Annotated in this window: 205 protein-coding genes, 8 tRNA genes and 1 pseudogene (2 of these 214 running past the window's edge); 138 read left to right on the top strand and 76 right to left on the bottom strand. The window is 68.4% G+C overall.

Annotation, left to right across the window (positions count from 1 at the left end):
* Window positions 1-330, top strand: the final stretch of a protein-coding gene (gene ppk2 / locus NYO99_RS17110; RefSeq protein WP_268168454.1) for a polyphosphate kinase 2. The gene continues 576 nt to the left of window position 1, outside the view; only the last 330 of its 906 coding nucleotides appear in the window; the start codon falls outside the window, past its left edge; the stop codon is at window positions 328-330.
* A gap of 21 nt (window positions 331-351) precedes the next feature.
* Window positions 352-720, top strand: coding sequence for a glutaredoxin family protein (locus NYO99_RS17105; RefSeq protein WP_268168453.1), 369 nt, complete (start codon window positions 352-354; stop codon window positions 718-720).
* 71 nt (window positions 721-791) lie between these two features.
* Here the strand turns inward: NYO99_RS17105 and NYO99_RS17100 are convergent, their stop codons facing one another.
* On the bottom strand, window positions 792-1,103 hold the full coding sequence (locus NYO99_RS17100) for a hypothetical protein (protein ID WP_268168452.1): 312 nt from the start codon (window positions 1,101-1,103) through the stop codon (window positions 792-794).
* A gap of 170 nt (window positions 1,104-1,273) precedes the next feature.
* Window positions 1,274-1,909: an L-threonylcarbamoyladenylate synthase gene (locus tag NYO99_RS17095; RefSeq protein WP_268168451.1), complete on the bottom strand. Its 636-nt coding sequence runs from the start codon at window positions 1,907-1,909 to the stop codon at window positions 1,274-1,276.
* Between the two features lie 151 nt (window positions 1,910-2,060).
* On the opposite strand from NYO99_RS17095, the gene NYO99_RS17090 reads away from it, so the two are divergent.
* Window positions 2,061-3,101, top strand: a complete 1,041-nt coding sequence (locus NYO99_RS17090) for a PEP-CTERM sorting domain-containing protein (RefSeq protein ID WP_268168450.1) — start codon at window positions 2,061-2,063, stop codon at window positions 3,099-3,101.
* 12 nt (window positions 3,102-3,113) lie between these two features.
* On the opposite strand, the gene NYO99_RS17085 is transcribed toward NYO99_RS17090, so the two are convergent.
* The 5 genes from NYO99_RS17085 to NYO99_RS17065 all read right to left on the bottom strand — a co-directional run bounded on the left by NYO99_RS17085 (window position 3,114) and on the right by NYO99_RS17065 (window position 10,557).
* Window positions 3,114-3,995 (bottom strand): 3',5'-nucleoside bisphosphate phosphatase, encoded by an 882-nt coding sequence (locus NYO99_RS17085; protein WP_268168449.1) that lies wholly within the window; start codon window positions 3,993-3,995, stop codon window positions 3,114-3,116.
* A 52-nt stretch (window positions 3,996-4,047) separates the two neighbouring features.
* Complete coding sequence (locus tag NYO99_RS17080) at window positions 4,048-5,967, bottom strand: methyl-accepting chemotaxis protein (RefSeq protein ID WP_268168448.1); 1,920 nt, start codon at window positions 5,965-5,967, stop codon at window positions 4,048-4,050.
* 12 nt (window positions 5,968-5,979) lie between these two features.
* Window positions 5,980-7,797 (bottom strand): bifunctional diguanylate cyclase/phosphodiesterase, encoded by a 1,818-nt coding sequence (locus NYO99_RS17075; RefSeq protein WP_268168447.1) that lies wholly within the window; start codon window positions 7,795-7,797, stop codon window positions 5,980-5,982.
* A gap of 163 nt (window positions 7,798-7,960) precedes the next feature.
* Window positions 7,961-9,685 (bottom strand): single-stranded-DNA-specific exonuclease RecJ, encoded by a 1,725-nt coding sequence (recJ, locus tag NYO99_RS17070; protein ID WP_268168446.1) that lies wholly within the window; start codon window positions 9,683-9,685, stop codon window positions 7,961-7,963.
* Entirely contained in the window at window positions 9,682-10,557 is an 876-nt protein-coding gene (locus NYO99_RS17065; RefSeq protein ID WP_268168445.1) for a hypothetical protein, read from the bottom strand. The genes recJ and NYO99_RS17065 overlap by 4 nt, the downstream gene beginning before the upstream one ends.
* Window positions 10,558-10,638: 81 nt before the next feature.
* Here NYO99_RS17065 and ppk1 point away from each other — a divergent pair, with 81 nt between their 5' ends.
* Together ppk1 and NYO99_RS17055 are read left to right on the top strand one after the other, a co-directional pair.
* The gene (gene ppk1, locus NYO99_RS17060; protein WP_268168444.1) at window positions 10,639-12,705 is read left to right on the top strand and encodes a polyphosphate kinase 1; all 2,067 of its coding nucleotides are present in this window, start codon (window positions 10,639-10,641) and stop codon (window positions 12,703-12,705) included.
* Window positions 12,706-12,741: 36 nt separating this feature from the next.
* Window positions 12,742-13,203: a SixA phosphatase family protein gene (locus NYO99_RS17055; RefSeq protein WP_268168443.1), complete on the top strand. Its 462-nt coding sequence runs from the start codon at window positions 12,742-12,744 to the stop codon at window positions 13,201-13,203.
* Between the two features lie 33 nt (window positions 13,204-13,236).
* Here the strand turns inward: NYO99_RS17055 and NYO99_RS17050 are convergent, their stop codons facing one another.
* A complete protein-coding gene (locus NYO99_RS17050) occupies window positions 13,237-14,727 on the bottom strand; it encodes a Ppx/GppA phosphatase family protein (protein WP_268168442.1) in 1,491 nt (496 codons plus the stop codon).
* A 62-nt stretch (window positions 14,728-14,789) separates the two neighbouring features.
* On the opposite strand from NYO99_RS17050, the gene NYO99_RS17045 reads away from it, so the two are divergent.
* Both NYO99_RS17045 and NYO99_RS17040 read left to right on the top strand, forming a co-directional pair.
* On the top strand, window positions 14,790-15,656 hold the full coding sequence (locus NYO99_RS17045; RefSeq protein ID WP_268168441.1) for a dienelactone hydrolase family protein: 867 nt from the start codon (window positions 14,790-14,792) through the stop codon (window positions 15,654-15,656).
* Window positions 15,657-15,717: 61 nt separating this feature from the next.
* On the top strand, window positions 15,718-16,506 hold the full coding sequence (locus tag NYO99_RS17040) for a ZIP family metal transporter (RefSeq protein ID WP_268168440.1): 789 nt from the start codon (window positions 15,718-15,720) through the stop codon (window positions 16,504-16,506).
* A 19-nt stretch (window positions 16,507-16,525) separates the two neighbouring features.
* Here the strand turns inward: NYO99_RS17040 and NYO99_RS17035 are convergent, their stop codons facing one another.
* The 7 genes from NYO99_RS17035 to NYO99_RS17005 all read right to left on the bottom strand — a co-directional run bounded on the left by NYO99_RS17035 (window position 16,526) and on the right by NYO99_RS17005 (window position 23,148).
* Complete coding sequence (locus tag NYO99_RS17035) at window positions 16,526-17,677, bottom strand: serine hydrolase domain-containing protein (protein WP_268168439.1); 1,152 nt, start codon at window positions 17,675-17,677, stop codon at window positions 16,526-16,528.
* Between the two features lie 64 nt (window positions 17,678-17,741).
* Complete coding sequence (locus NYO99_RS17030; RefSeq protein WP_268168438.1) at window positions 17,742-19,097, bottom strand: sensor histidine kinase; 1,356 nt, start codon at window positions 19,095-19,097, stop codon at window positions 17,742-17,744.
* Complete coding sequence (locus NYO99_RS17025; protein WP_268168437.1) at window positions 19,090-19,761, bottom strand: response regulator transcription factor; 672 nt, start codon at window positions 19,759-19,761, stop codon at window positions 19,090-19,092. Before NYO99_RS17025 ends, NYO99_RS17030 begins: the two co-directional genes overlap by 8 nt.
* Before the next feature lie 40 nt (window positions 19,762-19,801).
* Window positions 19,802-20,236 carry a universal stress protein gene (locus NYO99_RS17020; RefSeq protein ID WP_268168436.1) on the bottom strand — a complete coding sequence of 145 codons (435 nt, stop codon included), beginning with the start codon at window positions 20,234-20,236 and terminating at the stop codon, window positions 19,802-19,804.
* A gap of 69 nt (window positions 20,237-20,305) precedes the next feature.
* Window positions 20,306-21,118, bottom strand: a complete 813-nt coding sequence (locus NYO99_RS17015) for a sulfurtransferase (RefSeq protein ID WP_268168435.1) — start codon at window positions 21,116-21,118, stop codon at window positions 20,306-20,308.
* A 3-nt stretch (window positions 21,119-21,121) separates the two neighbouring features.
* The gene (locus NYO99_RS17010) at window positions 21,122-22,006 is read right to left on the bottom strand and encodes a DMT family transporter (RefSeq protein ID WP_268168632.1); all 885 of its coding nucleotides are present in this window, start codon (window positions 22,004-22,006) and stop codon (window positions 21,122-21,124) included.
* A 17-nt stretch (window positions 22,007-22,023) separates the two neighbouring features.
* A complete protein-coding gene (locus NYO99_RS17005; protein ID WP_268168434.1) occupies window positions 22,024-23,148 on the bottom strand; it encodes an aromatic ring-hydroxylating oxygenase subunit alpha in 1,125 nt (374 codons plus the stop codon).
* Window positions 23,149-23,380: 232 nt separating this feature from the next.
* Between NYO99_RS17005 and xseB the strand changes: the two genes are divergently transcribed.
* From xseB to dxs, 3 genes are read left to right on the top strand one after another with little or no spacing between them, the layout of a single operon-like run.
* Window positions 23,381-23,632 carry an exodeoxyribonuclease VII small subunit gene (gene xseB / locus NYO99_RS17000; RefSeq protein ID WP_268168433.1) on the top strand — a complete coding sequence of 84 codons (252 nt, stop codon included), beginning with the start codon at window positions 23,381-23,383 and terminating at the stop codon, window positions 23,630-23,632.
* 2 nt (window positions 23,633-23,634) lie between these two features.
* On the top strand, window positions 23,635-24,522 hold the full coding sequence (locus NYO99_RS16995; RefSeq protein WP_268168432.1) for a polyprenyl synthetase family protein: 888 nt from the start codon (window positions 23,635-23,637) through the stop codon (window positions 24,520-24,522).
* Window positions 24,523-24,533: 11 nt separating this feature from the next.
* Window positions 24,534-26,426, top strand: coding sequence for a 1-deoxy-D-xylulose-5-phosphate synthase (gene dxs, locus NYO99_RS16990; protein WP_268168431.1), 1,893 nt, complete (start codon window positions 24,534-24,536; stop codon window positions 26,424-26,426).
* 25 nt (window positions 26,427-26,451) lie between these two features.
* Here the strand turns inward: dxs and NYO99_RS16985 are convergent, their stop codons facing one another.
* Complete coding sequence (locus NYO99_RS16985; protein WP_268168430.1) at window positions 26,452-27,333, bottom strand: LysR family transcriptional regulator; 882 nt, start codon at window positions 27,331-27,333, stop codon at window positions 26,452-26,454.
* Window positions 27,334-27,403: 70 nt separating this feature from the next.
* Between NYO99_RS16985 and lysA the strand changes: the two genes are divergently transcribed.
* The 7 genes from lysA (at window position 27,404) to ahpF (ending at window position 35,024) form a co-directional block, all read left to right on the top strand.
* Window positions 27,404-28,648, top strand: coding sequence for a diaminopimelate decarboxylase (gene lysA, locus NYO99_RS16980; RefSeq protein ID WP_268168429.1), 1,245 nt, complete (start codon window positions 27,404-27,406; stop codon window positions 28,646-28,648).
* A 57-nt stretch (window positions 28,649-28,705) separates the two neighbouring features.
* Window positions 28,706-29,776 carry a Gfo/Idh/MocA family protein gene (locus NYO99_RS16975; protein WP_422395513.1) on the top strand — a complete coding sequence of 357 codons (1,071 nt, stop codon included), beginning with the start codon at window positions 28,706-28,708 and terminating at the stop codon, window positions 29,774-29,776.
* Entirely contained in the window at window positions 29,776-30,357 is a 582-nt protein-coding gene (locus NYO99_RS16970) for an acyltransferase (protein WP_268168428.1), read from the top strand. The genes NYO99_RS16975 and NYO99_RS16970 overlap by 1 nt, the downstream gene beginning before the upstream one ends.
* Window positions 30,357-31,451, top strand: coding sequence for a DegT/DnrJ/EryC1/StrS family aminotransferase (locus tag NYO99_RS16965; RefSeq protein ID WP_268168427.1), 1,095 nt, complete (start codon window positions 30,357-30,359; stop codon window positions 31,449-31,451). Before NYO99_RS16970 ends, NYO99_RS16965 begins: the two co-directional genes overlap by 1 nt.
* Window positions 31,452-31,487: 36 nt before the next feature.
* On the top strand, window positions 31,488-32,618 hold the full coding sequence (locus NYO99_RS16960) for an HD-GYP domain-containing protein (RefSeq protein ID WP_268168426.1): 1,131 nt from the start codon (window positions 31,488-31,490) through the stop codon (window positions 32,616-32,618).
* 137 nt (window positions 32,619-32,755) lie between these two features.
* Window positions 32,756-33,319 carry an alkyl hydroperoxide reductase subunit C gene (gene ahpC / locus NYO99_RS16955; RefSeq protein ID WP_268168425.1) on the top strand — a complete coding sequence of 188 codons (564 nt, stop codon included), beginning with the start codon at window positions 32,756-32,758 and terminating at the stop codon, window positions 33,317-33,319.
* A 151-nt stretch (window positions 33,320-33,470) separates the two neighbouring features.
* Window positions 33,471-35,024, top strand: a complete 1,554-nt coding sequence (gene ahpF / locus NYO99_RS16950) for an alkyl hydroperoxide reductase subunit F (RefSeq protein ID WP_268168424.1) — start codon at window positions 33,471-33,473, stop codon at window positions 35,022-35,024.
* On the opposite strand, the gene rarD is transcribed toward ahpF, so the two are convergent.
* Window positions 35,021-35,896, bottom strand: a complete 876-nt coding sequence (rarD, locus tag NYO99_RS16945) for an EamA family transporter RarD (protein ID WP_268168423.1) — start codon at window positions 35,894-35,896, stop codon at window positions 35,021-35,023. The two genes, ahpF and rarD, sit on opposite strands and share 4 nt — an antisense overlap.
* Window positions 35,897-35,982: 86 nt before the next feature.
* On the opposite strand from rarD, the gene NYO99_RS16940 reads away from it, so the two are divergent.
* From NYO99_RS16940 to NYO99_RS16920, 5 genes and pseudogenes are all read left to right on the top strand, one after another.
* On the top strand, window positions 35,983-36,252 hold the full coding sequence (locus NYO99_RS16940) for a MoaD/ThiS family protein (RefSeq protein WP_268168422.1): 270 nt from the start codon (window positions 35,983-35,985) through the stop codon (window positions 36,250-36,252).
* Window position 36,253: 1 nt separating this feature from the next.
* Window positions 36,254-37,327, top strand: coding sequence for a WD40/YVTN/BNR-like repeat-containing protein (locus NYO99_RS16935; RefSeq protein WP_268168421.1), 1,074 nt, complete (start codon window positions 36,254-36,256; stop codon window positions 37,325-37,327).
* A 67-nt stretch (window positions 37,328-37,394) separates the two neighbouring features.
* Window positions 37,395-38,840: a methyl-accepting chemotaxis protein gene (locus NYO99_RS16930; RefSeq protein WP_268168420.1), complete on the top strand. Its 1,446-nt coding sequence runs from the start codon at window positions 37,395-37,397 to the stop codon at window positions 38,838-38,840.
* An 87-nt stretch (window positions 38,841-38,927) separates the two neighbouring features.
* Entirely contained in the window at window positions 38,928-40,886 is a 1,959-nt protein-coding gene (locus NYO99_RS16925) for a CocE/NonD family hydrolase (RefSeq protein WP_268168419.1), read from the top strand.
* Between the two features lie 24 nt (window positions 40,887-40,910).
* Window positions 40,911-41,615: pseudogene (locus tag NYO99_RS16920) on the top strand (substrate-binding periplasmic protein); the annotation flags it as partial.
* Here the strand turns inward: NYO99_RS16920 and NYO99_RS16915 are convergent.
* The 5 genes from NYO99_RS16915 to NYO99_RS16895 all read right to left on the bottom strand — a co-directional run bounded on the left by NYO99_RS16915 (window position 41,611) and on the right by NYO99_RS16895 (window position 47,438).
* Window positions 41,611-42,375, bottom strand: coding sequence for a pseudouridine synthase (locus NYO99_RS16915; protein WP_268168418.1), 765 nt, complete (start codon window positions 42,373-42,375; stop codon window positions 41,611-41,613). The pseudogene NYO99_RS16920 and the gene NYO99_RS16915 overlap by 5 nt on opposite strands.
* Before the next feature lie 5 nt (window positions 42,376-42,380).
* Entirely contained in the window at window positions 42,381-42,785 is a 405-nt protein-coding gene (locus NYO99_RS16910; protein ID WP_268168417.1) for a YchJ family protein, read from the bottom strand.
* Window positions 42,786-42,821: 36 nt separating this feature from the next.
* The gene (locus NYO99_RS16905) at window positions 42,822-44,450 is read right to left on the bottom strand and encodes a tetratricopeptide repeat-containing response regulator (RefSeq protein ID WP_268168416.1); all 1,629 of its coding nucleotides are present in this window, start codon (window positions 44,448-44,450) and stop codon (window positions 42,822-42,824) included.
* Window positions 44,447-45,133 carry a sensor histidine kinase gene (locus tag NYO99_RS16900; protein ID WP_268168415.1) on the bottom strand — a complete coding sequence of 229 codons (687 nt, stop codon included), beginning with the start codon at window positions 45,131-45,133 and terminating at the stop codon, window positions 44,447-44,449. Before NYO99_RS16900 ends, NYO99_RS16905 begins: the two co-directional genes overlap by 4 nt.
* 82 nt (window positions 45,134-45,215) lie before the next feature.
* Window positions 45,216-47,438: a putative bifunctional diguanylate cyclase/phosphodiesterase gene (locus NYO99_RS16895; protein WP_268168414.1), complete on the bottom strand. Its 2,223-nt coding sequence runs from the start codon at window positions 47,436-47,438 to the stop codon at window positions 45,216-45,218.
* Between the two features lie 203 nt (window positions 47,439-47,641).
* On the opposite strand from NYO99_RS16895, the gene NYO99_RS16890 reads away from it, so the two are divergent.
* Window positions 47,642-47,911, top strand: a complete 270-nt coding sequence (locus NYO99_RS16890) for a hypothetical protein (RefSeq protein WP_268168413.1) — start codon at window positions 47,642-47,644, stop codon at window positions 47,909-47,911.
* A 23-nt stretch (window positions 47,912-47,934) separates the two neighbouring features.
* On the opposite strand, the gene NYO99_RS16885 is transcribed toward NYO99_RS16890, so the two are convergent.
* Window positions 47,935-48,666, bottom strand: coding sequence for a DUF481 domain-containing protein (locus tag NYO99_RS16885; protein ID WP_268168412.1), 732 nt, complete (start codon window positions 48,664-48,666; stop codon window positions 47,935-47,937).
* A gap of 106 nt (window positions 48,667-48,772) precedes the next feature.
* Here NYO99_RS16885 and NYO99_RS16880 point away from each other — a divergent pair, with 106 nt between their 5' ends.
* Window positions 48,773-51,136, top strand: a complete 2,364-nt coding sequence (locus NYO99_RS16880) for a UvrD-helicase domain-containing protein (RefSeq protein WP_268168411.1) — start codon at window positions 48,773-48,775, stop codon at window positions 51,134-51,136.
* Window positions 51,137-51,147: 11 nt separating this feature from the next.
* A complete protein-coding gene (locus NYO99_RS16875) occupies window positions 51,148-51,564 on the top strand; it encodes a PaaI family thioesterase (protein WP_479685366.1) in 417 nt (138 codons plus the stop codon).
* A gap of 10 nt (window positions 51,565-51,574) precedes the next feature.
* Here the strand turns inward: NYO99_RS16875 and NYO99_RS16870 are convergent, their stop codons facing one another.
* The 4 genes from NYO99_RS16870 to NYO99_RS16855 all read right to left on the bottom strand — a co-directional run bounded on the left by NYO99_RS16870 (window position 51,575) and on the right by NYO99_RS16855 (window position 56,127).
* Window positions 51,575-53,815, bottom strand: coding sequence for a PhoX family protein (locus NYO99_RS16870; RefSeq protein WP_268168410.1), 2,241 nt, complete (start codon window positions 53,813-53,815; stop codon window positions 51,575-51,577).
* A 98-nt stretch (window positions 53,816-53,913) separates the two neighbouring features.
* Window positions 53,914-54,732 carry a BPSS1780 family membrane protein gene (locus NYO99_RS16865; RefSeq protein ID WP_268168409.1) on the bottom strand — a complete coding sequence of 273 codons (819 nt, stop codon included), beginning with the start codon at window positions 54,730-54,732 and terminating at the stop codon, window positions 53,914-53,916.
* Between the two features lie 58 nt (window positions 54,733-54,790).
* Window positions 54,791-55,798, bottom strand: a complete 1,008-nt coding sequence (locus NYO99_RS16860) for a homoserine kinase (protein WP_268168408.1) — start codon at window positions 55,796-55,798, stop codon at window positions 54,791-54,793.
* Between the two features lie 35 nt (window positions 55,799-55,833).
* The gene (locus NYO99_RS16855; protein WP_268168407.1) at window positions 55,834-56,127 is read right to left on the bottom strand and encodes a hypothetical protein; all 294 of its coding nucleotides are present in this window, start codon (window positions 56,125-56,127) and stop codon (window positions 55,834-55,836) included.
* A gap of 41 nt (window positions 56,128-56,168) precedes the next feature.
* Between NYO99_RS16855 and polA the strand changes: the two genes are divergently transcribed.
* The 4 genes from polA to NYO99_RS16835 all read left to right on the top strand — a co-directional run bounded on the left by polA (window position 56,169) and on the right by NYO99_RS16835 (window position 61,104).
* Complete coding sequence (gene polA, locus NYO99_RS16850) at window positions 56,169-58,928, top strand: DNA polymerase I (protein ID WP_268168406.1); 2,760 nt, start codon at window positions 56,169-56,171, stop codon at window positions 58,926-58,928.
* Window positions 58,929-58,982: 54 nt separating this feature from the next.
* A complete protein-coding gene (locus NYO99_RS16845; protein WP_268168405.1) occupies window positions 58,983-59,333 on the top strand; it encodes a type II toxin-antitoxin system Phd/YefM family antitoxin in 351 nt (116 codons plus the stop codon).
* A 101-nt stretch (window positions 59,334-59,434) separates the two neighbouring features.
* Window positions 59,435-60,061 (top strand): response regulator transcription factor, encoded by a 627-nt coding sequence (locus NYO99_RS16840; RefSeq protein ID WP_268168404.1) that lies wholly within the window; start codon window positions 59,435-59,437, stop codon window positions 60,059-60,061.
* A gap of 671 nt (window positions 60,062-60,732) precedes the next feature.
* On the top strand, window positions 60,733-61,104 hold the full coding sequence (locus NYO99_RS16835) for a hypothetical protein (protein WP_268168403.1): 372 nt from the start codon (window positions 60,733-60,735) through the stop codon (window positions 61,102-61,104).
* A 435-nt stretch (window positions 61,105-61,539) separates the two neighbouring features.
* Here the strand turns inward: NYO99_RS16835 and NYO99_RS16830 are convergent, their stop codons facing one another.
* From NYO99_RS16830 to xdhA, 4 genes are all read right to left on the bottom strand, one after another.
* Complete coding sequence (locus tag NYO99_RS16830; protein ID WP_268168402.1) at window positions 61,540-62,556, bottom strand: IS110 family RNA-guided transposase; 1,017 nt, start codon at window positions 62,554-62,556, stop codon at window positions 61,540-61,542.
* 888 nt (window positions 62,557-63,444) lie between these two features.
* Window positions 63,445-64,056, bottom strand: a complete 612-nt coding sequence (locus NYO99_RS16825) for a peptidoglycan recognition protein family protein (RefSeq protein WP_268168401.1) — start codon at window positions 64,054-64,056, stop codon at window positions 63,445-63,447.
* Window positions 64,053-66,371: a xanthine dehydrogenase molybdopterin binding subunit gene (xdhB, locus tag NYO99_RS16820; protein WP_268168400.1), complete on the bottom strand. Its 2,319-nt coding sequence runs from the start codon at window positions 66,369-66,371 to the stop codon at window positions 64,053-64,055. Before xdhB ends, NYO99_RS16825 begins: the two co-directional genes overlap by 4 nt.
* Complete coding sequence (gene xdhA / locus NYO99_RS16815; RefSeq protein WP_268168399.1) at window positions 66,368-67,834, bottom strand: xanthine dehydrogenase small subunit; 1,467 nt, start codon at window positions 67,832-67,834, stop codon at window positions 66,368-66,370. The genes xdhB and xdhA overlap by 4 nt, the downstream gene beginning before the upstream one ends.
* 39 nt (window positions 67,835-67,873) lie before the next feature.
* Here xdhA and guaD point away from each other — a divergent pair, with 39 nt between their 5' ends.
* Together guaD and NYO99_RS16805 are read left to right on the top strand one after the other, a co-directional pair.
* A complete protein-coding gene (gene guaD / locus NYO99_RS16810; protein WP_268168398.1) occupies window positions 67,874-69,181 on the top strand; it encodes a guanine deaminase in 1,308 nt (435 codons plus the stop codon).
* A 98-nt stretch (window positions 69,182-69,279) separates the two neighbouring features.
* The gene (locus NYO99_RS16805; RefSeq protein WP_268168397.1) at window positions 69,280-69,474 is read left to right on the top strand and encodes a hypothetical protein; all 195 of its coding nucleotides are present in this window, start codon (window positions 69,280-69,282) and stop codon (window positions 69,472-69,474) included.
* A gap of 6 nt (window positions 69,475-69,480) precedes the next feature.
* Here NYO99_RS16805 and NYO99_RS16800 read toward each other — a convergent pair whose 3' ends face one another.
* Complete coding sequence (locus tag NYO99_RS16800) at window positions 69,481-70,239, bottom strand: substrate-binding periplasmic protein (protein ID WP_268168396.1); 759 nt, start codon at window positions 70,237-70,239, stop codon at window positions 69,481-69,483.
* A 22-nt stretch (window positions 70,240-70,261) separates the two neighbouring features.
* A complete protein-coding gene (locus NYO99_RS16795) occupies window positions 70,262-70,816 on the bottom strand; it encodes an NUDIX hydrolase (protein WP_268168395.1) in 555 nt (184 codons plus the stop codon).
* A gap of 32 nt (window positions 70,817-70,848) precedes the next feature.
* Here NYO99_RS16795 and maiA point away from each other — a divergent pair, with 32 nt between their 5' ends.
* Window positions 70,849-71,484, top strand: coding sequence for a maleylacetoacetate isomerase (maiA, locus tag NYO99_RS16790; RefSeq protein WP_268168394.1), 636 nt, complete (start codon window positions 70,849-70,851; stop codon window positions 71,482-71,484).
* Window positions 71,474-72,199 (top strand): purine nucleoside phosphorylase YfiH/LACC1 family protein, encoded by a 726-nt coding sequence (locus NYO99_RS16785; RefSeq protein ID WP_268168393.1) that lies wholly within the window; start codon window positions 71,474-71,476, stop codon window positions 72,197-72,199. The genes maiA and NYO99_RS16785 overlap by 11 nt, the downstream gene beginning before the upstream one ends.
* Here NYO99_RS16785 and NYO99_RS16780 read toward each other — a convergent pair.
* Window positions 72,122-72,382, bottom strand: coding sequence for a hypothetical protein (locus NYO99_RS16780; RefSeq protein ID WP_268168392.1), 261 nt, complete (start codon window positions 72,380-72,382; stop codon window positions 72,122-72,124). The genes NYO99_RS16785 and NYO99_RS16780 overlap by 78 nt on opposite strands.
* Window positions 72,383-72,513: 131 nt before the next feature.
* Here NYO99_RS16780 and phaC point away from each other — a divergent pair, with 131 nt between their 5' ends.
* Genes phaC through phbB form a run of 3 tightly spaced genes read left to right on the top strand, consistent with a single transcriptional unit; the run spans window position 72,514 to window position 76,166 of the window.
* Window positions 72,514-74,184 carry a class I poly(R)-hydroxyalkanoic acid synthase gene (phaC, locus tag NYO99_RS16775; RefSeq protein ID WP_422395512.1) on the top strand — a complete coding sequence of 557 codons (1,671 nt, stop codon included), beginning with the start codon at window positions 72,514-72,516 and terminating at the stop codon, window positions 74,182-74,184.
* A 19-nt stretch (window positions 74,185-74,203) separates the two neighbouring features.
* Window positions 74,204-75,388, top strand: coding sequence for an acetyl-CoA C-acetyltransferase (locus NYO99_RS16770; RefSeq protein ID WP_268168391.1), 1,185 nt, complete (start codon window positions 74,204-74,206; stop codon window positions 75,386-75,388).
* Between the two features lie 40 nt (window positions 75,389-75,428).
* The gene (phbB, locus tag NYO99_RS16765) at window positions 75,429-76,166 is read left to right on the top strand and encodes an acetoacetyl-CoA reductase (protein WP_268168390.1); all 738 of its coding nucleotides are present in this window, start codon (window positions 75,429-75,431) and stop codon (window positions 76,164-76,166) included.
* 70 nt (window positions 76,167-76,236) lie between these two features.
* Here the strand turns inward: phbB and NYO99_RS16760 are convergent, their stop codons facing one another.
* From NYO99_RS16760 to NYO99_RS16735, 6 genes are all read right to left on the bottom strand, one after another.
* Window positions 76,237-76,713 carry a DUF2269 family protein gene (locus tag NYO99_RS16760; RefSeq protein WP_268168389.1) on the bottom strand — a complete coding sequence of 159 codons (477 nt, stop codon included), beginning with the start codon at window positions 76,711-76,713 and terminating at the stop codon, window positions 76,237-76,239.
* Window positions 76,710-77,075: a DoxX-like family protein gene (locus NYO99_RS16755; protein ID WP_268168388.1), complete on the bottom strand. Its 366-nt coding sequence runs from the start codon at window positions 77,073-77,075 to the stop codon at window positions 76,710-76,712. The genes NYO99_RS16760 and NYO99_RS16755 overlap by 4 nt, the downstream gene beginning before the upstream one ends.
* Window positions 77,072-77,896, bottom strand: coding sequence for an NAD-dependent epimerase/dehydratase family protein (locus NYO99_RS16750; protein ID WP_268168387.1), 825 nt, complete (start codon window positions 77,894-77,896; stop codon window positions 77,072-77,074). Before NYO99_RS16750 ends, NYO99_RS16755 begins: the two co-directional genes overlap by 4 nt.
* A 3-nt stretch (window positions 77,897-77,899) precedes the next feature.
* The gene (locus tag NYO99_RS16745; protein WP_268168386.1) at window positions 77,900-78,280 is read right to left on the bottom strand and encodes a hypothetical protein; all 381 of its coding nucleotides are present in this window, start codon (window positions 78,278-78,280) and stop codon (window positions 77,900-77,902) included.
* 22 nt (window positions 78,281-78,302) lie between these two features.
* The gene (locus NYO99_RS16740; RefSeq protein WP_268168385.1) at window positions 78,303-78,725 is read right to left on the bottom strand and encodes a thiol-disulfide oxidoreductase DCC family protein; all 423 of its coding nucleotides are present in this window, start codon (window positions 78,723-78,725) and stop codon (window positions 78,303-78,305) included.
* A 69-nt stretch (window positions 78,726-78,794) separates the two neighbouring features.
* On the bottom strand, window positions 78,795-79,379 hold the full coding sequence (locus NYO99_RS16735; protein WP_268168384.1) for a GbsR/MarR family transcriptional regulator: 585 nt from the start codon (window positions 79,377-79,379) through the stop codon (window positions 78,795-78,797).
* A gap of 101 nt (window positions 79,380-79,480) precedes the next feature.
* On the opposite strand from NYO99_RS16735, the gene NYO99_RS16730 reads away from it, so the two are divergent.
* The 10 genes from NYO99_RS16730 to ntrC all read left to right on the top strand — a co-directional run bounded on the left by NYO99_RS16730 (window position 79,481) and on the right by ntrC (window position 89,680).
* Window positions 79,481-80,302: a TIGR00266 family protein gene (locus NYO99_RS16730; protein WP_268168383.1), complete on the top strand. Its 822-nt coding sequence runs from the start codon at window positions 79,481-79,483 to the stop codon at window positions 80,300-80,302.
* 113 nt (window positions 80,303-80,415) lie between these two features.
* Window positions 80,416-81,411 (top strand): YncE family protein, encoded by a 996-nt coding sequence (locus NYO99_RS16725; protein ID WP_268168382.1) that lies wholly within the window; start codon window positions 80,416-80,418, stop codon window positions 81,409-81,411.
* On the top strand, window positions 81,408-82,196 hold the full coding sequence (locus NYO99_RS16720) for a polysaccharide deacetylase family protein (RefSeq protein ID WP_268168381.1): 789 nt from the start codon (window positions 81,408-81,410) through the stop codon (window positions 82,194-82,196). Before NYO99_RS16725 ends, NYO99_RS16720 begins: the two co-directional genes overlap by 4 nt.
* Window positions 82,196-83,155: a sterol desaturase family protein gene (locus tag NYO99_RS16715; protein ID WP_268168628.1), complete on the top strand. Its 960-nt coding sequence runs from the start codon at window positions 82,196-82,198 to the stop codon at window positions 83,153-83,155. Before NYO99_RS16720 ends, NYO99_RS16715 begins: the two co-directional genes overlap by 1 nt.
* Before the next feature lie 48 nt (window positions 83,156-83,203).
* Window positions 83,204-84,037 (top strand): EI24 domain-containing protein, encoded by an 834-nt coding sequence (locus NYO99_RS16710; RefSeq protein ID WP_268168380.1) that lies wholly within the window; start codon window positions 83,204-83,206, stop codon window positions 84,035-84,037.
* A 4-nt stretch (window positions 84,038-84,041) separates the two neighbouring features.
* Window positions 84,042-84,833, top strand: a complete 792-nt coding sequence (locus NYO99_RS16705) for a competence/damage-inducible protein A (protein ID WP_268168379.1) — start codon at window positions 84,042-84,044, stop codon at window positions 84,831-84,833.
* A 162-nt stretch (window positions 84,834-84,995) separates the two neighbouring features.
* Complete coding sequence (gene glnA, locus NYO99_RS16700) at window positions 84,996-86,411, top strand: type I glutamate--ammonia ligase (RefSeq protein WP_268168378.1); 1,416 nt, start codon at window positions 84,996-84,998, stop codon at window positions 86,409-86,411.
* A gap of 141 nt (window positions 86,412-86,552) precedes the next feature.
* Window positions 86,553-87,041 carry a hypothetical protein gene (locus tag NYO99_RS16695; RefSeq protein WP_268168377.1) on the top strand — a complete coding sequence of 163 codons (489 nt, stop codon included), beginning with the start codon at window positions 86,553-86,555 and terminating at the stop codon, window positions 87,039-87,041.
* A gap of 32 nt (window positions 87,042-87,073) precedes the next feature.
* On the top strand, window positions 87,074-88,171 hold the full coding sequence (gene glnL, locus NYO99_RS16690; protein ID WP_268168376.1) for a nitrogen regulation protein NR(II): 1,098 nt from the start codon (window positions 87,074-87,076) through the stop codon (window positions 88,169-88,171).
* 33 nt (window positions 88,172-88,204) lie between these two features.
* The gene (gene ntrC, locus NYO99_RS16685; protein WP_268168375.1) at window positions 88,205-89,680 is read left to right on the top strand and encodes a nitrogen regulation protein NR(I); all 1,476 of its coding nucleotides are present in this window, start codon (window positions 88,205-88,207) and stop codon (window positions 89,678-89,680) included.
* Window positions 89,681-89,766: 86 nt separating this feature from the next.
* Here the strand turns inward: ntrC and nirD are convergent, their stop codons facing one another.
* The 3 genes from nirD to NYO99_RS16670 all read right to left on the bottom strand — a co-directional run bounded on the left by nirD (window position 89,767) and on the right by NYO99_RS16670 (window position 93,928).
* Window positions 89,767-90,096, bottom strand: a complete 330-nt coding sequence (gene nirD / locus NYO99_RS16680; RefSeq protein WP_268168374.1) for a nitrite reductase small subunit NirD — start codon at window positions 90,094-90,096, stop codon at window positions 89,767-89,769.
* Window positions 90,097-90,116: 20 nt separating this feature from the next.
* Window positions 90,117-92,639, bottom strand: a complete 2,523-nt coding sequence (gene nirB / locus NYO99_RS16675) for a nitrite reductase large subunit NirB (RefSeq protein ID WP_268168373.1) — start codon at window positions 92,637-92,639, stop codon at window positions 90,117-90,119.
* Window positions 92,640-92,971: 332 nt separating this feature from the next.
* Window positions 92,972-93,928, bottom strand: a complete 957-nt coding sequence (locus NYO99_RS16670) for an MBL fold metallo-hydrolase (RefSeq protein WP_268168372.1) — start codon at window positions 93,926-93,928, stop codon at window positions 92,972-92,974.
* A gap of 47 nt (window positions 93,929-93,975) precedes the next feature.
* On the opposite strand from NYO99_RS16670, the gene def reads away from it, so the two are divergent.
* Window positions 93,976-94,515 (top strand): peptide deformylase, encoded by a 540-nt coding sequence (def, locus tag NYO99_RS16665; protein WP_268168371.1) that lies wholly within the window; start codon window positions 93,976-93,978, stop codon window positions 94,513-94,515.
* A 95-nt stretch (window positions 94,516-94,610) separates the two neighbouring features.
* Complete coding sequence (locus tag NYO99_RS16660; protein ID WP_268168370.1) at window positions 94,611-96,737, top strand: DUF6600 domain-containing protein; 2,127 nt, start codon at window positions 94,611-94,613, stop codon at window positions 96,735-96,737.
* A gap of 30 nt (window positions 96,738-96,767) precedes the next feature.
* On the opposite strand, the gene NYO99_RS16655 is transcribed toward NYO99_RS16660, so the two are convergent.
* Window positions 96,768-97,412 (bottom strand): arylesterase, encoded by a 645-nt coding sequence (locus tag NYO99_RS16655; RefSeq protein WP_268168369.1) that lies wholly within the window; start codon window positions 97,410-97,412, stop codon window positions 96,768-96,770.
* On the opposite strand from NYO99_RS16655, the gene NYO99_RS16650 reads away from it, so the two are divergent.
* Window positions 97,411-98,085 carry an ABC transporter ATP-binding protein gene (locus NYO99_RS16650; RefSeq protein ID WP_268168368.1) on the top strand — a complete coding sequence of 225 codons (675 nt, stop codon included), beginning with the start codon at window positions 97,411-97,413 and terminating at the stop codon, window positions 98,083-98,085. The two genes, NYO99_RS16655 and NYO99_RS16650, sit on opposite strands and share 2 nt — an antisense overlap.
* 143 nt (window positions 98,086-98,228) lie before the next feature.
* On the opposite strand, the gene NYO99_RS16645 is transcribed toward NYO99_RS16650, so the two are convergent.
* The 6 genes from NYO99_RS16645 to NYO99_RS16620 form a co-directional block, all read right to left on the bottom strand.
* Window positions 98,229-99,467, bottom strand: coding sequence for a cystathionine gamma-synthase family protein (locus NYO99_RS16645; protein WP_268168367.1), 1,239 nt, complete (start codon window positions 99,465-99,467; stop codon window positions 98,229-98,231).
* 64 nt (window positions 99,468-99,531) lie between these two features.
* Window positions 99,532-100,323, bottom strand: a complete 792-nt coding sequence (locus tag NYO99_RS16640) for a peptidylprolyl isomerase (protein WP_268168366.1) — start codon at window positions 100,321-100,323, stop codon at window positions 99,532-99,534.
* A gap of 71 nt (window positions 100,324-100,394) precedes the next feature.
* On the bottom strand, window positions 100,395-100,658 hold the full coding sequence (locus NYO99_RS16635; protein ID WP_268168365.1) for a BolA family protein: 264 nt from the start codon (window positions 100,656-100,658) through the stop codon (window positions 100,395-100,397).
* The gene (locus tag NYO99_RS16630; protein ID WP_268168364.1) at window positions 100,655-101,284 is read right to left on the bottom strand and encodes a septation protein A; all 630 of its coding nucleotides are present in this window, start codon (window positions 101,282-101,284) and stop codon (window positions 100,655-100,657) included. Before NYO99_RS16630 ends, NYO99_RS16635 begins: the two co-directional genes overlap by 4 nt.
* A 113-nt stretch (window positions 101,285-101,397) precedes the next feature.
* Window positions 101,398-101,814, bottom strand: a complete 417-nt coding sequence (gene msrB, locus NYO99_RS16625; RefSeq protein WP_268168363.1) for a peptide-methionine (R)-S-oxide reductase MsrB — start codon at window positions 101,812-101,814, stop codon at window positions 101,398-101,400.
* Window positions 101,811-103,271, bottom strand: coding sequence for a protein adenylyltransferase SelO (locus NYO99_RS16620; RefSeq protein WP_268168362.1), 1,461 nt, complete (start codon window positions 103,269-103,271; stop codon window positions 101,811-101,813). The genes msrB and NYO99_RS16620 overlap by 4 nt, the downstream gene beginning before the upstream one ends.
* A gap of 134 nt (window positions 103,272-103,405) precedes the next feature.
* On the opposite strand from NYO99_RS16620, the gene NYO99_RS16615 reads away from it, so the two are divergent.
* The 6 genes from NYO99_RS16615 (at window position 103,406) to NYO99_RS16590 (ending at window position 110,345) form a co-directional block, all read left to right on the top strand.
* On the top strand, window positions 103,406-105,052 hold the full coding sequence (locus NYO99_RS16615; protein ID WP_268168361.1) for a 3-(methylthio)propionyl-CoA ligase: 1,647 nt from the start codon (window positions 103,406-103,408) through the stop codon (window positions 105,050-105,052).
* Window positions 105,053-105,108: 56 nt separating this feature from the next.
* A complete protein-coding gene (locus tag NYO99_RS16610) occupies window positions 105,109-106,362 on the top strand; it encodes a branched-chain amino acid ABC transporter substrate-binding protein (RefSeq protein WP_268168360.1) in 1,254 nt (417 codons plus the stop codon).
* 198 nt (window positions 106,363-106,560) lie between these two features.
* Window positions 106,561-107,523, top strand: a complete 963-nt coding sequence (locus NYO99_RS16605) for a branched-chain amino acid ABC transporter permease (protein ID WP_422395515.1) — start codon at window positions 106,561-106,563, stop codon at window positions 107,521-107,523.
* Entirely contained in the window at window positions 107,523-108,821 is a 1,299-nt protein-coding gene (locus tag NYO99_RS16600; RefSeq protein WP_268168358.1) for a branched-chain amino acid ABC transporter permease, read from the top strand. The genes NYO99_RS16605 and NYO99_RS16600 overlap by 1 nt, the downstream gene beginning before the upstream one ends.
* Entirely contained in the window at window positions 108,818-109,597 is a 780-nt protein-coding gene (locus NYO99_RS16595; RefSeq protein WP_268168357.1) for an ABC transporter ATP-binding protein, read from the top strand. Before NYO99_RS16600 ends, NYO99_RS16595 begins: the two co-directional genes overlap by 4 nt.
* Window positions 109,598-109,637: 40 nt before the next feature.
* Window positions 109,638-110,345 (top strand): ABC transporter ATP-binding protein, encoded by a 708-nt coding sequence (locus NYO99_RS16590; RefSeq protein WP_422395511.1) that lies wholly within the window; start codon window positions 109,638-109,640, stop codon window positions 110,343-110,345.
* 23 nt (window positions 110,346-110,368) lie between these two features.
* On the opposite strand, the gene NYO99_RS16585 is transcribed toward NYO99_RS16590, so the two are convergent.
* Entirely contained in the window at window positions 110,369-110,875 is a 507-nt protein-coding gene (locus NYO99_RS16585) for a diguanylate cyclase domain-containing protein (RefSeq protein ID WP_268168355.1), read from the bottom strand.
* Between the two features lie 244 nt (window positions 110,876-111,119).
* Here NYO99_RS16585 and NYO99_RS16580 point away from each other — a divergent pair, with 244 nt between their 5' ends.
* The 3 genes from NYO99_RS16580 (at window position 111,120) to NYO99_RS16570 (ending at window position 114,803) form a co-directional block, all read left to right on the top strand.
* On the top strand, window positions 111,120-111,671 hold the full coding sequence (locus NYO99_RS16580) for an ECF-type sigma factor (protein ID WP_268168354.1): 552 nt from the start codon (window positions 111,120-111,122) through the stop codon (window positions 111,669-111,671).
* A gap of 3 nt (window positions 111,672-111,674) precedes the next feature.
* On the top strand, window positions 111,675-114,368 hold the full coding sequence (locus NYO99_RS16575; protein WP_268168353.1) for a serine/threonine-protein kinase: 2,694 nt from the start codon (window positions 111,675-111,677) through the stop codon (window positions 114,366-114,368).
* A 63-nt stretch (window positions 114,369-114,431) separates the two neighbouring features.
* Window positions 114,432-114,803, top strand: coding sequence for a hypothetical protein (locus tag NYO99_RS16570; protein WP_268168352.1), 372 nt, complete (start codon window positions 114,432-114,434; stop codon window positions 114,801-114,803).
* A gap of 8 nt (window positions 114,804-114,811) precedes the next feature.
* Here the strand turns inward: NYO99_RS16570 and NYO99_RS16565 are convergent, their stop codons facing one another.
* Both NYO99_RS16565 and NYO99_RS16560 read right to left on the bottom strand, forming a co-directional pair.
* Complete coding sequence (locus tag NYO99_RS16565) at window positions 114,812-115,597, bottom strand: J domain-containing protein (protein ID WP_268168351.1); 786 nt, start codon at window positions 115,595-115,597, stop codon at window positions 114,812-114,814.
* A gap of 136 nt (window positions 115,598-115,733) precedes the next feature.
* Complete coding sequence (locus tag NYO99_RS16560; RefSeq protein ID WP_268168350.1) at window positions 115,734-117,902, bottom strand: sodium-translocating pyrophosphatase; 2,169 nt, start codon at window positions 117,900-117,902, stop codon at window positions 115,734-115,736.
* Window positions 117,903-118,055: 153 nt separating this feature from the next.
* Between NYO99_RS16560 and ppa the strand changes: the two genes are divergently transcribed.
* Window positions 118,056-118,595 carry an inorganic diphosphatase gene (gene ppa, locus NYO99_RS16555; protein WP_268168349.1) on the top strand — a complete coding sequence of 180 codons (540 nt, stop codon included), beginning with the start codon at window positions 118,056-118,058 and terminating at the stop codon, window positions 118,593-118,595.
* A 63-nt stretch (window positions 118,596-118,658) separates the two neighbouring features.
* On the opposite strand, the gene NYO99_RS16550 is transcribed toward ppa, so the two are convergent.
* Entirely contained in the window at window positions 118,659-119,798 is a 1,140-nt protein-coding gene (locus NYO99_RS16550) for a GNAT family N-acetyltransferase (protein WP_268168348.1), read from the bottom strand.
* A gap of 83 nt (window positions 119,799-119,881) precedes the next feature.
* On the opposite strand from NYO99_RS16550, the gene NYO99_RS16545 reads away from it, so the two are divergent.
* Window positions 119,882-121,876, top strand: a complete 1,995-nt coding sequence (locus tag NYO99_RS16545) for an NAD(+) synthase (protein WP_268168347.1) — start codon at window positions 119,882-119,884, stop codon at window positions 121,874-121,876.
* 33 nt (window positions 121,877-121,909) lie between these two features.
* On the top strand, window positions 121,910-122,248 hold the full coding sequence (locus NYO99_RS16540; protein WP_268151514.1) for a P-II family nitrogen regulator: 339 nt from the start codon (window positions 121,910-121,912) through the stop codon (window positions 122,246-122,248).
* Window positions 122,249-122,256: 8 nt separating this feature from the next.
* On the opposite strand, the gene NYO99_RS16535 is transcribed toward NYO99_RS16540, so the two are convergent.
* From NYO99_RS16535 to NYO99_RS16515, 5 genes are read right to left on the bottom strand one after another with little or no spacing between them, the layout of a single operon-like run.
* Window positions 122,257-122,634, bottom strand: coding sequence for a diacylglycerol kinase (locus tag NYO99_RS16535; protein WP_268168345.1), 378 nt, complete (start codon window positions 122,632-122,634; stop codon window positions 122,257-122,259).
* A complete protein-coding gene (locus NYO99_RS16530) occupies window positions 122,631-123,134 on the bottom strand; it encodes an RDD family protein (protein ID WP_268168344.1) in 504 nt (167 codons plus the stop codon). Before NYO99_RS16530 ends, NYO99_RS16535 begins: the two co-directional genes overlap by 4 nt.
* On the bottom strand, window positions 123,131-123,946 hold the full coding sequence (locus NYO99_RS16525; protein WP_268168343.1) for a DUF3106 domain-containing protein: 816 nt from the start codon (window positions 123,944-123,946) through the stop codon (window positions 123,131-123,133). The genes NYO99_RS16530 and NYO99_RS16525 overlap by 4 nt, the downstream gene beginning before the upstream one ends.
* Before the next feature lie 4 nt (window positions 123,947-123,950).
* A complete protein-coding gene (locus NYO99_RS16520; protein ID WP_268168342.1) occupies window positions 123,951-124,445 on the bottom strand; it encodes a DUF3619 family protein in 495 nt (164 codons plus the stop codon).
* Window positions 124,442-125,008 carry an RNA polymerase sigma factor gene (locus NYO99_RS16515; RefSeq protein ID WP_268168341.1) on the bottom strand — a complete coding sequence of 189 codons (567 nt, stop codon included), beginning with the start codon at window positions 125,006-125,008 and terminating at the stop codon, window positions 124,442-124,444. Before NYO99_RS16515 ends, NYO99_RS16520 begins: the two co-directional genes overlap by 4 nt.
* 228 nt (window positions 125,009-125,236) lie before the next feature.
* Between NYO99_RS16515 and NYO99_RS16510 the strand changes: the two genes are divergently transcribed.
* From NYO99_RS16510 to pbpG, 7 genes are all read left to right on the top strand, one after another.
* Entirely contained in the window at window positions 125,237-127,024 is a 1,788-nt protein-coding gene (locus NYO99_RS16510) for an acetolactate synthase 3 catalytic subunit (RefSeq protein ID WP_268168340.1), read from the top strand.
* 165 nt (window positions 127,025-127,189) lie between these two features.
* Window positions 127,190-127,681 carry an acetolactate synthase small subunit gene (gene ilvN / locus NYO99_RS16505; protein ID WP_268168339.1) on the top strand — a complete coding sequence of 164 codons (492 nt, stop codon included), beginning with the start codon at window positions 127,190-127,192 and terminating at the stop codon, window positions 127,679-127,681.
* A 47-nt stretch (window positions 127,682-127,728) separates the two neighbouring features.
* Window positions 127,729-128,745 (top strand): ketol-acid reductoisomerase, encoded by a 1,017-nt coding sequence (ilvC, locus tag NYO99_RS16500; RefSeq protein WP_268168338.1) that lies wholly within the window; start codon window positions 127,729-127,731, stop codon window positions 128,743-128,745.
* Between the two features lie 76 nt (window positions 128,746-128,821).
* Window positions 128,822-129,646, top strand: a complete 825-nt coding sequence (pssA, locus tag NYO99_RS16495; protein WP_268168337.1) for a CDP-diacylglycerol--serine O-phosphatidyltransferase — start codon at window positions 128,822-128,824, stop codon at window positions 129,644-129,646.
* Window positions 129,647-129,851: 205 nt separating this feature from the next.
* Window positions 129,852-131,540: a 2-isopropylmalate synthase gene (leuA, locus tag NYO99_RS16490; protein WP_268168336.1), complete on the top strand. Its 1,689-nt coding sequence runs from the start codon at window positions 129,852-129,854 to the stop codon at window positions 131,538-131,540.
* Window positions 131,537-133,078 carry a 2-isopropylmalate synthase gene (locus NYO99_RS16485; protein ID WP_268168335.1) on the top strand — a complete coding sequence of 514 codons (1,542 nt, stop codon included), beginning with the start codon at window positions 131,537-131,539 and terminating at the stop codon, window positions 133,076-133,078. Before leuA ends, NYO99_RS16485 begins: the two co-directional genes overlap by 4 nt.
* 329 nt (window positions 133,079-133,407) lie before the next feature.
* Window positions 133,408-134,418 carry a D-alanyl-D-alanine endopeptidase gene (gene pbpG / locus NYO99_RS16480; protein WP_422395510.1) on the top strand — a complete coding sequence of 337 codons (1,011 nt, stop codon included), beginning with the start codon at window positions 133,408-133,410 and terminating at the stop codon, window positions 134,416-134,418.
* A 67-nt stretch (window positions 134,419-134,485) separates the two neighbouring features.
* Here the strand turns inward: pbpG and NYO99_RS16475 are convergent, their stop codons facing one another.
* The gene (locus tag NYO99_RS16475) at window positions 134,486-135,253 is read right to left on the bottom strand and encodes an IclR family transcriptional regulator (protein ID WP_268168334.1); all 768 of its coding nucleotides are present in this window, start codon (window positions 135,251-135,253) and stop codon (window positions 134,486-134,488) included.
* A 73-nt stretch (window positions 135,254-135,326) separates the two neighbouring features.
* On the opposite strand from NYO99_RS16475, the gene NYO99_RS16470 reads away from it, so the two are divergent.
* Entirely contained in the window at window positions 135,327-136,400 is a 1,074-nt protein-coding gene (locus tag NYO99_RS16470) for a TIGR03790 family protein (protein WP_268168333.1), read from the top strand.
* On the opposite strand, the gene hpnE is transcribed toward NYO99_RS16470, so the two are convergent.
* From hpnE to hpnC, 3 genes are read right to left on the bottom strand one after another with little or no spacing between them, the layout of a single operon-like run.
* Window positions 136,301-137,614 (bottom strand): hydroxysqualene dehydroxylase HpnE, encoded by a 1,314-nt coding sequence (gene hpnE / locus NYO99_RS16465; RefSeq protein ID WP_268168332.1) that lies wholly within the window; start codon window positions 137,612-137,614, stop codon window positions 136,301-136,303. The genes NYO99_RS16470 and hpnE overlap by 100 nt on opposite strands.
* Window positions 137,611-138,459, bottom strand: coding sequence for a presqualene diphosphate synthase HpnD (gene hpnD / locus NYO99_RS16460; protein WP_268168331.1), 849 nt, complete (start codon window positions 138,457-138,459; stop codon window positions 137,611-137,613). Before hpnD ends, hpnE begins: the two co-directional genes overlap by 4 nt.
* The gene (gene hpnC, locus NYO99_RS16455; protein WP_268168330.1) at window positions 138,456-139,280 is read right to left on the bottom strand and encodes a squalene synthase HpnC; all 825 of its coding nucleotides are present in this window, start codon (window positions 139,278-139,280) and stop codon (window positions 138,456-138,458) included. Before hpnC ends, hpnD begins: the two co-directional genes overlap by 4 nt.
* Before the next feature lie 144 nt (window positions 139,281-139,424).
* Between hpnC and NYO99_RS16450 the strand changes: the two genes are divergently transcribed.
* The 17 genes from NYO99_RS16450 to NYO99_RS16370 all read left to right on the top strand — a co-directional run bounded on the left by NYO99_RS16450 (window position 139,425) and on the right by NYO99_RS16370 (window position 156,296).
* A complete protein-coding gene (locus NYO99_RS16450) occupies window positions 139,425-140,558 on the top strand; it encodes an efflux RND transporter periplasmic adaptor subunit (protein ID WP_268168329.1) in 1,134 nt (377 codons plus the stop codon).
* Window positions 140,559-140,571: 13 nt separating this feature from the next.
* Window positions 140,572-143,751 (top strand): efflux RND transporter permease subunit, encoded by a 3,180-nt coding sequence (locus NYO99_RS16445; protein ID WP_268168328.1) that lies wholly within the window; start codon window positions 140,572-140,574, stop codon window positions 143,749-143,751.
* A gap of 159 nt (window positions 143,752-143,910) precedes the next feature.
* Window positions 143,911-143,997 (top strand) — tRNA-Leu (locus tag NYO99_RS16440).
* A gap of 28 nt (window positions 143,998-144,025) precedes the next feature.
* Window positions 144,026-145,339 (top strand): trigger factor, encoded by a 1,314-nt coding sequence (gene tig, locus NYO99_RS16435; protein WP_268168327.1) that lies wholly within the window; start codon window positions 144,026-144,028, stop codon window positions 145,337-145,339.
* A 107-nt stretch (window positions 145,340-145,446) separates the two neighbouring features.
* Window positions 145,447-146,055, top strand: a complete 609-nt coding sequence (gene clpP, locus NYO99_RS16430) for an ATP-dependent Clp endopeptidase proteolytic subunit ClpP (RefSeq protein WP_326494839.1) — start codon at window positions 145,447-145,449, stop codon at window positions 146,053-146,055.
* A gap of 125 nt (window positions 146,056-146,180) precedes the next feature.
* Window positions 146,181-147,452: an ATP-dependent Clp protease ATP-binding subunit ClpX gene (gene clpX, locus NYO99_RS16425; protein ID WP_268168326.1), complete on the top strand. Its 1,272-nt coding sequence runs from the start codon at window positions 146,181-146,183 to the stop codon at window positions 147,450-147,452.
* 70 nt (window positions 147,453-147,522) lie between these two features.
* Window positions 147,523-149,937: an endopeptidase La gene (lon, locus tag NYO99_RS16420; RefSeq protein WP_268168325.1), complete on the top strand. Its 2,415-nt coding sequence runs from the start codon at window positions 147,523-147,525 to the stop codon at window positions 149,935-149,937.
* Window positions 149,938-150,055: 118 nt separating this feature from the next.
* Window positions 150,056-150,131 (top strand) — tRNA-Gly (locus tag NYO99_RS16415).
* Between the two features lie 86 nt (window positions 150,132-150,217).
* A tRNA-Cys gene (locus tag NYO99_RS16410) sits at window positions 150,218-150,291 on the top strand.
* A 12-nt stretch (window positions 150,292-150,303) separates the two neighbouring features.
* Window positions 150,304-150,379, top strand: a tRNA-Gly gene (locus tag NYO99_RS16405).
* 49 nt (window positions 150,380-150,428) lie between these two features.
* A tRNA-Gly gene (locus NYO99_RS16400) sits at window positions 150,429-150,504 on the top strand.
* Between the two features lie 74 nt (window positions 150,505-150,578).
* A tRNA-Leu gene (locus NYO99_RS16395) sits at window positions 150,579-150,656 on the top strand.
* A gap of 81 nt (window positions 150,657-150,737) precedes the next feature.
* Window positions 150,738-150,823, top strand: a tRNA-Leu gene (locus tag NYO99_RS16390).
* A gap of 32 nt (window positions 150,824-150,855) precedes the next feature.
* A complete protein-coding gene (locus NYO99_RS16385; RefSeq protein WP_268168324.1) occupies window positions 150,856-152,289 on the top strand; it encodes a site-specific integrase in 1,434 nt (477 codons plus the stop codon).
* A complete protein-coding gene (locus tag NYO99_RS16380; RefSeq protein ID WP_268168323.1) occupies window positions 152,286-153,989 on the top strand; it encodes a site-specific integrase in 1,704 nt (567 codons plus the stop codon). Before NYO99_RS16385 ends, NYO99_RS16380 begins: the two co-directional genes overlap by 4 nt.
* Window positions 153,986-155,926 (top strand): hypothetical protein, encoded by a 1,941-nt coding sequence (locus NYO99_RS16375; protein ID WP_268168322.1) that lies wholly within the window; start codon window positions 153,986-153,988, stop codon window positions 155,924-155,926. Before NYO99_RS16380 ends, NYO99_RS16375 begins: the two co-directional genes overlap by 4 nt.
* On the top strand, window positions 155,919-156,296 hold the full coding sequence (locus NYO99_RS16370) for a hypothetical protein (protein ID WP_268168321.1): 378 nt from the start codon (window positions 155,919-155,921) through the stop codon (window positions 156,294-156,296). Before NYO99_RS16375 ends, NYO99_RS16370 begins: the two co-directional genes overlap by 8 nt.
* Before the next feature lie 276 nt (window positions 156,297-156,572).
* On the opposite strand, the gene NYO99_RS16365 is transcribed toward NYO99_RS16370, so the two are convergent.
* Window positions 156,573-156,788, bottom strand: a complete 216-nt coding sequence (locus NYO99_RS16365; RefSeq protein WP_268168320.1) for a putative motility protein — start codon at window positions 156,786-156,788, stop codon at window positions 156,573-156,575.
* A 43-nt stretch (window positions 156,789-156,831) separates the two neighbouring features.
* The gene (gene murI / locus NYO99_RS16360) at window positions 156,832-157,635 is read right to left on the bottom strand and encodes a glutamate racemase (protein WP_268168319.1); all 804 of its coding nucleotides are present in this window, start codon (window positions 157,633-157,635) and stop codon (window positions 156,832-156,834) included.
* A 174-nt stretch (window positions 157,636-157,809) separates the two neighbouring features.
* On the opposite strand from murI, the gene NYO99_RS16355 reads away from it, so the two are divergent.
* The 5 genes from NYO99_RS16355 to NYO99_RS16335 all read left to right on the top strand — a co-directional run bounded on the left by NYO99_RS16355 (window position 157,810) and on the right by NYO99_RS16335 (window position 164,413).
* Window positions 157,810-158,559, top strand: coding sequence for an electron transfer flavoprotein subunit beta/FixA family protein (locus NYO99_RS16355; protein WP_268168318.1), 750 nt, complete (start codon window positions 157,810-157,812; stop codon window positions 158,557-158,559).
* A gap of 24 nt (window positions 158,560-158,583) precedes the next feature.
* A complete protein-coding gene (locus NYO99_RS16350; RefSeq protein WP_268168317.1) occupies window positions 158,584-159,516 on the top strand; it encodes an electron transfer flavoprotein subunit alpha/FixB family protein in 933 nt (310 codons plus the stop codon).
* 76 nt (window positions 159,517-159,592) lie between these two features.
* Window positions 159,593-161,380 carry an acyl-CoA dehydrogenase gene (locus tag NYO99_RS16345; protein WP_268168316.1) on the top strand — a complete coding sequence of 596 codons (1,788 nt, stop codon included), beginning with the start codon at window positions 159,593-159,595 and terminating at the stop codon, window positions 161,378-161,380.
* Window positions 161,381-161,393: 13 nt separating this feature from the next.
* The gene (locus NYO99_RS16340) at window positions 161,394-162,347 is read left to right on the top strand and encodes an NAD(P)H-dependent flavin oxidoreductase (RefSeq protein ID WP_268168315.1); all 954 of its coding nucleotides are present in this window, start codon (window positions 161,394-161,396) and stop codon (window positions 162,345-162,347) included.
* A 305-nt stretch (window positions 162,348-162,652) separates the two neighbouring features.
* A complete protein-coding gene (locus tag NYO99_RS16335; RefSeq protein ID WP_268168314.1) occupies window positions 162,653-164,413 on the top strand; it encodes a beta-1,3-glucanase family protein in 1,761 nt (586 codons plus the stop codon).
* A gap of 41 nt (window positions 164,414-164,454) precedes the next feature.
* Here NYO99_RS16335 and NYO99_RS16330 read toward each other — a convergent pair whose 3' ends face one another.
* From NYO99_RS16330 to NYO99_RS16305, 6 genes are all read right to left on the bottom strand, one after another.
* Window positions 164,455-165,099 (bottom strand): trimeric intracellular cation channel family protein, encoded by a 645-nt coding sequence (locus NYO99_RS16330; RefSeq protein WP_268168313.1) that lies wholly within the window; start codon window positions 165,097-165,099, stop codon window positions 164,455-164,457.
* A gap of 16 nt (window positions 165,100-165,115) precedes the next feature.
* On the bottom strand, window positions 165,116-167,062 hold the full coding sequence (locus tag NYO99_RS16325; RefSeq protein WP_268168312.1) for a UvrD-helicase domain-containing protein: 1,947 nt from the start codon (window positions 167,060-167,062) through the stop codon (window positions 165,116-165,118).
* Between the two features lie 70 nt (window positions 167,063-167,132).
* Window positions 167,133-168,710: an ABC transporter substrate-binding protein gene (locus NYO99_RS16320; RefSeq protein ID WP_268168311.1), complete on the bottom strand. Its 1,578-nt coding sequence runs from the start codon at window positions 168,708-168,710 to the stop codon at window positions 167,133-167,135.
* A 48-nt stretch (window positions 168,711-168,758) separates the two neighbouring features.
* Window positions 168,759-170,339 (bottom strand): ABC transporter substrate-binding protein, encoded by a 1,581-nt coding sequence (locus NYO99_RS16315; protein WP_268168310.1) that lies wholly within the window; start codon window positions 170,337-170,339, stop codon window positions 168,759-168,761.
* 60 nt (window positions 170,340-170,399) lie between these two features.
* Window positions 170,400-170,576, bottom strand: a complete 177-nt coding sequence (locus NYO99_RS21400; RefSeq protein ID WP_422395509.1) for a hypothetical protein — start codon at window positions 170,574-170,576, stop codon at window positions 170,400-170,402.
* Between the two features lie 107 nt (window positions 170,577-170,683).
* Window positions 170,684-171,526 carry an isopenicillin N synthase family dioxygenase gene (locus NYO99_RS16305; protein WP_268168309.1) on the bottom strand — a complete coding sequence of 281 codons (843 nt, stop codon included), beginning with the start codon at window positions 171,524-171,526 and terminating at the stop codon, window positions 170,684-170,686.
* Window positions 171,527-171,824: 298 nt separating this feature from the next.
* Between NYO99_RS16305 and NYO99_RS16300 the strand changes: the two genes are divergently transcribed.
* The 5 genes from NYO99_RS16300 to NYO99_RS16280 all read left to right on the top strand — a co-directional run bounded on the left by NYO99_RS16300 (window position 171,825) and on the right by NYO99_RS16280 (window position 179,361).
* Window positions 171,825-174,680 carry a 2-oxoglutarate dehydrogenase E1 component gene (locus NYO99_RS16300; RefSeq protein WP_268168308.1) on the top strand — a complete coding sequence of 952 codons (2,856 nt, stop codon included), beginning with the start codon at window positions 171,825-171,827 and terminating at the stop codon, window positions 174,678-174,680.
* A gap of 99 nt (window positions 174,681-174,779) precedes the next feature.
* Window positions 174,780-176,036, top strand: coding sequence for a 2-oxoglutarate dehydrogenase complex dihydrolipoyllysine-residue succinyltransferase (gene odhB, locus NYO99_RS16295; protein ID WP_268168307.1), 1,257 nt, complete (start codon window positions 174,780-174,782; stop codon window positions 176,034-176,036).
* A gap of 157 nt (window positions 176,037-176,193) precedes the next feature.
* Window positions 176,194-177,615, top strand: a complete 1,422-nt coding sequence (lpdA, locus tag NYO99_RS16290; RefSeq protein ID WP_268168306.1) for a dihydrolipoyl dehydrogenase — start codon at window positions 176,194-176,196, stop codon at window positions 177,613-177,615.
* A gap of 55 nt (window positions 177,616-177,670) precedes the next feature.
* On the top strand, window positions 177,671-178,771 hold the full coding sequence (gene zapE / locus NYO99_RS16285; RefSeq protein WP_268168305.1) for a cell division protein ZapE: 1,101 nt from the start codon (window positions 177,671-177,673) through the stop codon (window positions 178,769-178,771).
* Entirely contained in the window at window positions 178,771-179,361 is a 591-nt protein-coding gene (locus NYO99_RS16280; RefSeq protein WP_268168304.1) for a hypothetical protein, read from the top strand. The genes zapE and NYO99_RS16280 overlap by 1 nt, the downstream gene beginning before the upstream one ends.
* On the opposite strand, the gene NYO99_RS16275 is transcribed toward NYO99_RS16280, so the two are convergent.
* Window positions 179,362-180,135 (bottom strand): PP2C family protein-serine/threonine phosphatase, encoded by a 774-nt coding sequence (locus tag NYO99_RS16275; protein WP_268168303.1) that lies wholly within the window; start codon window positions 180,133-180,135, stop codon window positions 179,362-179,364.
* 62 nt (window positions 180,136-180,197) lie between these two features.
* Between NYO99_RS16275 and NYO99_RS16270 the strand changes: the two genes are divergently transcribed.
* Both NYO99_RS16270 and NYO99_RS16265 read left to right on the top strand, forming a co-directional pair.
* The gene (locus NYO99_RS16270) at window positions 180,198-180,401 is read left to right on the top strand and encodes a YdcH family protein (RefSeq protein WP_268168302.1); all 204 of its coding nucleotides are present in this window, start codon (window positions 180,198-180,200) and stop codon (window positions 180,399-180,401) included.
* Window positions 180,388-182,439: a DNA repair helicase YoaA gene (locus NYO99_RS16265; protein WP_268168301.1), complete on the top strand. Its 2,052-nt coding sequence runs from the start codon at window positions 180,388-180,390 to the stop codon at window positions 182,437-182,439. Before NYO99_RS16270 ends, NYO99_RS16265 begins: the two co-directional genes overlap by 14 nt.
* 17 nt (window positions 182,440-182,456) lie before the next feature.
* Here the strand turns inward: NYO99_RS16265 and NYO99_RS16260 are convergent, their stop codons facing one another.
* Entirely contained in the window at window positions 182,457-183,272 is an 816-nt protein-coding gene (locus NYO99_RS16260; RefSeq protein WP_268168300.1) for an outer membrane protein assembly factor BamD, read from the bottom strand.
* Here NYO99_RS16260 and NYO99_RS16255 point away from each other — a divergent pair.
* The 20 genes from NYO99_RS16255 (at window position 183,271) to NYO99_RS16160 (ending at window position 203,626) form a co-directional block, all read left to right on the top strand.
* Window positions 183,271-184,323: an RluA family pseudouridine synthase gene (locus NYO99_RS16255; RefSeq protein ID WP_268168299.1), complete on the top strand. Its 1,053-nt coding sequence runs from the start codon at window positions 183,271-183,273 to the stop codon at window positions 184,321-184,323. The genes NYO99_RS16260 and NYO99_RS16255 overlap by 2 nt on opposite strands.
* Before the next feature lie 245 nt (window positions 184,324-184,568).
* Window positions 184,569-185,405 (top strand): SMC-Scp complex subunit ScpB, encoded by an 837-nt coding sequence (scpB, locus tag NYO99_RS16250; protein ID WP_268168298.1) that lies wholly within the window; start codon window positions 184,569-184,571, stop codon window positions 185,403-185,405.
* A gap of 8 nt (window positions 185,406-185,413) precedes the next feature.
* Window positions 185,414-187,363 carry a 23S rRNA pseudouridine(2605) synthase RluB gene (gene rluB / locus NYO99_RS16245; protein WP_268168297.1) on the top strand — a complete coding sequence of 650 codons (1,950 nt, stop codon included), beginning with the start codon at window positions 185,414-185,416 and terminating at the stop codon, window positions 187,361-187,363.
* Window positions 187,364-187,447: 84 nt separating this feature from the next.
* Entirely contained in the window at window positions 187,448-187,876 is a 429-nt protein-coding gene (ndk, locus tag NYO99_RS16240) for a nucleoside-diphosphate kinase (protein WP_268168296.1), read from the top strand.
* A gap of 41 nt (window positions 187,877-187,917) precedes the next feature.
* Window positions 187,918-189,030, top strand: a complete 1,113-nt coding sequence (rlmN, locus tag NYO99_RS16235) for a dual-specificity RNA methyltransferase RlmN (protein ID WP_268168295.1) — start codon at window positions 187,918-187,920, stop codon at window positions 189,028-189,030.
* A gap of 29 nt (window positions 189,031-189,059) precedes the next feature.
* Entirely contained in the window at window positions 189,060-189,845 is a 786-nt protein-coding gene (gene pilW / locus NYO99_RS16230) for a type IV pilus biogenesis/stability protein PilW (RefSeq protein WP_268168294.1), read from the top strand.
* A 31-nt stretch (window positions 189,846-189,876) separates the two neighbouring features.
* The gene (locus NYO99_RS16225; RefSeq protein WP_268168293.1) at window positions 189,877-190,782 is read left to right on the top strand and encodes a helix-turn-helix domain-containing protein; all 906 of its coding nucleotides are present in this window, start codon (window positions 189,877-189,879) and stop codon (window positions 190,780-190,782) included.
* Window positions 190,782-192,044: a flavodoxin-dependent (E)-4-hydroxy-3-methylbut-2-enyl-diphosphate synthase gene (ispG, locus tag NYO99_RS16220; RefSeq protein ID WP_268168292.1), complete on the top strand. Its 1,263-nt coding sequence runs from the start codon at window positions 190,782-190,784 to the stop codon at window positions 192,042-192,044. Before NYO99_RS16225 ends, ispG begins: the two co-directional genes overlap by 1 nt.
* 11 nt (window positions 192,045-192,055) lie before the next feature.
* Window positions 192,056-193,363, top strand: a complete 1,308-nt coding sequence (gene hisS, locus NYO99_RS16215; RefSeq protein WP_268168291.1) for a histidine--tRNA ligase — start codon at window positions 192,056-192,058, stop codon at window positions 193,361-193,363.
* A 36-nt stretch (window positions 193,364-193,399) separates the two neighbouring features.
* Entirely contained in the window at window positions 193,400-194,071 is a 672-nt protein-coding gene (locus tag NYO99_RS16210; protein ID WP_268168290.1) for a YfgM family protein, read from the top strand.
* Window positions 194,068-195,213: an outer membrane protein assembly factor BamB gene (gene bamB, locus NYO99_RS16205; RefSeq protein ID WP_268168288.1), complete on the top strand. Its 1,146-nt coding sequence runs from the start codon at window positions 194,068-194,070 to the stop codon at window positions 195,211-195,213. The genes NYO99_RS16210 and bamB overlap by 4 nt, the downstream gene beginning before the upstream one ends.
* The gene (der, locus tag NYO99_RS16200) at window positions 195,210-196,541 is read left to right on the top strand and encodes a ribosome biogenesis GTPase Der (RefSeq protein WP_268168287.1); all 1,332 of its coding nucleotides are present in this window, start codon (window positions 195,210-195,212) and stop codon (window positions 196,539-196,541) included. Before bamB ends, der begins: the two co-directional genes overlap by 4 nt.
* A gap of 78 nt (window positions 196,542-196,619) precedes the next feature.
* Complete coding sequence (hfq, locus tag NYO99_RS16195) at window positions 196,620-196,862, top strand: RNA chaperone Hfq (protein WP_056198163.1); 243 nt, start codon at window positions 196,620-196,622, stop codon at window positions 196,860-196,862.
* A 10-nt stretch (window positions 196,863-196,872) separates the two neighbouring features.
* A complete protein-coding gene (gene hflX / locus NYO99_RS16190) occupies window positions 196,873-198,117 on the top strand; it encodes a GTPase HflX (RefSeq protein WP_268168285.1) in 1,245 nt (414 codons plus the stop codon).
* A complete protein-coding gene (gene hflK, locus NYO99_RS16185; protein ID WP_268168284.1) occupies window positions 198,114-199,364 on the top strand; it encodes an FtsH protease activity modulator HflK in 1,251 nt (416 codons plus the stop codon). Before hflX ends, hflK begins: the two co-directional genes overlap by 4 nt.
* A gap of 15 nt (window positions 199,365-199,379) precedes the next feature.
* Window positions 199,380-200,273, top strand: a complete 894-nt coding sequence (gene hflC / locus NYO99_RS16180; protein ID WP_268168282.1) for a protease modulator HflC — start codon at window positions 199,380-199,382, stop codon at window positions 200,271-200,273.
* On the top strand, window positions 200,270-200,452 hold the full coding sequence (locus NYO99_RS16175) for a DUF2065 domain-containing protein (RefSeq protein WP_268168281.1): 183 nt from the start codon (window positions 200,270-200,272) through the stop codon (window positions 200,450-200,452). Before hflC ends, NYO99_RS16175 begins: the two co-directional genes overlap by 4 nt.
* 74 nt (window positions 200,453-200,526) lie before the next feature.
* Complete coding sequence (locus tag NYO99_RS16170; RefSeq protein ID WP_268168280.1) at window positions 200,527-201,690, top strand: ATP phosphoribosyltransferase regulatory subunit; 1,164 nt, start codon at window positions 200,527-200,529, stop codon at window positions 201,688-201,690.
* A gap of 46 nt (window positions 201,691-201,736) precedes the next feature.
* Window positions 201,737-203,074, top strand: coding sequence for an adenylosuccinate synthase (locus tag NYO99_RS16165; protein ID WP_268168279.1), 1,338 nt, complete (start codon window positions 201,737-201,739; stop codon window positions 203,072-203,074).
* Window positions 203,075-203,104: 30 nt separating this feature from the next.
* Complete coding sequence (locus tag NYO99_RS16160; RefSeq protein WP_268168278.1) at window positions 203,105-203,626, top strand: phosphoribosyltransferase; 522 nt, start codon at window positions 203,105-203,107, stop codon at window positions 203,624-203,626.
* Window positions 203,627-203,780: 154 nt separating this feature from the next.
* Here the strand turns inward: NYO99_RS16160 and NYO99_RS16155 are convergent.
* Window positions 203,781-203,865: transfer RNA gene (locus tag NYO99_RS16155), tRNA-Leu, on the bottom strand.
* A 59-nt stretch (window positions 203,866-203,924) separates the two neighbouring features.
* Between NYO99_RS16155 and rnr the strand changes: the two genes are divergently transcribed.
* Window positions 203,925-206,246 (top strand): ribonuclease R, encoded by a 2,322-nt coding sequence (gene rnr / locus NYO99_RS16150; protein ID WP_422395514.1) that lies wholly within the window; start codon window positions 203,925-203,927, stop codon window positions 206,244-206,246.
* A gap of 3 nt (window positions 206,247-206,249) precedes the next feature.
* Here the strand turns inward: rnr and NYO99_RS16145 are convergent, their stop codons facing one another.
* Together NYO99_RS16145 and NYO99_RS16140 are read right to left on the bottom strand one after the other, a co-directional pair.
* Entirely contained in the window at window positions 206,250-207,602 is a 1,353-nt protein-coding gene (locus tag NYO99_RS16145) for an NAD(P)H-hydrate dehydratase (RefSeq protein WP_268168276.1), read from the bottom strand.
* Window positions 207,603-207,612: 10 nt separating this feature from the next.
* The gene (locus NYO99_RS16140) at window positions 207,613-208,863 is read right to left on the bottom strand and encodes an NAD(P)/FAD-dependent oxidoreductase (protein WP_268168275.1); all 1,251 of its coding nucleotides are present in this window, start codon (window positions 208,861-208,863) and stop codon (window positions 207,613-207,615) included.
* A 321-nt stretch (window positions 208,864-209,184) separates the two neighbouring features.
* On the opposite strand from NYO99_RS16140, the gene rpsB reads away from it, so the two are divergent.
* The 19 genes from rpsB to glgC form a co-directional block, all read left to right on the top strand.
* Window positions 209,185-209,931, top strand: a complete 747-nt coding sequence (rpsB, locus tag NYO99_RS16135; protein WP_268168274.1) for a 30S ribosomal protein S2 — start codon at window positions 209,185-209,187, stop codon at window positions 209,929-209,931.
* Window positions 209,932-210,013: 82 nt separating this feature from the next.
* Window positions 210,014-210,907 carry a translation elongation factor Ts gene (tsf, locus tag NYO99_RS16130; protein ID WP_268168273.1) on the top strand — a complete coding sequence of 298 codons (894 nt, stop codon included), beginning with the start codon at window positions 210,014-210,016 and terminating at the stop codon, window positions 210,905-210,907.
* A gap of 83 nt (window positions 210,908-210,990) precedes the next feature.
* A complete protein-coding gene (gene pyrH / locus NYO99_RS16125) occupies window positions 210,991-211,701 on the top strand; it encodes a UMP kinase (protein WP_268168272.1) in 711 nt (236 codons plus the stop codon).
* Between the two features lie 57 nt (window positions 211,702-211,758).
* Window positions 211,759-212,319: a ribosome recycling factor gene (gene frr, locus NYO99_RS16120; protein WP_268168271.1), complete on the top strand. Its 561-nt coding sequence runs from the start codon at window positions 211,759-211,761 to the stop codon at window positions 212,317-212,319.
* Entirely contained in the window at window positions 212,316-213,053 is a 738-nt protein-coding gene (uppS, locus tag NYO99_RS16115) for a polyprenyl diphosphate synthase (RefSeq protein ID WP_268168270.1), read from the top strand. Before frr ends, uppS begins: the two co-directional genes overlap by 4 nt.
* A 13-nt stretch (window positions 213,054-213,066) precedes the next feature.
* Entirely contained in the window at window positions 213,067-213,903 is an 837-nt protein-coding gene (locus NYO99_RS16110; protein ID WP_268168269.1) for a phosphatidate cytidylyltransferase, read from the top strand.
* A gap of 11 nt (window positions 213,904-213,914) precedes the next feature.
* Window positions 213,915-215,081 (top strand): 1-deoxy-D-xylulose-5-phosphate reductoisomerase, encoded by a 1,167-nt coding sequence (gene ispC, locus NYO99_RS16105; RefSeq protein WP_268168268.1) that lies wholly within the window; start codon window positions 213,915-213,917, stop codon window positions 215,079-215,081.
* Complete coding sequence (gene rseP, locus NYO99_RS16100) at window positions 215,078-216,439, top strand: RIP metalloprotease RseP (RefSeq protein WP_268168267.1); 1,362 nt, start codon at window positions 215,078-215,080, stop codon at window positions 216,437-216,439. Before ispC ends, rseP begins: the two co-directional genes overlap by 4 nt.
* Window positions 216,440-216,453: 14 nt before the next feature.
* Entirely contained in the window at window positions 216,454-218,769 is a 2,316-nt protein-coding gene (gene bamA, locus NYO99_RS16095; RefSeq protein ID WP_268168266.1) for an outer membrane protein assembly factor BamA, read from the top strand.
* A gap of 2 nt (window positions 218,770-218,771) precedes the next feature.
* A complete protein-coding gene (locus NYO99_RS16090; protein ID WP_268168265.1) occupies window positions 218,772-219,278 on the top strand; it encodes an OmpH/Skp family outer membrane protein in 507 nt (168 codons plus the stop codon).
* A 13-nt stretch (window positions 219,279-219,291) separates the two neighbouring features.
* The gene (gene lpxD, locus NYO99_RS16085; RefSeq protein WP_268168264.1) at window positions 219,292-220,320 is read left to right on the top strand and encodes a UDP-3-O-(3-hydroxymyristoyl)glucosamine N-acyltransferase; all 1,029 of its coding nucleotides are present in this window, start codon (window positions 219,292-219,294) and stop codon (window positions 220,318-220,320) included.
* Complete coding sequence (gene fabZ / locus NYO99_RS16080; protein WP_268168263.1) at window positions 220,317-220,778, top strand: 3-hydroxyacyl-ACP dehydratase FabZ; 462 nt, start codon at window positions 220,317-220,319, stop codon at window positions 220,776-220,778. The genes lpxD and fabZ overlap by 4 nt, the downstream gene beginning before the upstream one ends.
* An 11-nt stretch (window positions 220,779-220,789) precedes the next feature.
* Window positions 220,790-221,578 carry an acyl-ACP--UDP-N-acetylglucosamine O-acyltransferase gene (gene lpxA / locus NYO99_RS16075; protein WP_268168262.1) on the top strand — a complete coding sequence of 263 codons (789 nt, stop codon included), beginning with the start codon at window positions 220,790-220,792 and terminating at the stop codon, window positions 221,576-221,578.
* Between the two features lie 3 nt (window positions 221,579-221,581).
* On the top strand, window positions 221,582-222,706 hold the full coding sequence (lpxB, locus tag NYO99_RS16070; RefSeq protein ID WP_268168261.1) for a lipid-A-disaccharide synthase: 1,125 nt from the start codon (window positions 221,582-221,584) through the stop codon (window positions 222,704-222,706).
* Entirely contained in the window at window positions 222,678-223,298 is a 621-nt protein-coding gene (rnhB, locus tag NYO99_RS16065; RefSeq protein ID WP_268168260.1) for a ribonuclease HII, read from the top strand. Before lpxB ends, rnhB begins: the two co-directional genes overlap by 29 nt.
* The gene (locus NYO99_RS16060; RefSeq protein ID WP_268168259.1) at window positions 223,295-224,065 is read left to right on the top strand and encodes a TrmH family RNA methyltransferase; all 771 of its coding nucleotides are present in this window, start codon (window positions 223,295-223,297) and stop codon (window positions 224,063-224,065) included. Before rnhB ends, NYO99_RS16060 begins: the two co-directional genes overlap by 4 nt.
* Before the next feature lie 78 nt (window positions 224,066-224,143).
* Entirely contained in the window at window positions 224,144-224,332 is a 189-nt protein-coding gene (locus tag NYO99_RS16055; protein ID WP_268168258.1) for a hemin uptake protein HemP, read from the top strand.
* 170 nt (window positions 224,333-224,502) lie between these two features.
* Window positions 224,503-225,684, top strand: a complete 1,182-nt coding sequence (locus NYO99_RS16050; protein WP_268168257.1) for a DUF2325 domain-containing protein — start codon at window positions 224,503-224,505, stop codon at window positions 225,682-225,684.
* A 75-nt stretch (window positions 225,685-225,759) separates the two neighbouring features.
* Window positions 225,760-226,291: the beginning of a glucose-1-phosphate adenylyltransferase gene (gene glgC, locus NYO99_RS16045; RefSeq protein WP_268168256.1), read on the top strand. Its footprint extends 728 nt past the window's final position; the window shows 532 of its 1,260 coding nt (coding positions 1-532); it begins with the start codon at window positions 225,760-225,762; its stop codon lies beyond the right edge, outside the window.

The raw sequence follows: 226,291 nt of genomic DNA, 5'->3' as shown, positions 1-226,291 counted from the left end.
CAGCGCGTGCGCTTCCTGGGCCGCATCCATGACCCGCTCAAGCAGTGGAAGCTGAGCCCCATGGATCTGGAGTCGCGCCGCCGCTGGGAGGAATACACCAAGGCCAAGGAGGTGATGCTGGAGCGCACGCACATCCCCGAGTCGCCCTGGTGGGTGGTGCCCGCCGACGACAAGAAGCGCGCGCGGCTGAACTGCATCCACCACCTGCTGAGCCAGATGCCCTACCAGGAGGTGCCGCATGCCGACATCGAGCTGCCGGCGCGCGAGCGGCGCGAGGACTACATCCGGCACCCGGTGCCGGCCGAGCTCATCGTGCCCGAGGTGTATTGAGCAGCTCCTAACATCCGGGGCATGAAGCTGCCCTGGTCTCTGCTGGCGGTCATCGCCGTCGCGTCGCTCGCCTCCTGGGGCTGGCGCAGTCATGTGTCTGCGCAGGATGCGCGCCAGCTGGCTGCGCACGTGCAGCCGGGCGACATCCGCATGATCTCGTCCGAGACCTGCGGCTGGTGCACTGCCGCGCGGCGCTGGATGACGAGCGAGGGCATCCCGTTCCAGGAGTGCTTTCTGGAGCGCGATGCGCAGTGCCGTGCGGACTATGTGGCCCGCGGCGGGCGCGGCACGCCCACGCTGTTGGTGCGCGGGCAGACGGTGATCGGCTTCGACCGCGCACGCATGCTGCAGATCCTGGACGACAAGGCCGAGCCGAGTCGGCAGCGCTGACTCAGCAGCGCTGGCGACTCGACTCGGCGGCAGTGGAAAAAGGCGTCATTCGCATGAAATGGACGCCCGGCTCAGATGCGCTTGGTGGCGGGCTTGGCAGCGGCCAGCGTGGTGTGGCGCAGCAGCGTCGCTTCGCTGTAGCCGGTGACGACGACGCGCGGCAACTGGGCCACCACTTGTGCCTCAGTGCGCACGGCCGTGCCGGTCACGATGACGCGGGGCAACTGGGCGATGACCGGGGCTTCGGCACGGACGGCCTTGCCGGTGACGACGACGCGTTCCAGCTTGACGGTGGGCTGCGGCGCGGCGGTGGCGGCGACGGAGAAGGTCAGGCCAGCAGCAGCGGCGATGACGGCGGTGAAGAGCTTGTCTTGCAGGTTCATGATGGACTCCATTCGGTGGGTTTCGAACCGCGTGATTGCTTGTTCGATGGAGTCAGTGTCTGCAATGGGGCCGGGCCCCGCCACCCGACTGCGATCAATCGCGGGCCGCGCCGGATGAACTGCAGCAAGGCGGGATGAGTGGTAACCCGCGGCGCCGGTTTCAGCCGCGTTCAGCCCAGCTGCAGGCCCAGACGGGCCACGTCGCCCCGGCCCTGGCGCACCAACACGGGCTCGTCGCCCTGGCTGAGGTCCAGCACCGTGGTGGGCTGGGCCGGGCAGGCGCCGGCGTCAAGGATGAACTGCAGCTGCCGGTCCAGCCGCTCGGCCACTTCGCTGGCGTCGTTCAGCGCCTCGCTGTCGCCGGGCGGGATCAGCGTGGTGGACAGCAGCGGCTCGCCCAGCAGCGCCAGCAGGTCCTGCGTGACGCGGTGCTCCGGCACGCGCAGGCCGATGGTGCGGCGGCTGGGGTGCGAGAGGCGCCGCGGCACTTCCTTGGTGGCCGGCAGGATGAAGGTGTACGCCCCCGGTGTGGCCAGCTTCAGCAGCCGGTACTGCCGGTTGTCCACCATCGCGTAGGTGGCCAGCTCCGACAGGTCGCGGCACAGCAGCGTCAGGTGGTGCTTGTCGTCCACCCCCCGCACCCGCCGCAGGGCCTCGGCCGCTGACTTGTCGTTCAGGTGGCAGACGAAGGCGTAGCTGGAGTCGGTCGGCACCGCGCCGATGCCGCCGGCCTGCAGCATCTGCACGCACTGGCGCAGGAAGCGGGGTTGCGGGTTGTCGGGGTGGACTTCGAAGAGCTGGGCCATGCGGCCGATCCTACCGGCCAGCGCCGATGTCGATTCGCTTTACAGACGCAGGCGATCTGCCGCGGGTTGTTGGTCCGCGCGCCCATGAGCAGCGGCCAATGGCCTGGAACTTGCGACCTGGGCAGGCCTCCCTTCATAGCGAGGCATTGCCATGAAATCCATTCGCGCTTGGAGTCTGGTCTTGACGATGGGTGCCGCGTTGCTGGCGCCGCCTGCGCAGGCCGGGGTGGTGTTCGGCATGGACCCCACCGGCCTGACCGGCGGCGTCTTCCGATGGGATGCTGCGGCCCGCACCATCGACGGCAATGAGCGCTCGCTGGACGGCGGCTTGCGCTATTCCATGTCCGGCGGCTCCTTCGAGGCTTTCCGTGACCGCTTCACCTGGTCTGGCGCAGCGCCCACCGTGGCGGCCTTCACCCAGGCGGTGCAGGACTCCTTCGCCGCCTGGGCCTCGGTGGACCCGGTCACTGGCTTGGGCACGGCCCTGAGCTTCGTGGCGGACCTGGGCACGTCGGTGCAGGGGGTGGCGGGCGGTGGCATCGACATCAACGGGGCTGAGATCGACCTGATCGCGACCGCCGATGCCAGGTTCTGGAATGTCGGTGACAACGGCTTGCAGGGCGAAACCTGGTTCAACGGCATCGGCTCGCCGGTGACGCTGACCTCCGGTGTCGCCAATTACGCGCATTCCCGTGCGATCTCGGGTGCCGACGTCTATCTCAACAGCAACAGCGGCGCGGCCTACACGCTGGACATCTTCCAGCGGCTGCTGACCCACGAGCTGGGCCATGCGCTGGGCTTGGGTGATGTGGAGGGCGACATCAACCCGGGGAGCTTCATCGACGACAACTTCAGCGCGGCCGACCCGGCCGGTACGATGAGCAACTCCTGGGCGCTGCTGGTGGACCCGTTCGATCCTTCGAGTTCGGCGGGCCTGCAGCGCTACGGCATCGGTGCCAGCAGCACGGCTGCCGGGGTCAACCTGCTGATGGAGTCCCGTGGCCTGGGCATCAGCGCCGCGTTGCCGCTGGGCACGGCCGTGCCGCTGACCAACGACGAGTACGGCACCCGCCAATTCCTCTATCCCGAACTGCAACGCGCCGAGGCGCTGCCCGAGCCGGGTTCGCTGGCGCTGGTGGGTCTGGCGCTGGCTGGGCTGGCGGCGGGGCGCCGGCCAAGTCGTCGCGGCTGAACGCGCGATGACTCAGCCGCCTACAGTTGTCGGGCGGTGGATGCGATCCGCCAGGGCCGCCCACACGGGTGTGAGGCTGGCGGGCAACGGCGGCAGCGTGCCGAGATCGACGCGGCTTTCCTCGGGGCAGTGGAAGTCCGAGCCGCGCGAGGCCAGCAGGTCGAACTCGCGGGCGATGTCTGCGTATTCTGTGAACTCGGCCGGCGTGTGGCTGCCGGTCACCACCTCGATGCCGCGGCCGCCGTGGGCGACGAACTCGGTGATGAGCGCGTATTCCTCGGTGGGCGTGAAGTCGTAGCGGCCAGGGTGGGCGATGACGGCGGCGCCACCCGCGCGGGTGATCCAGCCCACCGCATCCTTCAGGCTGGCCCACTTGTGCGCCACGAAGCCGGGCTTGCCCTCGGTCAAGAAGCGACGGAAGACCTCGGGCACGTCGCTGCAGTGACCGCCGTCCACCAGAAAGCGGGCGAAGTGAGTGCGCGAGATCAGGTCGGGGTTGCCGACGTACTTCAGCGCGCCCTCGAACGCGCCGGGGATGCCGGCCGCTGCCAGGCTGGCTGCCATCTCGCGGGCACGGGCCTCGCGGCCGCCCCGGGTGGCGCGCAGGCCCTCGATCAGTTCGGGCGCGGTGTGGTCGAAGCCCAGGCCCACGATGTGCACCACGCGGCCCGCGAAGGTGACCGAGATCTCGGTGCCCGTCAGGTAGGGCAGGCCCAGCGCCCGGGCGGCGTCGATGGCGCGCTGCTGGCCGCCGATCTCGTCATGGTCGGTCAGCGACCACAGCTGCACGCCGGCCGCGTGCGCCCGCGCGGCCAGCGCCTCGGGCGTCAGCGTGCCGTCCGAGACGGTGGAGTGGCAGTGCAGGTCGGCGTTGAGCGTGGCGGCGAGGTTCACAGCTTGATTCTGGCAGGCCGGCCATGCCGCTACCGTCAGCAGGGCTTGTTGCTCACAGCCGGAAGGCGTTGACGGTGTCGTCCATGCCCTGGGCCTGGCCGCGCAGGCTGTCGGCCGCGGCGGCGGCCTCCTCGACGAGCGCCGCGTTCTGCTGCGTCATGGCGTCGATGGCCCGCACCGCGTCACCCACCTCGTCGGTCTGTTGCGCCTGGGCGCGCGTCTGTTCAGCCATGGCGTGGATGAGCGTGTTCATGTCACGCACCTTGCCGAGGATGGCCTCGACGGCGCTGCCCGCCTCAGCGGCCTGGGCGGTGCCGGCCTCCACGCGCTCAACGGACTGACCGATCAGCGACTTGATCTCGCGGGCCGCCGTGGCGCTGCGCTGGGCCAGCGCGCGCACCTCGGTGGCCACCACGGCGAAGCCCCGGCCAGCGTCGCCGGCCCGGGCGGCCTCGACCGCGGCGTTCAGCGCCAGGATGTTGGTCTGGAAGGCAATGCCGTCGATCAGGCCCGTGATGTCGCCGATGCGGCGGCTGGCCTCCTCAATGCCCTTCATCGTGGCGACGACCTCGCCGACGATCTGCCCGCCCTGCGCGGCAACGCCGGCCGCCGAGCTGGCCAGCGCCTCGGCGTCGCGTGCCGAGGCCCGGCTGTGCTGCACGGCTGCGGTGAGGGACTGGACGTTGGAGGCGGTCTGCTGCAGGCGCGCGGCGGCCTGCTCGGTGCGGTCGGCAAGATCCTGGTTGCCCGCCGCGATCTCGTGCACGGCATGGCGTATGCCTGCGGCGTCGGTGTGGATGCGCTCCACCAGGTCGCGCAGGCGCTGCTGCATGTGACCCAGTGCGCTGAGCACGCGGCCGAGCTCGTCGCGCCGGCCCGCGGGCACGGTCTGGCTGAGGTCACCGGCGGCGATGCGTTCGGTCACGTCCACCATCTGCCCCACCGGAATCAGCAGTTGCCGGATGGAGCGCACCATGATGAAGACCATCAGCGCCAGCGTTGCCGGCAGCAGCACGAGCACGGCGTTGCGCGAGGTGCGGGCGGTGTCGGCCCGGTCGGCCAGCGCGGCCTGCAGCGCCTCGACCACCTGCGCGCTGAGCTGGCTTTGCAGCGCAGCAGCCTCTGCGAGGCGGGCGGCCAGTTGATCCAACGGGAAGTTGACGTCGCTGGCAGCGGCCGCCAGCGTCTCGTCCACCTGCTGGCGCTGCGCCTTGGCTTTGTCCGCCAGGGGCTTGAGGCGTTCGCTGAGCGCGCCCTGGTCGGCCTGCAGCGCCAGCTGCAGATGGATTTGCATCTGTGTGGCGTGCTCGCGGTAGCGGGTGTGCGCGGCCGCCATGTTGGCCATGTCGTCCACAGCGGCGGCGCGGGCCAGGGCGCCGAGCTCGGACAGCGCGTCCTGCACCCGGGGTGCTGCCTGCAGGCCCGCGATGATGGCGAAGTAGGACGAGGCCTGTGGGTCCAGCAGCAGGCCTGTGCCGGCGTTGAGCTCGGCGATGGCCTCGAACGCCAGGTGCGCCAGCTGGCGCTGTGCGGTCATGAGGCGGCCCGCATCGAGCGGGCCCTCCGTCAGCGCCTTGGTCAGGGTGGCTTGCAGTGCCCGCAGCCCCGACACGCGCTCGCGCTGCTGGGCGACGAGGGCCGGCGCCAGCTTGTCGTCGGCCAGCGCCTGCTCCAGCGCTTGCAGCGCTTGCAGCACCTGCTGCGTGGCGGCGACGGCCTGTGGCTTGAGCTCAGGCTTGGTGCTCAGCGCCTCGGCGCCCAGGCCCCGCTGATGCTGCAGCGCGGCCAGCAGCGCCTGCCAGGCCTGGTTGGCTGGCAGGCCATGTTGTTCGGTGGACACGACATCGAGTTGCTCGATGTACTGGTTCAGCAGCGCGCTGCTGGGCAACAGGCCCAGCATCAGCGACAGCACGGCCACAAGACCGAGCCGCGTGCGCAGGCTCCAGTGTTCGGAGAACTTGAGTAGCGTCATGGGTGGGGTTGTTCAGGCGGCCAGGTCGTGGCGCGGTTGGGGATGGCGGCGGTCGATGAAGTAACGGCTGTTGCCGGCGCGGCCTTTGGCCACGCGCTTGGGCTCGGCGAGCGCGGCGCTCAGTGCGCGCGCGTTGTCGAACGAGCCGGGCACATGCAGGATGGCGCCCGCCGAGAAGGTGGGCAGCGGGTGGAAGCTGGGCTGGTGCTGGCGGTTCAGCGTCACGTAGCCGCCGGCAGCCAGGTGCTCGGCGGAGAAGAAGCTGCGCACGCCGGCATCAAAGGCCTGGCAGATGCGGGTGAGGCGTGCCTCCCAGTCCGGGCTGATCATGGCCAGCACGAAATCATCGCCACCCACATGGCCCACGAAGTCCAGCTGCGGGTCCACCGCCTGGGTCAGCACGCGCGCCGCCAGGCGGATGATGTCGTCGCCGATGCGGTAACCGTAGACGTCGTTGAAGGGCTTGAAGTGGTCGATGTCCCACACCACGGCGGCGAAGGTTTCGCCGGCCTCGATGAGGCGCTCCAGGTGGTTGTCCAGCGGCACGTTGCCGGGCAGCAGCGTCAGCGGGTTGGCGTAGCGGGCGGCGTGTACCTGCAGGTCGGAGACGGCCTTGAGCAGGTCGGAGCTGCGCCCGGCGCCGAAGTAGCTGCCCTCACGGGTGACGATGAAGCCGTCGATCATCAGCCGCTCGTCCAGGTTGGCCACGGCGTCACTCATCGCGCGCAGCGGCGTGGCGACGTCGAACACCAGGGGGTGCGGGTCCATCAGCTCCACGCAGCTGCGCCGGTCGAAGATGTCCATGAAGAAGCGCTCCGTGCTGCGCTTGAGCACATGCAGCGAGCGCAGCACGCCGATGGGGCGCTGCTGGTCGTCGAGCACGGGAATGGCCAGCAGTTGGTCGTCGCCGTGGAACAGGTCCACGATGCTGCGGCAGCTGGTGTCCGGCGTGACGGTGAGCCCGCGGCGAGCCAGCTGTGCCGCGGTCGTGATGGCGCCCTGGCCCAGCGGCAGCGCCAGATCGTTCTGCAGCAGGCGGGGTTGCGCAGCGGTGGCCAGGCGCGCGCTCCATGGCACGCTCAGCGATGCGCGCGGCGTGGCGCTGGGGCGGGCGAAGAGGTAGCCCTGGCACAGCGTCACGCCCAGGCGGCGCAGCACGTCCAGGTCAGGCTCCTGCTCCAGCCCCTCGGCCACCACCTCGCAGCCGCTGGTGGCAGCCATCTCGACGATGGAGCGCACGAACTGCTGCTTCAGCGGCTCCTGCGCAATGCCGTCGATGAAGTGGCGGTCGATCTTGACGAAGTCCGGCCGCATCTCCATCCAGCGGCGCAGCGACGCAAAGCCTTCGCCAAGGTCATCCAGCGCAACACGAAAGCCCCGCTCGCGCAGCGCCTGCAAGGCGCCATCCAGCTGCGCCATGTCGTCGATGGGCCGCGTCTCGGTCAGCTCGATGACCACACGGGAGGTCGGCAGGCCGAGTTCCTGCAGCTGCGCGGCCAGCCGGCCGGCATGCTCGCGCGCGCCCAGCAGGGTGTCGGCGGTGACGTTGAGGAACAGGCTGCCGGGCAGGCCCAGTGCCTTGAAGCGCTGCATTGCGCGCTGCACGATCAGCCGCTCCAGCTCCACCAGCCGGCCCAAACGCGCTGCGGCCTCGAACAGCACCAGGGGCGAGTGCAGCGGGCCGTCAGCCGGCGCGCGCGTGAGGGCCTCGAAGCCGTAGATGTCGGCGCGGTCGATGGCGACCAGCGGCTGGAAATGGATGTCGAAGCTGCGCTGCGCGATCAGCCGGTCCAGGGCGTGGGCAAGAGGGTCTGGCGCCGATTCGCGCATGAGGGCTCCGAGCGGCGCGCCCTGCCGAAACAGCCGACAGAGCCACCGCTGCCCATTCTTGGAAGCGGTTGTGACAGTCCCGTGACGCGGGTAAGCCCGGGTGTTGCTCCTGCCAACTGCGTCACGCCCCGGGCGCGCGGGGGGGGCTCAGCGCCTCAGCGGCTCAGGCCGCGGCCTCGATGACGTATTGCAGTCGCTGCTGCCCTTGCCACTCGTCCAGGCTGAGCCGGTAGGCCAGCGTGGCGCGCTCGGGCAGCATGTCCACGTGGTTGAACCAGATGCCGTCGATGAGCCGGCCGGCCTGGCGCAGCCGCAGCTTGAGGTGCTTCTCGCCGACCAGGCGCTGCGAGACCAGCTCGAAGCGGTCGCAGAACACCGGCGGCTCGAAGCCCTGGCCCCAGACCTGTGCGTCCAGCAGCCTCGCCGTCTCGGGCGTGGCAGCCTCGGGCGGCAGCGCGCCGTCATGGCGCAGCGTGCGGGTCAGGTCCTGCTCGCTGAGCCACTCCTCGGCCACCCGGGCCAGCGCGAGCGCAAAGCGGTGGATGTCGTCCACGGCCAGCGTGGCGCCCGCCGCCATCGCGTGGCCGCCGAACTTGGCCAGCAGGTCGGGCTCGCGCTTGGCCACAAGGTCCAGCGCGTCGCGCAGGTGAAAGCCCGGGATGGAACGGCCCGAGCCCTTGAGCTGGCCGTCGGCACCGCGCGCGAACACGAAGGTGGGGCGGTGTACGCGATCCTTGATGCGCGATGCGACGATGCCCACCACGCCCTCGTGGAAGTCGGCATCGAACAGCGCCACGGCTGGCGGCAGTGCGCCCTGCAGCGCCTCGACAAGCCCGTCCAGCCGCGCCTCGGCCATCTCGCGCATGCCGGCCTCGATGTCGCGGCGCTCGCGGTTGATGCTGTCCAGCTGCGTGGCCAGCGCCAGCGCGCGCTCGGGGTCGTCGGTGGTCAGCGCCTCGATGCCCAGCGTCATGTCGGACAGCCGGCCGGCGGCGTTGATGCGCGGGCCCAAGGCAAAGCCGAGGTCAAAGCCCTGGGCCTTGCTGGCATCGCGCTTGGCGGCGCTGAACAAGGCCATCACGCCCGGCTGGGCGCGGCCGGCGCGCATGCGCTTGAGGCCCTGGGCGACGAGGCGGCGGTTGTTGGCGTCCAGCTTCACCACATCGGCCACCGTGCCCAGCGCCACCAGGTCCAGCAGACCGTCCAGCCGCGGCTCGGGCTGGGGCAGGGCGCCGCGGCGGCGCAGCTCGGCGCGCAGGCCCAGCAGCACGTAGAAGGCCACGCCCACGCCGGCCAGCGACTTGCTCGGGAAGCTGCAGCCGGGCTGGTTGGGGTTGACGATTGCCGAGGCCTCGGGGACGACAACGGCGCCGTCGACGACGGCGGGCAGGTGGTGGTCGGTCACCAGCACCTGCAGACCGCGCGCGCGGGCATGGGCCACGCCGGCCAGGCTGGCGATGCCGTTGTCCACCGTCACCAGCAGGTCGGGCTGCTGTGCCAGCGCCAGGTCCACGATGGTGGGCGTGAGGCCGTAGCCGTGCACGGCGCGGTCGGGCACGACGTAGCCCACCGTGTCGGGCCGGGCGCCCAACTGGCGCAGGCCGCGCAGCATCACGGCGCAGGCGGTGGCGCCGTCGCAGTCGTAGTCGGCCACGATGACGATGCGCCGGCCGGCCTGCAGCGTGTCGGCCAGCAGCGTGGCGGCCGCGTCCAGCCCCAGCAGGCCGGAGGGCGGCAGCAGCTGGCCGAGGTTCTCGTCCAGCTCGGCGGCCTCGCGCACGCCGCGCGCGGCCAGCAGCCGCGCCAGCAGCGGGGCCACGCCGGCCTGCTCCAGCGCCCAGGCGCTGCGCGGGTTGACCTCGCGCTCCACCAGCCGCGGCGCGTTCACAGCGTCTCCAGCACGCTGGCCAGCTCGGGCGCCTGGAAGCGGCGCTTGAGCCGCTCCATCCACGTCAGCGGCTGGGCCGTGAAGCGGCGCGCGAAGCGCTGCCCGCACAGCGTCAGGCTGGTCAGCGGCTGCGCCAGCAGGCCGGCATCCAGCCGCTGCCAGGCCTCGGCCCAGGCGGCGAGGTCGCCGTTGAGCAGCGGCGCGGTCAGGCGGTCGTCTACCGTGATGTCGACGGGCTGGCCGTTGCTGCGGCCGATGTCGCCGATCCAGACCGAGTTGACGACATGCTCGCCACGCGCCTCGCGCTCGGCGTTCAGTGCATGGCCGTGCAGCAGCATCTGGGCCTCGTTCTGCCAGCGGCGCAGCGTGCGATGCTGCGGCAGCCAGGGCTCGATGTGCTGGCCGGCGGCGCGCTCGAAGCTGGCGGCCTGCAGGCTGTCCAGCGCGCTGGCGTGGCCGATGGCCCAGCGCTGCGCATCCAGCAGCCGCCATTGCCAGCCCTCAGCCTCGGGCCACAGCTCGCGCAGCACGGCGGCGAAGCGGGCGCCTTCGGATTCCGACAGTGCGAGCGCGGCAGGCGGCAGCACGTCCACGCCATCGGTGCCGACGGCCAGGTGCACCGGCGTCATCAGCGCCCAGCGCAGCTCAGGGCCGGCGTTCACGGCCCAGGCTGCAGCGCTGGGCTCGGCCTGGCCGCGCAGCGCGGCCAGCGCCAGGTGGTGCGGCGGCTGGGGCGAGAACTCGTCGCTGCCCCAGGTCTCGGCGGGGCTGAGCCGGGCCAGCTGGGCGGCCAGATGGGGCAGGGCCAGGCCGGCAAAGGCATGTCGCGCGGCGTCGTCCAGCGCGGCGGCATGGGGAATCATCAGGTGCATGTACCGGATTATCCGGACAGCCCTCGCCAGGCTCGACGGCGACTCACATGGCTGTCACAAAGCGTTCATACACTTTTCATCATGACCGCTGCCCATTCGTCGACACCGCTGAAGTTGCTCAATCGCGAGCAGGCCATTCTGGAGTTCAACCGCCGTGTGCTGGCCCAGGCCCAGCGCGAGGACGTGCCGCTGCTGGAGCGGCTGCGCTACATCTGCATCGTGTCCAGCAACCTGGACGAGTTCTTCGAGGTGCGCTTTGCCGACATGCTGGACGCCGCGCGCGACCCGCTGAGCACCGTAACGGGCCAGGACGTGGACCGCGTAGGCCGCGCCGCCCACACTTTGATCGACGAGCAGTACCACGTGTTCAACGAGCAGGTGATGCCGCTGCTGCGCAAGCAGCGCATCGTCATCCTCAACCACGCCGACCGCGACGACGCGCAGCGTGCCTGGGTGAGCAAGTTCTTCGAGCGCGAGGTCAAGCCGCTGCTGGTGCCCGTGGGCCTGGACCCGGCCCACCCCTTCCCGCAGGTCGCCAACAAGTCGCTGCACTTCATCGCGCGGCTGTCGGGCAAGGACGCTTTCGGCCGCGACAACCGCATCGCCATCGTCAAGGTGCCGCGCGTGCTGCCGCGCGTGATCAAGCTGCCGGCGCACCTGTCCGACGGCCATCAGGCCTTCGTGCTGCTGACCAGCGTCATCCGCGCCCACCTGGAGGAACTGTTCCCCGGCCGCAAGGTGGAGGCGTTCTCGCAGTTCCGCGTCACGCGTGACTCCGACCTGGAGGTGGACGAGGAGGAGATCGCCAACCTGCGCCATGCGCTGCGCTCCGGCCTGACGACGCGCCACTTCGGCCGCGCCGTGCGGCTGGAGGTGGTCAACACCTGCCCGGCCGAGTTGTCTGCCTTCCTGCTGGAGCAGTTCGGCCTGCCCGCGGCGGCGCTGTACCGCGTCAACGGGCCGGTCAACCTGGTGCGCCTCAACGAGCTCATCGACCAGACCGACGCGCCTGCGCTGCGCTTCGCGCCCTTCGAGCCGGCCTGGCCCAGCGGCCGGCTGCCACGTCACAAGTCCATCTTCGACAAGCTGCGCAAGGGCGACGTGCTGCTGCACCATCCGTTCGAGAGCTTCGATCCCGTCGTGCAGATGCTGCGCGAGGCCGTCAACGACCCGGACGTGCTGGCCATCAAGCAGACCATCTACCGCACCGGCGCCAAGAGCGAGTTGATGGACCTGCTGATCGAGGCGGCGCGGCGCGGCAAGGAGGTCATGGCCGTTGTGGAGCTGAAGGCGCGCTTCGACGAGGAGGCCAACATCAACTGGGCGGAGCGGCTGGAGGCCGTGGGCGCGCAGGTGGTGTACGGCATCGTGGGCTACAAGACCCACGCCAAGCTGTTGATGGTGATGCGCCGCGAGGGCGGCAAGCTGCGCCGTTATGCCCACCTGTCCACCGGCAACTACAACCCCAAGACGGCCCGCCTGTACACCGACGTGGGCCTGCTGACCGCCGACCCTGACCTGACGGCCGATGCCGACTCGGTGTTCCGTCAGCTGGCGTCGCTGGGCAAGTTCAAGGCGCTGCGCCGCATGCTGCTGGCGCCGTTCAACATGCACAGCCGCATGGTGGAGTTGCTGGCCCAGGTGGAGGCTGCGGCGCGCGCCGGCTACAAGGCCGCGCGCGTGGTGGTCAAGATCAACGCGCTGACCGACGCCGAGCTCATCCAGGCGCTGCTGCGCACCGCGCAGGCCGGCGCGAAGGTGGACCTCATCGTGCGCGGCGCCTGCATGCTGCCGCCAGGGCTGCCCGGCGTCAGCGACAACATCGTCGTGCGCTCGGTGGTGGGCCGTTTCCTGGAGCACACGCGGGTCTGCTACTTCCGCTGGGCGGAGGGCGACGAGGGTGAGGCGCTGTTCCTGTCCAGTGCCGACTGGATGAGCCGCAACATGTTCCGCCGCATCGAGGTGGCCTGGCCGGTGCTGGACGCCCGGCTGCGCCAGCGCGTCATCGACGAGGCCTTGCAGCCCTACCTGCATGACACGCTGGACGCCTGGCAGCTGGGCCCGGACGGCCACTCGGTGCGCATCGGTGGCGAGCGTGGCGTCAGCGCGCAGCAGGCGCTGATGCGGCGCTACAGCAGCGATGTCTGAGTCCCTGCGCCCGCAACGCTCGAACAAGGTGAGCTCATGGACCTGATCCTGTGGCGCCATGCCGAAGCCGAGGTCATCGCGCCCGGCCAGGACGACCTGCAGCGCCTGCTGACGCCCAAGGGCGAGCGCCAGGCGCGGCGCATGGCCGCCTGGCTGAACCATCGGCTGGCCGCGTCCACGCGTGTCCTGGTCAGCCCGGCGCTGCGCTGCCGCCAGACGGCCGATGCGCTGGGCCGCGAGGTGCGCATCGTGCCGGCCCTGGCGCCGGATGCGCCCCTGCAGGCGCTGCTGGAGGCCGCGCGCTGGCCCAAGGCCAGCGAGCCGGTGCTGATCTGCGGCCACCAGCCCACCCTGGGCCAGCTGGCGGCGCACCTGCTGGCCGGCGTGGAGCAGGACTGGGCGGTGAAGAAGGGCGCTGTCTGGTGGCTGCGCTGGCGTCAGCGCGACGGCGCGCCCGAGGTGACGCTGCACGCCGTGCAGGGGCCGGACGCGCTGTAGCCGGGGCGGCTTCCCGCCCGCCCGGCGCCCCGTTCAGCTGACGATCAGTTCCAGCAGATCGCCGCGCGCCCAGGCCTCGGCCTCTTCCTTCAGCAGGAAGCGGGTGCGCGCCTGTTTGTTGGACCAATTGCGCGGGCTGCGCAGCGTCAGGCGCCGCCCGGCCCGCTCCAGCGTGGGCACGCTCGGTGGCACCGTGCGGGCGTGGCACAGGATGACGGCCAGCCGCAATGCAATGAGCTGCTCCAGCAGGCCGGTCTCGCCGAGCTGTGCCTCCAGCTTGCGCAGCCCACCGCGCTGGCCCAGCGCCAGCGTGGCCAGCCGCTGCAGCTGGTTGGTGGAGAAGCCCGGCGCGTCCGCGTGGCCCAGGATGTAGGCGCTGTGGCGGTGGTGGTCGTGATGCGACACCAGCATGCCGATCTCGTGCAGCGCGGCGGCCCAGCGCAGTTCGCGCAGCGGCTCGGCCAGCGGCTTGGGCACCAGCTGGCGGTAGAGCTTCTCGGCCTTGGCGGCCACGCGGTCCGCTTGCGCCTGGTCGACGCTGAAGCGTTGTTGCAGCTGCTTCACGGCATCGGCGCGCGGGTCGCGGGCGCCGCTGGGCTGCAGCCGTTCGGCCAGATCAAAGATCACGCCCTGGCGCAGCGCGCCCTTGGTGGGCAGCAACTCGTCGATGCCGAACTGCGTCAGCAGCGTGTAAAGGATGCACAGGCCGCCGGCCACGACCGGGCGGCGGTCGTCCTTCATGCCGGGCAGCTGCAGCTTGTCCTGCGAGCCCGCGGCCAGGCATTGGTTGATGCACCAGCGCAGCGCAGCCGGCGTGATGCGGCCGTCGGTCTGGCCCGACGCCGCGAGCACCTGCGACACCGCACCCGCCGTGCCCGACGAGCCCAGCGCTTCCTTCCAGAGCTCGGGGCGGAACAGCGTCAGCCCTTCCTCCAACTCGGCGCCGGCAGCCACCTGCGCGGCGCGGAAGGCCTCCTCCGTGTAGCGGCCATCGCCGAAGAAGCGCATGGACAGGCCCACGCTGCCCACGCTGTAGGACTCGGCCAGCACGGCCTTGCGGCCGGTGCCCAGGATCATCTCGGTGGAGCGGCCGCCGATGTCGATGACCAGCCGCGGCTTGTCCGACGGCTGCAGCCGGGCGACGCCGGCGTAGATCAGGCGGGCCTCCTCGCGGCCGGCGATCACCTCCACCGGATGGCCCAGCACAGCCTGCGCGCGTGCCAGGAAGGCGTTGCGGTTGCGGGCTTCGCGCAGCGTCTGCGTGGCCACGGCCCGCACGCGCTCCGGCGGGATGCCCGCGAGCTGCGCGCCAAAGCCCTTGAGGCAGTTCAGGCCGCGCTGCATGGCGGCCTCGGTCAGCATGCCTTCGGCGTCCAGGCCGGCGCCCAGGCGCACGCTTTCCTTGATGTAGCTGACGCGCTGATAGCGCTCGCCGCTGAGGCGGGCCAGCTCGAGTCGGAAGCTGTTGGAGCCGATGTCGATGGAGGCCCAGAGTTGGCCGGCGGGTTCGGGGCGCGTCGTCATGGCGGCGGATTGTCGGGGCAAAATTTGACGCTCCTTCGTAACTCACGGCCCCTGGAGCGCCCATGCTGAAAGACGACATCGACAGCCTCAGCCCCGCACGCGACTTCAGCCGGCGCAGCTTCGTGCAGACCACGGTGGGCAGCGGTTTTGCGGCGGCTGTGCTGCCGGTGACGGCGCAGACGGTCACGACCGACGCGGCGGGCCTGGAGGCGGGCGCGGTGACCATCCCGGTGGGCGACTTCGCCATGCCCGCCTACCGCGCCCGGCCGGCCGGCAAGCAGCAGCTGCCGGTCGTGCTGGTGGCCAGCGAGATCTTCGGCGTGCACGAGCACATTGCCGATGTGTGCCGGCGCTTCGCCAAGGCGGGCTATCTGGCCATCGCGCCGGAACTGTTCGTGCGCCAGGGCAACGCCGGGGCCTACACCGAGGCGGCACGGCTGATCGCCGAGGTGGTCAGCAAGGCCAGCGATGCGCAGGTGATGGCCGACCTGGACGCGACGGTGGCCTGGGCGGCCGCCCAAGGCGGCGACACCGCCCGGCTGGCCATCACCGGCTTTTGCTGGGGCGGCCGCACGACCTGGCGCTACGTGGCGCACAACCCGCGCGTGGCGGCAGGGGTGGCCTGGTACGGCCCGGTGGCGCGGGCCTACCACCCGGGTGACAAGACCATCGTCGAGCTGGCCGCGGCCATCAAGGCGCCGGTGCTGGCGCTGTATGGCGCGGCCGATGGCGGCATCCCGGTGGAGACGCTGACGCAGCTGGAGGCGGCGCTGAAGGCGGCCGGCAACGTGAAGAGCGAGTTCGTCGTCTACCCCGACACACCGCATGCCTTCCATGCCGACTACCGGCCCAGCTACCGCAAGGCCGCGGCCGAGGACGGCTGGAAGCGCTGCCTGGCCTGGCTGGCCGCCCACGGCGTGAAGGCTTGACAGCTCTGCTACGCTGAACGCACTCGGGCCGCAGCTGCGGCCCGTTGCTTTGGCAGATTTCATGACGCTTCTCTATATCGTGCTCGCGACCTTTGCGGGCGGCCTGCTGTCGGTGCTGGTGGCCGCCAGCCTCACCGTGGGCGTGCTGACCCGCCTGGTGAAGAGCCTGGTCAGCCTGTCGGCCGGCATCCTGCTGGGCACCTCGCTGCTGAACGTGCTGCCCGAGGCCTTCGAGAGCCACACCGCCGAGCCGCAGACGCTGTTCGCCGTGCTGCTGGGCGGCCTGCTGTTCTTCTGGCTGCTGGAGAAGGTGGAGCTGTACCGGCATGTGCATCACCACGAGGGCGACGGCCACCACCACCATCACCACTTCGACGCCGAGCAGGCGGGCCGGGGCGGGCTGTCGGTGCTGGTGGGCGACAGCATCCACAACTTCTGCGACGGCGCCATCATCGCGGCCGCCTTCCTGGCCGACACCAAGCTGGGCGTCGCCACCGCGCTGGCCATCGTGGCGCACGAGATCCCGCAGGAGGTGGGCGACTACATCGTGCTGCTGAACGCCGGTTTCAGCCGCGCCAAGGCGCTGATGTTCAACGCCTTGTCGGGCATGGCGGCGGTCTTGGGCGGCGTGCTGGGCTGGCTGCTGATCGGCCAGTTCGACCTGGCGCTGCCTTACCTGCTGGTGCTGGCGTCCAGCAGCTTCATCTACGTGTCGGTGTCGGACCTGCTGCCGCAGTTGCAGCAGCGCCTGGCCATCCGCGAGACCATCGCGCAGGTGGCCTGGCTGGCCGTGGGCCTGGCGCTGTCGCTCGGCGTGTCGACGCTGCTGCACGGTTCGCACGCGCACTGAGCCGCGCGGCGCGCTGGCGTCACGGGGCCGGCGGCCGGGCGCGCTCGAGGTCCAGCACGGTCTGGTTCAGCAGCGGCGCGACCCAGTCGGCATCGCCGGTGTTGGTGAATGCCGCACTGGCGCTGCGGCCGCGCTGGTCCACGATCACCAGTGACGTGAATCCGCGCCAGCCGCCGTCGTGGGCCAGCACAGGCCGGCCGTCGACCTCGCTCCCAGCCCAGCCCAGCGCGTACTCGCCTGCCTTCAGCGTGCGCAGGCGGCGCACATAGCCGTCGGGCAGTGGCGTGGCCTCGCCGCGCAGCGCGCGCAGATGCCAGCGCACCCAATGGGTGAACTGGGCGGGGCTCATCGTGGTGCCGCCTCCGGCTGGGGCCAGCAGGTCCAGCCACGCGGCGAGCTCAGGGTCCTCCGGCGCGACCGGCGTTTGCTGACCCTTGGCGCCCGCATGGCCGGCGGGGCGGTCGGTCAGGGGGGCGGCGGCGGTGGTCCAGCTCAGCTGCAGGCCCAGGGGCTGGGCGAGCTCGCGCGCCATCAGTTCGGCATAGGGCTGGCCCGTGGCAGCTTCCAGCATCAGCGCGGCCAACGCGTAGCCGACATTGGAGTAGAGAAAGTCCTGGCCGGGGCGGGCTGCGGGTTCCTGCGTCAACGCCCAGGTCGCCAACAGGCGCAGGCGGCCCGCCGCGGTGGTGGGCAGGCTGTCCGTGCGCTCGGCGAGGAAGCTGACCAGCCGCGCGGCGTCGTCGTCGCCATCCAGGGCCAGCACGCCGCCGCGATGCGCGAGCAACTGCTCCAGCGTCACGCTGCGGTAGGCAGGCAGCATCACTTCGGCCAGCTCGGGCAGGGCGTCGGCCAGCGATGTGGTCCAGGCGATCGCGCCGCGTTCCACGAGGCGTGCGGCGAGGGCGGAGGTCATGGCCTTGGTGGTGGAGCCGATCATGAAGCTGTCGTCGGCGCGCAGCGGGGCGGTGCTCGCCATGCGGCGCACGCCGGCGTGTGCATGGGTGGTCTCGGTGCTGCCGAGGTGGCTGATGGCCACGCCCACCAGGCCGGCGCGCACCGCCTGATCGGCGCTGCGCTGCAGCGCGGTGTCTGTGGTGCTGCTGTTGCCGCCGCCGCAGGCAGTCAGTGCCGTGGCGGCGATCAGGGCGAGGGTGAGGGTGCGGAAGAACATGGGCAAGGCGTCAGAGTGAAGACGCTCCGCATTCTTCGCAGCGCACCCCAAGCGCAGCCAAAGATCAGGTGGGCAGCTCCACGGTCACGCCCAGGCCGCGCCCTTGCAGGCCATCGCCCAGTCGCACCTGGCCACCCAGGCGGCGGCAGGCCTGGGCCACGATGGCCAGGCCCAGGCCGGTGCCGCGCACGTCGCGCGCGGCCTCGCCGCGCCAGAAGCGGTCGAAGGCCATCTCGCGTTGCTCGCGTGGGATGCCTGGGCCGTCGTCCGCCACATCGAGGCGAATGCGGTCGCCGCGGTGAGCGAGCGTGACGACGATGTGCCCGCCCCGTGGCACGTACAGCAGCGCGTTGTTGACGAGGTTGGTCAGGACGGACTCGAAGGCCTCGCGGTGCAGCGTCGCGGGCAGGCTGGCCGGCGCGTCGAGGGACAGTTCCAGGCCGCGCGCCAAGGCCTCGTCCGCTGCGGTGGCCAGCGCCTCTTGCACAAGCGCGGCGAGGTCCAGCGTTTGGCTGCCGGCATGCTTGCCGTCTTCCAGCGTCGCCAAGGTCAGCAGTTGGCGGCTCAGCTGGTCGCTGCGTTGCACTGCGGCCTGCAGGGCCGCCGCCGCTTCTTGGCGGCTGGCGTCGTCCACGGCGTGAGCCAGCAGGTGGGCTTGCGTGGCCACAACGGCCAGCGGTGTGCGCAACTCATGCGCTGCGTCTTGCACGAAGGCGCGCTCGCGTCGCAGTTGCGCGCGCAGGCGTGCCAGCAAGGCGTCGAAGGCGGTCACCAGCGTGCGCAGTTCGTCATGTCGTGGCTGGAAGTCCAGCGGCGCCAGGTCTTGCGCATCGCGGCGTGCGATGCGGTTGGCCAGTTGCACCAGCGGGCGCATGCCGCCGTGGGTCGCAATCCAGACCGGCAGCAGCACGAGCGGGAGTGCCACCAACAGCGAGGGCAGCAGGTCGGCGCCCAGCCAGGCGAGCACTTGGCGGTCGGCGAGCCGCGGTTCGGCCAGCGTCAGCTGCCATGGCCCAGACTGTGCGCGCGTGATCCAGTGGCTGTGCGCCTGCACGCGGTTCAGCCCCGGGGTTTGGTAGACCGCGTGGCCCTGGGCGTCGCTGATGCCCAGCTCAACGTCACCGAGCGCGAGGCCGCTTTGGCGGCGCAGGTGGTTCAGCTCCTCGGCACGCGCTTGCACGATGAGCCGGGCATCGCGCGCGTCGGGTTGCCCGGCCAGCGACGCGGCTAGCGCCTGCACCACCGCCAGTGCGCCGGGCCGCTCGGCCATCTCGCGCTTGAACTCCAGGAAGTTCAGCCCGAGCAGCAGCACGCCGGTCAGCGCAAAGGCCAGCAGCAGCGCGCTGACGATGCGTCGCAGCAGCGTGGGCCGCCACAGCGGCCGCAACCACGCGCTGACGCCGCCCGCGTGCTCAGGCATCGCTTGCCTGGGTCAGCAGCTGGTAGCCAATGCCGCGCACCGTGCGGATGCGCTCTGCCCCCAGCTTCTTGCGCAGGTTGCTGATGTGCATCTCCAGCGTGGCGTTGTCCAGGGGCTCATCCAGCGGCGCGAGGCGCTGGGCGATGCGGCTCTTGGGCACCACGCTGCCCGGCTCGCGGGCCAACTCCATCAGCAGCTGGAACTCGCGCCGCGTCAGCGGTAGCGGCGCGCCGGCAAGCTGAGCCGTGCGCGCGCGGGGCGTGATGCTGAGATCCCCCAGCTTCCAGGTGTCTTGCGCCTGCCGTGCGCTGCGGCGCACGACGGCGTGGATGCGCGACACCAGTTCCGGCATCACAAACGGCTTGAGCACCACGTCATCGGCGCCGCCGTCCAGGCCTGCCAGCCTGTCCTCCAGCGCGGTGCGCGCGGTGATGATGACGATAGGTGTGGCGGCGTCGGCGCGGCGCCAGCGGGCCAGCAAGTCCAGGCCGTAGCCGTCGGGCAGGTTCAGGTCCAGCAGCACGCAATCGGCCGCCACGTCGGCCAGCTGCGCGGGCGCATCGTGGGTGCGGCGCAGCCATTCGCAGCTGATGCCCTGCTGGCGCAGCGCGGCCTGCAGGCTGCGCCCCAAGTCCAGGTCATCCTCGATCAGCAGCAGGTGCATGCTGGCATTGTGTCCAGCCGACCTCAAGGCCGGCCAAAGATCACTTGACGATGAGCACCGGCAGGTCGACGTGGGTGAGCACCTTCTGCGCCTCGCTGCCCATCAGCAGCGCCGCAAAGCCCTTGCGGCCATGCGAGGCCATGACGATGAGGTCGACGGATTGATCCTTGGCGTGGTCGACGATGGCCTCCCAGGCGTGGACGGCTTCCACCGTGTGGCCCTGGCAGGCCAGGCCCTCGGCCGCAGCCGCGGCGCACACGTCTTCCACGCGCTTGCTGGCCAGGCGCTGCTGCGCGTCAATGAACTCCTGCGGCGGCACGGGCTGGATCTCCGAGACCGCGCTGTAGGGGAAGGGGTCCATGACGCTGAGCGTCAGCAGCTGCGCGCCGTGCAGCTTGGCGAGCTGGATGGCCATGTCCACCGCGTGGGTGGTGATGTCAGAGCCATCGGTGGGAACAAGGATGCGCTTGAACATGCAGTCCTCCTGTCGTCGTTGCGGAGAACCCCAGTGTGGCGCATGCCTGTGTCATGCGCTTGTCGGAGATCAACCCTTGGCGATCGGGCGCGCGGGGTCGGCGGACCACTCGCTCCACGAGCCGGCGTAGAGCACGCCCAGCCCCAGGCCGGCATGGGCCATGGCGAGCAGGTTGTGGCAGGCCGTCACGCCGGAGCCGCACTGGTGCACGACGCTGCCGGTGGCCAAGGCCTGCAGCTCGGTGCGCAACTGCGCGGCGGGCTTGAAGCGGCCGTCGGCGCCGAGGTTGTCCTTGAAGAAACGGTTGGCGGCGCCGGGGATGTGGCCGGCAGCCTTGTCCAGCGGTTCGACCTCGCCGCGGAAGCGCTCCCCGGCGCGGGCGTCGATGAGGCGCACGCGCCCCAGCTGCGTCAGCAGCGCCTCGGCGCTGATCTGTTGCACCAGCGGCGCGCCGGGCTGCCAGGTGCTGGGCGCGGCGGCCGGCAGCGCGGTCGTCATGTCGCCGTCCCAGGCGCCGTCCAGCACGGCCACCTCGGCATGGCCCAGCCATTGCAGCATCCACCAGGCGCGGGCGGCGTACATGCCGCCCTGCCGGTCGTACGCAACGACCTGGCGGCCTGCGCGCAGGCCCAGGCTGCGCATCAGGCTGGCAAAGGTGTCGCGTGCCGGCAGCGGGTGGCGGCCGTGGAATCGGCCGTCTGCGTCGGTGGTGGGGCCGGCGAGATCGCGGTCCAGGTGCAGGTAGAACGCGCCGGGGATGTGGCCGGCCGCGTAGGCGCGCTCGCCGGCGCCCGTGTCGGCAAGGTCGAAGCTGCAATCCAGGACGAGCGGGTCGTGCAGCGCGCGCAGTTCGGCGGCGGAGATCAGCGTCGTGTAGGCCATGGGTCAGGACTCGTTGGGGTTGAACTGGCTATCCTTGGGCGGCGGCGCGGCACGGGCGCGCAGCAAGGTGGCCGCGATGCCGGCGCCGATGATGAGCAGCATGCCCAGGGCCGCCAGCCAGGTCAGCGGGTCCTTGAACAGCAGCATGCCGTAGCCGAAGGAGAACACGATGCCCAGGTACTGCAGGCAGGCGTTCACCAGCGGGCGGCCGATGGCGTAGGCGCGGGTCAGGCAGACCTGGGCCGTCGTGGCCAGCAGGCCCACGGCCAGCAGCAGCGCGGCGCCGCGCAGCGTGTGGGTTTGCAGGCCGCCTTCGGTGATGCCGGTGATGACGGCGCCGGCGACGCAGCCGCCGGCGGAGAAGTAGAAGACGACGCGCAGCTCGGGCTCGCCGGCCCGGCCGAGTGCGGTGACCTGCAGGTAGGCCATCGCGGCGATCATGCCGGACAGCAGGCCCGCGAGGCCGTGCCACAGCTGCTGCTGGTCCAGCGTGGGACGCAGGATGAGCGCGACGCCGACGAAGCCCAGCAGCACGGCGGCCATCAGCCGCCAGTCCAGCTTCTGCGCGCCCATCAGCACAGCGCCGCCGAGCAGGAACAGCGCCATCCAGACCGAGGACATGTAGTTCAGCGTCATCGCCGTGGCCAGCGGGAGCTTGCCGATGGCATAGAACCACAGGCACAGCGAGGTGACGCCGGAGATGCTGCGCCACAGGTGCATGCCAGGCACCCGGGTGGCCAGGCTGAGGCCTTGCTGGCGCACCAGCACGGCCATCATCACCATGCCCACCAGGCCGCGGTACATGACGATCTCGCTGGCCGCGTAGAGCTCGCTGGCCAGCTTGACGCAGACGCCCATGGTGGCGAACAGGAAGGTCGCCAGGACCATGAGCACCGGGGCGGGCATCAGGCGCCGGTACCTTCGTTCATGCCCATCTGCTGGCGGAACCATTCATGGAAGTGCTGCATACCGTCTTCCATCGGGCTCTGGTAGGGGCCCATCTCGTTGTCGCCGCGCATCAGCAGCGCCTTGCGGCCGGCATCCATGCGCTCGGCGATCTCGTCGTCCTCCACGCAGGTTTCCATGTAAGCGGCCTGGTGGGCCTCGACGAAGTCGCGCTCGAAGGCCGCGATCTCCTCGGGGTAGTAGAACTCGACGAGGTTGATCGTCTTCTGCGGGCCTTGCGGATGCAGCGTGGACACCACCAGCACATGCGGATACCACTCCACCATGATGTGCGGGTAGTAAGTCAGCCAGATGGCGCCGGCCTCGGGCGGCCGGCCTTCGCGGTACTTCATGAGCTGGTCGTGCCAGCGCTGGTAGACCGGCGAGCCGGGTCGCTCCAGCCCTTGGTGCACGCCGACCGTCTGCACCGAGTGGTGCTTGCCGAACTCCCAGGCCAGGTCGTCGCAGGTGACGAAGCCGCTCAGGCCGGGGTGGAAGGGGCCGACGTGGTAGTCCTCCAGGTAGACCTCGATGAAGGTCTTCCAGTTGTAGTTGCACTCGTGAACCTGCACCTTGTCGAGCACGAAGCCGGAGAAGTCCAGCTGTGCACGCGGCCCGAGCTGGGCCAGCTCGGCGGCGACGTCATGGCCGTTGTCCTCGAACAGCAGGCCGTTCCACTCCCGCAGCTTGTAATTGTTCAGGTTCAGGCAGGGGTCGTGGTCGAAGTGCGGCGCGCCGATCAGCTCGCCCTGATGTGAATATGTCCAGCGGTGCAGCGGGCAGACGATGTTGGACTTCGTGTTGCCGCGCCCCTTCAACATCACCGCCTGGCGATGCCGGCAGACGTTGGAGATCAGCTCGATGCCTTGGGCGGAGCGCACCAGCGCCCGGCCTTCCCCCTCCTGCGGCAACGCATAGTGGTCGCCGATTTCGGGGACGGCCAGTGCATGGCCGACATAGCGGGGCCCTCGCTGAAAGATGCTGGCCTGTTCGCGCTGGAACAGATCGGGATCGAAATAGGCGCTCACCGGGAGCTGGGTCTGGCTGCGTTGTAGCGCCGAGACAGGGAGGCTCAGGTCGGACATGATCCAGGCGGGTCTTTCAGGCGGGTAGGGGTGCTGCGTCCCTCCGGCGCATCTCGGCATGCCGAGTCGGCCAGGTTGCTGTGGTGGATGGGGCTGCGGATCGCGCACGCGCGCGGCCGCGGAAAGAAGGGTCGGGATTCTACCCAGGCCGTCGGCTGTCCACGACAGCGGGCCTTCCGCCGTGGGGGAATGTCAAAACCCGCTGACTACAATTGCCGTTTCGCGTTTTGAAATGACAAAGCCCTCTTCCCGCACCAAGTCCGCCGCGACAGACGGCACCGAAACCAGCTACGAGCAGGCGCTCGACGAGCTGGAACGCTTGGTGGCGGCGATGGAGGGCCAGCAGCTCCCGCTGGATCAGCTTTTGCAGGCCTACAAGCGTGGCGCCGAACTGCTGGCCCTGTGCCGTGGCCGACTGCAGGCCGTGGAGCAGCAGGTGAAGCTGCTGGACGGCAACGAGCTGAAGGCCTGGGAGGGCTCCTGAACATGGAAGCAAAAGACTTCGGCCGCTGGGTGGACCAGTCGCTGGGCGCTGTCGAGGCGGCGCTGGATGAGCTCGTGCCTGCCCGAGCGCCCGCGGGCCTGGGCGATGCGATGCGCTATGCCGTGCTGGGCGGCGGCAAGCGGCTGCGCCCGCTGCTGGTGCTGGCCAGCTGCGCGGCCGTCAACGGCGACCGCTTCGCGGCGATGCGCGCAGCCTGTGCGGTCGAGCTGATCCACGCTTACTCGCTGGTGCATGACGACATGCCCTGCATGGACAACGATGTGCTGCGCCGCGGCAAGCCGACCACGCACGTGGCTTTCGGCGAAGCCCAGGCCATGCTGGCCGGCGACGCGATGCAGGCGCTGGCCTTCGATGTGCTGACGCCCGATGACGGCATCGCGCCGGCGCTGCAGGCGCGGCTGTGCGCGCTGCTGGCCCGCTCGTCGGGCTACGACGGCATGGCCGGCGGCCAGGCCATCGACCTGGCCAGCATCGGCAAGCAGCTGGACGAATGCACGCTGCGCGACATGCACCGCCGCAAGACCGGCGTGCTGCTGCAGGCCAGCGTCATGATGGGTGCGGCCTGCGGGCCGGCGTCGGCACTGGCGACCCAGTCGCTGTCGGACTACGGCGCCGCGCTGGGCCTGGCTTTCCAGGTCGTCGACGACATCCTGGATGTGACGCAGGACTCCGCCGTGCTCGGCAAGACCGCCGGCAAGGATCAGGACGCCAACAAGCCCACCTATGTCAGCGTGCTGGGCCTGGAGCCGGCCCGGGCGCTGGCCCAGCAGTTGCGTGCTGAGGCCAAGGCGGCGCTGGCCGCCAGCGGCCTGGCTGATGTCAGCCACCTCAGCCTGCTGGCCGACTCGGTCGTCGAACGCGTGAACTGAGAGGGTTTGCGATGGACTACACGCTGCTGAACGGCATCAACAGCCCGGCCGACCTGCGCCGGCTGCCGCGCACCGACCTCAAGAAGGTCGCCGACGAGTTGCGCGCCTATGTGCTGGAGAGCGTCTCCAAGACCGGCGGCCACCTGGGCTCCAACCTGGGCACCGTCGAGCTGACGGTGGCGCTGCACTACGTCTTCAACACGCCGGAAGACCGGCTGGTGTGGGACGTGGGCCACCAGACCTATCCGCACAAGGTGCTGACCGGCCGCCGCGACCGCATGGGCTCGCTGCGCCAGTTGGGCGGCATCAGTGGCTTTCCGCGCCGCGACGAGAGCGAGTACGACACCTTCGGCACTGGCCATTCGTCCACCAGCATCTCCGCCGCCCACGGCATGGCCATGGCGGCCAAGCTCAAGGGCGAGGACCGCAAGGCCGTGGCCATCATCGGCGACGGCTCGATGACGGCCGGCATGGCCTTCGAGGCACTGAACAACGCCGGCGTGGCGCATGGCGGCCTGATGGGCGACGTGCTCGTCATCCTGAACGACAACGACATGTCGATCAGCCCGCCGGTCGGCGCGCTGAACAAGTACCTGGCCCGCCTGATGAGCGGCAGCTTCTACGCGGCGGCTCGCGAGGGTGCCAAGAGCGTGCTGAAGAACACGCCGCTGTACGAGTTCGCGCGCAAGTTCGAGGAGCACACCAAGGGCATGGTCGTGCCCGGCACCATCTTCGAGGAGTTCGGCTTCAACTACGTCGGCCCCATCGACGGCCATGACCTGGACGCGCTGATCCCGACGCTGGAGAACCTGCGCGACAAGCGCGGCCCGCAGTTCCTGCACATCGTCACGAAGAAGGGCGCGGGCTACAAGCTGGCCGAGGCCGACCCGGTCAAGTACCACGCCGCCTCGGGCAAGTTCGACCCCGCCGTGGGCTTCGTCAAGCCGGCCACGCCGCCCAAGACAACGTTCACGCAGGTGTTCGGCGACTGGCTGTGCGACATGGCCGAGGCCGACCCGCGACTGGTGGGCATCACGCCGGCCATGCGCGAGGGCTCGGGCATGGTGGAGTTCCACAAGCGCTTCCCGCAGCGCTATCACGACGTGGGCATCGCCGAGCAGCACTCGGTGACCTTCGCCGCGGGCCTGGCCTGCGAAGGCATCAAGCCGGTCGTCGCGATCTACTCGACCTTCCTGCAGCGCGCCTACGACCAGATGGTCCACGACGTGGCCATCCAGAACCTGCCGGTGCTGTTTGCGCTGGACCGTGCCGGCCTGGTGGGCGCCGACGGCGCGACGCATGCCGGCAACTACGACATCGCCTACACGCGCTGCATTCCCAACATGGCCGTGCTGACGCCGGCCGATGAGGACGAATGCCGCCAGGCGCTGTACACCGGTTTCCTGCACAACGGCCCGGTGACGGTGCGCTACCCGCGCGGCGCCGGTGCCGGCGTGGTGCCGGTCAAGCAGATGACGGCCCAGGCCTGGGGCAAGGGTGAAGTCCGTCGCCAAGGTCAGCGCATCGCCATGCTGGCCTTCGGTACCTTGCTCTATCCCGCGCTGGAAGCGGCGGAGCGCCTGGACGCGACGGTCGCCAACATGCGCTTCGTGAAGCCGCTGGATGCCGAGCTCGTCGCCGAACTGGCGCGCACGCATGACGCCCTCGTCACCGTCGAGGACGGCTGCCTGATGGGCGGTGCGGGCAGTGCGGTGACCGAGGCGCTCAACGCTGCCGGCATCTCCATCCCGGTGCTGCAACTGGGCCTGCCGGACGAGTTTGTCGAGCATGGCGACCCGGCCAAGCTGATGAGCCTGTGCGGGCTGGACGCGGCCGGCATCGAGGCCAGCATCGTCAAGCGCTTCGGCGGTAAGCCGCAGGTCGTGCGCGCCTCCGCCGGGTGACGTCCGGCCGGCTGGTCGCCGCCAGTCAAGCCCGCGCGCGCAGGTGGCGCAGCAGGGCCTCGACCAAGGGTTGCGCCGGCCGGTGCACGGGCAGCAGCGCCGACACGCGATAAGGAATCGACACCGCCAGCGGCCGCACCGCCAGCCCATCGCCCGCACAGGCGGCTGCAGTCAGCGGGTTGACGATGGCCAGTCCCAGCCCGGCGCGCACCAGCTCGCACACCGCCACGGCGCTGTGGGTCTGCACCCGCAGCTGGCGCTGCACACCGGCGGCGGTAAAGCGCGCATCGATCTCGCGCCGGTAGGGGTCGTCGCTGGCGAAGCTGATGAAGGGCAGGGCGGCGAAGTCGCTGAGCTGCAAGCGCGCGCGGGACGCCAGCGGGTGATCGACGGGCAGCACCGCCACCTCGTCGGCCTCCAGCACCGGCTCCACGCGCACGCCGGGCAGCGGCGTGGCCTGTTCGGCCAGACCCAGGTCGAAGCGCTGCTCGCTCATCCAGGCGTCCAGCAACGGCGGTTCGGCCGGCGTGATGTCGACACGCACCTGTGGGTGCGTTGCCAGCAGGGCGGCCAGGGCGGTGGGCAGCAGTGCATGGCTGAGCGCCGGCAGGCACAGCACGGACAGCTCCGCGCCTTCGTCCCGCCCCAGCGCTTGCGCGCGTTCGATGACGCGGCCCAAGCCCTGGAAGCTGCGCTCTACCTCGTCGAACAGCGCCCGCGCCCGGGCCGTCGCCTTGAGCCGCCCGCGCTCGCGTTCGAAGAGGGCGTAGCCCAGCAGCTGCTCCAGCCGCGCCAGGTCGCGACTCAGTGTCGGCTGCGAGGTGTGCAGCAGCGCCGCAGCGCCTGTGACGCTGCCGGCGGTCATCACGGCGCGGAACACTTCGATGTGGCGGTGCTGGATATCCATATCAGGAATGGATTGTCCAACGACAACTTGCAATTTGATTGAATGGGTCGGCGCCGGCATGCTGCGAGGTATGACCAAGCCCCTGCCTGCCGCCCTGACCCCCGCCCGCCTGCAAGCCCTGGCCGCCGAGCACGGCACGCCGCTGTGGGTCTACGACGCCGCCACCATCCGCGCCCGCGCCGCGTCGCTGAAGCGCTTTGATGTCGTCCGCTTCGCGCAGAAGGCCTGCTCCAACATCCACGTGCTGAAGCTGCTGCGCGAGGCCGGCGTCAAGGTGGACTCGGTGTCCCGCGGCGAGGTGCTGCGCGCGCTCGCGGCGGGCTACCAACCCGGTGGCGACGAGATCGTCTTCACGGCCGACCTGCTGGACCACGCGACGCTCGCCACCGTTGTCGAGCACCGCATCCCGGTCAACGCCGGCTCCATCGACATGCTTCACCAGCTCGGGGCAGCGTCTGCAGGGCACCCCGTCTGGCTGCGCATCAACCCCGGCTTCGGCCACGGCCACAGCCACAAGACCAACACCGGCGGCGAACACAGCAAGCACGGCATCTGGCACGCCGACCTGCCCGAGGCGCTGGCCGCCGTTCGCCAGCACGGCCTCAAGCTCGTGGGCCTGCACATGCACATTGGCTCGGGTGTGGACTATGGCCACCTGGCCCAGGTCGGCCAGGCCATGGTGGGGCTCGTCCAGCAGACCGTCGACGCCGGCCACGACCTGCATGCGATCTCGGCGGGCGGTGGCCTGTCCATTCCCTATCGCGAGGGCGATGCGGGTATTGATGTGGACCACTACTTCGGCCTGTGGGACGCGTCGCGCCGCGAGGCCGAGGCGCTGGTGGGCCACAAGCTGACGCTGGAGCTGGAGCCCGGTCGCTACCTCGTCGCTGAAAGCGCCGTGTTGCTGGCCGAGGTGAGGGCGGTCAAGAACGCTGGTGCCAACCGCTTTGTGCTGGTGGACGCCGGTTTCAACGAGCTGATGCGGCCCGCGATGTACGGCAGCTTCCACGCGATGACGCTGCTGCCGGCGGACGGCGTGGCGCGGCCGGTGCGCGAGTCCGTGGTTGCGGGCCCGCTGTGCGAATCGGGCGACGTGTTCACTCAAGGACCGGGCGGTGAGGTGCTGACGCGTGCGCTGCCCGATGCGCAGGTGGGCGACCTGCTCGTCATCCACGACGCGGGGGCCTACGGCGCCTCGATGTCCAGCAACTACAACAGCCGGCCGCTGGCTGCGGAGGTGCTGGTGGACGGCGAGGCTGCCCGGCTGATCCGCCGCCGCCAGACCGTCGAAGAGCTGCTGGCGCTGGAGCTCTGAGGGCTGGCACGGCGCCGAAGGCGGGACAATGCGGCCTTCGTTCCGCTTGAACCGCTCATGCATCTGTCACGCCCGCCCGTCCAGGGCCGCAAGGTCCGCTTCGCGCTGATCGGCTGCGGCCGTATCGCGCAGAACCATCTCCAGGCCATCGAGCGCCATGCCGAGCGCGCCGAGCTGGTGGCCGTCTGCGACTCCGATCCTGCGGCGCTGGCCGCTGCTGTGACGCGCAGTGGTGCGCGTGGTTTCGCGGCGCTGACCGAGTTGCTGGCCGCCCAAGGCGAGTTGCAGGCCGACTGCGTGGTGCTGACGACGCCGTCGGGCCTGCACCCGCGCCAGGCCATCGAGGCGGCGGCGGCCGGCGTCCACGTGATGACCGAGAAGCCCATGGCCACGCGCTGGCAGGACGGCCTGGCCATGGTCAAGGCCTGCGACGACGCGGGCGTGCGCCTGTTCGTCGTCAAGCAGAACCGCCGCAACTCGACGCTGCAGCTGCTCAAGCGCGCCGTGGCCGAGGGCCGCTTCGGCCGGCTCTACAACGTGGCCGTCAATGTGTTCTGGACACGCCCCCAGGCCTACTACGACAGCGCCGACTGGCGCGGCACCTGGGAGTTCGACGGCGGCGCGTTCATGAACCAGGCCAGCCACTACATCGACCTGCTGGACTGGATCGTGGGCCCGGTGGAGAGCGTCATGGCCTACACCGGCACGCTGGCGCGCAACATCGAGGTGGAGGACAGCGGCGTGGCGGCGCTGAAGTGGCGCAACGGCGCGATGGGCACCGTCAACGTCAGCATGCTGACCTACCCCAAGAACCTGGAAGGCTCCATCACCGTGCTGGGCGAGAAGGGCTCGGTGCGCATTGGCGGCGTGGCCGTCAACGAGATCACGCACTGGCAGTTCGACACGCCGCACGAGATGGACGCGCAGATCGCCGACGCGAGCTACCAGACCACGTCGGTCTACGGCTTTGGCCATCCGCTGTACTACGACAACGTCATCAAGACGCTGCGTGGCGAGGCCCAGGCAGAGACCGATGGGCGCGAGGGCCTCAAGTCGCTGGAGCTGCTGATTGCGATGTACATGAGTGCGCGCGACGGCAAGCGGGTCAACCTGCCTTTGAACTACTGATGGCGACAACCGTCCACCCCAGCGCCATCGTCGACGACGGCGCCCAGCTCGGTGACGACTGCCGGGTCTGGCATTTCGTCCACATCTCGGCCGGCGCGCGCATCGGCGCCAGGTGCTCGTTTGGCCAGAACGTGTACGTTGGCAGCGACGTGCTCATCGGCAACAACGTCAAGATCCAGAACAACGTGTCCGTCTATGACGCCGTCACGCTGGAGGACGACGTGTTCTGCGGCCCCAGCATGGTGTTCACCAACGTCTACAACCCGCGCTCGGCCGTCACGCGCAAGGACGAGTACCGCCGCACACGCGTGATGCAGGGCGCAACGCTGGGCGCCAACAGCACCATCGTCTGCGGCACGACCATCGGCCGCTATGCCTTCGTCGGCGCCGGCGCTGTCATCAACCGCGACGTGCCGGACTTCGCCTTGATGGTGGGCGTGCCGGCCAAGCAGATCGGCTGGATGAGCCGCTTCGGCGAGAAGCTGGCCCTGCCCGTGAAGAGTGCCGAGCCCCTCGAAGCCACCTGCCCGCACACGGGCGACCGTTACCGCCTGACCGGCCAAACCTTGACATTGATCTGATGGACTTCATCGACCTCAAGAGCCAGTACGCAGCGCTGCGCGACAACATCAATGCCCGCATGCAGGCGGTGCTGGACCACGGCCAGTACATCCTGGGCCCCGAGGTCAAGGAGATGGAAGCGGCCCTTGTTGCCTACACCGGCGCCAAGCACTGCATCAGCGTGGCCAGCGGCACCGAGGCGCTGCTGATCTGCCTGATGGCGCTGGACCTGCAACCCGGCGACGAGGTCATCACCAGCCCGTTCACGTTCGCGGCGACGGCCGAGATGATCGTGCTGGCCGGCGGCGTGCCGGTGTTCGTCGACATCGAGCCGGACACGGCCAATATCGACGCGACCTTGATCGAGGCGGCGATCACGCCGCGCACGAAAGCCATCATGCCGGTCAGCCTGTACGGCCAGGTGGCGGACATCAACGCCATCAACGCGATTGCCGACAAGCACGGCCTCGCCGTCATCGAAGACGCCGCGCAGAGCTTCGGTGCGACCTACCAGTCGAAGAAGAGCTGCAACCTCTCCACCTTCGGCTGCACCAGCTTCTTCCCCAGCAAGCCGCTGGGCTGCTATGGCGACGGCGGCGCCATCTTCACGAGCGACGACCGCTTGGCCCAGGCCTGCCGCGAGATCCGCACCCACGGCCAGAGCCAGCGCTACCTGCACACCCGCGTGGGCGTGGGTGGGCGCATGGACACGCTGCAGTGTGCCGTCGTGCTGGGCAAGCTGGACCGCTTCGGTTGGGAGATCGAGCGTCGCCTGGCGCTGGGCGACGCCTACGCGCGCAAGCTGAAGGCCGCTGTGCCGGGCCTGCAACTGCTGGCTGTCCGGGGCGACCGGGATTGCGTCTGGGCGCAGTACACCGTCTTTGTCGACGAGCGCGAGGCCGTGCAGGCCCGCCTCAAGCAAGCCGGCATCCCGACCGCGGTGCACTACCCCCGGCCGCTGCATCACCAGCCGGCCTATGCGCGCTATGCCGACGCACAGGCCTGCCCGCATAGCGTGCTGGCTGCACAGCGCGTGATGAGCCTGCCGATGAGTGCAGACCTCACGGACGAGCAGCAGGACCGCGTCGTCAGCGCGCTGGCCGCGGCCCTCTGAGGGGGCGTTAGCGCCGGATGGCCTCATCATCCGGTCATGAAACTGGTGCCAATTCAGCAGGTGGGCGGCCACATCAAGGCTGCGGAACCGCTGCCATTTGGTGTGCGAGACGCCGAGGGCAAGCTCTTGCTCGCCAAGGGTCAGGTCGTGCCGAACGAGCAGATGCGCGAGGCGCTGCTGAACCGGGGCGTCTTCGTCGACCTGGACGAGCTCAAAGACGCAACCCGCCGCGGCAATGACGATGGCAGCGGGGGCGAGGACTTCTTTGCCCGCTGGGAAGCCCTGCAGACGCGTTTGACCGTCCTGCTGCGGGCCCCGCAGGAGCCGCTGTTCCTGCCGCGCGTGCGCGAATGCGCCGCCCAGCTGTGCGCCTGGGCCGAGCGCTTTGCAGACCAGTTGCTGTACGTGGTGATCCAGCACGATCACAGCCGTCACGAGGTCTATGGGCTGGCGCACCTGCTGCACAGCGCGGCCCTGTGCGCGCTGCTGTCGCGTCGCCTGGGATGGCCGTCGCAGCGGCAGCGCAGCCTCGTCGGGGCGGCCCTGACGATGAACCTGTCCATCATCGATCTGCAAGGTCGCCTCGCGTCACGGGGCGGGCGCTTGTTGCCGCCGCAGCGGGCGGCGATTGCCCGCCATCCGGATGAGGCGCTGGCCTTGCTGCAAGCGGCGGGTCTGGACGACGCCGAGTGGTTGCAGGCGGTGGCCCAGCACCACGAGGTGCCGGGCGGTGGCGGCTATCCGCAGGGCATGGCCGCGCCAATCGAGGCGGCCCAGTTGCTGCGCCTGGTGGACATCTTTCTGGCCAAGCTTGCCAGCCGTGGCGGGCGTGCCGGCCTGTCGGCGCCGCAAGCCGCCAAGGCGCTCTACACCGGGGCGGGCGGGCATGCGATGGCGGCGCTGCTGATCAAGGAACTGGGCATGTACCCGCCCGGCACGCTGGTCAAGCTGGCCAGCGGCGAGCTGGGCGTGGCGGTGCGGCGCGGCACCGCGGGCACGGCACCGCTGGTCAGCGTGGTCATGAACCGGCACGGCGACGCGCTGGGCACCCCCGTCCGCCGCGACACCGCCAGCCCCGAGTACGCCGTGGTGGGCCTGGCGACGGCCCAGGCGCTGCGCGTGAAGCTCAGCCCGCACCAGCTCTACGACCGGCGCTACGAGGCCTGAACACGGCGCGCTGCGGCCCGGCCGACGCCGCGCCATAGGCAGCGCCAATAACGGTCATTTGATAAATGTTTTCAACCGAAAACAGGTTTTATCTATAGTTCCGTCTATCCCATCAACCCGCCCCCACGGAGCGTTTCATGTCCCTGATCAACACCCAAGTCCAGCCCTTCAAGACCGAAGCCTTCCACAACGGCAAGTTCATCACCGTCAGCGACGAGACGCTGAAGGGCAAGTGGTCCGTGCTGATCTTCATGCCGGCCGCCTTCACCTTCAACTGCCCGACCGAAGTCGAAGACGCGGCCGACAGCTACGCCGAGTTCCAGAAGCTGGGCGCCGAGGTCTACATCGTCACGACCGACACGCACTTCTCGCACAAGGTGTGGCACGAGACCTCGCCGGCCGTCGGCAAGGCCAAGTTCCCGCTGGTGGGCGACCCGACCCACACGCTGACCAACGCCTTCGGCGTGCACATCCCCGAAGAAGGCCTGTCGCTGCGCGGCACCTTCGTGATCAACCCGGAAGGCGTGATCAAGACGGCCGAAATCCACTCCAACGAGATCGCCCGTGACGTGTCGGAAACCCTGCGCAAGCTGAAGGCTGCCCAGTACACCGCCGCCAACCCCGGCCAGGTCTGCCCGGCCAAGTGGAAGGAAGGCGCCAAGACCATCGCCCCGTCGCTGGACCTGGTCGGCAAGATCTAAGTCACGCGCATGCCGCTTGCAAGGAGCCCGGGAGGGCTCCTTCCCTCCGCAGAGCCTCACAGGTTCTGCTGAAAGGGCCTCCAGCCGCTTCGGTGCGGGGACCCTTTCAGCAGTGGCCGGACTCGCCACGCCTCACTGAAAGGACCTCACCATGTTGGACGCCGCCCTCAAGACCCAGCTCCAGGGCTACCTGGATCACGTCAAGCTCCCCTTCGAGATCGTTGCCTCGCTGGACGACTCGGCCAGCAGCGCCGAGATGCGCGAGTTGCTGAGCGAGATCGCCGGCATGTGCGACAAGATCACGCTGCGCACCGACGGCACGGACGCACGCACGCCGTCCTTCCTGCTGCGCCGCACCGGCACCGAGCAGAGCCTGCGTTTCGCGGCCATTCCGTTGGGCCATGAGTTCACGTCGCTGGTGCTGGCCCTGCTGTGGACCGGCGGCCACCCGCCCAAGGTCGAGCCCGCCCAGATCGATGCCGTTAAGGCGCTGGATGGCGACTACGACTTCGAGATCTACATGAGCCTGACCTGCCACAACTGCCCGGACGTGGTGCAGGCGCTGTCGCTGATGGCCATCGTCAACCCGCGCGTGCGCACCACCGTCATCGACGGCGGCCTGTACCAGCGCGAGGTCGAGGGCCGCGACATCATGGCCGTGCCGGCCGTGTGGCTGAACGGTCAGCCCTTCGCGTCGGGCCGCATGAGCCTGGAGGAGATCGTCGCCAAGCTCGACACCGGCGCCGCCGCCCGCGACGCCAAGAAGCTGGACGCCGAGGCACCCTACGACATGCTGATCGTCGGCGGTGGCCCGGCCGGCGCGGCGGCCGCCGTGTACGCGGCGCGCAAGGGCATCCGCACCGGCGTGGCGGCCGAGCGTTTCGGCGGCCAGGTGAACGACACGCTGGGCATCGAGAACTACATCTCCGTGTCCATGACCGACGGCCCCAAGTTCGCTGCCGCGCTGGAGGGCCACGTCAAGGACTACCAGGTCGACATCCACAACCTGCAGCGCGCCGAGAAGCTCATCCCGGCCACCGAACCCGGCGGCCTGATCCAGGTGCAGCTGGCCAACGGCGCCACGCTCAAGGGCAAGACCGTCATCCTGTCCACCGGCGCGCGCTGGCGCAACGTGGGCGTGCCCGGCGAGGCCGAGTACAAGAACAAGGGCGTGGCCTACTGCCCGCACTGCGACGGTCCGCTGTTCAAGGGCAAGCCGGTGGCCGTCATCGGCGGCGGCAACTCGGGCGTGGAGGCGGCCATCGACCTGGCCGGCATCGTCAAGCACGTGACGCTGATCGAGTACGGTGACCAGCTGCGCGCCGACGCGGTGCTGGTGAAGAAGCTGGAAAGCCTGCCCAACGTCACCATCCTCAAGAACGCGCAAACGACCGAGTTCACCGGCGCTGGCGGCAAGCTCAACGGCCTGAACTACACCGACCGTGTCAGCGGCGAGGCCCGGCGCGTGGAGGTGGACGGCTGCTTCGTGCAGATCGGCCTGGTGCCCAACACCGAGTGGCTGCGCGGCACGGTGGAGCTGAGCAAGCACGGCGAGATCATCGTGGACGCCAAGGGCGCGACCTCGGTGCCCGGCGTGTTCGCGGCTGGCGACGTGACGACCGTGCCCTTCAAGCAGATCATCATCGCGGCCGGCGACGGTGCGAAGGCGGCCCTGGGCGCCTTCGATCACCTGATGCGCAGCTAAGCCGGCCGGGCGACTCCCGCGCGGCGGGCCTGCCACAGGCCTTCCGCGCTGTAGACCGCCAGCGCCGCCCAGATGAAGCCGAACGCGACCAGCCGCGTCGCGTCCATCGCTTCCTGGAACAGGAACACGCCCAGCAGGAACTGCAGCGTCGGCGACACGTATTGCACGATGCCCAGCGTGGCCAGCGGAATGCGGCGCGCGCCGGCCGCAAACAGCAGCAGCGCCCCGGCCGTCACCGGCCCGGTGCCGATCAGCCAGGCCCAGTCCACCGCGGTCTGTCCGGCCAGAGCGCCGGCCTGCGCCCAGAAGGCCAGCCCGGCCAGGGCCAGGGGCGCAAGGATCAGCGTCTCCAGCGCCAGGCCCTCGATGGCGCCCAGCGCCGCGGTCTTGCGCATCAGGCCGTAGAGGCCGAAGCTGACCGCCAGCACCAGCGCGATCCACGGCAACCGGCCGGCCGCCACCGTCAGCCACAGCACGCCGAACGCCGCCAGGCCCACGGCCAGCCACTGCACCGGGCGCGGCCGTTCGTGCAGCACCGCAAAGCCCAGCGCCACGTTGACCAGCGGGTTGATGAAGTAGCCCAGGCTGGCGTCGATGACGTGGCCATGGCCCACCGCCCACACATAGGTCAGCCAGTTCACGGCGATCAGCAGCGCCGAGACCGTGAAGCGCCGCCAGGTGGCGGCAGGCACCTCGCGCAGCCAGCGCAGGTGGCCGCTCAGCAGCAGCACCCCGGCCACGAAGGCCAGCGACCACAGCGTCCGGTGCGCCACGATCTGCAGCGCCGGGATGGCGGCGATCTGGCGGAAGTACAGCGGAAACAGCCCCCAGCTCAGGTAGGCGCCGAGGGCATAGAGAACACCAGCATTCATCGCCGGCATTCTCGTTGCGGGTAATCCCCGGTGCCGTCACCGGGGTGTCGCCGTCGAATCGGGCCGGTCCCGTTCGTCGTCACCCCATGGCCCGCATCGAATTCACGCCGCAACTGCATCGCTTCGTCGAGACGCCCGTGCTCGACACCGCCGCCACGCAGCTGGGCGACGGCCTGGCGGCCGCGTTCGCGATCAATCCCCGCCTGCGTGGCTACATCCTGGACGACCAGGGCCACCTGCGGCCCAACGTGGTCGTCTTCATCGACGGCCGGCGTGCGCGCGACCTGCGCGGCCTGACCGACCCCCTCGGCCCCGACAGCCGGGTTCATGTTCTGCAAGCACTCTCTGGAGGTTGAGATGGCAACTGATCGCGCCTGGGCCGCGACCCGCAAAGGCCTGTTCGAACTGCGCCGCCGCAACGGCCAATGGCAGATCGAGCGGCTGAGCTTCACCGCCGACCCGGTCACCATGCTGCTGACGCCCGACGCCTCGGGCCACATGCTGGCCGGGCTCAACCTCGGCCACTTCGGCGCCAAGCTGCAGGCCAGCGACGACGCCGGCCAGACCTGGCGCGAGGTGGCGGCGCCCAGCTTCCCGCCGCAGCCCGATGGCGCCGAGGGCCCGGCCTGGAAGCTGGAGCAAGTGTTCGCGCTGGAGCGCGCGGGCGACGCCATCTGGTGCGGCAGCGTGCCGGGCGGGCTGTTCGTCAGCCATGACCGGGGCGAGTCCTGGCAGCTGGCCGAAGCGCTGTGGCGCGACCCGCGCCGCACCGAGTGGATGGGCGGCGGCAACCCCAACCCGGCGCTGCACTCCATCTGCCCGCATCCCACGCAGCCGCAGGAGCTGCTGATCGGCGTGTCCTGCGGCGGCGCGTGGCGCACGACTGACGGCGGCGCCAGCTGGGCGCTGCGCGCCAAGGGCATGCGCGCCGACTTCATGCCGCCCGAGCTGGCCGGCGACGAGAACTCGCAGGACCCCCACCTCATTGCCCGCTGCCGCGCCGCGCCCGATGTGCTGTGGTGCCAGCATCACTGCGGCATCTTCCGCTCCACCGACAACGGCGCGACGTGGGACGAGCTGCAGGCCCAGCCGTCCAGCTTCGGCTTCGCCGTGGCCGCGCATCCGCAGGACCCGGGCACGGCCTGGTTCGCGCCGGCCATCAAGGACGAGCGCCGCATCCCCGTCGACGCCGCACTGTGCGTGACCCGCACGCGTGATGGCGGCAAGACCTTCGACGTGCTGCGCAACGGCCTGCCGCAGCAGCATTGCTACGACCTGATCTACCGCCACGGCCTGGCCGTGGACGACAGCGGCCAGCAGCTCATCATGGGCTCCACCACCGGCGGCCTGTGGGCCAGTGGCGACGGCGGCGACAGCTGGCAGACCGTCTCGGCCCACCTGCCGCCCATCTACGCCGTCAAGTTCGGTTGACCGACTTGCCGGGCAGGCCCCGGCGCTTCTAGCATGGTCTCCCCAACAACGCGATGAGGAGACCGGCATGGGCAGCGAGACCTGGCAGAGCGGGCAGGGTGAGCGCGAGAGCGCGCGGCAGGCGTCATGGCGCGACGCCGACCGACTGATGCTGATGGGCCTGGCGCTGCACGTGCTGATCGCGCTGGCGCTGGGCCTGCATTTCGGTGGCTTGGGCCTGGCCCTTGGGGGCAGCCTGGTACTGGCCGGCGGCGCGCTCGCGGCCCACCTGCTGGCCGGCGGCACGGCGCTGTCCGCCCACACCATGGCCGTCACGGCCATGGGCATGGTGGCGCTGCAGATCCAGCTCGCGCGCGGCATGCTGGAGTTCCACTTCGGCGTGTTCGTCACGCTGGCCTTTTTGCTGACCTACCGGCACTGGGCGCCCATCGTCACCGGCGCGGCGGCCATCGCCGTGCACCATGTGCTGTTCGACCGCCTGCAGGCCGCCGGCCTGGGCGTGTACTGCCTGACCGAGCCCGGCTTCTCGCGCGTGATGGTGCATGCGGGCTACGTGGTGGGGCAGACGGTGTTCGAGATCCTGATCGCGCGCCAGATGTACCGCCGCGCAGCCGAGCAGTCGGCGCTGGTGGGCCTGGTGGAGCACCTCACCGCGCATGAGCGCATCAACCTGGACACCGGCCACATCACCGGCGCCGAGGGCACGGCCGGGCTGCTGCGCGATGCGGTGGACCGCATCCACGGCGTGGTGCGCCAGGTGCAGACGGCGGCCAAGAGCATCGACGGCGCCAGCGCCGAGATCGCCGCCGGCAACCAGGACCTGTCGGTGCGCACCGAGAAGATGGCGGCCAGCCTGCAGTCCACCGCCTCGTCCATGGACTCGTTGACCGTGGCTGTGCGCCAGACTGCCGACTCCGCCAACCAGGCCCACGCACTGGCCAGCGGCGCGGCCGGCTCGGCCTCGCGCGGCGCGGGCGTCGTGCAGCAGGTGGAGACCACCATGCAGGCCATCGACGCCAGCGCCGGCCGCATCGCCGACATCACCGGCCTCATCGACTCCATCGCCTTCCAGACCAATATCCTCGCGCTGAACGCGGCCGTCGAGGCGGCCCGGGCGGGCGAGGAAGGCCGGGGCTTTGCCGTCGTGGCCTCCGAGGTGCGCGCGCTGGCCCAGCGCAGCGCCGAGGCCGCGCGCGACATCAAGCGGCTGATCGCGCAGTCCACCGAGCAGGTGCAGGCCGGCTCGGGTCTGGTGGTGTCGGCGGCCACGGCCATGCGCGAGATCGAGGGCGCGGCCCAGCAGGTGGCCCAGCTCATCGGTGACATTGCGCGCTCCGCCGCCGAGCAGAGCGAGGGCATCGGCCGCGTCAACCAGGCCGTGGGCCAGCTGGACCAGGTCACGCAGCAGAACGCCGCGCTGGTGGAGCAGTCCGCCGCCGCGGCCGAGAGCCTGCGCGACCAGGCGCAGCGGCTGGCCGACGAGGTCAGCGTGTTCAGCACGCGCGCCGGCTGAGTCGGGGCCGGCGGCTCAGGGTTTTCGGCAGGCGCGCGGCGCTGTCGGCGCCGCGGGCGGCGCGGCCCGTGGTGTCAGACTCCGGCCATGCCTGCTGCCCATGCCCTTCGTCCGTTGCGCCGCGTCGCGCTGTCGTGCCTGCTGGCGCCTGCGCTTGGCGCCATCACCCCGGCCCATGCCGACGCGCCCGCCTACGAGCCGCGCGAGCACTACACCAAGTACGAGTACCGCGTGCCGGTGCGCGACGGCAAGAAGCTGTTCACCGCCGTCTACGTGCCCAAGGACGCCAGCCGTCGCCACCCGTTCCTGATGGTGCGCACGCCCTACGGCTGCGGGCCCTACGGCGTGGACCGCGACGGCGTGCGGCGCCTCGCGCCCAGCGAGGACTTCCTGAAGGCGGGCTACATCTTCGTCTGCCAGGACGTGCGCGGGCGCCACATGTCGGAGGGCGAGTTCATCGAGATGACACCGCACAAGCCGGTCAAGAAGACCGCGGCCGATGTGGACGAGAGCGCCGACACGCATGACAGCGTGCAATGGCTGCTGGAACACGTGCCTGGCCACAACGGCCGCGTCGGCCTGTGGGGCATTTCCTACCCGGGCTTCTACACGGCGGCGTCCATCATCGACTCCCACCCCGCCATCAAGGCCGCCTCGCCGCAGGCGCCCATCGCCGACCTCTACATGGGCGACGACAGCTACCACGGCGGCGCCTTCATGCTGGCTGCCAACTTCGGCTTCTACACTGGCTTCAAGCCGCAGCGCACGCCGGTGCTGCCACCCAAGACCTGGTCGTCCTTCGACTGGGGCACGCTGGATGGCTACGAGTTCTACCTGCAGCACGGCAACCTCGACGCGCTGTCAGCCCGGCTGGCCCGCGACGGCGGCCCCAACCCGTACTTCGACGTGCAGATCCAGCACGACACCTACGACGCCTTCTGGCAGGCGCGCGCCATCACGCCGCACCTGAAGAACATCCGCGCCGCCGTGCTGACGGTGGGGGGCTGGTTCGATGCCGAGGACCTCGCCGGCCCGCTGGCCATCCACCGTGCCATCGCGACGCAGAGCCCGGCGACGGACAACCGCCTCGTCATGGGACCGTGGGTGCACGGCGGCTGGGTCGGCGCGCCGGGCCGGCAGCTGGGCCGCGTGCAGTTCCAGCAGCCGACGTCGGAACAGTTCCAGAAGGACGTGCTGCTGCCCTTCTTCGAGCAGCACCTGCGCCCCGATGGCGAGGGCAAAGCGCCCAAGGTGCCGCTGGCGCGGGCCACGGTATTTGAGACCGGCACCAATGTGTGGCGCCGCTATGAGGCCTGGCCGCCGCGCGAGGCGCAGCCGCGCACGCTGTACTTCGCGCCCGGCGGCCGGTTGAGCTTCACGCCGCCCACCGACACGGCGCCTGCCTTCGACAGCTGGGTCAGCGATCCCAACAAGCCCGTGCCTTTTGTCGGCTATGCCGCGCTGGGCGTGCCGCAGGAATACATGGTCAGCGACCAGCGCTTCGCCGCCACGCGGCCGGACGTGCTGACCTTTCGCAGCGAGGTGCTGGAGGAGGATGTCGTCATCGCGGGCCCGATCGTGGCGCGGCTGTTTGCGTCCACCACCGGCACGGATGCCGACTGGGTGGTCAAGCTCATCGACGTCTACCCGCCCGAGCTGGACGAGGACGCCGCCCGCAAGCGCAAGCCGCGCAGCGATGACGTTGAACCGCCCGAGGCGCCGCTGGGCGGCTACCAGCAGCTGGTGCGCGGCGACCCGCTGCGCGGGCGCTTCCGCCACGGCTTCGATGCGCCACGGGCCATGGTGCCCGGGCAGGTGGAGGAATTGCGCGTGACGCTGCAGGACGTGAACCACAGCTTCCGCCGCGGCCACCGCATCATGGTGCAGGTGCAGAGCAGCTGGTTCCCGCTGATCGACCGCAACCCGCAGACCTTCGTGCCCATCCGCAGCGCGCGGCCCGAGGACTTCCAGCCCGCCACGCAGCGCCTATACCGCTGGCAGGGCCAGGCCTCGGGCCTGGACGTGAAGGTGCTCGCGCCGCGCTGACCCGGCCTCTATGCTGGCGACTCGATGCCCACCCGTGCGATGGCCATGCCCCGACGCCTGCTGACTGCGCTGCTGCTGTGCCTGCCGCTGCTGGCCGCAGCGACCTGTTCGCGGCCCTGGCGGGTGCCGTTCGAGGACTGGCGGCCCTATGCCTTTCTGGATGCCGCCGGCCGCCCTGCCGGGCTGGAGGTGGAACTGCTGGCCGCGCTGGCGCGTGAGCTGGGCTGCACGGTGAGCTACGTGCCCAACCTGCCACGCAACCGGCGCCTGCCGCAGCTGGCCAGCGGTGAGCTGGACCTGCTGGTGGCGGCCTCCTACGACGGCCCGGGCGCGGACGTGTCCTGGTACACGCGGCCCTATCGCAACGAGGAGTTTGCGGCCTTCATGCGCGCCGGTTCGCCGCGCGCGGCGTCGCCGCCGCCGTCGCTGAACGCCGCGCTGGACGCCGGCCTGCGCTTGCTGGCCCATCGCGGGCCCAGCGTCGTGCCGCTGGTCGACGCGTTCGCCGCGCGTGACCGCCTCACTGGCTTCGAGGACTATGCCAAGGGCCTGGAGCTGCTGCGTTATGACCGGGGCGACGTGCTGCTGGGCGATCGGCTGGCCGTGCTGCATGCCGCACAGGCCGAAGGGCTGGCGCTGGTGGAACTGGCCGAGCCGGTCAGCCGCGACGTGGTGGCCTACAAGCTCAGCCGCAAGCGCTTCGACGAGGCCGCCGTGCGGCGCATCAACGAGGCCATCCTGCGCCTGGATGCGCAGGGGGAGCTGGCGCGCATCCGGGCGCGCTGGCTGGTGGCGCCGCAGCCGGTGCGGCCGCCGCCGGCCCCCAGGCCGGCGACTGCAGCGTCAGCACCGCGCCGCTGACCGGGTGCGCCAGCGTCAGCTGCTCGGCGTGCAGCCACAGCCGGTTCACGCCCAGGTGGGCGGCCACGGCGCGGTTCAGCGGGCCCTTGCCATGCGTGGCGTCGCCGAGGATGGGGTGGGCGATGTGCTTGAGGTGGCGGCGGATCTGGTGGCGCCGCCCCTGCAGCGGCTCGGCCGCCAGCAGCGCCACGCGGGTGGTGGCAAAGCGCGGGTCGGTGCTGACGGGCCACTCCTCGCGCTGCAGCACGTGCCAGCGCGTTTGTGCCGCCAGCAGCGGCTGGCCGGCCGAGGGCAGCTCGGGGTCGCGGGCCAGCGGGTGGTCGATGAGGCCGGCGTCCTCGCGCGGCCAGCCGCGCACCCGAGCCAGGTAGCGCTTGTCCATGCGCCCTTGCTCGAACATCGCGCCCAGCAGCGCGGCCACCTCGGCCGACAGCGCGAACAGCAGCACGCCCGAGGTGCCGCGGTCCAGCCGGTGCACGGGCCACACAGGCCGGCCCAGCTGGTCGCGCAGCAGCTGCAGCGCGGCCTCGCCCTCGCGCGCCGCCAGCTGCGTGCGGTGCACCAGCAGCCCCGGCGGCTTGTCGATCGCGACGAGGTGCTCGTCCTGATAAAGCAGGGTCAGCGTCAAGGTCGTCAGGCGCCGCTGATGTCGCCGTCGACATAGAACCACTGGCCGTCCTCGCGCACGAAGCGGCTCACCTCGTGCAGCCGGTGGGCGCGGCCGCCCAGCTTGCTGCGCGCGACGAACTCAACGAGGCCGTGATCGGCGTCCTGCAGCGCTTGGCGCTTGACGCTCAGGCCCAGCCAGCGCAGGCCGGGCTCGGGCGGCTCCAGCGTGGCCGGGCGGGTGCTGGCGTGCCAGCTGGCCAGCAGGTAGGGCCGCAGGTCGCGCACGAAGGCGCTGTAGCGCGAGCGCATCAGTGCCTCGGGCGTGGCGGCGGCGAGCCGGCCGCTGGTGGCGTGTTCGGCGTGCAGGCGGCCGCAGCAGTCGGCATAGGCGGCGGGCAGGCCGCAGGGGCAGGGCGTGGGCGCGTTCATGGGGGCCGCATCATGCCCTGCGGGCGCGGTCAGGGATCACGACTCGGCCGTCCAGCGCGACAGCTGCTGCAGCAGCTCGGCCGCGCGCGGCTCGCCGGGGCGCAGGGCCTGGGCGGTCTGGATGCTCTGCAGCACCTCGGCCTCCAGGACCGCCGAACGCCCGTGGCGCTGCAGCACGGTCATGGCGACGGCGGCAAAGTTCAGCAGCACGCGGGCATTGCGCGGCATGGAGATCTTGGCGCTGCGCAGGCTTTCCAGCGCGGCTTGCGGGTCGCCGTCGGCCATGCGCTGCATGCCGTCCTTCATGGCGTGCGTGGCCTCGCGGCGCGCCGCTGCGGCCAGCTCGCCGCCGCTGGCGCCCAGGCCCAGGCGCTCGAAGGCGCGCTGCGAGCGCTGGATGAGGCGCTCGTCGTCGTAGTTGTTGCGCGTGACGTGCTGCAGCAGCCGCGTGGCGGCGTCTGCCTGCTGGGACTCGATCAGCGTCTCGGCGATGCGCACGGCCAGATCGGCGGCATGGTCGGAGGTCTCGTCGGCGCTCAGCGCCACCAGCTCGGCCGCCAGCCGGGCGGCCGCCTCGGCGTCGCCGGTGGCCTGCACGGCGCGCACGGTCTCGGCCTTGGCGAGCAACTGGGCGTCATGGCTGTCGTAGCGCTGCGTCATGGTGGCCAGCAGCTTTTGCGCCTCGCCGGGGTTGCCGGCCTCGGTGTGCAGCCGCGCCATGCCGAGGAAGGGGTCCAGCGTCTCGACGGCGCTGTGCTCGGTGAGCTTGATGGCGCGGGCGAACGCGCGCTCGGCCAGCTCGTGCTGGCCCTGGGCGAGCGCAGCCACGCCTAGCGCGGACTGGCGCTGCGGCGTGTTGGGCGACAGCGCCACGGCGCGCTCCAGCAGCGCCAGCTGCTGCGCGTCCTCGCCCTGCGCGTGCAGCACCTGGGCCAGCTCGTCGTAGGCCTCCAGGTACTGCGGGTGCTCGCGCACGGCGGTCTGCAGCAGCGTGCGCGCGCCCGCCAGGTCGCCGGCCTGTGCGCGCACCTGCGCCAGCCCCAGGCGCGCCCAGGCGATGGGGCCGCGCTGCAGCACGCCTTCGTAGACAGCCTGGGCGCGCGCCCAGTCGCCCAGCTTCTGGTGCAGCTGGGCCTGCAGGCGCAGCACCTCGGCGAGGCACTTGGTGCCGGCGGCGATCTGCTCCTCGCACAGCTTGAGCGCGCCGCGCCAGTCGCGCGCCTTCATGGCGGTGGCGATGCCGGCCAGCGCCGTCTTGCGCTCCACCAGCTTGAGCAGCCGCGTCTGCAGCATGTTCTCGGTGATGGGCTTGAGCAGGTAGTCGTCGGGCGCGTCCTCGGCGGCGGCCGAGACCATGGCGCTGGTCTTCTCGGCGGTGATCATCAGCCACACGGTGGCGGGGTCCACCCAGCCCTTGAGCCGGGCTTCCTCCAGCAGCTGCTGGCCGTTCTTGCCGGCGCCGAGGTTGTAGTCGCACAGCACGACGCCGTAGCGGCGCGCGGCCAGCATGCCGGCGGCGTCGCGACCGTCGCTGGCGGTGTCCACACGGCGGGCGCCGCTGCGCAGCAGCTGGCCCTTGAGCACGCTGCGCATGGCCTCGAAGTCCTCCACCAGCAGGAAGTCCAGGCTGCGCAGCGGGTCCAGGTGAGCGGGCATTTCCTTCATGGCAGCTGCAGGATGAAGCGGCCGCCGCCGAGTGCGCCGCCGTTGGCCAGCTGGGTGCTGCCGCTGAGTTCGCCGTGGCGGTGCAGGCCGGCGGCCAGCCGCGCGAAGTACAGGCCCAGCCCGGTGCTGCCGGTGCGGGTGTCGATGCCCTGGCGCGTGGGGAAGCCCTGGGCCAGCATGAAGGCCGGGAAGCCCTGGCCGTCGTCGGCCACCTCGATGGCCAGCCCGTCGCCCTCGCGCTGCAGTTGCAGGCCCACGGTGTGGCGGGCATAGCGCACCGCGTTGAACAGGGCCTGCACGACGACGCTGTCGATCAGGTCGCGGTCGAACACCCAGTCGGGCGGCGCGGACTGTGCGTTCACTTGCAGCGTCAGGCCCTTGAGCTTCACCAGCGGCCGTACGCGTGCCAGCAGCTCGTCGACGAACTCATCCAGCGCCACCGGCTGCGGCTGGAAGGGGTACATGCCTTCCTCGATCTTGAACAGCGCCATCATCTGCACAAGGTTGCCATTGACGCGCTGCGTCTCGTACAGCGCCTGGGCGGTGGACTCGGCCACGCCGGGCGGCGGCGGCGTGTCGGTGCGCGCGAGTTGCTGCAGCGCATCCTCCAGGTAGGCCGAGATGACGCTGACCGAGTTCTTCATGTCGTGTGCCGCCGCCGCCACGAAGGTGGAGATGTCCATCGCTTGCCTTTCCGCTCCCGAGGCCGAGCGCGCGACCGGCACCGTCGCCGGGCGTGCGCGCCGACTGTAACGGGCGCCGGGCTCAGCGCGGGCGGCCGTTCGGGAAGGCCGCGATCAGGCCCTGCAGCGGCAGCGGCCGGCCCAGCAGCCAGCCCTGGCCGAAGCGGCAGCCGCAGTCGGCCAGCACGGCGAGCTGCTCCGCGCTCTCGATGCCCTCGGCGATCACCTCCAGCTGCAGGTGCTGGCCCAGGTGCACGATGGTCTGCGCGATGGCGCGGTCGCGCTCGCCGGTGGGCAGGTCGCGCACGAAGCTGCGGTCGATCTTCAGCGAGCGGATGGGCAGGCTCTTGAGCATGGCCAGCGACGAGTGGCCCATGCCGAAGTCGTCCAGCGAGATCTCGAAGCCGATGTCGCGCAGCTGGTGCATCACGCGCTTCACCTGTTCCGGCTGGCGCATCAGCATGCTCTCGGTCAGCTCCAGCACCACCTGCGATGGCGGCACCGCCAGCTCGGCCGACATCGTGCGCAGCATCTGCGGCAGCGCGCTGCTGGTGAACTCCGAGGCCGCCATGTTGACGTGGATCTTCAGCGCCGCCAGGCCGCTGCGCTGCAGCAGCGCCAGGTCGCGCAGCGCCTGGCCCAGCACCCAGCGGCCGATGTCGATGATGAGGTGGCTCTGCTCGGCGATGGGGATGAAGACGTCCGGCGGCACGGTCTCGCCGTCGGGCCGGTGCCAGCGGATCAGCGCCTCCACACCGTGCAGCGCGCCCGAGGCGATGTCGACGATGGGCTGGTACAGCAGGTAGAGCTGGCCGGTGTGCAGCGCCTCGTGCAGCGCGGTCTCGATGGCCAGGTGCTGGGCCAGCTTGGCGCGCTGCTGGGCCAGCGTGTCGGGGCTGCTGGTGGAGAACACCGTGCTGCCGTTGCGGCCGTTCTGCTTCACGCGGTACATGGCCGCGTCGGCGCTGCGCAGCAGCTCGGGGCCGGTGACGCCGTTCTCCGGGAAGCGGCTCACTCCGATGCTGGCCGACACGTTGAGCGACACGTTCTCGTACAGGAAGGGCCGGCTGGCGGCGGCGAGCACGGCGTCCACCAGCGCGGCCAGGGCCTGCTCGTCGCCGCTGTCGGGCACCAGCACGGCGAACTCATCGCCGCCCAGCCGGCCCACGCGCGCGGGCGGCGGGGCGAGGGCCTGCAGCCGGCGCGCAAAGCCCTGCAGCACGGCGTTGCCAGCCTCGTGGCCGAAGGCGTCGTTGATGGGCTTGAAGCGGTCCAGGTCGATGAACATCAGCGCGAAGCGCCGGCCCTGGCGCTGGCTGAGCGCGCAATGCTGGTTGAGCTGGGCGTAGAAGTAGCCGCGGTTGTCCAGCTCGGTCATCTCGTCCACCTGGGCCAGGCGGCGGATGACGGCCTCGGTCTCCAGCCGCTGCGCGGTCTGCGCGATCAGCGCGCCGATGGTGGCCGAGACCTTGGGCAGCTGCGCGTCGGGCTGGCGCGCCAGGCTGCTGTAGAACTCCAGCACGCCGGGGCAGTGCTGGCTGCCGTCGTCGGACACATAGGTCACCGGGAACACATAGCCCGACCACAGCCCGCACATCTGCGCGCTGCCGCGCCGCAGGAAGCGCGCATCGGTGCTCATGTCCTCCACCCACTCGGCCTGGCCGGTGGCCCACACGCGGCCCACCAGGCCCTCGCCCGGCGCCATGCCCAGGCCGGCGCTGACGACGCTGAACTGCTCCAGGTCGCGGTCCGGCGGGTGCCAGAAGTGGCGGCAATGCAGCTGGCCCGGCGCGCCGCCAGCGTCTTCCATGCGCCAGTAGGCGCCCCATTCCCAGCCCAGGTTGCGGCAGATCAGCTGGATGACGTTGGTGATGGCGTCTTGCAGCGTGTGCGTGCCGACGAGGTATTCCGTCAGCGCGTAGCCCAGGCGCTCGCGCACGGCGGCGTGGGTCAGGTCGGTCACGTCCTGCAGCAGGCCGCGACGCCAGCGCGGGCGCAGCGGGTCGGGCGGCAGCGGCGTGACGCGCAGCCAGCGCATGCCGCGCGCCAGGCCGATGACGCGGATGTCCAGCGGCGCCAGCGCCTGCGGCGTGGTCCACAGCTGCATCAGCCCGGGCAGGTCTTCCTCCACCACATGGCCGAAGCAGGCGTACAGGTTGTCGGGCACTTCGGCGGCGCCGGGCAGCTCCAGGTAGTCGCAGGCGACGGGGGACAGCTGCGTCTGGCCGGTCAGCGGGTCGTGCCACCACTGGCCGAAGCCGGCGGCGCGCTCCAGGTCGGCGAGCCCGTCGGCCGGGCTGTTCACGCGCGGAGCCAAGGTGGGGACGAGGGCGGGCGGTACACGGGTTCCCTGGGGACTGCTCATGGCGCCCGGTGCGCGCAATTAGCGTGCCAGCATTCACCGTGAGATGGGCCCAGGCGGTGTGCCAGCGCCCGCGTCTGGCGCATGGTTTGCACGCTGCTGGTGCGCGACGCGCTACGCTGCGCCCCTGTTGCAAGGAGGCGCCTGTGGGCATCGTGGTGTATTGGCTGGAGGCGGACGGTGCGGACTGGCGGCCGGTGTGCGAGTTCTTCGCCGGCCATGAGTTGACGCAGGCGCTGGCCTGCGCCGAGGCCCAGCGCCGCCAGGGGCATGGCCATGTGAGCATCTCCACCGAGCTGGCCGACCATGTCGGTCGGCCCGGCGTGGCCGCCGTGGAGGGCGGCAAGACGCCCGACGGCGAGGTCTATGAGTGGAGCAAGGCCGGCCGGGCCGGCAAGGTGCGGCGCGGGCGCTGAGCCTGCCCGGGGCGGCGGTTGCCTCAGAACTTGTAGCCGAAGCCCATGGTCAGCAGCTTGTCGGTTTTGCGCGTGCCGGCCGGCACGCGGCTGCTGTAGCGGCTGGACAGGCCGGCGTTCAGCGTCCAGCTGCCGCTGAGCGTGGTGGCCAGGCTGGCGTCGAAGGTGGCGCGGTCGCCGAGCTCGCCGCCGTCGGGGTAGTAGACGAGGCGCTGCTTCAGCGACGTGGTGTCGCTGAGCTTGTGGCTGGACTCCTCGCCGAACAGGGCCTGTGCGCCGTTGGCCCGCGTGCCGTCGGTGGCGCGCGTGTCGGTGTAGCCCACACCGGCGAACACGTCCCACAGGTGGGCGTCGTTCTTCACGAGGTGGTGGCCTACGCCGCCGTTGAGGCTGTAGCGGTCGCGCACGCCGCCGGCCTCGTTGGTCTCGCCCTCGGCGCCGCCGAAGGAGAACCAACGCGCGCCGAGGTTGAAGTCGTAGCGGCCGCCCAGGCGCAGCAGGTCGGCCGTGGTGGTGGTGACGCCGCCGACGCGGCTGCGGCCGTAGTTGGCCAGGCCGTAGAGGCTGATCTTGTCATCGGCCGTGGCGCGGCTGGTGTCGGCGTTGGCGGCCAGTGTGCGGCTGCTGGTGTTGCCGCTGGCCAGCGCGCCGGAGAGGCTGAGGCCGCCGTGCCAGTGGCCGTCGGGGGTGTCTTGCGCCAGGACGGCCGGGCAGGTGAGGCAAAGAGCGGCGAGCAGGAGCGTGGAACGGGTCATCAAGGCGAGCGAGCGGTACTGCGGCAAAAGCCGGCAGTATCCCCAGCGCTGGCGGGCCGCGGTGTCGGACGGCAGCCCGTCCGGGGGCGCTCTCTAAAATGCCGGCATGACCTCTTCCCCTGTCGGTGCCGCGGCCGACGCTGCTTCCAGCCCCCTCCTGCGCAACCTCAACCCCGAGCAGCTCGCCGCCGTGACGGCAGCGGCCGAGCCGGCCCTGATCCTGGCCGGCGCCGGCTCCGGCAAGACCCGCGTGCTGACCACCCGCATCGCCTGGCTGCTGAACACGGGCCAGGTCAGCCCCGGCGGCGTGATGGCCGTGACCTTCACGAACAAGGCCGCCAAGGAGATGCAGACGCGCCTGGCCACCATGCTGCCCTTCAATGTGCGCGGCATGTGGATCGGCACCTTCCACGGCCTGTGCAACCGCTTCCTGCGCGCGCACTGGAAGCTGGCCCACCTGCCGCAGGCCTTCCAGATCCTGGATGCGAGTGACACGACCTCGGCCGTCAAGCGCGTCATCAAGGCGATGAAGCTCGATGAGGAGCGCTTCGTGCCCAAGCAGGTCGGCTGGTTCATCGCCGGCTGCAAGGAAGACGGCCAGCGCCCGGGCGACGTGGTGGCGCATGACGAGCAGACGAGAAAGCTCGTCGAGATCTACGCCAACTACGAGGACCAGTGCCAGCGCGAGGGCGTGGTGGACTTCGCCGAGCTGATGCTGCGCTCCTACGAGCTGTTGCGCGACAACCCGGCTGTGCGTGAGCACTACCAGAACCGCTTCCGCCACATCCTCGTCGACGAGTTCCAGGACACGAACAAGCTGCAGTACGCGTGGCTGAAGATGTTCGCGCCGCCGGGCTCGGCGCATGGCCAGAGCCTGCTCGCCGTGGGCGACGACGACCAGAGCATCTACGCCTTCCGCGGCGCGCGCGTGGGCAACATGATCGACTTCGAGCGCGAGTACCGCGTGCGCAAGGTCATCAAGCTGGAGCAGAACTACCGCAGCTTCGGCCACATCCTTGATGCCGCCAACGAGCTGATCAGCCGCAACAGCCAGCGCCTGGGCAAGACGCTGCGCACCGACGCCGGCCAGGGCGAGCCCATCCGTGTGCAGGAGTCGCCCAGCGACTTCGCCGAGGCGCAGTGGCTGATCGAGGAGATCCAGCACCTGCACCGCGGCGGGCTGGACCGCAAGGAAATCGCGGTGCTCTACCGCAGCAACGCGCAGTCGCGGGTCATCGAGTCGGCGCTGTTCAACTCGGGCATCCCGTACCGCGTCTACGGCGGCCTGCGCTTCTTCGAGCGCGCCGAGGTGAAGCACGCGCTGGCCTACCTGCGGCTGCTCGAGAACCCGAACGACGACACCAGCTTCCTGCGCGTCGTGAACTTCCCGACGCGCGGCATCGGCGCCAAGACGCTGGAGAACCTGCAGGACGCCGCCAAGGCCACGGGCCGCAGCCTCTACCAGAGCGTCAGCGCCATCGCAGGCAAGGGCGGCGCCAACCTGCTGGCCTTCACCAACCTCATCGACTCCACGCGCAACCTCACGCAGGGCATGACGCTGCGCGAGATCATCGAGCAGGTGCTGCAGACCTCGGGCCTGCTGGACTTCTACCGCACCGACAAGGACGGCGCCGAGCGGCTGGAAAACCTGGACGAACTGGTGAACGCGGCCGAGGCCTTTGTCATGCAGGAGGGCTTCGGCAAGAACGCTGTCGGCCTGCCGGTGGACGAGACAGCCCAGCCTGGCACGCCGGGCGCGGTGCCCGACGCCGAGACCGGCGAGATCATGTCGCCGCTGGTGGCCTTCCTGACGCACGCGTCGCTGGAGGCCGGCGACAACCAGGCGCAGGCCGGGCAGGACGCCGTGCAGTTGATGACGGTGCACTCCGCCAAGGGCCTGGAGTTCGACGCGGTGTTCATCACCGGCCTGGAAGAAGGCCTGTTCCCGCACGAGAACGCGATGTCCGACCCCAACGGGCTGGAGGAGGAGCGGCGCCTCATGTACGTGGCCATCACGCGGGCGCGCAAGAAGCTGTCGTTGAGCTTCTGCCAGACGCGCATGCTGCACGGACAGACGCGTTATCACATCAAGAGCCGCTTCTTCGACGAGCTGCCCGAGGACGCGCTGAAGTGGCTGACGCCGCGCAACCAGGGCTTTGGTTCGGGCTTTGCGCGCGAGTACCAGAACGCCTGGGACCGTGGCTCGGGCCTCAAGGGCATGGTGGGCGCGGGCAATGTGTCCAAGCCCGCCTGGGTGGAGCCGCCGGTGCCGGCGAGCATGAAGCCCAAGGTCTCGGAAGAACACGGCGGCCTGCGCGTGGGCAAGGGCGTGTTCCACACCAAGTTCGGCGAGGGCGTGCTGCTGACGCTGGAAGGCGCGGGCGCCGATGCGCGGGCGCAGGTCAACTTCGGCCGGCATGGCACCAAGTGGCTGGCGCTGTCGGTGGCCAAGCTCACGCCCATCGATTGAGGGCGGGCCCCGTGACGCCGCTGCTCACCCGCGACGAGATGGCCGCCTTCCTGGCGGCCGAGTTCCCGCAGACGCGGGTGACGGTGGATGCCATCGACCCCGACGGCGTCACGCTGGCGCATGCCATCACCGAGGCCGAGCTGCGCCCCGGGGGCACGGTGTCGGGGCCGGTGATGATGGCGCTGGCCGACGTGGCGCTGTATGTGGCCGTGCTGGCGCGCATCGGCATCGTGCCGCTGGCGGTCACGACGAATCTCTCCATCAACTTCCTGCGCAAGCCACGCGCCGACCGGCGCCTGCTGGCGCGCTGCCGGCTGATCAAGCTGGGGCGCACGCTCGCCGTGGGCGAGGTGTGGCTGCAGTCCGATGGCGAGGACGAGCCGGTGGCGCACGCCACCGGCACCTACGCGCTCCCGAGGGAGCGCTGATCACACCCCGTCAGCTGCCGATGCGGCCGCCGTCGTTCTTCGTGATCATCACCGTGGCCGAGCGCGGGCGGGCCGTGGCGCCGCCGGCACCGTAGCCGCTGTTGCCCGGCCAGTGGCTGGTGAACTTGCTCGGGTCGGCCAGGGCCGACACCGGCGTGTCGTCGCCCGGGTGCTGCACGTTGACGAACATCACCTTGCCGTCCGGCGATTCGCACATGCCGGTGATCTCGTTGTTGTTCGGGCCCACGAGGAAGCGCTTGAGCGTGGCATCGGTCGGCTTCTTGCCCACCGGCGTCGTCACCGAGACCGTGCCGTAGTTCAGCGTCTGCGCCGCACCGTCACCCACGGTGCCCGGCAGCGCGGCCAGCATCATGCAGTTGGTGGTGTCGGTGAAGGCGCCGTCGTCGGTCTGGATCCAGCAGATGCCGGTGCTCTGGCTGAACACCAGGCCGTCGGGGCTGGAGAAGTCCTGGTCGGCGGTCAGGCCGGACAGGTTCACGAAGCCCGGCGACGCGGTGGACTCGGCGCCGAACAGGTAGACGTCCCAGTTGAAGCTGGCCGCACCCGGCTCGCCGCCGGTTTCCTTGACGCGCACGATGTGGCCGTTGACGTTGCCCTGCTGCGTGGTCGAGGCGTCCTTGATGTCGCTGTAGGCGCGCGGGTTGGCGGCGTTGACCTGGGTCTGCGAGCCGGTGGGCGCCACGCGGCGGTTGCTGTTGTTGGTCATCGTGAAGTAGACCTCGCCGGTGACCGGATGCGTGCCGCACCACTCGGGGCGGTCCATCTTGGTGGCGCCCACGGCGTCGGCGGCCAGGCGGGCGTGCATCAGCACGTCGCCGTCGTTGGCAAAGGTGTAGCCCGTGTAGCCGGCCACCGTCGGGTTGGCCATGCTGAGCTCGATCCAGGTGCCGGTGCCGTCGGCGTTGAACTTGGCGACGTACAGCTTGCCGCTGTCCAGGTACTTGTCGCCGGCGGCGATGCGGTCCGTGGGCGTGGCGTCGGCGGCGGCCCAGTTGGCGCTGCTAACGAACTTGTAGACGTACTCGTTCTGCGCGTCGTCGCCCATGTAGACGGCCAGCGGCTTGCCGGCCACCGGCTTGCTGAAGGCGGCAGCCTCGTGCGCGAAGCGGCCCAGCGCGCTGCGCTTCTTGATGACCGAGGTGGCGTTGTAGGGGTCGATCTCGGTGATGTAGCCCTGGCCGTTGATCTCGTGGCGGTAGTCGTCGCTGCCGTCGGCCGACACGCCGGTCACGCTGGTGTTCCAGCGGGCGTACTTGTCGGCGGTGCCGGCGGTTTCCCAGCCGTAGCGGCTGGCGGCGGCAGCCGTGGCGGTGGCGTTGCGGCCGTAGCGGGCCAGCGCGACGTTGGCGTTGGCACTGCGCTTGGCGTTGTCGCCCATCGCGCGGAAGAAGTAGCCGGTCCAGTTCTCCTCGCCGGTCAGCAGCGTGCCCCAGGGCGTCTTGCCGGTGCCGCAGTTGTTCAGCGTGCCGCGCGTCTTGGTGGCCGACGGCGAGAACTTGGTGACCAGCAGCGCGTTGCCGCGCGCCGGGCCAGAGATCTCGATCTCGGTCAGGCCGGTGATGCGGCGGTTGAAGGCGGAGTCCTGCACATAGGCGAACTTGCCGAAGGACTTGCGGAACTCGACGATGGCCACGCCGTGGGCGTCCACTTCGATGTCGGCCTCGCTGGCCGGGCGCGGCAGGGCGCTCGGGCCCTTGGCGTGCAGGAACTGCGGCGTGATGTATTCGAAGTTCATGCCCAGCAGCGCGCGGTCGCTGCTGCTGGCGTCGGGCGTGCCGTTGGCGGACAGGCCGAAGTACTCCATGCCGTCGTGGCAGTCGCCAGCGCGCTTGTCGAAGCCGGTGTCGGTGCCGTCGTTCTTGTAGGCCGAGACGCCCGCGAAGATCGGGTCGCCGGTGGCGAACACGACCGCGGCCGTGTAGCCGGCCGGCACGGTGATGGTGTCGTTGAGGTTCTTGTCGACGGCCGCGAAGGAGAGCAGCGTCTCGGTGGGCTTGGGCTGCGGGGGCTGGGGCGTCAGCGGGTTGTCGTCGCCGCCGCCGCAGGCGGTCAGGGCGGTGGCGCCAAAGGCGGCGGTCATCGCGGTGCCGAAGCCGCCGCGCAGGATGTTGCGGCGGCTCAGGCGCGCCTGCAGCACGCTGTCGAAGCTGGGGTTGGCCGAGCGGTTGGAATCTTCGTCGTCAAACGAGGCAGCGAGGGGCAGGATGGACTTGCCAGAGGGGCGGGTCATGGATGTGACATCACGAGGGTTGGAACACAGCCGAACAGACTATGTGGCCTTCGTGAAACCGCTGTTAAACACCCGCGGCCGGCGTTGCCCGGCGCAGCTCAGTGGTCGAGCACGTCCTGCGGCGCACCGAACATGAAGCAGTCGACGAAGCTGAAGTACAGCGACGCGTAGAACGCCGTGGACAGCAGCAAGCCGGTGGCCATCAGCGCCACGGGCGCCAGGCCGGCCAGGCCCAGCATGCCGAACACCAGGCTGATGACGCCGGCCGCCGCCATCAGCAGCGCGCCCCACAGCAGCGCGTTCAGCGCGAAGGCGGCCTTGTTGCGCCACAGCGCCAGCGTGCTGGAGAACAGCGCCTGCGCCACGCCCTGGCCGCCCCAGTGCACCAGCGCCGGCGCATGCCAGTAGGGAACGGCCAGCAGCGCCAGCAGGCCCAGGCGTGTGGCCATGCCCCAGAACAGGCGCGGGTCGGTGGCGGCGTTGGTGACGGCGTCGCTGTTGTCAGCGTTCTCGGCGATGAGCTTTTGCAGCTCGCGCGTGCTGCCGCCGTCCACCCAGTCAGCCAGCCAGCTGATGAACACCACGGCCAGCGCGTAGCTGACGCAAAGCAGCAACTGGCTGCGGCGGCGTTCCGGCGTGAGCTTGAACGGCGCGGTGAACACCGCCGCCGTGGGCATCTTTTTTTGCAGCACCAGGTGCGTGGCCAGCATGAAGCCCAGCGATAGCAGCGGCAGCGACGCGAAGGTCAGCAGTGGCCCCACGCCCGGCAGCAGCATGGCGACGAAGCCGAAGAACAGGAACAGCCCGAACAGCCCCGACAGCGCCAGCGGCTGGCGCTGGAACACCTTGAAGCCGTGGCGTATCCACAGCCGGCCGTTGCGTGCCGGCACCTCCTGCAGATGCAGCTGCATGGTCATGGCGTGCCCTCGCTCGAGGGGAGGGCCGCTGGCGTGGGGCGGCCCGGCGCAGCGCGGCTCATGCGTTCTCCTTCAGGGCGTGCCACGGCGTGGCGATGCGCTCGCGCAGCACGCGCTCGAAGTGGCGCGGGTCATGGGCCTTCAGCAGCGAGGCCTCGCGGGGCAGGTGCAGGTCGAACAGGCGCGACACCCAGAAGCGCAGCGCCGCCGCGCGCAGCAGCGCCGGCAGCAGCCGGTGCTCGGTGCCGGTGAGTGGCCGCACGCGCTCGTAGGCGGCCACGAATACGGCGGCGCGCTCCTCGATGAGGCGGCCGTCGGCGAGGTCGATGCACCAGTCGTTCAGGCACACGGCGAGGTCGAACAGCCAGGTGTCGCAGCCGGCGAAGTAGAAGTCGAAGAAGCCGGTCAGCCGCTCGCGGCCCGGGCCCTCGCCGGGCTCGAACATCACGTTGTCGCGGAACAGGTCGGCGTGGATGGGGCCCGACAGCTCGGCCTGCAGGTGGGCATAGTCGGCAGACGCGGCCAGGTGCTGCTGGTAGGCCAGCTCGGCTGTCAGCAGCTCGGCCTGTGCAGCGTCCAGGAAGGGCATCAGCTGCGGCACCACCTGCTGCCACCAGGCCAGGCCGCGCAGGTTGGGCTGGTGCATGGGGAAGTCGCGCCCGGCCAGGTGCATCTGCGCCAGCGTGGCGCCCACCTGCTCGCAGTGGAAGGCGTCGGGCGCCATCTGGTGGCCGCCGTGCAGGCGGTCGACGATGGCCGCCGGCTTGCCGGCCACCTCGAACAGGATCTCGCCCGTCGCGTCGGCATGCGGCTCGGGCACCGGCACGCCGCGCTGGGCCAGGTGCTGCATGAGGCGCAGGTAGAACGGCAGCTGCTCGGCCGTGAGGCGCTCGAACAGCGTCAGCACGTAGCGGTGCAGGTGGCCGTCGTCGCCGGTGCAGTCGACGAAGTAGTTGGTGTTCTCGATGCCGGCGCCGATGCCGCGCAGCGAGCTGAGTTGCCCCAGGTGGAGGTGGTCCAGCAGGGCTTGCGCCTGCGCGGGGCTGACTTCGGTGAAAACGGCCATGGGCTACAGGGAACACGGCGCGAGGCCGCGTGACATCAGAATTTGAGGACTTTCCAGACCCGCGTGCCCGAGCCGCTCTTGGGCAGGCCCGTGCCGGTGCCGCCGGCCGACTCGCGGCCCGCGTCGTTGACGACGATCTCGTACTCCGGCGCCTTGGTGAGCTTGTTCTTCACCGTGACCTTCTTGGTCTCGCCGCGCACCTTCAGCTCCTCGATGCGGACCTGGTCGTCCTCGGCCACGTTGCGCTCGACCTTGGGCTCGGGCGGCGGGTCGGCCAGGGCGCCGGTCGCGACTGCGGCCAGCAGCAGGAGGAGGGAGGGGCGAAGCATGGCGCGGATTCTAGGTGGGAGGTGTCCGAGAATCCGTCGCCATGAGTAAACCCATCCTGCTGCTGGTCGACGGTTCCAGCTACCTGTACCGCGCCTTCCATGCCATGCCCGACCTGCGCGGGCCCGAAGGGCAGCCCACCGGGGCGGTGCGCGGCATGGTGGCCATGCTGAAGAAGCTGCAGAGCGACATCGGCGCGGAGCACGCCGTCTGCGTGTTCGACGCCTCCGGCCCCACCTTCCGCGACGAGTGGTACCCCGAGTACAAGGCCCAGCGCTCGCCCATGCCGCCGGAGCTGCGCGCGCAGATCGAGCCCATCCACGAGGTCGTCAAGCTGCTGGGTTGGCCCACGCTGACGGTGCCGGGCGTGGAGGCGGACGACGTCATCGGCACGCTGTGCCGCGTCGGCGTGGCGCAGGGCCACCGCGTCATCGTGTCCACCGGCGACAAGGACCTGTCCCAGCTCGTGAACCCCGACGTGGAGCTCATCAACACCATGAGCAACGAGCGGCTGGACGAGGCCGGCGTGCTGGCCAAGTTCGGCGTGCCGCCGGACCGCATCATTGATTACCTGACGCTGATGGGCGACACGGTGGACAACGTGCCCGGCGTGACCGGTGTGGGCCCCAAGACGGCGGCCAAGTGGATTGCCGAGTACGGCTCGCTGGACGGCGTCATCGCTGCGGCGGCCAGCGTGAAGGGCAAGGCCGGCGAGAACCTGCGCGCCGCGCTGGACTGGCTGCCCATGGGCCGCAAGCTCGTCACCGTGAAGCTGGACTGCGAGCTGGCCGACCACGTGAAGGGCTGGCCGTCGCTGGACGAACTCGCCTTCCGCGCGCCCGACAAGGCGCCGCTGGCCGAGTTCTACACGCGCAGCGGCTTCAAGGCCTGGCTGGAGGAACTGACCGGCGCGGCACCCGCGCCCAAGCCCAAGGCCGCCGCGGCGGCCAGCCCCGGCCTGTTCGACGAGCCCGAGCCGCCCGCCGGTGCCGCCGACCTGGCCCGCCAGTACGACACCATCCTCACGTTCGAGCAGCTGGACGCCTGGATCGCCCGCCTGCGCGCCGCTCCCTTGTGCGCGCTGGACACCGAGACCGACTCTCTGGACCCGATGGCCGCGCAGATCGTTGGCATCTCCTTTGCCGACCAGCCCGGCCAGGCCGCTTACATCCCGCTGCGCCACAGCGGGCCGGACGCGCCCGAGCAGTTGCCGTTTGACGAGGTGCTGGCGCGCCTCAAGCCCTGGCTGGAGGACGCGTCGGCCAAGAAGATCGGCCAGAACCTCAAGTACGACCGCCATGTGTTCCTGAACCACGGCATCCAGCTGGCCGGCGTGCAGCACGACACGCTGCTGCAGAGCTATGTGCTGGAGGCGCACAAGACCCACAACCTCGAAGCGCTGGCCGAGCGCCACCTGGGCCGCAAGGGCCTGAGCTACGAGGACCTGTGCGGCAAGGGCGTGCACCAGATCCCGTTCGCGCAGGTGGCGGTCGACAAGGCCACCACCTACTCGGGCGAAGACAGCGAGATGTGCCTGCACCTGCACAGCGTGCTGTGGCCGCAGATCCAGGCCGAGGCCGGCCTCAAGCGCATCTACGAGCTGGAGATGCCCACCGCCGACCTGCTGGCGCGCATCGAGCGCACCGGCGTGCTCATCGACACCGAGCGCCTGCAGCAGCAGAGCCACGAGATCGGCCAGCGCCTCGTCACGCTGGAGCAGCAGTGCTACGACATCGCCGGCCAGCCCTTCAACATCGGCAGCCCGAAGCAGATCGGCGAGATCCTATTCACCAAGCTGGGCCTGCCGGTCGTCAAGAAGACGGCCACCGGCGCGCCGTCCACCGACGAGGAGGTGCTGACCGAGCTGGCCGCCGATTTCCCGCTGCCGGCCAAGATCCTGGAGTACCGCGGCCTGGCCAAGCTCAAGAGCACCTACACCGACAAGCTGCCGCTGCAGGTCAACGCCCACACCGGCCGCGTGCACACCAACTACGCGCAGGCCGTGGCGGTCACGGGGCGGCTGTCCAGCAACGAGCCCAACCTGCAGAACATCCCCATCCGCACGGCCGAGGGCCGCAAGGTGCGCGAGGCCTTCGTCGCGCCGCCGGGCTGCAGGATCGTCAGCGCCGACTACTCGCAGATCGAGCTGCGCATCATGGCCCACATCAGCCAGGACGCCGGCCTGCTGCGCGCCTTCCAGGAAGGCCAGGACGTGCACAAGGCCACCGCCAGCGAAGTGTTCGGCGTGCCGCTGGACGAGGTGTCCAGCGAGCAGCGCCGCTACGCCAAGACCATCAACTTCGGCCTGATCTACGGCATGGGCGCCTTTGGCCTGGCCTCGGCGCTGGGCATCGAGCAGAAGGCCGCCAAGGACTACATCGACCGCTACTTCACCCGCTTTGCCGGCGTGAAGACCTACATGGACGAGACCAAGGCCGGCGCCGCCGAGCGCGGCTACGTCGAGACGCTGTTCGGCCGGCGCATCTACCTGCCGGAGATCCGCGGCGGCAACGGCCAGCGCCGTGCCGGCGCCGAGCGCCAGGCCATCAACGCGCCCATGCAGGGCACGGCGGCCGACCTCATCAAGCTCGCCATGCTGGCCGTGCAGGCCGAGCTGGAGCGGGCCGGCAAGCAGAGCAAGATCGTCATGCAGGTGCACGACGAACTGGTGTTCGAGGTGCCCGAGGCCGAGCTGGACTGGATGCGCACCGAGGTTCCGCGCCTGATGGCCGGCGTGGCCCAGCTCAAGGTGCCGCTGCTGGCCGAGGTGGGCGTGGGCAGCAACTGGGAAGAGGCGCATTGATTTCCTATTTTTTCCAAAATAGGGACCATGGGCGGGCCTGACCAGGAGCCGCCCATGTCTGCCGCCGTCGAACAAGCCATTGCCGACCAACTGCCCAGCGTGACGGTCACCGAACTCGTGGCCGGCATCCAGAAGCTGGGCCGCGCGGTGGCTGCGCATGGCGCCGTGCTCATCACCAAGCACGACCAGCCGGCCTTCGTGCTGATGCCGGTCGAGCGCTACCGCGAACTGCAGCGCGCCGCGGAGGCCGACCTGGGCGCGCTGAGCGGCGAGTTCGATGCGATGTTCGCGCGCATGCAGGGCCATGGCCAGGGCGAGGCGCTGGCCGACGCGTTCGCGATGGCGCCCGAGGCGGTCGGCCAGGCTGCCGTGAAGGCCGCCAAGCCCCGCCGCAAGGCCGCCTGACTTGCCGATCTTCGTGCTGGCCGGCGTCAGCGGCGCCGGCAAGAGCTCGCTGGCCGCCGCCCTGCGTTGACTATCATCTTCCGCGTCCACAAGGAGGGGTGATGCAGGTTCTGCTGGTCGATGCGTTTCCGATGGTGCGCGCGGCGCTGACGGCCCTGATCGAGCAGCACTTTGCGGGCGCGCAGGTGCTGGGTGTGGACAGCGCCGCCGCCGCGCGGGCCGCGCTGGCGCAGCAGGTGCCGCACCTCGTGCTGCTGGACCTGCGCGTTGACGGCGGCTTCGAGCTGATGAACCAGATCCACCAGCAGCACCTGCTGCTACCCGTGGTGGTGATCTCCGGCAGCGACGACACCGAAGACGCACTGCAGGCACTGGGCGCCGGTGCCATGGGCTATGTGCCCGAGCGCAGCGACCTGGGCACGCTGGTGCAGGCCCTGCACCTGGTGCTGGCCGGTGGCACCTATGTGCCGCCGCTCAAGCGCCTGGCCGACGAGCCCGCGCCCGCATCGGCCGAGCCTGGCCAGGCCTGGGCCGACCTGCCGCTGACACCGCGCCAGAAGGGTGTGCTGGACCTGCTGTCGCGCGGCCTGTCCAACAAGGAGATCGCCCGCGAACTCAACATCGGTGTGGACACCGTGAAGGACCACGTCGCCGCCGTGCTGAAGGCGCTCGGCGCCAACTCACGCACGCAGGCGGTGCTGATTGCGACGCAAAAACGCGGGCGGTGACGGGCTGCATGCGGTTGCCGGCGGCGCCCGCGTGGTGGGCGGTGATCGGCCCGTTATCGTCACTCACCCAACGGCAACAGCCGTGGCGCAGCCACCCGCCGTTGCGTCAGATGCCCGGGCGGGCGCACGGCAGTTTTCACCGAGTTCGTGCGAACGGGGGGCTGGCATCATTTGCGAACGACAGACGCCGTTCTTCGGGCGAAGAGAACTTGTTACAACGCGCCGCTTTTGTCGGAAATTTAATGACCGTTTCGCCCGTCGATATTTTTGGAAACTGCTGATGCGTCAAGTGCTTGCAGCATTCAACCGGCGGTGTGTTGTGGCGCACCGTTCCTGCTTAAGCAGCAGTGGGTGTCTCCCGAAAACACGTTCCCTTGATCATCTGCTGCAGCAAACCTAACAGGATAATCGAAAGACTGTATGTTTATACAGCATCGAAAAACTGCTAGCTTGCGCTGCGTAGCAGGCGCGCACGCCCAAGCGAGCTTGGTGCGGACGAGCCAGCAACGCAGCGTGAACGTATCAGCCTTGCGTAGGCTGTTTTGTGCACAGAGCGGTGCGCAAAACCCCGTTCGAGCGTGCCCCGCAGAAGCTCCAGAGAACCTGTCGCTAGAACGGACGCCACTGCGTGGCGCCGCTCACCTTTCACGTTAGCCGTCATGGCTGCTTGTATGCCCAACGAATCGGTCGCAGATATCAAGTGCCCGTCCTGTGCTGGTGACGCTGTCGTCAAGGGCAGTCTTGTTGCATCGGACGAGGATGAAAGGTTCAACGGACGCTTCTTTCCAGAAAACCTGAAGTTCACCGCAATTCGCCGATCAGTCGTTGTTCTGGGAGATCAGGGGTTCGTCGCGTGCACGAACTGCGGCTGCCTCTGGAACTACGTGGAGCCGGCCAAGCTGCAAGCGCTTTTGAAACAGAAGAGGAAGGGCGAAAGCCCTTTTGCGCCTGGGAACTCGCACCGCGCCAAGTGGGCACTTCTAGTGCTCCTGGCCTTCTTAGTTTTCGGCGCGACGACCGGGCTTGTTGCCCTATTCGGCTAGTGCGTGAGAATGGCGGCTAACCAATCGCTCGAGCCGACTCGCGTCGGCAAGCCGCCGCTCGCGGCTCAGCTCTACAAGGGCTTCCCCGTCCGTCAAGCCAAACGAATCCCTGATGGCCCGCCGTGCGGGCCATTTCTTCATCTGCATTCCCTTCTAGACCTGCCACCGTGGCGTTAGCGTGGGCTGGCGAGAAGAACAACAAGGTGCGGACTGGCCAAACTACAAACGGTCATCGATGTGGCGTTCGATGCCACGGACCCTGATGAAGGACGCACGCGGGGGACCCATTCGTTAGCCGGCAAGCTTGCGCCGCCCTTGAATTCATCGGTCACGCCCCGCGCAGGTCCAAACCTGTTGTCATCAACGCTTGCCGTCACACGGCGGTGGTTCTGTGTTTCTCTGGCTTCGGTGTGTGGTGAGTCGGGTCGGATTGGGTCAAGCAGGCAGCACGAACTCATCGCCGCGCCGCAGGACCGCCCAGGCCATGCGTGCGTTCTTGGCTGCGATGGCCACCACGGCCCGCCAGTAGCCGCGCCGCTCAGCCAAGGCGAGGGCCCAGCGGCTGACGGGGTCGGCCTTGTTCTTGGCGGCGGCCAGCAGCGCCTTGGCGCCCAGTACAAGCAGGCTGCGCAGGTAGGCGTCGCCGGCCTTGGTGATGCGCCCGAGCCGGGTTTTGCCACCCGAGCTGTACTGGCCCGGCGTCAGGCCCAGCCAAGCGGCGAACTGGCGGCCGCAATCGAAGTCGTGCCCGTTGCCGATCATGGCCAGCAGGCAGGTGGCCGTGGTGGGCCCCACGCCGCCGAGCTGCATCAGCCGCCGGGCTCGCTCGTCGTCCTTGGCCATGGCCTGGATGTGGGCGTCGTACTGCGCAATGCGCTCGTCCAGGTGGGTGACCTCGCTGAGCAGGTCGCCGATGACGGTGTTGGCGTGGCCCGGCAGCTCTTCCAGGCACTCGCAGGCCCGGCGGCGCACGGTGGCGGCCTTGAGCGGCAGCACGATGCCGAACTCGCTGAGCAAGCCGCGGATGCGGTTGATCGTGGCGGTGCGCTGCTCGACAAACCCCTGGCGGGCGCGGTGCACCATCAGGCGCGACTGCTGTTCGAGGTTCTTGAGCGGCACGAAGCGCATGTGGGGCCGCTGGATGGCCTCGCAGATCGCTGCAGCGTCGGCGGCGTCGTTCTTGCCGCGCTTGCCCGTCATGCGGTAAGGCGTGACGAACTTCGGTGCGATCAGCCGCACGGTGTGGCCCGAGGCCTGGAACAGCCGCGCCCAGTGGTGGGCGCCGGAGCAGGCCTCCATGCCGATGACACACGGTGGCAGGCTGGCGATGAGCTCGTGGAGCTTGTCGCGCGGCACCGCCGGCCGGATCAGTTCGGCCTTGCCGGCCTCGTTGACGCCATGAACCGCAACAACGTTCTTGGCGAGGTCGATACCCACGGTCAGAATCGTCATGGACTTCCCCTTCCGGATGAGTTGATGAGAGATCGCACTTCCCATCGTGGCACCTGGTTGCCGTTTGCCGCAACGCGGCTAGTTCGGGACGGGGAAGTCCCTTTCATTCGTTAGCCGTCATGTATCGGACCGCCATTCCCCGATGCGTCGTCGTCGGCTCACTCCAGCCCGTTCCATATTCGCACTTCATGACCGGGGCGATACCTGCCAAGTGCCGCGCCTGCGAGAACATGTTTGAAGGTGGATGCACTCGCGCCATGGAGCAGGTCCATGGGTATCTCGCACTCGATCATGGCCCGTGCCCAGTGAGAGGGCCAACTGACCCGGTGATCGTCGAAACCGAGCACTACACCAGCAAGGTATTCGTCCCGGCTAAGTGTGAGCGCTGTCGCTTCCTCGAGCTGGAGAAAGCACGTGGCTTCGTTTGCAACTTTGAGCGCGCGAAGTGGGGAGCCTTCCCACGCACCCTCGATTGGGGAACTTGGAACCCCGACCATCCGAACGTTGCTCTCAAGAGTGGCCGATCTGTCCCCATTGGCGTGCTCCAAGCCGTTGCCGCACGGCACGAGGCGGAAGCCATCAAGGTATTCCGAGCCGCGCATTCAGACGCAACGCTTAGGGAAGCGCGAGATGCGTATGCAGAGCTCTTGCCACAGGTTCCCCGCAATGACGGCTAACCTGCCATTGGAGCGGACCGCCTTCGGCGTCCGCTCACTTTCACGTTGGTCAGCAGCATCCCGGCTTTGACCTGCATCTGACCGTGCTGGAGCGAAATATCGCTGTTGGCCATCAGCCGACCTCGGTCGCCGCATGCTCACTGACCGCCACGCACAGCCGCCCACTCGCTGGTGCCGGCCCGTGCTGGCCGCGCACGGCAGCCGCGCCGCATCACCGGCCGTTCAGCCGCCGCGCGACCTCGGCCTTGAACCAGCCTGACGTCAGGTGGGCGTACAGGTGCTGGCCCGGGCACACGGTCTGGGCGCTGTAGTCCTTGTGGCTGGCGATGTCGTCCAGCCCCAGCCCGTGCTGGTGGGCCAGCCAGGCGGTCAGCTGCACGGCGGCGTCCAGTTGCGCGGGCGTGGGCTGTTGCACCTCGAAGTTGCCGACCAGCATCAGCAGCGCGTGGCCGCGCGGGTCGTAGTCGGTGTTGGTGTCGCCCGGCTGCTGCAGGGGCCGTGCCGCGTAGATGCGGCCGTCGGGGGCGATGACGTAGTGGTAGGGGATGTCGGCCCAGCGCTTGGTGAGGCGCGACCATTGCTGCAGCCGGCGCAGGTAGGCCGCCACGTCCGTGCCGTCCTTCCAGACCTCGCCCTGGTGGTGCAGCGTGATCTTGTGGATGGGCTGGGCGGGCGCGGTGGTGCTGGCGGGCGTGCCGCCCCAGGCGGCCACCTCGATGATGGCTGGCGCGGGTGGTGCGGGTGGCGGCGGCGGTGCGGTGGCACAGCCGGCCAGCGCGAGGGCTGCAGCGAGGGAGGCCAGGGCGGTGAGGGGGCGTGTCATCGCACGGCGTCGATGGCGTCCAGCACGGCCTCGGCGGTGGCCGGGGCGCGCAGTGGCGGGTCGCAGCCTTCGGGGCCGGCGGCGGCGCAGGCGTCCTTGATGGCCAGCAGCGCCGCAAAGCCCAGCAGCAGCGGCGGCTCGCCGACGGCCTTGCTGCGGTGGATGGTGTCACTGGCATTGGCCACGCCGAACAGCGCGGTGTGCAGCTCGGTGGGGCAGTCGTTGGCGGTGGGGATCTTGTAGGTGCTGGGCGCGTGCGTGGTGAGCAGGCCGGTGGTGGGGTGCCACACGAGCTCCTCCATCGTCAGCCAGCCCATGCCCTGGATGAAGCCGCCCTCGACCTGGCCGATGTCCAGCGCGGGGTTCAGCGAGTTGCCCACATCGTGCAGCAGGTCGGCCCGCGTGATGCGGCTCTCGCCGGTCAGCGTGTCGACGAGCGCCTCGCAGACGGCGCCGCCCCAGGCGTAGTAGTAGAAGGGGTGGCCCTGCAGCTTGGCCTTGTCCCAGTGCAGGCCGGGGGTGGCGTAGAACCCGTCGCTCCACAGCTGCACGCGCTGCAGGTAGGCCTGGGCCACCAGGTCCTGGAACGACAGGCACTGCCCGCCGCCGCTGACCTGCCCGCCGTCAAAGGCCACCCGCTCGGCCGCGCAGCCGAAGCGCTCGGCCGCCAGCGCCGCCAGCCGTGCCTTGATCTTGCGCGCGGCGTCCTGCGCGGCCTTGCCGTTGAGGTCGCTGCCGGTGGAGGCCGCGGTGGCCGAGGTGTTGGCGACCTTGCTGGTGTCGGTCGCCGTGCAGCGTACCTGCTCGAACGGGATGCCCAGCTCGTGCGCCACGACCTGGGCGACCTTGGTGTTCAGGCCCTGGCCCATCTCGGTGCCGCCGTGGTTCACGAGCACCGAGCCGTCGGTGTAGACATGTACCAGTGCGCCGGCCTGGTTCAGGTGCACGACGTTGAACGAGATGCCGAACTTGACCGGCGTGAAGGCCAGGCCCTTCTTGAGCACCGGGCTGGCGGCGTTGAAGGCGGCGATCTCGGCGCGGCGCTCGGCGTAGCGGCTGCTGGCCAGCAGCTGCGCCGTCAGCGTCTGGGCGTGCAGTTCCTCGACGCGCTGGCCGTAGGGGGCCACGTCTTGCCCGGGGGCGTAGAAGTTGCGCTGGCGCACCTCGGTGCCGTCGCAGCCCAGCCGGCGGGCGATGCCGTCCAGGATCATCTCGATGGCGATGGCGCCTTGCGGGCCGCCGAAGCCGCGGAAGGCGGTGTTGCTCTGCGTGTTGGTTTTCGCGCAGTAGCCGTGCATGGCCACGTGGGGCAGCCAGTAGGCGTTGTCGAAGTGGCACAGCGCGCGGGCCATCACCGGCGCGGAGAGGTCGGCGCTGTGGCCGGCATTGGAGACGAGCTCGATGTCGGCGGCGAGGATGCGGCCGTCGTCGTCGAAGCCCACGTCCCAGCGGTAGTCGAAGCCGTGGCGGCGGCCGGTGATGAGGAAGTCGTCGTCGCGGTCCAGGCGCAGCTTGACCGGCTTGTTCAGCCGCAGCGCGGCGAGGGACGCCACGCAGGCGAACAGCGCCGACTGACTCTCCTTGCCGCCGAAGCCGCCGCCCATGCGCCGGCATTGCACGGTGACGCGGTGGGCGTGCCAACCCAGCGCGTGCGCCACCAGCTGCTGCATCTCGCTGGGGTGCTGCGTGGAGCAGTGCACCAGCAGGCTCTCGCCGCCTTCCTGCGGCACGGCCAGGCTGATCTGGCCTTCCAGGTAGAACTGCTCCTGGCCGCCCAGGTGCCAGCTGCCTTGCAGGCGGTGCGGCGCGCGGGCCAGCTGCTCAGCGGGCTCGCCCCGCGTGAGGTGCATGGGCGGCAGCACGTACTGGCCCTGGGCGTGCGCGTCCAGCGCGGTCAGCACGGCCGGCAGCGGCTCGGCCTGGATGACCTGCTTCGCGAGCGACGCCGCACGGCGGGCCAGCTCGCGATCGGTGGCGATGATGGCGAACACGGGCTGGCCCACGTAGCGCAGCTCGTCGGCGGCGAGGATGGGGTCGTCATGCAGCAGCGGGCCGCAGTTGTTTTCGCCGGCAATGTCGGCCGCGGTGAGCACAGCCACCACGCCGGGCTGCTGGCGCAGGCGATCCAGGTCGATGCCGGTCAGCCGCCCGTGGGCGAGGGGCGACAGGCCCAGCGCGGCATGCAGCGTGCCGGCAGGCTCGGGCAGGTCGTCGGTGTAGGGCGCCGCGCCGCGCACATGCAGGTGGGCAGACTCGTGCGGCCGCGAATGGCCGACGACGGGCGGCGTCAGGGGCAGGTGTTCGGGCTTGTTCATGCGGCCAGCCTCGCGCTGCGCCAGACGGTGATGGTGCGGCGGTCCAGCGTCTCCAGCCACAGCTTGCGCAGCAGGTTCTGCGCGACCTTGAGGCGGTAGGCGTGGCTGGCGCGCATGTCGGTCAGCGGCTGGAAGTCGTGCACCAGCGCGGCGGCTGCGGCGTCGGCCGTGGCCTGCACCCAGGGCTGGCCGACGACGGCGGCCTCGGCCTGCGCTGCGCGCTTGACGATGGCTGCCATGCCGCCGAACGCGAAGCGCGCCTGCTGCACCGTGCCATTGCGCAGCTGCACGGCCAGCACGGCGCAGACGGCGGAGATGTCGCTGTCATGCCGCTTGGAGATCTTGTGTGCGCTGATGGCCCAGCTGGTGTCGGGCTTGGGCACCCACAGCGCTTCGATGAACTCGCCGGGCTGCAGGTCCTTCTTCATGTAGTCCAGGTAGAAGTCCTGCAGCGGCAGGCGGCGCTGCTGGTCGCCCTTGCGCAGCAGCACGTCCGCGCCCAGCGCGATGAGGGCCGGCGCGCCGTCACCGATGGGCGAGCCGTTGGCGATGTTGCCGCCCAGCGTGCCCGCATGGCGCACCGGCGGCGACGCAAAGCGCCGCCACAGCTCGGCCAGCGACGGCGCCATCGTCGTCAACGCCGCCCATGCGTCTTCCAGCGCGGCGGCGGCGCCTATCCACAGGCCGTCGTCCTGCGCGCGGATCTCGCGCAGCGCCGTCACGCGGCCGGTGTAGATCAGCGTGGGCAGGTCGCGGAACTGCTTGTTCACCCACAGGCCAATGTCGGTGGAGCCGGCCAGCAGCGTGGCCTCGGGATGGGCCTCGCGCAGGCGGGCGAGCTCGGCCAGGTCTTGCGGCGCATGAAAGCGCAGCGCGCCGTGCTGGTAGTGCAGCGGCGCATCGGCCGCCAGGCGCTGCAGCGCGGCGATGAGGGGCGCGCGGTCCAGCGGCTGCGCGGGGGCGTCGAACATGCGCTCGCCGGCCTCCAGGATGGGCCGGTAGCCGGTGCAGCGGCACAGGTTGCCGGCCAGGTCGTCGGCCAGCTGCTCACGCGTGGGGCGGGTGCCGGCGGCCTGGTGGGCCTCGTAGCAGGCCGTCATCGTCATCACGAAGCCCGGGGTGCAGAAGCCGCACTGGGAGCCGTGGCAGTCCACCAGCGCTTGCTGCACCGGCGTCAGCGCGCCGGGGGCGCCCAGATCCTCCACCGTCAGCAGCGCGCGGCCGTCCAGCGTGGGCAGGAACTGCGTGCAGGCATTGACATTGCGTAGCTGCAGCTGGCCGCTGGCATCCAGCTCACCCTGGATGACGGTGCAGGCGCCGCAGTCTCCTTCGGCGCAGCCTTCCTTGGTGCCGGTGCAGCCGGCATGCTCGCGCAGGTAGTGCAGCACCGTGGTGGTGGGCGGCAGGCCGTCCAGCTCGACGACGGCGCCACGGTGGAAGAAGCGGATGGGGCGGGTATTCATGCTGCCGTCGATTGTCGAGGCTTGATCCAGAATTGCCATATGAGTTTTACTACCCAGAAAAACTTCGAGCCGGCCCCGCGCCGCTGGGCCTTGCGGGGCGACCTGCTGGACTTCACGGCCGCACCGGCCTGGGGCGAGGTGGCGTCCGCGGCGGTGCGCTTCGACCGCGACCACTGGCTGCTGATCGAAGACGGCCGCATCGTCGGCCGCCAGGCCCACGAGCCCGATGCCAGCTGGGTGCGCAAGGACCATGCCGGCCAGCTGGTGCTGCCGGGCTTCATCGACACCCATGTGCACTGCCCGCAGCTGGAGGTCATCGGCTCCTATGGCACCGAGCTGCTGGACTGGCTGGAGCGCTACACCTTCCCCAGCGAATGCGCCTTTGCCGACCCGGCCCGCAGCCGGGCGGGGGCCGAGGTCTTCCTGGACGCGCTGCTGGCCAGCGGCACCACGGCGGCCGTGGTGTTCGCGACCGTGCACAAGGTCAGTGCCGAGGCCCTGTTCCAGGGCGCTATGGCGCGCGGCATGCGGCTCATCACCGGTAAGGTGCTGATGGACCGCCACGCGCCCGATGGCCTGCGCGACGACGTGACCCGCGCCGAGCGCGACTGCGTGGATCTGATCCAGCGCTTCCACGGCCAGGGCCGGCTGTCGTACGCGGTGACGGTGCGCTTCGCGCCCACCAGCACGCCGGAGCAGCTGGCCATGGCCGGTGCGCTGTGCCGCGCCGACGCCAGCCTCTACATGCAGACCCACGTGGCCGAGAACCGCGCCGAGGTCGAGTGGGTGGCGCGGCTCTTTCCCGAGGCGCGCAGCTACCTGGACGTCTACGAGCGCGTGGGCCTGGTGCACGAGCGGGCCGTGCTGGCCCACGGCATCTGGCTGGACGCGCAGGACAAGGCGCTCATCGCCGAGCGCGGCGCGCAGGTGGCGCATTGCCCGTCCAGCAACCTGTTCCTGGGTAGTGGGCTGTTCGACTGGACAGCGGCACCGTTCAACGTGAGCCTGGCGTCCGACGTCGGTGGCGGCACCTCGCTGAGCCTGCCGCGCAACATGGGTGACGCCTACAAGGTGCAGGCGCTGCGCGGCCAGCGGCTGACCGCCTGGACGGCGCTGCACGCGGCCACGCGGGGTGCGGCCGAGGCGCTGCAGTTGGGCCACGAGATCGGCGGCCTGTCGGCGGGGCAGGCTGCTGACCTGTGCGTGTGGGACTGGGCCCACGGGCCGGTGGCCGAGGTGCGCGACGCCGCCGCCCACGAGCTGCACGAGCGCGTGTTCGCGTGGATGACGCTGGCTGACGAGCGCAACCTGGCCGCCTGCTACGTGGCCGGCCGTCAGCGCGTTTGACGGGCTGTCCGGCGTGATCGCCGCTTCGTCGCGCGCCGCGTGACGGGGAGGGCGGCGCCCCCTACCGTGGCGGCCGTCCGTTCACAAGGAGTCCCGCGATGCTCGGCCTGTTGCTCTGGTGCATCCTGTTCGTCGTCTGCTGGCCGCTGGCCTTGCTGGCGCTGCTGCTGTGGCCGCTGGTGTGGCTGATCACGCTGCCGTTCCGGCTGCTGGGCATCGCGGTCGAAGGCGTGTTCGAGCTGCTGCGCGCCATCGTGCTGTTGCCCGCGCGCCTGCTGGGCGGCGGCCGCTGAGCGAGGTCAGCTCGGCGTGGCCGGGCGCTCCACGCCCCAGCGGCGGTACAGCTCGGCCGCCTCGGGCAGGCGCAGCCAGCGCTCGAAGGCCTGGTCGTAGCGCTGCGCCAGCACCTCACCCGCCGCGCTGCGGCCGAAGGCCATGTGGCCGTGCAGCACGTCCAGCGGCGGCGAGCAGCGCGCAATCGCGTCACCCAGGCCGAGTTGCTGCAGCACAGGCTGACAGTTGCGGTCGTTCGCCGCAAACAGATCCACGCGCTGGCGGTGCAACATCTGCAGCCCGGCCTCGACGTTCTTGACCCAGGTCAGCTGCGTGAGCGAGGGCTTCATGCGCTCGAAGCGGCTGCCATAGGCCCAGCCCCGCACGCCGGCCACCGGCACCTGCGCGAGGCTGCTGAACTCGCCCGTCCAGCGCGATTCCTCGCCGCGCCGGGCGTACCAGACCATGGCGTCCGAGTAGAACGAACGCACGCTGAACAGCATGCGCGCCTCGCGTTCGGGCGTGCGGTAGGGGCCGACGAGGATGTCGGCCTCGCCCTGTTCCAGCATCAGTTGCGCGCGCTGCCAGGGCAGCCATTCGCACTGCACGTTGGTGCCGAAGAGCTGGGTCAGCAGGTCCACGGCCAGGCCGCGTGGCGGCTTGCCCTCGCTGCCTTCGAACAGGCGCGCGAACTGTGTGCCCACGGCGCGCAGCGGTGCCGCCTGCGCGTGACTGGCCAGCGCCAGTGCACCCATGCTTCCCAGCCAGTGGCGTCGTGTCTGCATGGCCGGCATCATGCGCGCGCGCTCAGGGAATGTCGATGCAGCGCAACGCGAAACCGCTGCCGGTGCGCCGGTCCTCGAAGAAGCTGTGCAGCGTCTCGCGTGTGGTGCGGAAGGCGAGCTCGTCCCAGGGGATCTCGTGCTCGGCGAACAGCCGCGCCTCCAGCGACTCGGGCCCGGGGTTGAAGGTCGTGGAGCGCAGCGTGGCGCGGTAGAACAGATGGATCTGCCCCACCCGCACGACGTTGAGCAGCGTGTACAGCGGGCCCATCTCGATGTCGGCGCCGGCCTCCTCATGCGTCTCGCGCAGCGCGCCCTCGGCCGAGGTTTCGCCCAGCTCCATGAAGCCGGCAGGCAGCGTCCACAACCCGTGGCGGGGTTCGATGGCGCGGCGGCACAGCAGCACGCGGCCGTCGGCCTCCCACACCGGCAGCGTGCCGACCACGTTCAGCGGGTTCTGGTAGTGGATGGTGTCGCAGGCCGTGCACACGGCGCGCTCACGGCTGTCGTCGGCCGGGATGCGGTAGTCCACGGCAGCGCCGCAGCTGGAGCAATGTTGGAAGCGGCTGTGCAGAGGCATGCGGCCGAGTTTAGAAGCACCAAAATGACAGCATGAAGCTCTACAACTATTTCCGCTCCTCGGCGTCCTGGCGGGTGCGCATCGGCCTGGCGCTCAAGGGCTTGGCCTACGACTACCTGCCCGTGCACCTGGCCAGGAACGAGCAGTTCGGCGCGGCCTTCGCGGCACAGCAGGCCTCGCAGCTGGTGCCGGCGCTGGTGCTGGACGACGGCCAGTGGCTGGGCCAGTCCATGGCCATCCTGGAGTACCTGGACGAGGTGCATCCCGAGCCGCCGCTGCTGCCACGCGAGCCCCTGGCCCGCGCCCAGGTGCGCGCGCTGGCGCAGGACATCGCCTGCGACATCCACCCGCTGAACAACCTGCGCGTGCTGCGCCACCTCAAGGGTGAGCTGGGCCACACGCAGGAGGAGGTGGACGCCTGGTACCGCCACTGGATCGCCACCGGGCTGGCGGTCGTCGAGCGGCGGCTGGCGGCGAGCGCGGGGCGATTCTGCTTCGGTGACGCCCCCGGCCTGGCCGACTGCCTGCTGGTGCCGCAGGTCTACAACGCGCAGCGCTTCGACTGCCCGCTGGACGCCTACCCCACGGTGATGCGGATCAACGCCGCCTGCCTGGCGCTGCCGGCGTTCGCGAGCACCCGGCCCGAGGCCTGCCCCGATGCAGCCTGACGCGACCTGGCTGAGCCCGGGCTGGCCGGGCGTCACGGCTTTCATGACCGGGCGCGGCCCCAACTTCGGCCGCAAGGCGGGCGATGCCAGCGAGGTGCGCGCCAACCGTGCCGCGCTGGCGACGCTGCTCGGCGCGCGGCCGGTGTTCCTGGATCAGGTGCATGGCGCCGACGTCGTGCAGTTGCGTGCCGACTGGCACGACGACAACGCGCCGCCGGCCGACGCGGCCGTGTCCACCGACCCCGACCTGGCCGTGGCCATCCTGGTGGCGGACTGTCTGCCCGTGCTGTTCAGCGCGCCGGGCGGCGTGGCCGGTGCGCATGCGGGCTGGCGCGGCTTGGCGGCCGGCGTGCTGCAGAACACGGTGGGCGCGCTGTGTGCGGCCACGGGCTGCGCGCCGGGCGACGTGCGCGCCTGGCTGGGCGCCTGCATCGGGCCGCAGGCCTTCGAGGTGGGACCGGAGGTGGTGGCCGCCTTCGGCCGCGAGCCGCTGGCGCGCGATCAGCCCGGTGTGCTGTACCGGCCCACCCCCGAGCCTCGCTGGCGCATTGACCTGGCCTTGCTGGCTCGCGAAGCCTTGCAGGCGGCCGGTGTCGCGCAAATCAGCGGCGGCGGCTGGTGCACGTTGACCGACGATTCACGGTTCTTCTCGTTCCGCGGGGAGGCGCTCGGCCGGCCCCGGGGGCGCATGGCTGCCTGCATCAGCCTGCGCTGAGTCCTGGGCGGCGCGGCGGCGCCGGCCCGGCGTGCCCAGGATGTACATGAGCAAACCCAGTGGCAGCACGCCGTACAGCATCAAGGTGATGAAGGCGCCGAACAGCGTGCCCTGCGGGCTCATGGCTTCGGCGGCGGCCATCATCAATGCGACGTAGGCCCAGGCGATGGCAATCAGATACATGAGGAGCGGTTGACCTTTGTCATGGGCGTGTCGGCGCATCAGGGTACAAAGCCTGCGGCTGCCGGCATGTGGCAAGCTTATTGCAATGGTTCACGGCGAGACTGTCTCGACGAAGCGTTCCCAGGAGATCCATGGCCACCCGCAAGAAGAACGAACCGCTCGGCGCCGAGGCGCAGCCCTTCGCCGAGCTGATGCAGCAGATGACGCACCTGCCGCAGATCTCTCCCGCGACGCTGGCCGAACTGCAGGCCGACTACCTGAAGCAGGCCGCCGCGTTGTGGAACAGCGCACTGGGTCAGAGTGACGTGCCGGCGGTCAGCGACCGGCGCTTCTCGGCGCCCGAGTGGCGGGCCAACCCGGCCGCCAGCTTCATGACGCAGCTCTACCTGCTCAACGGCCGCACACTGCAGCAGATGGCCGCGGCCGTGGAAGCCGACGACAAGACCCGGGCCCGCATCAAGTTCGCGGTGCAGCAGTTCGTTGATGCGGCCTCGCCCAGCAACTTCCTCGCAACCAACCCCGAGGCGCAGAAGCTTGCGCTGGACAGCCATGGTGAAACGCTGGCGCGCGGCCTGCAGCAGCTGTGGGGCGATGTGCAGCGCGGCCATGTGTCGCAGACCGACGAAAGCGCCTTCGAGGTCGGCAAGAACGTGGCCACGACGGCCGGTACCGTGGTGTTCGAGAACGAACTGTTCCAGCTCATCGAGTACGCGCCGCTGACGCCGCAGGTGCATGCCCGGCCCTTCCTGCTGGTGCCGCCCTGCATCAACAAGTTCTACATCCTCGACCTGCAGCCGGACAACTCGCTGATCCGCTACGCCGTGGCCGAGGGGCACCGCGTCTTCGTCGTCAGCTGGCGCAACCCGGACGAGTCGGTGAAGCACCTGACCTGGGACGACTACGTCGAGCAGGGCGTTGTTCAAGCCATCCGTGTCGTGCAGGCCATCTCCGGCCAGGACCAGATCAACACGTTGGGCTTCTGCGTAGGCGGCACGCTGCTGGCCTGCGCGCTGGCCGTGCTGGCCGCACGCGGCGAGCAGCCGGCCGCCAGCCTGACGCTGCTGACCACGCTGCTGGACTTTGCCGACAACGGCATCCTGGACATCTTTGTCGACGAGGCCAGCGTGCGCCTGCGCGAGGCCACGCTGGGCCCCGACTCGCCCAAGGGCCCGCAGCTGCTGCACGGCCAGGAACTGGCGACGACCTTCAGCTTCCTGCGCCCCAACGACCTGGTGTGGAACTACGTCGTCGGCAACTACCTGAAGGGCGAGGCGCCGCCGGCCTTCGACCTGCTGTACTGGAACGGCGACTCCACCAACCTGCCGGGGCCCATGTACTGCTGGTACCTGCGCCACACCTACCTGCAGAACGAGCTCAAGGTGCCGGGCCGGCTGACCGTGTGCGGCGAGAAGCTGGACCTGTCAGCGATTGCCTGCCCGGTCTACATCTACGGCTCGCGCGAGGACCACATCGTGCCCTGGCAGGCGGCCTACCGGAACACGCAGATCTTCAAGGGGCCGCGCCGCTTCGTGATGGGCGCCTCGGGCCACATCGCCGGCGTCATCAACCCGCCGGCCAAGGGCAAACGCAGCCACTGGATTGCCAAGAGCACGGCCCTGCCGGCCGACCCCGAGGCCTGGCTGCAGGGCGCCACCGAACACCCGGGCAGCTGGTGGACCGACTGGTCCGCCTGGCTGGCCTCGCACGCCGGTGCGAAGAAGCCCGCGCCCAAGGCGCCGGGCAGCCGCAAGTACAAGGCCATCGAGCCCGCGCCCGGTCGCTACGTGAAAGTCAAAGCCTGATCACTTTTTTGGAGACACCATGAGCCAGCAAGACATCGTCATCGTCGCCGCCGCGCGCACCGCCATCGGCAAGTTCGGCGGCACCCTCGCCAAGACCCCCGCCAGCGAGCTGGGCGCCGCCGTCATCCAGGACCTGCTGCGCCGCACCGGCCTGGCCGGCGAGCAGATCAACGAGGTCATCCTCGGCCAGGTGCTGACAGCCGGCGTGGGTCAGAACCCGGCCCGCCAGGCCGTCATCAAGGGCGGCCTGCCGCAGGGCGTGCCGGCGTTCACGATCAACAAGGTCTGCGGCTCGGGCCTGAAGGCCGTGATGCTGGCCGCGCAGGCCATCCGCGACGGTGACAGTGACATCGTCATTGCCGGCGGCCAGGAGAGCATGAGCCTGTCGCCCCACGTGCTGCCCGCCTCGCGCGACGGCCAGCGCATGGGCGACTGGAAGATGGTCGACACCATGATCAACGACGGCCTGTGGGACGTGTACAACCAGTACCACATGGGCATCACTGCCGAGAACATCGCGAAGAAGTGCGGCATCACCCGCGAGCAGCAGGACGCGCTGGCGCTGGCCTCGCAGCAGAAGGCCGCCGCCGCGCAGGATGCGGGCCGCTTCAAGGACGAGATCGTGCCCTTCAGCATCGCGCAGAAGAAGGGTGAACCCATCGTCTTTGCGGCCGACGAGTTCATCAACCGCAAGAGCAACGCCGAAGTGCTGGCCGGCCTGCGCCCCGCCTTCGACAAGGCCGGCAGCGTGACCGCCGGCAATGCCTCGGGCCTGAACGACGGCGCCGCCGCCGTGATGGTGATGACGGCCGCCAAGGCCGCCGCGCTGGGCCTCACGCCGCTGGCGCGCATCGCGTCCTACGCGTCGGCCGGCCTGGATCCGGCCTACATGGGCATGGGCCCTGTGCCCGCGGCCCGCAAGGCGCTGGAGCGTGCCGGCTGGAAGCCGGCCGACCTGGACCTGCTGGAGATCAACGAGGCCTTCGCGGCCCAGGCCTGCGCCGTGCACAACGAGATGGGCTGGGACACGAGCAAGGTCAACGTCAACGGCGGCGCCATCGCGCTGGGCCACCCCATCGGCGCCAGCGGCTGCCGCGTGCTCGTCACGTTGCTGCACGAGATGGTCAAGCGCGACGCCAAGAAGGGCATCGCGTCGCTGTGCATCGGCGGCGGCATGGGCGTGGCCCTGACCGTTGAGCGCTGAGCTTCATTTCCCCCACCACTCCAACTACGAGGAGACACCCATGAGCCAGAAAGTTGCCTACGTCACCGGGGGCATGGGCGGTATCGGTACCGCCATCTGTCAGCGCCTGCACAAGGAAGGCTTCAAGGTCATCGCCGGTTGCGGCCCGAGCCGCGACTACCAGAAGTGGCTGGATGAGCAGAAGGCGCTGGGCTACACCTTCTACGCCTCGGTCGGCAACGTCGCCGACTGGGACTCCACGGTCGAGGCCTTCACCAAGGCCGTGCAGGAGCATGGCGCCATTGATGTGCTGGTCAACAACGCCGGCATCACGCGCGATCGCATGTTCCTGAAGATGACGCCGGACGACTGGAAGGCTGTCATCGACACCAACCTGAACTCCATGTTCAACGTGACCAAGCAGGTCGTGCCGGGCATGGTCGAAAAGGGCTGGGGCCGCATCATCCAGATCAGCTCGGTCAACGGCGAGAAGGGCCAGGCCGGCCAGACCAACTACTCCGCTGCCAAGGCCGGCATGCACGGCTTCACGATGGCCCTCGCCCAGGAGCTGGCGGCCAAGGGCGTGACGGTGAACACCGTGAGCCCGGGCTACATCGGCACCGACATGGTCAAGGCCATCAAGCCCGAGATCCTGGAGAAGATCGTCGCCACCATCCCGGTCAAGCGCCTGGGCACGCCGGACGAGATCGGCTCGGTCGTCGCCTGGCTGGCCGGTGAGGACAGCGGCTTCACTACCGGTGCGGACTTCTCCTGCAACGGCGGCCTGCACATGGGCTGACGCGGCCTCGGCCGCATGAGCAGCAGGCTGCGCACGCAGCCGGCTTTCTTGCGCCGGCGGCCCGCCGTGCTCAGCCCCCCAATGCCGGCTTGTTCACCATCAGGAAGAACACCGCCAGCATGGCCGCGAAGGCCGGGTAGCCCAGCCATTCCCAGGCGCGTTGCCAATGCCCGTATTGCACTGACAGTCCGCGGCCCTCGGCCAGCGCGGCCTCCACCTCGCGTGCCATCTTCAGCTGCAGCCACAGCACCGGCAGCCAGCATGCGCCGGCCAGCGCAAAGAGCAGCAGCGAGGCCAGCAGCCACGGTGTGGTCAGCGGCCAGCCGGCCGTGTGGGCCAGCCAGAGGCCGGTGAGCGGCTGGGCGATGACGGCGGGCGTCGTGAACCACAGGTCAGCCCGCACGACAAGGCGCGCGACTACCGCGCGGGCCTCGAGGCTGGCGCAGCGGTTGGCGAAGAACAGGTAGAAGGCCGAGCCAAATCCGGTGCCGACGAGCACGACGCTGGACACGATGTGCAGCCATTTGACAAGCAGGTAGGCGTTCATGTGTGGGCGTCCTTCTCGCCCAGCAGCGCGAGCAGGGCTAGCGTGGGCAGGTTCTTCAGCAGCGCGCCGAAGGGGTCCAGCCACAGCGCGGGCATGAGGGCAGTGGCGATGATCGTCATGCCGACGACGCCGAGTGCGGCCAGCCGGTAGGTGAGGGCGTCGGGGCGCAGCAGCAGTAGCAGGCCGATGGCGGCGTCCCAGGCGCAGCCGAGCAGCACGATGGCCCGCGCGGCGCCTGTGGAAATACCGGTGGCCTGTTGCAGCAGCGCGATGCCGGCCGCGCCGCCGTCATGCAGGCTGGCTGCGACCGTGCCGCACCACAGCAGCACGAGGGAGGCGCGGGCGATGCGCAGCGATGTCATGCCCAGGCCCCCTGCATTGCATCGCGCAGCGGCCGGCCCAGCGGCGTGGGCGCCGCCGGTGCGGTGCTGTCGTGGGCCAGCAAGTCCAGCGCGGTGCTGCACCAGGGGCCCAGGGCCAGCAGGTCGCCCACCCGTGCGGACGCCCGCGTGAGCGCGCCCGGCAGGGCGATGGCGCGTGCGGGGCACCGGCCCCGGGCCGCGCGGCGGCGGGCAATCCAGTCGGCCACCGGCGCCGCCTCAGGGCCCACGGCCGTCCAGGTGATGAGCGCCTCGCTGCCCAGCGCCTGGACGATGCCGGCGGCCAGGTCTTCCACGCGGATGGGCTGCACACGGCAGCGCGCCACCTCGGCCGGCAGCGGCAGCCACGGCAGGCGGGCCAGCTGATCCAGCAGGCGGCTGCTGACGCCGCCGGGGCCGACCACCAGGCTGGGCCGCACGATGCAGGCGCGGCCGGCCAGCGCCACCTCACCGGCGCGCTTGCTGCGCGCATAGGCGCTGATGCCGCCGCACAGCGCGGACACATGGACCAGCCGCCGGATGCCGGTAGCCTCGCAGGCGTCGGCCAGGGCGGCCGGGGCGCGGTGGTGCAGCAGGTCCAGCAGGTTCGTCACGCCACCGGCCTGGTCGCGCAGGCAGCCGGCGGCGTAGACGACGCCGTCGACGCCGGCCACGTCAGCCAGCAACGGCCGCCAGGCTTCGGGACGGTCCCAGGTCGTGACAGGCGGCAAGGACGGGCGCACGAGGGTGTGGCCGGCGTCGGCCAGCGCGTGGCGGACGTGCGTGCCGATGAAGCCGCCGGCACCGATGACAAGGATGTTCATGGCTCAGACCCACCGGTCGGCTGCCGCGACCGGGGCCCGCGGTGCTGCAGGTCGAGCCAGCCGCTCGCGCACCGGCGCCCACACCTGCCGCGCGATGACGGCGATGCTGACGAAGCTGCCCGCCGCCGCCAGCCACAGCGCGCGGCGCAGCGCATCCAGCAGGCTGCCGTCGAAGGCGCCGAAGCTCAGGGCCAGCACCAGCGCGCCGGCGATGACCAGCACATGGGCGCTGCGCAGCCAGAACTGCGCGCCAGCCTGGCCCGGCAAGGGCGTCGCGCAGAGCGCGTCCAGCACGACAAGCAGGATGGGCCTCAGGTAGCCGATGGCCAGCAGTGGGCCCAGCACGGCGATGACGAGGGTGAGGACGAAGTTCAGTTCCGACATGGTGCTCTCCTTGGGGGTGATCTCAATGGGTGCGGCAGGCGCCGTCCGGGGCGCAGCGGCCGGCGTGCAGGTGCACGAGGCGCAGCAGCCAGCGCGGCAGTCGGTAGCGGTGGTCGGCCAGCCAGTCGTAGGCCGGGCCGGCCAGCCGCGCCAGCACGGGGTGGGCGAGCGCGGCGGCGATGCGTGTATGGCCGGTCGCGGCATAGACGGCCTGCACGGCCGGCACGCCCACCAGCCAGCGGCCGTCCTCGCGCAGCACATGCAGCCGCGCCATCAGCGCGGCCTGCGTGACACCCAGCGCCGCGGCTTCAAAGCCGGGCCGGGCGATGTCGACGAAGCGCAGCCGCCCGGCGCGGTTGTCGCGCATCAGCACGCCCATCTCGTTGCGGCACAGCGGGCAGTCGCCGTCGTAGAAGACCGTGTGGCTGGGTGAACTGGCTGTCATGGCTGTTATTTCTGTTGAAAGAGAAATTGAAGGGCAAAAAAAGAGGGCGCAGCTGCGCCCGGTGCGGCCTCATCCCATCGGGGGCAGGGTGGGCATGGCGGGGAAGGCGGCGGCTGGCGCGTCGGGCGCGTCCGCCGGTCGCACGAAGCGCTGCACCTGGGCGCCCAGGCGCAGGATCTTCTCCAGCGTGGCGGGCGACAGCCGCAGCATCTCGTCGCTCCAACTGCCCAGGGTCTGCATGAAGTCCAGCGTGCTGCGCAGACGGTCCTGCATCTCGGGCGACTCCTGGGCCAGCGCGGGGTCGACGGACAGGTCGCGCAGCAGCGCGACGGTGGGGTCAAACTCGCGCTCCTTGCGCTGGCGCACGATGGTGCGGAACAGCTCCCACACATCGCTGGAGGTTTCGTAGTAATCGCGGCGGTCACCCAGCATCTGCGTGACGCGGATGAGCCGCCAGTTCAGCAACTCCTTGAGGCTGTTGCTGACGTTGGAGCGGGCCAGCACCAGGGTGTCGGCAATCTCCTCGGCGTGCAGCGGGCGGCCGTGCACGAACAGCAGCGCATGGATCTGCGCGACGCTGCGGTTGACGCCCCAGTTCGTGCCCATCTCGCCCCAGTGGACGATGAAGCGGCGGCTGATGTCGGTGAGTTCCATGACCTGCAGCGTACATCGCCTGAAATTTCTGTCAACACAGAAATTAAAGGGCGTTTGGAGACCCGTGGCATCATGCGCGCGCTTTTTTCAGGAGAGCCGACATGGCGATGGATGTAGTCGATTACGAGATCAAGGGTGCCGAGATGCAGTTCGTCGAGGTCGAACTGGACCCCGGCGAGGCGGCCATCGGCGAGGCCGGTTCCATGATGTTCATGGATGCCGGCATCCACATGGACACGGTGTTCGGCGACGGCTCGGCCAACCAGGGCGGCGGCTTCTTCGGCAAGTTGCTGGGTGCCGGCAAGCGCCTGATCACGGGTGAGTCGCTGTTCACGACGGTCTACACCAACAACGGCCACGGCAAGCAGCGCGTGGCCTTCGCCGCGCCTTATCCCGGCAAGATCCTGCCGATGGATCTGCGCCAGCTGGGCGGCATGCTGATCTGCCAGAAGGATTCCTTCCTGTGCGCGGCGCGCGGGGTGTCGCTGGGCATCGCGCTGCAGCAGAAGCTGTCCACCGGCTTCTTTGGCGGCGAGGGCTTCATCATGCAGAAGCTCGAGGGCGACGGCCTGGCCTTCGTGCATGCTGGCGGCACGGTCGTGCGCCGCACGCTGCAGCCGGGCCAGACGCTGCTGGTGGACACCGGCTGCGTGGTGGCCTACACGCCCAGCGTGGACTTCGAGATCCAGTACGTCGGCAAGATCAAGACGGCGCTGTTCGGTGGCGAGGGCCTGTTCCTGGCCAAGCTGACCGGCCCGGGCGAGGTGTGGCTGCAGAGCCTGCCGTTCTCGCGCCTGGCCTCGCGCATCTTCGCGGCGGCGCCGCAGACCGGCGGCGGCGGCCGCGAGGAGGGCTCGGTGCTGGGCGGCTTTGCCGGCGCCGGCCTGCTGGGCGGCCTGCTCGGCGGCGACCGCGACGACTGAACGCGCAGCGCGCGCGGTTTGACCTGGGACAGCTGGCCGCGCAGGCCCCCCGGGTAAACTGGTTTTGCAGGGCGGCGTGGGCCGCCCTTTTTCGTGGTCGACGGGAGTTCGGGATGTTGCGCAGTTGGGCGGTGGCCTTGGGGCTGGTGGTGGCGCTGGGGGCGCAGGCCCAGTCCGTTCAGCCGGCGCGTCCGCCGGTGTTTGTGCTCAATTCGCTGAGCGCGGATATCGCCGTCGTCGACCCGGTGAGCTTCACCGTCACCAAGCGCATCCCCACCGGCAAGGAGCCGCATCACCTCTACCTGTCGCCGGATGAGAAGTCCCTCATCGTGGCCAATGCGCTGGGCGACTCGCTGACCTTCGTGGACCCGCGCACGGCCGAGGTGCAGCGCGTGGTGCGGAACATCTCCGATCCCTACCACCTGCGCTTTTCGCCGGACATGAAGTGGTTCGTCACGGCGGCCAACCGGCTGGACCATGTGGACCTGTACCGCTGGCAGGGCAGCACGGCGGCCGAGCCGCTGCAATTGGTCAAGCGCATCCACGCGCCCAAGACGCCCAGCCACCTGAACATCGACACCCGCAGCACCACGGTCTACGTGAGCCTGCAGGACAGCGACGAACTGCTGGCCATTGACCTGGGGACGCAGGCGATCAAGTGGAAGACGCAGGTCGGCAAGATGCCGGCCGACATCTACCTGACCCCGGACGACAAGCACCTGCTGGTGGGCCTGACGGGCGACAAGTTCGTGGAGGTGTGGGACGTCAGCGGCGCCGCGCCCAAGCTGGCCAAGCGCATCCCGACCGGCAACGGCGCGCACTCCTTCCGCGCCTGGGGCGACAAGCGCCATGTGCTGGTCAGCAACCGCGCGGCCAACACCATCAGCAAGATCGACCTGACGACGATGAGCGTGGTCGACCAGTTCCCGGGGCCGTCCGGCCCGGACGACATGGAGCTGCTGTCTGACGGCAAGACGCTGCTCGTCACCTCGCGCTGGGCCGGCAAGGTCACCGAGATCGACACCAGCACGCGCAAGGTGGTGCGGCAGGTCAAGGTCGGCAAGTCGCCGCACGGCATCTGGACCTTGGATCACAAACCCCGGCTATGAAGGCGCGATTGCTGGCGCTCGCCGCGGCCTGTGCGGTGGTGTCCCCATGGGCCGGCGCGACCTGCGACAAGCCGGTCTACCTGACCTTCGACACCGGCCACATGGGCGTGGCGCCGCTGATCGCGCAGACGCTGAAGAAGTACGACGCGCGCGCGACTTTCTTTCTGGCCAGCGAGCCCACGCAGACCGGCGGCACGACGCTGGACGCGACCTGGGCGCCGTGGTGGCGCGAGCGTGTGGCCGAGGGCCATGACTTCGGCTCCCACACCTGGGATCACGACATCTGGCTGGCTGACCTGCCCGAGGCCGATGGGCGCGTGACGCGCTTTCGCGTGCGCACCCAGGCCGGCGTGCAGAAGCCCGTCGTGCGCGAGCTGACGGCCGAGCAGTACTGCGCCAGCCTGAAGCAGGTCGGTGAGCGCTTCACCGCCATGACGGGCAAAGCGCTGGCGCCGCTGTTCCGCGCGCCGGGTGGCCGCACCTCGCCGGCCCTGCTGGCCGCCGCCCAGGCCTGCGGCTTCACGCATGTGGGCTGGAGCCGCGCCGGCTTCCTGGGTGACGAGCTGAACAGCCAGGCCCATCCCAATGCCCAACTGCTGGAGAAGGCGCTGCGCGATGTGCGGCCGGGCGACATCCTGATGGCCCACCTGGGTATCTGGGAGCGCCAAGACCCCTGGGCGCCGGCGGTGCTGGACCCGCTGCTCCACGGGCTTTCCCAGCGCGGCCTATGCTTCGCGCCGCTGCGGGAGCATCCCCGCTATGCCCGTTTGTTCAAGAAGCCGTGATCGACTGGATCTCCAACACCTTCGACAACCTGCAGCTCGCGCTGTACGAGCATGTCGTGCAGCCTGTGGTGTTCGGCATCGGCCTGGGCAACCTGCTGGAGGACGCGTTTGCCGCGACCGGCTGGCTGCTGCTGGGGCTGCTGCAGATCGCCATCATGCTGCTGGGCATCCGCCTGCTGGAGCGGCGCTGGCCGGTGGAGCCGCTGACCGACCGCGCGGCGGTGCGTACCGACGTCGCCTACACGCTGATCCACCGCCTGGGCCTGGTGCGGCTGGCCATGTTCTTCAGCATTGAGCCGCTGTGGGATGCGGCCGCCGGCCAGCTGCGCCTGGCCGGCCTGCCCACCTGGCAGCTGGACGCCCTCTGGCCCGGCGTGACCGACATCGCCTGGGTCAGCCTGCTGCTGTACCTGGTGGCGTTCGACTTTGTCGGCTACTGGCTGCACCGCTGGCAGCACGGCTGGCACTGGTGGTGGGCGCTGCACAGCCTGCACCACAGCCAGCGCCAGATGACGATGTGGAGCGACAACCGCAACCACCTGCTGGATGACATCATCGTCGCCACGGTGTTCGCCATGGTCGCGCGGTTCATCGGCGTGGAGCCGGGGCAGTTCGTCGCCATCACCGTCATCACGCAGCTGCACGAAAGCCTGCAGCATGCCAACCTGCGCCTGCACTTCGGGCGCGTGGGCGAGCGGCTGCTGGTGAGCCCGCGCTTCCACCGGCTGCACCACAGCATCGGTATCGGCCATGAGGCCGACGGCCGCGGCACGCTGGGCGGCCACAACTTCGGCGTGCTGCTGCCGGTGTGGGACCAGCTGTTCGGCACCGCCAATTTCGACCTGCGCTACGACCCCACCGGCGTGCGCGACCAGCTGCCCGAGGAGGGCGGCCGCGACTATGGCCGCGGCTTCTGGCGCCAGCAGTGGCTGGGGCTGGTGCGGCTGGTGCGGCATTGACCGTGCCCTGAGTCACGGCCTGCCGCGGCCGGGGATACTCCGGCCCCGATGAACAGCTTGATCGACTCCTTCTGGCGCGCCGCCGCCTACTGCCTGCACCCGCGCGTCATCGGCCTGTCGCTGCTGCCGCTGCTGATCTGCGGCGTGCTGGCGTTCGGCTTCATGTTCTTCTTCTGGGAGGGCGCCATCGCCAGCGTGCGGGCCACGCTGGAGAGCTGGCTGCTCGTGGAGAGCCTGCTGCGCTGGCTGGACTCCTTCGGCCTGCAGTCCTTCCGCAGCGTGTTGGCCAACATCGTCGTGCTGGCCGGCGTGCTGCCCGTCGTCATCCTGCTGAGCCTGCTGCTGGTGGCGCTGTGCATGACGCCGGCCATCGTGCGGCTCGTCGCCGAGCGGCGCTTCCCGCTGCTGGAGAAGAAGCACGGCGGCACGCTGGCGCAGAGCGTCGTGGCGTCGCTGGGCGCCACGCTGCTGGCGCTGGTGCTCATCGTGCTGTCCATGCCGCTGTGGCTGGTGCCGCCGCTGGTGATGGTGCTGCCGCCGCTGATCTGGGGCTGGCTGACCTACCGCGTGTTCGGTTTCGACGTGCTGGCCGAGCACGCCTCGGCCGACGAGCGCCGCGCGCTGCTCAAGGCGCACCGCGTGCCGCTGCTGACCATGGGTGTCATGTGCGGCTACCTGGGCGCCGTGCCGTCGCTGGTGTGGGCCGTGTCCGGCGTGGCGGGCATCATCTTCGCGCCGCTGACGGTGCTGGTCGCCATCTGGCTGTACACGCTGGTGTTCGCGTTCTCCACGGCCTGGTTCAGCCACTACGCGCTGGCGGCGCTGCAGGCGCAGCGCGCGGGCGAGCCGGTCGTCATCTCCGAAGTCCTCCCGGGAGCCTGAAGCCATGCACGTCGGCCTCATCATCATTGGCGACGAGATCCTGTCCGGCAAACGCCGTGACTCGCACCTCGCCAAGTTCATCGAACTGCTGGCCGAGCGCGGCATGCAGCTGTCCTGGGCGCAATACCTGGGCGACGACCGCGAGCGCCTGACGGCGCGGCTGCGCGAGGCCTTCGCCAGCGGTGACCTCGTCGTCAGCTGCGGCGGCATCGGCGCCACGCCCGACGACCACACCCGCCAGTCTGCCGCGGCCGCCCTGGGTCGGCCGCTGGCGCTGCACCCCGGGGCGCGTGAACTGATCTGGCAGCGCGTGCAGCAGACGGCGGCAGAGCAGGGGCAGGTGGCGGCCGAGGATCACCCCGATACGGTGCGTCGCTTCGAAATGGGCGTGTTTCCCGAGGGCGCGGGGATCATTCCGAACCCGTACAACAAGATTCCGGGTTTCTTCGTCGGCAACGTCCACTTCGTGCCGGGCTTCCCCGTCATGGCCCATCCGATGATGGGCTGGGTGCTGGATCGCTACCCGCAACTGCACCGCCAGGTGGGGGTGCAGGAGCGCTCGCTGATCGTCCAGGGCGCCATGGAAGCCAGCCTCACGCCTCTGATGGAGCAGGTGGAATCGAGCTTCGCCGGCATCAAGGTGTTCAGCCTGCCCAGCGTCGATCACCCGCAGTGGGGCCGCTGCATCGAACTGGGTGTGAAGGGCGATGCCGAACGACTCGATGCGGCCTATATTGCACTCAAACAGGGCGTGATCTCATTTGGTGCATCCATAAGCACCGAACTGGTGCGATAGAACCCTGGCTGTAACCGGCCTCACAACGATAATGAGTTGAGCAGCCGAGCTGCAACCCATGTCGGTGCATCTGGCATGCAAACTGCTTTGCTTTCCCCCGTGGCTGAAGCGCGTGTGCGTTCTCAGCGGCAACCCACCCCCTCGATCCCGTAGGAGCAATTGATGGCCAAGACCGTCGCCGATGTGATGAACCTGGTGAAGGAGAACGAAGTCAAGTTCGTCGACTTCCGCTTCACCGATACCCGTGGCAAGGAACAGCACGTCACCGTGCCGGTGTCCCATTTCGACGAAGACAAGTTCACGTCGGGTCACGCTTTCGACGGCTCCTCCATCGCGGGTTGGAAGGGCATCGAGGCATCGGACATGCTGCTGATCCCCGATCCCAACACGGCCAACATCGACCCCTTCTTCGAAGAGCCGACGCTGATCCTGACCTGCGACGTCATCGACCCGACCGATGGCAAGGCCTATGAGCGCGATCCCCGCTCGCTGGCCAAGCGCGCCGAGGCCTACCTGAAGTCGTCCGGCCTGGGCGACACCGCCTACTTCGGCCCGGAACCCGAGTTCTTCGTGTTCGACAGCGTGCGCTGGGGCAACGAGATGTCCGGCTCGTTCTTCAAGATCGAATCGGAAGAAGGCGCCTGGAACTCGTCCAAGGAATACGAGCACGGCAACTCCGGCTACCGTCCCACCGTCAAGGGCGGCTACTTCCCCGTGCCCCCGGTCGACAGCGGCCAGGACATGCGCTCGGAGATGTGCCTGATCCTCGAACAGATGGGCATCCCCGTCGAAGTTCACCACCACGAAGTGGCGAACGCCGGCCAGATGGAAATCGGCACCAAGTTCAGCTCGCTGGTTGAGCGCGCCGACTGGACCCAGCTGCAGAAGTACATCGTCCAGAACGTCGCCCACGCCTACGGCAAGACCGCGACCTTCATGCCCAAGCCGCTCGTCGGCGACAACGGCTCCGGCATGCACGTTCACCAGTCCGTCTGGAAGGATGGCAAGAACCTGTTCGCCGGTGACGGCTACGCCGGCCTGAGCGATTTCGCGCTGTACTACATCGGCGGCATCATCAAGCACGCCCGTGCCCTGAACGCCATCACCAATCCGGGCACGAACTCGTACAAGCGTCTGGTGCCGGGCTTCGAAGCCCCGGTGAAGCTGGCCTACTCGGCCAAGAACCGCTCGGCCTCGATCCGCATCCCCTACGTGGCCAACCCCAAGGGCCGCCGCGTGGAAGCGCGCTTCCCGGATCCGTCCGCCAACCCCTACCTGTGCTTCGCAGCCCTGCTGATGGCTGGTCTGGACGGCGTGGAAAACAAGATCCATCCGGGTGAAGCCGCCACGAAGGACCTGTACCACCTGCCGCCGGAAGAGGACAAGCTGGTCCCGACCGTCTGCCACAGCCTGGATCAGGCCCTGGAATACCTGGACAAGGACCGCGCGTTCCTGACCAAGGGTGGCGTGTTCACCGACGCCTACATCGACGCCTACATCGAGCTGAAGATGCAGGAAGTGACCCGCTTCCGCATGGCCACGCACCCGGTCGAGTTCGACATGTACTACGCGCTGTGATGAGCCGAGGCAGCACACATGCTGCCGCCCGCCCGGGCCGCAGCGTCAACGCTGCCTTGACCATCCTCCGCCAAGGGGGCCGCTGCTGCGGCCCCTTTTTGTTGGCTCATCCGGCCTTCGCGCCTGGTCCACAATGCCGCCATGCTGAACCGACTGCTGGCCCCCTTGCTCGTTCTCGCCAGTCTGGGCGCGCAGGCCCAGGGCACGGTCTATCGCTGCCCCGGTCCGCCGGTGCTCTACACCGACGCGCTCTCCGCCAAGGAGGCGCAGGAGAAGGGCTGTCGCACGATCGAGGGCTCGCCCATCACGGTGGTGCAGACGCCCCGGCCGCGTTCGTCGGCGCCGGCTCCGGCGGCAGAAGGCGCGCGCGGTGCTGAGGGCCGCGTCGATGCCGGCCAGCAGCGGGTGCGCGACGACGAGCGTCGCCGCGTGCTGCAGACCGAGCTGCGCCAGGCCGAGGAGCGCCTGGCCAATGCGCAGCGCGAGTTCTCGGCGGGCCAGGAGCGCCGCGGCGACGAGCGCAACTACCAGAAGTACCTCGACCGCATGGCCGAGCTCAAGGACAACGTCTCCCGCTTCGAGGCCGATGTGCAGGCCCTCAAGCGCGAAATCGCCAAACTCCCCTCCTGACGCGCCTGGCGCGGCGGGAGATCCCGTGCGCCATGACTGATCACTCTTTGCTGCCGGCCGAGTTCGCCGGCCTGGACCTGCTGGCGACCATGGTCGTCGTCACCAGTGCGGCCGGCGAATGCCTGTTCGCCAATGCCGCGTTCGAGGACACCATGCGGCTGTCGCGCCGTGCGGTGCAGCGGGCTCAACTGCCCGACTGGTTCGATGACGCCCAGCGTCTGCTCGAGACGTTGGACGGCGTGGCCGCCAACCACTACTCCAGCAGCCGTTTCGACGCCGTGCTGCGCCGCGGCGCCTGGGCCCATGAGGACGGGCTGCCGGTGCATGTCATCGTCTCGCAGATGGAAGCCTCTTCAGCCGGCACGCCGCGCGTGCTGGTGGAGCTCATCGAGATTGGCCAGCTCGCCCGCCAGGACCGCGACGAGCGCAACCTCGACCAGGTGCAGGCCACCAAGGAGCTCACGCGCAACCTCGCGCACGAGATCAAGAACCCGCTGGGCGGCATCCGCGGCGCGGCGCAGCTGCTGGCGCTGGAGCTGCAGGACGGCAGCCCCGAACTGACCGAGTACACGCAGGTCATCGTGCATGAGGTCGACCGCCTGCAAAGCCTGGTGGACCGGCTGCTGGCGCCGCACCGCAAGGCGCAGGTGGTGGGCGACGTCAATATCCACGAGATCTGCGAGCGCGTGCGGGCGCTGGTGCTCATCGAGCATCCCAAGGGCCTGGCCATCCAGCGCGACTACGACACCTCGCTGCCCGACTTCCGCGGCGACCGCGAGCAGCTCATCCAGATGGTGTTGAACATCGTGCAGAACGCGGCCCAGGTGCTTGGCGCGCGCATGGCGGCGGGTGATGCGCAGATCCTGCTGCGCACGCGCGTGGCCCGGCAGGTCACCATCGGCAAGCAGCGCTGGCGCTTGGCACTGGAATTGCATGTCGAGGACAACGGTCCCGGCATCCCCGCCGAGATCCGGGATCGCATCTTCTTCCCCCTGGTCTCCGGGCGGGAAGGCGGCTCGGGCCTCGGACTCACGCTCGCGCAGACGGTCGCCCAGCAACACCAGGGCATGATCGATTGCGAAAGCGAGCCGGGCAAGACGAATTTCAGAATCACGCTACCGCTGCCCTAACCCCACAAGGCCACGGGGCAGCCGAGGACACGCATGAAATCCATCTGGGTTGTAGACGACGACCACTCGATCCGCTTCGTGCTCGAGAAGGCCCTGGCCCGCGAGGGGCTGCCGGTGCGGTCTTTCAGCAATGCGCGCGACATGCTGGCCGCGCTTGACGAGGACTCGCCGCAGGTGCTGGTCTCCGACATCCGCATGCCGGGCGGCTCGGGGCTGGAGCTGCTGGCCAAGGTCAAGGCGCGCCTGCCCGCGCTGCCCGTCATCATCATGACGGCCTACTCCGACCTGGACAGTGCCGTGTCGGCCTTTCAGGGCGGCGCCTTCGAGTACCTGCCCAAGCCCTTTGACCTGCCGCGCGCCGTGGAACTCATCCGCCGCGCGCAGGAGGAAAGCCAGCGTGAGGCCGGCGAGCAGGAGGCCGCCGCGCAGGTGCCCGAGATGCTGGGCCAGGCCCCGGCGATGCAGGACGTGTTCCGCGCGATCGGACGGTTATCGCAAAGCAACGTCACCGTGATGATCACGGGCGAGAGCGGCTCGGGCAAGGAGCTGGTCGCCCGCGCGCTGCACAAGCACAGCCCTCGCGGCGAGGGCCCGTTCGTGGCCATCAACACGGCGGCCATCCCCAAGGACCTGCTGGAGTCCGAACTGTTCGGCCACGAGCGCGGCGCCTTCACCGGCGCGCAGGCGTCGCGGCGCGGCCGCTTCGAGCAGGCCGACGGCGGCACGCTGTTCCTGGACGAAATCGGCGACATGCCGTTCGAGCTGCAGACGCGTCTGCTGCGCGTGCTGTCCGACGGCCAGTTCTACCGCGTCGGTGGCCACAGCCCCATGCGCAGCAACGTGCGCGTCATCGCGGCCACCCACCAGAACCTGGAAGAGCGCGTGCGCCAGGGCGTGTTCCGCGAGGACTTGTTCCACCGCCTCAACGTCATCCGCCTGCGCCTGCCGCCGCTGCGCGAGCGCAAGGAAGACGTGCCCGCGCTGGCCCGCCACTTCCTGCAGCGCAGCGCGACGGAGCTGGGCGTGGAGCCCAAGCGCCTGTCTGACGCCGCGCTGGCCGTGCTGACCAACTTCGAGTTCCCCGGCAACGTGCGCCAGCTGGAGAACATCTGCCACTGGCTCAGCGTCATGGCGCCCAGCCAGGTGGTGGAGCCCGAGGACCTGCCGGAGGAACTGCAGCCGGGCTACGTGAGTGCCGCGCCGCTGTCGCCCCCGGCGCCACCGCCCGGCCTGGCTGCCGCGCCGGCCGTCGCGTCGGCGGCACCGGCCGCGCCGGCCAACACCAGCAGCGGCGAAGGCTGGCTGGCCGACATGGCCGCCGACGCCCGCACCCGCCTGGCGGCCGGCGAGCCGGATGTGTGGGACGCGCTGACCAAGCGCTTCGAGGCCCAGCTCATCCTGACCGCGCTGGACATCACCCGCGGCCGCCGCATCGAGGCCGCGCAGAAGCTGGGCATCGGGCGCAACACGATCACGCGCAAGATCCAGGAGCTGGGGCTGGACGTCTGATCAGGGCGGGCCGCAAGGCAGAACGGCCGGCATGTTGCACGCCGGCCGTTGTTGTTTGGGCGCCGCGTGTCGGCCGCGCCGCGTCGTCAGCTCAGGGCCACCAGCACGCGCCCGTCCTGCACCTGCACGGCGTGCGCCCGCACCGATTGCTCGGGCACCTCCAGGCACTCGCCGGTGCTGAGGTCGAAGTGGTTCTTGTACAGCGGCGAGGCGACGACGATGCGCTCGCCGAGGTTGCCGACCAGGCCGCGCGACAGCACGCTGGCGCCGGAGCGCGGGTCGATGTTGTCGATGGCGTGGAAGCGGTCCGTGCCGACGCGGAACACCGCCACGTGGCGGCCGTCCACCAGGGCTGCGACCCCGGTGTTGGGCAGGATCTGCTCGACGCTGCAAATCGGGGTGAAGGACTGGCTCATGCGGTACTCCTTGGCTGGGCTCAGGCGGGTTGTTCTTCGCGTTCTTCGGCGCGCGCGGGCCGGATCTGGCCGCGCTCCTCGACGAAGACGATGTGCTCGTCCGGCTTGTCGCTGTTGACGAAGCTGCGGAAGCGCTGGCGCACTTCGGGCGTTGTCACGGCGGTCTTCCACTCGCACTGGTAGCTGTCGACGACGGCCTGCATCTGGGCTTCGAGCTCGGCGCCCAGGCCCAGCTTGTCGTCGATGACGACGCTCTTCAGGTAGTCCAGGCCGCCTTCCATGTTGTCGCGCCAGGTGCTGGTGCGCTGCAGGCGGTCGGCCGTGCGCACGTAGAACATCAGGAAGCGGTCCACGTACTTGATCAGGTCGGCCTTGGACAGGTCGCTGGCGATGAGCTCGGCGTGGCGCGGCTTCATGCCGCCGTTGCCGCAGACGTAGAGGTTCCAGCCCTTGTCGGTGGCGATGATGCCCACGTCCTTGCCCTGGGCCTCGGCGCATTCGCGCGTGCAGCCGGAGACGCCGAACTTGATCTTGTGCGGCGCGCGCAGGCCCTTGTAGCGGTTCTCGATCTCGACGGCGAGGCCCACCGAATCGTCCACGCCATAACGGCACCACGTGCTGCCCACGCAGCTCTTCACCGTGCGCAGGCTCTTGCCGTAGGCGTGGCCGGACTCAAAGCCAGCCGCGATCAGCTCCTCCCAGATCAGCGGCAGTTGCTCCACCCGCGCGCCGAACATGTCCACGCGGGCGCCGCCGGTGATCTTGGTGTACAGGCCGTACTTCTTGGCGATCTGGCCCACGGCGATCAGGCCGTCGGGCGTGACCTCGCCACCCGGCATGCGCGGCACGACGGAGTAGCTGCCGTCCTTCTGGATGTTGCCGAGGAAGTAGTCGTTGCTGTCCTGCAGGCTGGCGAGTTCGGCCTTGAGCACGAAGTCGTTCCAGCACGACGCAAAGATGCTCGCCGCGGCGGGCTTGCAGATGTCGCAACCCAGGCCCTTGCCGTGCTTGGCCAGCAGCTCGCTGAAGGTCTTGATGCCGCCGACGCGGATCAGGTGGTAGAGCTCCTGGCGCGAATGCGGGAAGTGCTCGCAGAGATGGTTGTTGACGGCCATGCCGCGCTTGGCCATCTCCAGCTTCATGACCTGTGTGACCAGCGGCACGCAGCCGCCGCAGGTGGCGCCGGCCTTGGTGCAGGCCTTGATGTCGGCGATGGTCGTGCAGCCCTCGCCGACGGCCGCGCAGATCTGGCCCTTGGTGACGTTGTTGCACGAGCACAGCTGGGCGCTGTCGGGCAGCGCGTCGGGGCCGATGCCGACCTTGGCCTTGCCGTCGCTGCTCGGCAGGATCAGGAACTCGGGGTCGGCCGGCAGCTTGATGCCATTGAGCGCCATCTGCAGCAGCGTGCCGTACTCCTCGGCGTCGCCCACCAGCACGGCGCCCAGCAGGAACTGGCCGTCCTCGCTGACGACGATCTTCTTGTAGATCTGCTTGCGCTCGTCGACGAACTGGTAGCTGCGGCTCTTCGGTGTCTTGCCGTGCGCGTCGCCGATGCTGGCCACGTCCACACCCATCAGCTTGAGCTTGGTGCTCATGTCGGCGCCAGCGAAGGCGGCCTCGGCGTCGCCCGCAATGTGGCGGGCCACCACGCGGGCCATCTCGTAGCCGGGGGCCACGAGGCCGAAGGTCTGCTCGCGCCACGAGGCCACCTCGCCGATGGCGTAGATGTGGCGGTCGCTGGTCAGGCACTGGTCGTCGACGACGATGCCGCCGCGCGGGCCGATGGCCAGCGCGCTCTGCCGGCCCAGCTCGTCGCGCGGGCGGATGCCGGCGGAGAACACCAGCATGTCGGTCTCCAGCCAGGTGCCGTCGGTGAACACCAGGCGGTGGCGGGCGCTCACGCCGTCGGTGATCTCGACCGTGTTGCGGCTGGTGTGCACCTGCACGCCCAGCGCCGCTATCTTCTCGCGCAGCACGCGGCCGCCGCCGTCGTCCACCTGCACGGCCATCAGGCGCGGTGCGAACTCGACGACATGCGTCTGCAGGCCCATGTCACGCAGCGCCTTGGCGCATTCCAGGCCCAGCAGGCCGCCGCCGATGACGACGCCGCTCTTGCTCACCTGGCCGCTGGCCTGCATGGCCTCCAGGTCTTCGATGGTGCGGTAGACGTGGCAGTGCGGGCGCTCGCGGCCCGGCACGCCCGGCACGAAGGGGTAGGAGCCCGTGGCCAGCACCAGCTTGTCGTAGCGGATGACCGAGCCGTCGGCCAGCGTCACGGTGTTGTCGCGGCGCTCGATGGCGGTGGCCTTGGCGGCCAGGCGCAGCTGGAAGTGCGGGTGCTTCTCGAAGAACCCGGCCGGCACCAGCGACAGGTCCTCGGCCGTCTTGCCCGAGAAGAACTCGGACAGGTGCACGCGGTCATAGGCCGGCCGCGGCTCCTCGCACAGCACCGTCACCTGCACCTGTGCAGCCGCGGGGCCCTCGGCGAGGGATTCGAGAAATTTCTGGCCCACCATTCCGTGGCCGATGAGGACGATATGCATGGCTTTCCTGTCAACAACAGCCGCCCACGGGCCGACAGCAAAGCCAGCACCCTCGGCGGCACCCTGTCGGGCGCGGTTTGAAGAGACTGCCTGCGCAGGCCTGCCCCGAGAGGAGGACTGCTTGCGAGGCACTCGCCGCCGTTGGCGATGGTTTGAAGAGATCGGGAGCCCGCTTTCGCGCGGCGCCTCGACAGGGCATTTGCAAAAGCCATGCCCGCCCCAGGCCCGGGCGGGCGGTGGCCGGGTGGGCTTGCCCAGCACGGGGGTGGTGCGGATGCGGCCCGGCGCCGCACCCGCATGGTGCTGGTGCCGCCCGGCCCCAGTGCGACGCCTCAGCGCGGCGGGCGGTCCAGCCAGACTTCCAGGCCTTGCGCGTTGAGCTCGGCGTCCATGGCCAGCCAATCGGCCGCGTCGTCGCCCGCGGCGTGGCCGTGGGCGCGCAGTTGCGCGAGGTAGCCGTCCAGCAGCGCAGCCTTCAGCCGCTCGTGCCGGTCCGGCGCATCGCGCAGCGCCTGCGCCTGCGCCACCATCGCGTCCACCTGCGCCAGCATCTGCGCCGCCAGCCGGCGCACCTCGGCTCCCGAGCCGCCCACGCGGCCGTAGTGGGTCAGCAGCATGGCCTCGGGCCGGGCGTCCAGCAGTCGCTGCGTGGTGGCCCTCAGTGGTTCGGGTTCGAACTGCACCGGCGTCGTCGTCGGCGTCAGCCAGGCGCGGCCGTCCACGTCGAAGACGCGGTAGGACAGGCCGAAGGTGTCGCCGGTGAACCAGCTGCGGCTGCGTTCGTCCCAGATGGCGTGGTGATGCCGCGCGTGGCCGGGCGCGTCGATGAGGCGCAGCGGCCGGCCGGCCAGCATCAGCACCTGCTCGTCATGGCTGGCCTCGGCGCGCTCGGCGGGCACCGGCACCAGCCGGCCGTAGCTGCGCAGCATCTCGGCCTCGCCGTAGACGGCCATGGCGCCCAGCCACAGCGCCTTGGGGTCCACCAGGTGGCGCAGGCCGCGTGGATGGATGAGCGCGCGGGCGCGGGGCAGGGCGTCCATCAGCAGGCCCACGCCGCCGGCATGGTCCAGGTGCACATGGGTGGGGATGACCCAGTCCACCGCGTCGCGCGCCAGGCCCAGTGCCTCCAGCGCGGCCAGCAGGCGGGGCACGGCGTGGTTGGTGCCCGTGTCGATGAAGGCGGCGCGGCCGTCTTCCACCATCAGGTAGGCGGCGTCGAAGCGCGGGCGCTGGAAGCCGGTGTCGATGGCGTAGATGCCGTGGCCGAGGTCGTCGAGGAAGTCGAGCATGAGGGTGAGTTTCTAGAATCGGCCACGTTCTGACCTGGGAGGCCCGCTTGGCCGTACACGAGATCCTGAAGATGGGGGACCCGCGCCTGTTGCGCGTCGCCAAGCCGGTCGCCGAATTCGGCACGCCGGCGCTGAAAGCGCTGATTGCGGACATGTTCGAGACCATGGCCGCCGCGAACGGCGCCGGCCTGGCCGCGCCGCAGATCGGCGTCGACCTGCGGCTCGTCATTTTCGGTTACTCCAAGAACCCCCGTTACCCGGAGGCCCCGCCCGTGCCGCCCACGGTGCTGATCAACCCGGTCATCGAGGTGCTGGACGGCGGCCGCACCGAGGGCTGGGAGGGCTGCCTGTCGGTGCCGGGGCTGCGCGGCGTCGTCGAGCGGGACGAGCGCATCCGCTACACCGGCTTCGATGCCGACGGCCACCCCATCGACCGCATCGCCGACGGCTTTCATGCCCGGGTGGTGCAGCACGAGTGCGACCACCTGGACGGCATCCTGTACCCCATGCGCGTCACCGACTTCACGCGCTTCGGCTTCACGTCGGTGCTGTTTCCGGAGCTGGACCCGAACAGCGACGACGACTGACGCCAGCCCCAGCCCGGCCCAATTGAAAAACTTGTAAGCGCGGTGCACCGCCCGCGGGCCGCCCGCGTTGCGCAGGCGCAAAGGAGCAGCAGCTCATGAACACTTTCACCGACTCTCCGCTCGCCCTGTCGCGCCGCCAGTGGCGCATCCTTGCGATGGCCTTGCTGGTGGCCATCGCCCCCGGCGCCCGCGCGCAGGAGGCTGACCGCGACCCGCCCGCGCGCGCGGCCCGTGTCGTCGAGGTCGTCGGCGACGCCTGGCTGTTCGACCACGACACCCGCGAATGGACCCGCCTTACGCGCAACCAGACCGTGGGCGAGGGCGACCGCGTGCGCACCGACGAGCGCGGCCGCGTGTCGCTGCGTGCCGGCTCCACCTCCATCTGGCTGGACGAGCGCAGCGACCTGGAGCTGACCCAGCTGGACGACGGGCAGACGCTGCTGCAAGTCGATCGCGGCGACGTTGCCATCCGGCTGCGCAACGCCGAGAACGTGGCCGAGACGCGGCTGCGCACCCGCGAGGGCACGGCCCAGCCGGAGCGCGAGGGCCTGTACCGCGTCGAGCAGTTGGACCGTGGCACCAAGGTCTACGTCTGGCAGGGCCGGCTGCGCTTTGACTGGGCCCGCGGTGCGGCGCCGGTGTCGCTGGGCAGCGGCGAGCAGGTGGAGCTGTGGTGGCCTGACGGCCCGCGCGCGGAGCGCAGCTCGCTGTACGCCGACGGCTTCGGCGACTGGGTGCTGGCCGAGAGCCGCGCCGAGGGCGACCGCCCTGTGGCCCGCTACATCTCGCCCGAAATGACTGGCGCCGAGGACCTGGACCGCCATGGCCGCTGGGAGACGTCGACCGAGTACGGCAACCTGTGGATCCCCACCACGCTGGTGGTGGCCGACTGGGCGCCGTACCGCCACGGCCGTTGGGTGTGGTCGCGCCACTGGGGCTGGACCTGGGTGGACGACGCTCCCTGGGGCTTCGCGCCCTTCCACTACGGGCGCTGGGTCAGCTGGCGCGGCCGCTGGTGCTGGGCGCCGGGCCCCTACGTGCATCGCCCCGTTTACGCGCCGGCCCTGGTGGGCTGGGTGGGCGGTGGCTCGGTGAGCGTGGGCATCAGCATCGGCCATCGGGCGCCACCGCCGCGCTTTGGCTGGTACCCGCTGGCGCCGCGCGAGGTCTACGTGCCCGCCTATCGCCACACGCCGCATCATGTGCATCGCGTGAACCCCTGGCGTGAGGCGCGCGACCCCGTCACCGTGCAGCGCCCGCACCGCTACCGCGACGTGCCGCATGCCGTCAGCACGCTGCCCGCCCCGGGCGCGGCCATCCAGCCGCTGCCGGTGCGCGGCCCTGACCGCAAGCCCGAGCCGGGCTGGAACCGCCCGCTGCCGGTGGCGCCGGGCCGCGGTGACCTGGCCGCTGTGCTGCCGGCCCTGCCGACGCGGCCTGCCGAGGCCGAGATGCCGCATCGCCGGGAGCGCGAGCGAGACCGCGAGCCCGGCATGGGCTGGCGCAGTGACGACCAGCTGCCCCTGCGCCGCGAGCCTCGCCGCGGGTCGGAGGCGACGCCGCCGGCCGCCGTGGTGACCGCGCCGCAGCGCCCCGTCACGCCGCAACCCGTTGCCCAGCCGGGCCTGCCGGGCTTGCCGGTTGCCCAGGAGCCGGCGCAGCCAGCCCGGCCGGCGCAGGAGGCGCCGCGCGGCGGGCCCGAGAACGTGCCCTGGGGCCCGCAGCGCGAGCACCAGATGCGCCGTGAGGAGCAGTTCCAGCGCGAGCAGGCGCAGCGCGCGGCGCAACAGCAACAGCAGCAGCAGCAACAGCTACAGCAGCAACAGCAGTTGCAGCGCGACATGCAGCAACGCGAAGCCCAGCAGCGTGAGATGCAGCAGCGTGAGATGCAGCAGCGCGAGGCCCAACAACGCGAGATGCAGCAACGCGAGATGCAGCAGCGCGAGGCCCAACAGCGCGAGATGCAACAGCGCGAAGCCCAGCAACGCGAGATGCAGCAGCGCCGTGAGGCCTTCCAGCAGCAGCGCGACATGCAGCAGCGCGAGCTGCCGATGCGCCGTGAGGAGCCGCGTGCGCAGATGCCCCAGCCGCCTCGCGAGGCGCAGCAGCCCCGCAACGACAGCCCTCAGCGCGCACGCCAGGACGGCGTGCCGGCCCGCCAGGAGCGCCCCGAGCGCCGCAACACCGACGGCCCGCAGCGCCAGGGCCACGACCTGCGCTGAGTCAGGCCCGGCGCCCGCGCGGGCGCCGCGTCAGAGCAGCGGCCGCAGCGCCGGCCAGACGTTGTCCAGCATCGTCGGGTGGGCCTTGGCCAGCGGGTGGATGCGGTCGGGCTGGAACCATTCCAGCGCGTCGGCCCGGTCGGCCACCCCTTTCAGCAGGAAGGGCACGAGGCCGGCCTTGACCTGCTTGGCCACGTCACCAAACAGGCCCTCGAACTCGCGCCCATAGCTGGCACCGTAGTTCGGCGGGACCTGCATGCCGACGATGACGACCTTGGCACCGGCCGCCTGCGCGGCGCGTGCCATGGCCAGCAGGTTGTCGCGCGTGCCGCTCAGCGGCAGGCCGCGCAGCGCGTCGTTGCCGCCCAGCTCGAGGATGACGATGGCCGGCTTATGCGTGCGCAGCGCGGCGGGCAGGCGGCTGCGGCCGCCCGCCGTCGTGTCGCCGCTGATGCTGGCGTTGACGACGCGATGCGGCTTCTTCTGCTGCGCCAGCCGCGCCTGCAGCAGTGCCACCCAGCCGCTGCCGGCGGCGATGCCGTATTCGGCCGACAGGCTGTCGCCGACGACGAGCACCACGGGCGCTTCGGCCGCCGCAGTGACCCCTGACGTCCAGCTGGCCAGCGCCCCAACGCTAAAGTGCGCCAACCACCAACGCCGCCGCAGTCCCGACATGCCCGAAGTCCTTGTCCAAGTTGATCAGATCACCAAGCGCGTGCGCGACGCGACCGGGGAGCTGACGATTCTGCATGACATCAGTTTCGAGCTGACCGCGCAGGAGTCCGTCGCGATCGTGGGGGCATCGGGCTCCGGCAAGAGCACGCTGCTGGCCATCCTGGCGGGCCTGGATGTGCCCAGCGCGGGCACCGTCAAGCTGCGCGGGCAGGACCTGTTCACGCTGGATGAGGACCAGCGCGCCGCCGTGCGCGCACAGGAGCTGGGCTTCGTGTTCCAGAGCTTCCAGCTGCTGCCCAACCTGACGGCACTGGAGAACGTGATGCTGCCGCTGGAGCTGCGCGGCGCGCGCGATGCCCGTGACCAGGCGGCTGCGATGCTGGGCCGTGTGGGCCTGGGGGAACGCCTGGGCCATTACCCGCGCGTGCTGTCGGGCGGCGAACAGCAGCGCGTGGCGCTGGCGCGTGCCTTTGTGCAGCGGCCTGCGCTGCTGCTGGCCGACGAGCCCACCGGCAGCCTGGACTTCGCGACCGGCGCGGCCGTGATGGAACTGATGTTCGAGCTCAACCGCGAGGCCGGCACGACGCTGGTGCTCGTCACGCACGACCGCGAGATCGCGGCGCGCTGTGAGCGCCAGCTGCGCATCGAGGCGGGCAGGCTGGCTGTCGCCTGAGCCCCTCGCCCGGTCTGGCCTCGCTGAACGCGGGCGCGCCCGGTCGGCCCCCCGGGGGATGGCGATGCGCACGGCATCGAGCCGCGAGCACATCGCCCGACGGGCCGGCTTGGGGCGGCCCGGCGCTCGGCCCGGGCAGTCCGTCAGGCGGCCAGCGCCTGGTCGAAGTCAGCGATCAGGTCTTCCGCCGCTTCCAGCCCCACCGACAGCCGCACCAGCCCGTCGGCAATGCCCATCGCGGCGCGGGCTTCGGCGCCCATCTCCCAGAAGATGGTCGGCGCCACCGGGATGATCAGCGAGCGCGTGTCGGCCAGGCCCGTGGCCTTCAGCGGCAGGCGCAGCCGGTTCAGCACGTCGACGAGGCGGCCGGCGTCGCCCAGCTCGAAGGCCATCATCCACGAGCCGCCGCCGAACCAGTCGCGGGCGCGGGCGTGCTCGGGGTGGCTGTCCAGCATCGGGTAGTGCACCTTGGCGATGGCCGGGTGGGCCGCCAGATGGCGGGCCAGCGCCAGCGCCGTGTCGCTGCTGCGCTTCAGGCGCAACTCCAGCGTCTCCATGCCGACGAGGATGCGGTGCGCCGCTTCGCTGGACAGCGTGCCGCCCATGTCGCGCAGGCCCTTTTTGCGGATCTGCTGCAGGCCCCAGCCGCGTGGGTCGCCCTGGCGGTAGGCCGGGAAGATGTTGGGGTAGCTGGACCAGTCGAAGCAGCCGGTGTCGGTGACCGCGCCGCCCAGCGCCTCGCCGTGGCCGGCCAGCGTCTTGGTCAGCGAGTTCATGACGAGGCCGGCGCCGAAGTGCTTCGGCCGGCACAGCGCCGGTGACGTGACCGTGTTGTCGACGACGTACAGCAGTCCGTGCTCACGGCACAGCGCGCCAATGCCTTCGAGGTCGGGGATGCGCGTGCTGGGGTTGGCGATGGTCTCGGCGAACACCATGCGCGTCTCGGGCCGCAGCGCGGCCCGCACGGCAGCCACGTCGCCGGCGTCGACGCGGCTGACGGCGATGCCCAGGCCCTCCAGCGTCTGGAACAGGCTGTTGGTGTTGCCGAACACGCGGGCGCTGGTGACGAGGTGGTCGCCAGCCTTGAGCAGCGTCAGGAACAGCGCCGTCAGCGCTGCCATGCCGGTGGCGAAGCTGATGCTGCCGGTGCCGCCTTCCAGTTCGGTGATGACGGCTTCCAGCGCTGCCGTCGTCGGCGTGCCCTGACGCGCGTAGTTGAAGCTGCCTTTGACCTTGCCCTGGAACACGCCGATCAGGTCCTCGACCTTGTCGTAGGCGTACTGCACGGACGGGTGGACGGGCGCGTGGACGCCGCCGGAATGGCGGTCGCCACCGGTGGCGTGGACGAGGCGGGTGCTGAGGGCGTCGTGGGCGTCAGTCATGGCGTGGGGCTCAGATGGCAAAAGACCCGCCGGAGCGGGTCTTGGCGTAGGTCTGCTGAGCAGCTTACTTGCTGAAGGTGTAGTCGGTCTTGGCCTTCTTGATCAGGCCGTCCTGGAACTCGGCCATCTTCTGCTGTTCGATGCGCTGCTTGATCTGGGCCTTGACGTCGTCAAAGGCCGGGAAGGTGGCAGCGCGGGTGTCTTCCAGCTTGATGATGTGGTAGCCGAACTGGCTCTTCACCGGCTCTTGCGTCATCTCACCCTTTTGCAGCGCGGTCATGGCCTTGCTGAATTCGGGCACGAAGTTGTTGGGGTTGGCGAAGTCCAGGTCGCCGCCGTTCTGGGCCGAGCCGGTGTCCTTGGAGTTCTTCTTGGCCAGTTCCTCGAAGCTGGCGCCGCCCTTGATCTGGGCGATCAGGGCCTTGGCGTCTTCTTCCTTGTCCACCAGGATGTGGCGGGCGCGGTATTCGTTGCCGGTGTTGGCGGCCTTGAACTTGTCGTACTCGGCTTGCGCCTCGGCGTCGGCCACCGGGTTCTTGGCCTTGAAGTCTTCCATCAGGCCGCGGATCAGCAGCATCTGGCGGGCCAGTTCCATCTGGGCCTTGTAGTCGCTGCTTTGCGGGATGCCGGCCTTCTCGGCGGCCTGCATGAAGATCTCACGGCGGACGACTTCGTCCTTGACCTGGGCTTCCAGTTCAGGCGAGCGCTGCTGCTGGCCGCTCTTGGTGACCTGCTGGATCAGCGTCTCCATGCGGGCCTTGGGCACGGGCTTGCCGTTGACGGTGGCGATGTTCTGCGCGATGGCAGCGGCCGGGACCAGTGCCGCGACGGCGGCGGCGAGCGCAAACTTCTTCATGGATGGAGAGATCAGGTGGTGCTAAAAAAATCGCGCCCGGATTGGGCGCGTGGTTTGGTCACGCCCGGCCTTCAGGCTTCACCCGGCGCCTTGGCGTCAATCGCCAGGGCGTGGATGCCGCGCTGCATCAGGTCGGTCAGGCAATGATAGACGAGGCGGTGGCGCGCGATTCTTTGCAGACCGGTAAAGCGGGCCGACACGATGGTCACATGAAAGTGCCCCCCCTCGCGGGCGCCGGCATGGCCGGCGTGGTCGGCACTGTCGTCGCGGATCGTCAGCAGCGACGGGGCCAGCTCGGCCTGCAGCCGGCGTTCAATGTCGGCGGCGATGCTCATGGCTTGTCCTCCTCGGGCGGCAGGTGCTTGCCGAGGTAGACGCTCTGTGCGACGGTGAACACCAGGATGAGGCCGGTGACGCCGAAGACCTTGAAGTTGGCCCAGGCCGACGTGGAGAAGTTGTAGGCGACGTAGAGGTTGACGACGCCCATCGCCGCGAAGAACAGCACCCAGGCGCGGTTGAGCGTGGCCCAGATGGCATCGGGCAGCTTGAGCTGCGCGCCCAGCATGGCCTGGATGAGGTTCTTGCCGAACACGGCCAGCGAGAGCCAGAGCGTGAGCGCCATGGCCCAGTACAGGCCGGTGGGCTTCCATTTGATGAAGGTCTCGTTGTGGAACCAGATCGTCGCGCCGCCCAGCACGACGACCAGCGCCAGGCTGATCCACAGCATCAGGTCGATCTTCTGGCCGCGCACTTTGAGGATGGCGGCCTGCGCCAGCGTGGCCAGCATGACGACCACGGTGGCCAGCAGCACGGGCGCTTCCTTGGGGCCCACGACGCCGCCCTGTACGAGGAAGCCGAAATGCTGTGTCGCGAATGCGGCCGCAGCCTCGGGGTTGCCTTCCGCGCCCTTGAAGGCGATGAAGAACAGGATGAGCGGCAGGAAGTCGAGCAGTAATTTCATCTTCAATGGACCGTCGAGGCGGAGTGCCTTCCCAAGCGACTGCCGCGGAACCGGCTTTGCCGGGCCGCTGGCCGTGCCCCTTGAGGGGGCTCGCGGAGCGAGTAGGTAGTGGGCTAATTCTCCCCGACGAAGTCGATGGCGGCCGAGTTGATGCAGTAGCGCTCGCCGGTGGGCTCGGGGCCGTCCGGGAACACATGGCCCAGGTGCGATCCGCACTGGTTGCAGCGCACCTCCACGCGCACCATGCCGTGGCTGCGGTCGACGACGCGCTCGATGACCTCGCTGTTCACCGGCGCCCAGTAGCTGGGCCAGCCGCAGCCGGCATCGAACTTGGTGTCGGCCTCGAACAGCGGCGTGCCGCAGCCGACGCAGTTGTAGTGGCCGTTCTCGAAGTGGTCCCAGTACTTGCCGGTGAAGGCACGTTCCGTCGCCGCATGGCGGGCGACCTGGTACTGCATCGGGTCCAGCTGCTCGCGCCATTCGGCGTCGGTCTTCTGGACGGGGTAGGTCTTGGTGCTGTCGTGGGTCATGATGAGCAGGAGACTTCGAGGCTGTGGGCCCAGTCGGGCGGCAGGGCCGCGTCGGCCGGGTTCTCGGGTTCGTCGAACGGGCGGCTCAGAACTTTCAGCAGCCGCCCGACTTCGCTGAAGTCGCCCCGCTGCGCGGCCTGGATGGCGCCTTCGGCCAGGTGGTTGCGCAGCACGACGGCGGGGTTGACGGCCAGCATGCGCGCCTCGGCGTCGGGCGCCACGCGGGTGCGCCAGCGGGCCAGCCAGGCGTCCAGCGCATCGCGGTCGATGAACAGGTCGCGCAGCGGCTCGGGGTCGGAGAGCGCGCGGGACAGGCGGCGGAATGTGATCGTGAAGTCGGCGCGTGACGCGGCCATCAGCTTCAGGAAGTCGTCGGCCAGCGCCTGGTCGCCGTCGTCTTCGCCCGTGAGGCCCAGCTTGGCGCGCATGCGGCCGAGCATCTGGCTCGCGAAGCGGCCACGGAAGGCGTCCACGGCCTCCAGCAGCCGCTCGCCCGACGCTTCGGCCTCCTGCTCGGTGGCGACGGGCAGCAGCGGCATCAGCGCCTGGGCCAGCGCATGCAGGTTCCAGAACGCCACGCCGGGCTGGCGCGCATAGGCGTAGCGGCCACGGTCGTCGCTGTGGTTGCAGATGTGGCCGGGGTCGAACGCATCCATGAAGCCGAAGGGCCCGTAGTCCAGCGTCAGGCCCAGCAGGGACATGTTGTCGGTGTTCATGACGCCGTGGCAGAAGCCGATGGCCTGCCAATGCGCAACGAGGTCGGCCGTCTGCAGCGCCACTTTCTGCAGCAGCGCGACGGCGGGCTCGGGCGCGCTGGCGCATTCCGGCGCGTGGTGGGCGATGAACCAGTCGGCCAGGCGGCGCAGCGCGTCGGGCTGGCCGTGGTGTGCGAAGTGCTCGAAGTGGCCGAAGCGGATGAAGCTGGGCGCGACGCGCGTGACGACGGCGGCGGTCTCGAGGGTCTCGCGCCGCACCGGCAGGTGCGAGCCGGTGATGCACAGCGCCCGCGTCGTCGGCACGCCCAGTGCGGCCATGGCCTCGGAGCACAGGAACTCGCGTATGGACGAGCGCAGCACGGCGCGGCCGTCGGCGCGGCGGGAGTAGGGCGTCATGCCGGCGCCCTTGAGCTGCAGCTCCAGCGGGCCGCCGGGCGCGTCGACCTCGCCCAGCCACAGCGCGCGGCCGTCACCCAGCTGGCCGGCCCAGACGCCGAACTGGTGGCCGCTGTAGACCGAGGCCAGCGGGCGCATGCCGGGCCAGGTGGTATTGCCAGAGAACGTGTCCAGCGCGCCGCTGCGCGACGCCCAATCGGCGGGCCAGCCCAGCAGCTCGGCGCAGCCCGGGCTGGTGGCGACCCAGTGCGGGTCAGGCAGGCCCTGGGCCGGCAGCTCGGTGTAGAAATCGGTCCCCAGCGCGGCGAAGCGGTTGGGCCAGTGCAGGCCATCCAGCGGTGTCATCGCACCAGTTTAGTGAGAGGCCTGTGAGCCTCGCCGGCCTGGGTGTTTCCCCGGGGGCTGAGGGTCGCGGTTGTGACGTTTAGGGGCTCTCGCGCGACGCTAGACTGAACCGACAAGATGGCCAGGAGACAACCATGGCATTGATGGGCCGCATGATGTCGGACCCGCTGCTGATCTCGTCGTTGCTCAAGCACGCCGAGCGGCATGCGGGCGAAACCGAGATCGTCAGCAAGCGGGTCGAAGGCGACCTGCACCGCAGCAATTGGCGCGAGGTGGCGCTGCGTTCGCGCCAGGCCGCGCAGGCCTTCTCGCGGCTGGGTTGCCAGCCCGGCGACCGCATCGGCACGCTGGCCTGGAATGGCCACCGCCACCTCGAAATCTATTTCGGCACCTCGGGTTCGGGCCTGGTCTGCCACACCATCAACCCGCGCCTCTTCCCTGAGCAGATCGTCTGGATCGCCAGCGACGCCGAGGACCGCGTGCTGTGCTTCGACGCGACCTTCCTGCCGCTGATCGAAAAGATCGCGCCGCTGCTGAAGACGGTGCAGCATTTCGTGTTGATGACGTCGCGCGCCCACATGCCGGCGGCCAGCGCCATTCCCAACCTGCTGTGCTTCGACGAGCTGCTGGCGGCCGAGAGCGGCGACTACACCTGGCCAGCACTGGACGAGAACACCGCCTCCAGCATCTGCTACACGTCCGGCACCACGGGCAACCCCAAGGGCGCCGTCTACAGCCACCGCTCCACCGTGCTGCACGCCTACGCGTCGGCGCTGCCGGACGCGATGGACTGCTCCAGCCGTGACGTCATCCTGCCCGTTGTGCCGATGTTCCATGTCAACGCATGGGGCCTGCCGTACAGCGCGGCGCTGGTGGGCTTCAAGCTGGTGTTTCCCGGCCCGCACCTCGACGGCAAGAGCCTGTACGAGCTCTTCGAGGGCGAGCAGGTCACGTTCTCGGCCGGCGTGCCGACCGTGTGGCTGGGCTTGTTGAACTATGTGAAGGCCAATGGCCTGAAGTTCTCCAGCTTCAAGCGCACCGTCATCGGTGGCGCGGCCTGCCCGCCCGCGATGATGAAGTCGCTGCAGGACGACTTCGGCATCGAGGTCATCCACGCCTGGGGCATGACGGAGATGTCGCCGCTGGGCACGCTGTCCAAGCTGACGACGCGTCAGCTGGGGCTGCCCGCCGACGCGCAGCAGCGCCTGCTGGAGAAACAGGGCCGCGTCATCTACGGCGTGGACATGGCCATCATTGACGACGACGGCCGCTCGCTGCCGTGGGACGGCGCATCAGCAGGCAACCTCGTCGTGCGCGGCCACTGGGTCATCAGCCAGTACTTCAAGAACGATGCGTCGCCGCTGGTCAGCGTGGACGGCGAGCCAGGCTGGTTCCCGACCGGCGACGTGGCCACCATCGATGCCGACGGCTTCATGCAGATCACCGACCGCAGCAAGGACGTCATCAAGTCCGGCGGCGAATGGATCTCGTCCATCGACCTGGAAAACATCGCCATGGCCCACCCGGCCGTGTTCGAGGCGGCAGTCATCGCGGCGCGCCACCCGAAGTGGGATGAGCGCCCGCTGCTGGTGGTGGTGAAGAAGCCCGATGCCACCGTCACGCGCGAGGAACTGCTGGCCTTCTACGACGGTCGCATCGCCAAGTGGCAGGTGCCGGACGATGTTGTCTTCGTCAGCGAGATCCCGCACACCGCCACCGGCAAGATCCAGAAGTTGAAGCTGCGCGATCAGCTCAAGGACCACCGCCTGCCGACGGCGTGATCCGCTGTCGCTGGGCGTCCCGATTCCCGTTCCCATCCACAACAAAGGAGACAAGCATGTTGGACATCACCTCGGTCCGCTTTCCCGTGCGCGCACTCACGGCAGCTGCCGCCCTCGTGCTCGCGGCCGGTGCCGCCCATGCCCAGAAGGGCGAGACGGTCAAGCTGGCCTATATCGACGCGCTCTCCGGCCTGATGGGCCCCGTGGGGCAGAACCAGGTCAAGACCTTCCAGTTCCTCGGCGAGAAGTTCAACAAGAGCAATCCGGCCGGCGTGAAGTTCGAGGTCGTCACCTTCGACAACAAACTCAGCCCCGCTGAGTCGCTGAACCTGTTGAAGGCTGCCGCCGACCAGGGCATCCGCTACATCATGCAGGGCAACGGCTCCAGCGTCGCGCTGGCGCTGAGCGATGCGGTCACCAAGCACAACGAGCGCAACCCCGGCAAGGAAATCGTCTACCTGAACTACTCGGCCGTGGACCCCGACCTCACCAACAGCAAGTGCAGCTACTGGCACTTCCGCTTTGACGCCGACACGTCGATGAAGATGGAAGCCATGTCGTCCTTCATCAAGGACCAGGCCGACGTGAAGAAGGTCTTCCTGCTGAACCAGAACTACGCGCATGGCCACCAGGTCGCCAAGTACGCCAAGGAGACGCTGGCCCGCAAGCGCCCGGACATCCAGGTCGTCGGCGAGGACCTGCACCCGCTGGCCTCCGTGCGTGACTTCGCACCCTACGTCGCCAAGATCAAGGCCAGCGGCGCCGACACCGTCATCACCGGCAACTGGGGCTCCGACCTGGCGCTGCTGGTCAAGGCCGCCAACGAGGCGGGCTACAACGGCAAGTTCTTCACCTACTACACCGGCGTGACCGGCACGCCGACGGCGCTGGGCACAGGTGGTGCGGGCCGTGTGTTCCAGGTCGCCTACAGCCACTACAACATGGGCGGCCAGGTGCAGAAGGATGCCGAGGAGTACAACAAGCGTTTCAACGACGACATGTACACCCTCAGCATCCACAACATCTACACGATGCTGAGCCAGGCCATGGCCAACGCCAAGTCCACCGACCCGGTGAAGGTGGCCGCGGCGCTGGAAGGTCTGACGGTCAAGGGCTTCAATGGCGATGTGACCATGCGAAAGACCGACCACCAACTGCAGCAGCCGCTGTTCATCTCGGTCTGGCAGAAGGCCGATGCCAAGTTCCCGTACAGCCCCGAGAAGACGGGCATGACGCTGGCGCCGGTGAAGCAGTACGACTCGTATGTGTCGTCGACCCCCACGTCCTGCCAAATGAAGCGGCCCGGCTAAGCCGTCTTGCTGCTGCGCGGGCCGATCTCGGGCTCGTGATGCTCGCCGTACGCGTGTACGGCTGCGCGTCCCGAACTCGGCCTCGGCCCGCTCGCGACGCAACCCAGCTCAGCTGGGAGCGTGGTTTCTGAAGGGGCAGTTTTGGATCAAGTCTTCATCAATCTGCTGAACGGCCTGTCCTCCGGGCTGCTGCTGTTCATGCTCAGCTCGGGCCTCACGCTGATCTTCAGCATGATGGGCGTGCTGAACTTCGCGCATGCCAGCTTCTACATGGTGGGCGCCTACGTGGCCTACTCGCTGGTGGGTGTGCTGGGCTTCTGGCCGGCGCTGCTGCTGGCGCCGCTGGCCGTGGGCGTGATGGGCGCGGGCTTCGAGCGGCTGGCGCTGCGGCGCGTGCACAAGTTCGGCCATGTGCCGGAACTGCTCATCACCTTCGGCCTGTCCTACGTCATCTTGGAACTGGTGCAGCTGGTGTGGGGCCGCACGGCCGTGCCGTTCACGCCGCCGCCGGAGCTGCAGGGCTCGGCGTTCACCATCGTGTCGCATGCGTCGCAGGGCATGTCCCTGGTGCTGGGCAAGGCCGGGCCGGACGTCTGCGCGGCTGCGGTGTCCTGTTCCAACTTCCCGCTGACCAAGGTGTTCATGATGGCCGTGGCGCTGCTGATGCTGCTGGCGTTGTGGCTGCTGCTGACGCGCACCCGGGTGGGTCTGGTGATCCAGGCGTCCCTCACGCACCCCGAGATGGTGGAGGCCCTGGGCCACAACGTGCCGCGTGTGCTGATGCTGGTGTTCGGCAGTGGCTGTGCGCTGGCCGGCCTGGCCGGTGTGGTGGGCGGCATCACCTTTGTGACCGAGCCCAATATGGCTGCCTTCATTGGCGCCATCATCTTTGTCGTTGTCGTCGTGGGCGGCATCGGCTCGCTGGCCGGCGCGTTCGTTGGCTCCATCGTCGTGGGCCTGCTGCAGACGCTGCCGCTGACGGTCAACGGCTCGCTGGCGACGCTGATGACGTCGCTGGGCTTCACCGTCACGCAGGCCACGCCGGGCTACCCGCTGCTGCGGCTGACGATGGCCGAGGTCGCGCCCATCCTGCCCTACCTGCTGATGGTGTTGATCCTGATCTTCCGGCCCAAGGGTCTGTTGGGCACGCGGGAGGATTGATGAGCAAGCCCAAAGAATTTCATTTCAAGCCGCTCAACGTCGGTCGCTGGATCGTCTGGGGCTTCTTCGCACTGATCCTGTTGGTTGCGCCCAAGATCTGGACCAGCGGCCTCGCGCAGACCATGCTCACGCAGATGGGCATCGGCATCATTGCCTGCCTGGCCTACAACATGCTGCTCGGGCAGGGCGGCATGCTGAGCTTCGGCCATGCGGTGTACAGCGGCATGGGCGCTTTCCTGACCATCCATGCGCTGAACATGGCGGGTGCGGGCACGCTGGGCATCCCGGTCAGCCTGATCCCGCTGGTGGGCGGCCTGGCCGGCCTGCTGTGCGCGGTGTTCCTCGGCTACGTGTCGACGAAGAAGGCGGGCACGCCGTTCGCGATGATCACGCTGGGCATCGGCGAGCTGGTGTTCGCGCTGGCGCTGATGCTGCCGGAGTTCTCTGGCGGCGAGGGTGGTGTGTCCAGCAACCGCGTCGTCGGCCAGCCGGTCATGGGCATCACGTTCGGCCCGCAGATCCAGGTCTACTACCTCGTGGCCGTCTACTGCTTCGTCTGCACGGCGCTGATGTTCGCGCTGACGCGCACGCCGCTGGGGCGCATGCTGAACGCCGTGCGCGACAACCCTGAGCGTGTGGAGTTCATCGGCTACGACACGCACTGGGTGCGCTTCCTCGCGTTCACGCTGTCGGGCTTCTTCGCCGGCATCGCGGGCGGCTTGGGCGCCATCAACACCGAGATCGTCAACGGCGGCGACGTGCTGCATGCGGCGCGCTCTGGCGCCTACCTGCTGTTCACCTTCCTGGGCGGCGCGATGTTCTTCTTCGGGCCCATCATCGGCGCGGTGTTGATGGTGTTCTGCGGCGTCATGCTGGCCGAGCTGACCAAGGCCTGGCTGCTGTACCTGGGCCTGGTGTTCCTGTTCATGGTCATGTACGCGCCCGGCGGCGTCGCCAGCCTCATCCTGATGAACCTGCGCGTTGCGGCCTTCGGCAAGCTGGGCAAGATCTGGACGTCCTACCTGGCCCTGGGCGGCGCGGCGCTGGCCGCGCTGGTGGGCGCGGCGGCCATGATCGAGATGCTCTATCACCGCCAGCTCAACGAGGCGCTGGGGCCTGAGCTGCGCTTCATGGGCGCCACGCTCAACAGCTCGGGCGTGGACGCCTGGTTCGGTGCCGGCTTCATGATCGTCGTGGGCGTCGGCCTGTTCGAGCTGGCGCGCCGCCACTACGTGCAGCAGTGGGGCGCCATCCAGGAAGACATCGAGAAAGAAATCAAGCGGAGGGAAGCGCTGTGAGCAGTTACGCCCTCGAACTGCGCGATGTGCGCAAGAGTTTCGGCAAGAGCGAGATCATCCGTGGCGCCAACCTGGCCGTGCAGGCCGGCGAGCGCGTCGCCATCATCGGCCCCAACGGCGCCGGCAAGAGCACGCTGTTCAACCTCATCAGCGGCCGCTTTGCGCCGACGTCCGGCGAGATCCATCTGCATGGCTCGCGCATCGACGGCCGCAAGCCCTACGAGATCAACCGCCAGGGCCTGTCGCGCAGCTTCCAGGTGTCCAACCTCTTCACGCGGCTGTCGGTGTTCGAGAACATCCGCTGCGCCGTGCTGTGGAGCCTGGGCCACCGCTATGCGTTCTGGAAGTTCCTCGCCGATCTGGACGATGCCAACGACCGTGCCGAGCAGATCCTGGAGATGATCAAGCTCGACAAGCGCCGCGACGTGCTGGCCATGAACCTCACCTACGCCGAGGCGCGGGCGCTGGAGATCGGCATCACCATCGCCGGTGGCTCCAGCGTCATCCTGCTGGACGAGCCCACCGCCGGCATGAGCAAGAGCGAGACCAAGCGCTTCATCCAGCTCATCCGGGAAGTGACCGTCGGCAAGACGCTGCTGACCGTGGAGCACGACATGGGCGTCGTCTTCGGCCTGGCCGACAAGATCGCCGTGCTGGTCTATGGCGAGGTCATCGCCTTCGACACGCCGGACGCCGTGCGCGCGAATGCGCGTGTGCAGGAGGCCTATCTGGGATCGGTGCTGGCCGAACAGCAGGCCGCGGGAGCCACAGCATGAGTGCGGCGCGCCGGGCGTTTTCGCAGGATGAGGGGAATCAATGAGCGGGCGCATCCTCAAGCTGGACAACGTCCACGCCTTCTATGGCAAGAGCCATGTGCTGCACGGCGTCAGCCTGCAGGTGAACCCGGGCGAGATCGTCAGCCTGCTGGGCCGCAACGGTGCGGGCCGCTCCACGATGGTCAAGACCATCATGGGCCAGGTCGACGCCAAGGGCTCGGTGCGGTGGGGCGACGAGGAGCTGGTGGGTCGCGAGGCCTACGAGATCGCACACCGCGGCATCGGCTACGTGCCCGAGAACCGCGACATCTTCCCCAAGCTCACCGTGCACCAGAACCTCATGCTGGGCGAGAAGTCGGGCAAGAAGTCGCCGCGCTGGAGCTTCGACGACATGTACCGCATGTTCCCGCGGCTCAAGGAGCGCCAGCACACCGAGGCCGGCGTGCTGTCCGGCGGCGAGCAGCAGATGCTCACGCTGTGCCGCACGCTTATGGGCGACCCCGACCTCATCATGATCGACGAGCCCACCGAGGGCCTGGCGCCCAAGATCGTCGAGCTGGTGGCGGAGTACCTGAAGGAGCTGAAGAACCGCGGCATTGCGGTGCTGCTGGTGGAGCAGAAACTGGCCATCGCGCTGGAGATCTCCGAGCGCTGCTACGTGATGGGCCACGGCCGCATCGTGTTTGAGGGCACGCCGGCCGAGCTGCGCAGCAATGCCTACATCCGCAAGGAGTGGCTGGAGGTCTGAGCCCCCGCCGTCAAGGCTGAGGCTCAGACGGGCGTGCCGAGGTTGTGGCGGGCTGCTTCGGCCAGATCGCAGCCGTTGCGGCCCGTCTGCGGGAACAGCGCGGTGCCTACGCGCACGCCGAGCTGGATGAGGCGGCTCTCCACACAGTAGGTGCCGCGCAGCGCCTGCGTCAGGCGTTGCTCCACCAGCCGCGCCTCGGCAGCGCCGGCTGCCAGCAGCAGCACGGCAAACGCCGAGCCGCCCATGTAGACCACCTCGTCGGTGCCGCGCACGCGGTTGCGCAGCCGCAGGCTCACCGTCTGGATCAGCGCGTCGTGCTCGGCAGTGCCGGGTTCGGCACCGGCTGCCGGGGGGGCGTCCGCCTCGATCCACAGCAGCGCCAGCTGGCCGTTCTCGCGGCGGCACTGTGCAAACTGACGTGACACGCGCAGGCCGAACGCGGCCGTGGACTCGGCCAACGGCAGCCGCGACGTGGCGCTCGTGCGCGGCGCAGAGCTAGAAGCGGTGGTGATCAGGGGCGCTGGAGACATGGTGCTGTCGTGATGGAGGCTGGCTGCGCGCGCTGCCGGCCAGCACGCGGTGTCGGGTGAGCGTCGGTGGCAACCCGGCCCCGGCTGTTGCCGCCTCCCTGGCCTCGATCGCCACCAACTCTCCCCGTGACAAACGGGGCGTGGCGCCGAAACCCGACATCGTTCGCAAAAAAGTTTTCTATGCATGGCTGCGGCGGGGTCTTGTGCGGGAGAGCGGCGGCCATCCGCCGTTAGAGTCCGTGCCGTGCAAGACATCACCCTGTTGCTGCAGGCTGCCCACCAGGGCGATCGTTCCGCCGCCGACGCCGTGGTGGCCCAGCTGTACACCGACCTGCAGCGGCTTGCGCGCCGTCACGTGCGCCAGGCCGGGCACATGACACTGCTGGACACGACCGCTCTGGTGCATGAAGCGTGGTTGCGCCTGGCCGGGGGCGATGGCAAGGACTTCCCCGACCGCCGCCATTTCCTCGCCTATGCCGCCCAGGCCATGCGCTCCGTCGTCATCGACCTTGTGCGCGCCCGCCAGGCCGAACGCCGGGGCGGCGGCCAGCAACACCTGACGCTGGACACGCTGTTGGCCGAGCAGCTGCCGCACGGCGACGACACGCTGCTGCGCGTGCACGAGGCGCTGGACGAGCTCGCGCAGGTGGAGCCCCGCCTCGCTCAGGTGGTGGAGATGCGCTACTTCGCCGGCCTGCGTGAGCAGGAGATCGCTGAGGCGCTCGGCGTCACCGAGCGCACCGTGCAGCGCGACTGGCAGAAAGCGCGGCTGTTCCTCTCGATGAGCCTGGGCTGACACATGAAACCGCTGGACAAGGGCCGCTGGCTCGCCCTCAGCCCGCTGCTGGACGAATTGCTGGACCTGGACCCCGCCGACCGCGCGGCCCGCCTGCAGGCGCTGCAGGCCAGCGACCCGGACACGGCCGCCGCGCTGCGCGATCTGCTGGCCCGCGCCGACGGCCTGGAGCAGCAGGGCTTCATGGCCGCGCCCGCGGTGGACCTGCTCCAGCCAGGGCTGGCCGGCGCTGCCGCTGCCCCAGTGCTGCCTGACCTTGCTGGCCAGGCCATCGGCCCCTATGTGCTGGAGCGCCAGCTGGGGCAGGGCGGCATGGGCACGGTCTGGCTGGCGCGCCGGGCCGACGGGCGCTTCGAGGGCCGGGTGGCCGTCAAGTTCCTGATGGCTGGCCTGCTGGGCCAGCACGACAGCGGCCGTTTCGCGCGTGAGGGGGAGATCCTCGCCCGCCTGTCCCACCCGCACATCGCGCGCCTGCTGGACGCCGGCTTGCACCAGGGCCAGCAGCCCTACCTCGTGCTGGAGTACGTGGATGGCCAGCCCATCGACGTCTACTGCCGCGTGCAGCAGCTCGACGTGCAGGCGCGGGTGCGCCTGTTCCTGGACGTGCTGGCCGCCGTGGCGCATGCCCATGCGCGCCTCATCCTGCATCGCGACCTCAAGCCCAGCAACATCCTCGTCACGCCCGCGGGCGACGTGAAGCTGCTGGACTTCGGCATCGCCAAGCTGCTGGGCGATGCCACCGAGGCCAGCCAGGGCGCGGCTGCCACCGAGCTCACGCGCCGTGCTGGCAGCGCCTTCACGCCGCAGTTCGCGGCGCCCGAGCAGGTGCAACAGGCCGACGTGACGACGGCCACGGACGTCTACGCCCTGGGCGTACTGCTCTACCTGCTGCTCAGCGGCAGCCACCCGACGGCAGACGACACGCAGACGCAGCTCGACCGGCTGAAGGCCGTCGTCGAGCTGGTGCCGCGGCGGTTGTCCGAGGTCGCGGCCAGCCAGCCGGACGAGGCCATCGCCGGCCAGGCGCGCGAACTGCGCGGCGACCTGGACACTATCGTCGCCAAGGCGCTGAAGAAGTCGCCCGCTGACCGCTACGCGAACGCTGAGGCGCTGGCCAGCGACCTGCGCCGCTGGCTGGCGCACGAGCCCATCAGTGCGCGGCCGGACAGCCGGCTCTACGTGTTCCGGCGCTTCGTGCGGCGGCACCGGCTGGGGGTGGCGAGCGGCGCGCTCGCCGTGCTGGCCCTGCTGGGCCTGACGACTGTCAGCGCCTTGCAGGCCCGCCGCGCCGAGGCGGCCGAGCAGCAGGCCGAGCAGCGCCGCCAGCAGGCGGATGAGCTGCTGGCCTACATGCTGGGCGACTTCGCGGACAAGTTGCGGCCCGTCGGCAAGCTGGAGCTGCTGGACAGCATCGGCGGGCGCGCGCTGGGCCACTTGTCGGCCGAGCAGCCCCGCCATGCGGCCGAGCGCTTGAACCGCGCGAAGGCGCTGACGGTGATCGGCGAGGTGCGTGTCACGCGCAGGGAATTGGACGAGGCACTGGCGCCCCTGGCGACCGCGCGGGCGCTGCTGGCCGGCGACCCACCCGAGCCCGCGCTGACCGCAGCCTGGCGCAAGGCCCAGGGCGCAGCGGCGTTCTGGGCGGGGCAGGTGCACCAGCTGCAGCGCGACTTCGGCGCAGCCCGGCAGGACTGGGAGGCCTATCGACAGGTGAGCGAGGCCTGGCTGGCCCAGGCGCCGCAGGACCGCGAGGCGATGCTGGAGCTGTCCTCCGCGCAGACCAACCTGGGCGTGCTGGCGCTGGAGAGCGAAGCCCAGGTGGCCGAGGCGGCGCGGGCGTTCGGCGAGTCCGTCGGGCTGAAGCGCCGCGCCCTGGTCGGCTTGCCTGACGACAAGCGCAACGGGGCGCTTGTCGACATGGCGGGCAGCCTCAGTTGGCTGGGCCAGGCCCGGCTGTGGCTGGGTGAGGCGGACGTGGCTGCGGCGACGTTCCGGGAGGCCCTCGAGATGCTGAAGCCGCTGCGCCGCGCGCAGCCCGGTGACGCATCCCTGGCAAACCGGGAGGCCATCCTGAGCCGCTGGCTGGGCGAAGCCCTGGCCGCCCAGGGGCAGGCGGCCGAAGCGCGCGTGGCGCTGCAGGCGGCGCAGGCAGGGTTTGCCGAGCTGGTCGCGCGCGATGCTTCCAACCGGCTGTGGCGCACCGACGCGCTGGTCACCGAGCTGCTGGCGCTGGAAGTGGCCACACCGCCGCCGGCGGTGCTGCGCCCCCAGCTGCAGGCCCTCGGCGCGCAGCTCGATCAGCTGGCGCAGGCGGGCGACGCCGTGCGCGTGCGCCGTCTGCCTGACCGGGCCCGCTGGGCGCTGCTGATGTGGCGTGCCGCGCCAGCCGACGGGCGGGCTGCGGCGCTGGCGACCCTGGAAGCCGTGCGCACCTCGCTGCGTGATGCGCTGCGGCCGCGCCCTGGACAGCTCCGCCTGGCGCGGGCGCTGGCGCGGCTGGACACTGTCCTGCTGGCAGCCGCGCCTGCCGACCCGCATGCCTGCGACGCGGCCCGGCAAGACCTGGCGCTGCTGCACAGCCTGGTGGCGCACGACCCACTGGTGGGCGAGCTCGCGCGCGCAGCGGCCCGCTGTGGCAGCGCAGCAGACGCGATACCCGTGGCAAATGCCCGCGCCACCGCCGCTTCCGGCCCCTGAAGCGCACGGGCCCGTCGTATGCGGCTGTTAGGGTGGCAGCCCCTTCACTTGAGGCCCTTCGACATGACCACGACCTACTACGTGAAAGCCCAGCCCGCAGGCGCCTTCGCCGCCAGCAGCTACTTCAGCGATCCGGCGTGCACGCAGCCGGTGCCGCCCAATGCGCTGGCCGTGCCGCCTGGCACCGCGGCCTGCCTGATCACCGAGGCCGCCGGATCGGAGCTGGTGCTGCTGGGCGCCACCTACAAGACGTTGGGGCACAGCGCCGTGATGACCGACCACAATTTCGCGGCTGCGCAGTCGGGCACGGTCAGCATCACCATGCCGTCTGAGCAGATCGTGACCAAGGGCGTGGTGCTCATCTTCTCGACGCGGGGCACCGTGGCCACGCTCTACCCCAGCAGCGACCCGGAAGTCACCAACGGCGACCAGTGAGTCGTGGTTCAGGCCAGGCGCTGCGAGCGCTTGCGCAGGAAGTCGACAGCGAGGTTTGCGTCGCCGCCCACCCGCTCGCCGATGTAGAGCTCCTGGCGGCGTTCCGCGATCTGCGCGCGCAGCCGGTTGGCCATGATGTCCAGCGGCTTCATGCCGCCTGCTTCGGCCCGCTCGATGGCCACGCGCAGCTGGTGCATCTGCAGGTTTTGCAGCACCAGCGTCTGCGCCTGCACGATGCGGATACGGCTTTGCACCATGTGTTCGCACAGGCCCAGCCAGGCGCGCACGGCGTCGGCCGGGCCGCCCATCACCTTCTCGGGCAACTCACCCGCCGCCAGCAACAGGCTCTCGAGCCTGGCGCGGTCACCGCTGGCATAGGCCTCGTTGACCACCATCATGCGTTGTTCGCACACCTCGCGCTCCGGGCCCGAGGGCGCCAGGTCGGGGTGAAAGCGCATGGCCGCACGCCGGTACAGCGTCTTCAGGCTGGGCGGCGGCAGGTCGGTCATGGGGCCGGTGGGCTCGGGCGGCAGCGGCACCGGGTCGGGCAGGCCCGGGATGTCGGGCCAGGGCTTGGCGCGCGGCGCGGCCGGCATGGGGGCGTCGACGCCCTGGCGCTGCAGCGCCTCGGCCAGCAGCACGGTGGCCCGTTGCAGCTCGGCTTCCAGTTCATCAAGCTCACGCATCAGCGGGCCTAATGCCTCCAGGTAGCGGAGCCTGAAGCTCATCAGCTTGGCGCGGATGCCGTCGTGGTCAGCCTCCAGCACGGCCAGGTAGCGCTGGAGGTCTTGCAACTGCTCGCGTCGCCGCGTCAGTTCGTGCCTCGTAATCGCCATGCTCGCCATGTGTGCAATTTTGCCGTGGGCCTGATGCGAAAAAAGCCCGCGAATCGTGAATTCGCGGGCTTTTCGGGGTGGGCCTGCCGGGGCGCTATTGCGAGGCTGCCGAGGCCGCAGGCGCCGCCAACGTGGCTGGGCTGGCTGCCGGTGCCGCGGCGGTAGCCGCAGCCGCGGCTGGTGCATGGCTGCCCACCGACATTGGCAGCAGCGGCACGATGAGCAGGGCCACGATGTTGATGATCTTGATCAGCGGGTTCACGGCCGGGCCGGCGGTGTCCTTGTAGGGGTCGCCCACCGTGTCGCCGGTGACGGCGGACTTGTGCGCGTCGCCGCCCTTCTTGTGCAGCACGCCGGACGCATCGGTGAAGCCCTCCTCGATGAGCTTCTTGGCGTTGTCCCACGCGCCGCCGCCGGTGCACATGGAGATGCCAACGAACAGGCCGGTCACGATGGTGCCCATCAGCAGCCCGCCCAGCGCCGCCGGGCCCAGCACCAGGCCCACGATGATGGGCGCGGCCACCGGCAGCAGCGAGGGCACGATCATTTCCTTGATGGCGGCCGTGGTCAGCATGTCGACAGCGGCGCTGTAGTCGGGCTTGCGCTTGCCGGCCATGATGGCGCCGTCGGCGAACTGCTTGCGCACTTCCACGACGACGGCACCCGCGGCCCGGCCCACGGCTTCCATGGCCATGGCGCCGAACAGGTAGGGAATCAGCCCGCCGATGAACAGGCCCAGGATGACCTTGTGGTCGGACAGGTCGAACGCGACGTGCATGCCGCGCGCTTCCAGCGCGTGCGTGTAGTCGGCAAACAGCACCAGCGCCGCGAGGCCGGCCGAGCCGATGGCATAGCCCTTGGTGACGGCCTTGGTGGTGTTGCCCACGGCGTCCAGCGGGTCGGTGATGTCGCGCACGCTGTCGGGCAGCTCGGCCATCTCGGCGATGCCGCCGGCGTTGTCGGTGATGGGGCCGTAGGCGTCCAGCGCCACGATGATGCCGGCCATGCTCAGCATGGACGTGGCCGCGACGGCAATGCCGTACAGGCCTGCCAGCGCATAGGCCGCGTAGATGGCCGCGCAGACGAAGAGCACCGGCCAGGCGGTGGACTTCATCGACACGCCCAGGCCCGCGATCACGTTGGTGCCGTGCCCGGTGGTGGAGGCCTGCGCCACGTGCTGCACCGGGTGGTACTGCGTGCCGGTGTAGTACTCGGTGATCCAGACCATCGCGGCCGTCAGCACCAAGCCGACGACGCAGGCGCCGAACAGCGCCATCGCCGTCGTGCTGCCGCCGCCGCTGAGCGCCACCTCGCCGGGGAACATCGCCCTGGTGACGAAGAAGAAGGCGATCAGGCTCAGCACGCCGGCCACGATGAGGCCCTTGTACAGCGCTGGCATCACGTTCTTCATGCCGTCGCTGGCCTTGACGAACATGCAGCCGATGATGGACGCGATGATGGACACGCCGCCCAGCGCCAATGGGTAGATGACACCCGCCGCAGCGGATGTGCCCGTGACCATCAGCGCGCCCAACGCCATCGCGGCGATCAGCGTGACGGCGTAGGTCTCGAACAAGTCGGCGGCCATGCCGGCGCAGTCGCCGACGTTGTCGCCCACGTTGTCGGCAATCACCGCCGGGTTGCGCGGGTCGTCCTCCGGGATGCCGGCTTCGACCTTGCCGACGAGGTCGGCACCGACGTCAGCGCCCTTGGTGAAGATGCCGCCGCCCAGGCGCGCAAAGATGGAGATCAGCGACGAGCCGAAGGCCAGTCCCAGCATGGGCTTGAGCGCGGTGCTGTCATGCCCGCCGCCGATGGCGATGTAGAAGCCGCCCACGCCCAGCAGGCCCAGGCCCACGACCAGCATGCCGGTGATGGCCCCGCCCTTGAAGGCCACGTCCAGCGCCGGGCCGATGCCCCTGGTGGCCGCCTGCGCGGTGCGCACATTGGCGCGCACCGAGATGTTCATGCCGATGAAGCCGCAGATGCCCGACAGCACAGCGCCGATGACGAAGCCGATGGCCGTCGTCAGCCCCAGGCCCGACACCGCGATGGCGATCGCGAGCACCACGCCCACGATGGCGATGGTGCGGTACTGCCGGCCCAGGTAGGCCGCCGCGCCTTGCTGGATCGCCGTCGCGATCTCCTGCATGCGGGCATTGCCCGCGTCCTGGCCCAAGATCCAGCTGCGCTGGATGAACCCATAAAGAACCGCCGCAAGGCCACAGGCCAGTGCGAAATACAGCGCCATCTCCGTCGACATCGATTCGTCTCCTCAGGTGCGTGTTATCTGGTGGACCCACGCGGGCTGCGAGGGGCCTGCGCGGCGGAGCTTAAGGGCGGGTCTTGCGCTGTAAGGGGAGCGTTTACCAGCAAAACTAGAATGCGGGTTTTCCAGCCCCTTAGAACGACGACCATGAGCCTGCACAACGTGTCCCCCGGCGCCAAGGCGCCCGAAGAGTTCAACGTCATCATCGAGATCCCGATGAATGCCGACCCGATCAAGTACGAGGTCGACAAGGAAACCGGCGCGCTGTTCGTCGACCGCTTCCTGACCACGCCGATGTACTACCCGTGCAACTACGGCTACATCCCGCGCACGCTGGCTGACGACGGGGACCCGGTGGACGTGCTGGTCATCACGCCGTTCGCGCTGACGCCGGGCGTCGTCGTGACCTGCCGCCCGCTGGGCGTGCTGATGATGGACGACGAGGCCGGTGGCGACGCCAAGCTGCTCGCCGTGCCCACCAATAAGATCCTGCCCATGTACAGCCACTGGGAAAAGATCGAGGACGTGAACCCGATGCGCCTGTCGGCCATCCAGCACTTCTTCGAGCACTACAAGGACCTGGAGAAGGGCAAGTGGGTCAAGGTCAAGGGCTGGGAAGGCCCCGAGGCCGCGAAGAAGGAAATCACCGACGGCATGGCCAACTACGCCAAGGCCGAGCAGAAGTAATCCGGCCCCGCGCTTGATTCAAAAGACGCCGCACCTGCGGCGTCTTTTGTTTTGTCGAGTCGCTCAGGCGGTCTTGTAAGGCGCGTGCTCGCTCAGTTCGCTCAGATAGCCCGTCATGGCTTCGCCCTCGCGGGCCAGGAAGTCGCTGACGGCGTCGGCGAACCCAGGGTGGGCCAGCCAGTGGCTGGAGGCGGTTGGCGTGGGCATCAGGCCGCGAGCCATCTTGTGCTCGCCCTGCGCGCCGCCCTCGAAGCGCGCGTAGCCGTTCGCGATGCACCAAGCCAGCGGCTGGTAGTAGCAGGCGTCGAAGTGCAGGTTGGGGATGTGCTCGGTGGCGCCCCAGTAGCGGCCGAAGGCGGCGCGGCGCGCCGGGTCCAGCGCGATCAGCGAGGTCGCCACGCGCTCACCGGCGCGCAGGGCGGTGAACATCAGCCAGTGCTCGGCCATGGTGCTGGCCATGCGGGCGAAGTAGTCGCGGCTGAGGTATGGCGTGCTGCGGTGCTCGCGATAGGTCTGCTGGTAGCAACGGTAGAAGTAGTCCCAGTCCTCGACCGTGATGGCCGTGCCCTCGCGGGCCTCGAACACGACGCCGGCCTCGCGCACGCGGCGCTGTTCCTGCTGGATCTTCTTGCGCTTGTCGCGGTGCAGCCGCGCGAGGAAGGCGGCGAAGTCGGTGTCACCCTCGGCCGTCCAGTGGAACTGCACGCCGCTGCGCGCGGCGCAGCCCGCAGCGGCCAGTGCGGCCTGGTCGGCCTCGTCGCCGAACAGCACGTGCAGCGATGAGGCCTTGGTCTCGTTGACCAGGTTGCGCAGCCCATGTGCTAACAGCTGACGGGCCTCGTCGTCCACGGCCAGCAGCCGGCTGCCCGGCACCGGCGTGAAGGGCACGGCCACCAGCAGCTTGGGGTAGTAGCGCAGGCCGTGGCGATGGTAGGCGTCGGCCCAGGCCCAGTCGAACACGTACTCGCCGTAGGAGTGCGTCTTCAGCCAGGCCGGGCAGGCGGCCAGCAGGCGCTCGTCGTCCCACAGGCCGAGAAACAGCGGCTGCCAGCCGGTGTCGGCCGTTGCCGAGCCGGCATCGTGCAGCGCCTGCAGGTATTCGTGGCGCATGAAGGGCGTGGGCCGCGGTGCGGCGTCGAGCAGCTGGTTCCAGGCGTCGCGGGGCAGGGCGGCGGGGGAGTCGTGGACGCGCAAGGTCGGCATGCCGCTATTGGATCGCCTCCGGGCATTCAGCGCGGGCTGGCGGGGTTTCTCGTGGTGTGCCGCTTGATGGCAGGATGCGGCCCATGCGTTTTGACAATCTCTACAGCCATGACTTCGCCCGCCTCGCCGTGGGCGTGCCGCTGTGCCGTGTGGCCGACCCGGCCTTCAACGCCCAGCAGACCATCACCCTGCTGCGCCAGGCAGCGGCCGAGGGTGCGGCCGTCGTGGCCTTCCCGGAGCTGGGCCTGTCGGCTTACACCTGCGACGACCTGTTCCACCAGCGCGCGCTGCTGGACGGCTGCGAGGCGGCGCTCGCGGCGGTGTTGGCGGCCTCGGCGGATCTGCCCGTGGTCGCGGTGGTCGGCCTGCCGCTGCGCGTCGAGCAGCGGCTGTTCAATTGCGCGGTGGTGCTGCAGCGCGGCCGCATCCTGGGTGTGGTGCCCAAGACCTTCCTGCCCAACTACGGCGAGTTCTACGAGGCGCGCCAGTTCTGCTCGGGCGAGGAGGCAACGGTCGACACGCTCACGCTGCTGGGCCAGGCCGTGCCCTTTGGTAGTCGCCAGATCTTCACTGCCGATGACCTGCCGCTGCTGCGCCTGCATGTGGAGATCTGCGAGGACGTGTGGACGCCCATCCCGCCGTCGTCGTTCGCCGCGCTGGCCGGCGCGACCGTGCTGCTCAACCTGTCGGCCTCCAACGTCGTTGTCGGCAAGGCGGGCTACCGGCGCCAGCTGGTGTCGCAGCAGTCGGCTCGTTGCTTGGCGGCTTACGTCTATTCATCGGCCGGCGCAGGCGAGTCGACGACCGACCTGGCCTGGGACGGCCAGGCGCTGGTCTGCGAGAACGGCGAGCTGCTGGCCGAGTCCGAGCGCTTCCAGCGCCGCTCGCAGCTGGTGACGGCCGACGTGGACCTGGAGCGCCTGGCCCGCGAGCGCATGCGACAGACCAGCTTCGGCCAGTCCGTGCGGCTGCATGCAGCGCTGCTGGCGGGCTTTCGTCGGCAGGCGTTCACGCTGGGCCTGGACCGCGAGCAGCCGCTGGCGCTGCGCCGTCGCGTCGAGCGCTTCCCGTATGTGCCAGCCGATCACGGCCGCCGCGACGAGCGCTGTCAGGAGGTCTACAGCATCCAGGTCCAGGGCCTGACGCAGCGCCTGGCGTCCAGCGGCATCCAGAAGCTGGTGGTGGGCATCTCGGGCGGGCTGGACTCCACGCACGCGCTGCTCGTGGCCGCCCGCGCGATGGACGCACTGGGCCTGCCGCGCACCAACATCATCGGCGTGACCATGCCTGGTTTCGCCACCGGTGAGCGCACCCGCGCGCAGGCGCTGCGCCTGATGGCGGCCGTGGGCTGCGAGGCGCGCGAGATCGACATCCGCCCCAGCTGCCTGCAGATGTTGCAGGACATCGGCCATCCGCACCGTGACGAGCATCCCGTCTACGACATCACCTTCGAGAACGTGCAGGCCGGCGAGCGCACCAACCACCTGTTCCGCCTGGCCAACCTGAGCGGCGGCCTGGTGCTGGGCACGGGCGACCTGTCGGAGCTGGCGCTGGGCTGGTGCACCTACGGCGTGGGCGACCACATGTCGCACTACAACGTGAACGCCAGCGTGCCCAAGACGCTGATCCAGCACCTGGTGCGCTGGGTGGCCGACACTCATCAGCTGGGCGCCGGCACGGACACGCAGGTGCTGCTGGACATCCTCGACACCGAGATCAGCCCCGAGCTCATCCCCGGCAGCCTGCAGAGCACCGAGGCCACGGTCGGCGCCTATGCGCTGCAGGACTTCAACCTGTTCTACACGCTGCGCCACGGTTACGCGCCGGCCAAGATCGCCTTCCTGGCGCGGCATGCCTGGCAGGATGGCTACGCGCTGGCCGAGATCAAGCGCGTGCTGCGCATCTTCGTGCAGCGCTTCTTCAAGGGCAGCCAGTTCAAGCGCAGCTGCGTGCCGAACGCGCCCAAGGTCGGCAGCGGCGGCTCGCTGTCGCCGCGCGGTGACTGGCGGGCGCCCAGCGATTCAGAGGCGGCCGTCTGGCTGGCCGATCTGGATCGCATCCCGGACGAACATGCTTAAATCGACCTCAGACGAACCCAGGAGCCTCGCCCCATGAAGCAGATCACCGCCATCATCAAACCCTTCAAGCTCGACGAGGTCCGCGAAGCGCTGGCCGAAGTCGGCGCGTCCGGCCTGACCGTCACCGAGGTCAAGGGCTTTGGCCGCCAGAAGGGCCACACCGAGCTCTACCGTGGCGCCGAGTACGTCGTCGACTTTCTGCCCAAGGTGAAGGTCGAGGTCGTCGTGAAGGATGACGAGGTCGACCGCTGCATCGACGCCATCCTGAAGGCCGCCAAGACCGGCAAGATCGGCGACGGCAAGATCTTCGTGGTGCCGGTGGAGCAGGTCATCCGCATCCGCACCGGCGAGACGGACGAAGCCGCCGTCTGAGCGTTGCCTCAGCGCAGGTGCTGCCAGAGCGCAGCACCCCAGACGCCGCCGGCCAGCAGCAGCGACAGCAGCACGGCGGCGCTCGCAATGTCCTTGGAACGCTTGGACAGATCGTGCAGCTCGAACGAGACACGGTCCACCACGGCCTCGATGGCCGAATTCAGCAGCTCGACGATGAGCACCAGCAGCAGCGACCCCAGCAGCAGCGAGACCTGCACCCAGTCGTGGCCCAGCCAGAACGCCAGCGGCGTGGCCACGATGACCAGCCAGGTCTCCTGCCGAAACGCGCTCTCGCCGGTGTAGGCCGCCTTGAGCCCGGCCCAGGAATAGCCGGCGGCGTGCAGGATGCGATCCAGGCCGGTGCGGCCCTTGTGCGGGTTGCTCATGGGCGCAACGGAAGTTGGGTGATGACGCGCGAACCGCAGAGCACGTCATGCAGGAATTGCCGCTGCGGCAGCAGGCGCGACAGCGCACCGTAAAGCAGCATCCAGCCCAGCAACGCGCCAGCCAGCGCCCAGCCGCGCACGCCGAACTGCCACAGGCTCAGGCCGGGCAGCACCCACAGCCAGCCCAGCGCGTAGCGCGCCAGCGCGCGGGCCCTGCCCAGCGGCTGGCCGTGGCCGTCGACGATGCGCAGATGCCAGGTCTTCAGCGCGAGCGTCTGCCCGCTGCGGGTCCAGAAGGTCACGAAGTAGACGGCCGGCACCACGAATGCGAACACATAGCCGGGCAGGCCGAACAGGGCGTCCTTCTGGCGCGTCAGCACGACGTAGACGAAGCAGGCGAAGAACATCACGCCGAACAGCAGCACGCCTTCGTACAGCAGCGCGGCGAAGCGGCGCGCCAAGCTCGGAGGCGTGGCGTCGGCGGGCGGCAGCGTGGTCATGGTCGCGGGGCGGACGCCGCAGGCGCCTTCAGCGACAGGGGCAGCAGCGTCTTCGGGTCCACCAGGGCCGGGTCGGCGACGACCTTGGTCTCCCCCGCTGTGTGGTGGCCGGGCGGGCTTTGCCGGCGGGTCATCAACACCGTCGTGGCGCCGGGCTTGGCCTGCACCAAGCTGGCTGCCACGGGCACTGCCGGCACGAGCTTGGGCGCGGCCGGCACGATGTTGGACTTCGGTTGGGCGGCCAGCGGCTTGGCCGGGCGTGCGGCCGTCTGCGCCTGTCGGCGTGCCAGTGCTTTGTCGGCCAGGGCTTGGCGCTCCTCGGCGGGCAGGGCCTGGTAGGCCTCCCAGCGTGCCTGGCGTTGTTCAGCCGTCAGTTGGCGAGCGACCTGGAAGCCGATGCGCGCGTTCAGCCGGTCGGCCGGGCTCATGGCCGTCCAGTCGCGGATGCGGTCGTGCACCCGCTTGATCTCTTCCCCGGACATGGTGGCCAGCGTCGGCGTGGCGCTCAGCCACTTGCTGCGCTGCGCGTCCGAGATGCCCGCCCAGTCGCGCTCCAGCGGTGCGAGCAGGGCTTGTTGCTTGGGCGTCAGCGCCGCCCAGGTGGCGGGCGGCGTACTCAAGGCGGTCGGCGCCACCGGCTTGGCCAGCGGGCGCGTGCGGGCTGCTGCGGGCGCGGCGTCGGAAGCTGCTGCAGTCGGCGCAGCAGCCGCTTCCGGCGTCTGTGCAAAAGCAGAAAACCCTGCCGCGCCGAGCAGCAGGGTCAGGAGCAGCCGGAAGCAGGGGGTGGTCAGCGTGCCTGGGCTCATGCGCATGCGGTCATTCTTCGGCATCGCGCAGGAACTCGGCAAAGCCGGGGTCGCTGAAGGCGGCAGGCGGCAGGCTGTCGCTGAGCAGTTCGGAGTCGACCTCGGCGGTGGCAGCGATCTGTTCGTTCATGTGGCTGCGCTGCATCAGCATCAAACCCGCCACCAGCAGCATCAGCGGCAACGCCGACACCAGCTTGGCCCACAAACCGTTGCCGCCTGTGCCGCCTGTGCCGCCATTGCCGCCGCCATGGCGGCCGTCGCCGCCCAGTGCCAGCGTCGCCTCGGCCTGGGCGATCACCACGGCGGCCGGCGCGCTGGCTGCCTGGGCCGCGCGGGCCTGGGCGGCGCGCGCGAGCGCCTGCTCACGCGCGAAGCGCAGCCGTTCGGCCACGTCGTGCGGCAACGCCGCGCTGTGCTCGGTCAGGCCGGCCGCCACCTGGCGGCCAAAGCGCGAGACGCGGGCGTCGAGTTCGTCAGCAGGGGCAGAAAAATTTGGCGACTTCATAGCGTGATCCCCTTGGCCTTGAGCGCTTTCGCCAATGCGTGAGCGGCCCGGGAGCAGTGCGTTTTCACGCTGCCCTCGGAGCAACCCATCACGGCGGCAGTCTCGGCAACATCCAGTTCCTCCCAGTAACGCAGCAGGAAGGCTTCGCGTTGACGGGCAGGCAGTTCCTGCACCTCCGCGTCAATGCGCTGCAAGATCTGTGCGCGGCTGACCTCATCGGCCGCACTCAGGGCGCCGAGCGCGCCGTCCTGGGTTTCCAGCACTTCCAGCAGGTCGAAGTCGTCGTCGGCGCCACCGCCTTCGAACTCCGACATGTTGGTCATGACGGCGTTGCGTGTCTTCTGCCGACGGAAATAGTCCATCGTGGCGTTGGACAGGATGCGCTGGAACAGCAGGGGCAACTCCGCCGCCGGGCGGTCGAAGTAGTTCTCGGCCAGCTTGATCATGGCGTCCTGCACGATGTCCAGCGCGGCATCGTCGTCGCGGACGAGGTAGGCCGTGCGTTTGAATGCGCGGCGGTCCACGTTGCGCAGGAAATCGTTGAGTTCTTTGTCGGTGGCCAAGGCTGAAGGCGTCGCAAGGAGCGGCGCGGATTATGGCATTCGTCTCATACGAAGGCTCGACGCTTTTCCGTCGGCATAATGCTGCTTCGCACAATGAGTCTGGTCTCCCAGTGGCCGCCCGACTGGGGCGTCATCTGATGACCGCGCAGGCTCCGAATCCGCCTCACGAGGGCGAGAAGAGGGGCACCAATGGTTTTTCGTTAGAGAAATTCACAGAGGTTCTAAAAAATGGACATGTCTGCCGCGGAAACGAAGCGCGCCACCCTGGCGCAGCCGCAATCCTTCTCCCCCAATTCCTCCACCGCGGAGCTCAACGGCTCCGAGATCCTCGTTCGCTGCCTGCAGGCCGAAGGGGTGCGTCACCTCTGGGGCTACCCCGGTGGCGCGGTGCTCTACATCTACGACGCGCTCTACAAGCAGGACAGCATCCAGCACGTGCTGGTGCGTCATGAGCAGGCTGCCGTGCACGCCGCTGACGGTTTTGCCCGGGCGAGCGGCGAGGTGGGTGTGGCGCTGGTGACGTCGGGCCCGGGCGTGACGAATGCCGTGACCGGCATCGCCACCGCCTACATGGACTCCATCCCGATGGTGATCATCACCGGGCAGGTCCCGACGCCGGCCATCGGCCTGGACGCCTTCCAGGAGTGCGACACGGTCGGCATCACCCGCCCCATCGTCAAGCACAACTTCCTCGTCAAGGACGTGCGCGACCTGGCCGTCACGCTGAAGAAGGCCTTCCACATCGCCCGCACCGGCCGCCCCGGCCCGGTGGTGGTGGACATCCCCAAGGATGTGTCGCTGGCCCGCACGACCTTCCACTACCCCGAGCGCATCGAGATGCGTTCCTACGTGCCGGCCAAGAAGGGCCACAGCGGCCAGATCCGCAAGGCCGTGCAGTTGCTGCTGCAGGCCAAGCGCCCCTACATCTACACGGGCGGCGGCGTCATCCTGGGCGAGGCCACGGCCGAGCTGCGCCAGCTCGTCGACCTGCTCGGCTTCCCCTGCACGAACACGCTGATGGGCCTGGGCGCCATGCCCGGCACCGACCCGCGCTTCCTGGGCATGCTGGGCATGCATGGCACCTACGAAGCCAACATGACCATGCAGCACTGCGACGTGCTGCTGGCCGTGGGCGCGCGCTTTGACGACCGCGTCATCGGCAACCCCAAGCACTTCGCACAGGTTGAGCGCAAGATCATCCATGTGGACATCGATCCGTCGTCGATCTCCAAGCGCGTGCGCGTCGACATTCCCATCGTCGGCGACGTCAAGGAGGTGCTGCAGGAGCTGATTGCTCAGCTGAAGGATGCACAGACCAAGCCGGATGCGAACGCCGTCAACGCCTGGTGGGGCCAGATCAACGACTGGCGCCGCCGCGACTGCCTGGCTTACAAGAGCTCGGACGAGGTCATCAAGCCGCAGATGGTGGTCGACACGCTGTGGAAGCTGACCCGCGAGCGCGACACCTACATCACGTCGGACGTTGGCCAGCACCAGATGTGGGCCGCACAGTTCTACAAGTTCGACGAGCCGCGTCGCTGGATCAACTCCGGTGGCCTGGGCACCATGGGCGTGGGCCTGCCGTATGCGATGGGCATCAAGCTGGCCAAGCCGGAATCGGATGTGTTCTGCATCACGGGTGAGGGCAGCATCCAGATGTGCATCCAGGAGCTGTCGACCTGCTTCCAGTACAAGACGCCGGTCAAGATCGTCTCGCTGAACAACCGGTATCTCGGCATGGTGCGCCAGTGGCAGCAGCTCGACTATGAAGGCCGCTACTCACACAGCTACATGGACGCGCTGCCCAACTTCGTGAAGCTGGCTGAGGCCTATGGCCACGTCGGCATCCTGGTCGAGAAGCCGTCGGATGTGGAACCGGCGCTGAAGGAAGCGATGCGCCTGAAGGACCGCACCGTGTTCCTGGACATCCGCACCGATCCGACCGAGAACGTCTGGCCCATGGTCAAGGCGGGCAAGGGCATTTCGGAAATGCTGCTGGGGTCGGAAGACCTGTGACCGGCTGAAGCCGCAGGTGTTGGCGAGGGTTGCCGCCCTCGTTGATGCCGGCGGCGGATGGCGGGCACAGCCGACCCGGCAGGCCTCCTCTGACTGAATCGAACCCGCTGCCAAGGCGCGCCGGTTACCGCCGGTGGCGCTGAAGAGCGCGAAGGACGAAAACCCATGAAACACATCATTGCCTTGCTCATCGAGAACGAGCCCGGAGCGCTTTCGCGCGTCGTCGGCCTGTTCTCCGCCCGCGGCTACAACATCGAGAGCCTCACGGTCGCGCCGACCGAGGATGCCTCGCTGTCGCGCATGACCATCGTGACCACCGGGTCCGACGAGGTCATCGAGCAGATCACCAAGCACTTGAATCGCCTCATCGAGGTCGTCAAGGTCGTCGACCTGACCGAGGGCAACTACACCGAGCGCGAGCTGATGCTCATCAAGGTGCGTGCCGTCGGCAAGGAGCGCGAGGAGATCAAGCGCACCGCCGACATCTTCCGCGGCCGCATCATCGACGTGACCGAGAAGACCTACACCATCGAGCTGACCGGCGACGCCGGCAAGCTCGACGCCTTCATCGACGCGATCGACCGCGCGGCGATCCTGGAAACCGTTCGCACCGGCGCCAGCGGCATCGGCCGCGGCGAGCGCATCTTGCGCGTCTGATCCGTCTTCACCCCCAACACCACCCTTTTTTCCTGGAGCGACCCATCATGAACGTCTATTACGACAAGGACGCCGATCTCAGCCTCATCAAGGGCAAGAACGTCACCATCATCGGCTACGGCTCACAAGGCCACGCCCACGCGCAGAACCTGAACGACAGCGGCTGCAAGGTCACCGTGGCGCTGCGCCGCGGCGGCGCGTCGTGGGCCAAGGCGGAAGGCGCCGGCCTGAAGGTTGCCGAGATCGCCGAGGCCGTGAAGTCGGCCGACGTCGTCATGATCCTGCTGCCCGACGAGCAGATCGCCGATGTCTACAACAAGGAAGTCGCCCCCAACCTGAAGGCCGGCGCCTCGCTGGCCTTCGCCCACGGCTTCAACGTGCACTACGGCCAGGTGCAGCCGCGCGCTGACATCGACGTCTGGATGGTCGCCCCCAAGGCCCCCGGCCACACCGTGCGCGGCACCTACCGCCAGGGTGGCGGCGTGCCCCACCTGATCGCCGTCTATCAGGACACCACCGGCAAGGCCCGCGACCTGGCGCTGAGCTACGCGGCAGCCAACGGCGGCGGCAAGGCCGGCATCATCGAGACCTCGTTCCGTGAAGAGACCGAGACCGACCTGTTCGGCGAGCAGGCCGTGCTGTGCGGCGGCGCCGTCGAGCTGATCAAGGCGGGCTTCGAGACGCTGACCGAAGCCGGCTACGCGCCCGAGATGGCCTACTTCGAGTGCCTGCACGAGCTCAAGCTGATCGTCGACCTGATCTACGAAGGCGGCATCGCGAACATGAACTACTCGATCTCGAACAACGCCGAGTACGGCGAGTACGTCACCGGCCCGCGCGTCGTGACCGAGGCGACCAAGAACGCGATGCGCCAGTGCCTGAAGGACATCCAGACGGGCGAGTACGCCAAGTCCTTCATCCTGGAGAACAAGGCCGGTGCCCCGACGCTGATCAGCCGCCGCCGCCTGACCGAGGAGCATCAGATCGAAGTCGTCGGCGCCAAGCTGCGCGACATGATGCCCTGGATCAAGGCCAACAAGCTGGTCGACAAGGCCAAGAACTGAGCCTGGGCTCCCTGAGAAAGGCCGCGTCCGCGAGGGCGCGGCCTTTTGCTTTTGTCGCGCTGCTATCCTGCCGGCCATGACTCCTGACCCTATCGAGGACGACGAGCCCAGCCTCGCTGTCCGCCCCCGCCGCAAAGGCATTTACGCGCTGCCCAATGCCATCACGCTGGCTTCGCTGTTCAGTGCCTTCTACGCCATCGTGATGGCCATGAATGGCCGGTTTGAGGTGGCCTGCGTGGCCATCTTCGCCGCCGCCATCCTGGACAGTTTGGATGGCCGTGTCGCGCGCATGACCAACACGCAGTCCGCGTTTGGCGAGCAGATGGACAGCCTGTCCGACATGGTGGCATTCGGCGCTGCGCCAGCCCTGATCGTCTACATGTGGGCGCTGAAGGACATGGGCAAGCCGGGCTGGATCCCGGCCTTTGTCTACATCGCCGGTGCGGCGCTGCGGCTGGCGCGCTTCAACGTCAACATCGGCGTGGTCGACAAGCGCTATTTCCAGGGCTTGCCCAGCCCGGCGGCGGCGGCGCTGGTCATCGGCCTGATCTGGGCCGTGGTGGATCAAGCCAGCTACAGCGGTGTCGAGCCGGGCGGCTGGGTGGCCTGGACGGCCTACGGCGTCACGCTGTTCGCCGGGCTTTCGATGGTCACGAATGCGCCCTTCTACAGCTTCAAAGTCTTCGATCGGCGGCGCAGCGTGCCCTTCATCGTGCTGGTGCTGATCATGCTCGCCATTGGTCTGGCGGCACTGGACCCATCGCGCGTTTTGTTCGGTGCCTTCTGTGTTTACGGCCTGTCGGGCTATGTCATCTATGCCTGGCGCAAGGCCAAGGGCAAGCCGGTTTCGGTCATCTCCACAAGCACCGACGAGCCCGATGAGCGCGGCTTGCATCAATAGGCGTTCGTGCTAGATTCCAGCCCCATGCAAGGCGCCGCGCGAATTCAACTGCTACTAGCCCTAGAGGAACCACGGGTTCGCTAGTCAGTCACGCCTGTTCGCACGCACGCTCCCCTGACCCCAACGGCCCGTTTGCAACCGCAGCGGGCCGTTCGTGTTTTCCAAGGCTGCCGGTTGCGCCACCCACCTCTCGGATGGACCTCCCATGTTGAAGCAACCGCAGCTCAAGTACCGCCCCTTCGCCCCGATCGCACTGCCGGACCGCACCTGGCCCGATGCCGTGCTGACCCGTGCGCCGATCTGGCTGAGCACCGACCTGCGTGACGGCAACCAGGCCCTCATCGAGCCCATGGACATCGCGCGCAAGCTGCGCATGTTCCAGCAGCTGGTGAAGATCGGCTTCAAGGAGATCGAGGTCGGTTTCCCGTCGGCGTCGCAGACCGAGTTCGACTTCGTTCGCCTGCTCATCGACGGTGGCCACATCCCCGACGACGTCAGCATCCAGGTGCTGACGCAGGCGCGCAGCCACCTGATCGAGCGCACCTTTGAGGCGCTGGACGGCGCCAAGCGCGTGATCGTGCACGTCTACAACGCGGTCGCGCTCATCATGCGACGCGTCGTGCTGGGGCAGGACGAAGACGGCATCGTCGAACTCGCCGCCACGCATGCCCGCCAGATCAAGGAACTGGCCGATGCGCGCCCCGGCACCGACTGGCGCTTCGAGTACTCGCCCGAGATGTTCTCCGGCACGGAGCTGGCCTTCAGCAAGCGCGTCGTCGACGCGGTCACGGAAGTCTGGGCGCCCACGCCCGAGCGCAAGTGCATCATCAACCTGCCGTCCACCGTCGAGCACAGCACGCCCAACATCTTTGCCGACATGATCGAGTGGATGCACCGCCACCTGGAGCGGCGCGACAGCATCGTGTTGTCCGTGCACCCCCACAACGACCGCGGCACGGGCACGGCGGCCGGCGAGCTGGCACTGATGGCCGGTGCCGACCGCATCGAAGGCTGCCTGTTCGGCAACGGCGAGCGCACCGGCAACGTCGACCTCGTCAACATCGCCCTCAATCTCTACACCCAGGGTGTGGACCCGCAGCTGGACTTCTCGGACATCGACGAGGTGCGCCGCTGCGTTGAGCACTGCACGCAGATCCCGGTCCACCCACGCCACCCCTACGTGGGCGATCTCGTGTACACCTCCTTCTCCGGCTCCCACCAGGACGCCATCAAGAAGGCCTTCGCGGCCCGCAAGGACGGCGACATCTGGGACATGCCTTATCTGCCCGTCGACCCCAAGGACCTGGGACGCAGCTATGACGCGGTCATCCGCGTGAACAGCCAGTCGGGCAAGGGCGGCATTGCCTACCTGCTGGAGGCCGAGTACGGCCTGGAACTGCCGCGGCGGCTGCAGATCGAGTTCAGCCAGGTGGTTCAGCGCGTGATGGACGACGCTGGCAAGGAGCTGACCGCAGCCGACATCTACGCCATCTTCGAGCGCGAGTACGGCATCGGCGATGCCGCCGCCGCCGTGGTGCAGCCGCAGATGAGCGAGGTCGCGGGCGGCACGATGCGGGTGTCGGCCGAGGTCGTGCTGGGCGGCTGGGTGGGCCATGTGCAGGGCGAGGGCAACGGCCCCATCGACGCCTTCGTGCAGGCTCTGTCCACCCGGCTCGGCGAGGACGTGCGTGTGCTGGACTATCACGAGCACGCCATCGGCAGCGGTGCCGATGCCCGCGCCGTGGCTTATCTGGAAATCCGTGTCGGCGACGTGACGCGCCACGGCGTGGGCATCGATGGCAGCATCGTGCGTGCGTCCATGCAGGCCGTCCTGTCCGGCCTGGCGCGCGCGCCGGTGACCGTGCCCCAACAACGAGAGGAAAACGCGCAATGACCGACAAGCTCATCATCTTCGACACCACGCTGCGTGACGGCGAACAGTCGCCCGGCGCGTCCATGACGCGTGACGAGAAGCTGCGCATCGCGCGTCAGCTGGAGCGCATGAAGGTCGACGTCATCGAGGCCGGCTTCGCCGCGTCCAGCAACGGTGACTTCGAGGCCGTGCGTGCCATTGCCGCGGCCGTGAAGGACAGCACCATTTGCTCGCTGGCCCGCGCCAATGACCGCGACATCGCGCGCGCCGCCGAGGCGCTGCAGCCCGCCAACCGCGCGCGCATCCATACCTTCATCGCCACCAGCGAACTCCACATGGAGAAGAAGCTGCGCATGACGCGCGAGCAGGTGCTGGACCAGGCGACGCTGGCGGTGCGTTTCGCCCGCAACCTGTGCGGCGACATCGAGTTCTCGCCCGAGGATGGCTACCGCTCGGACATCGACTTCCTCGCCCGCGTCTGCGAAGCCGTGATCCGCGAAGGCGCCGGCACCATCAACATCCCGGATACGGTCGGCTACGGCATCCCCGAGCTCTACGGCGACTTCATCCGCCGCCTGCGCGAGAAGGTGCCCAACTCTGACAAGGCCGTCTGGAGCGTGCACTGCCACAACGACCTGGGCATGGCGGTGGCCAACTCGCTGGCCGGCGTGAAGATCGGCGGGGCACGGCAGATCGAGTGCACCATCAACGGCCTGGGCGAGCGCGCCGGCAACTGCTCGCTCGAAGAGGTCGTCATGGCCGTCAAGACGCGGCGTGACTACTTCGGCCTGGATGTCGGCATCGAGACCTCGCAGATCGTGCCCGCCTCCAAGCTGGTGTCGCAGACCACCGGCTTCGTCGTGCAGCCCAACAAGGCCGTCGTCGGCGCGAATGCCTTCGCGCATGCGAGTGGCATTCACCAGGACGGCGTGCTGAAGGCGCGCGACACCTACGAGATCATGCGCGCCGAGGACGTGGGCTGGGCGGCCAACAAGATCGTGCTGGGCAAGCTTTCGGGGCGCAACGCCTTCAAGCAGCGCCTGCAGGAACTGGGCATCCAGCTGGAGAGCGAGGCCGAGGTCAACGCGGCCTTTGTGCGCTTCAAGGACCTGGCCGACCGCAAGAACGAGATCTTCGACGAGGACATCATCGCCCTCGTCATGGACGAGTCCGTCACGTCCGAGCAGGAGCATTTCCGGCTGCTGTCGCTGTCCCAGCGCAGCGAGACCGGCGAGCGCCCGCACGCCGCCATCGTCTTTGCGATGGGGGCGCAGGAGCACCGCGCCGAGAGCGACGGCAACGGCCCGGTGGACGCGACGCTGCAGGCCATCGAGTCGGTCGTGCAGTCCGGCGCCGAGATGCTGCTGTACTCGGTCAATGCCATCACCGGCGGCAGCACCGAGTCCCAGGGCGAGGTGACGGTGCGGCTGCAGCATGCCGGCCGCGTCGTCAACGGCGTGGGCGCGGACCCGGACATCGTCGTCGCGTCCGCCAAGGCCTACCTGAGTGCCCTCAACAAGCTGCAGAGCAAGGGTGAACGCGTCGCCGCCCAGGGCTGATCGGCGCGGTGCACCGGGCTGCCGCCGGGAGGCGGCCGGCGCGCTTCGCCTGGGTGCATGGCGTGGAATCTGGCGCGCAAACGCCGGGGTGCTCCCCGCACCGGGCGGGGTGGATGCCAACAGAATCAAGGCGTGGGGCGATGGCTGCCGCTTGCGGGCTGATCCCGATACCGCTGTGCCGTCGGCCCAGGCCTACTTGATCGCGCGGAAATCGCCGCCAGGCCGGGAACGGCAGGCCCGAGACCTCACTTGAGGTTTGTGGCCTAAGTTCTTATCTTGTCGATGTTTTTGGCGTCACTTACACTGCCGCTCTGCTGTTGGGGACACCGTTGAAGATTCCATTCGCCGCCGCCTTCCTGAGTCTTTGCCTGGGCCTGTCGTCCTACAGCGCTGCGGCCCAATCCGCGGCTGCCAGCAAGCCCACCAAGGCCAAGACCGCCAAAGTTGCCAAAGTCACCAAGGCCAAGTCGGCGCCTGCGCCCACGCGCAAGGTGCGTTCGGTTGTCGTGCGCAAGCCGGTGGTGCGCGCAGCGCCCACCTTCGGCCAGGCGGCTGGCCTGCATGAGGCGGACGACCCGCTGTCGCTCAAGTCCAGCGTCGCCTATGTGCTGGACCAGGACACCAACGAGGTGCTGTTCTCTAAGAACCCGCAGGCGGTGCTGCCCATCGCGTCCATCACCAAGCTGATGACGGCCTTGGTGGTCGTCGAATCCGGCCTGCCGATGGACGAGAAGCTGACCGTCACGGTCGAGGACAAGGACACCGAGAAGAACACCGGCTCACGCCTGGCCTTCGGCACGACGCTGACGCGTGCCGAGATGCTGCACCTGGCGCTGATGTCCAGCGAGAACCGCGCTGCCCATGCGCTTGGCCGGCATTACCCCGGCGGCCTGACCGCCTTCGTGGCAGCCATGAACGCCAAGGCTGCCAGCCTGGGCATGACGGACACGCATTACGTCGAGCCCACCGGCCTGTCCAGCCGCAATCAAAGCAGCGCCGCCGACCTGGCCAAGCTGGTGGATGTGACCAGCCAGGTGCCCATCCTGCGCGACATGTCCACCTCGCGCGAGGCCCGCGTGGCGCTGGGCAAGCGCATGGTGCAGTTCCGCTCCACCAACGGGCTGCTGGCCAACCCGCTGTGGGACATCGGCCTGCAGAAGACCGGCTTCATCAACGAGGCCGGCAAGTGCGTCGTCATGCAGGCCAGCATGGCGGGCCGCAAGCTCATCATGGTGTTCCTGGATTCGAGCGGCAAGAGCGCGCGGATCGCGGACGCCGAGCGCATGCGCAAGTGGCTCACGTCGCTGCAGGGCGACGCGCCGGCTGCCGCCAAGCTCTGAGGCGGCAGGCCAAAACAAACGCGGCGCCAAGGCGCCGCGTTTGTTTTGGCGGGTGTGACGGGCTGAGTCAGCCGCGGTAGCCGAGCGCCGCCGAGATCTGCGCTGCCGTTTCCTTGAGCCGCACCACCCAGCCTTCCTCCAGTCGGTCGGCCGGCGCGGAGATGGACAGGCCGGCCACCAGCTTGGCCTGGTCATCGTAGATGCCGGCGGCCATGCAGCGCACGCCCAGCTCCAGCTCCTCGTCGTCGCGCGCGATGCCGCGCTGGCGCACGGCCGCGAGCTCGCGCTCCAGCGCGCCGACCTCGGTCAGGCTGTTGCGCGTGTGGCCGGCCAGGCCGGTGCGCGTGGCGTAGGCGCGCACGCGCAGGCTGTCGTCGCTGGCGAGGAACAACTTGCCCACCGAGGTGAGGTGCAGCGGCGCGCGGCCGCCGACGGCCCGCACGACCTGCATGCCAGAGCGCTCGGAGTAGGTGCGCTCGATGTAGACGATCTCGTCGCCCTGGCGCACCGACAGGTTGACCGGCTGGTGGGTGAACTTGTGGAGCTCGCGCATGGCCGGCAGTGCGGCATCGCGCACGTCCAGCCGGGCCTTCACGAGGTTGCCCAGCTCCAGCATGCGCATGCCCAGGCGGTAGCTTCCTGCCTCGGGGCGGTCGACGAAACGCCCCAGCGTCAGGTCATTCAGAATGCGATGTGCCGTCGAGGGGTGCAGGCCGGTGGCCTCGGACAGCGCCTTCAGCGACACCGGGTCCTGGTGCTGGGCCAGCACATCCAGCAGCGCGAACATGCGCTCCAGCACCTGGATCGCGGGCGTCTGCGCTTCTTTGGGTTTCATGCGGCCATTGTCGGGGAGATTGCGGTTGTTTTGTATGGCGAAAGCGGCGTTCAGAACGTGGCAAATTCTGGCCTTGGCGCTGCTGGGCCTGGTGGCCCCGCCGCAGGCGGCCGCGGCGGACTCCGGCACGCGGTGGTCATCCTGGCCCCGGCTGCATGGCCGCATCACGGCCGGCAGCCTGGGCCTGGTGATCAACACGGCCGACCCGTACTCGGTGTCCGTGGGCGAGTTCTACGCCCGGCGGCGCGGCATCCCCGATGCCCAGGTGCTGCGCGTGCAGCTGCCGCTGCGCGCCAGCCTGACGCCGCAGGAGTTCAGCGCGCTGGACGAAGCCGTGCGCGGGCACATGCCCGAGGGCGTCAACGGCCTGGCGCTGGCCTGGGTGCAGCCCTATGCGGTGGCGTGCAATGCGCTGACCAGTGCGTTGGCGCTGGGCCTGTTGCCGGAGTTGTGCGCGAACTCCTGCGCGGCCACACGGCCCAGCCCTTACCCGGGCTACAGCGGCGCGCGGCCCTGGCCCGTGCTGGGCATGCGGCCCGCGATGCAGCTGGCCGCCCGCTCGGTACCGGCGGCGCTGGCGATGATCGAGCGGGGCATTGCGTCTGACCACATGCTGGCTGCGCCCGGTGCCGTGCCGGCCCAGGCCTACCTCGCCGCCACCCCGGATGCCGCGCGCAACGTGCGCGAACGCCTGTTTCCGCCCGCGGGGGCGGTGCCCGGCGTGGCGGCGTTGGAAGTGGTGCGCGTCCACAGCAGCGCGCTGCCGGACATGCGCCGCACGCTGGTCTACCAGACCGGCCTGGCGCGTGTGCCCGCGCCGCTGGGTGGCGAGTGGCTGCCGGGGGCGCTGGCGGACCACTTGACGTCATTTGGCGGCCAGCTTGACCGCCCGGCCGGCGAAGGCCAGATGAGCGTGCTTGACTGGATCGATGCCGGCGCGACGGCCAGCTACGGCACGGTCAGCGAGCCGTGCAACCACGTCCAGAAGTTCCCGCACCCGCAGGCGCTGATGCAGGCCTACGGCCAGGGCGTCAGCGCGCTGGAGGCCTACTGGCGCAGCGTGGCCTGGCCGGCGCAGGGCGTGTTTGTCGGCGAGCCGCTGGCGGCGCCGTTCGCGCCTCTGCCCCCGCCAGCCGCGACGCCCTGAGCGGCAGTGCGGCCGGCGCGCACGGCGCCTTCCAGCGTCGCGGGGTAGGGGCCGTCGATGTAGTCACCGGCGGCCCACAGGCCGGGCGCCACGCAGGCCGGCGGGCGCGCCAGGCCCGGCGTGCAGGCGAAGGTGGCGCGCTTTTCGGTCAGCACCTTGTCGATGACGGGCGGCGTGGCCCAGTGCAACTCGCGCGTTGCCTGCGCCAGCACGGCCTCGCCGCAGCCGCCGCGCGCCACCCACGGCGCGGCGCCGCTGACGACGAAGGCGAAGCGCCCCGCTGCCCCGCCCAGCGCGCCGTGGTCGAAGACGAACTGGGCCGGTGCGTCGGCGCCCTCGCGCAGCGCCAGCATCGGTGAGGGCAGCGCGCTGCCGGGGCTGTGCAGATAGACGGTGATGATGGGCTCGAAGCCCAGGCCCTGCGCAGTGGCCGACCACACGGGGGCGATGCTCGCGGTCAGTCGCGCGGCCTCCACGCTGGTGCAGGCCAGCACGACGGCGTCGAAGGGCTCGCCGTCGACGCGCCAGCCGGGTTCGATCTGCCGCACGCGCGCGCCCAGGCGCAGCCGCTCGCCCAGCCACGCCGTCGCCGGCCCGGCCAGCAGCGCAGACAGTGGCCGCCGCGGCAGCAGCAGGTCGGCGCTGCCGGCGCCGCTGAACAGCGCGTCTCGCAGCACGCGCAGGAACACGCGCGCGCTGGCTTGGGGCGCTGGCGTGTTCAGCGCGGCGACGCACAACGGCTCGACGAGGTCGCGCTTCACGACCGCCGGCAGGCCGGCGCAGAGTTCGGCGACGCTCAGTTGCTCACCGCAGCGAAACCCGCGCGCCAGCCAGCCGCCGGCGGCGGCCAGCAGCCCCAGCCGGGCGCCGAGCGGCCAGCCGCGGTGCGCCAGCACGCCGCGCGCGAAGGCGATCAGCGGCGGCCCGGGGTGCAGTTGCAGGCCGGGCTCGCCGGGATAGGGCAGGGCCAGCGGCAGCCGCGTCAGTACCTGTTCGGGGTCGACGCCGAGGCGGCGTATCAGCGCCAGGCTGTCGCCGTAGGCGCCGATGAGGATGTGCTGGCCGTTGTCGTAGTCGGGCGCTCCGGCCACGCTGCGCGCCCGGCCGCCAAGCTGCGGCGCCATCTCGAAGACGGTGAGCTCATGGCCCACATCGGCCAGCGTGACGGCCGCCGAGATGCCGGCCCAGCCGCCTCCAACGATGGCGACCTTCAACGCCCGCGCCAGTTGGTTTTCATCGCGATCCAGAGCTTGCGCACCGGCGTCAGCGCGATGCGCTGGTGCAGCACCTGGAACTGTTCGCGCTCGATCTCGACGAGCAGCGCGCGGTAGATGTTGGCCATCATCAGGCCGGGCTTCTGGGCGCTGCGGTCGGTGTCGGCCAGCAGGGCGACGGCCTCGTCGTACAGGCGGTGCGCACGCTCGGCCTGGAACTGCATCAATGCCGTGAAGCGCTCGCTGTAGCCCCAGGGCTTGCTGCGCAGCAGGATCTCGTTGGCCTTGACGCCGAACTGCTGCAGTTCGTTCACCGGCAGGTAGATGCGGCCGCGCCGCGCGTCGTCGCCGACGTCGCGGATGATGTTGGTCAGCTGCATGGCCAGGCCCAGCTTGTGGGCGTACTCGACGGTCTGCGGCTGCGTGCGGCCGAAGATGCCGCTGGCCACCTCGCCGACGATGCCGGCCACCAGGTGGCAGTAGCGGGCGAGGCCGGCGTAGTCCAGGTAGCGCGTCTGCTGCAGGTCCATCTCGCAGCCTTCGATGACGGCCAGCAGGTGCTCCAGCCGGATGTCGTAGGCCTGCACGTGCGGCATCAGCGCCTTCATGGCCGGGTGGCTGGGCTGGCCGGCAAAGGCGGCGGCGGCTTCCTTGCGCCACCAGGCCAGCTTGGTCGCGGCGACGCCAGCGTCCTGCGTTTCGTCGACGACGTCGTCAACCTCACGGCAGAACGCGTAGAAGGCCGTGATGGCTGCGCGCCGGGGCGGCGGCAGGAACAGGAAGGCGTAATAGAAGCTCGAGCCGCTCGCGGCGGCCTTCTCCTGGACGTATTGCTCTGGGGTCATGATGTGGCCCGCATTGTCAGCGCACGCCACAGCAAGCGGGGCAGATCCCAGGCCGTGATGGCGGGGCGGCGCCGCAGGCTGTCGTGGCCGCCGGCAGCAATCTTGTCCAGGATGAGCAGGCCACCCTGCACGACGAGGCGCAGCTCCCAGCCGGCGCGGCCGCGCAGGCTCAGCGCCAGCGGCGCGCCGTCCTGCATCAGCGTCCGTGCCCAGCCGCACAGCTCGCGGATCAGCGCGCGGGCGGCGGGGCTGTCGCGGCAGGCCAGCACGTCGTCAGCGGTGATGCCGTGGCGGTCCAGGTCGTCCTGCGGCACGTAGAGCCGACCGTTGGGGCCGTCGCGGCTGAAGTCCTGCCAGAAGTTGATCAGCTGCAGTGCCGAGCAGATCGCATCTGAGCGGCGCAGCGAGTCGGCGTCGTCCACGCCATACAGCCCGAGCAGCAGTCGCCCGACCGGGTTGGCCGAGCGGCGGCAGTAGTCCAGCAGGTGGGCGCGGTCGCGGTAGCGGGGCGGCGCCAGGTCTTGCTCAAAGGCGTCCAGCAGATCGTGCAGCAGCGCGGGCTGCAGCCGGTGCAGCTTATGCGCCAGTGGTGTGAACACCCGGTCCCAGCGCGGGGAGGGCGCCTGCCCGGCGACGACGGCTGCCAGGTCGGCGCGGTAGGCCTGCAGGTCCTGCCGGCGCTGCGCAGTCGGGGCCACGCCCTCGTCGGCCAGGTCGTCGGCCGTGCGTGCGAAGTGGTAGATGGCCACAACCGCCGGCCGCAGCGCGGGCGGACACAGCAGCGATGCAACAGGAAAGTTCTCGTAGTGGTCGACGCTCAAGCTGTTTCTCAAGTTCCGCTTGCAAATGCCCGCCGTTCCAGCGAACCTCCCCGAGGTTTGACACTGGTCACAGGGTCTGAATACATTACTGACCCGCCGGTCATTAAATTTCCAAGCCGGCCGTCCCTTCTTGCCGAGGTCTGCATGTCCCATCTCCTGCGTCTCGCGCCGCCCTTGCTGCTGGCGGTTCTGCTTTCGGCCTTGCTGACCGGTTGTGGCAAGCAGGCCGCTGCGCCAGAGCCCGAGCGCGCCGTGCGCACGCAAGTGGTGAGTGCGGGATCGGCAAGCGCCAGCCATCAGTATGCGGCCGAGGTGAAGGCGCGCGTCGAGTCTCGCCTGTCCTTCCGCGTCGGCGGCAAGCTTGCCAGCCGCGAGGTGGACCTCGGGGCGACCGTCAGGCCGGGCCAGGTGCTGGCGAGGCTGGATGCGCAGGATCTCAAGCTGGCCCAGGCGGCGGCCACGGCGGCGGTTGCAGCTGCGCGCACCAACCGGGACCAGGCCGGCGCTGACTACAAGCGTTTCGTGGATCTGCAGCGCCAGGGCTTCATCAGCGCGGCCGAGCTGGAGCGCCGTGACTCGGTCTTCAAGGCGGCCCAGGCGCAGCTGGATCAGGCCAAGGCGCAGGCCGATGTGCAAGCCAACCAGGCTGGCTATGCGCAGTTGCTGGCCGATGGCGCCGGGGTCGTCACGGGCGTCAGTGCCGAGCCCGGACAGGTGCTGGCTGCGGGCACGCCGGTGGTCACGGTGGCGCTGGACGGGCCGCGCGATGTCGTCTTCTCGGTGCCCGAAGATCAGATCGGCCGCGTGCGGGCAGCGGCCAGCCAGCCGGGCGCACTCAAGGTGCGCCTGTGGGGCAGCGACGCGACAGCGCCGCTGAAGGTGCGCGAGGTGGCCGGTGCGGCAGACCCTGTGACGCGCACCTTCCTCATCAAGGCGGATGCCGGCAAGCTGGATGTGAAGCCCGGGCAGACGGCCACCGTCGTGCTCGACCTGCCGCAGACGGCCAACATCATCAAGCTGCCGCTGACGGCCGTGCTGCAGCAGTCGGGCAAGACCTCGGTCTGGGTGCTGGACGGCGCGACGATGACGGTCAAGCCGGTGGCGGTGCAGGTGGGCGGCGCGGATGGCAACGAGGTCGTGGTTGCCAGCGGCCTCAGCGCCGGCCAGGAGGTCGTCGTGGCCGGCGTGCACGTGCTGACTCCGGGCCAGAAGGTCAAGCGCTACGTGCCGCCGCGCAGCGCCGCTCCGCAGCCGGCTGCCCCGGCCGCCTCTCGCTGAGCCGGGCCCGCGCATGAACATCCCGCCGAACAAGCCCGCGCTGGGCGACCGCTTCAACATCTCCCGCTGGGCGCTGGAGCATCCGGCGCTGACGCGCTACCTGATGGTGGTGCTGATGCTGATGGGCTTCGCGGCCTACTTCCAGCTGGGGCAGGACGAAGACCCGCCATTCACCTTCCGCGTCATGATCGTGCAGGCCTTCTGGCCGGGCGCGACGGCGCAGCAGATGGCCGACCAGGTCACCGACAAGATCGAGAAGACGCTGCAGGAGGTGAACTACGCGGACAAGATCCGCTCGTCCACCAAGCCCGGCGAGTCCATCACCATCTTCCAGCTCAAGGACAGCACGCCGCCCGCCGAAGTGGCCGGCATCTGGTACCAGGTGCGCAAGAAGGTGGGCGACATGCGGCTGACGCTGCCGCAGGGCGTCATCGGCCCGTTCTTCAACGACGAGTTCGGCGACGTTTACGGTTCCATCTACGCGCTCTCCGCCGATGGCTTCAGCCGCGAGGAGCTGCGCGAGCACGCCGACCGCGTGCGCCAGGCGCTGCTGCAGGTCAAGGACGTGGCCAAGGTCGAGATCTACGGCATCCAGCCCGAGAAGCTGTTCATCGAGGTGTCGCAGAAGCGCCTGGCGCAGCTGGGCCTGGACTTCGGCCAGGTCATCAACCAGATCGGCGCGCAGAACGCGGTCGAGGGTGCCGGCGTCATGAACGCGGGCAGCGCGAATTTCCAGATCCGCGTGCAGGGTCAGTTCACGTCGGTGCAGGCGCTGGCCGACGTGCCCATCCGCGCCGTCAACCCGCAGACCGGTGCGGCCAGCCAACTGCGCCTGGGCGACATCGCCGCCATCAAGCGCGAGTACGTCGACCCGCCCACCACGACCGTGCGCTACCAGGGCCGGGACGTGCTGGCGCTGGGTGTCTCCATGGCCAAGGGCGGCGACATCATCGCGATGGGCAAGGCGCTGGGCGTGGCGACCAAGGCCATCGAGCGGGATCTGCCAGCCGGCATCCAGCTGGCGCAGATCCAGGACCAGCCCAAGGCGGTCACGACCTCGGTGAGCGAGTTCGTCAACGTGCTGATCGAGGCCGTCGTCATCGTGCTGGCGGTCAGCTTCCTGTCGCTGGGCCTGCACAAGAAGGCGGGCGGCGGGTTCCGCATCGACATCTGGCCGGGCCTGGTGGTCGGCATCACCATCCCGCTGGTGCTGGCCATCACCTTCGTTGCCATGTTCTATTGGGGCGTGGGCCTGCACAAGATCTCGCTGGGCTCGCTGATCATTGCGCTGGGCCTGCTGGTGGACGACGCCATCATTGCCGTCGAGATGATGGTGCGAAAGCTCGAAGAGGGCTACGACAAGATGCACGCCGCCACGTTCGCCTACGACGTGACGGCCATGCCCATGCTGACCGGCACGCTGATCACGGCGGTGGGCTTCCTGCCCATCGGGCTGGCGAAGTCGACCACCGGCGAGTACACGTTCGCGATCTTCGCGGTGACGGCCGCGGCGCTGGTGGTGTCGTGGGTGGCGTCGGTGTATTTCGTGCCCTATCTGGGCGCCTTGCTGCTGAAGAGCAAGCCCTCGGCCGACGGCGAGGTGCACGAGCTGTTCGACACGCCGTTCTACAACCGCTTCCGCAGCCTGGTGCGCTGGTGCGTGGAGAACCGCTGGACGACCATCGCAATCACGCTGCTGGTCTTCGGCCTGGGGCTGTTCGGCATGACGCGCGTGCAGCAGCAGTTCTTCCCTGACTCCAGCCGCCCCGAGATCCTCGTCGACCTGACGCTGCCCGAGGGCGCCACCATCCAGGAGACCGAGGCGCTGGCCAAGCGCTTCGAGGCGCGCATGCTGAAGGAGCCGGGCATGGCCTCGGTGACGAGCTGGGTGGGCTCGGGCGTGCCGCGCTTCTACCTGCCGCTGGACACCATCTTCCCGGCCTCCAACGTGACGCAGTCCATCCTGCTGCCCAAGGGCCTGGAGGAGCGCGAGGAGCTGCGCAAGCGCCTGCCGGCCGTGCTGGCCGAGGAGTTCCCCGAGGCGCGCGGCCGCGTGAAGCTGCTGCCCAACGGCCCGCCGGTGCCCTACCCGGTGCAGTTCCGCGTCACGGGTGCCGATCCCAAGGTCGTGCGCGAATGGGCGGACAAGGCCAAGGACATCCTGCGCGCCAGCCCCAACATGCGCGGCGTTAACGACAACTGGAACGAGAACGTCAAGACGCTGCGCCTGAACGTCGACCAGGACAAGGCGCGCGCGCTGGGCGTCACGAGCCAGGGCCTGGCGCAGTCGGCGCGCACGCTGCTGTCGGGCACCACCGTCGGCCAGTACCGCGAGGCCGACAAGCTCATCAACATCGTGCTGCGCCAGCCGGCCGACGAGCGCGCCGTCATCACCGACATCGGCAACGCCTACGTGCCCACGAGCACCGGCCGTGCGATCCCGCTGACGCAGATCGCGAAGATCGAGTTCGACTGGGAGCCCGGCGTCATGTGGCGCGAGGGCCGCCAGTACGCCGTCACCGTGCAGGGCGACGTGGCCGAAGGGCTGCAGGGTGCCACTGTCACGAAGGAGGTCTGGCCCCGGCTGGACGAGCTGCGCAAGCAGATGCCCACCGGCTATGGCATTGCCATTGCGGGCGCCGTCGAGGAAAGCAGCAAGGGCCAGGGCTCCATCGCGGCGGGTGTGCCGGTGATGCTGTTCATCACCTTCACACTGCTGATGCTGCAGCTGCAGAGCTTCAGCCGCGCGATGCTGGTCTTCCTGACCGGGCCGCTGGGCATTGCCGGCGTGGCGATGGCGCTGCTGGTGCTGAACCGGCCGTTCGGCTTCGTCGCGCTGCTGGGCGTTGTCGCGCTGATGGGCATGATCATGCGCAACTCCGTCATCCTCATCGACCAGATCGAGCAGGACCGCGCCCGTGGCGTGCCGGACTGGTCGGCCATCGTCGAGTCGGCGGTGCGGCGCTTCCGCCCCATCGTGCTGACGGCCGCAGCGGCTGTGCTGGCCATGATCCCGCTGTCGCGCAGCGTGTTCTGGGGCCCGATGGCCGTGGCCATCATGGGCGGCCTCATCGTCGCCACCGTGCTGACGCTGTTGGCGCTGCCGGCCATGTACGCGGCCTGGTTCCGCGTCGTGCGGCCTGCCGAGGAAGAGCACAGCCGCCTGCACAGCGAGCTGCCCGCCGAGGCCTGACGCCGCACGCACCCTAGGGTTTTGCCGCCCCGCACGCCGGGGCGGCGGCCAAACCTTGCGGGGTCGCTACAATCGCCGGTTTGCCGAATCGCCCGAATCGTGTCTAACGGGGTTGCCAGCGTCTGAAACGACGGGCAACCCTTCCAGAACCAACCCGTTGCGCGGGTGGCGAAATTGGTAGACGCACCAGGTTTAGGTCCTGACGCCTTCACGGGCGTGCCGGTTCGAGTCCGGCCCCGCGCACCACTGTCCTTCAACTGTTCCCGAGTCCAACATGGCCGTCACCGTCGAAACCCTCGAAAAGCTGGAACGCCGCATCACCCTGCACGTGGCGGCCGCTGAGATCAACAGCGAAGTCGAAGCCCGCCTCAAGAAGCTGGCCCGCACCGTCAAGGCCGACGGCTTCCGCCCCGGCAAGGTGCCGATGAACGTCGTCGCCCAGCGCTACGGCTACTCGGTGCAGTACGAAGTCGTCAACGACAAGCTCGGCGCCGCCTTCAACAACGCCGCCAACGAAGCGCAACTGCGCGTTGCCGGCATGCCGCGCATCGAGCAGAAGAACGAAGCGCCTGAAGGTCAGATGGCCTTTGAGGCGACGTTCGAGGTCTACCCCGAAGTCAAGATCGGCGACCTGGCCGCGGCTGAAGTCGAGCGCGTCACCAGCGACGTGACCGAAGAAGCCATCGACAAGACCGTCGAGATCCTGCGCAAGCAGCGCCGCAGCTTCGCCCAGCGCGCCGCCGCCGACGTGGCTGCCGCCGGTGACCGCGTGACCATCGACTTCGAAGGCAAGATCGACGGCGAGCCCTTCCAGGGCGGCAAGGCCGAAGGCTTCCAGTTCCTGATCGGCGAAGGCCAGATGCTGGAGCAGTTCGACGCCGCTGTGCGCGGCATGAAGGCCGGCGAGAGCAAGACCTTCCCGCTGCAGTTCCCTGAGGACTACCACGGCAAGGACGTGGCCGGCAAGGAAGCCGACTTCCTCGTGACCGTCAAGAAGATCGAAGCCCAGCACCTGCCCGAAGTGAACGAGGCGTTCGCCAAGTCGCTGGGCATCAAGGACGCGACCGTCGAAGCCCTGCGCGCCGACATCAAGAAGAACCTCGAGCGCGAGGTGAAGTTCCGGGTGCTGGCTCGCAACAAGGGCGCCGTGATGGACGCACTGGTGGCCGTGTCCGAGCTGGACGTGCCCAACGCGCTGGTGCAGGGCGAAGCCGAGCGCATGGTCGGTCAGGCCCGTGAGGACCTGAAGAAGCGCGGCGTCAAGGATGCCGACAAGGCCGAGATCCCCGCCGACATCTTCAAGCCCCAGGCGGAGCGCCGCGTGCGCCTGGGTCTGGTGGTGGCCGAACTGGTGCGCGCCAACAACCTGCAGGCCAAGCCGGCCCAGCTGCAGTCGCACATCGAAGAACTGTCGCAGAGCTACGAGAAGCCCGCCGAAGTGATGCGCTGGTACCTGAGCGACCGCGAGCGCATGGCCGAAGTGGAAGCCGTCGTCGTTGAAAACAACGTGACGGACTTCGTGCTGGCGACCGCCAAGGTCACCGACAAGGCCCTGCCGTTCGACGAGCTGATGGCCCAGGGCAACTAAGAAGCCACACCTCAGATGAGGCGCCGCGCCGCAAGGCCCGGCGCCTTCTTTCTTGCGTGGCCATAATCTGCCCCCATCACAGGACGTATTGAATTCCAAGGATCTGAATGAGCGCGCTTGAAACCAGCAACCTGGGCATGGTGCCCATGGTCATCGAACAGTCGGGCCGCGGTGAGCGCGCCTACGACATCTACTCGCGCCTGCTGCGCGAGCGCATCATCTTCCTGGTCGGCCCCGTCAACGACGCTGTCGCCAACCTCGTCGTCGCGCAACTGCTGTTCCTGGAGAGCGAGAACCCCGACAAGGAGATCTCGCTGTACATCAACAGCCCGGGCGGCAGCGTCTCCGCCGGCATGTCGATCTACGACACGATGAACTTCATCAAGCCCGAGGTGTCGACGCTGTGCATGGGCATGGCGGCCAGCATGGGCGCCTTCCTGCTGTCGGCCGGCGCCAAAGGCAAGCGCTTCTCGCTGCCCAATGCCAAGGTCATGATTCACCAGCCGCTGGGCGGCGCACAGGGTCAGGCCACGGATATTGAAATCCATGCGCGTGAAATCCTGAAGACGCGTGAGGCGCTGAACCGCATCCTCGCCGAGCGCACGGGCCAGACGCTGGAGAAAATCCAGTCGGATACCGAACGCGATTACTTCATGTCCGCCGCTGAGGCGCAGGCTTACGGTCTGATCGACCAGGTGCTGGAACACCGCCCCTGAGTTCTGCAGGGCCGCGAGCGGCCCCAGGGAATCGCAGCGAAATCGGGACCCTTATCTCCACAAGGGTCCCGTGACCGTTTGGACTATCATCATTCGAGGCATTCCGCCTCTCATCGAGCAGTTTCATGGCCGAGAAAAAAGGCACCTCCAGCGAGAAAGTTCTGTACTGCTCCTTCTGCGGCAAGAGCCAGCATGAGGTCAAGAAACTGATCGCCGGCCCGTCCGTCTTCATCTGCGACGAGTGCATTGAGCTTTGCAACGACATCGTCCGCGACGAGGTTCCTGCACCCGCGCCGGCTGCGCGCGCCGGCAAGTCTGACCTGCCCGTGCCCAGCGAGATCAAGGCCAGCCTGGACCAGTACGTCATCGGCCAGGACGTGGCCAAACGCACGCTGGCCGTGGCCGTCTACAACCACTACAAGCGCCTGCGCCACATGGCAACGGCCAAGGAATCGGTCGAGCTGTCCAAGAGCAACATCCTCTTGATCGGCCCCACGGGTTCCGGCAAGACGCTGCTGGCCCAGACGCTGGCACGGCTGCTGAACGTGCCGTTCGTGATCGCCGATGCAACGACGCTGACCGAAGCCGGCTATGTGGGCGAGGACGTCGAGAACATCATTCAGAAGTTGCTGCAGAACTGCAATTACGACGTCGAGCGTGCGCAGCGCGGCATCGTCTACATCGACGAGATCGACAAGATCTCGCGCAAGGCCGACAACCCGTCCATCACGCGCGACGTGTCCGGCGAAGGTGTGCAGCAGGCGCTGCTGAAGCTCGTCGAAGGCACGATGGCCTCGGTGCCGCCGCAGGGCGGCCGCAAGCACCCGAACCAGGATTTCCTGCAGATCGACACGACCAACATCCTGTTCATCTGCGGCGGTGCCTTCGACGGCCTGGAAAAGGTCATCCAGAACCGCAGCGAGAAGTCCGGCATCGGTTTCGGCGCGACCGTGAAGAGCAAGTCCGACAAGAAGGTCGGCGAGGTCTTCCGCGAGTGCGAGCCCGAGGACATCATCAAGTTCGGCCTCATCCCCGAACTGGTGGGCCGCCTGCCCGTCGTTGCGACGCTGGGTGAGCTGACGGAGGACGCGCTGATCCAGATCTTGACCGAGCCGAAGAACGCACTGGTCAAGCAGTATCAGCAACTGTTCGAGATGGACGGCGTCGAGCTGGAGATCCGCAAGCCGGCGCTCGCCGCCATCGCGCGCAAGGCGCTGGCACGCAAGACCGGCGCGCGCGGCCTGCGCAGCATCATGGAGCAGTCCCTGATCGACACCATGTTCGACCTGCCGGCGCTGGAAGGCGTCGAGAAGGTTGTGCTGGACGAGCACAACATCGAGGACGCGTCGGCACGTCCCTTGCTCGTCTATCGCGAGCAAGCCAAGGCCAGTGCCTGAGCACGCGCCAAGCCCTCAACTTGCAATCGCCCCCTCAGGCCGCACATGGGTCTGAGAAAGAGAGGTCTTCATGTCCGGACACCCCATCCTCCCCGCCGACCCGATCACGCTGCCGCTGTTGCCGCTGCGTGATGTGGTCGTGTTCCCGCACATGGTCATCCCGCTGTTCGTCGGGCGTCCCAAGTCCATCAAGGCGCTGGAAGCCGCGATGGAAGCCGGCCGCCAGATCATGCTGGTTGCGCAGAAGGCCGCTGGCAAGGACGAGCCCAAGCCCGAAGACATGTTCGAGGTCGGTTGCGTCTCCAGCATCCTGCAGATGCTCAAGCTGCCCGACGGCACCGTGAAGGTGCTGGTCGAAGGCCTGCAGCGCGCCACCACGCAGTCCATCACCGAGCCGGGTGAGCACTTCGTCGCCGAAGTGACCCCCATCCCGCCCGAGACCGAGCACGCGCCCGAAGTCGAGGCCCTGCGCCGCGCCGTGACGCAGCAGTTCGACCAGTACGTCAAGCTCAACAAGAAGATCCCGCCTGAGATCCTCACGTCCATCGGCGGCATCGACGACCCGGGCCGCCTGGCCGACACCATCGCCGCGCACCTGCCGCTCAAGCTCGACGCCAAGCAGGCCGTGCTCGACCTGGCCGACGTCGCCAAGCGCCTGGAGAAGCTGCTCGACCTGCTCGAGCACGAAGTCGACATCCTGCAGGTCGAGAAGCGCATCCGTGGCCGCGTCAAGCGCCAGATGGAGAAGAGCCAGCGCGAGTACTACCTGAACGAGCAGGTCAAGGCCATCCAGAAGGAACTCGGCGACGGCGAAGACGGCGCCGACATGGAGGAACTCGAGAAGAAGATCCTCGCCGCCAAGATGCCCAAGGAGGCCCGCAAGAAGGCCGACGCCGAGCTCAAGAAGCTCAAGCTCATGTCGCCCATGTCCGCCGAGGCGACCGTGGTGCGCAACTACATCGACACCCTGGTCAACCTGCCCTGGAGCAAGAAGACCAAGATCAAGCACGACCTCAAGAACGCCGAGGACGTGCTCAACGAAGACCACTACGGCCTCGAGAAGGTCAAGGACCGCATCCTTGAATATCTCGCGGTGCAGCAGCGCGTCGACAAGGTCAAGGCGCCCATCCTGTGCCTGGTCGGCCCTCCGGGCGTCGGCAAGACCTCGCTCGGCCAGAGCGTGGCGCGCGCCACCGGCCGCAAGTTCATCCGCATGGCGCTGGGCGGCGTGCGCGATGAAGCCGAGATCCGTGGCCACCGCCGCACCTACATCGGCTCCATGCCGGGCAAGGTGCTGCAGTCGCTGACCAAGGTCGGCACGCGCAATCCACTGTTCCTGCTCGACGAGATCGACAAGCTGGGCATGGACTTCCGCGGCGACCCGTCGTCGGCGCTGCTGGAGGTGCTGGACCCCGAGCAGAACCACACCTTCGGCGACCACTACATCGAGGTCGACTTCGACCTGTCGGACGTGATGTTCGTTGCCACGTCGAACTCGATGAACATCCCGCCGGCGCTGCTGGACCGGATGGAAGTGATCCGCCTGTCGGGCTACACCGAGGACGAGAAGGTCAACATCGCGCAGACCTACCTGCTGCCCAAGCAACGCAAGAACAACGGCGTGCAGGACGAGGAGCTGGAAGTCACCGAGTCCGCGGTGCGTGGCGTGATCCGCTACTACACGCGGGAAGCCGGCGTTCGCTCGCTCGAGCGCGAGATGTCCAAGATCTGCCGCAAGGTGGTCAAGGGCATCCAGCTCAAGACCTATGACAGCAAGGTCGTCGTCACGGAGGACAACCTCCACGACTTCCTCGGCGTGCGCAAGTACGACTTCGGTCGTGCCGAGAAGAAGAACCAGGTCGGCCAGGTCGTCGGCCTCGCGTGGACGGAAGTGGGCGGCGATCTGTTGACCATCGAAGCCACGGCCATGCCGGGCAAGGGCAACATCATCCGCACCGGCTCGCTGGGCGATGTGATGAAGGAGTCCGTCGAAGCGGCTCGCACCGTGGTGCGTTCACGCGCTCGCCGCCTGGGCATCAAGGACGAGGTCTTCGAGAAGCGCGACGTCCACGTGCACGTGCCCGATGGTGCGACGCCCAAGGATGGTCCGAGCGCTGGCGCGGCCATGACGACGGCCTTCGTGTCGGCGCTGACGGGCATCCCGGTGCGCGCTGACGTCGCGATGACCGGCGAGATCACGTTGCGTGGCGAGGTGACGGCGATCGGCGGCCTGAAGGAGAAGCTGCTAGCGGCCCACCGCGGCGGCATCAAGACCGTGATGATCCCGGAAGAGAACGTCAAGGACCTGCAGGACATTCCGGAGAACGTGAAGAACCAGCTCGAGATCGTGCCGGTTCGTTGGATCGAACGTGTGCTGGAAGTGGCACTTGAAGCCGCGCCGACGCCCCTGCCGGACGAGGAAGTGCCCGTTGCGGCGGCCAAGCCTGAAGAGGTCGCCGGCAAGACTGCAGCGGTGCCGCACTGAAAAAAACGCGTCAGGGCTTGCGGCCCTGGCAAAAACTGGCTTACAATGCCAGCTTCGCTAGATCGCTGAGAGAAATCGAAACGAGTTGGCGAAATTGCTTGGCGAAAGCTGACGCAATGCGGGTGTAGCTCAGTTGGTAGAGCGCAACCTTGCCAAGGTTGAGGTCACGAGTTCGAGCCTCGTTACCCGCTCCAGGTTTTAGAAAAGGGAAGCCCCGGCTTCCCTTTTTCATCAGTCAGTGTCGACGTCGCACCAACGGCGTTGATTTGGGTTTTACGGCGGCGCGGTAGCAAAGCGGTTATGCCCCGGATTGCAAATCCGGTTAGTCCGGTTCGACTCCGGACCGCGCCTCCAAAAAGACACCATGCGGGTGTAGCTCAGTTGGTAGAGCGCAACCTTGCCAAGGTTGAGGTCACGAGTTCGAGCCTCGTTACCCGCTCCAGTTAGAAATCGGTCGCACCGATGTCTGATCGCAAGATCAGGCGAAATGCGCGGGTGTAGCTCAGTTGGTAGAGCGCAACCTTGCCAAGGTTGAGGTCACGAGTTCGAGCCTCGTTACCCGCTCCAAATTCACGGGAGATTCGAGCAATCGAGTCTCCCGTTTTCTTTTCTGCGGCCGCAGATAATTCGGCCGGAGCGCGGGTGGCGAAATCGGTAAACGCAGCGGACTTAAAATCCGCCGCCCTCAACAGGCGTACGGGTTCAAGTCCCGTCTACCAGCACCTTCTAAGCTGGTTCCCGTTACAAGCATCTTCTGGTAAAATGGACATGGACACGTCGTCGATGTCCTTCCATCCTGAGCTGGGGTGGCGAAATCGGTAAACGCAGCGGACTTAAAATCCGCCGGGGCGAAAACCCCGTACGGGTTCGAGTCCCGTCCCCAGCACACGTGATTGGCATCGACTCCATGGAGTACTGATGCCTGATATCACGCCTCGCTGCGAGCACCTTCCAATATTCGAACTTAGCCGTGTCTGCGATGCTGATTCGGCAGGTGCGCGGCAGGTGGTTCTCCTTGGTAAGGCAGGAAAGCGCACCTATTATCGGGAGCCGGTTCAAGCCAAGGGAATAAGGACAACGCGCTTCACCAAATTCCCCGTTGTGCTTTGCGGCGATGGCAGTCCCTGGGACGTCGCATGCCTCTATTTAATTGACAGGGCAAAGCTCAAACCACAGGCAATCGGCACGCTCAGCTCGATTGCGCGTGACTTAGCACAATATCGCGCTTTCCTGGAAGAGTTTGACTTCCGCTGGGACGACTTCTCTTCCGCTGAACCTTTTGGCCTGCCTACTTATCAGTATCGTGCACATCTATTGCACGAGATAAGGGCGGGCAGGGTCTCCAACAGCGTTGCGAGCCGCCGGATGGCGAATGTCATCTCCTTCTATCGACATGTTCAGCGCCGTGACCGTTTCGCCTTTAGGCCGGCCTTTTCGCCCTGGCAGGAGAAATCCGCAAGCATTTCTTATCGCGACGCGCAAGGATTCGAACAAGCACTGGGAATAACGACCACTGACATCAGTATCGCGAGTCCAAAATCCTCCTACGCTTGGGAAAAGACTATCGACGATGGCGGAAAGTTGCGTCCACTGCCCCAAGAAGAGCAGGAGGCCGTTATTGCCGTGCTACGAGAGCTCGGAAATACTGAAATGTCGCTCATCCATGAGTCAGCACTTCTCACCGGAGCACGTGCTCAAACTGTGTTGACCTTTAGGCTAAAGCATTTCAGCCGACCGCCTAGCGAAATAACTGGGGACTACAAACTGCGCTGCGGTCCGGGGACGGGTATCGACACGAAGCGACAAAAAGCGGACGTCTACCTGACAATTCCCAAGCTGTTTTACGAGCGCCTCTACATTTATGCCCATAGTGAGCGCGCGAGGCTGAGAAGGGAGAAATCAAAACTAAAAGAATCTCCTGAAAATTATCTCTTTCTCACGCAACACGGTAAATCATTCTACGAGAGCGTGGATGACAGAGCGGCGGACCGCGACTCGGATACGCTCCTGAGGTCTGCGAAAATCGGCCAGGGGCTCCGCAAATTCATCGCCGAACGGGTGGTTCCAGCGGTGCGCGCGAAATTGAACAATCCCGACTTCTCGTACAGTTTCCATGACTTGCGTGCCACATTTGGCATGAACTTCGTCGACTTCTTCGAGAAGCAGATGGAGATGAACCGCGAAAAGCGGAAATGGGTGATGAACCAGCTACGTGAGCTGATGTGGCACAAAAGTCTCGCAACGACGGAAAGGTATGTCGATTACCGCCGAAACATGCATATGCTGAAAAGCGCAGAAGATGGTTGGGGCTCTCATCTGATTCACCTTCTGTGTGTGGGCGCTTCCGAATGATTGCCGACACATCTTTGTTTGATGGGCTACTGACTCTTCAGTTCCCTTTTACAAATGCACCAGACGTCGTAAGTGTTGACCGACTAATACTCAATGTTGGCAGCCCGCGCCGTATCCATTTGTGGACCTGGTGCTACCTGCGTAGAAGGACAAGCGGTTCGCATCCGAAGTATTGGGAAATTGACAAGTCATCCATATTGCTAACCCGGGCCCGAGAACTTTGGACCTTCGTTGAGCGTCTCAACGAAAAGGTCAAGATTACGGGATGGCGCTCGTCAAGCATTGAAAGCTATCTCGGAGATTTCGGTAGGTTTCTTACTTGGTGTGATGATGGCGCCAATGGAATTGATTCGCTCAACCTGCTGGCTAGTAATACGAGCGCAAGAGCTGCCATTGAAAAGTACAACAATTTTCAAAAGGCGCGGATTAGCCGTGGAGAAATCAAGCTGTCTACAGCGGCGATGCTCGTCGAGTCGGCACGCGTTGGACTTGAGCTTATGCATGGCAGAACTTTTGCCGATGACATACCGCTATTGAAACAAAAGCGGAAAACCAACCATACCCAGGTTCCGGAAGAGGCTAGGGTCGCCGAATTTTTGAGCTCCATTACTCAATTCTTCGACCAAACCGCTAGCTCAATAATCGCGGGCGACAAAGCTCCGTTCTCATTGGAAATAATCGTCGGTGGCCATCCACACAACTTTGAGATTGGGGAACCAGGAAAAGAGCTGGAGGTTGCTGTTTTGGCAGCACTTTCTGCAGCTGCCTTGACACTTGCCGATTCGGGTTCCAACCTTGCCCAGCTGCTGAGTCTCAATTTCGAATCCGAGATTGTTGAGCAAATTCGTAGGCCCGATGTTTCGTCTGCCCGACAGCGGGTAGTGAAATTTCGCGCTGGCGGACGGTACGTGCCCATTACGCTTTCTCTTGCGGCCGTTCAGCGCTTAAGAACGTATTTGTCGCTTCGAGAGTGGTTGCTACAAGGAGCTGAAGCTCAAGCCTTATTTGTGACGGTCTCTCGTGGACGTACACCTATAGGTATCGCGCAGGATTTTCTTTCACGGCTGCGTCGGCGTATGAAAAGCGTTGGTATTAATTTGCCGAATATCACGGCCCGGGAATGGCGCGCGTATAAGCAAAATCACGTAGTCAGGACGCAGCCGCTGCCCATTGCCGCTGCGGTGATGGGGCACAGCATCGAGACGGCGGTACGGGCCTACAGCAACGGTCGGAAGGCCGACCGGGCCCGTGAATTCGGCTCGTTCCTAGACTCGCTCGTCCAGAGCGTCGTAGACGGCTCAGGAGGCCGTTCTGAGGCGGAAATTCCCATTGGAGGCTGCTCCGCCTTTGGCGAGCCGCAGCAGGCGCTGCCTGGCGCGCCGGTGGAGCCGAACTGCCGAAGGCAGGAAGGGTGCCTCTTTTGCGACAAGTACCGCGTACACGCCGACGAAGTGGACATGCGAAAACTGCTTAGTTTTCGGTATGCGATGAAGAAACTCGTTCCGCTACAAGGTTCAGCTGAAGCCGTCGACCGTGCGTATGGGTTAGCGCTGGACTCGGTTGAGAAAATCCTTATAGAACTACGGGAGCGCAACTGTGAAACATTCGAGCGCGTAGAGATTGAGGTCGACAGAGAGAATAGATTGTCGCCCTACTGGTCCGCAAAAGTGCAACAACTGGCGTTTCTGGGGCTCGCATGAATAACAGGCTGGAAGTTTCGATTAGCGCGGGGGACGATGATGTCAACCTTCCAGAATACTTCCCTCCAGAGACCGCCGTTACATGGGACCGGAATGGGGCGCCGTTATCTCGTTTCAAAGATGACGTGTGGGACTACTCTTCGGTCTCAAAAAACCACAGTAAACGCATCCATCACGCCCCGACAAACCAAGCCGTTCCTCAACACGAGCATGCGCACTTCCAGCGTGCGGATGAACTGGCCTTGCGAATCAGGCTGCAAAGTAAGGCTCTGCTGTGGGCATATCAGTCAGCTAGCGGCGTACCGCTTGCTTTTGGCACGATATATGGCGGTAATATCGTAATTCAAAGGTGGGCGTCTCGGAGCTATAAACTGGGAGTCTCACTATTTGACCTTTTGAGTAGCCCCCAGTTGGTCGCCGAAAACATCGACCCCGGCAACCTCAACGAACTTAAGTTCTCCAGTGCACTTTTGAAAGTGCTCTATCGAAATCGCAAGCTCTTTAACGTTGCGTTTGATTTGCACGCTGTGCGCGACGAAATCTCAAGATTACGGGCCCAGGGCAAACAGTTTCAGCAGACGCCACTAATGCCGTCGCGCATATATTCTGGCGTCTTAGGCCTGCTAATAGCGAACCTAGAAGCAATCGAGCATTCTGATGGCGAGATAGCTAAAGCCCTTATTGAGACTAAATTGTTTCATGCGTCCCTACCTAGTGATATCGCGAGGTCGGCCGCAGCTAAACGCCGCCGGGAGGCGTTGGACGGGATACTGCCTCTGCTTAATCGCATCGGTTTCGAACCGTCCGGGGCAAGTCGATTAAACTTTCTGCGCGGAAAAGTCGTAGAACAGCAAGTCACGCTAATCGCACTAGTAATGGCTTTCACCGGGATGCGTGTCGGTGAAGCCCTTAACTTGCCGCGTGAATGTCTTACTTCCTTTGAACACGAAGGGAGGGTTCATTGGATTGTTAAAGGATTCACGTATAAGCTGGAGAGCGGTGAACTTAAAGAAACTTCTTGGGTAACTAACGATATTGGCCGAAGGGCTGTCATCGCTGCACAAGCAATTGCTAAGGCGGTTGATTCGTTTGGACGGGCGCCCCGAGAAGATTCGCGCTATCCGCTGCTCTTTTGCGGTACCGAATCAGGATATAAACGAATTTCTAGTAAATGGAAAGACTACTGGGAGTTGCTTGCTGACAGGTGTCCCATTGTCGATGAAGCGGACCTCTCCGAGCTGACCACGATGCAGCTAGGTCGAGATTGGGAGTTGAGCGGAATTAGCGTTGGCAAACATTGGCCGCTGCGAACCCATCAATTTCGTCGTGCGCTAGCCGTTTATGCTCATCGAAGTGGTATGGTGACCTTGCCGTCGCTTAAAGGCCAGCTACAGCACATCACTGAGGAGATGACGCTGTATTACTCTGCCGGATTTCAAAATGCGGCATCTTTAGTTTTTGATTCAGAACACTTTTCGCACGAATGGAACTCGGCTAAAGCGGAATCAAGTTACTTCGGCTACGTCTTAGGCCTTCTCTTGAACGATGATGAGGTATTTGGCGGAGCGTCGGCTTGGGCTAGAAGCGAGAAGGTCAAATCTTCACCTGTATCTGTCTATTCTCGAGCGCATGGCTTGGAACTTTTTCGCAGAGGTGAACTTGCCTATCGGGAAACGCCTCTTGGCGGCTGCACTGCGACGGAGCAGTGCAAATCAAGTCCGTTGGAACCTATACCGTATGATTGTCTTGAATCAAACTGCAAAAATCTGGTTGTTTTCGGAAAGCGCTTATCGCACGTAATTGAGTCGCAGCAGGTTGTCGTTTCAGCGCTGGCGACAACTTCGCCTGGTTCGGTGGAGCATCGACTCGAGGCCGCCAACCTGTCTGTTCTTCTGCGCGCCAAAGACCGACTTAACGAGGCACCTAAGCATGTCTGACGCAATTGTTGCCTACTTCGAAGCGCTGGAGCGTCTGAAGAAGCGCGGCGCGAAAATCAATAACGACACTGTTGCTATTGAGGCCGGTAATAAAAAGGGTTCAATCAAGCGGTCTCGACCGGTTTTCGAAGAGCTTATTAAAGCCATTGACGAAGCCGCCGCTGAGCAGGTAGCAAAGCGGGCGCAGCCCGAGGCGAAGCTCGTCCAATTGCGTGATGAAAAGAAGACGTTGCGTCAGCTGCTTGATGAGTCTATTGAGCGCGAAATAAATCTTATCGATGAGATATATACGCTAAAGGCTCAGTTGGCGGCATATACCGCTGGCAAAATCGTCGCCTTGCCGGGCGGCAAAGATTCTTCAAGACAATAGGTGTAGGCCGAATATGCCCCCTGTAGAGGAGCATCGGTCGCTTGCCCCTGCGAAGCAGGGGGCGCGCGGTTGGCCCGCGCGACGACATGCGACGAACTACCGCTGTAGGAATGGACAAGCTAGCTATTGCGTGTCCATTTTTTAGTTCAAACGATGGACAGCGCGGGCTGCGCTAAGTCATTGAATTTGCCAGCCGGGCGTCTGTCCATCTTTTTGCAAGATGCTAGTACCCGTCCCGCGCACCATCGTTGCGCCGAATTGGCCGGGAGGCCAGTGTCAGGCGAACGTGTTCACATGGCGCCCGAGGTTGCCCTGAGTGGCCAGTGCGGGCTGCTGGGGCAGGGCGTTCAGCAGCGCAACGGCGCCTTCGGCTTGCGTCTGCAGGGCCTGCTTGAGCACCCGCATGCTGACGGCGGCCTGGACGGTGCCGGGTTCACCGTTGGAGGCGCTGTTCACGACCGCGGTGACGCTGGCGGAATTGGCGATGTTCATTCGTCCGCTATCGGCCGTCTCTGCGCTGACTTGAGCGCCGAGTTCAGCCGGCCGCCGCCGGCCAGCGGCGCACATCCGGCGCGCGCCAGTCCAGCACGTGCTCAATCCAGCCGCGCAGCGCGGCCGGGTCGCCGCTGGTGTCGATGTTCAGCACAGGCGGTCCGGCGTCTGGCTGCCACAAGTCCGCGGCCCTGCGGGCGACGGCTGTCTCGATGCGCAGCAACTGCACGTCTGCACCGAGCGCCTCGTGCCACAGGGGCTCGATCAGCGGGTAGTGCGTGCAGCCCAGCAGCGCGGTGTCGACGCCCGCGGCGCGCAGTGGCGCGCAGTAGCGCTGGACCAGCGCGCGCAGCGCAGGGCTGTCGAGGTCGCCGGCTTCGATGTGGTCGACGATGCCCGGGCAGCCTTGGACGACGACCTGATGGTCGCTCGCATGGCGTTCGATCAGCGCATGCAACCTTGCACTCGCCGCCGTGGCGTCCGTGGCCAGCAGGCCGATGCGCCCATTGCGTGAGGCCGCAACCGCCGGCTTGATGCCGGGCTCGGTGCCAACGAAGGGCACCGCGGGCCAGCGGGCGCGCAGGGCTTCGATGGCGTGGGCCGTCGCGGTGTTGCAGGCAATCACGATGAGGCTGGCCCCTTGCGCGATGAGGTGCTCGGTGATCGCGACGCTGCGGGCGCGGATGTCGTCTGGCGTGCGGGGGCCGTAAGGGGCGTAGGCCGTGTCGGCCAGGTAGCGCAGGCGGGCGCCGGGGATCAGGGCGCGCAGCTCGCGCAGCACCGTGAAGCCGCCGACGCCGGAGTCGAAAACGCCAATCTCGCGGCGGGTGGGGAAGTCTGTCTGCATGGGCAAAAAGCAGTCTAGCTTCACGGATTCGAGAGGCCTCTCCAAAAAGACTACGCTCGACGCCGCTGGCGCCATGGCTAGAATCGAACGATCGTGCTTTTTTCTGCACGGCTCCGCCCGGAGCGCCCCGTAGAATCCGATTAACGTTTACGTCAATTCGAGCTGGAGTTTTCGATGAAGGTCTTGGTCCCTGTCAAACGTGTCGTGGACTACAACGTCAAGGTGCGCGTGAAGAGCGACGGCACGGGCGTTGATATCGCCAACGTCAAGATGTCGATGAACCCCTTCGACGAGATCGCCGTCGAAGAGGCCGTGCGCCTGAAGGAAGAGGGTGCCGTCACGGAGGTGATCGCCGTGTCCTGCGGCGTCACGCAGTGCCAGGAAACGCTGCGCACGGCGATGGCCATCGGCGCCGACCGCGCCATCCTCGTCGAGACCGACGCCGAACTGCAGCCGCTGGCCGTCGCCAAGCTGCTGAAGGCGCTGGTGGACAAGGAGCAGCCGGGCCTGGTGATCCTGGGCAAGCAGGCCATCGACGACGACTGCAACCAGACCGGTCAGATGCTGGCCGCGCTGGCGGGCCTGCCGCAAGGCACGTTCGCATCCAAGGTGGAAGTGGCCGGCGACAAGGTCAACGTGACGCGTGAGGTGGACGGCGGCCTGGAAACGGTGTCGCTGAGCCTGCCCGCCGTGGTGACGACCGACCTGCGCCTGAACGAGCCGCGTTACGTGACGCTGCCCAACATCATGAAGGCGAAGAAGAAGCCGCTGGAAACGGTGAAGCCGGCCGACCTGGGCGTGGACGTGGCGCCGCGCATCAAGACGCTGAAGGTCAGTGAGCCGCCCAAGCGCGGTGCTGGTGTGAAGGTGGCCGACGTTGCTGCCCTGGTGGCCAAGCTGAAGACCGAAGCCAAGGTCATCTAACGCACAGACTCTGGAGACTTTGACATGACCGTACTCGTCATTGCCGAACACGACAACGCCTCGATCAAGGGCGCCACGCTGAACACCGTCACCGCCGCTGCCGCTCTGGGTGGCGATGTGCATGTGCTGGTGGCCGGCCACAACGCTGGTGCCGCCGCTGCGGCTGCTGCGCAGATCGCTGGCGTCGCCAAGGTGCTGCATGCCGACGCCGCCTCGCTGGCCGAAGGCCTGGCCGAGAACGTGGCCGCGCAAGTGATCGCGCTGGCTTCGGGCTACAGCCACATCCTGTTCCCGGCCACCGCCTCGGGCAAGAACGTCGCGCCGCGCGTGGCGGCCCTGCTGGACGTGGGCCAGATCAGCGACATCACCAAGGTTGTCAGCGCTGACACCTTCGAGCGCCCGATCTACGCCGGCAACGCCATCGCCACCGTGCAGAGCACCGATGCCGTGAAAGTCATCACCGTGCGCACGACCGGCTTCGACCCGGCCGCCGCCACCGGAGGCTCTGCCGCCGTGGAATCCGCCGCTGCGGCTGCCGACAGCGGCAAGAGCAGCTTCGTCGGCCGTGAGGTGACGAAGAGCGACCGCCCCGAGCTGACCGCCGCCAAGATCATCGTGTCGGGCGGCCGTGCGCTGGGTTCGAGCGAGAAGTTCATGGAAGTGCTGACGCCGCTGGCCGACAAGCTCGGCGCCGCGCTGGGTGCCTCGCGCGCTGCGGTCGACGCTGGCTACGCGCCCAACGACTGGCAGGTCGGCCAGACCGGCAAGATCGTTGCGCCGCAGTTGTACGTGGCCGCCGGCATCTCTGGCGCCATTCAGCATCTGGCGGGCATGAAGGACTCCAAGGTCATCGTGGCCATCAACAAGGACGCGGAAGCCCCGATCTTCTCGGTGGCCGACTACGGCCTGGAGGCCGACCTGTTCACGGCCGTGCCGGAACTGGTGTCCCAGCTGTAAACCCGCCGAACTGTCACTGCTGGGCGCCCCGACCGACACGTCGCGGCGCCCTTTTTGTCGCCTCCAGGAGGAACAAATGAGTTACCAAGCCCCCGTCAAGGACATGCTTTTCAACATCCAGCACCTCGCCGGTCTGGAGACGCTGACGCAACAGATTCCCGCGTTTGCGGATTTCGGCCTGGACACCGCTGGCGCCGTGCTGGAGGAGTGCGCCAAGCTGACGCAGGACGTCATCGCGCCGCTGAATTGGGAGGGCGACAAAAACCCGTCGAGCTGGAAGGACGGCCAGGTCACGACGACGCCGGGTTTCAAGGAGGCTTTCCGTGCCTATGCCGAAGGCGGCTGGCAGGGCTTGCAGCACCCGGCCGACTTTGGTGGCCAGGGCGCGCCCAAGACCATTGGCGCAGCCTGCAACGAGATGCTGCAAGCGGCCAACATGAGCTTCGCGCTGTGCCCGCTGCTGACGGACGGTGCCGTTGAGGCGCTGCTGACCGCGGGCAGCGATGAGCAGAAGGCCGTCTTCATCCCCAAGCTGCTGGACGGCTCGTGGACTGGCACGATGAACCTGACCGAGCCGCAGGCCGGCTCGGATCTGGCCCTGGTGCGCACGCGCGCCGAGCCTCAAGCCGACGGCACCTACAAGATCTTCGGCACCAAGATCTTCATCACCTACGGTGAGCACGACATGGCCGAGAACATCGTCCACCTCGTGCTGGCCCGTGTGGCCGGCGCGCCGGAGGGCGTGAAGGGCATCAGCCTGTTCATCGTGCCGAAGTTCCTGGTGAATGCCGACGGCAGCTTGGGCGCGCGCAACGATGCGCACTGCGTGTCCATCGAGCACAAGATGGGCATCAAGGCCAGCCCCACTGCGGTGCTGCAGTTCGGCGACCACGGCGGCGCCATCGGGCAGCTGATCGGTGAAGAGAACCGTGGCCTGGAGTACATGTTCATCATGATGAACGCGGCCCGCTACGGCGTGGGCGTGCAGGGCATCGGCATCGCTGACCGCGCCTACCAGAAGGCCGTGGGCTACGCGAAGGACCGCGTGCAGTCCCGCCCCGTGGACGGCTCCAAGCCCGGCAGCGCCGCGATCATTCACCACCCGGACGTGCGTCGCATGCTGATGACGATGCGCGCGCTGACGGAAGGTTGCCGCGCGATGGCCAGCACGGCCGCCGCTGCGTTCGATGCCGCCCATCATCACCCGGACGCCGACGCCCGCAAGCAGAACGCCGCGTTCTACGAGTTCATGGTGCCGCTGGTGAAGGGCTACAGCACCGAGATGAGCCTGGAGGTCACGTCGCTCGGCGTGCAGGTGCATGGCGGCATGGGCTTCATCGAGGAGACCGGCGCGGCCCAGTACTACCGTGACGCCAAGATCCTGACCATCTACGAAGGCACGACCGCCATCCAGGCCAACGACCTTGTCGGCCGCAAGACAGCGCGCGACGGCGGCCAGTTGGCGCGCGCCATCGCGGGTCAGATCGAGCTCACCGAAGGCCAACTCGCCCAGCGCGACAGCGCGGCAGCGCGCGCCGTGCTGAGGGCGCTGCGGGCTTCGCGTGAGGACTACCTGGCGGTGGTGGACTTCATCGCCGGCTCGGCCAAGGCCAACCCCAACGCTGCCTATGCCGGCTCGGTGCCCTACCTGATGTTGGCGGGCAATCTGGTCGCCGGCTGGCAGCTCGCCCGCGCGCTGCTTGTGGCCGAAGACATGTTGGCGACTGACAAGCCGTTCATGGAGGCCAAGATTGCCACCGCGCGCTTCTATGCCGAGCACATCCTGCCGCGCACCGGCGCGCTGCGCAGCGCCATCGTCGACGGCGCCGACAGCGTGACCGAACTGAGCCTCGAAGCTTTCTGACGGAGACATCCCCTTGGCTTTGCCCGACATCCTGAAAAACCTGCCGCTGCCCGTCATCGGCTCGCCGCTGTTCATCATCAGCAACCCCAAGCTCGTCATTGCACAGTGCAAGGCCGGCGTCGTCGGCTCCATGCCGGCGCTGAACGCGCGCCCGGCCGAACTGCTGGACGAGTGGCTGAACGAGATCACCACCGAACTGGCGGTCTACAACAAGGCCAACCCCGACAAGCCGGCTGCGCCGTTCGCGATCAACCAGATCGTGCACAAGAGCAACGAGCGGCTTGAGCACGACATGGCGGTGTGCGCCAAATACAAGGTGCCCATCATCATCACCAGCCTCGGCGCGCGTGAAGACGTGAACCAGGCCGTGCACGCCTGGGGCGGCATCGTGCTGCACGACGTCATCAACAACAAGTTCGCCAAGAAGGCCATCGAGAAGGGCGCCGACGGCCTGATCGCCGTGGCAGCAGGTGCGGGCGGCCATGCGGGCGTGAAGAGCCCGTTCGCGTTGATCCAGGAAATCCGCGAGTGGTTCGACGGCCCGCTGGCGCTGTCGGGCTCCATCGCGTCGGGCGACGCCATCCTGGCGGCGCAGGCCTGCGGTGCGGACCTGGCCTACATCGGCTCGGCCTTCATCGCCACCGACGAGGCCCGCGCCAGCGACGACTACAAGCAGATGATCGTGGCCAGCAACAGCGATGACATCGTCTACAGCAATCTCTTCACCGGCGTGCATGGCAACTACCTGCGCGGCTCGGTGGTGGCTGCCGGCCTGGACCCGGACAACCTGCCCGAGAGCGACCCCAGCAAGATGAACTTCGGTGGCGGCGCGGCCAAGGCCTGGAAGGACATCTGGGGCAGCGGTCAGGGCATTGGTGCCATCAAGGCGGTACAGCCCGCTGGCGAGTTGGTGGCGCGCTTCAAGCGTGAGTACCTCGCCGCACGTGCGCGCTTGTCGCTGGGCTGAGGCGCTCAGCCTCCGCCAACACGGCCGCCTGCGGGCGGCCGTTGTCTTTGCTGGATTGCCTGTCCCGTGAGCGGGTGACGCCATGCCCGGCGTGACACGGGTATTCCATGAAACCGCTTTCTTGCTCTTCCCGGGACGATGCCGCCCGAGATTGAAAGCGCTTTCATTGCTTTCGCTCAGTGGTCCGGTCCGGCAGCGGCTGCATGCATGGATGTGTTTCGGGCCCGCGCAGCCGTAACGCGGTCTCGCGCTGATGGCGCGGGGCCGCAGCGACGACCCGCCTGAAGCGGGCGAAGGAGACAACGGTGAAACTTCTGATGCATGGCTGGCGCTTGTGGGGCGCCCTGTGGCTGCTGGTGTTGGGCCTCTTCGGCGCGCCCGCGGCGCTGGCGCAGGACTACACGCAGGGCGTGGAAGTCAGCGGCACAACGGCGACGCTCTGGTTCAAATCCAACGTGGCCACCAGCTGGGTGGATGCGCACTACAGCCTCAACAACGGCGCACAGCAAAACGTGCGCATGACCGCGGCCAATGGCCGCTACGAGCTGAAGCTGACGGTGGCCAGTGGCAACGTCATCGGCTACTGGTTCACCTACAACAACGGCAGCCCTGCCTACGACACCCCGCGGTTCAGCTACACGGTCAATGGCAACACCGCCACCGGGCCGGTGTGCTTCTTTGCCGACGTGAACTACACGGGTGCGAGCAGTTGCGTCAGCGCGGATTCGGGCTGGATCGGCAGTGCCTGGAACGACCGCATCTCGTCGGTCAAGGTGGCGCCGGGCTACCGCGTCACGCTGTTCAACGACATCAACTTCGGCGGCAGCTCGCTCGCGCTGACGGGCGATGAGCCCAATCTCGTCAACCGCGGCTTCAACGACCTGGCCTCGTCCTACCGCGTGGCCACCAATGGCGGCAGCTGGAACGGCCGCACGACCTTCAACATCGTCAACCAGACCCGTGGCCGCTGGGCGGATGATCAGGTCTACTGGGCCATCATCGGCCGCGACTGGGCCACGGGGCGCTTCGTGCGCGTGGACGCGGCGGGCAACCTGATCCCGATGTCGGTGGCGGACAACGGCGCGCTGAGCAAGAACGGCGTGACCTATTCCAACTACTTCCACCGGCTCAGCAACACGCGCTCGGTCACCATCCCGGCGCTGGACTCGGCGCGCATCATGCTGTCCGTGGGCTCGCCCATGTACATCCGCGTGGTCGTGGACGGCAACGGCAACGTGGGCTACGCGGGGGCCAACATCGAAAACCCGACCGACCCCAACATCGACGTCTATTTCGACTTCGGCGAGATGGCCATCCTGCCGCAGGGCCATCCGAACCAAGGCATCTTCATCAACACGACGCGGGTGGACCATTTCGGGTTCCCGTTGAAGTTGCGCGTGCAGGGCCTGGGCGGCTTCGACCAGACGGTGGGCGAGGCCTTGGCGGAAACGCGTGACCAGCTCTTCAGCCACTTCCAGGCCGAGGTGCCGGCTCAGTTCCGCTCGCTGGCCCAGGCGCCGCACGCGCCGTACCGCATCATTGCGCCCGCGCATGCGACCTTCAAGCCGGGCCAGGTCAACGCCAACTACCTGCAGCCCTACATCGACGCGATGTGGGCCCGCTACCGCAACGAGGACCTGGTCTTCACGCTGCAGAACCTCGGCACCTTCCGTGGCCGCGTCAACGGGGACCGCTTCATCTTCACCGGCGGCTCACCGGCCGGCACTTTCTACATCAACGGCAAGCCGGACACCGCCATGGTGCTGCTGGGCGCGGGCCTGTTGGCCGATGCCAGCGGCAACCCGACCAACATCGGCACGCAACTGCAGATCCAGGCGCAGGTGTGCGCGGCACTGAACCGCCATGTGCTGCAGACGCCGGCCAACTGGTACGTGCAGAACGCGCACCACCCGGCGGGCCAGCTCAGCAACTGGTACTCCAAGTTCTGGCACGACCACAGCATCAACCGCAAGGCCTACGGTTTCGCCTATGACGACGTGGGGGACTTCAGCCCGTCCATCCACACCTCGGCGCCGACCGTGGTGACCTACACCATCGGCTGGTAAGCCGGCGGGCGCGGCCTGCGCGCGTCATTGCGCAGGCCGCGCTATTTGCCCATGCGCCAGGCGGGCAAGGTCCAGCCCGTCCAAAGCGCCAGCGCGCGCAGCAGCACCGTGATGGTGGCGGCTGCGCTGATGGCGGCCCACTGCGGCACCTGCAGCTGCACCGCCGCCACCACCACCCAGCCGCCGACGAAGCTGCACAGCGCGTAGGGCCGGTGGTCGTGGAAGGCGACCGGGATCTCGTTGCAGACGATGTCCCGCAGCACGCCGCCGAACGTGGCGGTGATGACACCCATCAGTACCGCCACGATGGCCGGCATGCCGGCCTGCAGTGCGATCCAGCTGCCGTTGGCGGTGAACAGGCCCAGGCCCAGCGCATCGGGCCATTCGATGGCGCGCTCCGTCACGGCGAGGTGGCGGCGACGCATGAACAGCATCGCGCCGAAGGCCAGCGCCATCAGCGCCCACAGCCAGTCGGCGTGCTCGACCCAGAAGAAGGGCCGGCGGTCCAGCAGCACGTCGCGCAGCGTGCCGCCGCCGAAGGCCGACAGGCCCGCGACGACGCACAGGCCGACCGCATCCAGCCGCTTGCGCGCGCCGGCCAGCAGGCCGGACAACGCGAAGGCCAGCGTGGCCGAGACCTCGACGACGGACTGCAGCGTCGAGAAGTTGATGACGGGAGGTTTCATCGCGAGGCCTGCGGTGTCAGTCGATCAGGGCCGCGTCACGCAGGAAGCGGGACGGGCGCTGCGGGTCGAAGCTCAGCGTGAGCTGGCGCCGTGCGCGCGTCATGGCCACGTAGAGCAGGTTGCGGGTCTCGGTCGAGCCGTCGCCGAACTCGCCCCGGGAGAGGTGCGGCACGATGACGTGGTCGAACTCCAGCCCCTTGGCCGCCTCGATGCTGGACAGCGCCACGCGGTCGTGGCTGCGCAGGCGGCGGCGCGCGGCGTCCATGGCCGCGAACATGCGAAAAGCCCCGTCCACGCCGGCCTCCTCGGCCACGGCGACGCGGTGAAGCTGGGTGATGTTGTCCAGCACCTGCGCGGCGTCGTCCTGGCGCACGAACACGCGGCTGGCCAGCGCCAGCGGGTCCAGCGCGTTCAGGAACGAGGCCTCGAAGGCGTCGGCGTCGCGCGTGCGCAGCACGCTCATCGCGGCGTCCAGCTGCCGCCGGGCGGCGGGGTGGGCGCTGCGCAGCACATGGGCGTCGACGAAGGCCCGTGTCGTGTCGGCGCTGGCGGCGGCCTCGGCGACGGCCACGCGCTGGGCCTCGGCGCTGTCGAGGTGGCGCAGCTCGATGCTGTCCACGCGAGCGCCTGAGAACAGCAGCAGCGCGTCCAGCAGCGCGGCCCGCTGCGCCGGGCTCTCCAAGCCCGTGTCGTCCTGGCAGGCGATGGCATACAGGCCGCGCACCAGCAGCGTCTCGGGGCGCTCAAGGTAGGGCGCGAAGCCGACGGTGTCGTAGGGCACGCCCAGGCGCAGCAGCTCATGCTCGATCAGCACGGACTGCGCCGGGTGGCGCAGCAGCACCCGCAGGCTGGCGAGCTCCTTCTGCTGCTGGTGGGCCTGCGCCTGGCGGGCGATGAAGGCGGCGGCCAGCCGGGGTGTGTCGCAGGGCTCCAGGCGGACGAGCGTCTGCAGTGCCTCGTCCGCCGCATAGGGCTTGCCGGCGAGCGCGCCCACGTGGCGGGCCAGCTGCGGGCTGAAGCGGTGGCTGCGCGTGAGCGGCAGCACCTCGGGCGGGCCGATCTCGGCGCGGAAGTGCTCGTGCATGAAGCCGGCCTCGGCACCCGTCTGCGCGTGGATGACCTGGTCCCGGTCGCCCACGCCGACGAAGGCCGCACGCGGGTTGGCGGCCAGCACGGCCTTCAGCACCGTGAAGGCGGCGCGGTTCACGTCATGCATCTCGTCGACGCAGATCAGCGTGAGGCCCTGGCGCAGCGCATCGTCGCCCGCGTCGATCTCGCCGCTCAGCAGCGCGCGGGCCAGGTCGTAGGTGCCGTCGCCGTGGAAGCGGAACTCGGGCCGGTCGGGGTGGCCGCCCTTGCGCGCGAACTCATAGCAGGCCCAGGCGCGCATCGTCAGGTATCCGAAGCCCAGTTCATCGGCCAGCGCGGGCGTCATGCGCTGCTCGGGGTCGAGGTGCTCCACCAGCATGCGGCCCTTGATCACGTCGAAGGACTTCAGCAGCCCCTCGACGAGGTCGCGCGGCTGCGCGTCGGCCATCAGCTCGTCAGGGTGGCGCTCGTCGGGCAGCGACTGCGCGCGCTCGATGGCGCGCACCACGTAGGGCCGGGCCTGCTCGGGCGCGGTGATGACGCGGGCCGCCTCGCCCTGCGCGGCCGCCAGTACCGCGAGGCTGAAGGCCTCGAAGGTCTGGATGCGCAGCTTCTGCACGACCGCCCGGGGCACGCCGATGCCGGTCAGCCGCTGCTGGAGTGCCGTGACGGCGGGCGCCGTGTAGGTCAGGGCCAGCACCGTCTCGGGCTGCGCGCCGCGCTGCAGCGCCTGGGCGATGCGCAGGGCGAGCGTCGTCGTCTTTGCCGCGCCGGCATTGGCCTCCACGATCAGGAGGCGGGTTCGGCGCAACTGAATGGCCAGCTGCTCGGCGCTGGGGCTGATGCCGGTGGGCTGGAAGGGGACGTCGCTCATCCAGCGGATTGTCCCGCGCCCGCCCGGCAAGGCTCGGTCAGGGGGCGGCACTGACGCCGCCCTGGCGACCTCAGTTCATCGTGGCCCAGCGGGCCTGCGGCGCGTCGTTGGCGGAGTGCGGGATGGTCACGCCGGCCCGCATCGCCCACGGCCGCACCTGGTGGTGGATGGGGATGAACAGGAACTCGTCGCGCGTGCGCTTCAGCGCTTCCTGCATCAGCGCCAGGCGCTTGGGCGCGTCGGTCTCGACCTTCATCTGCTGCACGAGCGCATCCACCTTGGCGTCGCTGACGCGCGAGTAGTTGCCCTTGCCATCGGCGCCCGAGGTCTTGGTGTGCACGATGTCCTGCAGCGTGTATTGCGCATCGAAGGTCGTCACGCCCCAGCCATACATGTACAGCGGCAGGTCAAAGCGCTGCAGCGCGGCGGAGTGCTGGGTCATGGGCTGCGTCTGCAGCTTGGCCTTCAGGCCGATGCGGGCCCACATCGACACCACCGCCTGGCAGATCTCCTCGTCGTTGACGTAGCGGTCGTTCGGGCAGGCCAGCGGCACCTCGAAGCCGTCGCCGTAGCCGGCCTCCGTCATCAGCTGCTTGGCGCGGGCGACGTCGGCCTTGGCCACGGTGTCCAGCTCCTGCGACCAGCCGTAGGCCACGGGCGCCACCATGACGGCCGCCGGGATGGACAGGCCGCGCATCAGGCTGCGCTTGATGGCCTCGCGGTCGATGGCCAGCGACATGGCCTCGCGCACGCGCTTGTCCTTGAACGGGTTCTTGCCCTTCACGGAGGCGCCCTTGATCTCGTCACTGCCGATGTCCAGCGCGAAGAACACGGTGCGGTTCTCCGGCCCGTCGATGACCTTCAGGCGCGGGTCGGCCTTGAGCTTGGTGACGTCCTGCGGCGGCAGGTCGGTGAGCAGATCCAGCGCGCCCGACAGCAGCGCGGCGACGCGCGTGGCGTCCGACTTGATGGGCAGGTAGACCACCTCGCTGATGTTGCCCTTGGGCTTGTCCCACCAGTCCTTGTTGGCCACCATCGTGACCTTCTGGTCCGGCGTCCAGCTGGTGATGCGGAACGGGCCGGTGCCGTTGGCGTTGCGGGCCGCGAAGGTGTCTTCCTTGGCCTTGAAGTCCTGCGGGTTCTCGGAGCGGTTCTTGGTCGCCCATGCCTTGCTGACGATGCGCACAAAGGTCAGGTTGCGCAGCAGCACGGGGTTGGGGCCGTCGAGGATCAGGTCCACCGTGTGGCTGTCGATCTTCTTGGCCTCCTTGATGCCGGAGGCGTAGATGATCATGTTGCTGGCCGGGTGCTTAATGCGCTGCAGGCTGAACACCACGTCGTCCGCCGTGAAGGGCGTGCCGTCGTGGAACTTCACGCCACGGCGCAGCTCGAAGCGCATCTGCGTGGGCGACACCATCGTCCACTTGCTCGCCAGCGCCGGCTCCACGTCGAACTTCTCGGTGTAGCGTGTCAGGCCTTCGTAGGCGTAGCCCGAGATGGTCGTCGTGGCCGAGTGGTTCTGGGAGTGCGGGTCGAGCGTCTGGATGTCGTTCTGCGCGGCCCAGCGCAGCGTGTTGGCGGTGGCGGGAGCAGTGGTGGCGAGCGAAGCGCACACCAGAAGCGCGGCGGTGGCCATGCGCAGTTTCATCGGCGATCCTCCTGGGTTGGGAGGCCGCATGATCGCCGAAGTCGCCGGCTATTTCACGGTGGTGTAGCGGGCTTCGAAGTAGTCGTTGGAGCGGTGCGTGGTCTGCACGCCGGGCTTCAGCGCCCAGGGCCGCACTTGGTGGTGCACGGGGATGAACAGGAACTCATCCCGGATGCGCAGCACGGCCTCGCGGATGAGTGCGTTGCGCCGGGCCACGTCGGGCTCGAACTTGATCTGCTGGATCAGGGCGTCCAGGCGCGCATCGCTGACGCGGCCGAAGTTGAAGTTGCCGTCCGCGCCGGCCGTGCGCGTGTGGCCCCAGGACTGCATGGCGTACAGCGCGTCGTAGGTGGACACGCCCCAGCCCAGCATGAAGAACGCCGACTCCATGCGCTGGAAGGTCTGGCTGTGGGTGGCAAAAGGCGCGGCGACGAGCCGCGCCTTCACGCCGACCTTGGCCCACATGGAGACGGCCGCCTGGCAGATCTGCTCGTCATTGACGTAGCGGTTGTTGGGGCAGTGCAGCGGCAGCTCGAAGCCGTTCGCGTAGCCCGCGTCCGCCAGCAGGCGGCGGGCCTTGGCGAGGTCGGGCTTGAGTGGCTCGTCCAGTGCGCCGTCGTAGCCGTTCACGCCCGGCGGGATCATCAGCGCGCCCGGCACCGACAGCCCGCGCATGAGGCTGCGCTGGATAGCCTCGCGGTCCAGCGCCAGGTTCAGCGCCTCGCGCACGCGGCGGTCCTTGAACGGGTTGCGGCCCTTGACGCTGGACTCGCGCAGCTCGTCGCTGCCTTGGTCCATGACGAAGAAGATGGTGCGGATCTCGGGGCCTTCCAGCAGGCGCACACGGCCGTCCGTCTTGAGCTTGAAGAAGTCCTGCGGCGGCAGGTCGGTGACGAGGTCCACGTCGCCCGACAGCAGCGCCGCCACACGCGTGGGCGCGCTCTTGATCGGCAGGTAGCTCAGCTCGGTGACATTGCCCGGGTTCTTGTCCCACCACGCCGGGTTGGCCACCATCTTCACAGCCTGGTCGGGCTGCCAGCTCACGAGCTTGTACGGCCCCGTGCCGTTCGCGTTGCGCGACGCGTAGGTCTCTTCCTTGGCCTTGTAGTCCTGCGTGCTGGTCGTGTTGTGCTTCGTGGACCACAGCTTGCTCATGATGGGGAAGCTGATGATGTTTTGCAGCAGCATCGGCGTGGGCGCTTCCAGCATCAGGTCGACGGTGTGGTCGTCGACCTTCTTCACGGCCTTGATGCCCGACACATAGGTCTGCTTGGTGCCCTGCGGCTGCGTGATGCGGCCGAAGCTGAACACCACGTCGTCGGCCGTGAACGGCGAGCCATCGTGGAACTTCACCCCCTTGCGCAGTTCGAAGCGGACCTGCGTCGGCGAGAGGTAGGTCCACGTGGTGGCCAGCGAGGGTTCGGGCCGGTAGTCCTTGCTCAGCCGTGTCAGGCCCTCGTAGATGTGGGCGCCGATGGCGTTGGAGGTGTTGTGGTCCTGCGCGTGCGGGTCCAGCGTCAGGATGTCGTTCTGTGCGGCCCAGCGCAGCGGGGCGGCCTGCACTGAGGGCAGGGCGGTGCCCAGGGTCAGGGCGGCCAGCAGCGGCAGCAGGCGGAGAACAGCGGTCATGCGGCTTCTTCGGGGAAGGACAGAAGCCGAAAAATGTAGCGACGCGCCGGCCGCGGCCGGCTAGGGCTTGCCCGTGACCTCGAGCGAGCAGTCGCAGCCGCTGCCTGATGCGATCCAGCGCTTCACCAGCCAGCCACGCAGGCCGCTCGGTTGTGCCGTCAGCGCGCCGCACACATAGCGGCCACCCTCCCAGCGCAGCGCAACGCAGGCGCCCTGCAGGCGCCGGCTCAGCAACACACCCAGCGGGCAGGGTTCGGCCAGGCAGCACACGCCGCAGCCGTTGCAGGCCGCCCCGACGGCCGGCTTGGGCGGCGCGTCGGGGTGGATTTCAATGACCTGCCGCGTCAGGTCTTGACGCCCAGCTCGCGCAGGCGCTCGTTGAGGTAGGCGTCCGCCGTGTAGCGGTCGCTCAGCACCACGTTGTCGCGTGGGTGCAGGAACAGCGGCAGCGACACGCGGCTCTTCTTCGCGCCCTCGCCGGTCGGGTTGACGACGCGGTGCTGCGTCGACGGGTAGTAGCCCGCGGAGGCTTCCTGCAGCATGTCGCCGATGTTGATGGTGAGCGTGCCGAAGTCGCAGGGCACGTCATGCCAGGCGCCATCCTTGCCCAGCACCTGCAGACCCGGCTCGTTCGCGGCGGGCAGGATGGTCAGCAGATTGATGTCGCCGTGCGCTGCGGCGCGCAGCGAGCCGGCCGGCTCCTGCCCCGTCAACGGCGGGTAGCGCAGTACGCGCAGCAGCGTCTTGTTGCTGCCCTGGATCATGTGGGACAGCGGCTCGCGGTACTTCGCAGCGATCTCCGGCGGCGTGTAGCGCTCCACCCAGCCCAGCAGTTCCTCGGCCAGCGCGTTGGCCTCCCGGTAGTAGGTGAGGGCGTCTTCCTTCAGCTGCGGCGGGATGCGGCCCCAGGGGTAGACGTGGAAGTACTCCTTGATGTCCTTCTGCGTGGAGCCCTTCGCCGTTTCTGAAATCTCGGTTGAGAACCAACCGTCCTGGGTCTCGCGCGAGAACGCGTAGGCGTCCTTGCCCTCGCCGTTGAAGAACGCGAGCCAGTCCGCGTAGATCTTCTCGACCAGGGCCTGGCGGATGGGGTGGTTGGTCAGCACGCCGAAGCCGGTTTCGTGCAGGGAGCGGGTGAACTTCTCGGCTGCGTCCGCAGCGCGGTAGTCGACGACCTGGACTTGCATGGGGAATCCTCGTTGTCCCGTGGCGCAGCCATTCAATCGCGGGGCTGTCGCGGGCGCAAGTTTACGAGGCAGTCAACTTTATTCGAGCTTGATCAGTGAAGTTTGTCGCGACCGCGTGACTGCGCCGGGCAAACCCGAGGTGCTAGAGTTCGGCCCCTTGAGACTTATGGTCCTTCCCGTCCCTTTTGCCTGGTCAACAGCGAAGGTGGGTCGCAATCCGCCAACCGGTCGAGCCGTGTCGCGGAAGGTTCTTCAACCAGCCAACTCCCTGGAAACCGGGGCATGAGGTGAGCGAAAGATGATGCAGCAATACAGGTCGAACTCCTACCTGTTCGGGGGCAATGCCCCGTACGTGGAGGAGATGTACGAGGCTTACCTCGACAACCCGGGCTCCGTGCCCGACAACTGGCGCGATTACTTCGACGCCCTCCAGCACGTCCCCGCCGTGGACGGCAGCGAGGCCCGCGACGTCGCCCACGCGCCGGTCATCGAATCTTTCGCGCAACGGGCCAAGGCCAACACCTTCGCCAACAAGGCCTCCAGCGCTGATCTGGCCGTCGCCCGCAAGCAGGTGCACGTGCAGTCGCTGATCGCGGCCTACCGCTTCCTCGGCAACCGCTGGGCGGAGCTGGACCCGCTCAAGCGCGCCGAGCGCCCCAAGATCCCCGAACTCGACCCCGCGTTCTACGACCTGAGCGAGTCCGACATGGACATCTCGTTCAGCGCGGTGAACAGCTACTTCGGCGGCGAGACGATGACGCTGCGCCAGATCGTGCAGGCGCTGCGCGAGACCTACTGCGGCTCCATCGGCTCTGAGTTCATGCACGGCTCCGACCCGGCCGAGAAGCGCTGGTGGCAGGAGCGGCTGGAGAAGTCGCGCAGCAAGCCCAGCTTCGGCGCTGAGAAGAAGAAGGCCATCCTCGAGCGCCTGACGGCTGCCGAGGGCCTGGAGCGCTACCTGCACACCAAGTACGTCGGCCAGAAGCGCTTCTCGCTGGAAGGTGGCGAGAGCTTCATCGCCGCGATGGACGAGCTGATCAAGCGCGCCGGTGAACGCGGCGTGCAGGAAATCGTCATTGGCATGGCCCACCGCGGCCGTCTGAACGTGCTGGTCAACACGCTGGGCAAGATGCCTGCCGACCTGTTCGCCGAGTTCGAGCACAAGGCGGCCGAGGATCTGCCCGCCGGTGACGTGAAGTACCACCAGGGCTTCAGCTCCGACGTGTCCACTGCCGGCGGCCCGGTCCACCTGTCGCTGGCGTTCAACCCGTCGCACCTGGAAATCGTCAACCCGGTCGTTGAGGGCAGCGTGCGCGCCCGTCAAGACCGCCGCGGCGACACCGCCGGCGCTCAGGTGCTGCCGGTGCTGGTGCACGGTGATGCGGCCTTCGGCGGCCAGGGCGTCGTGCAGGAAACCCTGGCGATGGCCCAGACGCGCGGCTATCGCACGGGCGGCACGGTGCACATCGTCATCAACAACCAGATCGGCTTCACGACCAGCGACCCGCGCGACCTGCGCTCGACCTGGTACTGCTCCGACGTCGTCAAGATGATCGAAGCCCCGGTGCTGCACGTGAACGGCGACGACCCGGAAGCCGTTGTCTACGCCACGCAGCTGGCGATGGATTACCGCGCCGAGTTCAAGAAGGACGTCGTCATCGACATCGTCTGCTTCCGCAAGCTGGGCCACAACGAGCAGGACACGCCAGCGCTGACCCAGCCGCTGATGTACAAGAAGATCGGTGCCCACCCCGGCACGCGCAAGGTCTACGCCGACAAGCTGGTCGCCCAGAACGTGCTGCCGGCCGATGGCCCGGACGAGATGGTCAAGACCTACCGCGCCGCGATGGACGAAGGCCGCCACACCGTCGACCCGGTGCTGACCAACTTCAAGAGCAAGTTCGCCACCGACTGGTCGCCCTTCCTGGGCAAGAAATGGACGGACAGCTGCGACACGGCCATCCCCGCCACCGAGTGGAAGCGCCTGGCCGAGAAGCTGACGACGCTGCCCAAGGACTTCACGCCGCACAACCTCGTCGCCAAGCTCTACACCGACCGCGCCGCGATGGGCCGTGGCGAGATCAACGTCGACTGGGGCATGGGTGAGTCCATGGCCTTCGCGTCGCTGGTGGCTTCCGGCTACCCGGTGCGCCTGTCGGGCGAGGACAGCGGCCGTGGCACGTTCACGCACCGTCACGCTGTGCTGCACGACCAGAACCGCGCCAACTGGGACAGTGGCACCTACATCCCGCTGCAGAACGTGGCCGACGGCCAGGCGCCGTTCACCGTCATCGACTCCATCCTGTCCGAAGAGGCGGTGCTAGGCTTCGAGTACGGCTATGCCGCCGCCGAACCGAACACGCTGACCATCTGGGAAGCCCAGTTCGGCGACTTCGTCAACGGCGCGCAGGTCGTCATCGACCAGTTCATCGCCTCGGGCGAAGTGAAGTGGGGCCGCTCCAACGGCCTGACGATGATGCTGCCGCATGGCTACGAAGGCCAGGGTCCCGAGCACAGCTCGGCCCGCCTGGAGCGCTTCATGCAGCTGGCCGCGGACAACAACATGCAGATCGTGCAGCCGACCACGGCCTCGCAGATCTTCCACGTGCTGCGCCGCCAGATGCTGCGCATGTTCCGCAAGCCGCTGGTCATCATGACGCCCAAGAGCCTGCTGCGTGCGAAGGATGCGACCTCGCCGCTGACCGAGTTCACCAAGGGCGAGTTCAAGACCGTCATCGGCGAGCGTGACGACAGCATCGTGGCCGACAAGGTCAAGCGCGTCATCGTTTGCTCGGGCAAGGTGTACTACGACCTCGTCAAGACCCGTGCCGAGAAGAAGGCCAACGACGTTGCCATCGTGCGCGTCGAGCAGCTCTATCCCTTCCCGCACAAGGCCTTCTCGACTGAGCTCAAGAAGTACCCCAACGCCACCGACATCGTGTGGTGCCAGGACGAGCCGCAAAACCAGGGCGCCTGGTTCTTCGTGCAGCACTACGTGCACGAGAACATGCTCGACGGCCAGAAGCTCGGCTACGCCGGCCGTGCCGCCAGCGCCAGCCCGGCCTGCGGCTACGCCCACCTGCACCAGGACCAGCAGAAGGCTCTGCTGGACCAGGCGTTCGCCAAGCTCAAGGGCTTCATCCTGACCAAGTAAGACCGCATGACGCAGCGCCCCTTCTGACGAAGACCCGGCGCTGCGCTTGCCTGCGCCTGCGCACCCCACACCCAAATACAAGACACGGAGCCTCACACCATGGCCATCGTTGACGTCCAAGTTCCCCAGTTCTCCGAATCCGTTTCCGAAGGCACGCTGCTGACCTGGAAGAAGAAGCCCGGCGAAGCCGTCACTGTTGACGAGACCCTCGTCGAGATCGAGACCGACAAGGTCGTGCTGGAAGTGCCCGCACCGGCCACCGGCGTGCTGACCGAGATCGGCGTGGCTGACGGCAGCACCGTCACCAGCCAGCAGCTGCTCGCCAAGATCGACACCGAAGCCAAGGCTGGCGCCGCCGCGCCCGCCGCGGCGGCCGCACCGGCTGCCGCTGCACCGGCGACCGCCGCCCCCGCTGCCACCGGCGGCAACAAGGGTGACGTGGCCATGCCCGCCGCCGCCAAGATCCTGGCCGAGAAGGGCCTGGCGGCCACCGACGTCGCCGGCTCCGGCAAGGACGGCCGCGTGACCAAGGGTGACGCGCTGGCCGCCTCGGCCAAGCCCGCCGCCGCCCCGGTGGTCGTGCCTGCGGCGCCTGCCGTCGCCAAGCCGCTGCCCAGCGTCGCCGCCCCGGCGCAAAGCCTGGCGAATCTCGGCGAGCGCCCCGAGCAGCGCGTGCCCATGACCCGCCTGCGCGCCCGCATCGCCGAGCGCCTGCTGCAGTCGCAAGCCACCAACGCCATCCTGACCACGTTCAACGAAGTGAACATGGCCCCGGTCATGGAGCTGCGCAAGAAGTTCCAGGACAGCTTCACCAAGGAGCACGGCACCAAGCTGGGCTTCATGAGCTTCTTCGTGAAGGCCGCCGTGCACGCGCTGAAGAAGTACCCGGTGTTGAACGCCTCGGTCGACGGCAACGACATCGTCTACCACGGCTACTTCGACATCGGCATCGCCGTCGGCTCGCCGCGCGGCCTGGTCGTGCCCATCCTGCGCAATGCCGACCAGATGAGCTTCGCCGACATCGAGAAGAAGATCGCCGAGTTCGGCAAGAAGGCCCAGGAAGGCAAGCTCGGCATCGACGAGATGAGCGGCGGCACCTTCTCCATCTCCAACGGCGGCACCTTCGGCTCCATGCTGTCCACGCCCATCATCAACCCGCCGCAGTCGGCCATCCTGGGCGTGCACGCCACCAAGGACCGCGCCGTGGTGGAGAACGGCCAGATCGTCATCCGCCCGATGAACTACCTGGCCATGTCCTATGACCACCGCATCATCGACGGCCGCGAAGCCGTGCTGGGCCTGGTGGCCATGAAGGATGCATTGGAAGACCCGTCGCGCCTGCTGTTCGACATCTAAGTCGGAGCTACTGCGCGGCTCCATGGTGGCGTTGCGGGGCCCGTCCTCGGCATCCTCACGTAGCGCTGCTACGTTCCGGTGCCTCGGCACCCGCGCCTTGCCCTGAAGCCGCTCGCTACGCTCCGACAGGGGCGTTCACGAAGATTTGGAGAACTGAATGACCACCAAGCAATTCGACGTCGTCGTCATCGGCGGCGGCCCCGGCGGCTACATCGCCGCCATCCGCGCGGCGCAGCTCGGCATGAACGTCGCCTGCGTCGACGAGTGGAAGAACGACAAGGGTGGCCCGGCCCCGGGCGGCACCTGCACGAACGTGGGCTGCATCCCGTCCAAGGCGCTGCTGCAGTCGTCGGAGCACTTCGACCACGCCGGCCACCACTTCGCTGAGCACGGCATCAGCCTGGACAACCTGAAGATCGACATCGCCAAGATGGTCGGCCGCAAGGACGCCGTCGTGAAGCAGAACAACGACGGCATCCTCTACCTGTTCAAGAAGAACAAGGTCACCTTCTTCCACGGCCGCGGTAGCTTCGTCGCCGCCAAGGATGGCGGTTATGAGCTCAAGGCCGGCGACGAGACCGTGTTCGCCAAGCAGGTCATCCTGGCCACGGGTTCCAACGCCCGCCAGCTGCCCGGCGCGGAGTTCGACGAGGAGCTGATCCTGTCCAACGACGGCGCGCTGCGCATCCCGGCCGTGCCGGGCAAGTTGGGCGTCATCGGCTCGGGCGTGATCGGCCTGGAGATGGGCTCGGTCTGGCGCCGCCTGGGTTCGGAGGTGACCATCCTCGAAGCCATGCCGGCCTTCCTGGCCGCGGCCGACGAAGGCGTGGCCAAGGAAGCCGCCAAGGTCTTCAAGAAGCAGGGCCTGGACATCCAGCTCAGCGTCAAGATCAGCAAGGTCACCAAGGGCAAGAAGGACGTCACCATCGCCTACACCGACGCCAAGGGCGCCGAGCAGACGCTGGTGGTCGACAAGCTGATCGTCTCGATCGGCCGCGTGCCCAACACCATCGGCCTGAACGTGGAGGCCGTGGGTCTGAAGCTCGACGAGCGCGGCGCTATTCAAGTGGACGACGAGTGCAAGACCAACCTGCCCGGCGTCTGGGCCGTGGGCGACGTCGTGCGCGGCCCGATGCTCGCGCACAAGGCTGAGGAAGAGGGTGTGGCGGTGGCCGAGCGCATGGCGGGCCAGCATGGTCACGTGAACTTCAACACCATCCCCTGGGTCATCTACACCAGCCCCGAGATCGCCTGGGTCGGCAAGACCGAGCAACAGCTCAAGGCCGAAGGCGTGGCCTACAAGGCGGGCCAGTTCCCGTTCCTGGCCAACGGCCGTGCGCGCGCACTGGGTGACACGACCGGCTTCGTCAAGTTCCTGGCCGACGCCACGACCGACGAGATCCTGGGCGTGCACATCATCGGCCCGTTCGCATCCGAGCTGATCTCGGAAGCCGTGGTGGCCATGGAGTTCAAGGCTTCGGCCGAAGACATCGCCCGCATCTGCCACGCCCACCCGTCGCTGTCCGAAGCGACCAAGGAAGCGGCGCTGGCCGTGGACAAGCGCACGCTGAACTTCTGATCGCACACCACGCGATTCGAGAAGGGGCGGCCGAACAGTCGCCCCTTTTTTTGCCATGACCACTGTCACCGAGCTTTACCAGCAGACCCTTGCCGAGCGTGGCTTCAAGGCCGACGAGGCCCAGTTGCGCGCCATCACGGCGCTGCAGCGCTGCCAGGACGATTGGGAGGCCTACAAGGCCCGCCGCAGCAATGCGGTGACCAAGCTGCTCGTCCGCCCGCCCATCCCGCGCGGCGTCTACATGTATGGCGGCGTGGGGCGTGGCAAGAGCTTCCTGATGGACTGCTTTTTCCAGGCCGTGCCGCTGACGCGCAAGACGCGCCTGCACTTCCACGAGTTCATGCGCGAGGTGCACCGCGAACTGCAGGAGCTCAAGGGCATTGCCGACCCGCTGGAAGAACTCGGCAAGCGCATCGCGCGGCGCTTCCGGCTGATCTGCTTCGACGAGTTCCACGTGGCCGACGTGACCGACGCGATGATCCTGCACCGCCTGCTGGATGCGCTGTTCCGCAACCGCGTGTCCATCGTCACCACGTCCAACTTCCACCCCGACGAGCTCTACCCCAACGGCCTGCACCGCGACCGCATCCTGCCGGCCATTGAGTTGCTGAAGGCGAACCTGGAGGTCATCAACGTCGATGCCGGCACGGATTACCGGCGCCGCACCTTGGAGGACATGAACCTCTACCTCACGCCGCTGAACGAGGCGAACGAGGCGGCGTTGACCCAGGCGTTTGACGCCCTCGCCGAGGCGCAGGACGAAGACCGCAAGCTGATGATCGAGCACCGCGCCCTGTGGGCACGGCGGCGCGCGGGCGGTGTGGTGTGGTTCGACTTCCAGACCCTGTGCGGCGGCCCGCGTTCGCAGAACGACTACCTGGAGCTGGCCAGCCAGTTCCACACCGTCATCCTGTCTGACGTGCCCGAAATGCCGGTGCGTTTGGCCAGCGAGGCGCGGCGTTTCACCTGGCTGGTGGACGTGCTCTATGACCGCCGCGTCAAGCTCATCATTTCCGCTGCCGTGCCGGCCGAGCAGCTCTACACCGAAGGGCCGTTGGCGCACGAGTTCCCGCGCACCGTGTCGCGCTTGCAGGAGATGCGCTCGGCCGAGTACCTGGCGCTGGCCCGCCGCGACGTCGACACCTCGCTGACCTGATGACACCCTTGCTTGCCCTGCTTGCGGCCGCTGCGGCGTCCGCGCCCGCCCCGACCATCTCGCCCGCCGAGCTGGCGGCGCAGCGCACCGCCATTGAGCAGCGCTTCGAGCGCGAACGGCAGGCCTGCGAGACGCGCTTCGCGGTCACACCCTGCCTGGACGAGGTGCGGGAGCGCCGCCAGGCCGCGCTGCAGCCCGTGGTGCGCCAGGAGCAGGCGCTGGCGGCGGAGCAGCGCCTCGCACGCGCGGCGGCGCAGCGCCAGCGGGTCAGTGAGCGGGAGCTGGCCGCGGCGCAGGATGAAGGTCAGCGCCGTCAGCGCCTGATCGCGGACGCGCCGCCCCCGTCGGCTTCATCGGCTGCGTCGGCTTCGCCCGTGATCCGGGCGCGCGACCCGCAGGCTGCGGAACAACGGCAGCGCCTGGCCGCCAGTCAGGCCGAGGCGCAGGCCGCCGAGCGGCGCGAGCGCGCACAGGAGCGGCAGCAGCGGGTGCGCGAGCGCCTGGCCGCGCAGCAGTCACAGCAAGACGTCCGCGCCAAGCCGGCCGCCGCGCCGCTGCCCCGTCCGGGCGCCTCGGCGGCGTCGCGCTGATCAGTCCAGGCTCTCGAGCTTGACGATGGCCAGCGACAGGTTGTCGCCGCCGCCGCGCGCGCGCTGGCGCGCTTTGCTGACGAGCAACTCCGCCGCTTCGCGCGGCGGCAGGCTGTAGAGCACGCTGCCCAGTTCCTGGGCGGTGAAGTAGTGCCACAGGCCGTCGCTGCAGCACATCAACGAGTCGCCCACCTCCAGGCCCTCGAAGCGTTCCGATGAGGAGGTCGGGTCCTGCACCGTGCCCAGGCAGGAGGTCAGCAGATTGCTCTGCGGATGGGAGCTCGCCTCGGCCTCGCTGAGCTGGCCTTCGTCAACGAGGCGCTGCACATAGGAGTGATCCATCGAGCGCTTCACGAGCCGTGCGCCGCGGAACCAGTAGATGCGCGAGTCGCCGGAATGAATCCAGTGCGCGCAGCGGTCGCTGGTGATGACGAAGCCCGCGATGGTGCTGTGCGGCTCCTCCTCGGCGGAGATGGCCGTCAGCTTGATCATCAGGTGCGCCTCGGACGTGATCTGGCCCAGCAACTCGGCTGGCGATTCGTCATCGGGCGAGTAGCGTTCGAACAGCTGGTGGGCCGTCAGGATGACCTGGTCGGCGGCCTTGCGGCCACCGCTCTTGCCGCCCATGCCATCGGCCACGATGCCCATCATGCAGCCGGCGATGCGCGGGTGGGCGATCACCGCGACCTGGTCTTGTTGGTAGGCCCGGTCGCCGCGGTGCGTGCCCGTGGCGGCACTGAGCCGGAATCCGGTGGCGGAGGAGGGAGGAGCCATGGCGAAAACTATACTGGCCCGCCCGCCCCCGACCTGCCGCGAGCCGCTCTCGTTAACCCGTCATGGATGAACAACTTCACTCGTTGACGCGGCGCCTCATCGAGCTGCGCATGGAGCACGCGGACCTCAATGCCGCGATCGACCGGCTCAGCGAGCAGGCGCCCGTAGATGAACTGGGCGTGCAGCGTCTGAAGAAGCGGCGCCTCGCGCTGCGCGACATGATTGCGCGGCTGGAAGCCGAGACGGAGCCGGATGAGCCTGCCTGATCTCGACGACTGGCTGGATGCGCTCGACCAGGCCACCCCGCCCGCCCCACCCGCCGCCGACGAACTCGCTCAGGCTGTGGAGGCTGCGTTCGATGCCGGCGGGCCGCTGGCGCAGCTGGACCGGGGCTACAAACCGCGCGAGCCGCAGCTGCAGATGAGCCGCGCCGTCGCGCGCGCGCTGAGCCGTCGCCAGGCGCTGGTGGTGGAGGCCGGCACTGGCGTGGGCAAGACCTTTGCCTACCTCGTGCCCACCTTGCTGGCGGGCAGCCGGGCCTTGATCAGCACGGCCACCAAGAGCCTGCAGGACCAGCTCTTCCTGCGCGACCTGCCGCGACTGACCCAGGCGCTGAGGATGCCGGTGCGGCTCGCGCTGCTGAAGGGCCGCAGCAGCTACCTGTGCCTGCACCGCATGAAGGAGGCGCGCGTGTCGGGCGAGTTCCCGGACCGCCGCACGGCGCTGTCGCTGGCGCGCATCGAGCGCTGGGCGCTGGGCACGGCGACGGGCGACTTCGCCGAGATCGATGGCCTGGACGAGCGCTCGCCCATCATCCCCATCGTCAGCTCCAGCCGCGAGAACTGCCTGGGGCAGGAGTGCCCGGACTGGAAGGCCTGCTATGTCGTGAAGGCGCGGCGCGAGGCGATGGAGGCCGACGTCGTCGTCGTCAACCATCATTTGTTCTTCGCCGACATGACGCTGCGCGACACCGGCGTGGCCGAGCTGCTGCCCAGTGTGGAGATCGCCATCTTCGACGAGGCCCACCAACTGGCCGAGGCCGGTGTGCAGTTCCTGGGCACCGTGCTGGGCACGGCGGCGCTGATCGACTTTGCGCGGGACCTGCTGGCCCAGGGCCTGGCCCACGCGCGCGGCGTGAACGACTGGCAGGGGCTGCATGCTGCCATCGAGAAGTCCGCGCGCGAGCTGCGGCTGGCCGCTGCCGGCGCGCTGGCCACGGCCGGGCGCGAGCTGCGTGGCACGCTGAAGCTGGGCTGGAAGGAGCGCGCCGCACAGCCGGCGTTTGGCGCCGCGCTGGCCGGCGTGGCGGCCGCCTGTGAGCAGGCGCTGGAGGCGCTGACCGGCGTGCGCGAGGCGGCGCCGGACTTCGCCCGCCTGTGCGAACGCGCCCAGCAGCTGCGCGACCTGGCCAGGCAGTTCGCCGCCGAGCCCGACCCGGGCGATGTGCGCTGGATCGACATCAGCCCGCACGCGGCGCGGCTGGTCGAGTCGCCGCTGGACATCCGCGACGCGATGCAGCAGCAGCTCGAAGGCCCGCCCAAGGCGTGGGTGTTCACGTCCGCCACGCTGGGCGATGACGAGGGGCTCACCTGGTTCACCGAGCCCGCCGGGCTGCAGGACGCCGAGATCCTGCGTGTCGGCAGCCCGTTCGACTACCCGGCGCACGCGCGGCTGTACGTGCCGCGCGGCTTCCCCAAGCCGGCTGAACCGACGCATCCGGCCAGCGTTGCGCTGCTGGCGTCCCGCCTGGCGCGGGCCCTCGGTGGCCGCACCTTCGTGCTGACGACGACGCTGCGCAACCTGCAGACCGTGGCCGACGCCTTGCGCGAGCGCTTCGAGGAGGGCGGTGACGCCATCGCCGTGCTGCAGCAGGGTGCGCTGCCGAAGCGCGTGCTGCTGCAACGCTTCATCGACAACCCGGCCTCGGTGCTGGTGGGCTCGGCCAGCTTCTGGGAAGGCATTGACGTACCGGGCGATGCGCTGCAGTGCGTTGTCATCGACAAGCTGCCGTTCCCGCCGCCCAACGACCCGCTGGTGGAGGCACGCGTGCAGCGGCTGGAGGCCGAGGGGCGCAACGCGTTTGCCGATTACTTCATTGCCGAGGCCGCCATTGCGCTGAAGCAGGGCGCCGGGCGGCTGATCCGTACCGAGACCGACCGTGGCCTGCTGGTGGTGTGCGATCCGCGCATGGCCGGCATGAACTACGGCCGCCGCCTGCGCGCCGCGCTGCCGCCGATGACGCCGGTGGCCAACGAGGCCGAGGCGCTGGCCTGGCTGCAGCTGCTCAATGAAGAACGGGCCTGACGGCCCGTTCATTCAACTCACCAGACTTTCCACCACGGTTTCTTCTTCTTGCCGCTGTTGGAGGCGTACTGGCTGTCGGGGAAGTTCTTGTCCAGCACGCGGCGCGCGTCGTCACGCAGCTGCGTGAGTCCCAGCTTGTCGTAGCTCTCACTCATGATGTAGAGCGCTTCCTCGATGCCAGGGGCATTCTGGAATTCGGCCACGGCCGATTGCGCGCGGTTGGCCGCGGCCACGTAGGCCTTGCGGTTGAAGTAGTAGCGCGCGACGTGCACCTCGTAGGCCGCCAGGGTGTTGGAGATGAAGTTGGCGCGGGTCTGCGCGTCGGGCGTGTACTTGGACTCGGGGAACTGCTCGATCAGCTGGCGGAAGGCCAGCAGTGCCTCGCGCGAGGCCTGCTGGTCGCGCTCGGAGACGTCCTGGTTGGCGAGGCGGCCGAACAGGCCCAGGTCTTCGTTGAAGTTGACGATGCCCTTCATGTAGATCGCGTAGTCCAGCGCCGGGCTGGACGGGTTGAGCTTGATGAAGCGGTCCAGCGTGGACACCGCCTGCGCGCGCTCAGCCGTCTTGTAGTAAGCCCAGGCCAGGTCCAGCGTCGCCTGCTGGCCCATGGGCGTGCCAGCGGCCCGGCCCTCGATGCGCTCCAGCGTCTTGATCGCGCGGTCGTAGCTGCCGGCGTTCAGGTCGTCCTTGGCGTCTGCATACAATTTGTCGAGCGCGGCCTGGGAGTTCGGGTCGTCCTTGGCCGTGGAGCCGCAGCCGCTGAGCGCGAGCGCGAAGGCCATCAGCACGGTGCCGGCGACGATGCGGCCGGCCTTGAATTTCTCAACAAACATGTCTGAAGTCGACGGCGGTGCTGCCGGCTGGTCACGGGGAACAATGGACGCGGAGTATAGGGCGGGGGGTCTGACAGACCCGGAAGACGACGGCGCGGACGATGCCCCGGAGCGGCGCAGCGCCGAAGTCGACGCGTCCGGCCATGGGGAGCGGCTGGATCGCTGGCTGACCGGGCTGGCGCCGGAGTTCTCGCGCAACCACCTGCAGGCGCTCATCGAGCGTGGCTGCGTGACGGCCGACGGGCGCCCGCTGGCCAAGCCGGCGCTCAAGCTGCGCGCCGGTCAGCGCGTGGACATCGAGCTGCAGCCCACCGACGAGAGTCGCGCCTTCCGACCCGAGGCGATGGCGCTGAACGTGGTGTACGAGGACGAGCACCTGGCCGTCATCGACAAGCCGGTGGGGCTGGTGGTGCACCCGGCGCCCGGCAACTGGTCGGGCACGCTGATGAACGGGCTGCTCGCGCGCCACCCGGCTGCCGCCACGCTGCCGCGCGCCGGCATCGTGCACCGGCTGGACAAGGACACCAGCGGGCTGATGGTGGTCGGCAAGACGCTCGAGGCCGTCACGGCGCTGAGCCGCCAGATCGCCGCCCGCGAGGTGCACCGCGAGTACCTGGCGCTGGCGTGGGGGCGTGTCGAGGAGCCGTTCGTCGTTGAGAAGGCGATGCGCCGCGACCCGGTGTCGCGCGTGAAGATGGCCATCGCGCCCGCCAACCTCGGCAAGCCGGCACGCACCGACGTGTTTCCGCTGGGCGTGGGTGAGGTGCAGGTCAACGGGCAGGCGCGGCCCGTCAGCGCCGTGCATTGCGTGCTGCACACCGGCCGCACCCACCAGATCCGCGTGCACCTGATGCACAGCGGCCACCCGCTGCTGGCCGACACGTTGTACGGCGGCGTGCCAGCGCTGGGCATGACCCGCCAGGCCCTGCATGCGGCCCGGCTGTCGTTCGCACACCCGATCACCGCCGAGGCGCTGAGCCTGCGCTCGGCACTGCCGTCGGACATGGCGTTGGCCTGGGCCGCGGTGGGCGCTGGCGACCTGTCCGATTGACATGGCTACAATGCAGCCCGGTTGTCGCGCCACAGCGCCGTGCCGAGCAGGCGCGATGTGCAGCGGGATTGCAGTCCGCCCGCAAGCCGCCAACCCCATTCGCCGATCTGTCCGTGCCCTGAAGGCCGGCTGCGGCGCACCGTGCAAGACCTGACCCGTCCACCTGACGAGCGCTCTGGACAGAGCGCCCAGGCCCCAAGTGCCATCGCCAGAGCTCTACCCATTGAGGGTGCGAAGTTGAGTTCATGAATACCCAGGATGCCAAGCGCGTCCTTGAAACCGCGCTGATCTGTGCCTCGCAGCCGCTGACGTTGCGCGAGATGCGCAGCCTATTCGCCGATGAGCTGGGCGCTGACACGCTGCGCGGGCTGCTCGACGAGCTGAGCCGCGACTGGGACGGGAAGGGCGTGGAGCTGGTGGCACTGGCCTCGGGCTGGCGCTTCCAGAGCCGGCCCGAGCTGCGCGAATACCTGGACCGGCTGCACCCCGAGAAGCCACCGCGCTACTCGCGCGCCGTGCTGGAGACGCTGGCCATCATTGCGTACCGCCAGCCGGTCACGCGCGGCGACATCGAGGACATCCGTGGTGTCGTGGTGGCCAGCCAGATCATCAAGCAGTTGGAAGACCGCGGCTGGATTGACGCCATCGGCCACCGCGAGACGCCTGGCCGGCCGGCGCTGTATGCGACGACCAAGGCCTTCCTTGACGACCTGGGCCTGGCCAGCCTGGAGCAGTTGCCCGCGCTGGACGTCGGCAGTGCGCCACCGGCCTTCGAGGCGCTGCAAGGGCAACTGCTGGATGAGGTCGACGAGGCGCCGGCTGAGCCGGTGGCGGTGGACGCCACCGTTGCGGCGCTGACGACCGACGACCTGCCAGTGGTCAGCGTGGACGACACCGAGCCGGCGCCTGAGTCCGCGGCAGCGCTGGCTGCCCAGGTGTTGCCCGAGGTTTTGCACGCCGCGGCACAGCCTCCGGTGGCTGCCGAGCTGCCGATTGCATCCACCAGCCTGTTTGGCGCTGACGGCACGCCCGCCTTGCCGACTCCCGATCCCACCGACACGCCCCCGCAACCCCTGCACTGAATCACCGAATGAACGACGCTGCTGATCAAGACAAGCCCCTGTCCCCCATTGCCGACGCCGAGGCGCCAGCAGCGCCCAAGCGCCGCCGCACGACGGCCAAGGCCGCCGCGGAGGTGGCGCCAGATGCTGCGCCCGAAGGCGCAGAGGCCGCCGTGCCGGTGAAGCGCACGCGGCGCAAGGCGGAGTCGGCTGCGGCTGAGGCCGCGGCTGGGGTGGTGCCCGAGGCCGTGGCCGAAGAGCCTTCCGCAGCGCCTGCGCGCAAACGTGCGCCGCGCAAGACGGCGGCAGCGGCTGAGCCGGTCGTCGAGGTGGCGCCCGCGCAAGCACCGCTGTTCACGCTGGCGGCCGAGGCACCGGTGGTGGCGGGCGAGACGCCGGCGAGCGAGGGGAGCGACGACGGCGGCGAGGGTGGTGGCGATGGTGATGAAGGTGAGCGCAGTGGCCGCGGTCGCAACCGGCGCCGCAACCGCAAGGAGCGGGGCGAGCGCGCGGCGGCGGACGGCGCGGCTGTGCAGGCCACTGGCGGCAGCGAGCCGCCGGCGCCAGCGCTGACGCACGAGCTTGTCGAAGCCGCTGGTGCGCGCTTCGCCGACGTGCTGTCGGGCAATCTGGATGCCGAATCCGAAGGTCCCGTCGGCGAGTTGCCCCAGCTGCGCCCAGAGCTGGAGGAGTCCGAGGCCGTCGACGGCGAGGGCAAGCGCGTGCTCGCGCCGGACGCCGATGCGCCCAAGCTGCAGAAGGTGCTGGCGCAGTCCGGCATCGGGTCGCGCCGCGACATCGAGGAGTGGATTGCCGAGGGCAAGATCGAGGTGAATGGCGAGGTCGCCCATGTCGGCCAGCGCATCTCGTTCGGGGACCGTGTGCGCGTCAATGGCAAGGAAGTGCGCGTGCGCATCTCGCCGCCCAACCCGCGCATCCTGGCCTATCACAAGCCCACCGGCGAGGTGTCGACCTTCAACGACCCCGAGGGCCGCCCGACCGTGTTCCGCTCGCTGCCCCGCGTGCAGGGCCAGAAGTGGCAGTCCGTCGGTCGCCTGGACATCAACACCGAAGGCTTGCTGTTGTTCACCAACTCGGGTGAGCTGGCCAACCAGCTGATGCATCCGCGCTTCGGCGTGGAGCGCGAGTACGCGGCGCGTGTGCTGGGCTCGCTGAGTGATGAGCAGCGTGCCAAGCTGCTGGAGGGCGTCAGCGTCGACGGCCAGACGGCCGCGTTCAAGGCGATCGAGGACGGCGGCGGCGAAGGCGCCAACCGCTGGTACCGCGTCACCATCACCGAAGGCCGCAACCGCGAGGTGCGCAAGCTGTTCGAGGCAGTGGGCATGGTCGTCAGCCGGCTGATCCGCATCCGCTATGGCACGGTCGTACTGCCGCGTGGTCTCAAGCGCGGTGTCTGGGTGGAGTTGGGCGACGACGATGTGCGCGTCATCCGCCGCCTGGCCGGCCACACGTCCAACAACGGCCAGGCGCAGCCGCAGGGCCAAGGCCGTGGGCAGCAGCAGCCGCAGCAGGGAGGCAAGGGCGGCGAACGCAACAAGCGTCGATCCGACGACCGCCACAGCGGCGTTGGCCCGCGCCCCAGCCGGCCGCCCGAGCCGCAGCAGCCGCGCCCGCCGCGCGAGGAGCGCGTGCGCCGCGATGATGATGAGGACGATGACGACTTCATCCCTCATCACATCAACCCGCTGGAGCAGACTTTCGACCGTCGTCACGCATCCGGCGGCAAGCGCGGCATTCCGCAGGGCTTCGGCGCTGGCGGCAGTCAGCAGCGTGACCGGCCTGCCCGGGGCGGCAACAAGGGCGGCGGCCCGCGTGAGCCCGATCCCATGCAGACCTCGGTGGGCTACATCGGCGGCGATGCCTACCTGCGTCGCGGCGGTGGCGGCGGCGGCAATCGTGGCGGCGGCAAGGGCGGCGGCGGCCGTTCGGGCGGCGGCTTTGGCGGGCGCAACCGCTGAGTGCAGGGGGTGACCCACAACTAGGGTCATCCCGCAGAGCTACAATCGCAGGCTTTGTCCAATACATCCCATCAGGAGAACACCATGGCGATCGAAACCACCCTGTCCATCATCAAGCCCGATGCCGTGGCGAAGAACGTCATCGGCCAGATCTACGCTCGCTTCGAGGCCGCTGGCCTGAAGATCGTGGCGGCCAAGATGGTGCACCTGTCGCGCGGCGAAGCCGAGCAGTTCTACGCCGTCCACAAGGCCCGCCCCTTCTTCAACGACCTGGTCAACTTCATGATCAGCGGCCCGGTGATGATCCAGGCCCTGCAAGGCGAAGGCGCCATCCTGAAGAACCGTGACCTGATGGGCGCGACCGACCCGAAGAAGGCCGAGAAGGGCACCATCCGTGCTGACTTTGCTGACAGCATCGACGCCAACGCCGTGCACGGCTCCGACGCCGCCGAAACGGCCGCCGTCGAAGTGGCGTTCTTCTTCCCCGGCATGAACGTCTACGCTGCCAAGTAAACCCCCAACGGGGTCGGGAGACCCCGGCCCAGGAAGTTCGTATGGACGCGGTCAACCTGCTCGGTTTTGATCTGCCAGGCCTGGCCGCCTACTGCGAGCAACTGGGCGAAAAGAAGTTCCGTGCGACCCAGCTGTTCCGCTGGGTCCACCAAAAGGGCGCGTCGGACTTCGATCAGATGTCCGACCTCGCCAAGTCCCTGCGCGACAAGCTCAAGGGCCGTGCGCACATCACCGCGCTGCCGGTGATTTCCGAGCATGTGTCCGCCGACGGCACCATCAAGTGGCTGTTCGATGTCGGTGCCGGCAACGCGGTCGAGGCTGTCTTCATTCCTGAAGACGACCGCGGCACGTTGTGCATCTCCAGCCAGGCCGGTTGTGCGGTTGGCTGCCGTTTCTGCTCGACCGGGCACCAGGGCTTCAGCCGCAACCTGACGACGGCCGAGATCACGGCCCAGCTGTGGTTTGCCGAGCATTCGCTGCGCAAGCGCCTCAACACCGATGAGCGCGTCATCTCCAACGTCGTGATGATGGGCATGGGCGAGCCGCTGCAGAACTACGATCAGCTCGTGCCTTCGCTGAAGACGATGCTGGACGACCATGGCTACGGCCTGAGTCGCCGCCGCGTGACGGTGTCGACTTCGGGTGTTGTGCCCATGATCGACCGGCTGCGCAAGGACTGCCCCGTCGCGCTGGCTGTCAGCCTGCACGCGCCCACCGACCCGCTGCGCGACCAGCTCGTGCCGCTGAACAAGAAGTACCCGATCGCCGAGTTGCTGGATGCCTGCAACCGCTATCTGGAAAAGGCGCCGCGCGACTTCATCACCTTCGAGTACTGCATGCTGCAGGAGGTGAACGACTCGCCCGAGCAGGCGCGTGAGCTGGTGCGGCTGGTGAAGCACCACGTCAACTGCAAGATCAACCTGATCCCGTTCAACCCTTTCCCGGCGTCGGGCCTGATCCGCAGCACGAATGCGCGCGTGCAGGCCTTCGCCGAGGTGTTGATCCAGGCCGGCATCGTGACCACCGTGCGCAAGACGCGCGGCGACGACATCGACGCCGCCTGCGGTCAGCTGGCCGGTGAGGTGCAGGACCGCACCCGCGCGCATATCCGCATGGTCAGGGCCCCCGTGACGGTGGCCAAATCCACGCCGTGACACGCTGGGTGTCCTACCACGAGGATTTGATGAAGCGACTGCTGACCGTCCTGACTGCCTGTCTGCTGGCCGCCTGCGCGAGCACCGGCACCGCGCCCACCGCCGACCGCGAGATCAAGACCGACTCCGACCAGACCGATGTCGACCGCCGGGCTGCCATCCGGCTGGAGCTGGCGCAGGGCTACTTCTCGCGCGGTCAGTTCCCGACGGCGCTGGACGAGCTCAAGCTCGCGCTGCAGGCCAAGCCCGACATGCGCGAGGCTGTCAACCTGCGCGGCCTCATCTACGCGTCCATGGGCGAGATGCAGCTGGCCGAGGAAACCTTCCGCCGTGCGCTGGCCGTCTACCCCAACGATCCTGACACGCTGCACAACTACGGCTGGTTCCTGTGCCAGCAGCGCCGCTGGCCCACGGCGGATTCGCTGTTCGACCAGGCGTTGGCCCAGCCCACCTACCGCGCCCCGGCGCGCACGCTGTTGGCCAAGGGTGTTTGCGAGGCGCGTGCCGGCCGCCTGCTGGTGGCCGAAAAGACGCTGTCGCGCGCCTTCGAGCTGGACCCGGCCAGCCCCGTCATTGCCGTCAACCTGTCCGAGGTGCTTTATCGCAACCGTGAGCTGGAGCGCGCCCGCTTCTACGTGAAGCGTGTCAACGACCAGCCGGAGCAGCTCAATGCGCAGAGCGTGTGGCTGCAATTGCGCATCGAGCGCAAGCTGGGCCACACGGGCATCGTCGACGATCTGGCCCTCATCCTGCGCCGCAAGTTCCCGCAGGCCCCCGAAACGCAGGCGCTGGACGCCGGCCGCTACGAAGACTGAGCCGCTTCGCGGCCGACCGAAGAACGAGACGATGCAACCCATCTCCGAGGGGCACGAGCCCCAGCCCGCCACCGCAGGCGCCTGGTTGAGGCAGGCTCGCCAGCAGCGCGGCCTGCACATCGCGGCGCTGGCCGTCATGCTCAAGGTGCCGCAGGCCAAGCTCGAAGCGCTTGAGGGCGACCGCTATGACGAGTTGCCTGACGCGACCTTCGCACGCGCACTCGCCACAGCGATGTGCCGCGCGCTGAAGGTTGATGCCGGGCCGGTGCTGGCCTTGTTGCCGAGCACGCGCGACCAGCAGTTCGACATGCGCCCGGGGCTGAACCAGCCCTTCCGCGAGCGTGCGGGCGGCGCCATGCTGGATGGCGCCGTGCTGACCGCCCTGCTGCGGCCCAAGGTGTGGGGGCCGTTGCTGTTGGTGGCCGCAGCCGCCGCCATCTACTGGATTCCGGCGGGCTGGCTACCTCAGGGCGGCAGCGACTCACAGCCCGAGGGCGTCGCTCCGGCGTCCGGGGTGGTGAGTGCCGCAGCCAGTGCGCCGGTGATCGACTTTGTGCCGGCGCCTGCGGCGGCATCGACGCCGGTGGCGGCTTCGGCCGTGCCCGCGTCTGCGCCGTCGCCTGTGACAGCGTCGGTGCCGGCAGCCGCCTCCGCCGCTGTGCCCGCCAGCGTGCCGGCGCCGAGTGCAGTCGCGCCAGCCGCCGCCGCGCTCCGTCTGTCGACCACGGCCGACAGCTGGGTCGAGGTGGTCGACGCCAAGGGCCAGGTCTTGCTGTCGCGTCTGCTGCGGCAGGGGGAGCAGCAGGAGTTCTCCGGCGCCGCCCCGTACAAGCTGCGCATCGGCAACGTCGGTGGCACGCGCCTGGAGTGGCGCGGCGCTGCTGTCGACCTGGCCGCCAGCGCCACCAACAATGTCGCCCGTCTGGAGTTGAAGTGATGAGCGAATGGATCATTCCCGAGGCCGCGCCGGCGCCTCGCAAGAGCCGCCAGGCCCGTGTGGTCTGGGGCAATCGCGTGGTCACGGTCGGCGGTGACGCGCCGGTGCGCGTGCAGTCCATGACGAACACCGACACGGTGGACGCCATCGGCACCGCCATCCAGGTCAAGGAGCTGGCCATTGCCGGTTCCGAGATGGTGCGCATCACCGTCAACACACCGGAGGCCGCCGAGCAGGTGCCCTACATCCGCGAGCAACTCGACCGCATGGGCATCGATGTGCCGCTGGTGGGCGACTTCCACTACAACGGCCACCGTCTGCTGACCGATTACCCGGCGATGGCGCAGGCGTTGTCCAAGTACCGCATCAACCCCGGCAACGTGGGCAAGGGCGAGAAGAAGGACAAGCAGTTCGCCCAGATGATCGAAGCGGCGATGACCTACGACAAGGTCGTGCGCATCGGCGTCAACTGGGGCAGCCTGGACCAGGAACTGCTCGCCCAGTTCATGGACGAGAACGCGAAGCGCGCCACGCCCTGGGGCGCCAAGCCGGTCATGTACCAGGCGCTGGTCGAGTCCGCGCTGACGTCGGCCGCCTATGCCCGCGAGCTGGGCATGAACCCCGACAACATCATCATCAGCTGCAAGGTCAGCGGCGTGCAGGACCTGATCTCGGTCTACCGCGAACTGGCCCGCCGCTGCGACTACGCGCTGCACCTGGGCCTGACCGAGGCCGGCATGGGTACCAAGGGCACGGTGGCGTCCTCCGTTGCACTGGGCATCCTGGCGCAAGAGGGCATCGGCGACACCATCCGCGTCAGCCTCACGCCCCAGCCGGGCGAGGCGCGCACGCAGGAAGTCGTCGTCGCGCTGGAGATCCTGCAGTCGCTGGGCCTGCGGCACTTCAACCCCAGCGTCACGGCCTGCCCGGGCTGCGGCCGCACGACCAGCACGACCTTTCAGGAACTGGCCAAGCAGATCGACGACTTCCTGCGCCTGCAGATGCCGGTCTGGCGCAACAAGTACCCGGGTGTCGAGGAGATGAAGGTGGCCGTCATGGGCTGCATCGTCAACGGGCCCGGCGAGAGCAAGCACGCTGACATCGGCATCAGCCTGCCCGGCACCGGCGAGGCGCCCGCGGCGCCCGTCTTCATCGACGGCGAGAAAGCCGTGACCCTGCGCGGCGACAACATCGCGCAGGAGTTCCACGCGCTGGTCGAGAACTACATCGAGAAGCGCTTCGGCGCCAAGGCCACGGCCTGAACACGAACCCCATGAGCGAGACCAAGAAAGTCCAGCCGCTGCAAGCGGTCAAGGGCATGAACGACATCCTGCCGCCGGATTCGGCGCGCTGGGAGCAACTCGAAGCGACGATGCGCGGCGTGCTGGCGCGCTATGGCTACCAGAACGTGCGTGTGCCCATCGTGGAGCCGACGGCACTGTTCGTGCGCGGCATCGGCGAAGTGACCGACATCGTCGAGAAGGAGATGTACGCCTTCGAAGACCGTGCCGACAAGCACGGCCAGGCCGAGCACCTGGCGCTGCGCCCCGAGGGCACGGCCGGCGTCGTGCGCGCGATGATCGAGCACAGCTACCTGCGCGACAGCCCGCGCCGGCTTTACTACGTCGGCCCCATGTTCCGCCGCGAGAAGCCGCAGAAGGGCCGCTACCGCCAGTTCCACCAAATGGGCATCGAGGCGCTGGGTTTCGCCGGCCCCGATGTGGACGCCGAGGTCATCCTGCTGGCCCGCACGCTGTGGCGTGAGCTGGGGCTGAAGGAGGGCGAAGACGTCACGCTGGAGATCAACTGCCTGGGTCAGCCCGAGGAGCGCGCTGCGCACCGCGCTGCGCTTATTGCTCACCTGGAGCAGCACCAGGACGTGCTGGACGAGGAAGCCAAGTCGCGCATGTACAGCAACCCGCTGCGCGTGCTGGACACCAAGAACCCCGCGATGCAGGCCATGGCCGAAGCGGCGCCCAAGCTGCTGGACTTCCTCGGGGAGGCCTCGCTGGCCCATTTCAACGGCGTGCGCGCGCTGCTGGATGCGGTCGGGCTTGCCTATCGCATCAACCCGCGCCTGGTGCGCGGGCTGGACTACTACAACCTCACCGTCTTCGAGTGGGTGACGACCAAGCTCGGCGCCCAGGGCACGGTGTGTGCCGGCGGTCGCTACGACGGCCTGATCGAGCAGCTGGGCGGCAAGCCGGCGCCAGCCGTGGGCTTCGGCATGGGCATGGAGCGCCTGCTGCTGTTGCTGGAGACGCTGGGCCTGCAGGCGCCCGCCGCGGCGCCCGATGTCTACGCCGTCGTGCCCGACCCTGCCGAGCTGCCGCGCATCCTGCCCGCGCTGGAGGCGCTGCGCGCGGCCGGCGTGGCTGTGCAGATGCACGCCGGCGGCGGCTCCTTCAAGTCGCAGTTCAAGAAGGCTGACGGCTCCGGCGCCCGCTACGCGCTGGTGTTCGGCGGCGACGAACTGGCCCGTGGCGAAGTGGCTGTGAAGCCGCTGCGCGACGGCGCCGAGCAGACCTGCCGCCCCCTCGCCGACGTGGCCGCCTGGGCGGCCGAACTGCGCACCGCATAATCCCGGGCCTTGGCCCGCACACGCTGACTTCCTCCCATGGCATCGCATCTCGACCTCGAAGAACAAGAACAACTCGACCAGCTCAAGGCCTTCTGGAAGCGCTGGGGCAACCTCATCACCTGGGTGATCACCGCCGCGCTGGCCGCCTTTGCCGCCTGGCAGGGCTGGACCTGGTACCAGCGTGACCAGGCCGCCAAGGCCGGCGCCATGTACGAGGAGTTCGAGCGCGCCTTCACCGCGCAGGACCTGGACAAGGCCGCCACGGCCGCGGGCGACCTGAAGTCGCGCTACGCCGGCACGGGCTTCGCCGCCCAGGCCGGTCTGCAGATCGCCAAGCTGCAGATGGACAAGGACAAGGCCGACGACGCCCGCCAGAGCCTGGCCTGGGTGGCGGAGAAGGGCGCCGAGGCGTCCTACCGTGACCTGGCCCGCCTGCGCCTGGCCGGCCTGCAACTGGATGCCAAGGCCTTTGACGATGCGCTGAAGACGCTGGACGCCATCAAGTCCACGGAGTTCGCCGCGCTCGTGGCCGACCGCCGCGGTGACGCGTTGCTGCTGCAGGGCAAGGGCGATGCCGCCAAGGCCGAGTACCAGAAGGCGCTGGCAGGCCTGGAGAAGACGCAGGACTACCGCCGCATCATCGAGGCCAAGCTGGCCACGCTGGGCGTGCCGACTGCGGTCGAACCCACCACCGGAGCTGCGCAATGAGGCGCCTTGTCCAGATCTCGCTGATCGCGCTGGCGGCGGCCAGCGTGTCGGGCTGCTCGACGATCAGCAACACCTGGGACCGCTGGTTCGGTGACGGCAAGAACCGCCCGGCCGCGCTGGAGGCGCTGAGCGGCCCCGCGACGGGTCGCGTGCTGTGGAGCGCCAAGGGCGATGACATCACGTTCCCGCTCAGCATCGCGGCGCCGGGTGACCGCTTCGTCGTCGCCAGCGTCGACGGCACCGTCCGCGCACTGGCCGCTGCCGACGGCCGCGAGCTGTGGCGCGGCACGGCCGGCGCCAAGCTGGTCGCCGGTGTCGGCAGCGACGGCCGCTTCGCAGCCGTGGTGAACCGCGACAACGAACTGGTCGTGCTGGACGCCGGCCGCGTGGTCTGGAAGAAGGCCCTGCCGACGCCCGTCATCGCCGCGCCGCTGGTGGCCGGCGAGCGCGTCTTCGCGCTGACGCTGGACCGTCAGGTCATCGCCTTCGATGCGCTGGACGGCCGCAAGATCTGGGAACTGCGTCGCCCCGGCGAGCCGCTGACGCTGGCCAAAGCCGGCGTGCTGACCTCGTACAAGGACACGCTGATCGTCGGCCAGGGCGCGCGCCTGGCGGGCATCGACCCGCTCAAGGGCCAACTGCGCTGGGAAGCCAGCGTGGCCACGCCGCGCGGCACCAACGAGGTCGAGCGCCTGGCTGACCTCGTCGGCCCGGCCGTGCGCCAGGGTGAGGTCATCTGCGCGCGCGCCTTCCAGTCGTCGGTGGGCTGTGTGAACGCCGAGCGCGGCAGTGCGCTGTGGAACCGCATCGTCGGGGGTACCAACGGTGTTGGCGCTGACGACCAGGTCGTCGTGGCCGGTGACGCGTCGGACCGCCTGTCGGCCTGGAAGCTGGCCAATGGCGACCTCGCGTGGTCGGCCGACCAGTTCCAGCTGCGCAAGCTGTCGGCACCCGTGGTGCTGAACAAGCAGATCATCGTGGGTGACTTCGAAGGCCAGGTTCACCTGCTGGACCGCGACACCGGCAAGACCCGCTCCCGCATCGCCACCGACGGCACGCCCATCGCGGCCATCACGCTGCTGGGCGACACGGCGCTTGTCGCCACCAGGAATGGCGGCCTGTTCGCCATCAAGACCGAATGAAGCCTGTCATTGCCCTGGTCGGCCGCCCCAACGTGGGCAAGTCGACGCTGTTCAACCGCCTGACGAAGTCGCGCGATGCCATCGTGGCCGATTTCGCCGGCCTGACGCGCGACCGCCACTACGGTGACGGCCGCCTGGGCGACCGCGAGTTCATCGTCATCGACACCGGCGGCTTCGAGCCCGACAGCTCGACCGGCATCGTCAAGGAGATGGCCAAGCAGACCAAGCAGGCCGTTGCCGAGGCTGATGCCGTCATCTTCGTCGTCGACGTCCGCCTGGGCTTGTCGGCGCACGACAGCGACATCGCCCGCTACCTGCGCAGTGTCAACAAGCGCGTTCACCTGGCCGTCAACAAGGCCGAGGGCATGAGCGAGTCGCCGCTGCTGGCCGAGTTCCACGAACTCGGCATGGGCGAGCCGCACCCGATCTCGTCGGCACACGGCCAAGGCATCCGCAGTCTGCTTGATGCCGTGCTGGAGCCCTTTGACGCGACCGAGCGCGACGACCAGGCCGAGGATCGCGATGTCATCCGCCTGGCGGTGGCCGGCCGGCCGAACGTCGGCAAGAGCACGCTGATCAACACCTGGCTGGGCGAGGAGCGCCTCGTCGCCTTCGACATGCCGGGCACCACGCGCGACGCCATCGCGGTGGACTTCGAGCGCAACGGCCAGAAGTTCAAGCTCATCGACACGGCAGGCCTGCGCCGCAAGGGCAAGGTGTTCGAGGCCATCGAGAAGTTCTCGGTGGTCAAGACGCTGCAGGCCATTGCGGACGCGCATGTCGTGCTGCTGCTGCTGGACGCGACGCAAGGTGTGACCGACCAGGACGCGCACATCGCCGGCTACATCCTCGACAGCGGCCGTGCGGTCGTGCTGGCCTGCAACAAGTGGGATGCCGTCGACAGCTACCAGCGCGAGACGCTGAAGCGCCAGATCGAACAGCGCCTGGCCTTCCTGAAGTTCGCGCCCATGCACCAGATCTCCGCGCTCAAGCGCCAGGGGCTGGCTGCGCTGTGGAACGCGATGGCCGATGCATATGCGTCCGCCTACCGCAAGATGACGACGCCGGTGCTGACCCGCCTGATCCACGAGGCCGTGGAGCACCAGCAGCCCAAGCGCTCGGGCGTGTCGCGCCCCAAGATGCGCTACGCCCACCAGGGTGGCCAGAACCCGCCCATCGTCGTCATCCATGGCAACGCGCTGGACGGCGTCACCGAGGTCTACAAGCGTTACCTCGAAGGCCGCATCCGCGCGCACTACAAACTGGTCGGCACGCCGCTCAAGATTGAGCTGCGTTCTTCGAAGAATCCCTTCGACGAAAAGACCTAGGCTGACTTCCGGAGGGTTAAAGGCGCTGTGTTAAGGTCTTACCCGTAGTCCACATCCCGAATAACTCGGAGCATACCGATGAGCAATAAAGGCCAACTTTTGCAGGATCCCTTTTTGAACCTGCTGCGCAAAGAGCACGTGCCGGTTTCCATTTACCTGGTCAACGGCATCAAGCTGCAAGGCCACATCGAGTCGTTTGACCAATACGTCGTGCTGCTCCGCAACACGGTGACCCAGATGGTCTACAAGCACGCGATCTCTACCGTCGTGCCGGGCCGCGCGGTCAACTTCCACGCCGGCGACGCTCCCGCGGACGCCTGATCCCACCCCCTTGTCTTCGACAGCTATCAACGCCGCGACGCCGCCCTCCGAGGCGGCGCGCGCCATTCTTGTGGGTGTCGATTTCGGTCGACACGCCGCCAAGCAGGGCTTTGACGAAAGCCTGGACGAACTGGCGCTGCTGGCCGAATCAGCCGGCGATACGCCGGTCGCCAAGGTCATCGCCCGCCGCCCCGCGCCCGACGCGGCGCTGTTCGTGGGCTCCGGCAAGGCCGACGAGATCAAGCTGCTCGTGCAGGCCCACCAGGCCCACACGGTGCTGTTCGATCAGGCCATCTCGCCCGCGCAGCAGCGCAACCTCGAGAAGGTGCTGGGTGTGCCGGTCGCCGATCGCACGGCGCTGATCCTTGAAATCTTCGCTCAGCGCGCCAAGAGCCACGAGGGCAAGCTGCAGGTCGAGCTGGCGCGGCTGCAGTACCTGGCCACGCGCCTGGTGCGCCGCTGGAGCCACCTGGAGCGCCAGAGTGGCGGCATCGGCATGCGCGGCGGCCCCGGCGAGGCGCAGATCGAGCTGGACCGTCGCATGATCGACGACCGCATCAAGAAGACCAAGGAGCGCCTGAAGCAGGTGCAAAAGCAGCGCAGCACGCAGCGCAAGTCGCGCTCCCGAAACGGCGTCTTCAAGGTCTCGTTGGTCGGCTACACGAACGCGGGCAAGAGCACGCTGTTCAATGCGCTGACGAAGGCACGCAGCTACGCAGCCAACCAGCTGTTCGCGACGCTGGACACCACCACCCGCTCGCTCTATCTGGAGCAGGCCGAGGCCAGCGTGTCGCTGTCCGACACGGTCGGCTTCATCCGCGACCTGCCGCACAAGCTCGTCGAGGCCTTCCGTGCGACGCTGCAGGAGGCGGCCGACGCCGATCTGCTGTTGCATGTCGTCGACGCCGCCAGCCCGGTGCTGGACGAGCAGATGGCCGAGGTCGAGCGTGTGTTGGAGGAAATCGGCGCGGGTCATGTGCCGCAGATCCTGGTCTACAACAAGCAGGATCTGCTGGCCGACGACCAGCGCCCGCGCGACATCGTCGATGCGATGCTGCGCCCCAACGGCTCCACCGAGCCGACGCCGCGCGTGTTTGTCAGTGCCGTTGAAGGCGACGGCCTGGCTGAGTTGCGCCAGCTGATTGCGACGGCCATGCAGGCGCAGCCCTTGATTCCCGACGAGCGGGACCCACGTTTCGACGATTACCCGTCGGACGACCCCGAGTCTTCATCCTCAGACCCCACCCAGGCATGAGCAGCACTTCCCACACATCGCCCCGCAGTCCCTGGGCCCGGCGTCTGTTGACGCCGGTCGCGCGCGCCGCTGGCCGGCTGCTGAACAACGGCCGCAACGATGGCCCGCCCGATCTCGATGAGCTGTGGCGCGACTTCAATCGCAAGCTCTCCGGCATGTTCGGCGGCAAGCCGGGAGGCCCGACCGGCCCGGTGGGCCCGTCCGGCGGTGGTGCGCCCGACATGAAGGGCGCGGGCATCGGTGCCGGGCTGATCGCCGGTGTCGTGGCACTGGGCTGGATGGCCAGTGGCTTCTTCATCGTGCAGGAAGGCCAGCAGGGCGTTGTGACGTCCTTTGGCAAGTACAGCAAGACGGTGGAGGCGGGCTTCCAGTGGCGGCTGCCGTTCCCGTTCCAGGCGCACGAGGTGCAGCCGGTGTCGCAGCTGCGCCAGGTGGAGGTGGGTCGTAACTCGGTGGTTGCGGCCACGGGGCTGCGGGACTCGTCCATGCTGACGCAGGACGAGAACATCGTCGACATCCGCTTCTCGGTGCAGTTCGTCGTGCGCGACCTCAAGGACTTCCTGTTCGAGAACCGCGACCCCGAACAGGCTGTGCTGTTGGCGGCGGAATCCGCCGTGCGCGAGATCGTCGGCAAGAGCAAGATGGACTCCGTGCTCTACGAGCAGCGCGACGCCATCGCGACCGACCTCGTTAAGTCCATTCAAGCCCAGTTGGACCGCTTGAAGGCCGGCATCCAGGTCAAGAACGTCAACGTGCAGAGCGTGCAGGCGCCCGAGCAGGTGCAGGCTGCGTTTGCCGATGCCTTCAAGGCCGGGCAGAACCGGGAGCAGATCAAGAACGAGGCCGAGGCCTATGCGAACGAGGTGATCCCGCGCGCGCAGGGCGAGGCCGCCAAGCTGCGCGAGCAGGCCGAGGGCTACAAGGCGCGCGTGATCGCCACCGCCGAGGGTGATGCGCAGCGTTTCCGCAGCGTGCTCGCGGAGTATCAGAAGGCGCCGCAGGTCACCCGGGACCGGCTCTACATCGACACGATGCAGCAGATCTACAGCAACGTCAGCAAGGTCATGGTGGACAGCCGCACCGGCTCCAACATGCTGTACCTGCCGCTGGACAAGCTGCTGCAGCAGGGCAATGCGACCGTGACGGTGTCGCCGCCGCAGCCCACCACCGTGCCTGAGCCGCAGGTCGTGCCCAACGCGACCGACCTGCGCAGCCGTGACAACCAGCGCAGCCGCGACGGCCGCTGATCGAGGAGCCCTGACATGAACCGAATTGCCGCCATCGTTGCCGGCGTCCTCGTCGCGCTGATGCTGGCCTCGTCCATGCTGTTCGTGGTCGACCAGCGCCAGTTCGCTGCGGTCTACGCGCTGGGCGAGATCAAGGAAGTCATCACCGAGCCGGGCCTGCACGGCAAGCTGCCGCCGCCATTCCAGAACGTGGTGCTGCTGGATCGCCGCGTGCAGACGCTGGACAGCGCCGAGTCGCGCCCCATCTTCACGGCCGAAAAGAAAAGCCTGGTCATCGACTGGCTCATCAAGTGGCGCATCACCGAGCCGCGCCAGTTCATCCGCAACAGCGGGGCCGACATCCGCAACGTCGAGAACCGCCTCTCGCCCATCGTGCAGGCGGCGTTCAACGAGGAAGTGACCAAGCGCACCGTCATCGCGGTGCTGGCCACCGAGCGTGAGAAGGTCATGAACGATGTGCAGAAGCGTCTGGCCGACGAGGCCAAGCAGTTCGGCATCGAGGTCGTGGATGTGCGCATCAAGCGTGTGGACTTTGCATCCGACATCACCGAGGCGGTCTACCGCCGCATGGAGTCGGAGCGCAAGCGCGTGGCCAATGAGGCGCGTTCCACCGGCGCGGCCGAGGGCGAGAAGATCAAGGCCGATGCCGACCGCCAGCGCGAGGTCATCGTGTCCGAGGCCTATCGTGATGCCCAGAAGGTCATGGGTGAGGGCGACGCCCAGGCATCCGCGCTCTACGCGGAAGCATTTGGCCGTGATCCGCAGTTCGCGCAGTTCTACCGCTCGCTGACGGCCTATCGCACCAGCTTCAAGAGCAAGAGCGACGTCATGGTCGTCGACCCTAGCAGCGACTTCTTCAAGGCCATGCGGGGCGCTGGTCCTGCGCCGGCGGCGCCCGCCCGCAAGTGACCGAGCTGCTCAGCGCACTGGCGCTGGTGTTGATCATCGAGGGCCTGATGCCCTTGATCAGCCCCACACGCTGGCGCGAGGTGTTCAGCCGCGTGCTGGCCATGAGTGACGGTCAGATCCGCTTCATCGGGCTGGTCAGCATCGTGCTCGGCGCCCTGGGATTGCTGTGGTTGCGCTGATCTGAAGGCTCGCGGTGTGTGGCGGCGGGAAGGGCATAGGTACAATGCCGTTTTTAACCGCCTAGCCTGCGCCCATGTCCTCTGCTTGGCTGCTGCCCGAGCACATCGCCGATGTCCTGCCTTCGCAGGCGCGCCGCATCGAAGAGCTGCGTAGAGAGTTGCTCGACATGGCCCGCGGCTACGGCTGCGAGCTGGTCATCCCCCCGTTGCTGGAGCACCTGGACTCGCTGCTGTCCGGCGCTGACAGCGGTTCGGGCACCAAGCTCTTCCAGCTCGTCGATCAGTTGTCCGGCCGTTCGCTTGGCCTGCGCGCCGACACGACACCGCAGGTCGCCCGCATTGATGCCCATCTGCTGAACCGCCGCGGCGTGACGCGCCTGTGCTACTGCGGACCTGTCGCGCACACGCGTCCTGACGGCCTCAACACCAGCCGCGAGCCGCTGCAGTTCGGCGTCGAAATCTATGGCCATGCCGGCTTGGAAGCCGATCTGGAGGTGCAGGATCTGGCGCTAGATGCGCTGCGCCGGGCGGGCTTGAACAAGGTCATGCTGGATCTGGGTGATGCCCGCCTGCTGCAGGGCGTGCTGGATGGCGTGAAGCTGTCGCCCGAGGCGTTGGCTGCGCTGACCGCCGCGCTGGCAGCCAAGGACGTCGCCGTGTTGACCGAGCTGACCGCAGGCCTGCCGGCTGTGACCCGCGATGCGCTGCTGGCCTTGCCCAGCCTCTATGGCGGCCGTGAGGTGCTGGCCGAGGCGGCGCGCCGGCTGCCGGCCCATCCGCTGGTTCAGGCTGCACTGGCTGACCTGGACTGGCTGGCAGGCCACTTGGCTGCCGTGCACCCGGCAGTCAACCTGGGCTTTGACCTTGCCGATCTGCAGGGCTATGCCTACTACACCGGCATCCGCTTTGCGGCCTACGCCGAGGGCTGCTCGGATGCCGTGCTGCGCGGCGGCCGCTACGACGAGGTGGGCGCCGTGTTTGGCCGCCGCCGCCCGGCAGCTGGCTTCAGCCTGGACCTGAAGACGCTGGTGACGCTGGTGCCCGCCACCAAGCTGCGCGCGGCCGTGCGAGCCCCCTGGGGTGAAGATGCGTCGTTGCGCCAGGCCGTGCGCGCGCTGCGTGAGCAGGGTGAGACGGTGGTCTGCGTGCTGCCGGGCCATGAGCACGAGGCCGATGAATTCGACTGTGACCGCGAACTGATTCGCGAGCACACTGGCTGGGTCGTCCGGGCGCTGTAAAGCGCGACGACCCCACTTTCTTCCAAGCTACAAGCAGGCAAACAACATGCAAAGCCAAACCGCGCGTGGACGCAATGTGGTCGTCGTCGGTACCCAGTGGGGCGACGAGGGCAAGGGCAAGGTCGTCGATTGGATGACCGATCACGCGCAAGGCGTCGTGCGTTTCCAGGGCGGCCACAACGCAGGCCACACGCTGGTCATCAAGGGCATCAAGACGGCGCTGCAGTTGATCCCCAGCGGCATCATGCGTGACGGCGTGGCCTGCTACATCGGCAACGGTGTGGTGCTGGACCCGACCCATCTGCTCAGCGAGATCGAGCGTCTCGAGGCTGCCGGCGTCGAGGTGCGTTCGCGCCTCTTCATCAGCGAGAGCTGCCCGCTGATCCTGCCGTTCCATGTCGCCGTCGACAAGGCGCGCGAGGCGCTGCGTGAGACCAGCGGCAGCGGCAAGATCGGCACCACCGGCAAGGGCATCGGCCCGGCCTACGAAGACAAGGTGGCCCGCCGCGCGCTGCGCGCTCAGGATTTGAAGCATCCCGAGCGCTTCGCCAAGAAGCTGCGCGAGTTGCTGGAACTGCACAACTTCGCGCTGCGGGGCTACCTGAAGGGCGAGGAGCTGGCCTTCGAGCCCATCTTCGAGCAGGCCATGAAGATGGCTGAAGCCATCAAGCCCATGCTGGCCGACGTTGGCTACATGATCCACAAGGCCAGCAAGGCCGGCGCCAACATCCTGTTCGAAGGCGCGCAGGGCACGCTGCTGGACATCGACCACGGTACCTACCCCTACGTCACATCCAGCAACTGCGTGGCCGGCAATGCCGCCGCCGGTGCCGGCGTGGGCCCGCAGATGCTGCACTACATGCTGGGCATCACGAAGGCCTACACGACGCGCGTGGGCTCGGGCCCGTTCCCGACCGAGCTGGACTGGGAAAAGCCTGGCACTGTCGGCTACCACCTGTCCACCGTGGGCCAGGAGCGCGGCACCGTGACCGGCCGCGCGCGCCGCTGCGGCTGGCTGGACGCCGCCGCGCTGAAGCGTTCCATCATCATCAACGGCATCACCGGCCTGTGCCTGACCAAGCTGGACGTGCTGGACGGTCTGGCCGAGATCAAGGTCTGCGTGGGCTACCAGCTCAACGGCCAGCTGCTGGACATCCTGCCGCTGGATGCCGACGAAATCGAGGACTGCACGCCCGTGTACGAGACCTTCCCGGGCTGGACCGAGACCACCTTCGGCATGACCAGCTGGGATGCGCTGCCGGCCAACGCGCGCGCCTATCTGAAGCGTGTCGAGGAAGTCATCGGTGCGCCCATCGACATGGTCTCCACCGGCCCTGACCGCGAGCACACCATCGTGCTGCGCCACCCGTATTCCGCCTCCTGACCACCATCACACCACGGAGACAACACCACCATGTTGACCGACGACGGCAAGCACCTTTACGTATCCTGGGACGAATACCACCTGCTGACCGAGCGCCTGGCGCTCAAGGTTCATGCCTCGGGTTGGGAGTTCGACCAGATCCTCTGCCTGGCCCGTGGCGGCATGCGCCCGGGCGACGTGCTGTCGCGTGTGTTCGACAAGCCGCTGGGCATCATGTCGACGAGTTCCTACCGCGCCGAGGCCGGCACCATCCAGGGCCGGCTGGACATGGCCAAGTACATCACCATGCCCAAGGGCGAGCTGGCGGGCCGCGTGCTGCTGGTGGATGACCTGGCAGACTCGGGCGTCACGCTGAAGGCGGTCGTGGAACGCCTGCGCGGCATGCCGGCCATCAGCGAACTGCGCTCGGCCGTCATCTGGACGAAGAAGGTCTCAGCCTACACGCCGGACTACTACGTCGAGATGCTCGAAACCTCGCCGTGGATCCACCAGCCGTTCGAGGAATACGACGGCATGGGTCCCGAAGCCCTGGCGAAGAAATTCGTCGTCTGAACGTGAAGATGGGCGCCCGGCAGGATTCGCTGATGCGCCCCTCGAAGGCGGTGCCCGACGCGTTGGGCGCCGTCGCTTTTTCTCCTTCGGCCTCGCCGGGGCGCACAAAGCAAAAAGGCCAGCACTTGCGTGCTGGCCTTTTCGTTTCTTGTTATGGTGCCCAGGAGAGGACTCGAACCTCCACGGAGTTACCCGCTAGTACCTGAAACTAGTGCGTCTACCAATTCCGCCACCTGGGCAAGGTTCTCAAAACTTCTTCCGAAGCCCTGAGCCGTTTCAGGAAAGCGCGGACTATAGCATCAAAAACTTGAAGAACACAACACATCCCTCCCATGCCGACGGTGCCGGGCTGCTCGGCGAAGTCGAAGGCACGCTGCAAGGTCATCGCGACGGCCATGGTTTCCTGATTCCCGATAACGGCTCCGCCGACGTCTATCTGTCCTCGCAGGAGACCCATGCCGTCATGCATGGCGACCGCCTGCGCGTGCGCGTCATGCGCTTTGACAAGCGTGGCCGCCCCGAAGGCAAGGTGCTGGAGATCCTCGAGCGCAAGAAGCGGCCCCTTATCGGGCGCCTGCTGCTGGAGTCTGGCGTTTGGCTGGTCGCGCCCGAGGACCGGCGCATGGGCCAGGACATCCTCATCCCCAAGAACGGCATTGCGAATGCGACGGCCGGGCAGGTCGTCGCGGTCGAGTTGACCGAGCCGCCGTCGCTGTACTCGCAGCCGGTCGGTCGCGTCGTCGAGGTGCTGGGCGAGATCGACGACCCCGGCATGGAGATCGAGATCGCCGTGCGCAAGTACGACGTGCCGCATCGCTTCAGCCCGGAGACTCTGGCGCAGAGCGCCAAGCTGCCCGAGAAGCTGCGCGCCGTCGACCTGAAGCACCGCATCGACCTGCGCGATGTGCCGCTGGTCACCATCGACGGCGAGGACGCGCGCGACTTCGACGACGCTGTCTACTGCGAGCCCTTCAAGCAGGGCCGCGGCAAGAAGGCCTTCGACGGTTGGCGGCTGCTGGTGGCGATTGCCGACGTGTCGCATTACGTGAAGCCCGGCGAGCCGCTGGATGCCGATGCGTATGAGCGTGCCACGTCGGTCTACTTCCCGCGCCGCGTGATCCCCATGCTGCCGGAGAAGCTGTCCAACGGCCTGTGCTCGCTGAACCCGTACGAGGACCGGCTCAGCATGGTCTGCGACATGCTCGTGTCCACCGACGGCGAGGTCACCGCCTATCAGTTCTATCCGGCCGTCATCAGCTCGCACGCGCGCTTTACGTACAACGAGGTCGCGGCCATCCTGGGCAACACGCATGGCCCTGAGGCCGCCAAGCGGCGAGAGCTCGTCCCGCACCTGCTGCACCTGCACGAGGTCTACCGCGCGCTGCTGTCCGAGCGCGGCCGGCGCGGTGCGATCGACTTCGAGACCACCGAGACCCAGATCGTCTGCGACGACAACGGGCGCATCGAGAAGATCGTCCCGCGCACGCGCAACGATGCGCACCGTTTGATCGAAGAGGCCATGCTGGCCGCCAACGTCTGCGCGGCCGACTTCATCCACACCAACAAGCACCACGCGCTGTTCCGCGTGCACGAGGGCCCCACGCCCGAGAAGCGCCAGACGCTGCAGAACTACCTGCGCTCGCTGGGCATCTCACTGGGCATCTCCGACGATCCGGCGCCGCGCGAGTTCCAGCAACTCGCCGCCGCCACGAAGGATCGTCCTGACGCGCAGCAGATCCACCAGATGCTGCTGCGCTCCATGCAGCAGGCCATCTACACCGGCACCAACTCCGGCCACTTCGGCCTGGCCTATCCGGCATACACGCACTTCACGAGCCCCATCCGCCGCTACCCGGACCTGCTGGTGCATCGCGTCATCAAGGCGCTGCTGGCGGCGAAGAAGTGCACGCTGGATGCCAGCAAGATGAACGTGCCGCAGGCGCCCAAACGCCCCGGCCGCGCTGCACCACCCAACCCGGCGGACGCCCGCAACGAGGCCGAGCGCTGGGAAGTCGTCGGTGCGCACTGCAGCGCCAACGAGCGCCGCGCCGACGAGGCCAGCCGTGATGTCGAGGCCTGGCTCAAGTGCCGCTACATGCGCGACCACCTCGGCGAGGAGTTCGCCGGCACCGTCAGCGCGGTCACGTCGTTCGGGCTGTTTGTGCAGCTGGATGCGCTCTACGTTGAGGGCCTGGTGCACATCACCGAGTTGGGCGGCGAGTACTACCGCTTCGACGAGGTGCGCCAGGAGCTGCGCGGCGAGCGCACGGGCATTCGCTACGCCACCGGCGCGCGTGTGCAGGTGCAGGTCAGCCGCGTGGATCTGGACGGTCGCCGCATTGACTTCCGCCTGGTGCGCGAGACCGACGAGGCACGGGCGCCCAGCCGTGCCGTCGCTGGCAAGCCGGTGGCCAAGGTGGCGGCGAAAAAGCGCGCCCCCAAAACTGCCGTTGAGGCGCTGGAAGACGTGCGCCAGGCCGACCGCGATGTGAAGCAGAGCCGCAAGGCCGTGGTTGCCGCGCTGCACCCGGTCAAGGCGGCGCAGCAAGCGGCCAAGCGCGCGGCCGGCAAGGCGGCCAAGAAGACGGCGGCGAAGTCGACGCCGCGCAAGCGCCGCTGAGGGTCAGCGCAGCGCGGCCAGGCGTTCGATGAGATCGCCCGCGCGCAGCACGCCGTCAACCTCGCCGGCGCGGCCGTGTGCGTCCACGCCCGCGCAGGCGATGGTGTGTGCGTCTGCGTCTGGCTGCTGGGCCCACAGCCCGCCCAGCCAGCCGGCCAGCACATCCCCGCTGCCGGCGGTGGCCAGGGCCGGGCCGCCACTGGCGCAGATGGCCGGTCGCGCCCCCGCAGAAGCGATGACGCTGCCTGAGCCTTTCAGTACGACACAGCCATTCAGGTGGGCCGACAGGTCGCGTGCGGCGGTCAGGCGATCCGCCTGCACGGCGCCGGTGTCCCGGCCCAGCAGCCGGGCAGCTTCGAGCGGATGGGGCGTCAGCACGGTGGTGCCGGCCGGCCGGGCGCGCAACAGGTCTTGCAGGCGCGGGTGTGTGGCGACGGCATTCAGCGCGTCGGCATCGAGCACAAGGCGGGGCAGCTGCTGCAGCAGCGCGGGGAGCTGATCCGCGATGGCTGCGCCAGCGCCACAGCCGACGACGCCCACGGCCTGCGGCAACTCGCCCAGCGTGCCGCGCATCAGCTCGGGGCGGCCGGCGTCCGCAAGCTCATCGGCTGGCAGGTCAAGCAGGTCCACATAGACCCGCCCGGCGCCGCAGGCTAGGGCGGCCCGGGCAGCCAGCCGCGCCGCGCCCTGCATGCCCGGCGCGCCGCCGACGACGAGCACCTGGCCGTGGCTGCCCTTGTGGCTGGTGGCGCGGCGCGCTGGGCGCGGCGTGGGGCCCAGCAGTTCGGCGGAAGGCGCCTCGTCCGGCGCGATGCCCAGGTCGTCGAACCACAGGCGCCCGCAGTGGGCGCGCCCTTCGCCGGTGAACAGGCCGGGCTTGAGTGTCAGCAGCGCCAGCGTGTGGTCGGCCCGCACCGCATGGCCGCCAGCCGCTTGGCCGGTGTCGGCCAGCAGCCCGCTGGGCAGGTCCACGGCCAGCACCGGTGCGCCACAGGCTGCCATCGCCGCGAAGCTGAGTTGCATCTCGGTGGAGGGCGCGCGGTTGAGGCCCAGGCCCAGCAAGGCGTCGATGACGAGGGACGGGCGGTGCGGCGCGTCGTGACCCACATGCACGGGCACGGCCGCTTCGGTCAGGCGCTGCGCGGCCACCTGCCCGTCGCCGCCGTTGTTGCCAGGGCCGCAGGCGATCCATACCGGCCCGTCGCCGCGGCGCAGGGCCAATGCGAGCTTGGCGACCGCCAGGCCGGCGCGCGCCATCAGGTCGGGCGAGTGGGTGAGGGCGCGCGCCTCGATGCGCCGGCTGGCGGCAACGTCGAAGAGCGGCAGCGTGGCGGTCGTGGGCAGCAGCAGGCGCATGCCCGCGAGCTTAGGTCAAGCGTTGCGGGCTCAGTCCTGAAATGTTGGTGCTCGGCGGTTGGCCGGTGATCATCTGTGCCAGCACCTGGGCGCTGCCGCAGGCGCTGCCCCAGCCGTGGCCACCCAGCGGCAGGTTCAGCCACACGCCCGGCTGCGCCGTGCTGCCGATCAGGGGCAGGCCGTCGGGCGCTGCAGCGCGGCGACTGCTGCGCTGTTGGGCCTGCTGGTGCAGCACCGAGCCCGGGAACCAATGCTGCAGCGCACGGTGCAGGGCTTCGAAGTCGGGTGTGGGCTTGCTGCCTGGCGCGCCGATCGTGGCGCCACCGCTGACGCGCACGCGCTGGCCGATGCGCGTGATGGTGATGCCCGTCGCGAGGTCTGCCCACGCGGCCTTGGGTCCGAGGTCCGGATGGGCCTCGAGCTGGCGCAGTGGGGCGGTGATGGACGCCTCGTGGTGGGCGTGCAGGCGCAGCCGCTTGTCGAGCAGATCCAGTGCATCCAGGCCATTGCACAGCACGACGGCATCGAAGCGCTGCTCCTGGGCGCCGAGGGCCTGGGGCTGGGTGTCACCGGCTTCGCGCTCCGCGCTGCGGGTCGGAGGCTCCGTGGGCGGCGTGTGTTCGTGTCGCAGGGTGATGCCGGTGGCATCCCTCTGCAGGCGGCGCACGGTCGTGTGAAAACGGAACTCCGCGCCGAGCCGCTGCGCCTGCAATCGCAGTTGCTGAGCGAACAGGCGCGGATTGCCCACGCCGCCTTGGGCGATGGCGAGTGCGGCGGCAAACGGCGCCTGGCTGTCGAGGCCGGGCTCGCGCAGGCGCGCCTCGCCGGCCTCGATGAGCTGCAGCTGCAGCCCCAGCGCTTGCCAATCGGCCAGCCGGGTGTGGGCTGCGGTGACGCGTCGCGCATCAGCGAGTGCGACGAGCAGGCCATCGGCGGCTTCGTCGTCCAGCCCCAGTTCGCGCCGCAGTTGTGCGGCACGTGCCAGCCCCAGCTGGCTGAGGGTACAGAGTTGCTTGGGTGCGTCGCTGGGCTTGCGTGCGGCCCGCCAGCGCCGCAGGCGGAAGGCGGGTGGGGCGGGCGGGCTTGCATCTGCCAGGCCTGGGACGAAAGGCGCCAGCAGTGCGTTGCTGGCAAAGCTGGCCTGCTCTGCCACACTGGCGCAGCGCTCGAACACCTGCACGCGCCAGCCCAGCGCGGCGAGTTCGTAGGCCGTCGTCACGCCTGCCAGCCCGGCGCCCACCACGGCAACGCTGCGGCTCAAGCGTGCACCTCGAGCGACATGCCGCGCAGGGGCGTGACGACGGGGCAGGCGACCGCTGGCAGGCGGGGTCGGCAGTGGGAGGCCATGGATTGTGTATACTCTGCGGGTTTTGCCGGAGGGGGTGGCTCGTTGAGCCGCCGTCGCCCTCGGTAAAACGGTTGTGAGGTGTGGCGCCTGGAGACAGGCTTCCACGCGTAGCAACAAATCGCAAACCGGCCACACAAAGGTGTTGCGGCTTGCGGCGACTCGAGAAACAGGTGTTTCAAGGCGCTGCGACGCAATTCGGGCTGGATTTTAGACACAACCTTCGGAGTAAGACCCATGTCTGTCACGATGCGCGAGATGCTGGAAGCCGGCGTCCATTTCGGCCACCAAACCCGCTTCTGGAACCCCAAGATGGCCCCGTATATCTACGGCCATCGCAACAAGATCCACATCATCAACCTCGAGAAGACGCTGCCCGCGTTCAACGATGCGATGAAGTTCGTGCGCTCGCTGGCTGCCAAGCGCGGCACGATCCTGATGATCGGCACCAAGCGCCAGGCCCGTGAGTTCATCGCCGCTGAAGCGCAGCGCGCCGGCATGCCCTACGTCGACTCGCGTTGGCTGGGCGGCATGATGACCAACTTCAAGACGGTCAAGACCTCGCTGAAGAACCTGAAGGACATGCAGGCCCAGGTCGAGGCTGGCACCCAGCCCGCGATCAAGAAGGAAGCCCTGCTGTTCCAGCGCGACATCGCCAAGCTGGAAAAGAACATCGGTGGCATCCAGGACATGACCGCGCTGCCGGACGCCATCTTCGTGATCGACGTCGGCTACCACAAGATTGCCGTCGCCGAAGCCAAGAAGCTGGGCATTCCCGTCATCGGCGTGGTTGACACCAACCACTCGCCCGAAGGCATCGACTACGTCATCCCCGGCAACGACGACTCGGCCAAGGCCGTGGCGCTGTATGCCCGCGCTGTTGCCGACGCCGTGCTGGAAGGCAAGGCCAACGCCACGAACGAAGTGCTGGCTGCTGTCGCCCCCGCTGGCGATGAGTTCGTCGAGGTTTCGGAAGAGGCTTAAGCCCTTTCGACCCTGCATCTGAAAGGGGCCGCGAGGCCCCTTTTGCCAACTGAATTTGGCCAACCGAAATCTGGAGAGAACAATGGCTGCAATCACTGCAAGCATGGTGGGCGAACTGCGTGCCCGCACCGACGCCCCGATGATGGAGTGCAAGAAGGCGCTGACGGAAGCCGACGGCGACCTGGCCCGTGCGGAAGAGATCCTGCGCGTCAAGCTGGGCAACAAGGCTGGCAAGGCGGCCTCGCGCATCACGGCTGAAGGCGTGGTCTCGTCGGCCGTCGTGAACGGCAACGGCGCGCTGATCGAAGTGAACTGCGAGACCGACTTCGTCTCGAAGAACGATGCCTTCCTGGCATTCGTGGGCGCCCTGGCCGGCCTGGTGGCCGAGCATGCTCCCGCTGACGTCGCTGCCCTGTCGGCCCTGCCCCTGTCGCAGGAAGGCTTTGGCCCGACGGTGGAAGACGTGCGCAAGGGCCTGATCGGCAAGATCGGCGAGAACATGACGATCCGCCGCTTCCAGCGCTACACCGGCTCCAAGCTGGCCACCTACCTGCACGGCACCCGCATCGGCGTGGTCGTCGAGTTCGAAGGTGACGACGTGGCCGCCAAGGACGTCGCGATGCACATCGCCGCCATGAAGCCCGCCGCGCTGTCCAGCGCCGACGTGCCGGCCGACCTGGTCGAGAAGGAGCGCAAGATCGCCACCGAGAAGGCTGCCGAATCCGGCAAGCCCGCCGACATCGTCGCCAAGATGGTCGAAGGCTCGGTGCAGAAGTTCCTGAAGGAAGTCTCGCTGCTGGATCAGGTCTTCGTGAAGGCCGCCGACGGCAAGCAGACCGTGGGTGCCCACCTGAAGGCTGCCAACACGACCGTCAAGGGCTTCACGCTGTACGTCGTGGGTGAAGGCATCGAGAAGAAGGTCGACGACTTCGCCGCCGAGGTGGCCGCGCAGGTTGCGGCTGCCAAGGGTCAGTAAAGACTCTTGCGATAGAGAAGGGCGCCAAGTTGGCGCCCTTTAAACTTGCGGCCCACCATAGGCCCCCAACCACTGAGGACACCATGCCCGCGTACAAGCGCATCCTGCTCAAACTCTCCGGTGAAGCCCTGATGGGCGATGACGCCTACGGCATCAACCGCGCCACCATCGTGCGCATGGTGCAGGAGGTCCGCGAAGTGACGCAGATGGGCGTGGAAGTCGCCGTCGTCATCGGCGGCGGCAACATCTTCCGCGGCGTGGCCGGCGGCTCGGTCGGCATGGACCGCGCCACCGCCGACTACATGGGCATGCTGGCCACGGTGATGAACTCGCTGGCCCTGGCCGACACGATGCGTCAAGAGGGCATGGTGGCCCGCGTGATGTCGGCCATCGGCATCGAGCAGGTCGTCGAGCCCTATGTGCGCCCCAAGGCGCTGCAATACCTCGAAGAGGGCAAGGTCGTCGTCTTCGCTGCCGGTACCGGCAACCCCTTCTTCACGACTGACACCGCCGCCGCGCTGCGCGGCGCCGAGATCGGCGCCGAGGTCGTGCTCAAGGCCACCAAGGTCGATGGTGTCTACACGGCCGATCCCAAGAAGGATCCCGAGGCCAAGCGCTACTCGGCCATCACCTTCGACGAGGCCATTGGCCGCAACCTGCAGGTCATGGATGGCGCCGCCTTCGCGCTGTGCCGCGACCAGAAGCTGCCGATCAAGGTGTTCAGCATCTTCAAGCCCGGCGCGCTCAAGCGCGTCGTGCAGGGCGAGGACGAGGGCACGCTGGTCCACGTCTGAGCTGCGTCCGCTGGGGGCGCGCGTTGACGGGCGCCCCGCAATGAATAGGTATCGATCATGAGCACTGCCGACATCAAGAAGAACGCCGAAGCCAAGATGGCCAAGTCCGTCGAGGCCCTGAAGAACGAACTGCACAAGATCCGCACCGGTCGCGCCCACCCGGGCATCCTGGACCAGGTCAGCGTCGACTATTACGGCTCCATGGTGCCCATCAGCCAGGTGGCCAACGTCAGCCTGCTGGATGCCCGCACCATCTCCGTCCAGCCCTGGGAAAAGGGCATGGGCGCCAAGATCGAGAAGGCCATCCGCGAGAGCGATCTGGGCCTGAACCCGGCCTCGCAGGGCGACCTGATCCGCGTGCCGATGCCGCCGCTGACCGAGGAGCGCCGCAAGGAGCTGACCAAGGTCGTGCGCAACACGGGCGAGGACGCCAAGGTGGCCGTGCGCAACCTGCGCCGCGACGCGAACGAGCAGGCCAAGAAGCTGCTGAAGGACAAGGAGATCGGCGAAGACGATGAGCGCCGCAGCCTCGACGAGGTGCAAAAGCTCACCGACCGCGTGATCAGCGAGATCGACAAGCTGATCTCGGCGAAGGAAGCCGAGGTCATGGCGGTTTGAGCGCGTCTGTCGTGGCGCAGGATCGCCCGGCGCCACCGCGCCATGTCGCCATCGTCATGGACGGCAACGGCCGCTGGGCCAAGAAGCGCTTTCTGCCGCGCTTCTTCGGCCACAAGGCCGGCGTGGATGCGGTCGTCCGCACCATCCAGGCCTGCATCGATCGCGACATCGAATTCCTGACCGTTTTCGCGTTCTCCAGCGAGAACTGGAAGCGCCCCAGCGACGAGGTGTCGGGTCTGATGGGCCTGGTGCTGGCTGCCGTGTCGCGCTACCTCAGCAAGCTCGACGCGATGGGTGTGCGCGTGCGCGTCATCGGTGATCGCGACAGCATCGCCGAGAAGCTGCGCCAGGCCTGGGACGGTGCCGAGGCGCGCACCGCCCACAACACCAAGCTGACGCTGAACGTTGCCTTCAACTACGGCGGTCGCTGGGACATCGTGCAGGCCAGCCGCAAGGCGATCGCGGCCGGCGTGCCAGCCCATGAGCTGACCGAGGACAAGCTGAGCGAGTTCATGGCGCTGGCCCATGCGCCGGACCCCGACCTCTTCATCCGCACCGGCGGCGAGGTCCGCATCAGCAACTTCCTGCTGTGGCAGGTGGCGTACACCGAGTTCGTGTTCAGTGACTGCCTGTGGCCCGAGTTCGGCGCCCAGCAACTGGATGCGGCCATCGATGCCTTCCACGGCCGCGACCGCCGCTTCGGCGGCGTCAAAGACGCACCCAACGCCGCCTGACCGCGGTCCTGCCATGCTCAAGACCCGCGTCATCACCGCCGTCGTGTTGCTGGCCATCCTGTTGCCCGTGCTGTTCCAGGCCTCGCCCTGGCCGTTCGCGTGGCTCACGGTCGCTCTGATCGGCGCGGCCGGTTGGGAATGGGCCCGGCTCAATGGCTTGCCCGGCACCGGCGCGCTGGCGGCTGGCGTCGCGCTAGCGTTGGGCTGCGTGTGGACGCTGCTGATCGGCGGTCTGCAGGCGCCGCCGGCCTGGATCTGGTGGCTGGCCACCGGGCTGTGGGTGCTGGGCGGCGCGTATGCGCTGCGCGCCGGGCCGGCTGGCTGGCCGCATCTGGCGCGCGGTGGGCGGCTGGTGCTGGGCGCGGTGCTGCTGTGGGGCGCGTGGCTGGCCATCACCCAGGCCAAGGTGCTGGGCATCAATTTCCTGCTGTCGGTGTTCTGCCTCGTGTGGATGGCCGACATCGCCGCCTACTTCTGCGGCCGCGCCTTTGGCCGGCGCAAGCTGGCCCCGGCCATCAGCCCGGGCAAGAGCTGGGAGGGCGTGTGGGGCGGCATGGCCGGTGTTGTGCTGCTGGGCTTTGTGTGGGTGCATGTCATCGATGTGCGCGTCGCGGTCGACTCGCCCAGCCTCTACACGCTGCTGGTGCAGCGGCATGGCGTGGTGTCGCTGCTGGCGTTGTTCTTCCTTGCCGCGATGAGCGTCGTCGGCGACCTGTTTGAATCCCTGGTCAAGCGCGCAGCAGGCGCCAAGGACAGCAGCGGCCTGCTGCCCGGCCATGGCGGCGTGCTGGACCGCATCGACGCACTGCTGCCGGTGTTCCCGCTGGCGCTGGCCCTGATCAGCCTTTGAGTTCCTCTGTCATGACCCGCCAACGCGTCTGCGTCCTCGGCTCCACCGGTTCCATCGGCGTCAACACGCTGGACGTGCTGGCCCGCCATCCCGACCGCTACGAGGTCGTCGCGCTCAGCGCGATGAGCCGCGTCGATGAGCTGCTGGCCCAATGTCTGCAGTGGCGCCCGCGCTTTGCGGTGATGCCCGAGTCGGCCGCGGCGGCGCGGCTGCGCGAGCGCCTGCGCGAGGCCGGCAGCACCACGGAGGTGCTGGATGGTGCGGCCGCGCTGGCCGATATCGCTGCGCACCCTGATGTGGACACCGTCATGGCGGCCATCGTCGGCGCGGCTGGCCTGGCGCCGGCCATCGCCGCAGCGCGTGCCGGCAAGCGGCTGCTGCTGGCCAACAAGGAGGCCATCGTTGTCGGCGGCGCGTTGTTCATGCAGGCGGTGGAGCAGGGCGGTGCCACGCTGCTGCCCATCGACAGCGAGCACTCGGCCATCTTCCAGTGCCTGCCCGAAGACCGCACGACCTGGCACGACCGCATCGACCACATCGTGCTGACCGCCTCCGGCGGCCCGTTCCGCACCCGCGACCCCAAGACGCTGGCCGACGTGACGCCCGAGCAGGCCTGCGCCCACCCGAACTGGGTCATGGGCCGCAAGATCTCGGTCGACTCCGCGACCATGATGAACAAGGCGCTGGAGGTCATCGAGGCCCGCTGGCTGTTCAACCTGGCGCCCGAGCAGATCAAGGTGCTGATCCACCCGCAGAGCATCATCCACTCGATGGTGGTCTGCCGGGATCAGTCCGTGCTGGCCCAGCTCGGCACGCCGGACATGCGCGTGCCCATTGCTTATGGCCTGTCCTTCCCCGAGCGCATCACGTCGGGTGCCAGCCAGCTCAACCTGCTGACCACGCCCAGCCTCACGTTCGAAGAGGCGGATGCGACGCGCTTCCCTGGCCTGCACCTGTCCTGGCAGGCGCTGCGCGGCCCTGAGGGCAGCACGGCGGTGCTGAATGCGGCCAACGAGGTGGCGGTGGACGCCTTCCTGAACGGCCGCCTGCGCTTTGACCGCATCCCGGCGCTCAATGCCCAATGCCTGGCCGATGTGCAGCCGGGCGACTGCGGCAGCATCGAGGCGCTGCTGGATCTCGACGCCCGCACGCGGGCTCACGCCCTGACGCTGCTGTGATCACGCCGCTTGCGTTCCTCGCCGCGCTGGCGCTGCTGATCACCATTCACGAATGGGGCCACTACCGGGTGGCGCGGGCCTGCGGTGTCAAGGTGCTGCGCTTCTCCATCGGCTTCGGCCCCGTGCTGTGGCGCCGAGTCGGCCGCGACGGCACCGAGTTCACCTTGTGCGCATTCCCGCTCGGCGGCTATGTGCGCATGCTGGACGAGCGCGATGGGCTGGTGTTGCCGCATGAGCGTGCGCAAGCCTTCAATCAGCGCCCGCTGCGCCAGCGCTCGGCCATCGTGGCGGCCGGGCCTGCGGCCAACTGGCTGTTGGCCATCGTGCTGTTCGCGGCGGTGGCGTGGCTGGGCAGTGAGGTGCCCAAGGCCGTGCTGGGCACGCCGCCGGCCGGCTCGCTGGCGGAGCGGGCCGGTTTGCGTGCGGGTGATTGGGTGCGTGCGGTGTCGCATGACGGCCAGTCCTGGGATGAGGTGCAGGCGATGCCCGACCTGATGGTGCAGGTGGCCAAGGCCCAGGCACTGGGCGAGGCGGTGCACCTGACCATCAGCGATGCGAGCGGCCACGGCTCCCGCAGCGCCCGGCTCGACATCGACCAACTGGCCAGCCGCACGGCCGACCGCCGCCTGGCGGACGACATCGGCCTGTTTCCGCTCAGCGAACCATTGATCCAGAAGGTGACGCCAGGCGAGCCCGCAGCGGCGGCAGGCATCCAGGTGGGCGATCGTGTGCTGTCGGTGGATGGCCGAGCGGTGGCCGATGCTGGGCAACTGCGCGATGCGATTCTGCGTGCCCGCGATGGCGATCAGCCGCGCACGATGGTCTGGCAGGTGGAGCGCGCGGGCCAGGTCGTGGAGCTCACGCCCACGCCGGCCATCGTCCAGGAAGGCGGCCGCAGCGTGGCGCGACTGGGCCTGTACCCCGGTTCTGCGCCGGAGCGGGTGCTTGTCAGCTACGGGCTGCTCGACAGCATTGGGCGCGGCGCGCAGCAGAGCTGGGACACGGCGGTCACCATGATCCGTGTGATCGGCCGCATGCTGGTGGGTGAAGCCTCGCTCAAGAACCTGGGCGGGCCGGTGGCCATTGCGGGTGCGGCCGGCCAGTCGGCACAGGCGGGCCTGGTGCCTTACCTCGCGTTCCTCGCGAGCATCTCCATGAGCCTGGCCGTGCTGAACCTGCTGCCGCTGCCAATGCTGGACGGCGGGCACCTCATGTATCATCTTTTCGAGGGTCTGAGCGGCCGCCCCGTGTCTGAACGGTGGCAGCAGCAACTGCAGCGAGTCGGCTTGCTGATCCTGATGCTGATGATGGCCTTGGCCCTTTCCAACGACGTCGCCCGCCTCGCGGGCTGGCACTGAAACTCCCGGTCTCCATGTCCTTTTTTCTACGTTCGGGAGCGAAGAAACGTCGCCCCTCAGTCCTGGCCTTGGCTCTGTTGGGGCTGTTCCAGTCGGGGCTGGCCTGGGCCGTCGACCCCTTCGTGCTGAAAGACATCCGCGTCGAAGGCCTGCAGCGCACCGACCCCGGCACCGTGTTCGCGTCGCTGCCCTTCCGCATCGGCGACACCTACAACGACGAGAAGGGCGCGGCCGCACTGCGCGCGCTGTTCGCGACCGGCCTGTTCAAGGACGTGCGCATCAGCATCGAGGGTGACGCCGTCGTCGTCATCATCGACGAGCGCCCCATCATCGCCAACGTGAACTTCGTCGGCCTGAAGGAGTTCGATACCGAGGCGCTGTCCAAGTCGCTGAAGGACGTCGGCATCGGCGAAGGCAAGCCCTTCGACCGTGCGCTGGCCGACCGCGCCGAGCAGGAGCTTAAGCGGCAATACCTGACCCGCAGCCTCTACGGCGCCGAGGTCACGACGACCATCACGCCCATCGAGCGCAACCGCGTCAACGTCAGCTTCAACGTGACCGAGGGCGAGCCGGCCAAGATCGCCGAAATCCGCATCCTGGGCACCAAGGTGTTCTCCGAGAGCACGCTGCTGGGCCTGCTGGAGCAGACCAGCTCCGGCTGGCTGACCTGGTACACCAAGACCGACCGCTACTCGCGCGCCAAGCTGAACGCGGACCTGGAAACCATCCGCAGCCACTACCTGAACCGCGGCTACCTGGAGGTGGCGGTCACATCCACCCAGGTCACGATCTCGCCGGACAAGCAGAGCATCAGCATCGCCATCACCATCAGCGAGGGGCAGCCGTACACGGTGACCGGCGTGAAGCTGGAAGGCGACTTCCTGGGCCGCGAGGAGGACTTCAAGCACCTCGTGTTCCTGAAGCCCGGCCAGGCCTACCAGGGCGAGGCCGTGGCCGCCACGACGCGTGCGTTCAGCGACCTGTTCGGCACCTACGGCTACGCCTTCGCCCGCGTGGACAGCCGCCCCGAGATCGACCGTGCGACCGGCCAGGTGGTCGTCACCTTCGTCGCCGAGCCGCAGCGCCGCGTCTACGTGCGCAAGGTCATCATCTCCGGCAACTCGCGCACCCGTGACGAGGTCATCCGTCGCGAGTTCCGCCAGTTCGAGTCGGCCTGGTACGACGGCCAGAAGATCAAGGCCTCGCGCGACCGCGTGGAACGCCTGGGCTACTTCAAGGACAAGGAAGTCAACATCGACACCCAGGAGGTGCCGGGCGCGCAGGATCAGGTGGATGTCATCCTGACCGTCGTCGAGCGCCCCACGGGCGCCATCACGGTGGGTGCCGGCTACTCCAGCCAGACGAAGCTGTCCTTCACCGGCTCCATCCGCCAGGACAACGTGTTCGGCTCGGGCAACTACCTGGGCATCGACATCGCGACGGCCCGCACCGGCCGCCAGCTGCAGGTCTCCACGGTGGACCCGTACTTCACGGTCGATGGCGTGTCCCGCGCGCTCGACGTGTTCTACCGCACGACCAAGCCCATCAACACGCTGGGCGAGGAGTACGAGTACGTCACCAAGGGCGGCTCGGTGCGTTTCGGTGTGCCGTTCTCCGAGCTTGACACCGTGTTCTTCGGCATCGGCTACGAGCAGACGGACATCACCACCTCGCGCGGCCTGCCGCAGAGCTACTTCGACTACGTCAACCGCTTCGGCACGCGCAGCGATTCCATCCCGCTGACCATCGGCTGGCAGCGCGACAGCCGCGACAGCGTCATCACGCCGATGAAGGGCCGCTACCAGCGCGCCAACTTCGAGCTCAGCACGCTGGGCGACGTGCGCTTTGCGCGCCTGAACCTGCAGCACCAGGAGTACTTCGAGATCACCAACAAGATCACGCTGGGCATCAACAGCGAGCTCGGTTGGGGTGAGGGCCTGAGCGGACGGCCCTACCCGATCTTCAAGAACTTCTACGCGGGTGGCCTGGGTTCCGTGCGGGTGTTCGAGGCTGGCACGCTGGGCCCGGTGGACCCCACCGGCTCCTACAGCGGCGGCAACCGCCGCTTCAACCTGAATGCCGAGCTCTACCTGCCGGTGCCCGGCAGCGGCAACGACAAGAGCTTCCGCATCTTCCTGTTCGCTGACGCGGGCAACGTCTGGGGCGAGCACGAAAAGCTCAAGCTCGACAGCGTGCGCGCCTCGGCCGGTATCGGCCTGTCGTGGCTCTCGCCCATGGGCCCGCTGCGCCTCAGCTACGGCAAGCCTATCCGCAAGGAACGCACGGATAGAATCGAGAAATTCCAATTCCAGATCGGGACTGCATTCTGATGATGAGCAAGCTCTTGCAATCGGCGGCTCTGGCCGCGTCGATGATGGTGGCCACCTCGGCCGTGCAAGCCCAGGAACTGAAGATCGGCTACGTCAACAGCGAACGTGTGCTGCGCGAAGCCAACCTGGCCAAGACGGCACAGATCAAGCTGGAAACGGAGTTCGGCAAGCGCGAGAAGGACCTGCGTGACCTGGAAACCAAGCTGCGCGGTGCCGCCGAGAAGCTGGAAAAGGACGCGCCCACGCTGTCCGAAGCCGAGCGCAATCGCCGCCAGCGCGATGTCGTCGAACAGGAACGCGACCTGCAGCGCAAGCGCCGGGAGTGGCAGGAAGACCTGACCCAGCGCAAGAACGAGGAACTGTCCGTCGTCGTCGAACGCGCCAACAAGGTCATCAAGCAGATCTTCGACGCCGAGAAGTACGACCTGATCCTGCAAGACGCCATCCACTTCAGCGCCCGCGTGGACATCACCAAGAAGGTGATCGACGCGCTGAACGCGCAGAAGTAAGCCGCTGGCCACCATGAGCTCGACGACCGTCGCGCTCACCGAGCTGATCGCCGCCTTGGGCGGCGATTTGCTTGGTGGGTCCGAAGTCCGCATCGCCCGCATCGCTCCGCTGGACGAGGCGGACGGCGACTGCATCAGCTTCCTCGCCAACCCGCGCTACCAGGCCCAGCTGGGCACGACGCGGGCGGGCTGCGTCATCGTAGCGCCGGCTTTTGCCGAGGCGGCCGCCGCCCGCGGTGCGGCCATCGTCACACCAGACCCCTACCTCTACTTCGCCCGCCTGACGCAATGGTGGGCGGCCCGCACGCGCCCGGCGGCGAGCGTGGGCGTGCACCCCAGCGCTATCGTGTCGCCCGAGGCGACGCTGGGCCGCGATGTGGAGATCGGCCCGCTGGCCGTGGTGGAGGCGGGGGCCGTCATCGGCGACCGCGCACGCATCGGCGCGCACTGTGTTGTCGAACGCGATGCGCAGGTGGGCGAGGGCACGCGGCTGGCGCCGCGCGTGGTGCTGGGCTATGGCTGCCGCATCGGCGCGCGTGGCCTGGTGCACAGCGGCGTCGTCATCGGCGCCGATGGCTTCGGCCTCGCACCGAGCAAGCAGGGCTACGTGAAGATCGAACAGCTCGGCAATGTGAGCATCGGCGATGACGTCGAGATCGGTGCCAACACCTGCATCGATCGCGGTGCGCTGGCCGATACCGTCATCGAGGACGGCGTGAAGCTCGACAACCTGATCCAGATCGCCCACAACGTGCACATCGGCAAGAACACGGCCATGGCGGGTTGCGCGGCGGTGGCGGGCTCCACCCGCATCGGTGCGAACTGCACCATCGGTGGCGCCGCCAACATCATCGGCCACCTGACGCTGGTGGACGGTGTGCACATCTCCGCGGCGACGACGGTCACGCGCAGCATCGCCGAGCCGGGCGTCTACAGCGGCCCCCATCCCTTCGAAGAAAACTCGAGCTGGCAGAAGAACGCGGCGACGCTGCGCCAGCTCCACACCCTGAGAGAGCGTGTGCGCGCGCTGGAAAAGAAATGACGACCGAGACGATCACGATGGACATCCATGAAATCCTGACGCGCCTGCCGCACCGCTATCCCATCCTGCTGGTGGACCGCGTGGTCGAGCTGGTCAAGGGCGAGCGCATCCGCGCGATCAAGAACGTCTCGATCAACGAGCCCTTCTTCCTGGGCCACTTCCCGCACCGGCCCGTGATGCCGGGCGTGCTCATCCTCGAAGCCATGGCCCAGGCTGCCACGCTGTTGGCACTGCGCAGCATGGACATGGTGCTGGACGACAAATCGGTGGTCTATTTCGCCGGCATCGACGGCGCGCGCTTCAAGCGCCCGGTTGAACCGGGCGACCAGCTTGTGTTGGAGGTGACGCTGGGCCGCGCCAAGGCCGGCATCTACAAGTTCAGCGCCCGCGCGCTGGTGGGCGACCAGCTCGCGGCCGAGGCCGAGCTGATGTGCACCATGCGCCGCCTGGACGCCTGAGGACGCGCGCGATGGCCATCCACCCCACCGCCATCGTCGACCCCGGCGCGCAGCTGGACAGCAGCGTCGAGGTCGGCGCCTACACGCTGATCGGCCCGCACGTGAAGATCGGAGCCGGCACCAAGGTCGGCCCGCATTGCGTCATCGAAGGCCACACGACCATCGGTCGCGACAACACCTTCTTCCAGTTCAGCTCCATCGGCGCGGTCAACCAGGACAAGAAGTACGCCGGGGAGCCGACGACGCTGGTCATCGGCGACCGCAACACCATCCGCGAGTTCTGCACGCTGAACGTCGGCACGGTCCAGGACCGCGGCGAGACGACGCTGGGCAACGACAACTGGATCATGGCGTACTGCCACCTGGCGCATGACGTCGTCATCGGCAACGAGTGCGTGCTGGCCAACAACGCGACGCTGGCCGGCCATGTGCACGTGGGCAACCACGTCACCATCGGCGGCCTGACCGGCATCCTGCAGCGCATGCGCATCGGCGACCACGCGATGATCGGCTTCCAGGCGCATGTGGCGCAGGACGTGCCGCCCTTCATGACGGTGGACGGCAACCCGCTGGCGGCCCGCGCGGTCAATGTCGTGGGCCTGAAGCGCCGCGACTTCAGCGCCGAGCGCATCGGCGTCATCCGCCAGATCTACAAGCTGCTCTACCGCATGGGCCACACGCTGGACGAGGCCAAGGCGGCGATCGCCGCGCTGCGCGGCACGGAGGGCGGCGCGGCCGATGGCGACATCGACACCATGCTGACCTTCCTCGCCGCGTCGACCCGCGGCATTGTTCGGTAACTGATGACGACCGCGCCCCGCCTCGGCATGGTGGCCGGCGAGGCCAGCGGCGATCTGCTGGCCGGCCTGTTGCTGCAGGGTCTGCGCGAGCGCTGGCCCGGCCTGGCCTCCGAAGGCATCGGCGGCCCGAAGATGATCGCCCAGGGCTTCGAGACCTGGTGGCCGCACAGCAAGCTGTCCATCTTCGGCTATGTCGATGCGCTGCTGAACATCCGCGAGCTGCTGTCCATCCGCAAGCAACTGGGCACGCGGCTGATCTCCAACAAGCCCGATGTGTTCATCGGTGTCGACGCGCCCGACTTCAATTTCGGCCTGGAGACGCGGCTGCGCGAGGCGGGCATCAAGACGGTTCATTTCGTGTGCCCGTCCATCTGGGCCTGGCGGCCCGAGCGCGTCGAGAAGATCAGGGCGGCGGCCGACCACGTGCTGTGCCTGTTCCCGTTCGAGCCCGAGATCCTGCACCAGGCCGGCATCGGCGCGACCTACGTGGGCCATCCGCTGGCCGATGCGATTCCCCTGGAGCCGCCGCGCGCCGCGTCCCGCGAGGCGTTGAAGCTGCCCGAGCAGGACACCGTCATTGCGCTGCTGCCCGGCAGCCGCAAGAGCGAGATCAAGTACATCGCGCCGGCGCTGATCGGTGCGGCCAGGCTGCTGGCCAAACCGGGGCGACGCTTTGTCATGCCCGTAGTGCCGGGCCTGCGGGGCTTGGTGGAGCCCATGCTGCAGGGCGCCGACATCCAGCTCGTTGACGGCCAGTCGCACGCCGTGCTGGCCGCCTGCGACCTGACGCTGGTGGCCAGCGGCACGGCCACGCTGGAGGCGGCGCTGTTCAAGCGGCCCATGGTGATCGCCTACCGCATGCACTGGCTGAATTGGTGGCGCATGAAGGACAAGGGCCTGCTGCCCTGGGTGGGCCTGCCCAACATCCTGGCGCGTGACTTCCTCGTGCCTGAGCTGATCCAGCACGCCTGCACGCCGGAGAACCTGGCCCGCGAGGCCGAGGCGCTGCTGGCCGATGCGCCGCGCCGTGCCGCGCTGCACCAGCGCTTTGTGCAACTCCATGAGCTGCTGCGGCAAGACACCGCGCGGCGCGCCAGTGATGCGATCGCGACGCTCATCGGTGCCTGAACAGGTGTCGCTGGACTGGACGCCGCCCGGCCTCGTCGCTGGCGTGGACGAGGCCGGCCGCGGCCCGCTGGCCGGCCCGGTGTTCGCCGCCGCCGTCATCCTGGACGACCTGCAGCCCATCGCGGGCCTCGCCGACTCCAAGGCGCTGACGGCGGCGCGGCGTGCGCGGCTGTACGACGAGGTGCGCGCCAAGGCGCTGTGCTTCTGCATCGCGCAGGCGTCCATTGAGGAGATCGACCGCCTCAACATCCTGCAGGCAACGATGCTGGCCATGCAGCGCGCGGTGAACGGGCTGCGCCTCAAGCCGGCGCTGGTGCGCGTGGACGGCAACCGCCTGCCGGTGCTGCCCATGGCGGCCGAGGCCATCGTGAAGGGCGATGCCACTGTGCCCGCCATCTCGGCCGCCAGCATCCTGGCCAAGGTTGCGCGCGATCTGTTCTGCGAGCAGATGCACGCGAGCCACCCGCAGTACGGCTTTGCCGCCCACAAGGGCTATGGCACGGCCGAGCACCTGGCGGCGCTGAAGGCCCATGGCGCCAGCCCCTGGCACCGCCGCAGTTTTGCGCCCGTGCGGGCGGTCTGTACCGAATGAAGCTGGATCACATCACCTCGCGCGACAACCCGGCCCTGGTGAGGCTGCGCAAACTCGCGGCCGACCCCGGCGGCTACCGCAAGAGCGGCAGCGTGTGGCTGGAGGGCGACCACCTGCTGCGCGCAGCACGGCAGCGCGGCTGGCCGCTGGGGCTGGTGGTCGTCACCGAAGCGGCCTTGCAGGACGAGGCCTTGCGCGCACTGGCCGAGGCGGCCGCACGCGCGCTGGTCGTGCCCGCGGCGCTGTTCAAGGGCCTGAGCGGGCTGGAGTCGCCCGCGCAGATCGGCGCCGAGCTGGCGCTGCCGCCGGCCGCGGCCATCGACCCCGGCGCGGCCAGCGTCGTGCTGGACCGGCTGCAGGACGCCGGCAACGTGGGCGCCATCCTGCGCAGTGCGGCAGCCTTCGGCGTGCGCCAGGTGCTGGCGCTGAAGGGCACGGCGGCGTTGTGGTCGCCCAAGGTGCTGCGGGCCGGGCAGGGCGCGCACTTCGGTCTGCGCCTGATCGAAGGCCTGGCGGCGGACGACCTCGCCCAGCTCGCCGTGCCAATGATCGCCACCAGCTCCCACACCGAGCATGTGCTGCACAAGGTGGCCTTGCCGTCGCCGTGCGCCTGGGTCATGGGGCACGAAGGGCAGGGCGTGTCGCCCGCGCTGATGGCGCGCTGCGCCCTCACGGTGGGCATCCCGCAGCCCGGTGGCGAGGAGTCGCTGAACGTCGCGGCTGCCGCGGCCATCTGCCTGTACGAGAGCGAGCGCCAGCGCGGCTGAAACGGTCTCGAGCCCCTGACAGGGGACAGAGGATGCGAATGACTTGCAATTGAGAACTGTTCTCATTAAAGTCGTCGCATGCTTGCTGATCACGACCCACGCCCACCGTCCCGTTTGCCCTCGGTGCCGTTGCCGGGCGCCGGGCCGCTGCGCCATATCGACAGCGCCGCGCTGCTGGGCCCGGGCGGCGAGGTGCTCATCCATCACCAGCAGCAGGTCTACCGCCTGCGTGTCACCAGCCTGGGCAAGCTCATCCTGACCAAGTAGCGCCCGGGCTCGCGCCCGCCTTCACTCGTTACCCGCGCCAGCCAGCCCTCGCCAGCCCGCGCTCTTTTTCGGAGCTCACATGTTGACGAACCCTGCTGTGCGGGCCGCTGCTGGCCCCGCCCATTCCCGTCTGCATCCAGGCCAGCGGCACGCGCTGCGGGGAGGGCGTCATGGCTGAGGCCTGCTGCGCCGCCCATGCGGCTGTGCTGCCCACGGCGGGCTCGCGCCGCCGCCGCCTGTGGGAGCTGGGCAGCCATGCGCATTGCCCGGTGATCGGTGTGTGCGTGCCGCTGGAGCGCGTGCGCGTGCTGGCCAAGAAGCTGCTGGTGCTGCAGGGCGACGAGGACGACTACACGCTGCACTGCAGCCTCGTCACCGCGGCCGCACGCCGCAACGCGGTGGCCGAGGCGCTGCAGAAGGACCTGGAGCAGCGCTTCACGCTGGACATCCGCAGCGCCGGCCAGGCGAAATGCCGCGAGTCGCTGATGACCTGGTGGCGCAGCCGCGCCGCGCAGGGCGAGATTGCCGGCGCCCTGTGGGCCACGCTGACGCATGCGCGCTGCGACGAGTGGCTGGAGATGCGCGTGCTCGGCCAGGTGCACATGCTGCAGCACCAGGTGGGCGCCGCGCAGCGGGTGGACATGGCGCGCCACCGCGAGTTGCTGGCCGAGCACCAGGCGCTGTCGCGCGAGTACGCCGAGGCGCAACAGCGCGTCACCGCCTGGAGCCAGGAGCGCGCTCGCGAGCAGCAGGCCTGGGAGCAGGAGCGCATGCAGCAGCGCGCGCTCGTGATCTCGCTGCAGACCCAGCTGGCCCAGGCCCAGGAGCAGCTGCTGCACTGGCAGTCGCTGCGCCCCGACCTGCCGGAGCGCGAGCAGCTGCGCGAGCGCCTGGCCGAGCAGACCGAGCGCAACCACGCGCTGCAACGCGAGCTGGCCCGGCTGACGCCGCGCGCGGTGGCGGCAGAGCCAGCGCACGCGGCGCCGTTGCCCGCGCCGGCGCAAGACCTGGCCCTGCCCGTCAAGCTGGACCATCGCGTGGTGCTGTGCGTGGGCGGCCGGGGTGGCAGCGTGCCGCAGTACCGCCAGGCCGTGGAGGGCTGCGGTGCGCACTTTCTGCACCACGACGGCGGCGCCGAGCACAAGCCCGCGCAGCTGGAGCCCCAGCTCGCTGCGGCCGACCTCGTCATCTGCCAGACCGGCTGCATCAGCCACGACGCCTACTGGCGCGTGAAGGACCACTGCAAGCGCCACCACAAGCGCTGCGTGTTCGTCGAGACGCCCAGCCGCAGTGCCTTCGAACGTGCGCTGGCTCAGGCCGCCGCGAGCGAAGGCAGCGCACTGCCGACCTGAGGGCAAGCCCCGAGAAAGACCGGCACACTGGAGGCGGCAAACTGCCATCGTTTGCAGTCTCGTGGAGATCGGTTCATGGCCCCCGTCGCATCGCCCCACCAGCTCGCCCGCCGCGCCATCGCCCTCGTGCTGGCCGGCGGCCGTGGCTCCCGCCTCAAGCAGCTCACCGACTCGCGGGCCAAGCCTGCGGTCTACTTCGGCGGCAAGTTCCGCATCATCGACTTCGCGCTGAGCAACTGCGTGAACTCGGGCATCCGCCGCATCGGCGTGGTGACGCAATACAAGAGCCACTCGCTGCTGCGTCACATCCAGCGCGGCTGGAGCTTTCTGCGTGCTGAGCTGAACGAGACGGTGGACCTGATGCCCGCGCAGCAGCGCGTGGACGAAGAGAGCTGGTACCGCGGGACCGCCGACGCGGTCTACCAGAACCTGGACATCATCCAGAGCACCGAGGCCGACTACATCGTCGTGCTGGCCGGCGACCACATCTACAAGATGGACTACTCGTCCATGCTGGTGGACCACGTGGCCACGGGCGCTGGCTGCACGGTTGGCTGCATTGAGGTGCCCAAGGGCGAGGCGAGCGCCTTCGGCGTGATGGCCGTGG

The organism is Roseateles hydrophilus, assembly GCF_026712245.1.
Lineage (GTDB): Bacteria > Pseudomonadota > Gammaproteobacteria > Burkholderiales > Burkholderiaceae_C > Pelomonas > Pelomonas hydrophilus.
The sequence above is the reverse complement of the archived record's forward strand: the minus strand, read 5'-3'. Positions and strand labels throughout refer to the sequence as shown.

Coding starts and splice junctions, on each gene's coding strand:
- NYO99_RS16535 (WP_268168345.1), bottom strand. CDS start 122,634: ATGAGCAACCCGCACAAGGGCCGCACCGGCCTGGATCGCATCCTGCAC.
- ispG (WP_268168292.1), top strand. CDS start 190,782: ATGAGCGAATGGATCATTCCCGAGGCCGCGCCGGCGCCTCGCAAGAGC.
- NYO99_RS16830 (WP_268168402.1), bottom strand. CDS start 62,556: ATGACGATTCTGACCGTGGGTATCGACCTCGCCAAGAACGTTGTTGCG.
- NYO99_RS16770 (WP_268168391.1), top strand. CDS start 74,204: ATGAGCCAGCAAGACATCGTCATCGTCGCCGCCGCGCGCACCGCCATC.
- NYO99_RS16355 (WP_268168318.1), top strand. CDS start 157,810: ATGAAGGTCTTGGTCCCTGTCAAACGTGTCGTGGACTACAACGTCAAG.
- NYO99_RS16970 (WP_268168428.1), top strand. CDS start 29,776: ATGGCGACAACCGTCCACCCCAGCGCCATCGTCGACGACGGCGCCCAG.
- NYO99_RS16975 (WP_422395513.1), top strand. CDS start 28,706: ATGCATCTGTCACGCCCGCCCGTCCAGGGCCGCAAGGTCCGCTTCGCG.
- NYO99_RS16485 (WP_268168335.1), top strand. CDS start 131,537: ATGACCGACAAGCTCATCATCTTCGACACCACGCTGCGTGACGGCGAA.
- NYO99_RS16445 (WP_268168328.1), top strand. CDS start 140,572: ATGAACATCCCGCCGAACAAGCCCGCGCTGGGCGACCGCTTCAACATC.
- NYO99_RS16630 (WP_268168364.1), bottom strand. CDS start 101,284: ATGAAATTACTGCTCGACTTCCTGCCGCTCATCCTGTTCTTCATCGCC.
- NYO99_RS16910 (WP_268168417.1), bottom strand. CDS start 42,785: ATGAACGCGCCCACGCCCTGCCCCTGCGGCCTGCCCGCCGCCTATGCC.
- NYO99_RS16725 (WP_268168382.1), top strand. CDS start 80,416: ATGTTGCGCAGTTGGGCGGTGGCCTTGGGGCTGGTGGTGGCGCTGGGG.
- rlmN (WP_268168295.1), top strand. CDS start 187,918: ATGGACGCGGTCAACCTGCTCGGTTTTGATCTGCCAGGCCTGGCCGCC.
- ispC (WP_268168268.1), top strand. CDS start 213,915: ATGACCCGCCAACGCGTCTGCGTCCTCGGCTCCACCGGTTCCATCGGC.
- NYO99_RS16585 (WP_268168355.1), bottom strand. CDS start 110,875: ATGTCTCCAGCGCCCCTGATCACCACCGCTTCTAGCTCTGCGCCGCGC.
- NYO99_RS16545 (WP_268168347.1), top strand. CDS start 119,882: ATGCGTTTTGACAATCTCTACAGCCATGACTTCGCCCGCCTCGCCGTG.
- NYO99_RS17055 (WP_268168443.1), top strand. CDS start 12,742: ATGGACCTGATCCTGTGGCGCCATGCCGAAGCCGAGGTCATCGCGCCC.
- NYO99_RS16720 (WP_268168381.1), top strand. CDS start 81,408: ATGAAGGCGCGATTGCTGGCGCTCGCCGCGGCCTGTGCGGTGGTGTCC.
- NYO99_RS17090 (WP_268168450.1), top strand. CDS start 2,061: ATGAAATCCATTCGCGCTTGGAGTCTGGTCTTGACGATGGGTGCCGCG.
- NYO99_RS17035 (WP_268168439.1), bottom strand. CDS start 17,677: ATGTTCTTCCGCACCCTCACCCTCGCCCTGATCGCCGCCACGGCACTG.
- NYO99_RS16165 (WP_268168279.1), top strand. CDS start 201,737: ATGCAAAGCCAAACCGCGCGTGGACGCAATGTGGTCGTCGTCGGTACC.
- NYO99_RS16860 (WP_268168408.1), bottom strand. CDS start 55,798: ATGGCCGTTTTCACCGAAGTCAGCCCCGCGCAGGCGCAAGCCCTGCTG.
- NYO99_RS16855 (WP_268168407.1), bottom strand. CDS start 56,127: ATGCTTCGCCCCTCCCTCCTCCTGCTGCTGGCCGCAGTCGCGACCGGC.
- NYO99_RS16365 (WP_268168320.1), bottom strand. CDS start 156,788: ATGAACATCGCCAATTCCGCCAGCGTCACCGCGGTCGTGAACAGCGCC.
- pilW (WP_268168294.1), top strand. CDS start 189,060: ATGAAGCGACTGCTGACCGTCCTGACTGCCTGTCTGCTGGCCGCCTGC.
- NYO99_RS16745 (WP_268168386.1), bottom strand. CDS start 78,280: ATGTCGGAACTGAACTTCGTCCTCACCCTCGTCATCGCCGTGCTGGGC.
- NYO99_RS16050 (WP_268168257.1), top strand. CDS start 224,503: ATGGCTGAGGCCTGCTGCGCCGCCCATGCGGCTGTGCTGCCCACGGCG.
- NYO99_RS16590 (WP_422395511.1), top strand. CDS start 109,638: ATGAGCGGGCGCATCCTCAAGCTGGACAACGTCCACGCCTTCTATGGC.
- NYO99_RS16935 (WP_268168421.1), top strand. CDS start 36,254: ATGGCAACTGATCGCGCCTGGGCCGCGACCCGCAAAGGCCTGTTCGAA.
- rpsB (WP_268168274.1), top strand. CDS start 209,185: ATGTCTGTCACGATGCGCGAGATGCTGGAAGCCGGCGTCCATTTCGGC.
- NYO99_RS16995 (WP_268168432.1), top strand. CDS start 23,635: ATGGAAGCAAAAGACTTCGGCCGCTGGGTGGACCAGTCGCTGGGCGCT.
- NYO99_RS16345 (WP_268168316.1), top strand. CDS start 159,593: ATGAGTTACCAAGCCCCCGTCAAGGACATGCTTTTCAACATCCAGCAC.
- NYO99_RS16325 (WP_268168312.1), bottom strand. CDS start 167,062: ATGAGCGACGTCCCCTTCCAGCCCACCGGCATCAGCCCCAGCGCCGAG.
- NYO99_RS16170 (WP_268168280.1), top strand. CDS start 200,527: ATGTCCTCTGCTTGGCTGCTGCCCGAGCACATCGCCGATGTCCTGCCT.
- NYO99_RS16930 (WP_268168420.1), top strand. CDS start 37,395: ATGGGCAGCGAGACCTGGCAGAGCGGGCAGGGTGAGCGCGAGAGCGCG.
- NYO99_RS16370 (WP_268168321.1), top strand. CDS start 155,919: ATGTCTGACGCAATTGTTGCCTACTTCGAAGCGCTGGAGCGTCTGAAG.
- NYO99_RS16265 (WP_268168301.1), top strand. CDS start 180,388: ATGAGCCTGCCTGATCTCGACGACTGGCTGGATGCGCTCGACCAGGCC.
- nirD (WP_268168374.1), bottom strand. CDS start 90,096: ATGAGCCAGTCCTTCACCCCGATTTGCAGCGTCGAGCAGATCCTGCCC.
- hpnD (WP_268168331.1), bottom strand. CDS start 138,459: ATGACCCCAGAGCAATACGTCCAGGAGAAGGCCGCCGCGAGCGGCTCG.
- NYO99_RS16660 (WP_268168370.1), top strand. CDS start 94,611: ATGAACACTTTCACCGACTCTCCGCTCGCCCTGTCGCGCCGCCAGTGG.
- ppa (WP_268168349.1), top strand. CDS start 118,056: ATGAGCCTGCACAACGTGTCCCCCGGCGCCAAGGCGCCCGAAGAGTTC.
- NYO99_RS16610 (WP_268168360.1), top strand. CDS start 105,109: ATGTTGGACATCACCTCGGTCCGCTTTCCCGTGCGCGCACTCACGGCA.
- NYO99_RS16885 (WP_268168412.1), bottom strand. CDS start 48,666: ATGACCCGTTCCACGCTCCTGCTCGCCGCTCTTTGCCTCACCTGCCCG.
- scpB (WP_268168298.1), top strand. CDS start 184,569: ATGAATACCCAGGATGCCAAGCGCGTCCTTGAAACCGCGCTGATCTGT.
- lpxD (WP_268168264.1), top strand. CDS start 219,292: ATGAGCTCGACGACCGTCGCGCTCACCGAGCTGATCGCCGCCTTGGGC.
- NYO99_RS16845 (WP_268168405.1), top strand. CDS start 58,983: ATGTCTGCCGCCGTCGAACAAGCCATTGCCGACCAACTGCCCAGCGTG.
- NYO99_RS17040 (WP_268168440.1), top strand. CDS start 15,718: ATGACGCTTCTCTATATCGTGCTCGCGACCTTTGCGGGCGGCCTGCTG.
- xdhA (WP_268168399.1), bottom strand. CDS start 67,834: ATGAATACCCGCCCCATCCGCTTCTTCCACCGTGGCGCCGTCGTCGAG.
- NYO99_RS16255 (WP_268168299.1), top strand. CDS start 183,271: ATGTCTGAAGTCGACGGCGGTGCTGCCGGCTGGTCACGGGGAACAATG.
- hflC (WP_268168282.1), top strand. CDS start 199,380: ATGAACCGAATTGCCGCCATCGTTGCCGGCGTCCTCGTCGCGCTGATG.
- NYO99_RS16800 (WP_268168396.1), bottom strand. CDS start 70,239: ATGCAGACACGACGCCACTGGCTGGGAAGCATGGGTGCACTGGCGCTG.
- leuA (WP_268168336.1), top strand. CDS start 129,852: ATGTTGAAGCAACCGCAGCTCAAGTACCGCCCCTTCGCCCCGATCGCA.
- NYO99_RS16840 (WP_268168404.1), top strand. CDS start 59,435: ATGCAGGTTCTGCTGGTCGATGCGTTTCCGATGGTGCGCGCGGCGCTG.
- lon (WP_268168325.1), top strand. CDS start 147,523: ATGTCCGGACACCCCATCCTCCCCGCCGACCCGATCACGCTGCCGCTG.
- NYO99_RS16600 (WP_268168358.1), top strand. CDS start 107,523: ATGAGCAAGCCCAAAGAATTTCATTTCAAGCCGCTCAACGTCGGTCGC.
- NYO99_RS16520 (WP_268168342.1), bottom strand. CDS start 124,445: ATGAAGTCGCCAAATTTTTCTGCCCCTGCTGACGAACTCGACGCCCGC.
- NYO99_RS16210 (WP_268168290.1), top strand. CDS start 193,400: ATGGCATCGCATCTCGACCTCGAAGAACAAGAACAACTCGACCAGCTC.
- lpdA (WP_268168306.1), top strand. CDS start 176,194: ATGACCACCAAGCAATTCGACGTCGTCGTCATCGGCGGCGGCCCCGGC.
- NYO99_RS17015 (WP_268168435.1), bottom strand. CDS start 21,118: ATGGCCTACACGACGCTGATCTCCGCCGCCGAACTGCGCGCGCTGCAC.
- NYO99_RS16900 (WP_268168415.1), bottom strand. CDS start 45,133: ATGGACATCTCCACCTTCGTGGCGGCGGCGGCACACGACATGAAGAAC.
- NYO99_RS17050 (WP_268168442.1), bottom strand. CDS start 14,727: ATGACGACGCGCCCCGAACCCGCCGGCCAACTCTGGGCCTCCATCGAC.
- NYO99_RS16730 (WP_268168383.1), top strand. CDS start 79,481: ATGGCGATGGATGTAGTCGATTACGAGATCAAGGGTGCCGAGATGCAG.
- polA (WP_268168406.1), top strand. CDS start 56,169: ATGAGTAAACCCATCCTGCTGCTGGTCGACGGTTCCAGCTACCTGTAC.
- NYO99_RS17005 (WP_268168434.1), bottom strand. CDS start 23,148: ATGTCCGACCTGAGCCTCCCTGTCTCGGCGCTACAACGCAGCCAGACC.
- NYO99_RS16315 (WP_268168310.1), bottom strand. CDS start 170,339: ATGACCGCTGTTCTCCGCCTGCTGCCGCTGCTGGCCGCCCTGACCCTG.
- clpP (WP_326494839.1), top strand. CDS start 145,447: ATGAGCGCGCTTGAAACCAGCAACCTGGGCATGGTGCCCATGGTCATC.
- zapE (WP_268168305.1), top strand. CDS start 177,671: ATGACCACTGTCACCGAGCTTTACCAGCAGACCCTTGCCGAGCGTGGC.
- NYO99_RS17045 (WP_268168441.1), top strand. CDS start 14,790: ATGCTGAAAGACGACATCGACAGCCTCAGCCCCGCACGCGACTTCAGC.
- glnL (WP_268168376.1), top strand. CDS start 87,074: ATGACTGATCACTCTTTGCTGCCGGCCGAGTTCGCCGGCCTGGACCTG.
- NYO99_RS16785 (WP_268168393.1), top strand. CDS start 71,474: ATGCAGCCTGACGCGACCTGGCTGAGCCCGGGCTGGCCGGGCGTCACG.
- phbB (WP_268168390.1), top strand. CDS start 75,429: ATGAGCCAGAAAGTTGCCTACGTCACCGGGGGCATGGGCGGTATCGGT.
- NYO99_RS17010 (WP_268168632.1), bottom strand. CDS start 22,006: ATGGTCCTGGCGACCTTCCTGTTCGCCACCATGGGCGTCTGCGTCAAG.
- NYO99_RS16450 (WP_268168329.1), top strand. CDS start 139,425: ATGTCCCATCTCCTGCGTCTCGCGCCGCCCTTGCTGCTGGCGGTTCTG.
- NYO99_RS16650 (WP_268168368.1), top strand. CDS start 97,411: ATGCCCGAAGTCCTTGTCCAAGTTGATCAGATCACCAAGCGCGTGCGC.
- NYO99_RS16710 (WP_268168380.1), top strand. CDS start 83,204: ATGAACAGCTTGATCGACTCCTTCTGGCGCGCCGCCGCCTACTGCCTG.
- frr (WP_268168271.1), top strand. CDS start 211,759: ATGAGCACTGCCGACATCAAGAAGAACGCCGAAGCCAAGATGGCCAAG.
- murI (WP_268168319.1), bottom strand. CDS start 157,635: ATGCAGACAGACTTCCCCACCCGCCGCGAGATTGGCGTTTTCGACTCC.
- NYO99_RS16110 (WP_268168269.1), top strand. CDS start 213,067: ATGCTCAAGACCCGCGTCATCACCGCCGTCGTGTTGCTGGCCATCCTG.
- phaC (WP_422395512.1), top strand. CDS start 72,514: ATGGCCACCCGCAAGAAGAACGAACCGCTCGGCGCCGAGGCGCAGCCC.
- NYO99_RS16540 (WP_268151514.1), top strand. CDS start 121,910: ATGAAGCAGATCACCGCCATCATCAAACCCTTCAAGCTCGACGAGGTC.
- hflK (WP_268168284.1), top strand. CDS start 198,114: ATGAGCAGCACTTCCCACACATCGCCCCGCAGTCCCTGGGCCCGGCGT.
- NYO99_RS17025 (WP_268168437.1), bottom strand. CDS start 19,761: ATGCACCTGCTGCTGATCGAGGATGACCTGGACTTGGGGCGCAGCCTG.
- NYO99_RS16865 (WP_268168409.1), bottom strand. CDS start 54,732: ATGACCATGCAGCTGCATCTGCAGGAGGTGCCGGCACGCAACGGCCGG.
- NYO99_RS16940 (WP_268168422.1), top strand. CDS start 35,983: ATGGCCCGCATCGAATTCACGCCGCAACTGCATCGCTTCGTCGAGACG.
- NYO99_RS16350 (WP_268168317.1), top strand. CDS start 158,584: ATGACCGTACTCGTCATTGCCGAACACGACAACGCCTCGATCAAGGGC.
- NYO99_RS16825 (WP_268168401.1), bottom strand. CDS start 64,056: ATGACACGCCCCCTCACCGCCCTGGCCTCCCTCGCTGCAGCCCTCGCG.
- NYO99_RS16380 (WP_268168323.1), top strand. CDS start 152,286: ATGATTGCCGACACATCTTTGTTTGATGGGCTACTGACTCTTCAGTTC.
- NYO99_RS16735 (WP_268168384.1), bottom strand. CDS start 79,379: ATGGAACTCACCGACATCAGCCGCCGCTTCATCGTCCACTGGGGCGAG.
- NYO99_RS16145 (WP_268168276.1), bottom strand. CDS start 207,602: ATGCGCCTGCTGCTGCCCACGACCGCCACGCTGCCGCTCTTCGACGTT.
- NYO99_RS16645 (WP_268168367.1), bottom strand. CDS start 99,467: ATGACTGACGCCCACGACGCCCTCAGCACCCGCCTCGTCCACGCCACC.
- NYO99_RS16760 (WP_268168389.1), bottom strand. CDS start 76,713: ATGAACGCCTACCTGCTTGTCAAATGGCTGCACATCGTGTCCAGCGTC.
- NYO99_RS16530 (WP_268168344.1), bottom strand. CDS start 123,134: ATGACCACGCTGCCGCCCGCCGACGCCACGCCTCCGAGCTTGGCGCGC.
- NYO99_RS16880 (WP_268168411.1), top strand. CDS start 48,773: ATGACCTCTTCCCCTGTCGGTGCCGCGGCCGACGCTGCTTCCAGCCCC.
- bamB (WP_268168288.1), top strand. CDS start 194,068: ATGAGGCGCCTTGTCCAGATCTCGCTGATCGCGCTGGCGGCGGCCAGC.
- odhB (WP_268168307.1), top strand. CDS start 174,780: ATGGCCATCGTTGACGTCCAAGTTCCCCAGTTCTCCGAATCCGTTTCC.
- NYO99_RS16705 (WP_268168379.1), top strand. CDS start 84,042: ATGCACGTCGGCCTCATCATCATTGGCGACGAGATCCTGTCCGGCAAA.
- NYO99_RS17095 (WP_268168451.1), bottom strand. CDS start 1,909: ATGGCCCAGCTCTTCGAAGTCCACCCCGACAACCCGCAACCCCGCTTC.
- NYO99_RS16560 (WP_268168350.1), bottom strand. CDS start 117,902: ATGTCGACGGAGATGGCGCTGTATTTCGCACTGGCCTGTGGCCTTGCG.
- NYO99_RS16905 (WP_268168416.1), bottom strand. CDS start 44,450: ATGAAGGAAATGCCCGCTCACCTGGACCCGCTGCGCAGCCTGGACTTC.
- NYO99_RS16965 (WP_268168427.1), top strand. CDS start 30,357: ATGGACTTCATCGACCTCAAGAGCCAGTACGCAGCGCTGCGCGACAAC.
- NYO99_RS16475 (WP_268168334.1), bottom strand. CDS start 135,253: ATGAAACCCAAAGAAGCGCAGACGCCCGCGATCCAGGTGCTGGAGCGC.
- rnhB (WP_268168260.1), top strand. CDS start 222,678: ATGCGATCGCGACGCTCATCGGTGCCTGAACAGGTGTCGCTGGACTGG.
- ilvN (WP_268168339.1), top strand. CDS start 127,190: ATGAAACACATCATTGCCTTGCTCATCGAGAACGAGCCCGGAGCGCTT.
- bamA (WP_268168266.1), top strand. CDS start 216,454: ATGTCCTTTTTTCTACGTTCGGGAGCGAAGAAACGTCGCCCCTCAGTC.
- NYO99_RS17030 (WP_268168438.1), bottom strand. CDS start 19,097: ATGCCTGAGCACGCGGGCGGCGTCAGCGCGTGGTTGCGGCCGCTGTGG.
- ntrC (WP_268168375.1), top strand. CDS start 88,205: ATGAAATCCATCTGGGTTGTAGACGACGACCACTCGATCCGCTTCGTG.
- NYO99_RS16320 (WP_268168311.1), bottom strand. CDS start 168,710: ATGAAACTGCGCATGGCCACCGCCGCGCTTCTGGTGTGCGCTTCGCTC.
- NYO99_RS16300 (WP_268168308.1), top strand. CDS start 171,825: ATGATGCAGCAATACAGGTCGAACTCCTACCTGTTCGGGGGCAATGCC.
- NYO99_RS16550 (WP_268168348.1), bottom strand. CDS start 119,798: ATGCCGACCTTGCGCGTCCACGACTCCCCCGCCGCCCTGCCCCGCGAC.
- maiA (WP_268168394.1), top strand. CDS start 70,849: ATGAAGCTCTACAACTATTTCCGCTCCTCGGCGTCCTGGCGGGTGCGC.
- NYO99_RS16605 (WP_422395515.1), top strand. CDS start 106,561: ATGCTCAGCTCGGGCCTCACGCTGATCTTCAGCATGATGGGCGTGCTG.
- NYO99_RS16740 (WP_268168385.1), bottom strand. CDS start 78,725: ATGACAGCCAGTTCACCCAGCCACACGGTCTTCTACGACGGCGACTGC.
- NYO99_RS16575 (WP_268168353.1), top strand. CDS start 111,675: ATGAAACCGCTGGACAAGGGCCGCTGGCTCGCCCTCAGCCCGCTGCTG.
- fabZ (WP_268168263.1), top strand. CDS start 220,317: ATGACGACCGAGACGATCACGATGGACATCCATGAAATCCTGACGCGC.
- NYO99_RS16510 (WP_268168340.1), top strand. CDS start 125,237: ATGGACATGTCTGCCGCGGAAACGAAGCGCGCCACCCTGGCGCAGCCG.
- NYO99_RS16160 (WP_268168278.1), top strand. CDS start 203,105: ATGTTGACCGACGACGGCAAGCACCTTTACGTATCCTGGGACGAATAC.
- ilvC (WP_268168338.1), top strand. CDS start 127,729: ATGAACGTCTATTACGACAAGGACGCCGATCTCAGCCTCATCAAGGGC.
- der (WP_268168287.1), top strand. CDS start 195,210: ATGAAGCCTGTCATTGCCCTGGTCGGCCGCCCCAACGTGGGCAAGTCG.
- NYO99_RS17020 (WP_268168436.1), bottom strand. CDS start 20,236: ATGTTCAAGCGCATCCTTGTTCCCACCGATGGCTCTGACATCACCACC.
- NYO99_RS17080 (WP_268168448.1), bottom strand. CDS start 5,967: ATGACGCTACTCAAGTTCTCCGAACACTGGAGCCTGCGCACGCGGCTC.
- clpX (WP_268168326.1), top strand. CDS start 146,181: ATGGCCGAGAAAAAAGGCACCTCCAGCGAGAAAGTTCTGTACTGCTCC.
- rarD (WP_268168423.1), bottom strand. CDS start 35,896: ATGAATGCTGGTGTTCTCTATGCCCTCGGCGCCTACCTGAGCTGGGGG.
- NYO99_RS17065 (WP_268168445.1), bottom strand. CDS start 10,557: ATGCACCTGATGATTCCCCATGCCGCCGCGCTGGACGACGCCGCGCGA.
- NYO99_RS17075 (WP_268168447.1), bottom strand. CDS start 7,797: ATGCGCGAATCGGCGCCAGACCCTCTTGCCCACGCCCTGGACCGGCTG.
- ndk (WP_268168296.1), top strand. CDS start 187,448: ATGGCGATCGAAACCACCCTGTCCATCATCAAGCCCGATGCCGTGGCG.
- NYO99_RS17105 (WP_268168453.1), top strand. CDS start 352: ATGAAGCTGCCCTGGTCTCTGCTGGCGGTCATCGCCGTCGCGTCGCTC.
- NYO99_RS16055 (WP_268168258.1), top strand. CDS start 224,144: ATGCTTGCTGATCACGACCCACGCCCACCGTCCCGTTTGCCCTCGGTG.
- guaD (WP_268168398.1), top strand. CDS start 67,874: ATGAGTTTTACTACCCAGAAAAACTTCGAGCCGGCCCCGCGCCGCTGG.
- ppk1 (WP_268168444.1), top strand. CDS start 10,639: ATGACCGCTGCCCATTCGTCGACACCGCTGAAGTTGCTCAATCGCGAG.
- NYO99_RS16835 (WP_268168403.1), top strand. CDS start 60,733: ATGCCCAACGAATCGGTCGCAGATATCAAGTGCCCGTCCTGTGCTGGT.
- NYO99_RS16640 (WP_268168366.1), bottom strand. CDS start 100,323: ATGAAGAAGTTTGCGCTCGCCGCCGCCGTCGCGGCACTGGTCCCGGCC.
- NYO99_RS16755 (WP_268168388.1), bottom strand. CDS start 77,075: ATGACATCGCTGCGCATCGCCCGCGCCTCCCTCGTGCTGCTGTGGTGC.
- NYO99_RS16960 (WP_268168426.1), top strand. CDS start 31,488: ATGAAACTGGTGCCAATTCAGCAGGTGGGCGGCCACATCAAGGCTGCG.
- NYO99_RS16615 (WP_268168361.1), top strand. CDS start 103,406: ATGGCATTGATGGGCCGCATGATGTCGGACCCGCTGCTGATCTCGTCG.
- NYO99_RS16570 (WP_268168352.1), top strand. CDS start 114,432: ATGACCACGACCTACTACGTGAAAGCCCAGCCCGCAGGCGCCTTCGCC.
- msrB (WP_268168363.1), bottom strand. CDS start 101,814: ATGACCCACGACAGCACCAAGACCTACCCCGTCCAGAAGACCGACGCC.
- ahpF (WP_268168424.1), top strand. CDS start 33,471: ATGTTGGACGCCGCCCTCAAGACCCAGCTCCAGGGCTACCTGGATCAC.
- NYO99_RS16385 (WP_268168324.1), top strand. CDS start 150,856: ATGCCTGATATCACGCCTCGCTGCGAGCACCTTCCAATATTCGAACTT.
- NYO99_RS16270 (WP_268168302.1), top strand. CDS start 180,198: ATGGATGAACAACTTCACTCGTTGACGCGGCGCCTCATCGAGCTGCGC.
- NYO99_RS16925 (WP_268168419.1), top strand. CDS start 38,928: ATGCCTGCTGCCCATGCCCTTCGTCCGTTGCGCCGCGTCGCGCTGTCG.
- hfq (WP_056198163.1), top strand. CDS start 196,620: ATGAGCAATAAAGGCCAACTTTTGCAGGATCCCTTTTTGAACCTGCTG.
- NYO99_RS16870 (WP_268168410.1), bottom strand. CDS start 53,815: ATGACCCGCCCCTCTGGCAAGTCCATCCTGCCCCTCGCTGCCTCGTTT.
- NYO99_RS16635 (WP_268168365.1), bottom strand. CDS start 100,658: ATGAGCATCGCCGCCGACATTGAACGCCGGCTGCAGGCCGAGCTGGCC.
- xseB (WP_268168433.1), top strand. CDS start 23,381: ATGACAAAGCCCTCTTCCCGCACCAAGTCCGCCGCGACAGACGGCACC.
- NYO99_RS16225 (WP_268168293.1), top strand. CDS start 189,877: ATGCAACCCATCTCCGAGGGGCACGAGCCCCAGCCCGCCACCGCAGGC.
- NYO99_RS16655 (WP_268168369.1), bottom strand. CDS start 97,412: ATGTCGGGACTGCGGCGGCGTTGGTGGTTGGCGCACTTTAGCGTTGGG.
- NYO99_RS16060 (WP_268168259.1), top strand. CDS start 223,295: ATGAAGCTGGATCACATCACCTCGCGCGACAACCCGGCCCTGGTGAGG.
- NYO99_RS16985 (WP_268168430.1), bottom strand. CDS start 27,333: ATGGATATCCAGCACCGCCACATCGAAGTGTTCCGCGCCGTGATGACC.
- NYO99_RS16260 (WP_268168300.1), bottom strand. CDS start 183,272: ATGTTTGTTGAGAAATTCAAGGCCGGCCGCATCGTCGCCGGCACCGTG.
- NYO99_RS16620 (WP_268168362.1), bottom strand. CDS start 103,271: ATGACACCGCTGGATGGCCTGCACTGGCCCAACCGCTTCGCCGCGCTG.
- NYO99_RS16280 (WP_268168304.1), top strand. CDS start 178,771: ATGACACCCTTGCTTGCCCTGCTTGCGGCCGCTGCGGCGTCCGCGCCC.
- pyrH (WP_268168272.1), top strand. CDS start 210,991: ATGCCCGCGTACAAGCGCATCCTGCTCAAACTCTCCGGTGAAGCCCTG.
- NYO99_RS16670 (WP_268168372.1), bottom strand. CDS start 93,928: ATGCTCGACTTCCTCGACGACCTCGGCCACGGCATCTACGCCATCGAC.
- hisS (WP_268168291.1), top strand. CDS start 192,056: ATGAGCGAGACCAAGAAAGTCCAGCCGCTGCAAGCGGTCAAGGGCATG.
- tig (WP_268168327.1), top strand. CDS start 144,026: ATGGCCGTCACCGTCGAAACCCTCGAAAAGCTGGAACGCCGCATCACC.
- NYO99_RS16375 (WP_268168322.1), top strand. CDS start 153,986: ATGAATAACAGGCTGGAAGTTTCGATTAGCGCGGGGGACGATGATGTC.
- lpxA (WP_268168262.1), top strand. CDS start 220,790: ATGGCCATCCACCCCACCGCCATCGTCGACCCCGGCGCGCAGCTGGAC.
- NYO99_RS16305 (WP_268168309.1), bottom strand. CDS start 171,526: ATGCAAGTCCAGGTCGTCGACTACCGCGCTGCGGACGCAGCCGAGAAG.
- glnA (WP_268168378.1), top strand. CDS start 84,996: ATGGCCAAGACCGTCGCCGATGTGATGAACCTGGTGAAGGAGAACGAA.
- NYO99_RS17100 (WP_268168452.1), bottom strand. CDS start 1,103: ATGAACCTGCAAGACAAGCTCTTCACCGCCGTCATCGCCGCTGCTGCT.
- dxs (WP_268168431.1), top strand. CDS start 24,534: ATGGACTACACGCTGCTGAACGGCATCAACAGCCCGGCCGACCTGCGC.
- NYO99_RS16750 (WP_268168387.1), bottom strand. CDS start 77,896: ATGAACATCCTTGTCATCGGTGCCGGCGGCTTCATCGGCACGCACGTC.
- tsf (WP_268168273.1), top strand. CDS start 210,014: ATGGCTGCAATCACTGCAAGCATGGTGGGCGAACTGCGTGCCCGCACC.
- nirB (WP_268168373.1), bottom strand. CDS start 92,639: ATGCATATCGTCCTCATCGGCCACGGAATGGTGGGCCAGAAATTTCTC.
- rluB (WP_268168297.1), top strand. CDS start 185,414: ATGAACGACGCTGCTGATCAAGACAAGCCCCTGTCCCCCATTGCCGAC.
- lpxB (WP_268168261.1), top strand. CDS start 221,582: ATGACGACCGCGCCCCGCCTCGGCATGGTGGCCGGCGAGGCCAGCGGC.
- NYO99_RS16090 (WP_268168265.1), top strand. CDS start 218,772: ATGAGCAAGCTCTTGCAATCGGCGGCTCTGGCCGCGTCGATGATGGTG.
- xdhB (WP_268168400.1), bottom strand. CDS start 66,371: ATGAACAAGCCCGAACACCTGCCCCTGACGCCGCCCGTCGTCGGCCAT.
- NYO99_RS16275 (WP_268168303.1), bottom strand. CDS start 180,135: ATGGCTCCTCCCTCCTCCGCCACCGGATTCCGGCTCAGTGCCGCCACG.
- lysA (WP_268168429.1), top strand. CDS start 27,404: ATGACCAAGCCCCTGCCTGCCGCCCTGACCCCCGCCCGCCTGCAAGCC.
- NYO99_RS16780 (WP_268168392.1), bottom strand. CDS start 72,382: ATGTATCTGATTGCCATCGCCTGGGCCTACGTCGCATTGATGATGGCC.
- NYO99_RS16525 (WP_268168343.1), bottom strand. CDS start 123,946: ATGCGCATGAGCCCAGGCACGCTGACCACCCCCTGCTTCCGGCTGCTC.
- NYO99_RS16805 (WP_268168397.1), top strand. CDS start 69,280: ATGCTCGGCCTGTTGCTCTGGTGCATCCTGTTCGTCGTCTGCTGGCCG.
- NYO99_RS16795 (WP_268168395.1), bottom strand. CDS start 70,816: ATGCCTCTGCACAGCCGCTTCCAACATTGCTCCAGCTGCGGCGCTGCC.
- ahpC (WP_268168425.1), top strand. CDS start 32,756: ATGTCCCTGATCAACACCCAAGTCCAGCCCTTCAAGACCGAAGCCTTC.
- NYO99_RS16330 (WP_268168313.1), bottom strand. CDS start 165,099: ATGAAACCTCCCGTCATCAACTTCTCGACGCTGCAGTCCGTCGTCGAG.
- pssA (WP_268168337.1), top strand. CDS start 128,822: ATGACTCCTGACCCTATCGAGGACGACGAGCCCAGCCTCGCTGTCCGC.
- NYO99_RS16695 (WP_268168377.1), top strand. CDS start 86,553: ATGCTGAACCGACTGCTGGCCCCCTTGCTCGTTCTCGCCAGTCTGGGC.